Origin of the sequence: Streptococcus timonensis, from assembly GCF_047460355.1 — a bacterium.
GTDB classification, from domain to species: Bacteria; Bacillota; Bacilli; order Lactobacillales; family Streptococcaceae; genus Streptococcus; species Streptococcus timonensis_A.
In genome coordinates, this window is the sequence record NZ_JASHGL010000001.1 from 403,701 (window position 1) to 631,966 (window position 228,266).

Annotated in this window: 271 protein-coding genes, 1 tRNA gene, 8 pseudogenes, 1 riboswitch and 2 other annotated features (1 of these 283 only partly in view); of the genes and pseudogenes, 124 read left to right on the forward strand and 156 right to left on the reverse strand. The window is 36.5% G+C overall.

From position 1 onward, the window contains the following. The 18 genes from murB to QM941_RS02035 all read left to right on the forward strand — a co-directional run. Positions 1–232: the end of a UDP-N-acetylmuramate dehydrogenase gene (gene murB, locus QM941_RS01950; RefSeq protein WP_414338269.1), read on the forward strand. It extends 674 nt beyond the left edge of the window; only the last 232 of its 906 coding nucleotides appear in the window; its start codon lies off the left edge, out of view; its stop codon occupies positions 230–232. A 134-nt stretch (positions 233–366) separates the two neighbouring features. After that, entirely contained in the window at positions 367–1,524 is a 1,158-nt protein-coding gene (locus QM941_RS01955) for an ABC transporter ATP-binding protein (RefSeq protein ID WP_414338271.1), read from the forward strand. Beyond that, the gene (locus QM941_RS01960) at positions 1,505–2,311 is read left to right on the forward strand and encodes an ABC transporter permease (RefSeq protein ID WP_000754116.1); all 807 of its coding nucleotides are present in this window, start codon (positions 1,505–1,507) and stop codon (positions 2,309–2,311) included. The genes QM941_RS01955 and QM941_RS01960 overlap by 20 nt, the downstream gene beginning before the upstream one ends. Then, positions 2,308–3,081: an ABC transporter permease gene (locus QM941_RS01965; RefSeq protein ID WP_045763347.1), complete on the forward strand. Its 774-nt coding sequence runs from the start codon at positions 2,308–2,310 to the stop codon at positions 3,079–3,081. The genes QM941_RS01960 and QM941_RS01965 overlap by 4 nt, the downstream gene beginning before the upstream one ends. Beyond that, the gene (locus tag QM941_RS01970; protein ID WP_414338275.1) at positions 3,078–4,148 is read left to right on the forward strand and encodes an ABC transporter substrate-binding protein; all 1,071 of its coding nucleotides are present in this window, start codon (positions 3,078–3,080) and stop codon (positions 4,146–4,148) included. Before QM941_RS01965 ends, QM941_RS01970 begins: the two co-directional genes overlap by 4 nt. A gap of 138 nt (positions 4,149–4,286) precedes the next feature. Further along, complete coding sequence (locus QM941_RS01975) at positions 4,287–4,550, forward strand: hypothetical protein (protein WP_414338278.1); 264 nt, start codon at positions 4,287–4,289, stop codon at positions 4,548–4,550. Positions 4,551–4,882: 332 nt separating this feature from the next. Continuing rightward, positions 4,883–5,614 carry a CRISPR-associated endoribonuclease Cas6 gene (gene cas6 / locus QM941_RS01980; RefSeq protein WP_414338281.1) on the forward strand — a complete coding sequence of 244 codons (732 nt, stop codon included), beginning with the start codon at positions 4,883–4,885 and terminating at the stop codon, positions 5,612–5,614. Then, positions 5,595–7,838, forward strand: coding sequence for a type III-A CRISPR-associated protein Cas10/Csm1 (gene cas10, locus QM941_RS01985; protein ID WP_414338284.1), 2,244 nt, complete (start codon positions 5,595–5,597; stop codon positions 7,836–7,838). Before cas6 ends, cas10 begins: the two co-directional genes overlap by 20 nt. Further along, positions 7,838–8,218: a type III-A CRISPR-associated protein Csm2 gene (gene csm2 / locus QM941_RS01990; protein WP_414338287.1), complete on the forward strand. Its 381-nt coding sequence runs from the start codon at positions 7,838–7,840 to the stop codon at positions 8,216–8,218. The genes cas10 and csm2 overlap by 1 nt, the downstream gene beginning before the upstream one ends. Further along, a complete protein-coding gene (gene csm3, locus QM941_RS01995) occupies positions 8,215–8,877 on the forward strand; it encodes a type III-A CRISPR-associated RAMP protein Csm3 (RefSeq protein WP_414338289.1) in 663 nt (220 codons plus the stop codon). Before csm2 ends, csm3 begins: the two co-directional genes overlap by 4 nt. Before the next feature lies 1 nt (position 8,878). Further along, positions 8,879–9,784 (forward strand): type III-A CRISPR-associated RAMP protein Csm4, encoded by a 906-nt coding sequence (csm4, locus tag QM941_RS02000; RefSeq protein WP_414338291.1) that lies wholly within the window; start codon positions 8,879–8,881, stop codon positions 9,782–9,784. Further along, positions 9,781–10,863 (forward strand): type III-A CRISPR-associated RAMP protein Csm5, encoded by a 1,083-nt coding sequence (gene csm5 / locus QM941_RS02005; protein ID WP_414338294.1) that lies wholly within the window; start codon positions 9,781–9,783, stop codon positions 10,861–10,863. Before csm4 ends, csm5 begins: the two co-directional genes overlap by 4 nt. After that, positions 10,860–12,020 carry a type III-A CRISPR-associated CARF protein Csm6 gene (gene csm6, locus QM941_RS02010; RefSeq protein WP_414338297.1) on the forward strand — a complete coding sequence of 387 codons (1,161 nt, stop codon included), beginning with the start codon at positions 10,860–10,862 and terminating at the stop codon, positions 12,018–12,020. The genes csm5 and csm6 (QM941_RS02010) overlap by 4 nt, the downstream gene beginning before the upstream one ends. Before the next feature lie 15 nt (positions 12,021–12,035). Then, the gene (gene csm6 / locus QM941_RS02015) at positions 12,036–13,322 is read left to right on the forward strand and encodes a type III-A CRISPR-associated CARF protein Csm6 (RefSeq protein WP_414338300.1); all 1,287 of its coding nucleotides are present in this window, start codon (positions 12,036–12,038) and stop codon (positions 13,320–13,322) included. 304 nt (positions 13,323–13,626) lie between these two features. Then, entirely contained in the window at positions 13,627–14,112 is a 486-nt protein-coding gene (locus QM941_RS02020) for an LURP-one-related/scramblase family protein (RefSeq protein ID WP_414338302.1), read from the forward strand. A gap of 16 nt (positions 14,113–14,128) precedes the next feature. Next, a complete protein-coding gene (alaS, locus tag QM941_RS02025) occupies positions 14,129–16,747 on the forward strand; it encodes an alanine--tRNA ligase (RefSeq protein ID WP_414338303.1) in 2,619 nt (872 codons plus the stop codon). A gap of 137 nt (positions 16,748–16,884) precedes the next feature. Then, on the forward strand, positions 16,885–17,889 hold the full coding sequence (locus QM941_RS02030; RefSeq protein ID WP_414338306.1) for an NADP-dependent oxidoreductase: 1,005 nt from the start codon (positions 16,885–16,887) through the stop codon (positions 17,887–17,889). Positions 17,890–17,904: 15 nt separating this feature from the next. Beyond that, positions 17,905–18,549, forward strand: coding sequence for a TetR/AcrR family transcriptional regulator (locus QM941_RS02035; RefSeq protein WP_414338308.1), 645 nt, complete (start codon positions 17,905–17,907; stop codon positions 18,547–18,549). Positions 18,550–18,642: 93 nt separating this feature from the next. Here the strand turns inward: QM941_RS02035 and gdhA are convergent, their stop codons facing one another. After that, positions 18,643–19,989 carry an NADP-specific glutamate dehydrogenase gene (gene gdhA, locus QM941_RS02040; protein ID WP_414338311.1) on the reverse strand — a complete coding sequence of 449 codons (1,347 nt, stop codon included), beginning with the start codon at positions 19,987–19,989 and terminating at the stop codon, positions 18,643–18,645. A 230-nt stretch (positions 19,990–20,219) separates the two neighbouring features. Between gdhA and QM941_RS02045 the strand changes: the two genes are divergently transcribed. From QM941_RS02045 to QM941_RS02070, 6 genes are all read left to right on the forward strand, one after another. After that, on the forward strand, positions 20,220–21,155 hold the full coding sequence (locus tag QM941_RS02045) for a dihydroorotate oxidase (RefSeq protein WP_414338313.1): 936 nt from the start codon (positions 20,220–20,222) through the stop codon (positions 21,153–21,155). A gap of 32 nt (positions 21,156–21,187) precedes the next feature. Beyond that, complete coding sequence (gene holA / locus QM941_RS02050) at positions 21,188–22,225, forward strand: DNA polymerase III subunit delta (protein WP_414338316.1); 1,038 nt, start codon at positions 21,188–21,190, stop codon at positions 22,223–22,225. Positions 22,226–22,293: 68 nt separating this feature from the next. Continuing rightward, positions 22,294–22,899, forward strand: coding sequence for a superoxide dismutase SodA (gene sodA, locus QM941_RS02055; protein WP_414338319.1), 606 nt, complete (start codon positions 22,294–22,296; stop codon positions 22,897–22,899). Between the two features lie 157 nt (positions 22,900–23,056). Beyond that, positions 23,057–23,965 carry a LysR family transcriptional regulator gene (locus QM941_RS02060; RefSeq protein ID WP_414338321.1) on the forward strand — a complete coding sequence of 303 codons (909 nt, stop codon included), beginning with the start codon at positions 23,057–23,059 and terminating at the stop codon, positions 23,963–23,965. Then, complete coding sequence (gene lspA / locus QM941_RS02065; RefSeq protein WP_414338323.1) at positions 23,962–24,423, forward strand: signal peptidase II; 462 nt, start codon at positions 23,962–23,964, stop codon at positions 24,421–24,423. Before QM941_RS02060 ends, lspA begins: the two co-directional genes overlap by 4 nt. Then, complete coding sequence (locus QM941_RS02070) at positions 24,413–25,306, forward strand: RluA family pseudouridine synthase (RefSeq protein ID WP_414338326.1); 894 nt, start codon at positions 24,413–24,415, stop codon at positions 25,304–25,306. Before lspA ends, QM941_RS02070 begins: the two co-directional genes overlap by 11 nt. Positions 25,307–25,329: 23 nt before the next feature. On the opposite strand, the gene ffh is transcribed toward QM941_RS02070, so the two are convergent. The 3 genes from ffh to QM941_RS02085 are packed head-to-tail and all read right to left on the reverse strand — an operon-like array spanning position 25,330 to position 27,463. Continuing rightward, positions 25,330–26,895: a signal recognition particle protein gene (ffh, locus tag QM941_RS02075; RefSeq protein ID WP_414338329.1), complete on the reverse strand. Its 1,566-nt coding sequence runs from the start codon at positions 26,893–26,895 to the stop codon at positions 25,330–25,332. A gap of 17 nt (positions 26,896–26,912) precedes the next feature. After that, positions 26,913–27,128 (reverse strand): 2-oxoglutarate:acceptor oxidoreductase, encoded by a 216-nt coding sequence (locus QM941_RS02080; RefSeq protein ID WP_414338332.1) that lies wholly within the window; start codon positions 27,126–27,128, stop codon positions 26,913–26,915. 2 nt (positions 27,129–27,130) lie between these two features. Next, positions 27,131–27,463, reverse strand: a complete 333-nt coding sequence (locus QM941_RS02085) for a putative DNA-binding protein (RefSeq protein ID WP_045615678.1) — start codon at positions 27,461–27,463, stop codon at positions 27,131–27,133. A 153-nt stretch (positions 27,464–27,616) separates the two neighbouring features. Here QM941_RS02085 and rnc point away from each other — a divergent pair, with 153 nt between their 5' ends. The 4 genes from rnc (at position 27,617) to QM941_RS02105 (ending at position 33,344) form a co-directional block, all read left to right on the forward strand. Then, complete coding sequence (gene rnc / locus QM941_RS02090) at positions 27,617–28,315, forward strand: ribonuclease III (RefSeq protein ID WP_414338335.1); 699 nt, start codon at positions 27,617–27,619, stop codon at positions 28,313–28,315. Then, the gene (gene smc, locus QM941_RS02095; protein ID WP_414338338.1) at positions 28,306–31,845 is read left to right on the forward strand and encodes a chromosome segregation protein SMC; all 3,540 of its coding nucleotides are present in this window, start codon (positions 28,306–28,308) and stop codon (positions 31,843–31,845) included. Before rnc ends, smc begins: the two co-directional genes overlap by 10 nt. A gap of 88 nt (positions 31,846–31,933) precedes the next feature. Then, complete coding sequence (locus QM941_RS02100; RefSeq protein ID WP_049530871.1) at positions 31,934–32,593, forward strand: trimeric intracellular cation channel family protein; 660 nt, start codon at positions 31,934–31,936, stop codon at positions 32,591–32,593. A 172-nt stretch (positions 32,594–32,765) separates the two neighbouring features. Further along, positions 32,766–33,344 carry an HD domain-containing protein gene (locus tag QM941_RS02105; protein ID WP_414338342.1) on the forward strand — a complete coding sequence of 193 codons (579 nt, stop codon included), beginning with the start codon at positions 32,766–32,768 and terminating at the stop codon, positions 33,342–33,344. Between the two features lie 225 nt (positions 33,345–33,569). Here QM941_RS02105 and QM941_RS02110 read toward each other — a convergent pair whose 3' ends face one another. Continuing rightward, positions 33,570–34,037 carry an 8-oxo-dGTP diphosphatase gene (locus QM941_RS02110; protein ID WP_414338344.1) on the reverse strand — a complete coding sequence of 156 codons (468 nt, stop codon included), beginning with the start codon at positions 34,035–34,037 and terminating at the stop codon, positions 33,570–33,572. A gap of 333 nt (positions 34,038–34,370) precedes the next feature. Between QM941_RS02110 and QM941_RS02115 the strand changes: the two genes are divergently transcribed. The 3 genes from QM941_RS02115 to ftsY are packed head-to-tail and all read left to right on the forward strand — an operon-like array spanning position 34,371 to position 37,342. After that, on the forward strand, positions 34,371–35,162 hold the full coding sequence (locus tag QM941_RS02115) for a Cof-type HAD-IIB family hydrolase (RefSeq protein ID WP_414338346.1): 792 nt from the start codon (positions 34,371–34,373) through the stop codon (positions 35,160–35,162). Further along, on the forward strand, positions 35,162–35,980 hold the full coding sequence (locus tag QM941_RS02120) for a Cof-type HAD-IIB family hydrolase (protein WP_414338349.1): 819 nt from the start codon (positions 35,162–35,164) through the stop codon (positions 35,978–35,980). The genes QM941_RS02115 and QM941_RS02120 overlap by 1 nt, the downstream gene beginning before the upstream one ends. Positions 35,981–35,983: 3 nt before the next feature. Beyond that, complete coding sequence (gene ftsY / locus QM941_RS02125) at positions 35,984–37,342, forward strand: signal recognition particle-docking protein FtsY (RefSeq protein WP_414338351.1); 1,359 nt, start codon at positions 35,984–35,986, stop codon at positions 37,340–37,342. A 227-nt stretch (positions 37,343–37,569) separates the two neighbouring features. Here ftsY and QM941_RS02130 read toward each other — a convergent pair whose 3' ends face one another. The 39 genes and pseudogenes from QM941_RS02130 to QM941_RS02320 form a co-directional block, all read right to left on the reverse strand. Further along, positions 37,570–38,145, reverse strand: coding sequence for a hypothetical protein (locus tag QM941_RS02130; protein ID WP_414338353.1), 576 nt, complete (start codon positions 38,143–38,145; stop codon positions 37,570–37,572). 302 nt (positions 38,146–38,447) lie between these two features. Beyond that, on the reverse strand, positions 38,448–38,744 hold the full coding sequence (locus tag QM941_RS02135) for a hypothetical protein (RefSeq protein ID WP_414338355.1): 297 nt from the start codon (positions 38,742–38,744) through the stop codon (positions 38,448–38,450). Positions 38,745–38,877: 133 nt separating this feature from the next. After that, positions 38,878–39,204, reverse strand: coding sequence for a hypothetical protein (locus QM941_RS02140; protein WP_142557632.1), 327 nt, complete (start codon positions 39,202–39,204; stop codon positions 38,878–38,880). 90 nt (positions 39,205–39,294) lie between these two features. Further along, the gene (locus QM941_RS02145; protein ID WP_142557630.1) at positions 39,295–39,669 is read right to left on the reverse strand and encodes an RHS repeat-associated core domain-containing protein; all 375 of its coding nucleotides are present in this window, start codon (positions 39,667–39,669) and stop codon (positions 39,295–39,297) included. Between the two features lie 143 nt (positions 39,670–39,812). After that, positions 39,813–40,313, reverse strand: a complete 501-nt coding sequence (locus QM941_RS02150) for an SMI1/KNR4 family protein (protein WP_414338358.1) — start codon at positions 40,311–40,313, stop codon at positions 39,813–39,815. A 52-nt stretch (positions 40,314–40,365) separates the two neighbouring features. Beyond that, a complete protein-coding gene (locus QM941_RS02155; protein WP_414338360.1) occupies positions 40,366–40,740 on the reverse strand; it encodes a hypothetical protein in 375 nt (124 codons plus the stop codon). A 68-nt stretch (positions 40,741–40,808) separates the two neighbouring features. Next, positions 40,809–41,390, reverse strand: a complete 582-nt coding sequence (locus tag QM941_RS02160) for an Imm26 family immunity protein (protein WP_414338363.1) — start codon at positions 41,388–41,390, stop codon at positions 40,809–40,811. 35 nt (positions 41,391–41,425) lie between these two features. After that, the gene (locus tag QM941_RS02165) at positions 41,426–41,662 is read right to left on the reverse strand and encodes an RHS repeat domain-containing protein (RefSeq protein WP_285338235.1); all 237 of its coding nucleotides are present in this window, start codon (positions 41,660–41,662) and stop codon (positions 41,426–41,428) included. Positions 41,663–41,938: 276 nt separating this feature from the next. Further along, positions 41,939–42,454: an SMI1/KNR4 family protein gene (locus QM941_RS02170; RefSeq protein WP_414338366.1), complete on the reverse strand. Its 516-nt coding sequence runs from the start codon at positions 42,452–42,454 to the stop codon at positions 41,939–41,941. 110 nt (positions 42,455–42,564) lie between these two features. Beyond that, positions 42,565–42,915: a hypothetical protein gene (locus QM941_RS02175; protein WP_414338369.1), complete on the reverse strand. Its 351-nt coding sequence runs from the start codon at positions 42,913–42,915 to the stop codon at positions 42,565–42,567. A 21-nt stretch (positions 42,916–42,936) separates the two neighbouring features. Continuing rightward, positions 42,937–43,143: a hypothetical protein gene (locus tag QM941_RS02180; protein ID WP_414338371.1), complete on the reverse strand. Its 207-nt coding sequence runs from the start codon at positions 43,141–43,143 to the stop codon at positions 42,937–42,939. Further along, complete coding sequence (locus QM941_RS02185) at positions 43,143–43,466, reverse strand: hypothetical protein (RefSeq protein WP_414338372.1); 324 nt, start codon at positions 43,464–43,466, stop codon at positions 43,143–43,145. Before QM941_RS02185 ends, QM941_RS02180 begins: the two co-directional genes overlap by 1 nt. Positions 43,467–43,853: 387 nt before the next feature. Then, a pseudogene (locus QM941_RS02190) lies at positions 43,854–43,937 on the reverse strand (RHS repeat-associated core domain-containing protein); the annotation flags it as partial. A 123-nt stretch (positions 43,938–44,060) separates the two neighbouring features. Beyond that, the gene (locus QM941_RS02195) at positions 44,061–44,210 is read right to left on the reverse strand and encodes an RHS domain-containing protein (protein WP_414338374.1); all 150 of its coding nucleotides are present in this window, start codon (positions 44,208–44,210) and stop codon (positions 44,061–44,063) included. Positions 44,211–44,255: 45 nt separating this feature from the next. After that, a complete protein-coding gene (locus QM941_RS02200) occupies positions 44,256–44,756 on the reverse strand; it encodes an SMI1/KNR4 family protein (RefSeq protein WP_414338377.1) in 501 nt (166 codons plus the stop codon). Positions 44,757–44,817: 61 nt separating this feature from the next. After that, complete coding sequence (locus QM941_RS02205; RefSeq protein WP_414338380.1) at positions 44,818–45,222, reverse strand: NTF2 fold immunity protein; 405 nt, start codon at positions 45,220–45,222, stop codon at positions 44,818–44,820. Between the two features lie 23 nt (positions 45,223–45,245). After that, positions 45,246–45,830: a hypothetical protein gene (locus QM941_RS02210; RefSeq protein WP_414338383.1), complete on the reverse strand. Its 585-nt coding sequence runs from the start codon at positions 45,828–45,830 to the stop codon at positions 45,246–45,248. A gap of 68 nt (positions 45,831–45,898) precedes the next feature. After that, a complete protein-coding gene (locus QM941_RS02215) occupies positions 45,899–46,351 on the reverse strand; it encodes a hypothetical protein (RefSeq protein WP_075567210.1) in 453 nt (150 codons plus the stop codon). Between the two features lie 96 nt (positions 46,352–46,447). Continuing rightward, positions 46,448–46,861, reverse strand: a complete 414-nt coding sequence (locus tag QM941_RS02220) for a DUF4279 domain-containing protein (protein ID WP_340279520.1) — start codon at positions 46,859–46,861, stop codon at positions 46,448–46,450. After that, a complete protein-coding gene (locus QM941_RS02225; protein WP_414338387.1) occupies positions 46,848–47,168 on the reverse strand; it encodes a hypothetical protein in 321 nt (106 codons plus the stop codon). The genes QM941_RS02220 and QM941_RS02225 overlap by 14 nt, the downstream gene beginning before the upstream one ends. Before the next feature lie 104 nt (positions 47,169–47,272). Beyond that, complete coding sequence (locus QM941_RS02230; RefSeq protein ID WP_414338389.1) at positions 47,273–47,518, reverse strand: hypothetical protein; 246 nt, start codon at positions 47,516–47,518, stop codon at positions 47,273–47,275. Positions 47,519–47,803: 285 nt separating this feature from the next. Next, positions 47,804–48,184 carry a hypothetical protein gene (locus QM941_RS02235; RefSeq protein WP_414338392.1) on the reverse strand — a complete coding sequence of 127 codons (381 nt, stop codon included), beginning with the start codon at positions 48,182–48,184 and terminating at the stop codon, positions 47,804–47,806. A gap of 285 nt (positions 48,185–48,469) precedes the next feature. Continuing rightward, complete coding sequence (locus QM941_RS02240; RefSeq protein WP_414338394.1) at positions 48,470–48,793, reverse strand: sel1 repeat family protein; 324 nt, start codon at positions 48,791–48,793, stop codon at positions 48,470–48,472. A gap of 188 nt (positions 48,794–48,981) precedes the next feature. Further along, positions 48,982–49,233, reverse strand: a complete 252-nt coding sequence (locus tag QM941_RS02245) for a hypothetical protein (protein ID WP_414338396.1) — start codon at positions 49,231–49,233, stop codon at positions 48,982–48,984. Positions 49,234–49,597: 364 nt separating this feature from the next. Then, positions 49,598–50,029, reverse strand: a complete 432-nt coding sequence (locus QM941_RS02250; protein WP_414338398.1) for a DUF4265 domain-containing protein — start codon at positions 50,027–50,029, stop codon at positions 49,598–49,600. Between the two features lie 68 nt (positions 50,030–50,097). Continuing rightward, positions 50,098–50,439, reverse strand: coding sequence for a hypothetical protein (locus QM941_RS02255; protein WP_414338401.1), 342 nt, complete (start codon positions 50,437–50,439; stop codon positions 50,098–50,100). Positions 50,440–50,452: 13 nt separating this feature from the next. Continuing rightward, positions 50,453–50,935: a hypothetical protein gene (locus QM941_RS02260; RefSeq protein ID WP_414338404.1), complete on the reverse strand. Its 483-nt coding sequence runs from the start codon at positions 50,933–50,935 to the stop codon at positions 50,453–50,455. Positions 50,936–51,013: 78 nt separating this feature from the next. Continuing rightward, a complete protein-coding gene (locus QM941_RS02265; protein WP_414338406.1) occupies positions 51,014–51,742 on the reverse strand; it encodes a hypothetical protein in 729 nt (242 codons plus the stop codon). A gap of 96 nt (positions 51,743–51,838) precedes the next feature. Further along, complete coding sequence (locus QM941_RS02270) at positions 51,839–52,225, reverse strand: ankyrin repeat domain-containing protein (RefSeq protein WP_414338409.1); 387 nt, start codon at positions 52,223–52,225, stop codon at positions 51,839–51,841. 22 nt (positions 52,226–52,247) lie between these two features. Then, entirely contained in the window at positions 52,248–52,409 is a 162-nt protein-coding gene (locus QM941_RS02275) for an RHS repeat-associated core domain-containing protein (RefSeq protein ID WP_414338872.1), read from the reverse strand. After that, positions 52,409–52,795, reverse strand: a complete 387-nt coding sequence (locus tag QM941_RS02280) for an ankyrin repeat domain-containing protein (RefSeq protein WP_054747028.1) — start codon at positions 52,793–52,795, stop codon at positions 52,409–52,411. The genes QM941_RS02275 and QM941_RS02280 overlap by 1 nt, the downstream gene beginning before the upstream one ends. Positions 52,796–52,955: 160 nt before the next feature. Then, positions 52,956–53,096 carry an RHS repeat-associated core domain-containing protein gene (locus tag QM941_RS02285; RefSeq protein WP_414338413.1) on the reverse strand — a complete coding sequence of 47 codons (141 nt, stop codon included), beginning with the start codon at positions 53,094–53,096 and terminating at the stop codon, positions 52,956–52,958. A gap of 203 nt (positions 53,097–53,299) precedes the next feature. Further along, on the reverse strand, positions 53,300–53,590 hold the full coding sequence (locus QM941_RS02290) for a hypothetical protein (protein ID WP_414338416.1): 291 nt from the start codon (positions 53,588–53,590) through the stop codon (positions 53,300–53,302). Between the two features lie 20 nt (positions 53,591–53,610). After that, positions 53,611–54,153, reverse strand: a complete 543-nt coding sequence (locus QM941_RS02295; RefSeq protein ID WP_414338418.1) for an RHS repeat-associated core domain-containing protein — start codon at positions 54,151–54,153, stop codon at positions 53,611–53,613. A 168-nt stretch (positions 54,154–54,321) separates the two neighbouring features. Then, positions 54,322–54,993, reverse strand: coding sequence for a growth inhibitor PemK (locus tag QM941_RS02300; RefSeq protein ID WP_414338422.1), 672 nt, complete (start codon positions 54,991–54,993; stop codon positions 54,322–54,324). 17 nt (positions 54,994–55,010) lie between these two features. Next, the gene (locus QM941_RS02305) at positions 55,011–55,232 is read right to left on the reverse strand and encodes a hypothetical protein (protein ID WP_414338425.1); all 222 of its coding nucleotides are present in this window, start codon (positions 55,230–55,232) and stop codon (positions 55,011–55,013) included. 114 nt (positions 55,233–55,346) lie between these two features. Next, entirely contained in the window at positions 55,347–55,622 is a 276-nt protein-coding gene (locus QM941_RS02310) for a hypothetical protein (protein ID WP_414338428.1), read from the reverse strand. Between the two features lie 10 nt (positions 55,623–55,632). Then, positions 55,633–55,818: an RHS domain-containing protein gene (locus QM941_RS02315; protein ID WP_233419427.1), complete on the reverse strand. Its 186-nt coding sequence runs from the start codon at positions 55,816–55,818 to the stop codon at positions 55,633–55,635. Positions 55,819–55,870: 52 nt separating this feature from the next. Next, positions 55,871–56,560 carry a hypothetical protein gene (locus QM941_RS02320; RefSeq protein WP_414338431.1) on the reverse strand — a complete coding sequence of 230 codons (690 nt, stop codon included), beginning with the start codon at positions 56,558–56,560 and terminating at the stop codon, positions 55,871–55,873. Positions 56,561–56,599: 39 nt separating this feature from the next. On the opposite strand from QM941_RS02320, the gene QM941_RS02325 reads away from it, so the two are divergent. Then, on the forward strand, positions 56,600–56,743 hold the full coding sequence (locus tag QM941_RS02325) for a hypothetical protein (RefSeq protein ID WP_414338433.1): 144 nt from the start codon (positions 56,600–56,602) through the stop codon (positions 56,741–56,743). An 83-nt stretch (positions 56,744–56,826) separates the two neighbouring features. Here the strand turns inward: QM941_RS02325 and QM941_RS02330 are convergent, their stop codons facing one another. The 86 genes and pseudogenes from QM941_RS02330 to QM941_RS02755 all read right to left on the reverse strand — a co-directional run. Further along, positions 56,827–57,126: a hypothetical protein gene (locus tag QM941_RS02330; RefSeq protein ID WP_414338436.1), complete on the reverse strand. Its 300-nt coding sequence runs from the start codon at positions 57,124–57,126 to the stop codon at positions 56,827–56,829. 532 nt (positions 57,127–57,658) lie between these two features. Next, positions 57,659–58,087 (reverse strand): hypothetical protein, encoded by a 429-nt coding sequence (locus QM941_RS02335; protein WP_414338438.1) that lies wholly within the window; start codon positions 58,085–58,087, stop codon positions 57,659–57,661. Then, complete coding sequence (locus tag QM941_RS02340; RefSeq protein WP_414338440.1) at positions 58,066–58,302, reverse strand: hypothetical protein; 237 nt, start codon at positions 58,300–58,302, stop codon at positions 58,066–58,068. Before QM941_RS02340 ends, QM941_RS02335 begins: the two co-directional genes overlap by 22 nt. 423 nt (positions 58,303–58,725) lie before the next feature. Further along, positions 58,726–59,244 (reverse strand): Imm15 family immunity protein, encoded by a 519-nt coding sequence (locus tag QM941_RS02345; protein ID WP_414338443.1) that lies wholly within the window; start codon positions 59,242–59,244, stop codon positions 58,726–58,728. A gap of 146 nt (positions 59,245–59,390) precedes the next feature. Continuing rightward, the gene (locus QM941_RS02350; protein WP_414338446.1) at positions 59,391–60,203 is read right to left on the reverse strand and encodes a hypothetical protein; all 813 of its coding nucleotides are present in this window, start codon (positions 60,201–60,203) and stop codon (positions 59,391–59,393) included. After that, the gene (locus QM941_RS02355; RefSeq protein WP_414338873.1) at positions 60,197–60,310 is read right to left on the reverse strand and encodes a polymorphic toxin type 34 domain-containing protein; all 114 of its coding nucleotides are present in this window, start codon (positions 60,308–60,310) and stop codon (positions 60,197–60,199) included. Before QM941_RS02355 ends, QM941_RS02350 begins: the two co-directional genes overlap by 7 nt. Beyond that, entirely contained in the window at positions 60,310–60,510 is a 201-nt protein-coding gene (locus QM941_RS02360) for a polymorphic toxin type 34 domain-containing protein (RefSeq protein ID WP_414338449.1), read from the reverse strand. Before QM941_RS02360 ends, QM941_RS02355 begins: the two co-directional genes overlap by 1 nt. Before the next feature lie 36 nt (positions 60,511–60,546). Beyond that, positions 60,547–60,690, reverse strand: a pseudogene (locus QM941_RS02365) (RHS repeat-associated core domain-containing protein); the annotation flags it as partial. 419 nt (positions 60,691–61,109) lie between these two features. After that, the gene (locus QM941_RS02370) at positions 61,110–61,421 is read right to left on the reverse strand and encodes a hypothetical protein (protein WP_414338452.1); all 312 of its coding nucleotides are present in this window, start codon (positions 61,419–61,421) and stop codon (positions 61,110–61,112) included. 92 nt (positions 61,422–61,513) lie between these two features. Further along, positions 61,514–61,966 carry a tetratricopeptide repeat protein gene (locus QM941_RS02375; RefSeq protein WP_414338455.1) on the reverse strand — a complete coding sequence of 151 codons (453 nt, stop codon included), beginning with the start codon at positions 61,964–61,966 and terminating at the stop codon, positions 61,514–61,516. A gap of 192 nt (positions 61,967–62,158) precedes the next feature. Then, positions 62,159–62,509: a hypothetical protein gene (locus tag QM941_RS02380; protein WP_414338458.1), complete on the reverse strand. Its 351-nt coding sequence runs from the start codon at positions 62,507–62,509 to the stop codon at positions 62,159–62,161. Positions 62,510–62,791: 282 nt separating this feature from the next. Further along, the gene (locus QM941_RS02385; RefSeq protein WP_414338460.1) at positions 62,792–63,232 is read right to left on the reverse strand and encodes an SMI1/KNR4 family protein; all 441 of its coding nucleotides are present in this window, start codon (positions 63,230–63,232) and stop codon (positions 62,792–62,794) included. 350 nt (positions 63,233–63,582) lie between these two features. After that, a complete protein-coding gene (locus QM941_RS02390) occupies positions 63,583–64,008 on the reverse strand; it encodes a hypothetical protein (RefSeq protein WP_414338462.1) in 426 nt (141 codons plus the stop codon). Between the two features lie 141 nt (positions 64,009–64,149). Then, the gene (locus QM941_RS02395; protein ID WP_074324566.1) at positions 64,150–64,467 is read right to left on the reverse strand and encodes a hypothetical protein; all 318 of its coding nucleotides are present in this window, start codon (positions 64,465–64,467) and stop codon (positions 64,150–64,152) included. Positions 64,468–64,534: 67 nt separating this feature from the next. After that, complete coding sequence (locus QM941_RS02400; protein ID WP_414338465.1) at positions 64,535–65,011, reverse strand: hypothetical protein; 477 nt, start codon at positions 65,009–65,011, stop codon at positions 64,535–64,537. A gap of 281 nt (positions 65,012–65,292) precedes the next feature. After that, on the reverse strand, positions 65,293–66,129 hold the full coding sequence (locus tag QM941_RS02405) for an RHS repeat-associated core domain-containing protein (RefSeq protein WP_414338467.1): 837 nt from the start codon (positions 66,127–66,129) through the stop codon (positions 65,293–65,295). Positions 66,130–66,307: 178 nt separating this feature from the next. Further along, complete coding sequence (locus tag QM941_RS02410; protein WP_414338470.1) at positions 66,308–66,511, reverse strand: DUF4926 domain-containing protein; 204 nt, start codon at positions 66,509–66,511, stop codon at positions 66,308–66,310. Positions 66,512–66,747: 236 nt separating this feature from the next. After that, complete coding sequence (locus QM941_RS02415) at positions 66,748–67,383, reverse strand: Imm43 family immunity protein (RefSeq protein ID WP_414338472.1); 636 nt, start codon at positions 67,381–67,383, stop codon at positions 66,748–66,750. A 9-nt stretch (positions 67,384–67,392) separates the two neighbouring features. After that, the gene (locus QM941_RS02420) at positions 67,393–67,872 is read right to left on the reverse strand and encodes an RHS repeat-associated core domain-containing protein (protein ID WP_414338875.1); all 480 of its coding nucleotides are present in this window, start codon (positions 67,870–67,872) and stop codon (positions 67,393–67,395) included. Continuing rightward, the gene (locus tag QM941_RS02425; protein ID WP_414338474.1) at positions 67,796–68,098 is read right to left on the reverse strand and encodes an RHS domain-containing protein; all 303 of its coding nucleotides are present in this window, start codon (positions 68,096–68,098) and stop codon (positions 67,796–67,798) included. The genes QM941_RS02420 and QM941_RS02425 overlap by 77 nt, the downstream gene beginning before the upstream one ends. A 21-nt stretch (positions 68,099–68,119) precedes the next feature. Continuing rightward, positions 68,120–68,758 (reverse strand): Imm43 family immunity protein, encoded by a 639-nt coding sequence (locus tag QM941_RS02430; RefSeq protein ID WP_006148321.1) that lies wholly within the window; start codon positions 68,756–68,758, stop codon positions 68,120–68,122. Between the two features lie 263 nt (positions 68,759–69,021). Further along, on the reverse strand, positions 69,022–69,504 hold the full coding sequence (locus QM941_RS02435; RefSeq protein ID WP_414338478.1) for an SMI1/KNR4 family protein: 483 nt from the start codon (positions 69,502–69,504) through the stop codon (positions 69,022–69,024). Between the two features lie 19 nt (positions 69,505–69,523). Beyond that, a complete protein-coding gene (locus tag QM941_RS02440) occupies positions 69,524–69,931 on the reverse strand; it encodes a hypothetical protein (protein WP_414338480.1) in 408 nt (135 codons plus the stop codon). A 180-nt stretch (positions 69,932–70,111) separates the two neighbouring features. Then, a complete protein-coding gene (locus QM941_RS02445; RefSeq protein ID WP_414338483.1) occupies positions 70,112–70,465 on the reverse strand; it encodes a type II toxin-antitoxin system RelE/ParE family toxin in 354 nt (117 codons plus the stop codon). Next, positions 70,455–70,739 carry a type II toxin-antitoxin system RelB/DinJ family antitoxin gene (locus QM941_RS02450; protein WP_033629679.1) on the reverse strand — a complete coding sequence of 95 codons (285 nt, stop codon included), beginning with the start codon at positions 70,737–70,739 and terminating at the stop codon, positions 70,455–70,457. Before QM941_RS02450 ends, QM941_RS02445 begins: the two co-directional genes overlap by 11 nt. A 477-nt stretch (positions 70,740–71,216) precedes the next feature. Next, positions 71,217–71,399 (reverse strand): RHS domain-containing protein, encoded by a 183-nt coding sequence (locus QM941_RS02455; RefSeq protein WP_414338877.1) that lies wholly within the window; start codon positions 71,397–71,399, stop codon positions 71,217–71,219. A gap of 183 nt (positions 71,400–71,582) precedes the next feature. After that, positions 71,583–71,978, reverse strand: coding sequence for a hypothetical protein (locus QM941_RS02460; RefSeq protein ID WP_414338486.1), 396 nt, complete (start codon positions 71,976–71,978; stop codon positions 71,583–71,585). A 10-nt stretch (positions 71,979–71,988) separates the two neighbouring features. Then, a complete protein-coding gene (locus QM941_RS02465) occupies positions 71,989–72,606 on the reverse strand; it encodes an RHS repeat-associated core domain-containing protein (RefSeq protein WP_414338880.1) in 618 nt (205 codons plus the stop codon). Between the two features lie 350 nt (positions 72,607–72,956). Next, complete coding sequence (locus tag QM941_RS02470; protein WP_414338489.1) at positions 72,957–73,520, reverse strand: DUF4303 domain-containing protein; 564 nt, start codon at positions 73,518–73,520, stop codon at positions 72,957–72,959. A gap of 133 nt (positions 73,521–73,653) precedes the next feature. After that, on the reverse strand, positions 73,654–74,016 hold the full coding sequence (locus QM941_RS02475) for a cytochrome C biogenesis protein (protein ID WP_414338492.1): 363 nt from the start codon (positions 74,014–74,016) through the stop codon (positions 73,654–73,656). 49 nt (positions 74,017–74,065) lie between these two features. Then, a complete protein-coding gene (locus QM941_RS02480) occupies positions 74,066–74,752 on the reverse strand; it encodes a hypothetical protein (protein WP_414338493.1) in 687 nt (228 codons plus the stop codon). A 291-nt stretch (positions 74,753–75,043) separates the two neighbouring features. Beyond that, the gene (locus tag QM941_RS02485) at positions 75,044–75,949 is read right to left on the reverse strand and encodes a hypothetical protein (protein ID WP_414338495.1); all 906 of its coding nucleotides are present in this window, start codon (positions 75,947–75,949) and stop codon (positions 75,044–75,046) included. A gap of 366 nt (positions 75,950–76,315) precedes the next feature. Then, positions 76,316–76,525, reverse strand: a pseudogene (locus QM941_RS02490) (RHS repeat-associated core domain-containing protein); the annotation flags it as partial. A gap of 277 nt (positions 76,526–76,802) precedes the next feature. Then, positions 76,803–77,540, reverse strand: a complete 738-nt coding sequence (locus tag QM941_RS02495) for an ankyrin repeat domain-containing protein (RefSeq protein WP_414338496.1) — start codon at positions 77,538–77,540, stop codon at positions 76,803–76,805. A 189-nt stretch (positions 77,541–77,729) separates the two neighbouring features. Next, the gene (locus QM941_RS02500; protein ID WP_414338882.1) at positions 77,730–77,948 is read right to left on the reverse strand and encodes an RHS repeat-associated core domain-containing protein; all 219 of its coding nucleotides are present in this window, start codon (positions 77,946–77,948) and stop codon (positions 77,730–77,732) included. A gap of 39 nt (positions 77,949–77,987) precedes the next feature. Then, a complete protein-coding gene (locus tag QM941_RS02505) occupies positions 77,988–78,374 on the reverse strand; it encodes an ankyrin repeat domain-containing protein (protein WP_368387379.1) in 387 nt (128 codons plus the stop codon). A gap of 77 nt (positions 78,375–78,451) precedes the next feature. Next, positions 78,452–78,772 (reverse strand): RHS repeat domain-containing protein, encoded by a 321-nt coding sequence (locus QM941_RS02510; protein WP_045615747.1) that lies wholly within the window; start codon positions 78,770–78,772, stop codon positions 78,452–78,454. A gap of 62 nt (positions 78,773–78,834) precedes the next feature. Next, positions 78,835–79,299: a hypothetical protein gene (locus tag QM941_RS02515; RefSeq protein WP_414338500.1), complete on the reverse strand. Its 465-nt coding sequence runs from the start codon at positions 79,297–79,299 to the stop codon at positions 78,835–78,837. A 237-nt stretch (positions 79,300–79,536) separates the two neighbouring features. After that, on the reverse strand, positions 79,537–80,073 hold the full coding sequence (locus tag QM941_RS02520; RefSeq protein ID WP_414338502.1) for a hypothetical protein: 537 nt from the start codon (positions 80,071–80,073) through the stop codon (positions 79,537–79,539). 352 nt (positions 80,074–80,425) lie between these two features. After that, a complete protein-coding gene (locus tag QM941_RS02525; RefSeq protein WP_414338503.1) occupies positions 80,426–80,770 on the reverse strand; it encodes a hypothetical protein in 345 nt (114 codons plus the stop codon). A gap of 126 nt (positions 80,771–80,896) precedes the next feature. After that, on the reverse strand, positions 80,897–81,118 hold the full coding sequence (locus tag QM941_RS02530) for an RHS repeat-associated core domain-containing protein (RefSeq protein WP_414338884.1): 222 nt from the start codon (positions 81,116–81,118) through the stop codon (positions 80,897–80,899). 3 nt (positions 81,119–81,121) lie between these two features. Next, positions 81,122–81,232: pseudogene (locus tag QM941_RS02535) on the reverse strand (type IV secretion protein Rhs); the annotation flags it as partial. 42 nt (positions 81,233–81,274) lie between these two features. Beyond that, positions 81,275–81,667, reverse strand: a complete 393-nt coding sequence (locus tag QM941_RS02540; protein WP_414338505.1) for a hypothetical protein — start codon at positions 81,665–81,667, stop codon at positions 81,275–81,277. A 122-nt stretch (positions 81,668–81,789) separates the two neighbouring features. Beyond that, positions 81,790–82,023: a hypothetical protein gene (locus QM941_RS02545; protein ID WP_009352453.1), complete on the reverse strand. Its 234-nt coding sequence runs from the start codon at positions 82,021–82,023 to the stop codon at positions 81,790–81,792. A 73-nt stretch (positions 82,024–82,096) separates the two neighbouring features. Beyond that, the gene (locus tag QM941_RS02550) at positions 82,097–82,420 is read right to left on the reverse strand and encodes a DNA polymerase III (protein WP_414338508.1); all 324 of its coding nucleotides are present in this window, start codon (positions 82,418–82,420) and stop codon (positions 82,097–82,099) included. Positions 82,421–82,615: 195 nt separating this feature from the next. Continuing rightward, positions 82,616–83,515, reverse strand: coding sequence for a hypothetical protein (locus QM941_RS02555; protein WP_414338511.1), 900 nt, complete (start codon positions 83,513–83,515; stop codon positions 82,616–82,618). Between the two features lie 183 nt (positions 83,516–83,698). After that, positions 83,699–83,938, reverse strand: coding sequence for a hypothetical protein (locus QM941_RS02560; RefSeq protein ID WP_414338512.1), 240 nt, complete (start codon positions 83,936–83,938; stop codon positions 83,699–83,701). Further along, positions 83,932–84,498, reverse strand: coding sequence for a glycohydrolase toxin TNT-related protein (locus QM941_RS02565; protein WP_414338887.1), 567 nt, complete (start codon positions 84,496–84,498; stop codon positions 83,932–83,934). Before QM941_RS02565 ends, QM941_RS02560 begins: the two co-directional genes overlap by 7 nt. A gap of 157 nt (positions 84,499–84,655) precedes the next feature. Next, the gene (locus QM941_RS02570) at positions 84,656–84,988 is read right to left on the reverse strand and encodes a hypothetical protein (protein WP_414338515.1); all 333 of its coding nucleotides are present in this window, start codon (positions 84,986–84,988) and stop codon (positions 84,656–84,658) included. Positions 84,989–85,036: 48 nt separating this feature from the next. Beyond that, on the reverse strand, positions 85,037–85,582 hold the full coding sequence (locus QM941_RS02575; protein WP_340279555.1) for a cation:proton antiporter: 546 nt from the start codon (positions 85,580–85,582) through the stop codon (positions 85,037–85,039). A gap of 148 nt (positions 85,583–85,730) precedes the next feature. Continuing rightward, positions 85,731–85,853, reverse strand: coding sequence for an RHS domain-containing protein (locus QM941_RS02580; protein WP_414338518.1), 123 nt, complete (start codon positions 85,851–85,853; stop codon positions 85,731–85,733). A 215-nt stretch (positions 85,854–86,068) separates the two neighbouring features. Beyond that, a complete protein-coding gene (locus QM941_RS02585; RefSeq protein WP_414338521.1) occupies positions 86,069–86,644 on the reverse strand; it encodes a hypothetical protein in 576 nt (191 codons plus the stop codon). Between the two features lie 115 nt (positions 86,645–86,759). Further along, entirely contained in the window at positions 86,760–86,945 is a 186-nt protein-coding gene (locus tag QM941_RS02590) for a hypothetical protein (protein ID WP_414338523.1), read from the reverse strand. Positions 86,946–87,467: 522 nt separating this feature from the next. After that, positions 87,468–87,806: a toxin C-terminal domain-containing protein gene (locus QM941_RS02595; RefSeq protein WP_414338526.1), complete on the reverse strand. Its 339-nt coding sequence runs from the start codon at positions 87,804–87,806 to the stop codon at positions 87,468–87,470. Then, a complete protein-coding gene (locus QM941_RS02600) occupies positions 87,803–88,087 on the reverse strand; it encodes an RHS domain-containing protein (protein WP_414338528.1) in 285 nt (94 codons plus the stop codon). Before QM941_RS02600 ends, QM941_RS02595 begins: the two co-directional genes overlap by 4 nt. Before the next feature lie 37 nt (positions 88,088–88,124). Then, positions 88,125–88,808: a hypothetical protein gene (locus QM941_RS02605; RefSeq protein ID WP_414338531.1), complete on the reverse strand. Its 684-nt coding sequence runs from the start codon at positions 88,806–88,808 to the stop codon at positions 88,125–88,127. A gap of 30 nt (positions 88,809–88,838) precedes the next feature. Continuing rightward, positions 88,839–88,958 carry an RHS repeat-associated core domain-containing protein gene (locus QM941_RS02610; protein WP_414338890.1) on the reverse strand — a complete coding sequence of 40 codons (120 nt, stop codon included), beginning with the start codon at positions 88,956–88,958 and terminating at the stop codon, positions 88,839–88,841. A gap of 102 nt (positions 88,959–89,060) precedes the next feature. Then, the gene (locus tag QM941_RS02615) at positions 89,061–89,174 is read right to left on the reverse strand and encodes an RHS domain-containing protein (protein WP_414338534.1); all 114 of its coding nucleotides are present in this window, start codon (positions 89,172–89,174) and stop codon (positions 89,061–89,063) included. A gap of 113 nt (positions 89,175–89,287) precedes the next feature. Then, complete coding sequence (locus tag QM941_RS02620) at positions 89,288–89,692, reverse strand: immunity 22 family protein (protein WP_414338536.1); 405 nt, start codon at positions 89,690–89,692, stop codon at positions 89,288–89,290. Positions 89,693–89,726: 34 nt separating this feature from the next. Then, positions 89,727–89,876: a hypothetical protein gene (locus QM941_RS02625; protein ID WP_414338539.1), complete on the reverse strand. Its 150-nt coding sequence runs from the start codon at positions 89,874–89,876 to the stop codon at positions 89,727–89,729. Between the two features lie 21 nt (positions 89,877–89,897). Continuing rightward, positions 89,898–90,068, reverse strand: a complete 171-nt coding sequence (locus QM941_RS02630; protein ID WP_414338540.1) for a hypothetical protein — start codon at positions 90,066–90,068, stop codon at positions 89,898–89,900. A 38-nt stretch (positions 90,069–90,106) separates the two neighbouring features. Next, positions 90,107–90,607, reverse strand: coding sequence for an RHS repeat domain-containing protein (locus QM941_RS02635; RefSeq protein WP_414338543.1), 501 nt, complete (start codon positions 90,605–90,607; stop codon positions 90,107–90,109). 67 nt (positions 90,608–90,674) lie between these two features. Beyond that, on the reverse strand, positions 90,675–91,214 hold the full coding sequence (locus QM941_RS02640) for a hypothetical protein (protein ID WP_414338545.1): 540 nt from the start codon (positions 91,212–91,214) through the stop codon (positions 90,675–90,677). Positions 91,215–91,341: 127 nt separating this feature from the next. After that, positions 91,342–91,674: a hypothetical protein gene (locus tag QM941_RS02645; RefSeq protein WP_045615758.1), complete on the reverse strand. Its 333-nt coding sequence runs from the start codon at positions 91,672–91,674 to the stop codon at positions 91,342–91,344. 400 nt (positions 91,675–92,074) lie between these two features. Then, entirely contained in the window at positions 92,075–92,479 is a 405-nt protein-coding gene (locus tag QM941_RS02650; RefSeq protein WP_414338547.1) for a hypothetical protein, read from the reverse strand. Between the two features lie 101 nt (positions 92,480–92,580). Next, complete coding sequence (locus QM941_RS02655; protein ID WP_414338893.1) at positions 92,581–92,991, reverse strand: RHS repeat-associated core domain-containing protein; 411 nt, start codon at positions 92,989–92,991, stop codon at positions 92,581–92,583. A 109-nt stretch (positions 92,992–93,100) separates the two neighbouring features. After that, positions 93,101–93,550, reverse strand: coding sequence for a hypothetical protein (locus tag QM941_RS02660; protein WP_045615690.1), 450 nt, complete (start codon positions 93,548–93,550; stop codon positions 93,101–93,103). Between the two features lie 228 nt (positions 93,551–93,778). After that, positions 93,779–94,102: a hypothetical protein gene (locus QM941_RS02665; RefSeq protein WP_414338549.1), complete on the reverse strand. Its 324-nt coding sequence runs from the start codon at positions 94,100–94,102 to the stop codon at positions 93,779–93,781. Positions 94,103–94,277: 175 nt separating this feature from the next. Continuing rightward, positions 94,278–94,754, reverse strand: coding sequence for a hypothetical protein (locus QM941_RS02670; RefSeq protein ID WP_414338552.1), 477 nt, complete (start codon positions 94,752–94,754; stop codon positions 94,278–94,280). Between the two features lie 111 nt (positions 94,755–94,865). Beyond that, on the reverse strand, positions 94,866–95,165 hold the full coding sequence (locus QM941_RS02675; protein ID WP_414338553.1) for an RHS domain-containing protein: 300 nt from the start codon (positions 95,163–95,165) through the stop codon (positions 94,866–94,868). Positions 95,166–95,319: 154 nt separating this feature from the next. Then, the gene (locus QM941_RS02680; RefSeq protein ID WP_414338555.1) at positions 95,320–95,964 is read right to left on the reverse strand and encodes a hypothetical protein; all 645 of its coding nucleotides are present in this window, start codon (positions 95,962–95,964) and stop codon (positions 95,320–95,322) included. Between the two features lie 58 nt (positions 95,965–96,022). Next, positions 96,023–96,778, reverse strand: a complete 756-nt coding sequence (locus tag QM941_RS02685; RefSeq protein ID WP_414338558.1) for an RHS repeat domain-containing protein — start codon at positions 96,776–96,778, stop codon at positions 96,023–96,025. 51 nt (positions 96,779–96,829) lie between these two features. After that, complete coding sequence (locus QM941_RS02690; protein ID WP_414338561.1) at positions 96,830–97,414, reverse strand: SMI1/KNR4 family protein; 585 nt, start codon at positions 97,412–97,414, stop codon at positions 96,830–96,832. Between the two features lie 116 nt (positions 97,415–97,530). Further along, positions 97,531–97,758 (reverse strand): hypothetical protein, encoded by a 228-nt coding sequence (locus QM941_RS02695; protein ID WP_061863343.1) that lies wholly within the window; start codon positions 97,756–97,758, stop codon positions 97,531–97,533. Positions 97,759–97,762: 4 nt separating this feature from the next. After that, positions 97,763–98,113, reverse strand: a complete 351-nt coding sequence (locus QM941_RS02700) for an HNH endonuclease signature motif containing protein (protein WP_414338563.1) — start codon at positions 98,111–98,113, stop codon at positions 97,763–97,765. Further along, on the reverse strand, positions 98,076–98,309 hold the full coding sequence (locus tag QM941_RS02705; RefSeq protein ID WP_414338896.1) for an RHS repeat domain-containing protein: 234 nt from the start codon (positions 98,307–98,309) through the stop codon (positions 98,076–98,078). The genes QM941_RS02700 and QM941_RS02705 overlap by 38 nt, the downstream gene beginning before the upstream one ends. 30 nt (positions 98,310–98,339) lie before the next feature. After that, complete coding sequence (locus QM941_RS02710; protein ID WP_414338566.1) at positions 98,340–98,555, reverse strand: RHS domain-containing protein; 216 nt, start codon at positions 98,553–98,555, stop codon at positions 98,340–98,342. An 84-nt stretch (positions 98,556–98,639) separates the two neighbouring features. Beyond that, positions 98,640–99,173, reverse strand: a complete 534-nt coding sequence (locus QM941_RS02715) for a CTP synthase (RefSeq protein WP_414338568.1) — start codon at positions 99,171–99,173, stop codon at positions 98,640–98,642. Positions 99,174–99,487: 314 nt separating this feature from the next. Further along, complete coding sequence (locus tag QM941_RS02720) at positions 99,488–99,733, reverse strand: hypothetical protein (protein ID WP_004694811.1); 246 nt, start codon at positions 99,731–99,733, stop codon at positions 99,488–99,490. A 5-nt stretch (positions 99,734–99,738) separates the two neighbouring features. Continuing rightward, positions 99,739–100,794, reverse strand: coding sequence for an RHS repeat domain-containing protein (locus tag QM941_RS02725; RefSeq protein ID WP_414338571.1), 1,056 nt, complete (start codon positions 100,792–100,794; stop codon positions 99,739–99,741). Positions 100,795–101,078: 284 nt separating this feature from the next. Beyond that, the gene (locus QM941_RS02730; protein WP_414338574.1) at positions 101,079–101,381 is read right to left on the reverse strand and encodes a hypothetical protein; all 303 of its coding nucleotides are present in this window, start codon (positions 101,379–101,381) and stop codon (positions 101,079–101,081) included. Between the two features lie 12 nt (positions 101,382–101,393). Continuing rightward, positions 101,394–101,654, reverse strand: a complete 261-nt coding sequence (locus QM941_RS02735; RefSeq protein ID WP_414338576.1) for a papain fold toxin domain-containing protein — start codon at positions 101,652–101,654, stop codon at positions 101,394–101,396. Then, positions 101,596–102,024, reverse strand: coding sequence for an RHS repeat domain-containing protein (locus QM941_RS02740; RefSeq protein ID WP_414338578.1), 429 nt, complete (start codon positions 102,022–102,024; stop codon positions 101,596–101,598). The genes QM941_RS02735 and QM941_RS02740 overlap by 59 nt, the downstream gene beginning before the upstream one ends. A 112-nt stretch (positions 102,025–102,136) precedes the next feature. After that, on the reverse strand, positions 102,137–103,603 hold the full coding sequence (gene zwf, locus QM941_RS02745) for a glucose-6-phosphate dehydrogenase (RefSeq protein WP_414338581.1): 1,467 nt from the start codon (positions 103,601–103,603) through the stop codon (positions 102,137–102,139). A 150-nt stretch (positions 103,604–103,753) separates the two neighbouring features. After that, positions 103,754–104,494, reverse strand: a complete 741-nt coding sequence (locus QM941_RS02750) for an amino acid ABC transporter ATP-binding protein (protein WP_049494477.1) — start codon at positions 104,492–104,494, stop codon at positions 103,754–103,756. Continuing rightward, positions 104,494–105,876: pseudogene (locus QM941_RS02755) on the reverse strand (amino acid ABC transporter substrate-binding protein/permease); the annotation flags it as partial. The pseudogene QM941_RS02755 and the gene QM941_RS02750, both read right to left, overlap by 1 nt. 242 nt (positions 105,877–106,118) lie before the next feature. Here QM941_RS02755 and uvrB point away from each other — a divergent pair. The 7 genes from uvrB (at position 106,119) to QM941_RS02790 (ending at position 111,818) form a co-directional block, all read left to right on the forward strand. Continuing rightward, positions 106,119–108,107: an excinuclease ABC subunit UvrB gene (gene uvrB, locus QM941_RS02760; RefSeq protein WP_414338583.1), complete on the forward strand. Its 1,989-nt coding sequence runs from the start codon at positions 106,119–106,121 to the stop codon at positions 108,105–108,107. Between the two features lie 9 nt (positions 108,108–108,116). Continuing rightward, complete coding sequence (locus tag QM941_RS02765) at positions 108,117–108,680, forward strand: GNAT family N-acetyltransferase (protein WP_075567382.1); 564 nt, start codon at positions 108,117–108,119, stop codon at positions 108,678–108,680. Then, positions 108,646–109,143, forward strand: a complete 498-nt coding sequence (locus QM941_RS02770; RefSeq protein WP_414338588.1) for a GNAT family N-acetyltransferase — start codon at positions 108,646–108,648, stop codon at positions 109,141–109,143. The genes QM941_RS02765 and QM941_RS02770 overlap by 35 nt, the downstream gene beginning before the upstream one ends. A 93-nt stretch (positions 109,144–109,236) precedes the next feature. After that, positions 109,237–109,863: an NAD(P)H-dependent oxidoreductase gene (locus tag QM941_RS02775; RefSeq protein ID WP_414338590.1), complete on the forward strand. Its 627-nt coding sequence runs from the start codon at positions 109,237–109,239 to the stop codon at positions 109,861–109,863. 525 nt (positions 109,864–110,388) lie between these two features. Beyond that, positions 110,389–110,901 (forward strand): hypothetical protein, encoded by a 513-nt coding sequence (locus QM941_RS02780; RefSeq protein WP_414338593.1) that lies wholly within the window; start codon positions 110,389–110,391, stop codon positions 110,899–110,901. Then, positions 110,898–111,332 (forward strand): hypothetical protein, encoded by a 435-nt coding sequence (locus QM941_RS02785; protein ID WP_414338595.1) that lies wholly within the window; start codon positions 110,898–110,900, stop codon positions 111,330–111,332. Before QM941_RS02780 ends, QM941_RS02785 begins: the two co-directional genes overlap by 4 nt. Before the next feature lie 18 nt (positions 111,333–111,350). After that, positions 111,351–111,818 (forward strand): 8-oxo-dGTP diphosphatase, encoded by a 468-nt coding sequence (locus tag QM941_RS02790; protein WP_414338598.1) that lies wholly within the window; start codon positions 111,351–111,353, stop codon positions 111,816–111,818. On the opposite strand, the gene QM941_RS02795 is transcribed toward QM941_RS02790, so the two are convergent. Next, positions 111,815–112,330 carry a transcription repressor NadR gene (locus QM941_RS02795; protein WP_414338600.1) on the reverse strand — a complete coding sequence of 172 codons (516 nt, stop codon included), beginning with the start codon at positions 112,328–112,330 and terminating at the stop codon, positions 111,815–111,817. The genes QM941_RS02790 and QM941_RS02795 overlap by 4 nt on opposite strands. 17 nt (positions 112,331–112,347) lie before the next feature. Next, the gene (locus QM941_RS02800) at positions 112,348–112,875 is read right to left on the reverse strand and encodes a hypothetical protein (RefSeq protein WP_414338603.1); all 528 of its coding nucleotides are present in this window, start codon (positions 112,873–112,875) and stop codon (positions 112,348–112,350) included. Positions 112,876–113,046: 171 nt separating this feature from the next. After that, positions 113,047–113,182: a sequence feature (ribosomal protein L10 leader region), on the forward strand. A gap of 38 nt (positions 113,183–113,220) precedes the next feature. On the opposite strand from QM941_RS02800, the gene rplJ reads away from it, so the two are divergent. The 5 genes from rplJ (at position 113,221) to QM941_RS02825 (ending at position 118,203) form a co-directional block, all read left to right on the forward strand. Further along, entirely contained in the window at positions 113,221–113,721 is a 501-nt protein-coding gene (rplJ, locus tag QM941_RS02805; protein ID WP_075229427.1) for a 50S ribosomal protein L10, read from the forward strand. 74 nt (positions 113,722–113,795) lie between these two features. Beyond that, positions 113,796–114,161 (forward strand): 50S ribosomal protein L7/L12, encoded by a 366-nt coding sequence (rplL, locus tag QM941_RS02810; RefSeq protein WP_075229428.1) that lies wholly within the window; start codon positions 113,796–113,798, stop codon positions 114,159–114,161. A gap of 588 nt (positions 114,162–114,749) precedes the next feature. Beyond that, positions 114,750–115,667, forward strand: coding sequence for a glycine--tRNA ligase subunit alpha (glyQ, locus tag QM941_RS02815; protein ID WP_316108606.1), 918 nt, complete (start codon positions 114,750–114,752; stop codon positions 115,665–115,667). A 212-nt stretch (positions 115,668–115,879) separates the two neighbouring features. Continuing rightward, complete coding sequence (gene glyS / locus QM941_RS02820; protein WP_414338608.1) at positions 115,880–117,916, forward strand: glycine--tRNA ligase subunit beta; 2,037 nt, start codon at positions 115,880–115,882, stop codon at positions 117,914–117,916. Positions 117,917–117,945: 29 nt separating this feature from the next. Continuing rightward, positions 117,946–118,203, forward strand: coding sequence for a DUF896 family protein (locus tag QM941_RS02825; protein ID WP_070678121.1), 258 nt, complete (start codon positions 117,946–117,948; stop codon positions 118,201–118,203). An 83-nt stretch (positions 118,204–118,286) separates the two neighbouring features. On the opposite strand, the gene QM941_RS02830 is transcribed toward QM941_RS02825, so the two are convergent. Genes QM941_RS02830 through QM941_RS02840 form a run of 3 tightly spaced genes read right to left on the reverse strand, consistent with a single transcriptional unit; the run spans position 118,287 to position 121,094 of the window. Beyond that, positions 118,287–119,516: an NAD(P)H-dependent oxidoreductase gene (locus QM941_RS02830; RefSeq protein ID WP_414338611.1), complete on the reverse strand. Its 1,230-nt coding sequence runs from the start codon at positions 119,514–119,516 to the stop codon at positions 118,287–118,289. An 18-nt stretch (positions 119,517–119,534) separates the two neighbouring features. Then, the gene (locus tag QM941_RS02835; protein WP_414338614.1) at positions 119,535–120,140 is read right to left on the reverse strand and encodes an NADPH-dependent FMN reductase; all 606 of its coding nucleotides are present in this window, start codon (positions 120,138–120,140) and stop codon (positions 119,535–119,537) included. Between the two features lie 33 nt (positions 120,141–120,173). Continuing rightward, entirely contained in the window at positions 120,174–121,094 is a 921-nt protein-coding gene (locus QM941_RS02840; RefSeq protein ID WP_414338617.1) for an FAD:protein FMN transferase, read from the reverse strand. Between the two features lie 319 nt (positions 121,095–121,413). On the opposite strand from QM941_RS02840, the gene nox reads away from it, so the two are divergent. Next, entirely contained in the window at positions 121,414–122,793 is a 1,380-nt protein-coding gene (gene nox / locus QM941_RS02845; RefSeq protein ID WP_414338620.1) for a H2O-forming NADH oxidase, read from the forward strand. A 99-nt stretch (positions 122,794–122,892) separates the two neighbouring features. On the opposite strand, the gene QM941_RS02850 is transcribed toward nox, so the two are convergent. Beyond that, positions 122,893–123,741, reverse strand: coding sequence for a YitT family protein (locus QM941_RS02850; RefSeq protein WP_414338622.1), 849 nt, complete (start codon positions 123,739–123,741; stop codon positions 122,893–122,895). A gap of 49 nt (positions 123,742–123,790) precedes the next feature. Then, positions 123,791–125,446, reverse strand: a complete 1,656-nt coding sequence (locus QM941_RS02855; RefSeq protein WP_414338625.1) for an NFACT family protein — start codon at positions 125,444–125,446, stop codon at positions 123,791–123,793. 104 nt (positions 125,447–125,550) lie between these two features. Between QM941_RS02855 and ybeY the strand changes: the two genes are divergently transcribed. From ybeY to ppc, 20 genes are all read left to right on the forward strand, one after another. Further along, positions 125,551–126,048, forward strand: coding sequence for an rRNA maturation RNase YbeY (gene ybeY / locus QM941_RS02860; RefSeq protein WP_414338627.1), 498 nt, complete (start codon positions 125,551–125,553; stop codon positions 126,046–126,048). Further along, positions 126,029–126,424: a diacylglycerol kinase family protein gene (locus QM941_RS02865; RefSeq protein ID WP_414338630.1), complete on the forward strand. Its 396-nt coding sequence runs from the start codon at positions 126,029–126,031 to the stop codon at positions 126,422–126,424. Before ybeY ends, QM941_RS02865 begins: the two co-directional genes overlap by 20 nt. A gap of 15 nt (positions 126,425–126,439) precedes the next feature. After that, entirely contained in the window at positions 126,440–127,339 is a 900-nt protein-coding gene (gene era / locus QM941_RS02870; protein WP_414338632.1) for a GTPase Era, read from the forward strand. A 48-nt stretch (positions 127,340–127,387) separates the two neighbouring features. Beyond that, positions 127,388–128,212, forward strand: coding sequence for a DNA-formamidopyrimidine glycosylase (gene mutM, locus QM941_RS02875; RefSeq protein WP_414338635.1), 825 nt, complete (start codon positions 127,388–127,390; stop codon positions 128,210–128,212). After that, on the forward strand, positions 128,212–128,817 hold the full coding sequence (gene coaE / locus QM941_RS02880; RefSeq protein WP_414338637.1) for a dephospho-CoA kinase: 606 nt from the start codon (positions 128,212–128,214) through the stop codon (positions 128,815–128,817). The genes mutM and coaE overlap by 1 nt, the downstream gene beginning before the upstream one ends. Further along, positions 128,804–130,003: a multidrug efflux MFS transporter gene (locus tag QM941_RS02885; RefSeq protein WP_414338640.1), complete on the forward strand. Its 1,200-nt coding sequence runs from the start codon at positions 128,804–128,806 to the stop codon at positions 130,001–130,003. The genes coaE and QM941_RS02885 overlap by 14 nt, the downstream gene beginning before the upstream one ends. After that, positions 130,003–130,152, forward strand: a complete 150-nt coding sequence (rpmG, locus tag QM941_RS02890) for a 50S ribosomal protein L33 (RefSeq protein WP_414338642.1) — start codon at positions 130,003–130,005, stop codon at positions 130,150–130,152. The genes QM941_RS02885 and rpmG overlap by 1 nt, the downstream gene beginning before the upstream one ends. Positions 130,153–130,191: 39 nt before the next feature. After that, entirely contained in the window at positions 130,192–130,425 is a 234-nt protein-coding gene (gene secG, locus QM941_RS02895) for a preprotein translocase subunit SecG (RefSeq protein WP_414338645.1), read from the forward strand. A 96-nt stretch (positions 130,426–130,521) separates the two neighbouring features. Beyond that, positions 130,522–132,864: a ribonuclease R gene (gene rnr / locus QM941_RS02900; protein WP_414338648.1), complete on the forward strand. Its 2,343-nt coding sequence runs from the start codon at positions 130,522–130,524 to the stop codon at positions 132,862–132,864. Beyond that, entirely contained in the window at positions 132,827–133,294 is a 468-nt protein-coding gene (smpB, locus tag QM941_RS02905) for an SsrA-binding protein SmpB (protein WP_414338650.1), read from the forward strand. The genes rnr and smpB overlap by 38 nt, the downstream gene beginning before the upstream one ends. 14 nt (positions 133,295–133,308) lie before the next feature. Beyond that, positions 133,309–134,169, forward strand: a complete 861-nt coding sequence (tehB, locus tag QM941_RS02910) for an SAM-dependent methyltransferase TehB (protein ID WP_414338653.1) — start codon at positions 133,309–133,311, stop codon at positions 134,167–134,169. 174 nt (positions 134,170–134,343) lie between these two features. Next, positions 134,344–135,495 carry a hypothetical protein gene (locus QM941_RS02915; protein WP_414338655.1) on the forward strand — a complete coding sequence of 384 codons (1,152 nt, stop codon included), beginning with the start codon at positions 134,344–134,346 and terminating at the stop codon, positions 135,493–135,495. 74 nt (positions 135,496–135,569) lie between these two features. Next, positions 135,570–136,526, forward strand: a complete 957-nt coding sequence (locus tag QM941_RS02920) for a competence protein CoiA (protein WP_414338656.1) — start codon at positions 135,570–135,572, stop codon at positions 136,524–136,526. A gap of 18 nt (positions 136,527–136,544) precedes the next feature. Further along, complete coding sequence (pepF, locus tag QM941_RS02925; protein ID WP_414338658.1) at positions 136,545–138,347, forward strand: oligoendopeptidase F; 1,803 nt, start codon at positions 136,545–136,547, stop codon at positions 138,345–138,347. A 5-nt stretch (positions 138,348–138,352) separates the two neighbouring features. Next, complete coding sequence (locus tag QM941_RS02930) at positions 138,353–139,066, forward strand: O-methyltransferase (protein WP_414338661.1); 714 nt, start codon at positions 138,353–138,355, stop codon at positions 139,064–139,066. Between the two features lie 48 nt (positions 139,067–139,114). After that, the gene (locus QM941_RS02935) at positions 139,115–139,738 is read left to right on the forward strand and encodes a recombinase family protein (RefSeq protein ID WP_414338663.1); all 624 of its coding nucleotides are present in this window, start codon (positions 139,115–139,117) and stop codon (positions 139,736–139,738) included. A gap of 303 nt (positions 139,739–140,041) precedes the next feature. Continuing rightward, complete coding sequence (locus QM941_RS02940) at positions 140,042–142,990, forward strand: LPXTG cell wall anchor domain-containing protein (protein ID WP_414338666.1); 2,949 nt, start codon at positions 140,042–140,044, stop codon at positions 142,988–142,990. Between the two features lie 344 nt (positions 142,991–143,334). Beyond that, the gene (prsA, locus tag QM941_RS02945) at positions 143,335–144,303 is read left to right on the forward strand and encodes a peptidylprolyl isomerase PrsA (protein ID WP_414338668.1); all 969 of its coding nucleotides are present in this window, start codon (positions 143,335–143,337) and stop codon (positions 144,301–144,303) included. A gap of 231 nt (positions 144,304–144,534) precedes the next feature. Next, entirely contained in the window at positions 144,535–145,746 is a 1,212-nt protein-coding gene (gene ftsW / locus QM941_RS02950; RefSeq protein WP_414338671.1) for a cell division peptidoglycan polymerase FtsW, read from the forward strand. A 23-nt stretch (positions 145,747–145,769) separates the two neighbouring features. Further along, positions 145,770–148,595, forward strand: coding sequence for a phosphoenolpyruvate carboxylase (gene ppc / locus QM941_RS02955; RefSeq protein WP_414338673.1), 2,826 nt, complete (start codon positions 145,770–145,772; stop codon positions 148,593–148,595). Positions 148,596–148,669: 74 nt separating this feature from the next. On the opposite strand, the pseudogene QM941_RS02960 reads toward ppc, so the two are convergent. Further along, positions 148,670–148,834 (reverse strand): annotated as a pseudogene (locus tag QM941_RS02960) (IS30 family transposase); the annotation flags it as partial. Positions 148,835–149,173: 339 nt separating this feature from the next. Here QM941_RS02960 and QM941_RS02965 point away from each other — a divergent pair. The 24 genes and pseudogenes from QM941_RS02965 (at position 149,174) to QM941_RS03080 (ending at position 177,227) form a co-directional block, all read left to right on the forward strand. Further along, complete coding sequence (locus tag QM941_RS02965; protein WP_414338675.1) at positions 149,174–150,292, forward strand: hypothetical protein; 1,119 nt, start codon at positions 149,174–149,176, stop codon at positions 150,290–150,292. Positions 150,293–150,436: 144 nt separating this feature from the next. Then, positions 150,437–150,653 (forward strand) — a binding site (T-box leader). A 136-nt stretch (positions 150,654–150,789) separates the two neighbouring features. After that, the gene (gene trpX / locus QM941_RS02970; RefSeq protein WP_414338678.1) at positions 150,790–151,788 is read left to right on the forward strand and encodes a tryptophan ABC transporter substrate-binding protein; all 999 of its coding nucleotides are present in this window, start codon (positions 150,790–150,792) and stop codon (positions 151,786–151,788) included. Between the two features lie 60 nt (positions 151,789–151,848). After that, positions 151,849–152,715 carry an ABC transporter permease gene (locus QM941_RS02975; RefSeq protein WP_414338681.1) on the forward strand — a complete coding sequence of 289 codons (867 nt, stop codon included), beginning with the start codon at positions 151,849–151,851 and terminating at the stop codon, positions 152,713–152,715. Further along, positions 152,712–153,470, forward strand: a complete 759-nt coding sequence (locus tag QM941_RS02980; RefSeq protein ID WP_414338683.1) for an ABC transporter ATP-binding protein — start codon at positions 152,712–152,714, stop codon at positions 153,468–153,470. Before QM941_RS02975 ends, QM941_RS02980 begins: the two co-directional genes overlap by 4 nt. 244 nt (positions 153,471–153,714) lie before the next feature. Then, positions 153,715–155,475, forward strand: coding sequence for a DNA primase (gene dnaG / locus QM941_RS02985; RefSeq protein WP_414338685.1), 1,761 nt, complete (start codon positions 153,715–153,717; stop codon positions 155,473–155,475). A 2-nt stretch (positions 155,476–155,477) separates the two neighbouring features. Continuing rightward, positions 155,478–156,587: an RNA polymerase sigma factor RpoD gene (rpoD, locus tag QM941_RS02990; RefSeq protein WP_414338688.1), complete on the forward strand. Its 1,110-nt coding sequence runs from the start codon at positions 155,478–155,480 to the stop codon at positions 156,585–156,587. A gap of 15 nt (positions 156,588–156,602) precedes the next feature. Next, positions 156,603–156,932: a metal-sulfur cluster assembly factor gene (locus QM941_RS02995; RefSeq protein ID WP_414338690.1), complete on the forward strand. Its 330-nt coding sequence runs from the start codon at positions 156,603–156,605 to the stop codon at positions 156,930–156,932. Positions 156,933–157,040: 108 nt separating this feature from the next. Next, the gene (locus QM941_RS03000; protein WP_414338693.1) at positions 157,041–158,084 is read left to right on the forward strand and encodes a glycosyltransferase family 4 protein; all 1,044 of its coding nucleotides are present in this window, start codon (positions 157,041–157,043) and stop codon (positions 158,082–158,084) included. An 8-nt stretch (positions 158,085–158,092) separates the two neighbouring features. Further along, positions 158,093–159,409: a glycosyltransferase family 4 protein gene (locus tag QM941_RS03005; protein WP_414338695.1), complete on the forward strand. Its 1,317-nt coding sequence runs from the start codon at positions 158,093–158,095 to the stop codon at positions 159,407–159,409. A 20-nt stretch (positions 159,410–159,429) separates the two neighbouring features. Next, positions 159,430–159,621, forward strand: a complete 192-nt coding sequence (locus tag QM941_RS03010) for a PspC domain-containing protein (protein ID WP_414338696.1) — start codon at positions 159,430–159,432, stop codon at positions 159,619–159,621. A gap of 30 nt (positions 159,622–159,651) precedes the next feature. Continuing rightward, complete coding sequence (locus tag QM941_RS03015; RefSeq protein WP_414338699.1) at positions 159,652–159,786, forward strand: DUF4044 domain-containing protein; 135 nt, start codon at positions 159,652–159,654, stop codon at positions 159,784–159,786. A 75-nt stretch (positions 159,787–159,861) separates the two neighbouring features. Beyond that, the gene (gene obgE, locus QM941_RS03020; protein ID WP_414338702.1) at positions 159,862–161,172 is read left to right on the forward strand and encodes a GTPase ObgE; all 1,311 of its coding nucleotides are present in this window, start codon (positions 159,862–159,864) and stop codon (positions 161,170–161,172) included. Between the two features lie 9 nt (positions 161,173–161,181). Further along, positions 161,182–161,343, forward strand: a complete 162-nt coding sequence (locus tag QM941_RS03025) for a hypothetical protein (RefSeq protein WP_414338704.1) — start codon at positions 161,182–161,184, stop codon at positions 161,341–161,343. 426 nt (positions 161,344–161,769) lie between these two features. Further along, the gene (gene secY2 / locus QM941_RS03030) at positions 161,770–162,984 is read left to right on the forward strand and encodes an accessory Sec system protein translocase subunit SecY2 (protein ID WP_414338707.1); all 1,215 of its coding nucleotides are present in this window, start codon (positions 161,770–161,772) and stop codon (positions 162,982–162,984) included. A gap of 8 nt (positions 162,985–162,992) precedes the next feature. Next, the gene (asp1, locus tag QM941_RS03035; protein ID WP_414338709.1) at positions 162,993–164,570 is read left to right on the forward strand and encodes an accessory Sec system protein Asp1; all 1,578 of its coding nucleotides are present in this window, start codon (positions 162,993–162,995) and stop codon (positions 164,568–164,570) included. A gap of 1 nt (position 164,571) precedes the next feature. Beyond that, the gene (asp2, locus tag QM941_RS03040) at positions 164,572–166,116 is read left to right on the forward strand and encodes an accessory Sec system protein Asp2 (protein WP_414338711.1); all 1,545 of its coding nucleotides are present in this window, start codon (positions 164,572–164,574) and stop codon (positions 166,114–166,116) included. Then, entirely contained in the window at positions 166,113–166,583 is a 471-nt protein-coding gene (gene asp3 / locus QM941_RS03045) for an accessory Sec system protein Asp3 (RefSeq protein ID WP_414338713.1), read from the forward strand. The genes asp2 and asp3 overlap by 4 nt, the downstream gene beginning before the upstream one ends. A gap of 31 nt (positions 166,584–166,614) precedes the next feature. Next, positions 166,615–168,993 carry an accessory Sec system translocase SecA2 gene (gene secA2, locus QM941_RS03050; RefSeq protein ID WP_414338715.1) on the forward strand — a complete coding sequence of 793 codons (2,379 nt, stop codon included), beginning with the start codon at positions 166,615–166,617 and terminating at the stop codon, positions 168,991–168,993. Between the two features lie 13 nt (positions 168,994–169,006). Next, positions 169,007–170,521: an accessory Sec system glycosyltransferase GtfA gene (gene gtfA / locus QM941_RS03055; RefSeq protein WP_414338718.1), complete on the forward strand. Its 1,515-nt coding sequence runs from the start codon at positions 169,007–169,009 to the stop codon at positions 170,519–170,521. Continuing rightward, on the forward strand, positions 170,505–171,860 hold the full coding sequence (gene gtfB, locus QM941_RS03060) for an accessory Sec system glycosylation chaperone GtfB (protein ID WP_414338719.1): 1,356 nt from the start codon (positions 170,505–170,507) through the stop codon (positions 171,858–171,860). Before gtfA ends, gtfB begins: the two co-directional genes overlap by 17 nt. Continuing rightward, positions 171,853–172,044 (forward strand): accessory Sec system protein Asp4, encoded by a 192-nt coding sequence (asp4, locus tag QM941_RS03065; RefSeq protein ID WP_414338899.1) that lies wholly within the window; start codon positions 171,853–171,855, stop codon positions 172,042–172,044. The genes gtfB and asp4 overlap by 8 nt, the downstream gene beginning before the upstream one ends. 1 nt (position 172,045) lies before the next feature. Beyond that, the gene (gene asp5, locus QM941_RS03070; protein WP_414338722.1) at positions 172,046–172,273 is read left to right on the forward strand and encodes an accessory Sec system protein Asp5; all 228 of its coding nucleotides are present in this window, start codon (positions 172,046–172,048) and stop codon (positions 172,271–172,273) included. Positions 172,274–172,679: 406 nt separating this feature from the next. Next, positions 172,680–176,555: pseudogene (locus QM941_RS03075) on the forward strand (KxYKxGKxW signal peptide domain-containing protein); the annotation flags it as partial. 81 nt (positions 176,556–176,636) lie between these two features. Then, on the forward strand, positions 176,637–177,227 hold the full coding sequence (locus QM941_RS03080; RefSeq protein ID WP_414338900.1) for a MucBP domain-containing protein: 591 nt from the start codon (positions 176,637–176,639) through the stop codon (positions 177,225–177,227). Between the two features lie 193 nt (positions 177,228–177,420). On the opposite strand, the gene QM941_RS03085 is transcribed toward QM941_RS03080, so the two are convergent. Then, positions 177,421–179,697 (reverse strand): Xaa-Pro dipeptidyl-peptidase, encoded by a 2,277-nt coding sequence (locus QM941_RS03085; protein ID WP_414338725.1) that lies wholly within the window; start codon positions 179,695–179,697, stop codon positions 177,421–177,423. A gap of 112 nt (positions 179,698–179,809) precedes the next feature. On the opposite strand from QM941_RS03085, the gene mutY reads away from it, so the two are divergent. The 5 genes from mutY to QM941_RS03110 all read left to right on the forward strand — a co-directional run bounded on the left by mutY (position 179,810) and on the right by QM941_RS03110 (position 184,763). Then, positions 179,810–180,973, forward strand: coding sequence for an A/G-specific adenine glycosylase (gene mutY, locus QM941_RS03090; protein ID WP_414338728.1), 1,164 nt, complete (start codon positions 179,810–179,812; stop codon positions 180,971–180,973). A gap of 64 nt (positions 180,974–181,037) precedes the next feature. Further along, positions 181,038–181,742 (forward strand): response regulator YycF, encoded by a 705-nt coding sequence (gene yycF / locus QM941_RS03095; RefSeq protein ID WP_414338731.1) that lies wholly within the window; start codon positions 181,038–181,040, stop codon positions 181,740–181,742. Continuing rightward, a complete protein-coding gene (vicK, locus tag QM941_RS03100) occupies positions 181,735–183,084 on the forward strand; it encodes a cell wall metabolism sensor histidine kinase VicK (RefSeq protein WP_414338734.1) in 1,350 nt (449 codons plus the stop codon). The genes yycF and vicK overlap by 8 nt, the downstream gene beginning before the upstream one ends. A gap of 1 nt (position 183,085) precedes the next feature. After that, positions 183,086–183,895: an MBL fold metallo-hydrolase gene (locus tag QM941_RS03105; RefSeq protein WP_414338737.1), complete on the forward strand. Its 810-nt coding sequence runs from the start codon at positions 183,086–183,088 to the stop codon at positions 183,893–183,895. 94 nt (positions 183,896–183,989) lie between these two features. Beyond that, positions 183,990–184,763 (forward strand): potassium channel family protein, encoded by a 774-nt coding sequence (locus QM941_RS03110; RefSeq protein WP_414338902.1) that lies wholly within the window; start codon positions 183,990–183,992, stop codon positions 184,761–184,763. A gap of 36 nt (positions 184,764–184,799) precedes the next feature. On the opposite strand, the gene QM941_RS03115 is transcribed toward QM941_RS03110, so the two are convergent. Both QM941_RS03115 and QM941_RS03120 read right to left on the reverse strand, forming a co-directional pair. After that, entirely contained in the window at positions 184,800–185,147 is a 348-nt protein-coding gene (locus QM941_RS03115; RefSeq protein WP_414338740.1) for a thioredoxin, read from the reverse strand. 302 nt (positions 185,148–185,449) lie between these two features. Next, positions 185,450–187,168, reverse strand: a complete 1,719-nt coding sequence (locus QM941_RS03120) for a phospho-sugar mutase (protein WP_414338743.1) — start codon at positions 187,166–187,168, stop codon at positions 185,450–185,452. A 152-nt stretch (positions 187,169–187,320) separates the two neighbouring features. Here QM941_RS03120 and QM941_RS03125 point away from each other — a divergent pair, with 152 nt between their 5' ends. From QM941_RS03125 to QM941_RS03135, 3 genes are read left to right on the forward strand one after another with little or no spacing between them, the layout of a single operon-like run. Continuing rightward, positions 187,321–189,222, forward strand: a complete 1,902-nt coding sequence (locus QM941_RS03125; protein ID WP_414338745.1) for an ABC-F family ATP-binding cassette domain-containing protein — start codon at positions 187,321–187,323, stop codon at positions 189,220–189,222. 1 nt (position 189,223) lies between these two features. After that, a complete protein-coding gene (locus QM941_RS03130; RefSeq protein ID WP_414338748.1) occupies positions 189,224–190,111 on the forward strand; it encodes an XRE/MutR family transcriptional regulator in 888 nt (295 codons plus the stop codon). Between the two features lie 52 nt (positions 190,112–190,163). After that, the gene (locus QM941_RS03135) at positions 190,164–191,330 is read left to right on the forward strand and encodes an MFS transporter (RefSeq protein ID WP_414338750.1); all 1,167 of its coding nucleotides are present in this window, start codon (positions 190,164–190,166) and stop codon (positions 191,328–191,330) included. A gap of 44 nt (positions 191,331–191,374) precedes the next feature. On the opposite strand, the gene QM941_RS03140 is transcribed toward QM941_RS03135, so the two are convergent. The 3 genes from QM941_RS03140 to QM941_RS03150 all read right to left on the reverse strand — a co-directional run bounded on the left by QM941_RS03140 (position 191,375) and on the right by QM941_RS03150 (position 192,439). Further along, positions 191,375–191,446: transfer RNA gene (locus QM941_RS03140), tRNA-Arg, on the reverse strand. 109 nt (positions 191,447–191,555) lie between these two features. Continuing rightward, complete coding sequence (mscL, locus tag QM941_RS03145; protein ID WP_414338753.1) at positions 191,556–191,936, reverse strand: large conductance mechanosensitive channel protein MscL; 381 nt, start codon at positions 191,934–191,936, stop codon at positions 191,556–191,558. 68 nt (positions 191,937–192,004) lie between these two features. After that, entirely contained in the window at positions 192,005–192,439 is a 435-nt protein-coding gene (locus QM941_RS03150; RefSeq protein ID WP_414338755.1) for a GtrA family protein, read from the reverse strand. A gap of 28 nt (positions 192,440–192,467) precedes the next feature. Further along, a riboswitch (PreQ1 riboswitch) is annotated at positions 192,468–192,567 on the forward strand. Between QM941_RS03150 and QM941_RS03155 the strand changes: the two genes are divergently transcribed. From QM941_RS03155 to QM941_RS03215, 13 genes and pseudogenes are all read left to right on the forward strand, one after another. Next, positions 192,565–193,074, forward strand: coding sequence for a QueT transporter family protein (locus QM941_RS03155; protein WP_075567490.1), 510 nt, complete (start codon positions 192,565–192,567; stop codon positions 193,072–193,074). It overlaps the preceding riboswitch by 3 nt. 638 nt (positions 193,075–193,712) lie before the next feature. Beyond that, positions 193,713–194,290 (forward strand): annotated as a pseudogene (locus QM941_RS03160) (hypothetical protein). Positions 194,291–194,432: 142 nt separating this feature from the next. Continuing rightward, entirely contained in the window at positions 194,433–195,230 is a 798-nt protein-coding gene (locus QM941_RS03165) for a formate/nitrite transporter family protein (protein ID WP_414338757.1), read from the forward strand. A 257-nt stretch (positions 195,231–195,487) separates the two neighbouring features. After that, entirely contained in the window at positions 195,488–196,285 is a 798-nt protein-coding gene (locus tag QM941_RS03170; protein ID WP_414338760.1) for a formate/nitrite transporter family protein, read from the forward strand. A 79-nt stretch (positions 196,286–196,364) separates the two neighbouring features. Further along, positions 196,365–197,639, forward strand: a complete 1,275-nt coding sequence (locus QM941_RS03175; protein WP_414338763.1) for a DUF2130 domain-containing protein — start codon at positions 196,365–196,367, stop codon at positions 197,637–197,639. A gap of 25 nt (positions 197,640–197,664) precedes the next feature. Beyond that, on the forward strand, positions 197,665–198,483 hold the full coding sequence (locus tag QM941_RS03180) for a hypothetical protein (protein WP_414338766.1): 819 nt from the start codon (positions 197,665–197,667) through the stop codon (positions 198,481–198,483). Between the two features lie 11 nt (positions 198,484–198,494). After that, positions 198,495–199,301, forward strand: a complete 807-nt coding sequence (locus QM941_RS03185) for a hypothetical protein (protein ID WP_414338768.1) — start codon at positions 198,495–198,497, stop codon at positions 199,299–199,301. Between the two features lie 52 nt (positions 199,302–199,353). Beyond that, complete coding sequence (locus QM941_RS03190) at positions 199,354–199,413, forward strand: hypothetical protein (protein WP_414257115.1); 60 nt, start codon at positions 199,354–199,356, stop codon at positions 199,411–199,413. A gap of 44 nt (positions 199,414–199,457) precedes the next feature. After that, a complete protein-coding gene (locus tag QM941_RS03195) occupies positions 199,458–200,219 on the forward strand; it encodes a hypothetical protein (RefSeq protein WP_414338769.1) in 762 nt (253 codons plus the stop codon). 162 nt (positions 200,220–200,381) lie between these two features. Continuing rightward, complete coding sequence (truB, locus tag QM941_RS03200) at positions 200,382–201,260, forward strand: tRNA pseudouridine(55) synthase TruB (protein ID WP_414338772.1); 879 nt, start codon at positions 200,382–200,384, stop codon at positions 201,258–201,260. A 188-nt stretch (positions 201,261–201,448) separates the two neighbouring features. Continuing rightward, a complete protein-coding gene (locus tag QM941_RS03205; protein WP_075568071.1) occupies positions 201,449–201,940 on the forward strand; it encodes a MarR family transcriptional regulator in 492 nt (163 codons plus the stop codon). Positions 201,941–202,015: 75 nt separating this feature from the next. Then, positions 202,016–202,606, forward strand: coding sequence for a 3'-5' exonuclease (locus QM941_RS03210; RefSeq protein WP_075567499.1), 591 nt, complete (start codon positions 202,016–202,018; stop codon positions 202,604–202,606). An 8-nt stretch (positions 202,607–202,614) separates the two neighbouring features. Further along, the gene (locus QM941_RS03215) at positions 202,615–204,378 is read left to right on the forward strand and encodes a glycerophosphoryl diester phosphodiesterase membrane domain-containing protein (RefSeq protein ID WP_414338775.1); all 1,764 of its coding nucleotides are present in this window, start codon (positions 202,615–202,617) and stop codon (positions 204,376–204,378) included. Positions 204,379–204,409: 31 nt separating this feature from the next. On the opposite strand, the gene QM941_RS03220 is transcribed toward QM941_RS03215, so the two are convergent. The 12 genes from QM941_RS03220 to QM941_RS03275 all read right to left on the reverse strand — a co-directional run bounded on the left by QM941_RS03220 (position 204,410) and on the right by QM941_RS03275 (position 214,481). Then, complete coding sequence (locus QM941_RS03220) at positions 204,410–204,709, reverse strand: YbaB/EbfC family nucleoid-associated protein (protein WP_414338778.1); 300 nt, start codon at positions 204,707–204,709, stop codon at positions 204,410–204,412. A 71-nt stretch (positions 204,710–204,780) separates the two neighbouring features. Then, positions 204,781–205,932 carry a tyrosine-type recombinase/integrase gene (locus QM941_RS03225; protein WP_414338781.1) on the reverse strand — a complete coding sequence of 384 codons (1,152 nt, stop codon included), beginning with the start codon at positions 205,930–205,932 and terminating at the stop codon, positions 204,781–204,783. A 1-nt stretch (position 205,933) separates the two neighbouring features. Beyond that, a complete protein-coding gene (locus QM941_RS03230; protein ID WP_414338784.1) occupies positions 205,934–206,182 on the reverse strand; it encodes a DUF3173 family protein in 249 nt (82 codons plus the stop codon). Next, positions 206,183–207,355: a Rep family protein gene (locus QM941_RS03235; protein ID WP_414338787.1), complete on the reverse strand. Its 1,173-nt coding sequence runs from the start codon at positions 207,353–207,355 to the stop codon at positions 206,183–206,185. Between the two features lie 144 nt (positions 207,356–207,499). Next, the gene (locus tag QM941_RS03240; protein WP_414338789.1) at positions 207,500–208,102 is read right to left on the reverse strand and encodes a hypothetical protein; all 603 of its coding nucleotides are present in this window, start codon (positions 208,100–208,102) and stop codon (positions 207,500–207,502) included. Further along, positions 208,099–209,193: a cell division protein FtsK gene (locus tag QM941_RS03245; RefSeq protein WP_414338791.1), complete on the reverse strand. Its 1,095-nt coding sequence runs from the start codon at positions 209,191–209,193 to the stop codon at positions 208,099–208,101. Before QM941_RS03245 ends, QM941_RS03240 begins: the two co-directional genes overlap by 4 nt. A gap of 3 nt (positions 209,194–209,196) precedes the next feature. Next, positions 209,197–209,529, reverse strand: a complete 333-nt coding sequence (locus QM941_RS03250) for a hypothetical protein (protein WP_414338794.1) — start codon at positions 209,527–209,529, stop codon at positions 209,197–209,199. A gap of 234 nt (positions 209,530–209,763) precedes the next feature. After that, positions 209,764–210,930, reverse strand: a complete 1,167-nt coding sequence (locus tag QM941_RS03255; protein ID WP_414338796.1) for a hypothetical protein — start codon at positions 210,928–210,930, stop codon at positions 209,764–209,766. Between the two features lie 54 nt (positions 210,931–210,984). Beyond that, the gene (locus QM941_RS03260) at positions 210,985–212,028 is read right to left on the reverse strand and encodes a DUF6287 domain-containing protein (RefSeq protein ID WP_414338798.1); all 1,044 of its coding nucleotides are present in this window, start codon (positions 212,026–212,028) and stop codon (positions 210,985–210,987) included. Between the two features lie 2 nt (positions 212,029–212,030). Continuing rightward, positions 212,031–212,495: an NINE protein gene (locus QM941_RS03265; RefSeq protein ID WP_414338800.1), complete on the reverse strand. Its 465-nt coding sequence runs from the start codon at positions 212,493–212,495 to the stop codon at positions 212,031–212,033. 15 nt (positions 212,496–212,510) lie between these two features. Beyond that, positions 212,511–213,713, reverse strand: a complete 1,203-nt coding sequence (locus QM941_RS03270) for an LPXTG cell wall anchor domain-containing protein (protein WP_414338803.1) — start codon at positions 213,711–213,713, stop codon at positions 212,511–212,513. Between the two features lie 162 nt (positions 213,714–213,875). Beyond that, complete coding sequence (locus tag QM941_RS03275; protein ID WP_414338806.1) at positions 213,876–214,481, reverse strand: recombinase family protein; 606 nt, start codon at positions 214,479–214,481, stop codon at positions 213,876–213,878. A gap of 422 nt (positions 214,482–214,903) precedes the next feature. Between QM941_RS03275 and efeO the strand changes: the two genes are divergently transcribed. From efeO to QM941_RS03345, 14 genes are all read left to right on the forward strand, one after another. Then, positions 214,904–215,776, forward strand: coding sequence for an iron uptake system protein EfeO (efeO, locus tag QM941_RS03280; protein WP_414338808.1), 873 nt, complete (start codon positions 214,904–214,906; stop codon positions 215,774–215,776). Positions 215,777–215,781: 5 nt separating this feature from the next. Further along, a complete protein-coding gene (gene efeB, locus QM941_RS03285; RefSeq protein WP_414338810.1) occupies positions 215,782–216,996 on the forward strand; it encodes an iron uptake transporter deferrochelatase/peroxidase subunit in 1,215 nt (404 codons plus the stop codon). After that, entirely contained in the window at positions 216,971–218,662 is a 1,692-nt protein-coding gene (locus tag QM941_RS03290) for an FTR1 family iron permease (protein ID WP_414338812.1), read from the forward strand. The genes efeB and QM941_RS03290 overlap by 26 nt, the downstream gene beginning before the upstream one ends. Then, positions 218,659–219,390, forward strand: coding sequence for a twin-arginine translocase subunit TatC (gene tatC / locus QM941_RS03295; RefSeq protein WP_414338906.1), 732 nt, complete (start codon positions 218,659–218,661; stop codon positions 219,388–219,390). Before QM941_RS03290 ends, tatC begins: the two co-directional genes overlap by 4 nt. After that, positions 219,374–219,541, forward strand: a complete 168-nt coding sequence (locus QM941_RS03300) for a twin-arginine translocase TatA/TatE family subunit (RefSeq protein ID WP_414338815.1) — start codon at positions 219,374–219,376, stop codon at positions 219,539–219,541. Before tatC ends, QM941_RS03300 begins: the two co-directional genes overlap by 17 nt. 347 nt (positions 219,542–219,888) lie before the next feature. Beyond that, positions 219,889–220,596 carry a 2-C-methyl-D-erythritol 4-phosphate cytidylyltransferase gene (locus tag QM941_RS03305; protein ID WP_414338818.1) on the forward strand — a complete coding sequence of 236 codons (708 nt, stop codon included), beginning with the start codon at positions 219,889–219,891 and terminating at the stop codon, positions 220,594–220,596. 4 nt (positions 220,597–220,600) lie between these two features. Next, positions 220,601–221,623 carry a ribitol-5-phosphate dehydrogenase gene (locus tag QM941_RS03310; RefSeq protein ID WP_414338820.1) on the forward strand — a complete coding sequence of 341 codons (1,023 nt, stop codon included), beginning with the start codon at positions 220,601–220,603 and terminating at the stop codon, positions 221,621–221,623. 12 nt (positions 221,624–221,635) lie between these two features. After that, positions 221,636–222,505, forward strand: coding sequence for a choline/ethanolamine kinase family protein (locus tag QM941_RS03315; RefSeq protein WP_414338821.1), 870 nt, complete (start codon positions 221,636–221,638; stop codon positions 222,503–222,505). Beyond that, complete coding sequence (locus tag QM941_RS03320) at positions 222,495–223,373, forward strand: DMT family transporter (protein WP_414338824.1); 879 nt, start codon at positions 222,495–222,497, stop codon at positions 223,371–223,373. The genes QM941_RS03315 and QM941_RS03320 overlap by 11 nt, the downstream gene beginning before the upstream one ends. Positions 223,374–223,385: 12 nt before the next feature. Next, a complete protein-coding gene (locus tag QM941_RS03325) occupies positions 223,386–224,075 on the forward strand; it encodes a sugar phosphate nucleotidyltransferase (RefSeq protein ID WP_414338827.1) in 690 nt (229 codons plus the stop codon). A gap of 248 nt (positions 224,076–224,323) precedes the next feature. Further along, positions 224,324–225,124: a dihydroorotate dehydrogenase electron transfer subunit gene (locus tag QM941_RS03330; RefSeq protein ID WP_414338830.1), complete on the forward strand. Its 801-nt coding sequence runs from the start codon at positions 224,324–224,326 to the stop codon at positions 225,122–225,124. 10 nt (positions 225,125–225,134) lie between these two features. After that, entirely contained in the window at positions 225,135–226,076 is a 942-nt protein-coding gene (locus QM941_RS03335) for a dihydroorotate dehydrogenase (protein ID WP_414338833.1), read from the forward strand. 61 nt (positions 226,077–226,137) lie between these two features. Further along, positions 226,138–227,049 (forward strand): bifunctional riboflavin kinase/FAD synthetase, encoded by a 912-nt coding sequence (locus QM941_RS03340; RefSeq protein WP_414338835.1) that lies wholly within the window; start codon positions 226,138–226,140, stop codon positions 227,047–227,049. 153 nt (positions 227,050–227,202) lie between these two features. Continuing rightward, a complete protein-coding gene (locus QM941_RS03345) occupies positions 227,203–228,168 on the forward strand; it encodes a hypothetical protein (RefSeq protein WP_414338838.1) in 966 nt (321 codons plus the stop codon). Positions 228,169–228,266 lie beyond the last annotated feature (98 nt).

Consider the following 228,266-nt stretch of genomic DNA (forward strand, 5'->3'; position numbering starts at 1 on the left):
TAAACGTCCAGTCGGGCATTTTGCAGGACAATTGATTTCAGAAGCTGGTTTGAAGGGCTACCGTATCGGTGGTGTCGAAGTCTCGGAAAAACATGCGGGCTTTATGATTAATGTAGCCGATGGGACAGCTCGAGATTATGAAGACTTAATTGAGACTGTCATTGAAAAAGTTAAAGAACATTCAGGTGTTACCTTAGAGCGAGAAGTTCGTATCTTGGGTGAACACGAATAACATTATTTTTACATAGCATTAAAAGATTGGGATTTTATCGCTAGATATGGTTTGGGTCAATTCCTTACAGTCATTGCTAGCATTTTACAAGGTCCCAATCTGTTAATTTACGAAGAAAAAGGAATTTAGAGGAATTGAAAAAACCAATTATCGAATTCAGAAACGTTACTAAAGTTTTTGAAGATAGTGACACTAAGGTTCTCAAGGATATTAACTTTGAGTTGGAAGAAGGAAAATTTTATACACTGCTAGGAGCTTCTGGTTCAGGAAAATCAACCATCCTAAATATCATTGCAGGTTTGCTAGACGCAACGACGGGTGATATTTTGCTAGACGGTGTTCGTATCAATGACATCCCGACCAATAAGCGCGATGTTCACACGGTCTTCCAATCTTACGCCTTGTTCCCTCATATGAATGTCTTTGAAAATGTTGCCTTTCCATTGCGATTGCGAAAGGTCGATAAAAAAGAAATCGAACAACGTGTCTTAGAAGTTCTCAAGATGGTTCAGTTAGAAGGTTTTGAAAAACGTTCGATTCGTAAGCTATCTGGAGGACAACGTCAGCGTGTAGCTATTGCGCGTGCGATTATCAACCATCCTCGAGTGGTGCTCTTGGATGAGCCCTTGTCAGCGCTGGACTTGAAATTGCGAACAGACATGCAGTACGAACTGCGTGAACTGCAACAACGATTGGGAATTACCTTTGTCTTTGTCACTCACGATCAGGAAGAAGCTCTGGCCATGAGTGACTGGATTTTTGTCATGAATGACGGTGAGATTGTTCAGTCTGGGACACCAGTTGATATCTACGACGAGCCAATCAACCACTTTGTTGCTACCTTTATCGGGGAGTCAAATATCTTGCCAGGAACCATGATTGAGGACTACTTGGTCGAGTTCAATGGCAAACGCTTTGAGGCGGTCGACGGTGGGATGAAGCCAAATGAACCGGTCGAAGTCGTCATTCGTCCAGAGGACTTGCGCATTACCCTTCCAGAAGAAGGAAAACTTCAAGTTAAGGTCGATACGCAGCTCTTCCGTGGGGTTCACTATGAGATTATCGCCTATGACGAACTTGGCAACGAATGGATGATCCACTCAACTCGTAAGGCCATCGTTGGTGAGGAAATTGGTCTGGACTTTGAGCCAGAAGACATCCACATCATGCGTCTCAATGAAACAGAAGAAGAGTTCGATGCTCGTATCGAAGAATACGTAGAAATCGAAGAGCAAGAAGCAGGTTTGATTAACGCTATTGAGGAGGAAAGAGATGAAGAAAACAACCTCTAAACTCTTTGTAGTGCCCTACATGCTTTGGATTGCACTCTTTGTATTGGCACCCCTAGTCTTGATTTTTGGACAATCATTTTTCAACATCGAAGGTCAGTTTAGTTTAGAAAACTATAAATCCTATTTTGCGTCACAAAACTTAACCTATCTCAAAATGAGCTTCAACTCTGTTCTCTATGCAGGGATTGTGACTTTAGTGACACTCTTGATTAGCTATCCAACAGCCCTCTTTTTGACCCGTCTCAAACACCGTCAACTCTGGCTCATGCTAATCATTTTGCCAACCTGGATCAACCTACTCCTTAAGGCTTATGCCTTTATCGGAATTTTTGGTCAAAATGGCTCTATTAATCAATTCCTAGAATTTATCGGAATTGGTTCTCAGCAGTTGCTATTTACAGATTTCTCATTTATCTTTGTCGCAAGCTATATCGAGCTTCCATTTATGATTTTGCCCATCTTCAATGTCTTGGATGATATGGATAACAATCTCATCAATGCCAGCTATGACCTCGGTGCGACCAAGTGGGAAACCTTCCGCCATGTTATCTTCCCCCTATCTATGAACGGGGTGCGAAGCGGAGTTCAATCAGTCTTTATCCCAAGTTTGAGTCTCTTCATGTTGACCCGTTTGATTGGGGGGAACCGAGTGATTACCTTGGGGACTGCCATCGAGCAGAACTTCTTGACCAATGACAACTATGGTATGGGTTCAACTATCGGAGTTGTTCTTATCCTGACTATGTTTATCACCATGTGGGTGACTAAGGAAAGGAGAGAACGATGAAAAAATTATCGAATCTTTACCTAGCCTTTGTCTTTATCGTCCTTTATTTGCCAATCTTTTACCTGATCGGATATGCCTTCAATGCCGGGGATGATATGAATAGCTTTACAGGCTTTAGTTTGTCTCACTTTGAAACCATGTTTGGAGATGGAAGACTCATGCTCATCTTGGTTCAAACCTTTTTACTAGCCTTCCTATCAGCCTTGATTGCGACTGTTATTGGGACTTTCGGTGCCATTTACATCTACCAATCACGTAAAAAATACCAAGAAGCCTTTCTATCACTTAATAACATTTTGATGGTTGCGCCAGACGTTATGATTGGTGCCAGCTTCTTGATTCTCTTTACACAACTCAAGTTTTCACTTGGTTTTCTGACAGTTCTTTCCAGTCACGTAGCCTTCTCCATTCCAATCGTAGTGCTCATGGTCTTGCCTCGATTGAAAGAGATGAATGGGGATATGATTCATGCGGCCTATGACCTTGGAGCTAGCCAGTTCCAAATGTTCAAGGAAATTATGCTTCCTTACCTAACGCCGTCTATCATCGCAGGTTACTTTATGGCTTTCACCTATTCGCTAGATGACTTTGCCGTGACCTTCTTTGTAACGGGAAATGGTTTTTCAACCCTCTCAGTTGAGATCTACTCTCGAGCTCGTAAAGGGATTTCGCTTGAAATCAATGCTCTTTCAGCCTTGGTCTTTCTCTTCAGTATTATCCTGGTTGTAGGGTATTACTTCATTTCACGTGAGAAGGAGGAGCAAGCATGAAACGACTCTATTCATTTTTAGCAGGAATTTTAGCCATTATCCTTGTCTTGTGGGGAATTTCCTACCATTTGGACAGTAAAATCAATAGTCGTGATAGTCAAAAACTGGTTATCTACAACTGGGGAGACTATATCGATCCTGAACTTCTGGAGAAATTTACAGAAGAAACAGGAATCCAAGTCCAGTACGAAACCTTTGACTCTAACGAAGCCATGTACACGAAAATCAAGCAGGGTGGGACAACCTATGATATTGCTATCCCAAGTGAGTACATGATTAACAAGATGAAAGATGAAGACCTCTTGGTTCCATTAGATTATAGCAAGATTGAGGGAATTGAGAATATTGGTCCAGAATTTCTCAACCAGTCCTTTGACCCAAACAATCAGTACTCTATCCCATACTTTTGGGGGACTTTGGGAATTGTCTACAATGAAACCATGGTGGAAGAAGCACCTGAACATTGGGACGACCTCTGGAAACCAGAATACAAGGATTCGATCATGCTCTTTGATGGGGCGCGTGAAGTACTTGGGTTAGGCCTTAACTCACTAGGTTATAGCCTCAACTCAAAAGATCCAGAACAACTATCACAAACGGTTGATAAACTGTATGAGCTGACTCCTAATATCAAGGCCATCGTAGCCGATGAGATGAAGGGCTACATGATTCAGAACAATGCTGCCATCGGTGTGACTTTCTCAGGAGAAGCCAGCCAGATGTTGGAAAAGAATCCTAACCTCAAATATGTCGTGCCGACAGAAGCAAGTAACCTCTGGTTTGACAACATGGTTATTCCTAAAACTGTCAAGAACCAGGATGCGGCCTATGCCTTTATCAACTTTATGTTGAAGCCTGAAAATGCTCTAAAAAATGCTGAGTATGTCGGATACTCAACACCAAATACTGTTGCTAAGGAAATGCTCCCAGAGGAGACAAAAGAGGACAAGTCCTTCTATCCAGATGCAGATACAATGAAACACCTAGAAGTTTATGAAAAATTTGATCATAAATGGACAGGAATCTACAGTGACCTCTTCCTACAATTTAAGATGTATCGGAAGTAGTGATAGTAACGAAACGAATCAGTCAAGCTGGTTCGTTTTTTGAATAGTTGTATAGCTGTTTATTTTTACTATCCTATTTGCTTATTTTACTGCCTAGTAGTATACTAAGTTTATACGAATAGAAAGCGGTAACAAATCATGAAAATGTCTACTTTTTTCAAAAAAAGTTACTGGCCAACCTTTTTAATTGTTAACGAAACAATTATACTATTTCATTTAAAGGATGGCTTGGATCGACAATACCTAACAACTGATTCCATACATTTGGTGATAGGATTCTTTATATTTGCAAATATTTTCGTAGCAATCTTTAGCAATTCGAAACTTTGGAATAAAAGTTGGGATAAAAAGAGTGATAGCAGTAAGAAAAAATATATCCTGAAAAAGTCATCAGGGATGTAGGGAATGTTTTGTTCAAATGGAGACAATTGTTTGTTCATTTTAGATGAAAACTCTTACAAAATATGGTATACTGTTATTAGTTTCCAATAGGTATTATCATAATTTTATATTATTTACATATATAAGATGTGAGATATAGAATCCTATTCACTTCGAAAGGGGACGGAAACATTATACCTTCTTTCGCTATTTTATTTTTTTTTATTTAAATTATTATTTGCCTCGAGAGGGGACGATAGAGTTAAAACAAATATTTTCAAAATGAAAGATATAAAAAGCGCTTTTTGAACTAACATCAAAAAGCGTACTTTTGTACTAATGGTGAGAAACATATGAAAAGAATTGTTATTTCTTTTAAACGGATAGACCAGTCACCGATAGACTTATCCACCAAGTTTCATGGTTTTATGATGGAAAACCTAGCACCAGACTATGTGACCTGGTTACATGAGCAGGAGACTAACCCCTACTCACTAAAAATCATCCATCAAAAGGACAAGACCCTATGGTCCCTTCATCTCTTGACTGATGAGGCTGTTAAGCAGATTCTGCCTTTTCTATTGGAGCTCAAAAGAGCAGAACTTCATGATTTGCCAACTCTCATAGTTGAGTCTTTGTCCATGCAAGATCTTAGTTCGGAGCAACTACTTGAACTTTTTAATCAAGATCAAGACCGGTCATTTTATACAATTCATTTTCAAACTCCAACTGGATTCCGCTCACAGGGAGAGTACGTTCTCTTTCCTTCCATGCGTCTTATCTTTCAGAGTTTGATGATGAAGTATGCACGTTTGATTGAGAATCATCAGGACATCGAAGAGGAAACTCTGGACTACTTGGTCAAGCGTAGTCGAATTACCAGTTACCGATTGGAGACTTGTTATTTCAAGGTACATGGTAAAAAGATTCCAGCTTTTAAAGGACGATTAAGCTTTAAGATTACAGGACCAAATACCTTAAAAGCTTATGCAAATATGTTACTGAAGTTTGGTGAGTACTCAGGTCTCGGTATGAAAACTAGCTTAGGGATGGGATGTTTAGAACTTGAAGAAAGAAAAGATTGATTTAGTTTATGGGTCGCTTTTGCACGCTATCGGCAAAGCGATTCAAGGGTCCAGGTATAATGAGAAAGACCTAGGTACAATTGGTTCCGAATGGTTTAGACGCTTTTCGGATAATGAAAAAATAGCCCAGCAGATAGCCAAGGCGACTTCAAGTGATTTGCCATCGGATTTAGCTCCTGATAGTTTGGTCTATATCACGTCAGCTGCTGCAAAGATTGCTTCAGGCCTAAAAGGGGCAGCAGACACTCATGGAGGAAAAGAAGATTTCCTAAGCAAACAATCGGATATCTTCAATGTATTTTCAGATACCCCTAGTCAGCGTTATTTTGATGCACAGCCATTAGAGCTTGACGGTGAGCCTAACTTTGCTAAGGAATCTAGTGAGCCGTCTGACCAGTTAGATTATGACTTGATAGTAGAGACTTTAGAAAAAGAATTTGAAAGATTGGACTTTAGTCAATCTGAGATAGATGCCCTTTTGAATCTTCTTGACTCTACCCTTTCCTATGTACCTGTTTCGACAAGGATCAAGGAATTATCGGATATTTCCCTAGCAACCTACAGTCGTCTGACAGCAGGTTTTTCTCTAGCTATTCAGGAGTATTTAGATGATCGAAACTGCCGAGACTATAAGAAAGTTCTGGCCCAAGACTTAGAAGCCTTCTATGATCAAGAAGCCTTCTTATTAGTAAGTTTTGACCTGTCAGGGATCCAAGACTTTATTTACAATATTGCAACGGCTGATGCTGCTCAACAATTAAAAGCACGTTCCTTGTATCTAGATTTTATGGGGGAACATATCGTTGATAGCTTACTGGAGAAGTTAGAGCTTACAAGGACTAATCTTCTCTACGTTGGTGGTGGGCATGCCTACTTTATCCTTCCAAACACCGAAAAAACCAGAGAAACCTTGGCTAGTTTTGAAGCAGAATTCAATCAGTTTTTGGTCAAGCATTTCCAGACAGGCTTGTACGTAGCATTTGGTTGGAGTCCGTTTTCTGCCAATGATATAACAACGACACTGGCCGACTATCGAAAAGTCTATCAAACAACTAGTCGGATGATTTCCCAAAAGAAAATTTCTCGCTATGACGCCAAAACTCTCCTTGAACTCAACCAAGGAGGAAAAAGTTCCCTTAAAGAATGCGAGATTTGCCATTCAGTAGAAAAGCTTACCAAGTCTAATAAACAAGAGGTCTGCCATATCTGTGCAGGAATGTATCGCTTTGCCAAGGAGATACAAGAAAGCTACTATATTGTCACAAAAGAAAAAGGCCTCCCGATAGGTCCGGGAGCCTATATTAGAGGTATTTCCAAAGCCGACCTTGCTAAAGAAGAGTGGGACCGTGTTTATGCCAAGAATAGCTATAGCACAGATATCCTAAAAGCAACCCATGTCTTTGTCGGAGATTACAAGTACGCTGAGATTTACAAGTATGCTCAACTATCTCAGGATAGTGAAACTGGACAAGGGATTAAGCGATTAGCAGTTGTTCGTCTAGACGTAGATGATTTGGGAGCTGCCTTTATGGCTGGATTCTCCTATCAAGGTGGTGGCAAATTTAATACTTTGGCACGCTCAGCGACCTTTTCTAGAACTATGAGTCTCTTCTTTAAGGTCTATATCAACCAGTTTGCAAAAGACAAAAAACTATCGATCATCTATGCTGGTGGAGATGATGTCTTTACTATCGGTTCCTGGCAGGATATTATTGAGTTTACGGTTTGTCTGCGCCAAAACTTTATCAAGTGGACAAATGGCAAATTAACCCTATCAGCAGGGATTGGTCTTTTTCAAGATAAAACACCTGTTAGTCTAATGGCCGAAGAAACTGGCAAGCTAGAGGGTGTAGCTAAGGATAACGACAAGGATAGTATTTCCCTCTTTGACCAGACCTACACTCTAAAGTTTGATCAGTTTATTGACAATGTATATAAAGGTAAACTCCAAAATATTCGCTACTTTTTTAGTATTCAGGATGATCGTGGTAAGAGTTTTATTTATAAACTGATTGAGCTCCTTCGAAACTATAATCGGATGAACATTGCGCGTTTAGCTTATTGTTTAACTTGTTTAGAGAATGAGACAGATAGTGATAAAAAATATGAGTTTAAAGAATTTAAAAGCTTATTCTTTTCTTGGTATACAGGTAGTGAACAAGAACGTAAAGAAGCAGAACTTGCTTTAGTCCTATATATTTATGAAATTAGAGAGGATTTATAATGATGTTTTTAACAGATGATAATTATGTAGATAAGGCAGAAAATGTCATTAATTCATTGAAAAGGATTCGAAAAAAAAATAATTCTGACACTTTTTTTTTAACAACCAGCAAAATTAGAAAGTTATTAAGTCTAACTAGTACATTATATGACGAAAGTAGAGTGCGTGAGTACGATGACTTGAAAGATAAAATAGCCTATTTAAAGGTACAATATATATATCAAGCAGGTAAAGAACCTTCTGTAAAAGACTTGGTAATCAAGGGAGAAATTATAGAAGCACTTAATGAAATTAAAGATAGGGAAAGTCTTCAACGTTTTTGTCGTTATATGGAAGCTTTGGTTGCTTATTTTAAATTTTATGAAGGGGAAGAACAATGACATATTCAAAACTTCAAATAACAGGACAAATCCGTTTAGAGACAGGCCTCCATATCGGCACAAGTAATGCCTATGCTGCTATAGGGGCTTTAGATTTACCTATCATAAAAGATCCAATTACAAACTTACCCATCATTCCTGGTTCAAGTATTAAAGGAAAAATGCGTAGTCTTCTATCAAAAAATTATAATCAAAAAATAGCGCGGATAGCAACCCAAGATGGGGAGGTTCTCAGCCGGATTTTTGGGAATAGTTCTGATGACCAGTATAAAATGGGACGACTTATCTTTAGAGATTCTTTCCTAGCGAATAAAGAAGAATTGGATGAATTAGGAGTCAAAACATATACTGAAGTAAAATTTGAAAACACAATAGATCGTATTTCGGCTCATGCTAAACCAAGACAGATTGAGAGAGCAATTAGAGATAGTAGGTTTGATTTTGAATTAATCTACGAAATCACAAAAAAGAGTGAAGCACAGGTAGAGGAGGACTTTAAAGTGATTTTTGATGGATTAAAACTCCTAGAACTTGATTATTTGGGTGGTTCAGGCTCCCGTGGTTATGGTAAGGTTCGCTTTGAAAAACTTAAGATAGTGACAGTTTTTGGAACATATAGTACGGATAGATTAAATAAACTTTTATCTACGGAGGTCTAGTATGACCTATAAAATGTATGTTATGAAATTTCATACTACTCACTTTGGGGTAGGAAGTTTAGATAGTTCAAAGATGACCTTTTCAGCGGACCGATTGTTTTCTTCCTTAGTTATTGAAGCAAAGAAAATAGGGAAATTGGATGAATTTTTATCTTTGTCAAGTCAGGATGACTTTGTGTTAACCGATGCTTTTCCCTATCATTTATGCCCTTTCTTTCCAAAACCAATTGGTTATCCAAAATTTGATCAACCAGATTTAATAACAGATGTCAAAGAAGTACGTAGACAGGCTAAAAAAGCAAAGAAACTACAGTTTATTGCTTTCGAAGATTTCGATGATTATGTAAAGGGAACCTTGATTGATGCAAAAGAACATGCGGTTACTAATATCGTAACAAAGAATCAACCATATAAGAAATGTGGTTTTTTTCAAGTATCTACAGTACGATTTTTAGATGACTCCTCTTTATATATGATTGCTAATGAATCAGATCTTTTCAATAATCTAATGACCAGCTTGCAATATTCAGGAATAGGTGGTAAGCGTTCAATTGGTTATGGGCGTTTTGAATTGACAATTTTAGATATTCCTGAGGAGCTTAAAAATCGCTTAACCCAAGTCCATCAAGGACCAGTAATGACTTTGACTACTTCTTTACCAATTGAGGAAGACCTCGATAAAGCCATGGAAGATGGTTTCTACTTATTGACTAAATCTAGTGGGTTTGTTTTTAGCACAGAAGTAAAAGAAAATTACCGCAAGCAGGATTTATTCAAGTTTAGTTCTGGGTCCACTTTCTATGAGACTTATAAAGGACTAATAGTTGATGTGAGACCACTGAATTTTCCACATGCAGTCTTGAATTATGCAAAACCCTTATTTTTAAAAATCGAGGTAGAATCATGAAAACCAATTATAGAGAATTTCAATTTACGCTCCTAGCCTTGGCTCCTATTCATATTGGTAGTGGAGAAAAGTATACTTCTCGAGAATATATTTATGAGAATGGTCATTTTTATTTTCCTGATATGAGTAAATTTTACAATCGAATGGTGGAGAAAGGATATGCTCAAAATTTTGAACAGTTTCTGCAAAAAAAATCTGAAAATTCAAATAATCACTTAATCTCCTTCTTGAATGATCATAGAATTTGTAATCGTGATTTTGGAGGTTATTGTATTAGAGAGACGGGGCTAGAGACGGAAAAAAATGATTATGATATCGATATAAAAGCAGGAGAAATAAACGGAGTTGCAAAGTTTATTAGAGATCCATTTGGAAAACCTTATATTCCCGGAAGTTCATTGAAGGGAGCTATTCGAACCATTTTAATGAACACAAATCCTGCGTGGAACAATAATGATGCAATAGATGATACTGGAGGTTTTGAAAAAGAGAATACGAGATTAATCCCATGGGGACCAGATAGAGGAAAAAAATTTGATGACCTGTTTAATGAGATTCGTGTCAGTGATAGTAAGCCACTAAGGAATAGTAGTCTTATTCTAGTTCAAAAATGGGATTATTCTGCAAAATCATCAACTGTAAAACCTCTTCCGGTATACCGAGAATCACTAGCTCCTCTAACACATATTAGTTTTACCATTACGACAACGTCGGATAGAGCAGGAGGATTTATTGAGGAACTAGGAACGAGAGCTCAAGAATTCTATAATGCTTATAAAGAATTTTTCCTAGTGGATTTTCCTGAAGAAATGATTCAAAATAATATTTATTATCCTATTTATCTTGGCGCTGGTAGTGGCGCTTGGACCAAAACGCTATTTAAACAAGCGTGTGGTATCTTACAAAAACAATATTGTTTTAAGTCACTTAAAATGGAAGGTAAAGGTGTATTGAAGCTGACAAAAGCAACTATTATAGATAAAATTCAAGTTGAGTTTTCTAATGAGTTGATTAAGAATAAAGAATTTTTCTATGAAATGGGTAAAGCTAATTTTATAATTAAGGAGATTACAAATTGAAAATTTTAATTTCGGCAGTAGGTGATACCGATCCGATTCGCAATTTTCATGATGGTGCTTTGGTGCATATTGCAAGAAAGTATCGTCCAGATAAAATTATTATTGTTTTTTCGGAGAGAACATTAGAAAAGAAAGAAAAAATCAATAAGGTTATCCTCTCTATTGATACTGAATATATGCCTGAAATTGTCTATCATAGACAAATTATCTTGAATGAGAATGTATTTGTTTTTGATACGATGTATGAACAATTTGCTGCTCTTATTCAAGAATATTATACAAAAGAAGATGAGTTTATTCTCAATCTTTCAAGTGCAACACCTCAAATAAAATCTGCTTTATTTGTTATCAATAGATTAAGCGAACTTAATGTCAAGGCAGTACAAGTTTCAAGTCCTGAAAAAGATTCCAATGCGGGTATTAGACATGATAGTGAAGAAGATATTCAGGCTTTGATTGAAACAAATATTGATAATAAATCTGATTTTGTAGATCGCACCATTGAAGACACTTCAGAGAAGTTCAAACAGGGGTTGATGAAAAAAACAATCCGTGATTTCATTCAAAAATATGATTACAAGGCTAGTTTGGAGCTAGCAAATCAATTATCCGAATTTCCTGGTTTGAAAGAATGTCGCAAGAAGTTGCATGATATTGTAGATTCTTTGGATAGACAAGATATTCCTCAACTTTTGAAGACAAAAAGTTGGAATGAGCAGAAGAAAAAAGTCCTAAACGCATATCTGACCATTGATCTACAGATAGAAAGAGGGAATTTTAGTGAAGGTCTTATTCGGATTAAAAGTCTAACAGAATTTATTTTAGAAGATTTTATTAAAGATCGTTATCCAGGATTATTAGATACATACACTAATGCATCGGAAAAAAAATTTTTGGGTCTTTGGGATTATTATAATATCCTAGAAGATGAGAACGAGAAAGATCTATGTGAAAAAATCGAAAAAGTTAAAAGTATAAATTCTACTCGAAATACAGTAGCTCACAAATTAGATCCTATAAAAGCTAAAGAACTAAAACAGTTAGATACTGTCTTCAAAACATTAAAGGATTTAGTTAAAGAACACTATCAACTCAGAGAGAAGGATTTTGATTTCTATAAGGAACAGAATAAGGAATTATTAGAATTGTTAAAATAATAAAGGAGAGAAATATTGAGTATTTTAATTTCAGCTGTCGGTACTACAGATCCGATAAGCAATAATCGAGATGCAGCACTATTACATATCGCCCGTACCTATAGACCAGAACAGATAGTTTTGGTTTATAGTGAGGAAATGTTAATAAAAAGAGATCTTATTGAGAAAGCACTTTTTTCTATTAAGGATTATCACCCTGAAGTGATTATTGAATCAACTGTATTAAAAAATACGGAGGTCTATCTATTTGATAGAATGTATGAAGTGATGGGACAGATAATTGAAAAATATTCTGGAGCAGAACATCAATTAATCTTAAACCTATCTTCAGGGACACCTCAGATTATTTCTGCTTTATTTGCCTTAAATCGAATTAATGATTATAATACGCAAGCCATACAGGTTGCAACACCTAACAAATCAGCAAATAGAAAGTATGCGCCACTTTCAAGTGAAGACGAACAAAGGCTATTTGACGAAAATCAAGATAACCAAAAAGATTACGAAAACCGTACAATCAAAGATGAAGCAGAGAAATTTAATCAGTCTCTAATCAAACGATATTTAAGAAATTTAATCTCTTCTTATGATTATATTGCTGCACAAGAATTAGTCGCTAGGAAAGAATACAATAAATTGCTCTCTAAGAAAAAGTTATATCGTTTAAGAGTCATTCTAAAAGATTTAGTAAGTGTTTTTAAAAAACAGACAACCCTTTTTGAGATAAAGGAACTTCCTATTTTAGATGTTGAAAAAACTGCTCTCAATTATTATTTATTAATTGAAATTCTCAATAAACGAGGACAAGTAGCAGATGTCTTAATCAAGTCAAAATCATTAGTTGAATTTATAATAGAAGAAAGACTAAAAAAGAACTATCCGACTCTTATAAAATATAAAGAGAAGTTGCCCAAGCTAAATGAAGAACATCAAGATTTTAAAGAAATTCTCAGTTATTTGGATAGAGAATATAAAAAATCACAAAATGGTAGTGACGAAGAAAAAGATGATTACTCACCTACATCAACTTTAAATCTAATTTCATACACTAAAATATTAGAGTTTTACAACTCTTGCCCTGAATTAATTGAGTCACTAAGAGTTTTCATTTCTTTAAACAATGAAAGAAACAAAGTTGCCCACGGTCTATCGGAAATTAATGCTAATTTAGTTAATTCTAAAAAATTATCTCAAACAATTGAAAGTTTACGTTTCATCATGCAAGATACCTATGATATTGATGATAAATATTTTGCTTTTTATGAAGAACTTAATCGAGAAATGTTAGACTTGCTTCGTTAGTAAGTATGACAAAATCTTAATAAACAGATTTCTTGTTGAAGAACTACTTTGAGTTTTTTTATTGGGAAAAAGTTTCTTGACTCCCAACCCAAAAAACGATATAATACTAGAGTTGAGAATTGATTTTCTCCCTATCTTAGTTCAGAGAATTGGCGGTGCTGCGAGCCATCTAAGATAGAAAATCATGCTACTCAATCATATAATTGCATAAGAACAAGAGAATGACAAGTTCATTGAATGAAGGTGGTACCGCGGTTTTTCGCCCTTCGTGATATGGATTTGTCTTTTAATTTTGGAGGTGTTTATGAGAACATTTCATGTCAAACAAAAATTTCGCCTAGGTGGTGAACGTTTTGATATCAAGGATGAGTTAGACAATGTTGCCTATCAGGTTGAAGGTTCTTTTTTTAAGATTCCTAAAACCTTTACCATTTATGATCTTGCTGGTGAACAGGTCAGTGAGATTCGTAAAGAAGTCTTAACTTTCCTACCTCGTTTTGAAATTCAACTGAGTAACGGCGATAGTTTTTATATCCGCAAGAAGTTGACTTTCTGGAAGGATAAATATGAGTTTGACAATCTCGGTCTTCGTATCGAAGGAAATGTCTGGGATTTGAATTTTAAATTGCTGGATGATCGTGACCAAGTGATTGCTGAGATTGCCAAGGAACTTTTCCATTTAACCTCTACCTATACTGTAACCGTCTACGACGAATCTTATGCTGACCTAGTCATTTCTCTCTGTGTCGCTATCGACTATGTTGAAATGCTAGAAAGCCAATCAAATTAGTAAAAAGGAGATACATATGAAACAATTATCTAGTGCACAAGTCCGCCAAATGTGGCTTGATTTCTGGGCTACAAAAGGCCACTCTGTAGAACCATCTGTTAGCTTAGTTCCTGTCAATGACCCAACACTTTTATGGATCAACTCAGGGGTTGCCACTCTTAAAAAATACTTTGACGGGACTATCATCCCTGAAAACCCACGGATTACCAATGCGCAAAAGGCTATCCGTACCAACGATATTGAAAACGTAGGGAAGACTGCTCGTCACCATACCATGTTTGAAATGTTGGGAAACTTCTCTATCGGGGATTACTTCCGTGACGAAGCCATTACTTGGGCTTATGAGCTTTTGACAAGCCCTGAATGGTTTGACTTCCCAGCTGAAAAACTCTACATGACCTACTACCCAGCTGATACAGATTCTTACAACCGCTGGATTGAAGTGGGAGTGGATCCAAGTCACTTGATTCCAATCGAAGACAATTTCTGGGAAATTGGTGCTGGACCTTCTGGACCAGATACAGAAATCTTCTTTGACCGTGGGGAAGCTTTTGACCCAGAAAATATCGGTATTCGCCTTCTCGCAGAAGATATCGAAAACGATCGTTATATCGAAATCTGGAACATTGTCTTGTCACAATTTAATGCTGACCCAGCTGTACCTCGTAGCGAATACAAGGAATTGCCACACAAGAACATTGATACGGGCGCTGGTTTGGAGCGTTTGGTGGCAGTTATCCAAGGTGCTAAGACCAACTTTGAAACAGACCTCTTCATGCCAATCATCCGTGAAGTGGAGAAATTGTCTGGTAAGGTTTATGATCAAGATGGCGACAATATGAGTTTCAAGGTTATTGCAGACCACATCCGTTCGCTTTCATTTGCCATTGGGGATGGTGCCCTTCCAGGAAATGAAGGTCGTGGTTATGTCCTTCGTCGTCTTCTCCGTCGTGCTTCTATGCATGGTCAAAAATTGGGTATCAATGAGCCTTTCCTTTTCAAACTTGTTCCAACTGTTGGTAAAATTATGGAAAGCTACTACCCAGAAGTGCTTGAAAAACGTGACTTTATTGAAAAGATCGTTAAGAGCGAGGAAGAGTCATTTGCCCGCACTCTTCACTCAGGTCAACACTTTGCAGAAACTATCGTATCAGACTTGAAAGAAAAAGGCCAAACGGTTATCGCTGGGCAGGATGTCTTCAAACTCTATGATACATACGGATTCCCAGTAGAGTTGACAGAAGAAATCGCTGAAGAAGCAGGAATGACTGTAGACCGTGAAGGCTTTGAAGCAGCCATGAAGGAACAACAAGAACGTGCGCGTGCCTCTGCTGTCAAAGGCGGATCTATGGGGATGCAAAATGAAACCCTTCAAAACATTACTGTAGAAAGTGTCTTCAACTACAATGCTAGCCAATTGTCTTCTAAGTTAGTGGCTATTGTAGCGGATAATGCAGAAGTAGAAGCTGTAGCTGAAGGAACTGCCTCACTTATCTTTGAAGAAACTCCATTCTATGCTGAAATGGGTGGACAGGTAGCTGACCACGGTCAAATCTTGGATGCTGCAGGAAACCTTGTAGCGACTGTAACGGATGTTCAAAAAGCACCAAATGGACAAGCTCTTCATACTGTTGAAGTCCATGCACCGCTTGCTTTGAACCAAGAATATACTTTGGCCATCGATAGCAATCGTCGTCACCGTGTCATGAAGAACCACACAGCAACTCACTTGCTCCATGCGGCCCTTCACAATATCCTTGGCCACCATGCTACCCAAGCAGGTTCGCTTAATGAAGTAGAATTCCTCCGCTTTGACTTCACCCACTTCCAAGCCGTGACTCCAGAAGAATTGCGTGCTATTGAGCAACAAGTCAATGAAAAAATCTGGGAAGCTATCGCAGTAAAAACTGTTGAGACTGATATTGATACAGCCAAAGAAATGGGAGCTATGGCCCTCTTTGGTGAGAAATATGGTAAGGAAGTCCGTGTTGTCACTATTGGAGACTACTCAGTGGAACTGTGTGGTGGTACCCACGTTGGCAATACTTCTGAAATCGGTCTCTTCAAGATTGTCAAAGAAGAAGGAATTGGATCAGGAACTCGTCGTATTTTGGCAGTGACTGGTAAGGAAGCCTTTGAAGCTTATCGTGACCAAGAAGATGCACTGAAAGCAGTCGCAGCAACCTTGAAAGCTCCTCAACTCAAAGAAGTACCTCACAAAGTTGAAGGACTTCAAGAACAACTCCGTCAATTGCAAAAAGAAAATGCAGAATTGAAGGAAAAAGCAGCAGCAGCGGCGGCAGGTGATGTCTTCAAGAATGTTCAAGAAGCAAACGGTCACCGTTACATTGCCAGTCAAGTTTCTGTATCAGATGCAGGTGCTCTTCGTACCTTTGCAGATAACTGGAAGCAAAAAGACTATTCGGATGTGCTTGTTCTTGTCGCAGCCATCGGTGACAAGGTGAATGTCCTTGTAGCCAGCAAGACAAAAGATGTGCACGCAGGTAACTTGGTCAAAGAATTAGCTCCAATCGTTGATGGACGTGGTGGTGGAAAACCAGACATGGCCATGGCAGGAGGAAGCAACCAAGCGAAAATCCAAGAATTATTGGATGCAGTAGCAGGTAAATTGTAAGAAAAAATCTACCATTTTTGGTAGATTTTTTTATTTAAAGTCATAGAGTAGTTGATTTCTTTGAAGAATAAGCGTATAATATATAAAAATTAATTGAGTGCTCACTCAATTTTATTAGGGATTAGGAGAATTAGATAATGGTTATTAAAGCAATACAGTATAATCGTTTTGGTGATGAGAAAGTTCTAGAATTAGTAACTATTACATCTGAACCATTAGAAATGAATCAAGTTAGGGTAGCAGTATTTGCTGTTGGTTTAAATCCTATTGATTATAAAACTTTCGAGGGAGCAAAGCCACTTCGTTTTTTGACATTTTTAACAAAATTAAAACAACCAAGTCATTGGTTTGAATCAAAATCATCATTATTTCCAAGAGGCATTGCTAGGGATTTTGCTGGTGTTATCACAGAAATTGGTGATGGAGTGTGTCGATTTTCAGTAGGTGATAAGGTTTTTGGAACAATAATAAGTGATCCTGGACTTGGTACTAAGAGGGGTGCGTTAGCAACAGAAATTTGTGTTAGCGAATCAGAAATTGCATTGAAACCAGACAATATTAATATGTATCATGCTGCTACTATGGGGGTGGCTTCCTTAACAGTTGGTGGTGCTTTTAGAAGAATTAATTTAAATTCTAAAGATGTCGTAGTTATTTCAGCAGCTTCAGGTGGCATTGGTAGTATTGCAGTACAGTATGCGGTTGCTAAGGGCGCAACTGTTATTGGTATTGCGAGCAAGAAAAATGCAGAATATCTAGAATCATTAGGTGCTATACCAGTATCTTATGAAGAGGATGTCCAAAAGTCTCTTTTATCAGTAGCTTCAAAACCTATTACAAAATTTTTGGATTGCTATGGTGGTGATTATGTTAAATTAGCTTTTAGTTTGGGATTGAAGGGTACGTCTATTGGAACTCTAGTACCTTCACCATATGTTTTAATAAGAGGAGCTCAGTTCACAGGTCCGAGACATTCCACTTATGATGATTTTAAAATTCTAGAGGAGATGGTCTCAGATGGAAAAGTTCAGCTGAATATTGAGAAAGAGTATAGTTTTTCTCTGGAGTCAGTTAGAGAGGCATATCGTAGTCTGAAATTAGGACATACTCGTGGTAAAAGAATTATTAAAATAAGAGAGTAGATAGAGGGGGCAGGAATGGAAAGTATAGAATATAAGTTTACTGAGACATTAAAAAACAGTAACTTAAGTTTAAAACAACGTAAAGTCTTAATCTCAAGTCTAAAATTATTTTCAGAGATTGGGTTTGAAAATACAACTTCTCATCTTATTGCTGAACACGCTGGAGTCTCAGAAGGAACAGTTTTTAGTTATTTTAAAACCAAGGAAGGTATCCTAGATGCTATTTTATCTAGATTTCTAGAACAAGTCATTCCAGAGGTCATTGCTGATTTTTCAGATAAGAGAATTACAATAGGGCAAGAAACCTTTTCACTTTTTCTAAGAAGCATCGTTCAGGATAGGTTAGTCTTTATTCATAACAATAAAATGCAAGTTAAAATCCTTTTGAGTCGTTCACTTATTGATAAAACTATTTCTGAAGAGTTAGGAAATATCATAGTACGTTCAATCATTAAACCAATTAGTCCAATTTTGAATCAGTTTAAAGAAAAAGGTGTTATCCGAGATTGGTCAAATGAAAGAATCGTTCGCTATATTTTAGCTTTAAGTCTTTCTTATACGATTCCTATGATTATTAATGACAATGAAGATATAAACATTGATAAAGTAACAAGTGAAATTGTTGAATGTCTTTCATTTGCTTTAGTTACAGAAAAATAACTATGAAATTAAAGCTCACTAAAACGTTTAGTGAGTCTTTTCAAACCAAGAAAAATCCCCAATCAGAGCGATTGAGGATTTTATAATTGAATCTTACACGATACCTTGGGCAATCATAGCGTTTGCTACGTTTTCAAAGGCTGCAATATTTGCACCTGCAAGGTAGTCAGTACCAAGACCGTATGTTTCTGCAGTTGTTTTAGCTGTGTTGAAGATGTTAGTCATAATATCTTTCAAGCGTCCGTCAACTTCTTCACGTGTCCATGAAAGGCGAAGGCTGTTTTGGCTCATTTCAAGCGCTGACACAGCTACACCACCAGCATTAGCAGCTTTAGCAGGTCCGTAAAGAATTCCATTTTCTTTGTAGACTTTGATAGCTTCAAGGTCGCTAGGCATGTTGGCACCTTCAGAGACACAGATAACGCCTTGAGCAACCAAACGTTTTGCAGCTTCACCGTTGATCTCGTTTTGAGTCGCACATGGAAGAGCGATATCGTAGTTACCAGTGTAAGTCCATACAGAACCTTCATAATAAGTAGCAGTAGGTTTTTCTGCAGCGTACTCAGTTAAACGAGCACGACGGTTGTTTTTAACATCTGACAAAAGGTCGAAGTCGATACCATTTTCATCAATGACATAACCATTTGAGTCAGATACAGAAATAACTGTAGCACCAAGTTCAGTTGCTTTTTGAAGGGCAAACTGAGCAACGTTACCAGAACCAGAAATCACAACTTTTTTACCAGCAAAACTGTTTCCGTTAGCCTTGAGCATTTCTTCAGTGTAGTAAACAAGTCCGTAACCAGTCGCTTCTGGACGAATCAAACTTCCACCAAATGGGATAGGTTTACCAGTCAAGACACCAGCATCAAATTGGTTGAGGCGTTTGTATTGTCCGTAAAGGTAACCAATTTCACGTCCACCGACACCGATATCACCAGCAGGTACGTCAAGAGAAGGTCCGATGTATTTTTGCAATTCAGTCATGAAGCTTTGGCAGAAGCGCATTACTTCAGCATCAGTTTTGCCTTTAGGATCGAAGTCTGATCCACCTTTACCTCCACCGATTGGAAGTCCTGTCAAAACATTTTTAAAGATTTGTTCAAATCCGAGGAATTTCAAAATCCCTTGGTTTACAGTTGGGTGGAAACGAAGTCCGCCTTTATATGGTCCAACAGCTGAGTTAAATTGAACACGATAACCACGGTTAACTTGAACTTTTCCATCACGGTCAACCCATGGAACACGGAAGGAAATAATGCGCTCAGGTTCAGTGATACGTGCCAAGATATTCTCTTCGATATACTCAGGGTGTTTTTCGAATACTGGTTCCAAGGTACTGAAGAATTCTTCAACCGCCTGGAGAAATTCAGCCTCATGCCCATTACGAGCTTTTACTGTTTCAAACACGCTTTGGATATATTCTTTAGCAGATGTCATATCGTTCTCCTTTTTTGTCCTATTTTATTACGTGAGCCATTATAACAGAATTTTATTTTAGTGTAAAGAAAAAAAGGCAAATTTTCTAAAAATTCTTTCAATTAAGGAATTGGAGTAAAAAGTGTTAATGTAAAAGACGAACGATTCCACTAGAACAAGCTTTTTTAAATAGAAGAAATCAAGTTATGGTATAATATTAGAAATAAAAGGAATCTGGAGGAATAGGATAGATGGTATCAACTAAAACACAAATTGCTGGCTTTGAGTTTGATAATTGCTTAATGAATGCAGCGGGTGTGGCTTGTATGACTATAGAAGAGTTAGAAGGGGTAAAAAACTCTGAAGCAGGAACTTTTGTCACAAAGACAGCTACCCTGGAATTCCGTCAGGGAAATCCTGAGCCACGCTATCAAGATGTTCCGCTCGGTTCCATTAACTCCATGGGCTTACCTAATAATGGTCTAGAATACTATTTAGATTATCTCTTAGATTTGCAGGAAAAAGAACCAAATAGAACTTTCTTCCTTTCTTTAGTGGGTATGTCTCCTGAAGAAACACATACCATCTTGAAAAAAGTACAAGCAAGTGACTATAAAGGTTTGACAGAACTCAATCTATCTTGTCCAAATGTACCAGGTAAACCTCAAATTGCCTATGACTTTGAAACAACTGATCGTATCTTATCAGAAGTCTTTGCCTACTTTACAAAACCTCTAGGAATTAAGCTTCCACCTTACTTTGATATTGTTCACTTTGACCAAGCAGCAGAGATTTTTAACAAGTATCCACTTAAGTTTGTTAACTGTGTAAACTCTGTTGGAAATGGTCTTTATATTGAGGATGAAACAGTAGTTATTCGCCCTAAAAATGGCTTTGGCGGTATTGGTGGAGAATATATTAAACCAACTGCCCTTGCTAATGTCCATGCCTTTTATCAACGCTTGAAACCAGAAATTCAGATTATCGGGACTGGTGGTGTCTTGACAGGACAGGATGCCTTTGAACATATCCTTTGCGGAGCTAGCATGGTTCAGATTGGTACAACCTTGCATAAAGAAGGCGTTAGCGCTTTTGAACGTATCACAGCTGAACTAAAAGCAATCATGGAAGATAAAGGCTATGCATCCTTGGAAGACTTCCGTGGGAAATTGCACTATATTGACTAAATCTATTTAAAAATAAGAAGAAAGGAGAAGAGATGCTCGCCATTGAAGAAAGTCAGCAGTTGACCTTAGAAAACTTGCCTGCTCTAACTCTGTTTACTGGGAATGATCAGGGCCAGTTTGAAGTCATGAAGGCGCAAGTGCTAGAGCAAATTGGTTATGATCAAGCTGATTTAAATTTCTCACATTTTGATATAAAGGAAGTTTCCTACGAGGATGTAGAGTTAGAATTGGTTAGCCTCCCTTTCTTTGCGGATGTAAAGATTGTGATCCTAGATCACTTTTTGGATATTACAACTGCTAAAAAACGTTATCTCTCAGATGATGAACTCAAGTCTTTTGAAGAATATCTAGAAAACCCCTCTCCTACCAGTAAATTAGTTATTTTTGCAGAAGGTAAACTAGACAGCAAGCGACGTCTAGTTAAAATTCTCAAGAGAGATGCTAAGATATTTGAAGCTCTTGAGCTAAAAGAGCAGGAGATTCGTGCTTATTTTCAAAAACTGTCTCAAAAACAAGGCTTGGTATTTGATAACAAAGCTTTCGACCATCTACTCATCAAGTCTGGTTTTCAATTTAGTGAAATTCAAAAGAATCTTTTATTTTTAGAATCCTACAAGACTGATGGCCACATCTCTGAAGAGGACATCGTTCAAGCCGTTCCCAAAACCCTGCAGGATAATATCTTTGACTTAACCCAGCTCATCCTAGCGAAGAAGATAGATCAGGCACGGGATTTAGTTAAAGATTTGACCTTACAGGGTGAAGATGAGATTAAACTGATTGCCATTATGCTGGGGCAGTTTAGACTCTATGCACAGGTGAAAATTTTGCAAGAGTCTGGTCAGACAGAATCACAGATGGTCAGTAGTTTGGGTCACTATCTTGGTCGCAATCCGAATCCCTATCAAATCAAATTTGCTCTTCGTGACACGCGAGGATTGTCCCTGAATTTTCTACAAGATTCTATTCGTTATCTCATCCAGGCAGATTATCAAATTAAGACAGGTGTTTACGAAAAAGGGTACTTGTTTGAGAAGGCTTTATTACAGATTGCCTGCCAGTCAAATTGAGCAAATAACTTGAAAAAAAAGGTTGTTTGCGTTATCATTTTTATATAGAAAGAAAAGAGGTATTACAGATGGCTATTATCTTACCAGATCTTCCATACGCTTACGACGCCTTGGAACCATATATTGATGCTGAAACGATGCATTTGCACCATGACAAACATCACCAAGCATATGTAAATAACGCTAATGCAGCTCTTGAAAAACACCTTGAAATTGGTGAAGACCTTGAAGCTTTGCTTGCTGATGTAGAATCTATCCCAGCTGATATCCGTCAAGCGCTTATCAACAACGGTGGTGGACACTTGAATCATGCTCTTTTCTGGGAATTGATGACTCCTGAAAAAACAGCTCCTTCAGCAGAACTTGCAGCAGCAATCGATGCAACATTTGGTTCATTCGAAGAATTCCAAGCAGCATTTACTGCGGCAGCAACAACTCGTTTCGGTTCTGGATGGGCATGGTTGGTTGTTAACAAAGAAGGTAAGCTTGAAGTGACTTCAACAGCAAACCAAGACACACCAATCTCAGAAGGTAAAAAACCAATCTTGGGCTTGGACGTTTGGGAACACGCCTACTACGTGAAATACCGCAACGTTCGTCCTGACTACATCAAAGCTTTCTTCTCAGTTATTAACTGGAATAAAGTAGACGAGCTTTACGCAGCAGCTAAATAATCGCATTTGATAACACCCCTTTTTAGTTGGATTTTGGGTCTAGCTTTAAAGGTGTTTTTTTGTTTGCCTTTTTTAGAAGTAACTGTCTCATGATTTTCCTTTGTTGGATAGGCTTGATTTATGGTATAATGATAAGATAGAAATCGAAGGAGAAATCATGAATATTCAACAATTACGTTATGTTGTTGCTATTGCAAATAGTGGTACTTTTCGTGAAGCGGCTGAGAAAATGTACGTTAGCCAACCCAGTCTATCTATTTCTGTAAGAGATCTGGAGAAAGAGCTAGGATTCAAGATTTTCCGCAGAACCAGTTCGGGTACCTTTCTTACTCGTCGTGGAATGGAATTTTATGAAAAGGCCCAAGAGTTGGTTAAAGGATTTGATATTTTCCAGAACCAGTATGCCAATCCTGAAGAGGAGAAGGATGAGTTTTCAATAGCTAGCCAGCACTATGATTTCTTGCCACCAACCATTACAGCATTTTCACAACAATATCCTGAATATAAGAATTTCCGTATTTTTGAATCTACAACTGTTCAAATCTTGGATGAAGTAGCTCAAGGACATAGTGAGATTGGGATTATATACCTCAACAATCAAAACCAAAAGGGTATCATGCAACGGGTTGAAAAATTAGGTCTTGAAGTGATTGAGTTGATCCCTTTCCAGACGCATATCTATCTTCGTGAAGGACATCCTTTAGCCAAGAAAAAAGAGTTGGTCATGGAAGATTTAGTTGATTTGCCAACAGTTCGTTTCACACAGGAAAAGGATGAATATCTCTATTACTCAGAAAACTTTGTGGATACAAGTGCCAGCTCTCAGATGTTTAACGTAACAGACCGCGCTACTTTAAATGGAATTCTTGAAAGAACAAATGCTTATGCAACTGGTTCTGGATTCTTAGATAGCGATAGCGTTAACGGAATCACCGTTATTCCACTAAATGATAATCTCAATAATCGTATGGTTTATGTGAAACGTGAGGAAGTAGACTTGAGTCAAGCAGGGACTTTATTTGTAGAGGTCATGCAAGAGTATTTTGATCAGAAGAGGAAAGCATGAAAAAAAGAGGAATAGTAGCAGGGATTATAGCAGCCTTGATTGTATTAGACCAATTGGTAAAGTCTTATGTCGTTCAGAATATTGCTCTTGGTGAAATCAAATCATGGATCCCAAATCTAGTTAGTTTAACCTATCTGCAAAATAGAGGGGCTGCCTTTTCCATGCTACAAGATCAACAGTGGTTTTTTGCAGTTATAACACTAGTCGTTATGGCGGGAGCTATCTGGTATTTGCACAAGCATATAGAGGATTCCCTCTGGACAGTCTTTGGTTTGGTTCTGATTATTGCAGGTGGTCTGGGAAACTTCATTGATCGCATTAGCCAAGGATTTGTCGTTGATATGTTTCACTTAGACTTTATCAATTTTGCCATATTCAATGTGGCTGATAGTTATCTGACAGTAGGGGTCGTAGTGTTATTGCTTGCAATGCTAAAAGAGGAAATGAATGGAAATTAAAATTGAAAGAGGCGGGGTACGTTTAGATAAGGCTTTGTCAGATTTAACAGAATTGTCTCGTAGTCTCGCCAATGAACAAATCAAGTCTGGTCAAGTCTTGGTCAACGGCCAGGTTAAGAAAGCCAAGTATACGGTCCAAGAAGGAGATATGATCACTTATCAAGTTCCCGAACCAGAGGTTTTGGAGTATGTAGCTGAAGATATTCCTTTAGAAATCATTTATCAAGATGAGGATGTAGCAGTAGTTAACAAACCTCAAGGCATGGTTGTTCATCCAAGCGCTGGTCATACCAATGGTACCTTGGTAAATGCCCTCATGTATCATATCAAGGACTTATCTGGAATCAATGGTGTGCTTCGACCAGGGATTGTCCATCGTATCGATAAGGACACATCTGGGCTTCTCATGATTGCTAAAAATGATGAAGCTCACATGGCCTTGGCTCAAGAATTGAAAGACAAGAAATCTCTTCGAAAATATTGGGCCATCGTTCATGGGAATCTTCCCAATGACCGAGGTGTCATTGAGGCGCCGATTGGTCGTAGCGAAAAAGACCGCAAGAAACAAGCTGTTACTGCCAAAGGGAAAACAGCAGTGACACGTTTCCAAGTCTTAGAACGCTTTGGTGATTATACCTTACTGGAATTACAACTGGAAACAGGACGGACCCATCAAATCCGTGTACACATGGCTTATATCGGCCATCCTGTAGCTGGTGATGAGGTATACGGTCCTCGTAAAACCCTAAAGGGACATGGGCAATTTCTCCATGCCAAGACGCTAGGATTTACCCATCCAAGAACTGGGGAAACTATGGAATTTACTGCTGATATTCCAGAAATATTCAAGCAAACCTTGGAGAAACTTAGAAATGAACTATAAAAAAGGACTCAATTGAGTCCTTTTTATTTGCGTTTTTTCTTAGCTTTTTTCATTTTGTTAGCCATGCGTTTCATGGATTGTTTCATGGCAAATTCACCGATTTTACCCTTGAGACCTCCACCAAACATCTGGCTCATATCTGGCATTCCTGCTCCACCAAGAGCTGAAAGGTCAGGCATACCACCTTGTCCCATCATACCTTCAAGGGCTGACATATCCATGCCACCAGGCATATTTTTAGGAAGGTTGTTAGGGTTAATGCCCATTTGCTTCATCATCTTGTTCATGTCACCAGACATGACACCTTGCATGAGTTGTTTAGCTTGGTTAAAGTCTTTGATGAACTTGTTGACATCGATAAAAGTATTACCAGAACCAGCTGCAATACGACGACGACGGCTTGGAGTGAGCAAATCTGGATTTTCACGTTCTTCAGGAGTCATAGACGAGACAATGGCACGTTTGCGAGCAATCTGTTTTTCATCCACCTTCATATTTTGAAGGGCAGGATTGTTGGCCATACCAGGAATCATCTTGAGCAAATCTTCCATCGGCCCCATATTTTGCACCTGATCCAACTGATCGATAAAATCGTTGAAATCAAAGGTATTTTCTCGCATCTTTTCAGCCATTTCAAGGGCTTTTTGCTCATCGTATTCTTGAGAAGCTTTCTCAATCAGAGTCAGCATATCCCCCATACCGAGAATACGGCTGGCCATGCGGTCTGGGTGGAAGGTTTCAATGTCGGTAATCTTTTCACCAGTACCAGTGAATTTGATTGGTTTTCCTGTGATATGACGAACAGAAAGGGCCGCACCACCACGAGTATCCCCGTCAATCTTGGTAAGGATGACACCGGTAACTTCTAATTGAGCGTTAAATTCTCGCGCAACGTTTGCTGCTTCCTGACCGATCATGGCATCGATGACCAAGAGAATCTCATTTGGTTGAGCAAGTGCTTTTACATCACGGAGCTCATTCATGAGAAGTTCGTCAATTTGCAAACGACCAGCAGTATCAATCAAAACATAGTCGTTATGGTTAGCTTTCGCTTGCTCCAAACCTTGGCGAACAATCTCCACTGCAGGAACTTCAGTTCCAAGAGCAAAGACAGGAACATCAATTTGTTGTCCGAGAGTTTTTAGCTGGTCAATAGCTGCAGGACGATAGATGTCGGCTGCAATCATCAAAGGACGAGCATCCTCTTCCTTTTTAAGTTTGTTAGCAAGTTTTCCAGCGAAGGTTGTTTTACCAGCACCCTGCAAACCGACCATCATGATGATTGTAGGAATCTTTGGAGACTTGATAATCTCAGCTGTATCAGAACCAAGGACTTCTGTCAATTCTTCATTAACAATCTTGATGATTTGTTGAGCTGGATTGAGGGTGTCAATGACTTCATGACCAACCGCGCGTTCACGAATTTTTTTGATAAAATCCTTAACAACAGGCAAAGCAACGTCGGCTTCTAAAAGAGCCAGACGAATTTCCTTGGTTGCTTCTTGGATATCGCTCTCGGTGATTTTTCCTTTTTTACGTAGATTTTTAAAAACGTTCTGCAAACGTTCTGTTAAATTTTCAAATGCCATATTTTTCTCCTATTTATTCAATTCAGTGGAAATCGTCCGAAATGTTGCAAACACTCTAGTTCTTCGGGTGTGACTTCTTTCATGATTTCATTTGGATATCCCCAACAGCTAAAACCTATTTGCATAGCTTTGGAGATATCATTGGGCGAGATAATCTGTAGTCGACTAGGAAATGGTTCCTCTGCGGCTAATAGTTTGCAAGGTATTCCTTGATAAATAACTAGACTGCCCATGATTACTCCCGATTGTCAATACTTGTTAAAATCTCAATTTGCTCTTGGAGAAAAGCATCTTCTGGATAGCGCTCAATGATCTGATCAAAAATCTGACTGCGGACAATGTAGTCAGAGTACATATGAAGCTTCATCTCATAGTCTTCCAGTATCTTTTCTGTTCGTTTGATATTATCATAAACAGCCTGACGACTAACACCAAATTCTTCAGCAATTTCAGCTAAACTATAGTCATCTGCATAATAGAGTTCGATATAGTTCATTTGTTTATCAGTTAAGAGGGCTGCATAAAATTCAAACAGAGCATTCATTCGATTGGTTTTTTCAATTTCCATAAGATTTATTATACCAAAAAATAGCCTGATTCGCTAGCTAGGGATAGTTTTTAGATAGAAGTTGTAATTAAGTTTTTTTACTCTTATTTTCTGACGATAAGGTCTTTTTTTGATATAATGGATAGGATTATAATGTTTTAGAAAGAGGTTCTTATGAGAGAATTAGAAACCGTGTTAGAGCAACGTTTTGGGCTTGTTTTTTCAGATAAACAGTTACTTGAAACAGCTTTTACTCACACTAGTTACGCCAATGAGCACCGCCTCTTAAAAATTTCACACAATGAACGCTTGGAATTTTTAGGAGACGCTGTTCTGCAATTATTGATTTCAGAATATCTGTACAAAAAATATCCTAAAAAACCAGAAGGTGACCTGTCTAAACTCCGTGCCATGATTGTACGTGAAGAGAGTTTAGCTGGTTTTGCCCGTGACTGCCAGTTTGACCAGTTTATCAAGCTAGGTAAGGGAGAGGAAAAATCTGGAGGCCGTAATCGAGATACCATCTTGGGAGATGCTTTCGAAGCCTTTTTGGGTGCCTTGCTTTTAGATAAGGATCTACTTACGGTAAAAGAGTTTATCTACCAGGTCATGATTCCAAAGGTTGAGGCTGGTGACTTTGAGATGATTAAAGACTACAAGACCCACCTTCAAGAATTACTCCAAGTCAATGGTGATGTCGATATTCATTATCAGGTGATTTCGGAAAATGGTCCTGCCCATGATAAGATGTTTGAGGTTGAAGTCCTAGTCGAGGGTCAAAGTTTAGGTAGGGGTCAAGGACGATCAAAAAAATTGGCCGAACAAGAAGCCGCTAAAAAAGCAGTTGAGGAAGGACTGGATTCATGTATTTAAAGGAAATTGAGATTCAGGGATTTAAGTCCTTTGCTGATAAGACCAAGGTTGTTTTTGACCAAGGAGTTACAGCGGTTGTAGGACCAAATGGTTCTGGAAAATCTAACATCACAGAAAGTTTACGCTGGGCTCTTGGGGAATCCAGTGTCAAAAGTCTTCGTGGTGGGAAGATGCCAGATGTTATCTTTGCAGGGACAGAAAGTAGAAAACCATTAAACTATGCTTCTGTAGTTGTTACTCTAGATAACCAGGATGGTTTCATCAAGGATGCAGGACAGGAAATCAAGGTGGAGCGTCATATCTATCGTACCGGGGATAGTGAATACAAGATTGATGGGAAAAAAGTCCGTCTTCGTGATATTCATGATCTTTTCTTAGATACCGGACTTGGACGCGATTCCTTCTCCATTATTTCTCAAGGGAAGGTCGAAGAAATCTTTAACTCCAAACCTGAGGAACGCCGCGCTATCTTTGAAGAAGCAGCTGGAGTTTTAAAATATAAAACTCGTCGTAAAGAGACGGAAAGTAAACTGCAACAAACTCAAGACAATTTAGACCGCTTGGAAGACATCATCTATGAGTTAGACAATCAAATCAAGCCCTTAGAAAAGCAAGCAACAACAGCTCGTAAATTCATGGACTTGGATGGTCAGCGTAAAGCCATCTACTTAGATGTTTTAGTTGCACAAATTCAAGCCAATAAGGCTGAATTGGATCTAACAGAAGAAGAATTAAACCAAGTCCATGAACTGTTGACTAGTTATTATCAAAAACGCGAGTCACTAGAACTTGAAAATCAATCTCTCAAGAAGCAGAGACAAGATTTACAAGCAGAGATGGCTAAAGATCAAACTAGTTTGATGGATTTGACTGCTCTAATCAGTGATTTAGAACGTAAATTGGCCTTGTCTAAACTGGAGACAGAGCAGGTTGCTCTCAATCAACAAGAGGCTCAAGCTCGTTTGGCTAGTTTGGATGAAAAGAGAAATGCTCTTATTCAAGAGAAGGAAGAAAAAGAAGCAAATCTCAGTCAGTTAGAAGAAAATCTAGCAGTCAATACCAAGGAACTCAATCGTTTAGAAGCTGAGTTAGAAGCATTTTCTGATGATCCAGATCAGATGATTGAGCAACTGCGTGAGCGCTTTGTTGCTTTCTTGCAGGAAGAAGCGGATGTCTCTAACCAATTGACACGGATTGAAAATGATCTTGAAAATAGTCGCCAACAGACTCAAAAGCAAGAAGAACAATTGGAGTCCTTGAAGGAACAATTAGCTTCTGCCAAGTCTAAGGCAAGTGAACAAGAGGCTGATCTAAAATCAGCAAAAGAAAAAGTACAGAACTTACTTGCTGACTATCAGACGCATGCTAAACAGGAAGAAGAACAAAAGCAGGCTTATCAAAGTCAGCAAAGTCAACTTTTTGACCGTTTGGATAGTCTGAAAAACAAGCAGGCCAAGGCGCAAAGTCTGGAAAACATTCTTAAAAACCATAGTAATTTCTATGCGGGTGTTAAGAGTGTTCTACAAGAAAAAAATCGACTGGGCGGTATTGTCGGAGCGGTCAGTGAACATTTAACCTTTGATGTTCGTTATCAAATAGCTCTTGAAATTGCCCTCGGGGCAAGTAGCCAACACATTATCGTTGAAGACGAACAGGCTGCGACTAAGGCTATCGACTTCCTTAAACGAAACCGATCTGGTCGTGCGACTTTCCTACCTTTGACAACTATTAAGGCTCGTAGCATTTCTGGACAAAACCAAGATGTGATTGCCTCAAGTCCAGGTTTTCTTGGAATGGCAGATGAATTAGTTACTTTTGATGCCAAGCATGAAGCTATTTTTAAAAACTTGCTAGCTACAACAGCAATCTTTGATACCGTAGAGCATGCCCGTGATGCAGCTCGCAAGGTACGTTATCAGGTTCGAATGGTAACCCTCGATGGTACAGAATTGCGAACAGGTGGTTCTTATGCTGGTGGTGCCAATCGTCAAAATAACAGTATTTTCATCAAGCCTGAATTGGAGCAATTGCAAAAAGAGATTGCTCAAGAAGAAAAACTTCTTGGTCAGGAAGAAGAAAATCTGAAATCACTTCAAGAAGCCTTAACTACCCTCGCTCAAACTTTGGAGGTTATTAAGTCTCAAGGAGAGCAAGCTCGAATAGAGGAGCAGGGCTTATATCTGGCTTATCAACAAACTTGCCAACAAGTCGAAGAACTCGAAACACTTTTAGAACTTCAGGAAAAAGAATTAAACAATCTCAGAGGTGGAGATTGGCAAACTGAAAAAGAAAAATGCCAAGAACGTCTTTCAATCATCGCAACTGAAAAGCAAAAGCTGGAGTCTGAGATTGAAGAAATTAAGTCCAATAAAAATGCGATTCAAGAACGTTATCAAAGCTTGCAGGATAAACTTTCTCAAGAACGTCTGCTCAAAACAGAAATGATAGGGCGAAAACGTTACGAAGTTGCGGATATTGAACGAATTAACAAAGAGCTTGAATACCTTGATATGGAGCAAGATGAAATCGAACGCCTTCTCCAAGAAAAGGTAGACAATCTTGAAAAGGTTGATACGGAACTTTTGACCAAGCAGGAAAGAGAAGCCAAGAGTCAGAAGGAAGAAATTCAACAAGGACTCATTCGTAAGCAGTTTGAACTAGATGATATCGAAGGTCAGTTGGATGATATTGCCAGTCATTTAGAACAAGCTCGTCAGCAAAATGAGGAATGGATTCGTAAGCAAACACGTGCAGAAGCAACCAAAGAGAAGATTACGGACCGCCTTCGCTATCTTCAAGGCCAGCTGACTGAAGAATACCAGATTAGCTATACGGAAGCCTTAGAACAAGCTAATCAGTTGGAAGACTTGGCTGTCGCTGAACAAAAGGTCAAGGATTTGGAAAAATCTATCCGTTCACTTGGTCCAGTTAATTTGGATGCTATTGAACAGTTTGACGAAGTTCACGAACGTTTGGAATTCTTAAATAGTCAGCGTGATGACATTCTTTCTGCCAAAAATCTTCTTCTTGAAACCATTACAGAGATGAACGATGAAGTGAAGGAACGCTTTAAATCAACCTTTGAAGCTATTCGTGAGTCCTTTAAAGTGACCTTCAAGCAGATGTTTGGTGGTGGTCAAGCAGATCTAATTCTGACAGAAGGTGATTTATTGACAGCAGGTGTCGAAATCTCTGTGCAACCACCGGGCAAGAAAATCCAATCACTCAATCTCATGAGTGGTGGAGAGAAGGCCTTGTCAGCTCTGGCTTTGCTCTTCTCAATCATTCGTGTCAAGACCATTCCATTTGTTATCTTGGATGAAGTAGAAGCTGCACTCGATGAAGCAAACGTTAAACGCTTTGGGGATTATCTCAACCGATTTGACAAGGATAGCCAGTTTATCGTCGTTACCCACCGTAAGGGTACAATGGCGGCCGCAGACTCTATCTATGGGGTGACCATGCAAGAATCTGGTGTTTCTAAGATTGTTTCTGTTAAACTAAAAGATTTAGAAAATATGGATACTTAGTTTGTTTTTAATATAACATTTCAAGCTAGAGCATGTAGAATGACCTTCAAGAAGTCGGAGGGTTACAAAAATAATTTGAGGAGCTTATATGGATTTTGACCTATTCCTAATGATCTGTAATTATATTGGGACTATAGCCTTCGCGGCTTCAGGAGCCATCAAAGGATTTGGTAAACGATTAGATATTTTTGGAATTAGTTTATTGGCAATTGTAACGGCAGTAGGCGGAGGGATTTTGAGAGATTCTATTATCAGTCGTTTTCCTTCCTCTCTTGCTGATCCCAGCCCGATTTATGTCTCTATCCTTGTAGCGGTTATCATGTATGTCTTTGTAACCTCAAAACAGGCCAATGCTAGTCATGAAAAAAAGTTCTATAAGTGGCTGAGAGAAGCCTATCTCATCTTTGACTCCATTGGGCTGATTATCTTTTCCTTGATTGGAGCGACAGCCTTAGTGGATAGTAAGCTAAATTTGATGTCTGCAGGTCTTTTAGCCTGCTTAACGGGTGCAGGTGGAGGTATTATCCGAGATCTCCTGATCAATGAAGTTCCAAGTGTTCTAAAAGAAGACATCTATGCCCTTCTATCTTTCGTAATTGGCGTTATTTATTACTGGTTGGCCTTTGTCCTTCACTTTCCAAGAATCACTGTCTTTATCATTGTTTCTATTGTTGGTTTTGTGATTCGACTCTGCATCATTAAATTCCGACTCTCTTTGCCAAATATGGATAAGAGAACCTTGAATTGATGAATGGCTGAAAGTTTGATTCTAAACCTGTAAATAAGTTTAAAATAGTCATTTTATCAGCGTCTAATCTCATGTGGATTAGACGTTATTTTTTTGCAAATACGGGAAATTAATGATGTAAAGATTAATTTTTGCTAATATATTTGTAATTTAGAATAAGGTAGGAATAGCAATGAGTAATTTGAAACATTCTGTTGATTTTATTAAAGAAATAGAGAAGTTAAAGTCAGTGACAAGATTTAATAGAACTCTTGATGGCAGATTTGAAAATAGTGCCGAGCATTCCTGGCAGGGTGCCATAGCTGCAATGGTTCTTCAAGATTATTATCCTAAAAAATTGGATATGGAAAAAGTGATTCCTATGTTATTGATTCATGATTTAGGTGAGATTTATGCCGGAGATACTTGGGTTTTTGATGATGAAAAAAAGCTTCATTCTCATGATAGAGAACTAGCATCTATAGAAAAAACAATGAGCCTCCTTCCAGAAGAGAAATATTTGAATATGAAAAATTTGTGGTTGGAATTTGAAAAAGGGCAGAGTGCTGAAGCAAGATATGCAAGAGTGATCGATGCATTGGTACCACTGATAAATCACTTAGAAGTGTCAGAATTCAATTATAATCCTGATAATATCAGTGCAGACATGGTATTAGAAAAGAAAAAGTTCATAAAAAGTGAATCAGAAGAATTATGGAAACTGACGGAAGACTTGATTCAGGAAAGTGTGGAAAAAGGCTTATATTTTTAATAACAGTTAGCCCAATAGAAGATAGAATTTTAACCGGAGAATGGAAATATATATGATTAAACTTGTCACAACTGAAATCGGAATAAGGAAATTGATACAATAAAATACAAAGAAAGCCTTGGAATAAGCTGTTTCCAAGGCTTTATAGCTATCTATAGGTAGAAGGAAAAAATTGCTAGAGTAGATGATTTTTATTAGATACCCTTGATTATACCGTAGAGAATATTAGTCAAATAAAATTGTTTTGTTTTCACTAATGCATTTCTTATTATCATCCCAATAGTTAATACTTTCAAAGCTTCCATTTCTTAAATAAAGTGGTAGCCTTTTTCTTATTTCATCTTGCATTGGTATTTTATCAATATCTTTTAGATTCCACCATTTTGGCTCACCTTCAGCAGATGTGCTTAGTTCACCAGTAAACTGAGTACATAAAAAGTCATAGAAGACAAATCTCTCATTACCAATTGAATTAGTAAAGCCTGAAATTCCTTTTAATTCAAGATTTAATGCAGTGAGTCCAGTTTCTTCCTTAAGTTCCCGCAATGCAGCTTCAAAAAAACTTTCAGGGAATTCAACTTTTCCCCCCGGTGGAATCCAGCCAGGAAAATTATCGTGCTGTCTATTAAGTAATAAAATTTCTTGATTTTTTAAAACGCAAATATTAACCCAGTTTTTGATTTTTTCAGTCATATTATTAACCTCCAACAAGTATTTTTTCATATGCAAGATTATATGTCAAGAACTATATGCTATTTATGATTGTGACAAATGTATCTCAGCCAAAGATTGATAATTTTTACGCAATAGCTGATGAACTCTCAGAATAGACTTCAATCAAGGACTTTGGAAGAAAAGTGTTGAGAGGTTGGATATAAAAGAAGGTAAGCAAATCAGCCTGGCCTTTAAATTGGCCCTACGGGATTATTTATAGAAGACAAAGACGTGTCAATTCAGCACGTCTTTTTTTACTTTTTCTATGGTATAATAGAAGGTAGATTTATTAATTGGAGTATGAAGAATTTTATGATTAAATTAGTAGCAACGGATATGGACGGTACTTTTTTGGATGGTGCCGGTCAATTTGATATGGAGCGTCTGAAAAAGTTGCTCCATTCTTATAAAGAAAAAGGAATCTATTTTGCTGTTGCATCTGGTCGTGGGCTTTTGTCACTTGAAAAGCATTTTGCGGATGTCAAAGATGAGATAATCTTTATTGCTGAAAATGGTAGTTTGGTTCGTTTTCATGGAGAGGACCTTTATGAAGCAACCATGCCTCGTGATTTTTACCTATCAACATTTGAAAAGCTAAAGACTTCACCTTATTTTGATGAGAAAAAGATGCTCTTGACTGGTAAGAAAGCTTGTTATGTATTAGACACAGTAGATGAAACCTATCTTATGTTTAGTCATCATTATAATGAGAATATCCAAAAGGTTGCCAGACTAGAAGATATTACCGATGAGATTTTCAAATTCACAACTAACTTTACTGAAGAGACTGTAGAAGCCGGAGAAGCTTGGGTCAATGAACATGTGCCTGGTGTTAAGGCTATGACGACAGGCTTTGAATCCATTGACATCGTTTTAGACCATGTTGACAAGGGAGTTGCAATTGTAGAGCTAGCAAAAAAATTGAATTTGGATATGGACCAAGTGATGGCCTTTGGTGATAATCTTAATGACCTGCACATGATGCAAGTTGTAGGGCACCCAGTCGCGCCTGAAAATGCTCGTCCAGAGATTTTAGAACTAGCTGAAACAGTTATCGGACATCACAAAGACCAATCAGTTATTGCTTATATGGAGGGATTGTAATGGCAGATATTCAATTAATTGCCTTAGACTTGGATGGAACCTTGCTGACGACAGACAAGAAATTGACTGATCGTACTAAGGCAACTTTAAAGGCTGCGCGTGAACAGGGCGTCAAGGTAGTTCTAACAACTGGACGTCCTCTCAAGGCTATGGATTTCTTCCTTAAAGAGCTTGGAACAGACGGCCGTGATGACGAATATACTATCACATTCAACGGTGGATTGGTTCAGAAAAATACAGGTGAGATTCTTGATAAGACAGTCTTTTCAATTGATGATGTGAGCCGTATTTATGAAGAAACTGAAAAATTAGGAATCCCCTTAGATGCAATTTCAGAAGGAACAGTTTACCAGATTCAGTCTGACCAAGAAAGTTTATATGCTCAGTTTAACCCGGCTCTAACTTTTGTTCCAACTGCTTTTGAAGATTTGTCTAGTCAGGTAACATACAATAAATGTGTGACTGCCTTTCCTCAGGAGCCTTTGGATGCAGCTATTCAAAAGATTTCATCAGAATTATACGACCAATATGAAATTTTTAAATCACGTGAACTCTTGCTAGAATGGTCACCAAAGAATGTTCATAAGGCGACAGGATTATCTAAACTGATTGAACACCTGGGAATTGACCAAAGTCAAGTCATGGCTTGCGGAGATGAAGCTAATGACCTTTCGATGATTGAGTGGGCCGGTCTCGGTGTCGCTATGCAAAATGCTGTTCCAGCAGTTAAGGCTGTGGCAAATGTGGTAACACCAATGACTAATGATGAAGAAGCTGTCGCCTGGGCAATTGAAAAATATGTACTGAAGGAGAACTAAAGAATGGGATTATTTGACCGTTTATTTGGAAAAATAGAAGAACCTAAAATTGAAGATGTTGTCAAAGAAGCTCTAGAAAACATTGATTTATCGGATGATAGCCAGCAAACTGAGACGCTAGAATCTGAAAATATCGAAGTCAAAGAGCAAGATGTGACTGTTGTAGCCGAAGAAAATGTTGAAGGCTTATTTGAAGCAGAGGTTGACAAAGTAACTATTGTCGAATCAGTTGACGAAGTGAAGGTTTCTCAAGAAGAGTTAAATCAAGTCCAAGAGGTAGAAAGTCCTCGAGAGGAATCGATTCATGTTGAAGAGATTACTTCAAATGATAGTGACGAGAAAGAAATTGTTCAGCCTCAATCAAACGAAGCAGAAACAGAAGTTTTTGAAGAAGAGGAAGCAAACCAAGCAATCGAAGAAACTCCTCAGGTCGAAGAGACTGTACAGGAAAAGTATGATCGTAGTCTCAAGAAAACTCGTACAGGATTTGGTGCCCGTTTAAATGCCTTTTTTGCTAATTTCCGCTCAGTTGATGAAGAGTTTTTCGAAGAACTAGAAGAGCTACTGATCATGAGTGACGTTGGTGTTCAGGTAGCTTCAAATCTTACTGAAGAATTACGCTATGAGGCCAAGCTTGAGAATGCTAAGAAACCAGAAGCCCTTCGTCGTGTTATCATTGAGAAATTGGTGGAGCTCTATGAAAAAGATGGAAACTACAATGAAAGTATTAACTTCCAAGATGGTTTGACAGTCATGCTCTTTGTAGGTGTCAATGGTGTCGGGAAAACAACTTCTATCGGGAAATTGGCACACCGCTACAAACAAGCTGGCAAGAAAGTCATGCTGGTTGCAGCAGATACCTTCCGTGCTGGTGCGGTTGCTCAGTTAGCAGAATGGGGTCGTCGTGTAGATGTTCCTGTCGTAACTGGTCCTGAGAAAGCAGATCCAGCCAGCGTTGTCTTTGATGGGATGGAGCGAGCAGTAGCAGAAGGTATTGATATTTTGATGATTGATACAGCTGGTCGTTTGCAAAACAAAGAAAACTTGATGGCTGAGTTGGAAAAAATTGGCCGTATCATCAAACGTGTTGTGCCAGAAGCCCCTCATGAAACCTTCCTAGCTTTGGATGCTTCAACAGGACAAAATGCTCTAGTACAAGCTAAAGAGTTTTCAAAAATTACACCTGTCACTGGTATTGTACTTACTAAAATTGACGGAACTGCCCGTGGTGGTGTTGTTCTTGCTATCCGTGAAGAACTCAATATTCCTGTTAAGCTGATTGGTTTTGGTGAAAAAATCGATGATATCGGGGAATTCAATTCTGAAAACTTTATGAAGGGTCTTTTAGAAGGTCTACTATAAAAGAAAATCCTGCAAGAATTCTTGCAGGATTGTTTTTGATTATTCTAGTCGACCATTCTTACGATAGGCGATGTCAGGTTGCAGGTGCGATCGTTGCTGTAGCGGCGGTTGAACGCAATACAACAAAGATCGTCTGAAAGTTGGCTGAAATTTGTTGGGAATCAGACGGCCTGATAGGATATTGGAACAAAAAAACGCATGCATACCCTTCGCACCCAGTACGAAGGTTACGGCTTATTATTCACTCTAGTTAATTGATTATATTTACGTAATTTGGCTATATCTGTCCTTGTTTTTATCATTTCAATACAATTAAATTGTATTTTATAATCTTCTTCATAATACATATCAAGCTGTTCATAATCTGTTTCGTAATACATAATATCAATTGTTTCAATTACTTTATCACTACAATTTATAATAAAAATTAATTCATTATTATTTACGAAATCATATAGATATGATAATCCTATCATAGAATTTTGTGTAAATATAGCCACGTTATCTGAAAAATCCTCTGTGTCAGGAATAATTTCATTTAATATATTCAACGTTTTTTTAATCTTATCAGGAGTAAATTCTTTGTTTATACTAATATATAAAAATATTCTATCTAGCAACTTAGTACATAAGGAAAAATATGGTTCTTTAGTTACTCTTTTAATATGATTTTCTTCTAAAAATTTATCAAAATCTTCTATGAAATGTAAAATTCTATCGATGCAACATGCTCCAAAAAGTAATCTTTGTGTATTTGTTAAATTGTCTAATTCCTTTTTTACTTTTTCTTCATATTTTTCCATATTAGCACCTTTCTATGTTACGTCTTTTTTCGATACCAATCCGGCCACATTGCGGATGATGTGCGGACAGCCCGGCACGCTCCAGCATTCGCCGAGCCAGCCTATTCCGTATTAGTCGGAATAAAAGCTGCGGCTCCATACTAGCCGAGGAGGAATGCATCAGCGATCTGGCAGGTTTGGTGGCAGTGTGGGAAAGTATGCTTTTGTGGCTGGGCATGACTAGTTTGTCGCGGTTGGTACGGTTGGTTTTGTTTCAGACACTTTAAGCAGGAGCTCAATTCAATCTCTGCTTGCTAACAGTTTTATTTGAAAACAAATGATACATATAAATTTTGATTATTTTTAAAGTTATCTAGATATTCTCTAGTATTTATAATACTATCACTTTGAATATTTCCTTCGTAATACCAATTATCATAGGTATGTTCAAATTTATTATTATTTTTTTTATATAAATCTCCTCCTAAAATAAAAAAATTTAAATTTTCTAAAATATCTATAATATCATTAGATAATTCTATAGGTATAATTACAGTATTTTCTCCTTGTTCAAATAAACTGACTCCATTATTAATATAAATGCTAATTAATTTATTCATTCATAAATATACTCCAGTGGTTATTAATTAGGTTTAAATCAACGGTGATTAATGTTGCCATTTGACTCTTTTATATATTCAAAAACCCCTTCTTTTCCTTTATATCTTCCAGGTATTTCTAGTTTTTGTCGTGTTATTCCATCATCACCTTTAATTTTTGATACTTTACCATATCTTGAGAAACTATCAACAACCTTAGGGCAACTATGATAATCTCCTGATGAAGCCTGTTTTTAACTTTTTCTGTGTATCTTGTCCCTTTAAAGAAATTTTTTGCTTGACACTTGCCAACACATAATTTTGCAGCTTTGCCTAAAACAGGATCTGTTATCGCACCGATACCAGATCCAAGTGCCACACTTCCATAATCAATATCATTCCATTCTTTACCATTAATTACATTAGAAGCGACTTGCATACCTGCATCCGTTGCGGCACCTGGAAGTGCATCCACTCCCATCGCAATTAGAATCGGTATAAAAGCTATATTTACACTTGGATCTATCCAACTTTGAGTATTCGGCGCAAATCGGAAAAAGTTAAATCCACCTCACAACCCAATCGGATCCTGATTGGTGAATCTTCCGTAGTCAAGCTCATAGTACCTGAAGAAGTTGTAGTGGTGCTCTGTCTCACGGTCAGCATATTGGTTTTGCAATCGGAAGGACTGGTATGCGTTATCCGTTACTCTGGTTTCTTCTTTCAGACGCCCCCAGGTGGTGTATTCGCCGTAAAATAAGAGATTGCCGTGGATGTCCGTTATCTCCCTCAGGATGCTGATTTGGTCGCACTGGAAGTAGTGGGTTTGTTGGTGGCTTTCTCCGTCTTCGTTGGTTCGGTTGTGTAACTGTGCCAAAGGTTCGTAGCTGTCGGGATCGGTGTAGATATAGATATACCTGCTGTTCGGGTGTACTTCCTGTAGCAAATGGCTGCCGTCCCAAACGAAGTGGGTTGGGGTTTCGAGATCGTCTGAAAAGGTTTAGGATAGTGTTTTCAGACGGCATGGTATTATTTTTGTTAGATTTTCTAAATAATAAATATTTTTTTCAATTGGTTATTCAAAATTTTTTAAATTTCCTCTAGTTTTTCTTTCATCAAGTTTTCTAGCCAGTTTTCAAATTTCTCAAATTCAGTATCCTCTTCCCACTCTTCAGGAGGAATATCAGGAAAAAAAACACCAAAATTTTCATTTTCTTTTGTAAGAAGGAAACCAGCTTGATCGCCAGTTCTTGGAATGGAAATAGTAATTAAGATATTAGGGAATAAATTACAATCAGTTCCTTCAAAAACTTGTTGTGACCAATCATAAAGCTCGTTAGGAGCTAAAAAATCGAATCCAGGTAGTAACTCATCTTGAAACAAAGTACAAGATCCTACTGTTAGAAGAAATTCTCTATATATTCTAGGGAATGTGACTTTATATTTTTTTTCAAAATCATTTATCTCATCTAAAGAAACATCATATCTTTTTTTAAAAATAAAATTTGATTTTCCATAATTAATTAAGTTTCCATTACTAGATTTGATTAAATCTTGTATATCTACAAGAATTTTTTTGAAATTATCCATAAATTAATATCCTTCGTTCAATTTTTGTATCTATTATCTAGAAACAATCTAGTTAATTATTCTTGTTGAGGGTGCTATATGGCAAATGTGTTCGTAGGGCAGACCCAGTACCGTGTATAGTTCCAGTATGAGGGTGTTTCACAGGAGTGAGATTCCACCATGTATTTGTATTAGAAGTAAAACTATACAAATTGCTCCCACCTAATAGTAAGATAGGATCCTGCTTCACAAATCGACACACATCAGAACCGTCTTCCACGACCACCAAAGGCGCAAAGCGAAGCGCTATCGAACCGTCCAGCGAAGCAAAAACGTAATGCCCATCCGGATTTTTGCTGAACAAAATCTCTTCGCTCTCAAACAATACCGGTTCCTCATCGTCTTCATCCACTTCCAGCAAACGGAACAAACAGCCCTGATAAGTCATTGGAACAAAAGGTTGCGTGCGTGTCTTGAGGTATGCACTCTATATGTATGCAGGCTACATCTTGCTTTTTACGCTTTTAAATTCCTGTGGTGAATTTTTTGAAACTCATCCGAAATAAAATCTCCAAATTCTTCAAATGATTCAATAGGTAAATTAAAAATTTCTGGTTTATAACGAATAAGCAGACTTAGGATATGATAATGACTTCTTGGTGTTTCACGTAATTCAATTCTCTCGAGTATTCTTTGTTTACCTTCCTCTTCATCCATTTTTTGTGCAATGGAAAAATCTGCATTGTGAGCCACTCCTAAAGCAGGATTAATGGAAGTAATTTCACTTGGGGTTGGATCTTGGTAATCGGGATCTTGAGCAATTATCCGCCAGTCTGACTCTAGCTTTGATTCAAATAAGGTATGACAGTCTAAAACGGTTTTGAATAAAATTGGGTAATTTCCAGCATTTTTATAATCAAATGACTCAACTGGGCTTGAAGTAAACAAATCAAAAATTCCTACAGTGGCACCAAGTTTATTTTTAGCGATTATTCTACCGTAACCGAATAATTTATCAGCTATTTTAAAGCAAAATAAATCACCATTCTTAAGATATCTATATAAAGTCTTGTTTTTTTCCCAATTAAATATTTTCATAATACTTTTCCTTTTCTATAGCATATAATGTCAAATTATTGGAAGATTTTTACAACCATTTTTGAGAATATGGTCTCTTCATTAACAAACCGACCCGCCTCAGGCTCGTAATAACTGAAGAAGTTGTAATGCAGCCCCGTCTCGAGGTCGGCATATTGGTTTTGCAATCGGAAGGGTTGGTGCGCCGTGCCCGTTACGTTCGTTTCGCTCTTCAGTTTACCCCAACCATAATAATCCCCGAACCAAACCAGGTTGCCTTCACCATCGGTCATTTCTCTCGGGATGCCGATTTGGTAGCAGTGGAAGTAGTGGGTTTGTTGTCAGCTTTCGCCGTCTTCAGTTGTCCAGTCGTGGACTTGCGCCAAGGGGTCGTAGCTGTCGGGAACGGTGTAGATATAGGTATATCTGCCGTCCCAAACGAATCCGTTTTCCTCTTAGAGGTCGTCTGAAAAACGAAAGCACTTGCGTGCGAAACGTACATGCCCTACGTCAGGACTGAAAGTTTATGCGGACTACGGCTTACTTAATAAATTTATTGAATATTCCAATTAAAAATATTTAAATGGATAAACATTAAACAAATTATTGCTTATACTATTTACTGAATATATAAACTCAGTTTTTATATTTTCCGTAAGTGTCTCTCCTTCATCTAATAGGTATTCTAAATCTCTGTATAACAAAGCCAACTGGATAAATTGTGAGAAATCTATCCCTAAATTTGTAAATCCAGATTTGGTATATTCTCCACTATCATGATTATAATGAAAAATGGTATTATCTATTTTATTTAAAAACCATCCATCTCCCTGTCCTGCTTGTCCAATACTCCAAAAACACCTTGATATTTCGGGATAATTGCACTCTAAGTATCTATTTTCATTTAAAGCCTCTTCATAATTAAAAAGGGAAATATCAGGTATTATCTCTACCCCCTGATACTTAGTAATAAATAACAAATAGTTATTATCCAGCTTAGGAAGTTTATCTAACTTTTTAATTTCTACTTTACGCTTAATACATATATTAAAAAAATCCTCGGGAAATAATTTTGATTTGAACATAAAAGTATCCTCCATAATTTTTTTGATAGAAAGATATTTCCTTCAATATTTTCCTAATCCTTTTATTATTTTTTTAGATATTGTAGCTATGCCGTCATTATTTTTTAAATTTAGTAAACTACGACTTCGCAATCAGATTCCCCAAAAATATACTCAATAAATTCATTTAATCTTTTATCAGGTTTATAAGTAATAATTAGATTTTCAATACTATTTTGATAAATTTTTTGTTTCTCTTGAAAATAAATAACTAATTTATCAGAATAAATTTCTACCCTTTTAAAACCACCTATTCCTGAATATTGCTGACTGTTTATTTCATAATAATAGTATTCTAAGTCATCAACTTCTCTTTGCAAGATTAAGTAATTATCAGGGTTAGGTTTGTCACTATCTGCAAATGCAATAGTAAGAATATCATCTTCTATTTTGTAATACGTATTTATTGAAATAATTTCCATAAACAATTCCTTATCATATTGTTACTTAATATTTTCTAGGTGGAGGTGTTTGTAGTTTTTTTCCAGCTGGGCGAGGTGCTTTACGAGTTCTTTTTTGAAGATTTTCGCTTTAATCAGTTGGTCGTGCAAATCGTAGAAATAGTTCAGCACTTCGCAGTCGGCCAGTTCGCGGTGGATCAGGTTGGATAACTTTGTGGAATTGTTGAGACTTCCTACCTCACCTGCCATTATTGTTGTATATGCTCATGAGCATATATACATTTAATTCCTTGTTCTATAGTGGTAATTAAATCATTAATTGTGTTATCAGATTTTATAAATAATGGATTTTGCCAATCACAATTTTTAACTACGTAAACTTTGAATTTTCCATTTCTACCGATATGGGAATACCACCCAACATCTAAAATATATTTTTCATTAAAGAACTGTACTTGTAATAAATCTTCTTCAAATTCAAGTTTATTGATTAATCCATTAGTGTCATTGAATAACCAAAATAAATGGTCATAAGTAATAATGCCATCTTTAAAATCAATTTTAGGTACCATTTCAAATTGCTCCTAATCTTTTCAACTTTTCTTTTTTTGTAATTGGATGTCCATGTATTACTCCTTGAGAGCATTCAACTCGTATGTATGTTGTATCTATCCCTTCTGATGCACCAATAATTTTTCCGGAATCATATACTTTATAATGTACGTTTTTTCCAAATGGTGAAACTAGAGTTCCTTTTGTTCAAGCTATTCTTTCTAATGATTCACTATGAATTTTAGGTTTATATTTTGCAGGTTCACCATTTTTTGTAGCTTTTCGGATTTTAGACCAGAATTTTTAGGGGGAACATGTTTTCCTCCATGAGAAGTCCAATCTAAGGAATCATTATCACATGGATTATTACAGGCACCTGGAGCATTAGATAATCCGAGCGGATCAAACTACTTCTGCGTATTCGGCGCAAAAGCATATAAATTCTCCCCTCCCCACAATCCAATCGGCTCCTGATTCACAAACCGATCCTCATCAGGCTCGTAGTACCTGAAGAAGTTATAGTGGAACTCTGTCTCACGGTCAGCATATTGGTTTTACAGGCGGAAGGGCTGGTATGCGCTATCCGCAACCTTGGTTTCCTCTTTCAGACGACCCTAGCCGGTGTATTCTCCGTACCACAACAGATTGCCGTCCTTATCGGTCATCTTTCTCGGGATGCCGATTTGGTCGCAGTGGAAGTAGTGGGCTTGTTGGACGCTTTCACTTTCTTCGTTGGTCCAGTTGTGTACATGTGCGTATCTCACGTGCCCTATGTCAGGATTGAAAGTTTCATGCGGGCTACAACTTACTTATTCATCTTCATAAGCATCACCATAGCTTTGAAAAGAAGAATCTAACCAAAACCATTCTTTTTCATTTGAAACCAATTTTTCCAGTAGTTCTGTAAATGATTTAGCAATAATGGGAGACTCATCAGGTGTAGCATGAGTTTCTATAAAACTATCATAACAAAAACCAAATCTTTTTTCATTTAAATCTATACTGATATATTGACCGAGCTCTTGTGAAGATGCAATCATGACCCAATCATTACTGATATCATCTGCCAACTCCTCCCAAATAACATCATCAGCTGGATATAGAATTTGGTTTGTTTGTTGCAATTCTGAAAGTGAACTTATTCTTATCTCACAAGAAGTATCAATATTGAGAATAGCATATTCATAATTTTCATAAAAGAATTCTAAATCTTGTGGCAAAGGAAAAGGAAATTCTGGTTTTGATACTGCTTTCAAAAATTGATGGCTACTTTTTTGTTCTAATTTTTCAATTAATTCTTTGATTTTCATAAAATACTCCTTAGGACTGAGAGTTTTTGTTCAGGCTATGGCTTGCTATAATTACTTTAATTTAGATATGTATAGAATACCATTTCCCATCATAACTATCAAATTCTTTTACATTATCTAATTTCCAGAGACCTGCCTGTTTTTTAAATTTATAAAGTCTTTGTGTTTCCATTCCAGCGTAAAGCACATCACTTTTTACAGTTATAGAGCTACCTTTTTCTTCTATTTCAATGATTTTCTCGTTGTTCGGATTGAATGTTGGAGGGTAGTTAACAGTCATACATTCTAACTTACCCATTTTTCTTGGTTTATCTGTTAGGTATTTATCGTATATTTCCTTTAGTGTTTGTTTCAATATCTCATCAGGAATATCTGTGCCTGCATCAATATGCTTATTAGCATTATCTTCCCATTTATACATTTCCATCAGAAAACTATTTAATACAGTTTCAATACTTTCATTCATAATTCAATCCTTTTTAGTTTTGTTTAAGTTGTTTGTACGAAGAATAATCCACCAGATAGATCTCGATTAATAAAAATATATCCGATGTTCTCAGTTAGATAAAAAATTTCATTTACTTTTTCAGGTAGATCCATTCCTAAGATTTGACCTATGAAAATATATTTTTCTAGAAAATCATCACTCTCTTGCTGTAAATATTCAGGTCGTCCTCCTAAAAAACTCATTTCATCTAAATTCTCAATAGGATTAATTGGATAAAATTTATCTAGGTTAAACTTGAACTGATGTTTATCTCCGATGATAACTCTCGTGTATCCTTGAATAGCATCGTCAATTTCAGTAATGTAGTCAAGAAAATAATCTTCTTTATCATAATAAGAAAAAACGTAAATTGCTTTATCTTTATATTCCTTATCCTGAAAATCTGTTTTAAATTGAGGTGCAATAGTTAATAGATTTTCAATTGGTATAAAAGCAACCAATGCTAACTCATGACCATCTGGCGCTATCACTTTATTTGAATAGTCTAAATCTAGCCCAACTAATATATTATTTATATTTGGTTTACTATCTAAAAAGTTAAAATTAACGTATCCATTTTTTTTCATTTAAATTCTCCTAAAAATTTAAGGGCATTTCTTACCTGATTTTTTAATTTTTGAGGTGCAGTGCAATCTTACTTTTTGGTTTTTTTCTTAGGATTTAATTCGTCTTTACGTTGCTTATAAAACTGCCAATATTTTTTGTCCTCAATACTAAATGGATAATATCCAGCATCATTATAAGCAATATCAAAATATTTATAAGCTTCATCATATTTTCCAAGGTCATAATAAAAAATACCAGCTAACAGGTACGTCCCTGCATTAGTGGTTCCTAAGTCAGCGACACTTAAAGCAATACTCAGCCATTCCTTAGCCTGTTCATATTTTTGATTTTTATAATACAACTCAAACAAAGCAATCGTAACCATTGTCGTTGGATGCGCCCATTGAGTTACTGGCTTGGGTATTAGCTCAAATGCTTCTTTTAATAACTTTTCTTGTTCTAAAAAAGGTTTATTATAAGCCTCACAGACTAAATCATTAATCTTTGATTCTAATTCTGGATTAACGGCATCTAAATTCATAGCATACAACTCCTCAATAAAAATGAAACAAGGTTGTCTGAAAATTGATATCAGATACCCTTGATATTTGGTGGGACTCGACCTAACCCACGCTTACTAAATATTATAATGAATGATTTTTAACTCTATTCCTAACTCAGATAATAATTGAATTTGATTTAAGGAGATTTTATATTCACGAGTGGCCTCATCGGTACCCCAGCTGTATATTATAAGCTCTTTATTTAGTTTATATTTTTTAAATATGTAATTTAAATCCTTCTTTATGCTTTCTATTGTTTTTATAATTTTATTAATTTTTTCCTTTAAATTTTCCTCTTTATCTATGCCAAAAGAATAGTAAGAGTGTTCAATTACAAATTGAATCTTTTGGTTTGGTGATGTAAATAAATCTCCCTTGCTATAAAATTCAGCATTTTTAATATTAAGTATTTTGTCTATTTCTTTCATGTTGATGTAATCATTTGATTCCATATAAAATGTTACTTCAATTAAATTATTCAGCATCATCGCAACCAGTTCCTGTTCTAATAAATTCAGAAGAATTTTTTCTTCTTAATAAATGTTCTCCAGTTTTATTTTGTTTATAAACATCATAATGAGATACGGCTCGTTTACCAACATAATCACCTTTAAACGCATGTGGATCTGTGCCTATTTGATCTAAAATCCGGTTCAATTCTTTTTGGTTAATTAGTTTACTATCTTTTGTACCTCCGTCATTACAACTAGACGACAATCTATATAAATCTACCCAAGCTTTTACATTTTGAGGATAGTTATAAAAATTGCTTCCTCCCCACAAACCGACCCGCATCAGGCTCATAGTACCTGAAGAAATTGTAATGTGGCATCGGCATATTGGTTTTGCAAGTAGAAGGACGATATGCGCTATCTATAAATATGATTTTTGAATTTTGCTTAAATAATATCTTCTTCGTAAGACAAGAAGTAGTCATAATTATTTATGTCTAATTTTTCGCATAAATAAGGTTCGATTATTTTTGCAACTTCATTTGATATCCAATATTCTTCATACATCGGGCTAGTTTCACGAAAAATTTTTTGTAGAAAATTAAGAGATGGTTCATTCTTAAAATTTATAACCTCAATAAATTTTTCTCCATTTTTTTCGAATTTTGATATAAATCTGATGGTTTTTTTCACGGTTCTATCCTTCTGTTTTTAATAGAGTCTTTTAATTGTTTGCCAGTCTTAGAGGAAACTGCGCCAAGGTGTTTTCCTCGTTATCATATTTTTCAACTTCTCCATGTTGAAAGTCACATTCTAGAATGCAGGCTCCAGTGATGGGGCTTCGATAGGCGAAATTGCGTACGTGCGTACCGCAGCCCCACGTCAGGATTGGAGGTTTTGTGCGGGCTACGGCTTACTTAATTCACCCCATGTTTACTCAGGGATTTATACGCTAGCTTGGTTAGTTTTTTATTTTAACTATTTGTTTTCATGTTTATGTTTAGAATTCTGCTTTTCATTATGTATATCAGTGAGTAGGTTAGTAATAGACATCCCATTTTTTTGAGCAAGTAGAGCCAATTTTTCCGCTTCGTCTAATTTGTTTTTGTCTTTACTGTCTTGGTAATGATCAAAGAATATATATGCCAAATCATATTGTGCTTGAGTATTACCTAATTCGGCTGATCGAATTAACCAAAATATAAATTTATCATTGTTAAATTCATAAAAAGCAAAATAATTAGCTAATTTTGATGCTGCTTGACTATTGCCAGAGGAAGCATCAATTTTTAACTTTTCCAGATCAGTTTTAGAAATATACATACTGTCATTTATTGAAATGTTGGCATTAGATTTCATGTCTCTATCCTTACTGTATGAGTTATTATAAGACGTTAGAAAAGCACTTTTAAAAAATAAATTCAAGGATTTTATGGCTTAATTGTAACATATTTACCTCCATTTAAAACCTCTCCTGTAACTGCACTAACATTTTCTGTTGCACCACGTATAGGTGCTTTTAATTCATTAGCCAATTTTTGAGCAAATGAATTGTCCCCTTTTCCTGTTTGTCAAGCAACTAATGTTACTGATTTCCCTCTAGAAGTTTTAGGTTTGTAACGATAATCAGCTAAATCTTATTAATTAATTGATATTTATCAATATTTTTAATTCGTCTGGTAGTTTGGCACCATTTCTATATGTCTTTTTTGCCCAAAATATGGCTCTTTCTTTATCGCCTTGTGTGAAAAATAAATCGGCTAAATTGGATTGGGCAATTGGATGTCCATTTTTTGCCGCTATCTCTAGCCATTTAAATTCCAAATCTTGATCTAAAGATACAAACATATGGTATTGATATAATTTGAATGCTGAATTTTTATCTCCATTAGTGGCGTTCTCTTCGAGAATATGAATTTCTTCATCTGAAATCCAATAAGTACTACCTGTTGATATAAAGTTAGTCATTTTAAAGTTCTTTCTGGATGTTGTTTACATGATATTAAAGGTGTTAATTTCTCGTTACTTAAAACCAAAGATATTCATTTGGTGCTTTAACTGTAGTATTTAATTCATTAGCAAGTTGTTGTCCAAGAGTGTTTGCTTCTTTTCCTGTATTACAGGATAAAATCTCAACCGTCATACCTGATTTATAGTTAGGATTTTTTTAAAATTCTCGCTGCTAATTCTTTAGCATCTAATCTTTCACCTGTAGCCCCATCTACCATCAACGAAGGATTGCCATGCCCTCCTACTTGGAAAGTAATCGGTTTATTGGCAACTTTTTGAGCGTAAGAGTGTATGTTTTCATTACTTGGGAATAAATTCATATCAACTCCAGCTAAACCTAACCAATCGACCCATACTTGGGTATTAGGTGCAAACTGATAGAGATTCTCCCCACCCATCAACTCAATCGGAAGGGCTGATATGCGCTATCCGTTACCTTGGTTTTCTCTTTCAGACGACCACAGCCGGTGTAGTTGCCGAACCACAGCAAATTACCGTCCTTATCGGTTAAATCTTGGGATGCCGATTTGATCGCAGTGGAAGTAGTGGACTTGTTGGCCGCTTTCACCGTCTTAGTTGATCCAGTTGTGTACCTGTGTAGGGGTTCGTAGCTGTATCGGCGTAGATATAGGTATATCTGCCGTCTGGGTGGACTTCTTGTAACAGGTGACTGCCTTCACATGGTCTTAAAATTTCTATTACGTAAACAATGCTAGAATTTTCTACATATTACGCTATTACGCAAGTTATAGCTTGCACAAATTATTGTGCCAAATACCCTGTGTCATAATCTAAATCGTCAGTTTCCACAAACTCATCTAAGAAAAGATATATTTCTTCTATATCTACTGGAATTGGGATGTTTATCGCATAGAAATTTACATTAAATGCTTCAAACTCACATCCAAGATCTATTAGTTTCGTTAGTATTTTATCTTTAAATTTCTGATTTTCATTAAAGAAAACAATCCGCAATGTACTATTTTGACTATGAATTATCGTTTTATCATAGAATAAGTAATTTTCTTCCGTTTGTATTCCACTAACAATATCACCTAAAGAGATTTCTTTGCTATAAAAAGGAATATTATTTATTTTAAGATAGCCTTCTTCAGTCACTTCTGCCCAAATGCTTTCCATAGATACTGGAGGATAACCATCAATTACTTCTAGATTTAAAAAAAGCTTTTTCATTTTCATTACCTTATATAACCTTGCTACCTACTGTAGGAACTTAATTTAACAACTCGCACTTTCTTAAGTTAAACTTTAGTAATATTCTTTAAAGAATCATATATTAATTTTTCCAAATAACTAATATTTTCATGGCAAATAGTTATTTCTTTGTCTTTGAAAAAATAATATCCTCTTGAGTCAGATATATCAACCATTCCTTTTGAATTCTCTCGATTTATAAATAACTCTAAAACTATTTCATCATTATCGTCGTGTATAAGAATATTTTCCTTTAAAAGTAGACTGAATACAATTCTTAAACTAGATTGTTTTAAGTAAATATCTAAATCCGCTTTAAGAATTTTATCATTTGAAGCTTGAGTTTCTCTTAATTTTGTAAAATGTTCAATTATTTTATTAATTTCCATTTTAAACCTCCGTTTATTTAATTATTGCATTTTTGACTGCTTGCGTGAATGAATGTGTGACATCTGTTCCCCTAGTATAAGCCCATTCCTTCAATTTTATAAAACCAGGGTCATTAATTGGCCGAATGGATACATGATTTCCATGATCATTAATGGCCTCAAGTCCTGATTTTTCAAGTTTTGAAACATCAATTGCTTGGCATTTTCCAGTAGGTTTATCCATTGATGTAGATAAGCCACTTAAAGTATCCTTCCCAGGTCTTTGAGTTAAAGTATTATCAGTTGCAGAACCCATTCGATATACGATGCCTTTAGTTAATTTTTGGGATAGACCTAACCAATCAACCCATCCTTGCGTATTCGATGCAAGTTGATAAAGGCTAAAGCCCCCTAGCAACCTAATTGGGTCTTGGTCAGATTGGACGGGGGGTCTTTTATTGAACTTGCCGTTCATATGGAACATATCGCCGTTGCGCAAGATATAGCGTTTGCTCATTGTAACTGAGGAAGAATGGCGCATCAGCCAGGCTGGTTTGGTGGCGGTATGGGAAAGTATGCCCTTGCGTCCCGGAAGTTATAAATAAAGTTGAATAGTAGTTGTTATTCTTTTTTGTGTTTCGACACTAATTTCCTGGTTAAAATTCTGGATTAATTTTAAAAAATCAATGATTAAGTTGATTTGAGTAGTGTTAAATATCGTACTTTTGTTTCTTAGGGCAATATATAAAAAGTCAACAACGTAACCATATAAATGAAATTTAGATAAATTAGAAAAAATATATTTTAAACAGCAAGGAGTAAAATATAATATAGCCTTATTAGTATAAGCTTGCCACTCTAGTGATTCAAGTATTGAGAGAAAATCATCGTATGTTATCTCAATCCAAGTTTTAGTAGATAGTTGCATTATAGAAAATATATAAAAGTTATCACTATCATCAAAACTTATTATATTGTTTTTATCAACTTTGAAAATTGGAAAAGTAGTCCTAATTTTTTCCTCTAGATAATTTCGTTCTTGTATATATTTTACCTCCGTAAGAAATTTTTCAAATTCACAATATACTCCTAAGTCTTTGACAAACTTTGAAATATATTCTAAAAAATCATAAATGATATTGATTTCATCTTTGGTTAAAGATTGCAGTAAATTAAATAGTTCACTCACTTCTCCTTGGGATAGATTAGAGTAATAGCTAAATAATTCTATGAAACAATCATTAGCTATACTAGGGTTTTCAATTGAGCTTAGTAAAAGTCTATTTAAATGTAAGGCATCTTCATTTTTTTGTTTATCTGACATTTGATTTTTAATTAATAAAATTAGATTGTTTTTTATCATGTCTTACTTTCTACATTTTAAGGTATGGCACCATTTGATTGATTTATTATCTATTTTTTATTTACGTTTTTTAAAATTATTTAATAGTTTTACTATCTTCTCTTTATTTTCGCTGGATGAGTTAATTGCAATACTAACGGCATTTTCTCCAAATTCATTTTGTATGTTTTTATCAGATCCATTATCAAGGAGTAATTTCACCATTTCTATATTTCCAAACATGCATGCATAATGTAGGGGAGTATATCCTAAGTCCCCTTTAAGATCAATCAATGCCCCATTTTGAAGAAATACAAGAGCATCATTTAAAGAATTATTTCTAGCTGCAATATGTAAAACTGTATCATCCATACCTCCTACTTGATTTATATCTTTAATAGTGTCACCCAAAAAATCAGGATGTGTCTCATATTTTTTTAAAATACATAATAATTCTTTTTCCATTAATTATACCCATATTCCTGCATCAGATACGACTGCTAAAGTAAGTGCAACTCCCCAGCCCACCCTTTAATTTGATCGGATCCTGATTCACAAACCGACCTACATCAGGCTCATAATACCTGGAGAAGTTGTAATTCAGCGACCTTATTACGGTTTTGTTGGCTAGCCAATAATATGATTCAATTACTTATAATTTCTCAATAAATTCATTATCTCTTTAGACTTTTTTTTATCATGATATTCTTCCGTTGCATAATGCTTTGCATCATATCCGAACTCATTTTTTATATTTGTTTTAGCACCATTCTCTAAAAGAATTTTAATAATATCAATATTTCCGTGAAGGCAAGCATTTTGAATAGGAGTAAAATTTAATTCGCCTTGTTGATTGATATTAGCACCATTTTCTATTAGTAAGATAACATCTTTTTTAGCTTGAGAATTAACGGCTAAATTTAATAATGTTTCTCCCATAGAACCTAAGTCATGTACTGAAGTGATTGGATTACTACTAAAAAAACTAGGGTAGTCTTGGTATTTCAAAAAAAGTTTTGTTAAAAGATTATTCATATTTACTCTCCAAACAATTCTATCTAGAACATTCAGCTTTTGCTTTTTCTTTTAAAACATTTAATCTGTTTTTCCAATCATTTATTTACTTTTTTATTTGCTTTGTTAAATATTTGTCGTAAACGAGAATAAATTTTAAAGGGATTTGATCCTAAATAATCTACCAACTCGTCATATTAAATGCATAAGTATAAAAATTTGCACCCCCCAAATATCTAATCGGATCTTGGTTCACAAACCAACCGGCATCAGAATCGTAATAACGCATCAGGTTGTAATGCAACCCGTTTTGCGGTCGCAATACTGGTTCTGTAAGCGAAAGTGTTGGTATGCGCTATCCGTTACCTTGGTTTCCTCTTTCAGATGACCCCAAAGGAGGTTGTGAGGCCACCTGAAAAGCAGAAACCGCGTGCGTGCGTGCTGCACACACCCTACGTCGAGATTGGAGGTTTTGTGCAGGCTACGGCTTGCTAGTTAAGTAGAGCAAAAGCAAATAGTTTTTTATTAAGTATATTTTTCTAATATTTGTCGATACTCTTTCCATTTGTCTTCTATTTTTTTTGAATAATTTTTTATTTGATATAAATCATTGTCATCATGGTGGCTAGTGAAGCAAGTATCTACGCTGGAAATAATCCATTTTATGATCTGTGTAGAGCTTGCAGTTTTGTTAATGTTAGGTAATTCAACTAGTAGCTCTTGGCATAGCTCCTCATTAAAAAATGAATTTTCAAATAATTCATGACAAAAAGTGCCTTCAATTTCATCATTTTCTTGTTTTTCTAATATATTCATATTTATATTTCCTTTTTGATTTAAAGAGGTCCGGTTCTTTTTTTAGCTTTTTCCGTTTTAGATGGATTTAAGGAGCCATTCGTATTAAATACCCCCTTCGATGAGCCACATTTATTAAATGCCTCATAATGATCTTTATGTAGATTATCTAAGTAAAAGTAATCTCCTTTTTTAAAGGTAGTTCCTCCAATCGTAGTTTTTTCGGTAAATTTAAATATTTGTGCTCCTTGGAAAGTCTTTCCTGTTCGTTGTGCTGCTCCAGATTGTATTGCCTTAGCAAAAGGATCAAGTCCCAATGGGTCGACCCACTTCTTTACATTCGGTGCAAACCAATACAGATTATCCCCACCTTCCAACCCAATCGGGTCTTGGTTGATAAATCTTCCACATTCCGGCTCGTAGTACCTGAAAAAATTGTAATGCAACCCCGTTTCACGGTCGGCATACTGGTTCTGCAGGCGGAAGGGTTGGTATGCGGCATCCGTTACCTTGGTTTCCTCTTTCAGACGACCCCAACCAGTGTAGTTGCCGAACCACAAGAGGTTGCCGTCCTTATCGGTCATCTCTCTCGGGATGTCGATTTGGTCGCAGTGGAAGTAGTGGGTTTGTTGGCCGCTTTCTCCGTCTTCGTTGATGTGGTTTAGATAGGTGAAACCGTGTACGTGCGTACCGCAACACCTTACGTCAAGATTGAAGGTTTTGTGCGGGCTACAGCTTGTTACAAGGACTAATTATTGCATAATTTGTTGTTTTAATTTTTGGTCAAAAGAATTTTCCATGAAGATCAAATCATGCTTGCTAAACAATCCATTATTATTTTCTAATACTTTTTTATCAAACAATAAAATATTCTGTATTAAAGGATCATTTAGTGGTAATTCATTCTTATTTATAATAAAAATAGCGGTTAACGCTTTAAAACGAAAAGCCTCTGGATAAAGTGCTAAATATTTTAAAACTTCTTTGCTACCAGAATGGAAGGCCATAATGATTGGAATATGATCTTGCTGCAAATGCTTTAATACATCTGGATAGATGTTTTTTGCGTCATTCTCAGATTCAGGTAATTTAATGGTATCTCCATAAGGAAATGAGGTAATAGGAGGAGCTTTAAAAAAATGCGCCTGCGAGATAGATGGTTGGACAAATACTAAATCATATGGATTTGACGATTTATCATAAGGAGGAACATTTTGGGAGAAAAAATTTCCCATTTCAGAATTGTATGCATATAGGTGAAGTATGACCCCCTCGAAAGTACGAGAATTGCTAAAGGATATTTCACCATAAACATATTTTCCTTTTTTAAATTTAATCCTATCTTTTAGAAAATTAGCATCAGGAATATTTAAATTATTTTTTAAATATTCAATAAGACCTTGAATAAATTCTTTACTTTTCATAATTATCGTCCTTAAAATCAATTTTTGAATACTAAAGTCATAAAGCGAGCAACACCTTTGGATGAAGCCACATCCGTTTGATTATCCTTATTTTTTTTTGAAACCATATATGCAGCCTTTGGACATTTTCCTCCAGCATTGTGCAGTTTTTTCAAATTGAATAACCCTGATCTCTTTTGACCTTTCGTTAATCGTCCTGTATTATATTTTACCTCAATAAAATAGATTTTCCTAGGCATACCTTTGTCAGTATTTTTTGGATAAAAATCATAGGGAAGGTCGTCTGAGATTTGATTTTAGACGACCTTGATATTTTGTTGGGTCTTGATCCAACCTATGGTCTAAAAAAGGTCTTAAAGAGGCTTGTTACCTTTAAATTTATTAAATCTTGATAGATTAGCTCCTTTTGATTGAATATGTTTTATAGCTAATTCAAGTTCATTAAAGTCATTAAATTCTTCTATCTCATAATCTTCAGCCTGATCCAATTTATTTTCTGGTACTGTATAGTAATATGTGCTATAAGTTCCATTATTTTTCTTAATAGCAAATACTTGATAAACAACCTCTCCATCAATTTTAATAAGTTCATCATATCCTTTTGTTTGTAAATTAGTTAAATTTAACATATCTATTCTCCTATAATATCAATACGCACTTGTTTCCCATCCGTAATAATCCCCGAACCAGGTCGCCTTTATCATCAGTCATTTCACGTGGGATGCCGATTTGGTCGCAGTGGAAGTAGTGGGTTTGTTGGCGGCTTTCAACGTCTTCAGTTGTCCAGTTGCATACCTGCGCCAAGGGTTCGTGTGTACCGCACATGCCCTACGTCAGGATTGGAAGTTTCGTGCGGGCTACGACTTGCTAACTCAATCTAGTGGTCATTTTTACTATTGTTATCATTGTGTATCTCAATATTTTTTTTATGTGCGAATAATAAATCTAAAATTTGAGATATATTCTTTGAGTCAGGGAATTTTCTAGGATTTTTTATGTTTACGAAATTATCAATTTCCAAGTTGTGTAAATGACTTATTAGTAAAATTGTAGATAGTGGGTATTTATATGAGGAAGGATTTTTTAAAATATCCTCTATTGCTAAATTACTTCCAAAATAATAATTTTTCATTGGTAACACATAATTATCGAATATGGCAATAATTATCTCATTTATTTCATTTTCGGATGTTTCTGGATATAAAGAAATAATGCCAAAATCTTTAAAAATAGAATCAAATTTTCCAAGTTCTGAAGCATGTACTTTAAAATTACTTGGTGTGTCATTTTCATCAAAAATATCGTTTATTTCAGGATAAAATTTTGGGATAGTTGTACTTAATTCTATAAATTTTTGGTCTAGAATATTTTTCTCATTTATATAAGAAACGATAGAAAATGAGCATAATGCCCCAATTTTTACATGCTTACCTTTTTTAAATTGGAAATTAATTTTTCCAAAAAAAATGTCATTAAAAAAGAGTGAAATAATACAATCGTGTTTTTTAAATGAAATATGGTTAGCTTCTAAATATGAGCAGAAGCTATTTAATATTTTTTTCTTCATTTTTTATACCTCAATAAAAAAAATGTTATATCTCTTCCATTGACATTAACAACTTTGCCTTTAGAAGTTAAAAAAGTTCCTTTTCCTTTTCTTGATGTATTTGCATTTGTACAACGACCAGTTGGTCATACAGGTCGTAGAAATAGTTCTGCACTTCGTCGTCGGTTAGTTCGCGGTGGATGAGGTTGCCGAGGTCGTCGTAGTAGTAACTTGTGGCGTTGTAGGTTTTCAGGCGGTTGTCTTGAACGGTAGGGCTAACGAGTTATTTAATCAAAATTATTTTCAAATCTCATAAAAAAACATCCTTTATATGTATTCAATAAAAGAATATTATCATTATTTTCAATAATATATATTTTCTCATATAGAAAATTTGGAAAATCAGCCAATACATCTGTAACTGCACTATCTATTGCTTCATACTCATCATCTGTCAGTGGTGAATCAATATATACATAAAGAGTAAATAATTCTTCAGTCATATCAAATGCAATAAGTCTGACTTTGTTACAAATTGCCCCAAGAAAAGCCGTTTGCATACTTAAAATAATTTCTTGTTTTTTCATAATTAATTCCTCAAATAAAATATAGAATTTATGTTATATCAGGCAATGCAGGAACAATATGGGCTCCTTTTGGGATGAATGAATTATTCCCCATTCTGTCGGAGTCTTATCTCTCTTGGGATGCCGATTTGGTCGCAGTGGAAGTAGTGGATTTGTTGTCGGTTTTCTCCACCTTCGTTGGTCCAGTTTCTTACCTGCGCCAGCGGTTCGTAACTGTCGGGATCGGATAATTTCAAATAATTCATCAGAAGGTGACAGAAGTGAGGCTGTGCGTCGCCTTCGGGTTAGGCAATTTGACAGAGGCCGTCTGAAAAACAGAAACTGCGTGCGTACCGCACATACCCTACGTCGGGATTGGAGGTTTTGTGAGGGCGACGGCTTGCTAGACTCAACCTACGCCTGTTGTTAGTTTTGCATAAATTAATGAGCACTATAAAACGTCTAAATATTTGAAAGATTTAGATTTTAGAGTTTTTTTGTATTTAAAAAAAGGGGACCTTGTGGGGAAGGCTTGACCTAATTACGTTTATTTTTATGAGACCGAAAATTTAGAGATTCTTAAACCATCTAATTCAAATGTGAAAATAATAGAAACTCCTCCTTCTGTTTTTATCTCACACTCATGTTCCCAATCCTCCCTTGATACAAATTTCCATTTAATATCGGCAAAAAACAAATATTGTACAAATTTTTCAATAGTTAATTTCCTATTAATTTTATATTTTTTTGCAATAGTTACACCTTTGAAATAAGGATCTATTGATAGCAAATAAATAACTTCATCCCTAAAACCAATTTCTAATCCCTTCCAAAAAATAGAAAAACCACTTTCTATATTATCGTCATCGTATAACCATTTAGACGAATGTTTGAATTGTTTCCGCTTTTGAAAACTACTATATGACATACCCACAGACAAATCTTCAAATCTGCCTGTTTTTAAGAAAGATGTGATATCCATAATAACCTCATTAACATTTTCCTAAATTTTTCAATTCCTCTTTTAGCTATATCCTTTCTTCTAGTGCTACTTTTTGGGTCATTTAAATCACCTTCAAAATCAGTCAGAGCCTTTTTTAGCTGATCTTTTGCTGATGACATAATTTGTAAGTTGTCTTTCAGTTCAGAAATTATGTCATCAGCAACTTTTAATTTTTTGGAAGTAGCACTTTTCATATCACCGAAACATTTCCATATTATTTCTCCTTTATCATCTAAGGTTAAAAGGGCTTCTGTTACTTTTTATTTCCTACAAAAATATCAGCATGAGGTCCTTTTACACTAACATCCGAAAACCTATATGGTTGCATTTTTGAAGTTGCTTTTGAAGCAAGGAATAATGGGTTCACCCACGCCTTCCTATTCGGCGCAAAAGCATACAAATTCTCCCCACCCCACAACCCAATCGGATCCTAAGTTACAAACCGACCTGCATCAGGCTCATAGTACCTGAAGAAGTTGTAATGCAGCCCGTTTTGCGGTCGCAATACTGGTTCTGTAAGCGGAAGGGTTGGTATGCGCTATCCGTTACCTTGGTTTCCTCTTTCAGACGACCTTAATGTATGCGTTAGGAGGAGGCTAATTCTATTTACGCTTGTTTTAAATATCCTTCTTTTTTAATAAAAATATCCTGAAAATTTCATGGTCAAAACCGTCATCAAATTTAGAGTAAACAATGTTAAAAATGCCTTTATAATTAAAATCAGATGAATATTCATGTAACCATGAGAAATTTTCTAAATTTAAAACTGGGTAATTTTTAAATGTATTTTCATATTTTGCCTTATAAATACATATGTTAGGCACATAAAAACTATACAGATTATGTAATTCAGAACTTATATCCGGGTATGTTATACATATTGATAAATCGTTATCTATCAGAATATCTTTTGCCATTAAATTTATATTATTAATGTAAAATATTGCAGTATTTAAAAAGAACAAATTCAACTGTTTTGGGGATAATATTTTCAAAAATGGTTTTTCTCTTCCAGTTCTAGTAATCAAGGGAATTTCTTCAAATTCAACAGGATGCTTAAGTATTTTAATTATTTCATCATACTGATATGATTTTTCAGTTTTTGCTAACGTTGTTAATAGTTTTAAGTATTCCATTATGTATTCCTTCCATGGCAAAATAAGAAATCTCTATCATCTTTAGAAAATGTGGAGATTCATCGATGTTTATCGTGAGTAGTGCGGTTGGTTTTACTGGCTTTGAAGACGAAAGCAGGTTTGCGGTTGAGGCGTACGTCAAGAAACTATTTAAAATCTTCTAATAATTCTTTTCTTAATTCCGCAAATTCATCCGATAAATTATTTTTAAGTTCAGTATAAATTTCATCATCGATTTTACTTTGAGTGAATAGTGTCTTTTTAACATAAGGGATAACTTTTTTAGAACTAATTGAAATTAAAAATGCAATAATTTCATTGTAAATATAAGATTTTTCATTAAATTGGCTTAGTTTATCTATTAGTAAATTTTCAATTGATTCTGATCTATAATGTTTTCCTTTTAATCCATACAATACCCATGAGATAATTTTGTGATGCTTGCTGTTTAAATTTTTTATAAGATATTCTTTTATATAATTTCTTTTTGGGAAATATGCAGAACTAAATGCAATAGAAATAATTATAGAATATCTATTTATATTCCAAATAGAACTAATATTATTCTCTATAGTGCGAAACTCTTCTTCTCCTAGATTATATTTTTTGAATAGATGTCCTAAAGAAGATATTGCAGATGATTTCACTTTAATACTTTTGTCATTTTGAATAGAGTAAATTAATATAGAGAAAATTTCTTTCAATTCCGTAGTGCTAAGTTTTTCTTGCATTTGTCCCAAGATAAAATTTGCAATTTCTCTATGTTTACTAAATCGACTTGTTAAGAGGGTATTTCTGATTATATCAATAATCTCTTTATACTGAAAAAATTGTAATCTTTTTGCTGCTTCATATTGAATAATAGTATTAGAATGTAGTAGTTTTTCTAATAAGTCATTGATTGATAGATCTTTACATTCTAAAAAAGCGTCAAAACTTGAAATTCTATCATTTACCATATTATTTTTTTCCTGTTACACTTATCTTTCGAATGCTGAGAATGGCAACATCCCCAAGCTTTTTGAGTAGATTTAGCTTGTTTGGCAGATATTTGCCCACAATTAATTAATTCTTACAATACTTCACATTTATCTGGTTTTTTCCTGTGCTTTGAAAATACTCATTTATTTTTTTATAAACTTGATTAGCAACCCCAGTATCTACTTGATTTCCATTTGCTGCCATCATTACTGTATCAAGCGCTTTTTTTCCTTTTTCATAAATAATAACTATACCTAAAGTTACAAGCGCAGCTTTACTTAACACAATCAATTCAGGAGCAATAAGGGAACTGCCAAGCCTTTAAGGGTCGTTCCATCTTTGTACGTTCAGTGCAAACTGATATAAATTTTCCCCACCCATCAATCCAATCGGATCCTGATTCACAAACCGCCCCGCATAAGGCTCGTAATACCTGAAGAAGTTGTAATGCAGTCCAATTTCACGGTCGGTATACTGGTTTTACAATCTAAACGGCTGATGTGCATCCTTATAAACCCTCTCATCCTTTTTCAGACGACCCCAGGCGGTGTATTCGCCGTACCACAAGAGGTTGCCGTTGAAATCGTAGTGGTAGCGGATGGTTTCTGAACGGGCAGGTACAGCATATCGTACTGCACATCGCGCCAGTCGGTTTCAGGCAAATCGTTTCGGGCGTTCTCTTCTTTAGACGGCACTTTCCATTGGTGCTGGCCGTTTTCGTTGTAGACGAAGCAGGTAAGGGTAAGCGTATAGGGCAAGGTCGCCTGAAGGTTATTTCAGACAATCTTGATATTTTGTTGGGTCTTGACCCAACCTACGCTTGCTAGAAACATTTACAGTTATTTGGATTTTGATTAGCTTTATATAGTTTAAAGGATTTAAAATTAGCAAATTATAAAAGAATTCAGATTTAAAATGAATGTATTTAAATCTCTCTTCCATAACTTAATGCTCTTAGAAAAGTATAATGATATAGTTGGCTCTTCAGATAAAAAACATGCATAACTTTTTTCGATTGGTAAAACTTCCAAGTCATCCATTCCTTCAAAAACTAGAGTACAAGTTTTGTTTGGTTGGTATCTATGACGAATAGTCCAATATTCTGATATATCTAAATCATTTCCTTCTGATTCTTTTAAAACAATCCAGTTATGGTTATGTAATTGGTCTCTTAAATCTTCAATATGATATTTCATAGTATATTTCCCTCTAGTTATACTACATCCGGGTCGTAGGCGTAGCGGCGGTTAAGTACGGTACAAAAAAGGTCGTCTGAAAATATCGAATCTTACTTTTTGGTTTTTTTCTTAGGATTTAATTCTTCTTTACGTTGCTTATAAAACTGCCAATATTTTTTGTCTTCCATAGAGAAAGGTGTGTAACGTAGCTCATTATAAGTTAGGTCAAAATATTTATAGGCATTTTCCATATCACCTAATTCGTAATAAACGATTCCTGTCCATATAAACACACCTGCTGCAGGTTCATCTTTTCGTGCCTCAAGTGCAATTAACATCCACTCAAGAGCTTTTTGATAATCACCTAATTTTTTATAGCTTCCTGAAATACCACAAGCAATCGCAGAAGTAGGTTCAACAAATTGAGTGGCTGGTTTAGGTAAAAGTTCCCATGCTTGATTCAGAATATCAATGCGTTCCTCCGGTGTAGTAGCATCATTTGAGTTACATACAAAATCATTGATTTGTTTGTTTAATTCATAATTTACTTGATCTAAATACATAATTTCTCCTTCTTATGTGCATTCTTTAAAGAGTATTTATTACCATGTTGGTCCGATTGCGGACCTGTGCCAAGGGTTCGTGCGTTCCATACATGCCCTACGTCAGGATTGGAGGTTTCATGCTGTCTACGGATTGCTTCAGATTATTATAAATTCTATATTTGTACAGAATTTAATTGTCTTTTTGCCGTTTTATTTCTTAATATATTTTTCTATATATCTGTATTGCTCTTGTGTACATTTAACTGAAAAAAATATTTTTCCACTTATAATACTTTGAGCAGAAAAAATATCTTTCTCATATTTGAATTTTATTTTACTTAACGGAATCTTTCCTTTTCCATTTTCTTTTCCACAAAAAAGCTTATATTGTAATTCATTATTACTTATACCTATGTCTCCACAAGTTTTTTGACTTTTATATTCTGATACAATTATATTTAACCAGCCATGTTGAAAATCATACGAGTAATGTGAAACATAAGGTAATTTAGAAGAAGAGGATACTATTAGAGATAAAATTAAACTTAAAATTGATTTCATAATTTATTTACCATTTAATTTATTAATTTCCTTAGATAACGAAGTAGGAGTAACCCAACCAGACATTTTCATTTCTTTAATATCAGCAGCTTAACTTTGCTCCATATGCAAAACTTGCACACTGCTTATTTCGTAAATTATATCCAGAAGTTTCTGTATTTTTATTATTAATGAGATTGTCAAAAAACAAATCTTTCAAAGGATCTTGATGAAGGTTTGAAGTCGACTGAAAATTATTTTAGACGAGCTTATGGGTTTGTTAAACCTTGATAAAATTTACGTTTACTCAAAATCTATAATTTTTCCATATTCAAGAATTTCATCGAAATTGTCTGCTATTTTCCCGATGCTTCCATCATCTAGCCAATACTCCCATATTGAGAAATCATCTTCCAAATCAAAATACACGCACGCTCCATCAGCTAAAGAGCCAAACAGCAAACCTCTTTTTACTCGTTCTGAGTCAATATATCCATTTGAGTCATGCCTTTCTACAATATTAGGCATCTGTTGTTTCTCTTTATTTATCTCTACTAGGTATTTTAAATAGCACCATTGAGGAAAGCCATTTAAGTTATCAAACAACGATTCTTCATTAAACAGATTAATTTGATAGTTGTTGAATTCAATCTCCATAAACAAATTGAATTTATCAAGGGTATTTTTATATGACTGAGGAAACAAGATGTTTAAATTTCTTTCTATGCTTGATAATTCTTTCATGATTAGTCCTTTCAATATGAGTTTTTTTTACAACTTCCAATATAATCCCGTGCACGTTTTTCCAATAGGCCTCACGAAATTTATCGTGCGCCTCAGCTTATGCTTTATCTCTATGAAATCTTTCTGTAATAAAGAGTTGTGTACCTGTACCAGGGGTTCGTAGCTGTCGGGATCGGTGTAGAGATAAGTATATCTTCCGTCCGGGTGGGCTTCCTGCAAGAGGTGGCTGCCGTCCCAAACAAATTAGGAGGCCAGTAATATCATAGACGTAGACATCTTTAGACATTATTAGGCTTCTTACTAAACCATCTCTTCATTATTTTCATTGCCTTTTAGCAAAGATAGGCGTATTAAAAGTATCTTTTGAAATAATTTATTGCCTTATAAGAGCTGATACCACAATGGTTTATACACTCAATAAACCAATATAGATTATCACAGTTTCTATCTAATTCTTCTGATTTAAATGGAGTAAGAATTAAACGATAAATATGATTTAATTCTATATTTTTTTTATCTTTTTTATTTAAAGTTGACCATTTTTTTAATAGTGCAATTTCAATAACTTCATTTCGGTATTTTTCTAAGTTATCAATAGTTTCATCATAATATCTCCAATAATTTTCTGCGCTATCAACATAAGGTTTATAGATACTTATACATAAAATTGGATTCTCTATAATAATATCTAATATAGAAAGCATAATCTTTCTATAAATTTGTTCAGTATTATTTTCAATTAATAAATTGATAATTTCTAAGAAATATTTTTCCATCTGATTTCTCTTATTTATCCATTTGTTGCAGTAATTCTAAACATAGCTAGCAAAGGATTACATGTTGCACATGCATGTTTTGGTTTCTCAAAACAGTTATCTTTTGCTAAATTTAGAGTTTCTATGGTTGTTAACAGGAGTTTATTGTCCTTGACCAAGAATTTCTTCTCCAATTATGGAATCTAACTCTATCCATGCATCTTCAAGTTGATTAACAATAGAAGATTCATTTTTATTTGGATCGTCTTTTAAATTGAGATACCAAATATGTGTTAATTTCGGTATTTCATATAAAATAGACGCTAATCTTTTTTCAATTAGATTATGATTATGAGTATAATGCTTTATTTCATTTAAAATTTTTAATAATTCTTGATAGTCCTTTACATCGAATTCAAGATCCATTCTGACCTTATAAATAAAACGATTATTTTCAAGTTTTTCTAATAATTCTTTCATGGTAACCACCTTTAAGTTATACAAAGAAAAGGATTGCTTCTTCTGGATAGTTTATTTATTTTTAAAGTTAAGCGTTCACTCCGATAGAAATAGATAACACATCTTCCTCATTGTCGAGTAGAGAAATATCGATAACTTTATCTATTTTATGACTAAAGAATTTTAAACAATAAAAATTAGGTTTGTTTATTAATTCCAGCCAATTGCTAATATTTTTTATTTTGATAATAAACAAGGGGAATACTTCTATTGGTATTTCAGCCGAATCATTTATTCCTCCATAAAAGTATACATAAGCAATATCATTTTCCTCTGGTGCAAAAAAATTTAATATTTCATTTTTTATCGATAAACTAAAATTCTCTTTTGATAATTCTATATTTCTATAGGGGGTAAAAGTACGATTTATTATGTCACATGAGAGTGGATATGGAATAATTTTTTCAGAATCTGAAATTAAATGATTTAAAAAATGACTTTCTTTCATTTTTTTCATTAAATGATTCTGTTTTAAAGTAAAGATCTTATCTTCTAAAGTTGTCATGATACTATTTCCTATGTTGTACGGTTACATTATCTTTGTATTACTCCCAAGAAAATGTACGATTCCCATTATTTCTTTTTTGACTAAGATTTCTATCCATTTTGGCAGTAGCTACATGCCAGTGTGGACAAGGGTGTTTTGCAGGTAGAAGGGTTGGTATGCGCTATCCCGAATTGGTCGTAGTGGAAGTAGTGGGCTTGTTGGCGGCTTGCTTCTGTTGGGGATGGGGTCGTCTGAAAGCTGGGTGAGTGAGGGTTTAGGGTTTCAGACGATCCTGTAGGTTATGGCTTACCGAAAATATATTTTTCCTCTAGTTTAGTTTTATCATGCTCAAGAAAAAAAATGTTTCTATATTCAGATAAACTATTATGATTGACCGCTGAATATTGTTCTTCATTACTGCCATCATCTTCCCAATGACAAATGGGACAAATATCATAGTTGGATTTACTAGACAAGGTATAAAAATGACAACACGGACATTTTACTTTCTGATTTATCTCGTCTCCATAGACGTTTATTCCTTTGGAGAGAAGAAGACTAAGTTTTTTAGCTAGAAATTTATTACTTAAAATTGAATTTTTATATGTTAACCCTAAGGTAACTACAGGATTAAAAAAATCATCATAAAATTCTATGTCATCAAAATCATGTGTACTTAAGTAGCTTATAAGTTCTTTATTTAAATGTTCTGTTTCAGATTCATAGGAATACCAAAAGTCTAATAGGATATTCATCTTTTCAGAATTAGATATTGAATTAGTCTGATACTCAGAAAAAATTTTAATAGCTTCTGTTCTAGTCATGATAAAACCTTTCCATTTGATCTCAGATGCTTTAATTAGCCCTAAGGGATCAATCCAGCTAACAATATTGGGATTAAAGGTATATAGATTTTTCCCACCCCACAACCCAATCGGATCCGGATTCACAAACCGCCCAGCCTCAGGTTCGTAATAACGCATCAGGTTGTAATGCAGCCCCGTCTCACGGTCGGCATACTGATTTTGCCGTCTGAACGGCTGATTCGCAACCTTGTAAACCCGCTCGTCCTCTCTCAGCCGGCTCCAGCCGGTGTAGTTGCCGAACCAAACCAGATTGCCGTGGATGTCGGTCATCTCGCGCGGTATACCGAATTGATCGCAGTGGAAGTAGTGGGTTTGTTGGCGGCTTTCTCCGTCTTTGTTGGTCCAGTTATGTACCTATGCCAAGGGTTCGTGCGTACCGCACACCCTACGTCGGGATTGGAGGTTTCATGGGGGCTACGGCTTGCTTTTAAGTTTTATAAGAATAATATTATGTATCAAGAAATGGCATTAATTGTTCTGGCTTTAAAGTTAGTAGTGAGATTGTTTTTCCTTTAGTATCGCAGAATTCAACCTCATATGCTTCATAAGGATTTGAATAAACTTCTACAATTGCACCGATGTCTCCCTGTTGTAAATTAAAACCAGGAAGATCTTGTTGCAATTTGACTACTTCTAAAAGTGAATATTTCATTAGAAACTCCTTAATAATTAACTATAAAACATATGTAGTTGCCTTTGGAGGTGTACTCCTGAAGTAATCGCGTTCCGTCCACCGCGAGTTCGTAGGCGGTTTTGGCACCGAGTCCGTCGATGTAGGCGGTCAGTCGGTCGAGGCAGTCGTTTTGCCCTCTCCCCAGCCTTCTCCCACGAGAAAGGGAGTAGATGTTGGGATGGAAAAAAGTTCATCCAACACTTCTTTGATTTATATTAATCCAAATAAAAGTCTGAATTATTTAATTCCTTCCACTCTTCCAAAGAATAAAGAAAAGGCAAAGAAAAGTTTTCCAATATTTTTTCTTTTAAATTTTCTGACATCATAAATGCTCCTGAATAATTATAATTGGAAGACAATAAAATATCCTTATCTGAATTAGTATATGCCTCCAGTGAATAATCATCTTCATCTAATGCTAAATCTGGGTAAACAATTTCATCCTGAATTTCCCAATCAACTATTCTTACTAAATAATAGACTTCATTCGTCAATAACTCACCTTTTGTATTGACAATAATTGCTTTACTCATTCCAAAATCATGATCAAACCCGTATTTTTTAATAAATTCCAAAAAACGTGCTGACATGATAAAGAAATCATTATATGGAAGAAAATCAAAAGTAACACCTCTTGCTTTCTTTAAGCAGACATAAACCTTTTCAGGCATTGGAGGAATTTCTTGTCCCTTTACAAACCAACTCCACGGAAAGTCAAAATCAGGATGCGTTTTCTTAGGGTTAAACTTCTCTGATATACCCACAGCTCCACTACTTACTCGTGGCAACCCCATTTTTTCTGCTTTATCCATGCTTTGTAGGGCATATCCCCATACTAGTAATTTTTTCATAATATCCTCCTAATCTAATCGTTTGGGCGAGTTGGTAGATGAATATCCTCCAACAGATATGGACTTACTCAAACGATTTTTTAAACTTTTTTGTAAATCTCGTACACGCCGTCGCACTTGTGCCTGTAATCGACCATGATGTGGTTGCGGTAGGCGAAACCGCGTGCGTACAATTCTGCTGTAAATGCGACCATTAACATTTAAAAAAGGAACTGCCCCTGTATTTTGTTTTGCAGATACTTTTGTAAGGAAACCTAATATGGATTCCAAGCCTAAAGGATCAATCCAGCTTGTAATATTAGAAGCGAACCAGTATAGATTCTCTCCACCTTCTAACCCAATCGGATCCTGATTCACAAACCGACCCGTATCAATCTCGTAATACCTGAAGAAGTTGTAATGCAACCCCGTCTCACGGTTGCAATAGTAGTTTTGCAGGCGGAAGGGTTGGTGAGCAGTTCCTCCGGATGTGTTGGTTTCGCTCTTCAGTTTGCCCCAACCGTAATAATCCCCAAACCAGGTTACCGTCTTTATCGGTCATTTCACGCGGAATGCCGATTTGGTCGCAGTGGAAGTAGTGAGTTTGTTGGCGGCTTTCGCCGTCTTCATTGGTCCAGTTGTGTACCTTTGCCAAGGGTTCGTAGCTGTCGTTTTGCCCTCTCCCCAGCCCTCTCCCACGAAAGAAGGAGTAGATGTTGGGATGAAAAAAGTTCATCCAACACTTCTTTGATTTATATTAATCCCAATAACTGTCTAAATTGTTCAATTCCTTCCACTCTTCCAAAGAATAAAGAAAAGGCAAAGAAAAGTTTTCCAATATTTTGTCTTTTAAATTTTCTGACACCATAAATGCTTCCATATACTTATATTTGGAAGACAGCAAAATATCCTTATCCGAATTAGTATATGCTTCCAGCGAAAAACCTTTTTCATCTCTTCCTAAATCCGGGTAAACAATTTCATCCTCAATTTCCCAGCTAACTATTCTTACCAAATAATAGACTTCATTTGTCAATAGCTCACCTTTTGTATTGACAATAATGGCTTCGCTCATACCAAAATTATAATTAAAACCATATTTTTTAATAAATTCCAAAAAACGCGCTGACATGATAAAGAAGTTGTAGCCATAAGGTAGAAAATCAAAAGTAACACTCCTTGCTTTTTTTAAGCAGACATAAACCTTTTCAGGCATTGGAGGAATTTCTTGTCCCTTTACGAACCAACTCCATGAAAAGTCAAAATCAGGATGCGTTTTTTTAGGGTTGAATACCTCTGATATCCCTACTTCCCCTAAGGAAACCTTAGGCACTTTTCTTTTCGCTAACTCATCTAAACTTTGTGAGCTATATCCCCACACCATCAATTTCTTCATAATACACTCCTAATCTAATCGTTTGGGTGAGTTGGTAGATGAATATCCTCCAACAGATATGGACTTACTCAAACGATTTTTTAAACTTTTTTGTAAATCTCGTACACGCTGTCGCATTTGTGCCTGTAATCGACCATGATATGGTTACGGTAGGCGAAACCGCGTGCGTACAATTTTGCGCACACCTAACATCAGAATTGAAGGCTTCATGCGAGCTATGTCTTGTTACACTTACTATATATACACGACGCTACGCCAGTTTATTAATCATCAGGATTTTCTTCTAAACAATTTAAAAACTCATCAAATGATTTCGCAATAATAATTGAATTTTTTTTAAAATTAGCTTCTCTTGATATATTTTCACTCCATACATCCCTTACATAATAAATAATTTGCCAACTATTTTTTTCTAAACAGAGGTAATTCCCTCCCCAATCAAAAGCAAAAGGAATCAGATTTATAGGTAACTCATTAAGTTCCCATTCATTTATTGTTCTTCCTTCCAATGTAAAATCTGGATCATCCTCAAACTGCTTAGAATATTTCATTGGAATGAAGTCACGAATTTCAATATAGTCAAAATCGATATTATCATTGACAAAACAAGAAAGAGTGGGAGTACCTCCATTCCATTTGAAGTAATGTGACTTGAATGACGCTGGAAAAGATACTTCTAATTTTTTTTCAACCTCATTGAAATCATTTTCAGATAAATTTTTATCGCAATCATAAAAACTAAGCATAACAATCTCCTTTAACAATTTAACAAGCACCAGTTTTTTTCTTCTCCATTCTCTTTTGGAGCGGTTTTCCGACCTCAATATTATTTTTATAAATTTTTATTAGATTTCCCCTCTCATCATATTCATAAGCAAAATCCATTACTTTATTATCATTAATAAATTTCTCAAATTTAATTAATTTTCCATCTTTATAAAACCCAGTATAATAAGATATAGTCTCTTTGCTTTTTCGGATATTGTCTACCTTATCTAAATTGATTTCATCATACAATTTTGCAGGATGGTTATACTTAGGAAAAGTCATTCCTAAATAGTATCTAACAGTCAAATCATTATATTGAGTATTTTTTGTAAGTTGTTGTGATATTTTTAAAGCTCCTGTCAAAAGCAAAATAGTTCCAATCATTCCAATCAGTAACTTTTTCATTGTACTTGCTCCGATTTTAAACCGTATTTTACAAAAATATACTCTATAGTGTTTAAATCTTTATTAAATCACGTTTCTAAAGGGGATATAGCTGTAAAATATTAGATATATACCGTATTATTAAACCAAGACGGTACCAAAAATTAAGGTTTCGGAGCTTATAAACTTAAGAAAGTTGTCTCAAGTATTTGGCCTTTTTATATTGTCTTTTTGTAACAAAGTGACGTAGTCACTTTTAGTGTGGAATAGGTGAGATAAAAAAACAGTGTTTCGTTTTTGGTCAATGAAGTAAAGCAACACATATTGGTCTATAATTTTTCCTCGTGAGGGATACTTACTGTTAATCTTTACTCCGATTTTCTCATCAGCGTCAAAGCCTGCTTCAGGAAAAATCTCTAAACTTTTCAAGCTGTCTAAGATTTTAGCCACAGTATTTTTGGCGGATTGAGGGGATAGAAGTACCGTAGCTATATAGTCGTGTATATTGTCGATAGCTTCCTTGACCTCTTTTGAAGCAATCACTTTATAAGCCATAACGTACCCTCATATCGTCTAGGGAAGTTCCTTCGCCTGCCTCGTATTCTCTCAAGGCACGCTCAGATTGGGCTTGTAATTCTTCAATCAACTGTTCTCTATGTAGATCTTCGGCCGTCTTAATAGGCAAATCTTGCTCCAGGACTATTTGCTCCACAAATAAAGAAATAGCATCTGTCATTGTCATTCCTTTTTCCTTGATAATTTTTCGAGCTTGTTCCATAGTGGCTTCATTCAGTTTAAAATTGTATTGTTTCGATAAAGTTATAGCCATGATATATCTCCTATCTATACGTTATAGATTGATTATATACTAGATATAGATTCTAATCAAGAAAAAAAGTTCTGTTTGATGACAGAACTAAGTTGTTTCAATAGAAGAAGTAGTGCTTTAGTTGACTGAAGTACTGAGCGGTCAAGAAAACGTAATACAGAAAATGCAAGCATCCAACCAAAAAGTGTTTTTCTCATAGCGTTACCTCATCACTAAATATATACCACAGCTTATTTTTTAGCTGCGATTTCCTCGACGGTCTTCTTTGTGGAAAATTCGATTTTTTCAATCGGAGTCATATTGCGATATGTTTTGATAAAAACACGATAAATCAGATACTTTTTATCAGGATCAAGTAAGTCATGAAAGAGGTTAATAACTCCAGTTTTAAAGGTATCAATATCCTCAATAACAAGAAGAATATAAGGCGATTTTTTGTATTAGATGGATGTTATAGTTATCCCTGAGATGAATTTTTTATAAGGATCCCTTGGGATGTGCGTTCTTATAAACCCACTCATCTTTTTTCAGACGCCCCCAGGCGGTGTATTCGCCGTACCACAACGGATTGGCGTCCTTATCGGTCATCTCACGTAGGATGCTGATTTGGTCGCAGTGGAAGTAGTGGGTTTGTTGTCGATTTCTGCCTTCTTCGTTGATGTGGTTTTGATAAGCGAAACCGCATGCGTGCGTACCGCAACACCCTACGTCAGGACTTAAGGTTTTGTCCGGGCTATGGCTTGCTTATCCGTAAGGAATCAAACGAAGGTCATCTGAAAGTTATGTTCCAAACTACCCTATGGTTTAGTTTTGTCTTGACTCAACCAACTTACTAGGTTTACTTTAATATTTTTCCCAGGATAAATCTAAATCGTTTTGTGGAATACATCCCATAGTCAAACATTTTACAGCACATTTGAATGCTATTTCTTTAGATAAAATATATTTAGACTCAAATAAACCAATTTGCCCTCCCGTATTTAATTCTATTTTTAAGGTACTTCCTTCGTTAGGGTTTATTAAATTAAAAATGATGCCATTTTCTTCACCTGTTACAACATATTTCCCTCCCCCTCCACCAATCATTAAATAGTTTTCTTCTGATAAAACTAAATTTACAAGAGTATGTTGCTTAGCATCTAATTTTTCTAAAATTTCTAAAAGTCTTTCCGAGGAATTAATATGATAAACCTCTTCCTTACAATGAAATCCATTCCAGTTATCCAAAGTAATTTCCATAATAACCTCCTTATTTAGGTGGGAAATATCTTTTACTTCCACTAGGTGTATGTACATTAATTGACTTAATCTCTAACTCTCTAGCTAACGAACCAATACCATTGTTTCTACCACATGATGGGCATAATTCTCTATAAACATAAATATCAGCTGTTTTTGCTTTGCCTTTCATACCATCATTTAAAGCTCTTTGAGTAACGTGCCCTTCTGCATGTGTCTTAGTAATAGCATTGAATTTGTCAAAAGTAGTATCTATTCCGTGTCCATTATGTCCATAAAACACTCGACCACCGGTTTTTAAACGAGTAGCTGTATGCACATCTATTTCAGACCCTGCCTTAGACATTTTTTTACGTTTGCGGAATCTAGCCAATAATCGAAACTTGTGTTTAATATCATATGGAGGATCAATAGTTTCCGTTCTAGCCCAACCAGAAGAATCAATCCATCCCAGCACATTCATCGAAAACTGATAAAAGTTTGTCCCTCCCATCAATCCAATCTGATCCTGATTCACAAACCGACCGACGTTCGGCTCATAGTACCTAAAGAAGTTGTAATGCAGCCCGGCCTCACGGTCGGCATATTGGTACTGCAGGCGGAAGGGTTGGTGATCAGTTCCGGATATGTTGGTTTCATTCTTCGGTTTACCCCAACCGTAATAATCCCCGAATCAAACCCGATTGCCGTCCTTATCGGTCATTTCTCTTGGAATGCCGATTTAGTCGTAGTGGAAGTAGTGGGTTTGTTGGTGGCTTTCGCCGTCTTCGTTGGTCCGGTTGTGTACCTGTGTCAAAGGTTCGTAGCTGTCTTGGTTGGTGTAGATATAGGTGTAGTTGCCTTTGTAGGTGTACTCCTGAAGTAATCTAGTTCCGTCCCAGACGAAGTGGATTTCCTCATCGAGGCTGTCTGAAAAGCAGAACCCTTGTGCGCGTGTACCGCGCACACTTTACGTCGAGATTGGAGGTTTCATGCAGGCTACGGCTTGCTTTGAAATCTATTTTTGAACGTAAGAAATTTATCATATGAATTTAGTTGTTCAGCAGAATAATTTTCCATAATTTCAGCATTATCACTATCTGCAATAGAAACAAAAAATATGACATTTTTTGTTTTTTCCTTATCTACACTTGCTATCGCTTTTTTAAATCCTTCTATAATTGAATCATATACTTCCGCCTGATATTGCTCAAAATTATCTTCTGATATTAATGTATTTGCATCATTAAGAATATTTTGAATCTCATTATTGAATATACTATCTATTTTCTCAGGAACCTCTCCAAGTCCTATTGCAAATTGAGGGTAATACCATTTAATAAAAGGCTGATCTTCTTTTGGGTAGTTTACTTTTTCTATTTCGTAGTGAGAAATAGTGTTAGCAGCCCAACCCAGATATGAACAATAGTCATCAATATATAATGTATAGGCAAAAACTTCATTAGAATTATATCTCTCTAATACATAGTTAAATGTCTCTGTAACTCCTTTATATACATTCTGAATTAAATCTTGAATTATATAATTACTTAAAATACTCATTTTAATTTTCCTTTTATAAATTTTTGTTATCAATCAGTTTCTATGAACATTTACTACGTGATCCGTTTTTCCAAAAACCTTACCACCAATTCTAGTTAATTACTTACTCATGTATCTATCTGTTTGAGCTTTATTATACATAATTTCCTATCTTTTTTCTTAAAAATAAAAATATTTTAATCCAAAAGGGTGTTGTTAATCCCCAAATTCCTCCGAATATCAATCCTTCAAGGAGCATAAAACTCTCACTTTCGATTTGTATAGCTAATCCCAGTAACATCCCAATTAACATTTGAATTATGGATAGATATTTAATATTTTTTCTTTCTAATTCCAAATGAAATAAAATAACTAGAAAGAAAGAGATAATCGGAAACACGACCAACTTAACTATCGTGTTATCCCCATAATAAGCCATCCATAACCAAATGAAAAACCAAGAAATTAAAATACTTATCCAATACTTTTGAATAAATTCTTTGACTTTAATTAACATGGAAGTCCTCCTTTGGTTATGATGTTTACAGTATATTCTTGAGATATATTTATTCATATAAAGTTAAATTCTTTTCTGTGCTTTTATATATATCTGTATAGAAATAAATTCTATTATCATTTATCTCTTTCAAATAAACCAAGTCTTCGATACCTCCAATATACTCAATGGATAAATCATCTAAATTTAATATTGCAAGCCTAAATCCAACAACCCAAAATCGTCTAATGAAAACAGGAATATATATTTTTTTATTGAAATACAACAAAGGCCCTCCAAAACCCTGTTCTTTAATAATAACTTGACCGTTAATGGATAGACTTCCAACTAAGGGAGAACCTTGATTTACTTCCATCAAATCAAGGTAACTGACTTCCCATTCGTCAAAAAAATTTTTTTCTTGAAATTCTAAAGGAGTTTCATTCGATATTTTTAACTTAGACATTTTTATTCTTGTCAAAGAATTGAAATCTTCTTCTAATTCTACAAGGAGTTTACCAACTTCATTATTAAATGGCCAAGAATCAATTACTATCCGAGACAATAAAAATTCTTTTCCTTTTTTTTGTTGAAAAATACTTTCTGAATTTAGATAATTAATCATGTCATATAGTTCATTTTTTATAGAAATCAATTGCTGTTTATTTGTATAACTATATTCATCACAATTATTAATCATTTTATCAATTTCGACTAAAACAATATTAATCTTTTTTAAAAATTGCTCCTGATTCATTGTCTTATTAACCTTTCTAAGTCATTAGTATATTTTTGTGTTTGTCCACCAGGAAACCCCAAACCTTGAGGTGCAGCTTTGCCTTCAATAATAGTTGTTCCTAATAGCCGTCGCGGCAGAAGCCGTGTAAATCGGGTTATTAAAAAATATGATTACTTACGCCGTCTAACAAGTTTTTCAGAAGGCCTGGTCAGCCATTGAAAGAAGAAACTGGGGGCGTACCTTGGGGCACGCACCCTACATTCGGTCTACAGTTTGCTACACTTGCTCTTCTAAAAGTTGACACTACGATTATTTAGTAAAACCAATTTCTTTTATTAACCTATCGACTAAATTATTTAAATTAATTCCTTTTGGTACTTCAATTTTAACATTATCACAAAATTTTAATAATAATTCCAAGAGGTATTCCTTATTATTTATATTAGGGATACATGGCATTATTTGTATACTCTCCTTTACAAAGGTACCAAAAAGAAATTTTTTACTCTTCTTTAATATAATCGGATTTAATAAATCTCCATTTCTATTAAATATTTCATAAGCATTTTGTTTGACATCGTCTGGTTCTAAATATAATTCAGCATCTTTGATATCGGCAAATAGACTAACGTCTCCACTATCAATTACAATAATTGGTATAATATTTCTATTATCGTTAATAATATATTCATGAGAATCTATTAATCTATCCACCCAAAAACTTGTCATAGTAACTATCTCTTCAAGATTAATACCATCATCAATATCACTAATTCCAATAGTGTAGATTAAAGCGTAGGGGTCTTTGAGTACGCTTGCTTCAAAATCATCTGGAACAGGCGAAGCTTGAAATGATTTTATAAAGTCCTGAATTTTATCTTGATCTTTCATAATCACTATAGATACTGTTGAAGGGCCGCAGTCATATAAAGTATCTTCAAAAAAAACTTCATCAATTGGTTTTAAAAATTCAACTATTCCTATGCGATCAGGAATAAATCCCAATAAAAATCCTAATATTCCTTTTTTAAAATTACCATTCCATACTAAATTAACTTTAGTATTTTCTTTTAGCTTTCTAAAAAAATCTAAATCTTGACCACTTGTACCAAGAAAACAACGATAACAAGAAGAATTATTTACTATGTTCAGAAGAGTTTTCAAATTTTTTTGTGTCTCTTTTTCACTGCTCTCTCTTTTAATCTTTGTATACATAGTTCACCTTAATTTATATATTTACCTTTTAATATTGAAATGTCCAGGGTCTCGTGTCCTCCACCATAATCGACCTGGAGGAAGTCTTTTATTGCGTATATACTGATTAAATTGACGCAATTTGGGATTTCCTATTTGGTTAACATATCTACCATTTCTAGCCGGAGAAGCTTCCCACGAAATAGAGTTATTAGTTCGAAACCCTCCTGATCTACTATAAGATGGTTTTCTCCTATACCATTTTCTAAAAGGACCAAAAGCGTTTCGGCATTTACCTATGGCCAATTTACCTACCTTGCCTAATACAAGGCCTGCTATCGCACCAATACCGGCACAGAGTGCAACACTTTCATAATCAATGTCGTTCTAATCTTTACCATTAATCACATTAGAAGCGACCTGCATACCCGCAACAGTTGCCGCACCCGTGAGTGCGCCCACTCCCATTGCAATCAGAATTGGTACAAAAGCTATATTTCCACTTGGGTCTATCCAATCTTGAGCATTCGGTGCAAACTGATAAACGTTAAAGCCTCCTTCCAACCCAATCGGGTCCTGATTAACAAATCGCCCTGTATCAGGACAAAAAGGTTTTAGGGTGGAGTCTTTTGCTGAACTTGCCGTTCATATGGAACATATCGCCGGTACGCACGATATAGCGTTTTCGGATTTTAATCGAGGAAGAATGGCGCATCGGCTAGGGCGGTGCGGCTGGAGGAGCAGGAGAGGGCGGCCAGCAGAAATCGGGGACGGTAAAGACGAACCTGAAGTCGCTGCTTTTACAGGCGATTTTATTGAATGCCATGGCGGCTTGCTCCTGTTGGGGGACGGGGGCGTTAGAGCTTGGGAATGCCTATGTGTTGTACTTAGTATCTCTAATATTCATATTCCCTGGTGAAATACCTTCTTCTGATTCTACAAAAAGTTCTTCATTCCCTACTTTCTTTTTTGAAAAAGGTGTTTGGCATAAGGGAGGGTGTAATTTTAAGTAATAGTTGATGGGTGATAAACCTAATTTATTAGTTTGTAAAGGGTCAGCATTTTTCTGAATTAATAAATCAATTAAATCTAGTTGCAAGTTGATTGAATGGTTTTCCATAAAGCAAAAATGAAGACAGTTATTGCCACAATAATCAACAATACTCACATTAGCTCCGTTTTCTATTAGTGAGTTGGCTTTATCTTTATCTCCAGATTTTATAGCAAGCATTAATGGAGTTCTTCCATCGTTATCCTGATGATTAATTAAGTATTTCAGTTTTTTTATAATTTTTTTATAGGTTTTATTGCTATTTTCCTTTAAGGTGTTATCTAAAATATTATACGCTAATAAATGTAGTACGGTTTCATTATCTTCTGTAAGTATATCTAATTTAACGTTATGCTTAATGAGAATGTCGACATAGTTCGTTAATCCAAAACGGCAGCAATGTTCTAATAAAGTCTGATTGGAGTCAGACTCATCAAAAGAGAATGATACATTAGGATCTAATCCTTCATTAAGCAATGTATTAAGCTTATATGAATTTTCTTTATCGTCAATAGATAATATTAAATCTATTAGAATTTCTTTAATTTCTAAGTTTTTCATAATAATGTTCACAACAATTGAATACCCTTGATTTCTTTTGACCTTTCGTTAATCGTCCTGTATTATATTTTACCTCAATAAAATAAGATTTTCTATCTTTCATTGCGACTATATCAAGACGAATTCGGACCTTTTTCAATTTTTCCCTGTTCTATCGAGAACTTTAATTGTTACTTGATCTGATAAAATTTAAAAATCTCTACTTTTTAAATACTTAGTTGCTTTATCAATTCCACGTTGAGCACTCTCTGATTGTACGGATAATCCTAATGGATCAACCCAGACATTTGTATTAGGTGCAAACTGATAAAAATTCTCCCCACCCGACAACCCAATCGGATCCTGATTCACAAACCGACCCGCAACAGGCTCATAATACCTGAAGAAGTTGTAGTGCAGCGGCCTTATTACGGTTTTGTTGGCTCGCCATTAATATGATTTAATCAATTACTTATAATTTCTCAATAAATTCATTATCTCTTTAGATTTTTTTTTATCATGATATTCTTCCGTTGCATAATGCTTTGCGTCATATCCAAACTCATTTTTTATATTTGTTTTAGCACCATTCTTTAAAAGAATTTCAATAATATCAATATTTCCGTGAAGGCAAGCATTTTGAATAGGAGTAAAATTTAATTCGCCCTGTTGATTGACATTAGCTCCATTTTCTATTAGCAAGATAACATCTTTTTTAGTTTGAGAATTAACGGCTAAATTTAATAATGTTTCTCCCATAGAACCTAAGTCATGTACTGAGGTGATAGGATTACTACTAAAAAAACTAGGGTAGTCTTGGTATTTCAAAAAAAGTTTTGTTAAAAGATTATTCATATTTACTCTCCAAACAATTTTATCTAGAACATTCAGCTTTTGCTTTTTCTTTTAAAACATTTAATCTGTTTTTCCAATCATTTATTTACTTTTTTATTTGCTTTGTTAAATATTTGTCGTAAACAAGAATAAATTTTAAAAGGATTTAATCCTAAATAATCTAGCCAACTCGTGATATTAAATGCATAAGTATAAAAACTTGCATCCTCCAAATATTTAATCGGCTCCTGATTCACAAACCGTTCCTCATCAGGCTCATAATACCTGAAGAAGTTGTAATGTAGCCCCGTTTCACGGTCGGCATACTGGTTTTTCAGGCGGAAGGATTGGTGATTGCTATTCGTAACCTTGGTTTCCTCTTTTAGACGACCTTGCAAGATTGTTAGACCTTTAACCAATCTAAGACTATTTTTCTAGAAACCTTAGCTTATGTATTCGATTAACAAAATAATAAGTAGATTTAGGAATTATTTATTAACTTTTCGAGATATTCAATACTTCTGAATAAATAATGTTCACCTATTTGCTGTATCAAATTTGATGAGCCCCCAAATAATATTTTTTCTAAATACTTTTTAAGAATTATAAGCTCATCTTTTTTTAAGAGATTTAAAGCATGAATGATGTTTTCGGCGGTAGGTATATTTATAATAAATTCTTCTATATTTACTGGGATATCATCATTTCTAATGCCATTACTGATGCTATCAATAATTTTAGGCATTAAATAATTTATTCCTTCTGGTGAAAAAAAGATGAATGGTACTAAATTATGTTCATCAATAATAATTTTCTCTATTGGGGTATATTCATAATACTTAAATTCATCTTTGAATTCCTCTATTTTATAGATATTTTCACGATAAAGTTTTTTGAACAATCCTTCTTTTGGATAATCTCTATAGGGAATTTTTAGGAAGGGCATATTTATCTCCATTATGTTAGATAACTTTTATATTTATAGTGATTGTTCCATACGGTGTATTCGCCGTACCAAACCAGGTTTCTCTAGCCATCGGTCATCACTCTTTGGATGCCGATTTGCTCGCAGTGGAAGTAGTGGGTTTGTTGGCCGCTTTCGCCTTCTTCGTTGGTCCGGTTGTGGACCTGTGCCAAGGGTTCGTAAGAACTGGAGGTTTTGCTCGGGTTACGGCTTGCTATTTTATCTTGGGTAGCTCAAAAATTTTATGAAATCATTTATTTCATCTTCATTAAAGCCATTTTCAAGATATTCTTTCTCGTAAAAAATAAAATCTAATAAATATTTTCTTGAATAATCATCTAAATCATTTTTAAATTTCTCAACTTGCATAAAAAATTTATTGGGTTCTATTAATTTTGTTATTAGTATATTTAACTCAAAATCACAATTTTTGCTTAAAATATTTAGATTTTGAAAAATCAAATCAGAAATATCCTGTTTTTGTAGGTCATTAAAGTTGAGTATAGATATTGCTCTCAGAAAATCAGAGATGCTTTGAACTACTATAAATTTATTATTGGATAATATACATTTAATAAATTTAAATTCATTCTCAGTAATTTCTATTTTATTTGGGAATATTTTTGATAATAAATACAATGCTCTACGTATATTTTTAGATGGTAGCGAATCTAGTAGTATAATTATTTGACTGAAATCTTCTTGTTCTAAAGAAGTTTCAATCATATTTTGTATATAAAAATCGCTATTGCTCATAATTATCATGCTCCTATATCAATATTAAACTTCACATTGTTCCTACAAGACTTCCTCCTACCACAAAAGCACCACATACTCCCGCCGTTGAATATATACAAACACTAACTAGAACAACAGTTCCAACTAGGGCGACTGCTCATCAGCCACATTGCCGAAGTTCAGCGAGAATACCCATCCGTTGGCGTCTTCCACCTCGACCAGTGGAAAGGGGATGGGTGGAACGGAAGGCGGAGCGGGTGGAGTCGGCCATGGAGTGCTCCTGTTGGGGATGGGGTTATCTAAAAATGTATTTCAAATAACCCTTTTATATTTTACAGGTAGTATTGGAGTTTGATTCTGTCTAGGCTAGTTAGTTATTCCATATGATCTCCCTTGCAGAGCCAAAAGTAACTTTGCTAATATTTTTGCCAATAATAATTCTTTTGTCTAATTTCCCAGAATATTTTGATCCTGCAAGTTTCTGAAATAAAACAACATTTAATTCATTGTCATTGTAAATAGTAGTTTCCATACTTGATATTCCCATTGCACTATTGCCAAGTAAACCTGTCAAATGAGCCTGTCTATTTTCTTGAGCTCCAGTAATAGTAATTTTAAAATTCCAAATGTCATTAATATCAATTTCATTATTAGTTAACGAACAACCAGATGATAATATACTCATAAGAAATGGGATAATTACTTTAATTTTCATAATGAACCTCCTGATGAATTTAATGATGAAGAACCTGAAGATCTACCACTTGAGTGAATTGTTAGAGTACCAGATAAACCATAAATATCTATCCATAAGGTAGTATTAAATCCAAATTGATATAAATTAGTTCTCCCGTAATCTAATCGGGTCCTGATTCATAAACCGCCCCGCATCAGGCTCATAATAGCGCATCAGGTTGTAATGCAGCCCCGTCTCACGGTCGGCATACTGGTTTTGCAGGCGGAAGGGTTGGTGAGCGCTATCCGTTACTTTGGTTTCCTCTTTCAGACGACCTTTGCCCGTATAGTTACCGAATCTCAAGAGGTTGCCGTCTTTATCGGTCATCTCTCTCGGGATGCCGATTTGGTCGCAGTGGAAGTAGTGGGTTTGTTTGCCGCTTTCTTCCACTTCGTTGATGTGGGTTAGACAAGCGAAACTGTGTACGTGCGTACCGCACATACCCTACGTCAGGGTTGGAGGTTTCATGGGGGCTATAGTTTGCTAATTTTGGTTCGATTCCTGATATTTTGTTATATCAGAAATAGTGATATCTTCATTATTAAACATATCATCCCAAATTTGCTTATAAAGTTCTTTTGCGGTCATTTGTTGAGGTATTTCAAAGGCTGCGTCGGTACTAGGAAATTGATCATGTAGTCGTTCTTCTGTCCAGAAATTTAATCCAAATCTCAAACTTTCTTTAATTCTGAATTGGGTTGATATTGTAAAATTTTGATACTCGGGGTACAGATATTCTTTGACTAATCTCTTTACGCTATCTCGATTAACCAAATTCAGACCTGATAAGTCTTCAAGTTTGCTATCTATACCTTCGTGTAATAGTTCAAGAAAAAGTCTGATATATTCAGGACTCACTTTATACTTTTTATTCATTTAAATTTCCCCCGAATTGAAACTAATTGACCAACTTTATTGAATATGGCTTGTTCTTGAGATGTTTGGATTAATGGTCCTCTTTATTGGAATTCAATCTAAACTATAGTAGACTGAACTCGCTATTCATATATTCGTGAGGCATTCAAAATGTCTGCTAACATACTCCAATTTAAAGTTTTGTCGTTATATTCTCTCATACCTATATTTTTATAGTATCCATCCATATCTTCAATCCAATTTTTCATGGCTTCTAAAAAGCTATCTAGTGTATTATTTTCAAAATCTTCTGTATGAATTTCAGTAATGAATTCTTTTAAAAAAACTAGAAAGTCATCTCTATTTTTAATTTCCATAATATAGTCCTCCTCGAACAATGTCTTTCAGACGGCCTCAAAAGAGATATTGAGGCCGTCTGAAAATATAAAATTACTTTTTCGTGGCACGAATTTTTTTCAACCCATTCTCCAAAATAGTAACTTTCTCGGGAGGAGTTCCCCTATCCAAAGCATTCCACCAGTTATTTACTGGTTTAACAAATAATTGGAATCCTTCATCGGTTACATTGGATTTTCGGATGATCAAATCTTCTTTGATAGAGCCATCCTCATTAAATGGGTCAATATCAACAAGTAAGTCATTGTTTTTGAGAAACGTCATAAGTGCAATAGACATTCTGATAATATCTTCACGATAATCTTCATCAGCATTTGCTTCCCAAAATGTTCGAAAATTAAATAGTGTTATATCCATGATAATCTCCTAAGGTAATCGAATAATTTCAAATAATTCATCTGAAGGTGACGGAAGTGAGGCTGTGCGTCGTCTTCGGGTTAGGCGGTTTGGCAGTGGTCGTCTGAAAAACAGAAACCGCGTGCGTACTGCACACACCCTACGTCAGGACTAAAGGTTTTGTGTGGGCTACGGTTTGCTATGGCTTACTTGTGATTACCAGCTAGTAATAGGTCTATGCAAATTTACCCAAAATTTTAATAATGATTGTTCAAAAAAACGAAATTCGGACAGATCTTTTTCTACAACTAGACCTAATTCTTTGAAAAGATATTTAGATTTCGTTCTCTCAATAACATCATATTGACTTAATAGCTCAGCAAGCCCTTTTTTTGATGATATATTGATTTCATTATAGTATATTGCAAGCTCTACTTTCTTATCATTGAAAATTGTAACCTCAGTTAACTTTTCATTATCAAACCTTAGTACAAAATTGTTTATCTCTATAATATTTTTTACCTTCGGGATAACATTGTTTGATATGTCATATTTTCTTATAACATCTGATAGAGAACAATTTAATTCAAAATCGCCTATGCTCTTATAAGGAATAAATAATAATTTATCATGATTTAAAGTTGGGTTTTTAAGTTTACTTTTTTGAAAGTCTGAGTACTTTTTACCTTTATTATCATATAAATCTCTTATACTCTCATCGTAAATTAATACCTGCAGAAACAAATTATCCTTATAGTCAACATATAAAACTAAATTATATTTTGGAAAAATATAAAAATAATTTTCTTCATCTGAAACTTCTATTAGAGGATCCTCCTCTTCTAAAAATTTTTCAAGATTTGAAAAATTAATAACTTTTCCATTTAAGAAAAATTCATCACAATTCATCAAGGAGGATACAGTAATCAATTCTGAATCAGATTGTATCTTGTGTTTTTTATTAAACTCTAATGAATAATTAGGATTATTTAAAATAACATCATCAAAGTCAGCCTTTTTTTGACCCAATACAATTCCATCCAAAGAATTATTCAATATTTTCAACATAATATATCCTTTCCTGTATTTGTCTATGTCAATTAGCTTCTCAGCCATCAGAAAAAACGACCTCTAGATAGAATGCCATTGCTAATAGTAATGAGATTGTTAAAGAATCGATAGCTCAGACGCCTTCAGAGAAAATTTAGATGTCGCTTAAAAAGTAGAAGCCGCGTGTATGTTACGCACATATCCCATATCATAATTAAAAGTTTCATACAGGCTACAGTTTGCTTTTTTTCATTCGAAAGAAAAATTTAACATTTTTGATAACCGATTTATAAAATATAGAATTGCCAAATGTTCATCTTGGTAACAATATTCTTCGGTTCTCAATCCTCTTTCAGAATAGAATATATGCCATTTTTTATTTTCTTCAATAATACATAATGATTCATCATTTACTTCATTGATTGAGTAACTATCTTCTGGTACTCCTTTACTTTTAAGGTATGAATTCAATTCATTAATTTTTAACATTTTCCTATTTCCACCTCTTCTAGATGCCCAGATTCTATATATGATTTAACAGATTTTGGCAATTCATACTGTGTCTCTAATCCAATCTCTCCGAACCACGGCATAATTTTACTTGCAGCTATATTATCAATTGGTTTCAGTACCCTATATATGGTATAAGGCTTTTGATTAGAACCAGGAGGTAAGACTCTCATAGGGTATGGTGTTCCTACTGGAGACACAAATGTTCCTCCTGGATAACCATACCTATCAACAAGAGTGCCAACCGGAAGTGTAATACTCCTCACTTCACCTAAAGCGCCTCTATTAGGAGGCCAATATGGTGTGGGCAGATTTTTATTTAAACCTAGGACATCAAGCCACTTATTTGTATTAGGCGCAAACTGATATAGATGGTCTCCGCCTGAAAGCCCAATCGGGTCCTGATTGATAAACCGACCCGCATTAGGCTCATAATACCTGAAGAAGTTGTAATGCAGCCCCGTTTCACGGTCGGCATATTGGTTTTGCAGGCGGAACGGCTGGTATGCGCTATCCGTTACCTTGGTTTCCTCTTTCAGACGGCCTCAAAGGAGGTTGTGAGGTCGCCTGAAAAGCAGAAACCGCGTGCGTGCGTTCCGCACATATCCTACGTCGGGACTGGAGATCTCATACAGGCTTAGGCTTTCTAATACTTGCTTACATAAAAGTACGAGACCAATCATAGGTATATCTAGATTACAGTAAATCTATTATAGGTAATTCAAGAATATCTTTCGTTGTTAACTCTCCAATTTTCTTTTCAATAAAAGACAATTTCCTATTTTTCACTAATTTGTCATCATGGAACGCATATTCGTAGATTTTTCCATTTGTTTTATTATAGACATATCCATAATAATCATCCTGATTATCCTCATCTTCAACAAAATTCATAAAGAATACTTCATCGTCTTGCTTTAATCTCTCCATTACTGCACTGTATAAATTTGGCACCTCATTTACTACAAAATTTGTACATTCTAAAACACTTTCCAGCAAAATTTTAGAAGTTAATTCCTCAGACTCCATCAACTCAACTCCTATCTTTCTAAATAGTCTACTCAGGCTTGCATCCATTTATCTATATTTCTTAATATCCTGTAAGGTAATTATACTATTTCTTAAATCATCTAAAAATAACAATTGAATTTCATATTCACGTTTTAAATTTTCGTCCTCTATTTTGTCATCTTCGGAGTATGAGAAATTCGCTAAAGCATCTTTCCAGTTAATTACGTTTTCAGCACATGCAGCAAAGTAATAACTATCAGATGATTTTTGTTGTATACCTAGTAACATATTTCGAATCGAAGCTAATAATTCTATAGTTCCTTGTGTTTCTATCATATCATTTAATGGATCATCATCATCCCAATTTATATCTTCTATAGCTTTTTGAGAGATTCCAATATTTATTTGGGAGAAATCATACCAACCAGCTTTAATGATAGCATCACAGAGTTGGTAGTTCACATTTGAATTAGTTATTTTAGTCAAATTTTCATTAATTTTTTTCTCAATGATCAGTGCATTACAGCACCAAGCTGCAAATTTACATTTCTTTTGTAGATCCATTTGATCTAAAAGAGATTGTACTCTTTCAATATGCAATTCTATATTCATAACTCATCCTTTCATTAATCATATACGCCGCTAGCATCGTCAACACTTGATCATCGTAATACTGGTTTTGCAATCTGAACGGCCGATGCGCGTGCTGATAGACACACTCATCCTTTTTCAGATGACCCCAGCAGGTATAGTTGCCGAACTACAAGAGCTTGCCGTCCTTATCGGTCATCTCTCTTGGGATGCCGATTTGGTCGCAGTGGAAGTAGTGGGTTTGTTGGCGGCTTTCGCCGTCTTCGTTGGTCCAGTTACGTACCTGCGTCAAGGAGTCGTAGCTGTCGTATTGTAAGTATCGGTAACGGTTTCGGGCAGCCATTGGGCGTAGTAGCCGTAGCTTGTGGTGTAACCGGCGGGGTCGGTGATACTGATGGCGATTTGACAGAGGTCGTCTGAAAAACAGAAACCACGTGCGTGTCACATACACCCTTACGTTAGGATTGAAGATTTTGTGCAGGCTACAGCTTGCTACGACTTGCCCATTTATAGAGACTGTATGACTTCTGTATATCTATCTGATTTTTTATCCCAAAAAATGTACAAATAAGTAGTATCATGCTTCAACTTCGATATATCTAACTGTCCTAGAAACATTGCGGGAATATCATCGACGATAGGCCAATCAGGCTCCTGTAACCATTTGGGATATTTATTCATACAAATGAAATGTTCCTTAATAATCTTTTTAAAAGTGGTCGCAGTCTTAGGTTTGTACTTATCATACAAGAAATTTAAATAACCCATATCAGCAGGTATCCAGTTAGGAATAGCCTCCAAAATTAAATCGAATTTTTTTTCTGTCGTTGAATTTGAAGAGTACGGGATATGCTTGTAATCTAAAATTTCCCTGAAAATATCCATCAAATTCAACTTTGCATCAAGAGATGTCAAATCCTGACTAATTAAATATTCATAAGTGGAATTACTATTCATATAAGGTTTGGCTTTAGTACTTTCCAACAGGGAAATTAATTCTTGATTGGAAGACAACGCCATTTCCAATTCTTCAGTTGATAATTTTTCTTCCACAAAATTCTTTAAAATTTCTATTGCTTTCATAGCTAATCTCCTAGATTCCTATAAGGGTCAGGCGCTGCATGTTGTTCTCTAGTTACTTCTCTCAAATTAAAAGGACTATGCCTATTCTTCTACCCAAGGCGTCGTAGGTGTAGGATCAAGTTTCTTTTGTGCCGTCTTTTTTGAAGATTTTGGCTTTAACCAGTTGGTCATGCAGGTCGTAGAAAAAGTTCTGCACCTCGCCGTCGGCCAGTTCGCGGTGGATGAGGTTGTCGAAGTAGTCGTATTCATCATTTTTTTGTATTTCTAAAGTGTTTGGAGTTATATTTTCTTTGCGATCCATATCTTTTGTTAATTAATAATTTGGTTTTAAAATGGTTTAATTCTCTTAATTTGTTTGTATTTTATATATGGAGATATATATTTTTCAATATTTAATGTCGTTGATGAAGTATTAAAAAAACAGTATAAATCCTTATTGCATATGCAATATAAGTAATAATCATAGCCAAAATGGAACTCACAATTTCTGGAACATAATTTACACCAAATTTTTTCTCTCAAGATAAGTTTTAATAACTTAATCAAATCTTCTTCATTGGTTATTTTCTGATTGTTACTATATTGTTTTAAGTTATTGAAATTATCTAGTTCTTTTATTTTTAGAGATTTGATCTTATGTAATTTACAAATTTTTAATATAAGACAGATATATTCAGATTCAATTTTTGTGTATTCATTAAGAGAGACTATCCCTTTTCCTACATCAGAAAAACTCGTCCATTCTTCAGGCGAGGTACATAATATCTTTTTATCTTCGTTTGAGTATTTATGGTATTTTGTGATTCTATAAGAGAACTTCATTTTAATCTCCAATTCGTTTAAGTGCTGCATCATACGTACCTGAGCGTATTTGCTTACTATCCAATGCCTTAGCTGAATCAGCACCATTCCAAACACCTCCATTATGACTATCTACATCAGTAGTGATAAATATAGGACATCCCGATGGAGCAGTTTTTGTTTTCTTAAGAACGGGTCGTCCATGCGATATCACATTTGTTTTCGTGTATCCCAATGCTTTTGTAGCCTTATTTTCCTCTGAAGAGGTTATAAGTCCCAAAGGATCAATCCATTCTTGAGCATTCGGTGAAAACTGATACAGATTATCCCCACCTAACAACCTAATCGGGTCCTGATTCACAAACCGACCCGCATCAGGTTGTAGTGCAACCCAGCTTCATGGTCGCAAAACTGGTTCTGCAGACTGAACGGCTGGTGAGTAGTTCCGGATATGTTGGTTTCACTCTTCAGTTTACCCCAACCGTAATAATCTCCGAACCAAACCAGGTTACCTTCGCCATCGGTCATCTCTCTTGGGATACCGAGATCGCAGTGGAAGAAGTGGAAGAAGTGGGTTTGTTGTCTACTTTCGCCGTCTGAGTTGATGTGGTTTTGATAGGCGAAACCGCGTACGTACCACACATACCCTACATCGGGACTGAAGGTTTTATGTTAATAATTAAGTATTTTGAATAAAGAAAATACCTGCTTGACTTCCAGATAGAAGTTTTTTCTTAACATTTTGGTCATAATAAAAATAACCAATACCATTCTGAAAAATATGTAACTTTTTATCTATATCTTCTTCTAATAATTGCAAGCAAAAATTAAACTTAGGAGAAGGATATATTATATCTTGCTCAAAATAAGGATTGCCAAAAATTTTGGATACATCCAATCCCATCCCATTATCTTCAAAGAATAAATGTTCATCCTCATTGTATTTTGCATCAGCTTCTTTATCAATTTCATCAAGTCTTTCAAAAAATTTTCTTTCCAAAGAAATACTTCCTATATCTTGCTTATTGATATCTTGTTCCCTTTCATAAAGGACAGCACAACTAAAACCATTATTTAGTAAAATTAAATCATCCTGACAATTAACAGTATATTTAGATGAAATAGAGTCTTTTGCTCCTCCCAATGCATGCTCCTCTATGGAAATAAAAACAGAGATATAATAATTTCTACGAGGGAATACATTTTCAGGTAAAAAGTCAGAATAAAGAGTAAATAGATGTGTTTGATAGGTATCAGAATTTGGAACTTTAGGCCATAATTCTAACGGAATATGGTCGGCTCCTCCTCCAATATAACCAATACTATGTGGCGTTTTAGAAGAAGTAAAAAGTAATTTTGACATTTAAATTTCCTCAATAACATTTATTTTTTTTTAGCAAATTTTATTGCTTGTTTGCGCATTAGGAGCAAACCGATACAAATTCTCCCCACCCAACAACACAATCGGATCCTGATTCACAAACCGACCGATCTCAGGCTCGTAATAACGCATCAGGTTGTAATGCAGCCCCGTCTCACGGTCGGCATACTGGTTTTGCAATCGGAAGGGTTAGTAAGTACTATCCGTTACCTTGGTTTCTTCTTTCAGACGACCTCAGCCGGTGTAGTTACCAAACCAAACCAGATTACCTTCGCTATTGGTCATCTCTCTCGGGATGCCGATTTGGTCGTAGTGGAAGTAGTGGGTGCGTTTCGGTTCGGTACTCATCCAAGCTAGTTTGTCATGGCGTTCTTTGGAAAGGCACCGTCCGAACGGGTCGTAGGCGTAGTCGATGGTGCAACCATTAGATTGCCGTTATCCTGACTAATGTTTCACTATCACTAGCGATATTTTTTTCTTGGGTCTTTAAAAGTTCCTATAAACTTCAAATCATTGTAAAGTTTACCTGGATTTTCCTCATAAAATGTTGCATTAGAATAGTAATATAAAGAATTACCTTCATTTATTCCTTTCTCTTTTGCTACTTTCACAATATCTTTTATAACTTTATTGGAGTGTGCCCCAACTTCTTCTGCTAACACTTCAACTGGCACAATTTCTCCATTATCTGTCTGGAATGCCACAAAATAATCAGAATCAATAAATGCAACTCCAAAATCTGCAAAAGCTGGACAATGAGAATCTGAGTCCTCCATTCCATCTGTATATTCATTAAACTCATCAGGTGTTTTAAAAGATGTCCCCATCCACACAGAAATCATATCTTTAGTTGTTGAATCAATCATATAACATCCTCTCTTTATTCATAAATAATATTAATTATATTTTAACATAATAGGGCATTAATCTATATTCCTCAACATCCCCAACAGATTTTTTACCACCACGAGTAAACTTTTCAGCAAAATTCTCAATCTTCATGATGGCACCACGTTTAGTTTTTGCTCCTTCCAATTTATCCGTCAACATGATATGAGCGATAGAACTTGCTCAAATAGATTGTCCCTTGGGAAGTGTTTCTCCTGTGGAGTGAGTTCCTTCCAAAAACTTACCGGGATTTTTAGGGTCAGGAATATCTTTAAACCATACATCGGAAGTAGGAGTTGTAAGCCCCTTAAGTTCACTTGCTGTGAACCCAAGTTTTTTTGCTTTATCAGTCATTGAAACGGGGAACCATTCATGGAAGCCTCCACCATTTCTCAAAGCATTTGGTATTGCATTCTTAGTATTTGGATCTGCCATAACTTTGCGAATATCTGCAACATTTGCACTATCAAACCAAGAATCAAAGCTACCTTCCCCCATGGAGCTTTGGGAAGTCCCAGTGAATAGACCCATATCTGGCTATTGAAAGCAAATAAGTATAGGTTATCTCCACCATCCAACCTAATCGGATCCTGATTTACAAACCGACCCGCATCAGGCTCATAATACCTGAAGAAGTTGTAGTGCAGCCCCGTTTCAAGGTCGCAATACTGGTTTTGCAGGCGGAAGGGCTGATTCGCATCCTTGTAAACCCGCTCATCCTTTTTCAGATGACCCAAGCAGGTATAGTTGCCGAACCACAAGAGCTTGCCGTCCTTATCGGTCATCTCTCTTGGGATGCCGATTTGGTCACAGTGGAAGTAGTGAGATTGTTGTCGGTTTTCTCCGTCTTCGTTGATGTAGTTTTGATAGGCGAAACCGCGTGCGTACCGCACATATCCTATGTCAGAACTGAAGGTTTTGTGCGGGCTACGGATTACTATAACTTACTTACAGAATATTTCATGTTAGAGGTAGAAATTCCATCTTCAAATTATTACTCACAACTAATTCTTTGAATTTATCAGAAAAAGCCCAAATTAAATCATCATTTATATCTTTTGCACAAAACTCGAAGCCAGATATATTTTCAAAGAATACAGGTGGATAATCGATAAATTTCTCTCCATCTATTTCATAAAAATTTGATTTTTCCAAATTTACCAATTCAGCAGTTAATTTAATTTTTCCAAGGAAAAATTTAAATTCATCATTCTTAATTCTAAGTTTAGCTGGAAAAAAATCTAATTCATTTTTTAATGTATCAGCTAATTTATTAATAAAAGTTTCAGAGAACAATAACATCTTAGGAATTGTTTGAATATAATCTGTTTTAGAAATATTTTTGGAGGTATATCCACTCTGAGCTATAAAAACTGCTTCATCTGTATAATTGCCTTTATTGTAATTAATAAATTCCACAATTTTTCTATCATCCTGTTTTAAGTCCGCATAAGCATCTACATTATCAACAGCAGAGTATATTTGATAAAGAGGCATCATTTTTTTCCTTTCTTCCTATTACTTTTAGAAATTGGTGCAGCATAAGTATATTTGTAAAATGTTTATTTAAAGAACAAATATTTCAGACAACCTTAATAAAATATTGAGGCCGTCTGAAAATATAAAATTACTTTTTCGCAGCACGAATTTTTTTCAATCCATTCTCCAGAATAGTAACTTTCTCGGGAGGAGTTCCCCTATCCAAAGCATTCCACCAGTTATTTACTGGTTTAACGAATAATTGAAAACCTTCATCCGTTAAATTTGATTTCTTAATAATTAAATCTTTTTTTACTGATCCATCTTGATTAAAAGGATTTATATTTACCAACAAATCATTTTCTATTAAAAATTTCATCAAAGACAAAGACATTTTTTTTATTGCTTCTTGGTAATCAACATCTTTACTTCCTGAAATAAATGCATCAAAATCAAATAAAACTATATCATTTACTTCCATAAGATTCCTTTCTATTTCAATCGGATAATTTCAAACAATTCATCTGAAGGTGACGGAAGTGAGGCTGTGCGTCACCTTCGGGTTAGGCGATTCGACAGAGGTTGTCTGAAAAACAGAAACCGCGTGCGTACTGCACACACCCTACGTTGGAATTGGAGGTTTCATATGGGGTATGGCTTGCTGTTTGCTTTCGCATTCGGCATTGGTGTGGTTGCGGATTTTTGCCCGTGGTTCGTAACCGTCCCAGTTGGTGTGAGATAAGGTGTATCTGCCGTTTGCGTACACTATCCTGCAACAGCCAGCTGCCGTCCCAGACGAAGCGAGTTTTGTCTTCTTTGCTGATTTACAAACCGCCCGCAATTAGATTCTTGGTATTGGGTTTAGTTTTATGGTATCAGTATTAATTATAATGAATTATTGACAAATTAATATCAATATCAGAAATTAATTTAATTTGTTCAGTATTTAAATTTAAGTGGATATCTTCCTCATCATTTCCCCAAGTATATATAATAATCTCTTTAGTAAAGCTAAACTCATTAAATATTTTTTTTAATAATTTTCTTTTCGTTTTTATTATATAAAAAAAATTATCTATTTTATTTGATGTATTAACCTGTCTTTTTATCCCAAAACTATAATATGATACTTCGCTGATATACTTGATTTTTTTATTTTTTGATGTACATAATTCCCCCTTGGAACAAAAAGCAGCATTATTAATATCTAAGACATCTGCAATATAATTCATATTCACAACTTGGTTTGTTTCCATGTAAAAGCTAATTTCTATATTATTTTCCATAATTTATCTTTCCGCATAAGACGAGGTTAATCATAATATATAATTAACCACAACAACCCACGTTTGTACGTATGGGGCTACTTCCATCTTTTTCATCAAAATTAATTCCTTAGATTTTTTTGTTGGTATACATCATAATGACTTATAGGTGCACCTCTTCCTAAGAAGTCCTCTTTAAATGAATGAGGATCTCCTTGATCTAATTCTTCTAGAATTCTTTTTAATCTAGCAGTATTTAATTTCTTACTCTCAGCAATGTAATCTCTTTCATTATCATATCCATAATCTTTAGGATCTTTACAAGATAATCCCAAAGGATCCATCCATCTCTTAATATTGAAGGCTAACTGATAAAGGTTTGTTTCACCATTTAACCCAATCGGATCCTGATTCACAAACCGCCCCACATCAGGTTCATAATACCTGAAGAAGTTGTAATGCAGCCCCGTTTCACGGTCGGCATACTGGTTTTGCAGGCGGAAGGGTTGGTATGCGCTATCCGTTACCTTGATTTCCTCTTTTAGACGACCTTACTGGAACATTGGGGCTCAACTCATCCTAGGACGACTATTTTAATTCCTGTTTAATCAAAATAAATTGATATTAAATGTATAATTAAATTTATTGATCAAAAGCGGTTGGATCAAAAACAGAGATATATTTTATATTCATTTTGAGAGCTTCTTCGAACGGAGGGTCATCTTCAGAAACTTCCAGTGCAATTCCTTCAATAATTTTTGAAAAAAAAGCTTCTTCACATTCATCGTAATAAAAACCTAAATTAGAATTTAAGATATCATTAATAGGCATTCCTATTTTAATAGTTCTGAATTTGCCTTGATATCCTTCTAATGCAGAAATTTTATAAATTTCTCCTGAAGTAATATCTACGTTAATTTCAATTGGGATATCAGTAAATATATATCTGCATGAATAAACATTAGTTTGAAAAAATTTTAATTTTCCATTTAACATATTTTTATTAATGATACTAGAGTAATTTTTAATATTGTCTTTTAATCTGATTCCCCCTAAACTCTTCGCGGGGATAATTTCATCATAAATATTCATTATCAACCTTTCGTATTATTCTGAAGGAAATCTTTGTGTTTCACCTTTACCAGAAGATATTTTCCAATAAGGTGCTCCCTCATAATGCCTAGGGCTCCCTGGGTGGTATTGAATGTAACGAACAGTAAATTCATTACCTCGTGAATTTTATTCTCTTAATGTAAATCTTTTATTGCCTCCACGAATTTTACGCATTACGTCTTGCTGTATAGTTTTTTCATTTGAGGATCAAATTTGTTGTGAACCATCAAAGTTTGTATCTAACCCATCTATATATTTCTCAAAATCAAGGTGATATAGTTTTTTTAAATTTCTAATCCAGATAACAAATTCAAAGAAAATATTGATGTTTTCATCCGTTATTTCAAATATCCCATTGTCTTGATGGGAGTCTTGGATAGCTGAAATAATTCTTTTAAATATTTCTTCATTTTTTATAATTTCCTCAATAGGTAACTTTTGTAATCTATTAATAAAAAATAACTCATCTTCAATACTTAAAATAGAAGGTAAGTTTTCTAATTTTTCATTTAGTTTGAAAATAGTATTCATATAAAATTTTTATAATTCTTGGTAATCCTTTACATCGAATTCAAGATCCATTCTGACCTTATCAATAAAACTATTATTTTCAAGTTTTTCTAATAATTCTTTCATAGTAACCACCTTTAGGTTATACAAAGCCAAGGATTGCTTCTGCTGGAATAGTTTATTTATTTTAAAAAAGTTAAGCATTCACTCCAATAGAAATAGATAACACATCTTCCTCATTGTCGAGTAGAGATATATCGATAACTTTATCTATTTTATGACTAAAGAATTTTAAACAATAAAAATTAGGTTTGTTTATTAATTCCAGCCAATTGTTGATATTTTTTATTTTGATCATAAACAAGGGGAATAATTCTATTGGTGTTTCAGCCGAATCATTTATTCCTCCATAAAAGTATACATAAGCAATATCATTTTCCTCTGGTGAAAAAAATTTTAATATTTCATTTTTTATCGATAAACTAAAATTTTCTTTTGATAATTCTATATTTCTATAGGGGGTAAAAGTACGATTTATTATTTCACATGAGAGTGGATATGGAATAATTTTTTCAGAATCTGAAATTAAATTATTTAAAAAATGAATTTCTTTCATTTTTTTCATTATATTATTCTGTTTTAAACTAAAGATTTTATCTTCTAAAGTTGTCATGATACTATTTCCTATGTTGTACGGTTACATTATCTTTGCAGTACTTCCAAGAAAATGTACCATTCCCATTATTTCTTTTTTGACTAAGATTTCCATCCATTTTGGTAGTAGCTACATGCCAGTGCGGACAAGAATGTTTTGCAATCGGAAGGGTTGGTATGCGCTATCCGCAACCTTGGTTTCCTCTTTCAGACGACCCCCGCCGGTATAGTTGCCGAACCACAAGAGCTTGCTGTCCTTATCGGTCATTTCACGCGGGATGCCGATTTGGTCGCAGTGGAAGTAGTGGGTTTGCTGGCGGCTTTCGCCGTCTTCGGTTGTCCAATTGCGGACCGGTACGAAGGGTTTGTAGCTGTCGGGATCGATGTAGATATAGGTATGTTTGTCGTCCGGGTGGACTTCCTGCAGCAAATGGCTGTCGTCCCAAACGAAACGGGTTTGGTTTTCGAGGTCGTTCCTGCTTAAATCATGCGGGAATGACGTTTCTGAAACTTCTTCATTTTTCAGACAACCTTGATGTTTCGTTGGATATTTACCCTAACTGCGGCTTAACAAGATAATTTATTTAAGTTCGAAATTTATTAGGTAAAGTAATATATTTAATTTCATGTTTACTACGTAGTGATTCAAGGGCAGAAATATTTTCTAGGTTTCTCGCATAGCATATTTCGATTTTTTCTAGATTAGTCATATTTTCAATTCCGTCTAATGACTTGATACTTGGTCGTACTAACAGAAGATCTTTTAAGTTTGTAAGTTCATGAAATTCACTTAGATCTTTGCCTTTGTAAGACCAGATATGTAATCTTTCCAGTTTGTGAGATTTGCCTACATTCTTAATTTTTCTTGAGTAATCGAATCTGATATCCTTTAAATTTTTAATAAGAGATATATCAATGTCGAAGGCTTTTTGTAGCAATAAGGTTTCAAGTTGCTCTAGTGAGTATAATGTCTCAAGATTGTAAATATTTTTAATTTCAAAATCATTTTCCATAGCAATGTATGGTAATTCAGGATATTGTTTTAAATCTGAAAAATCAAGATCTACAGGATTTGCAACTTTATCAGAATCTAAAAATAATGCACTAAGTTTCCCCATGATTCGAAGCCCGCATTTATATAATTTTGCCTGCTTAATTCCAGAGTTCAAATAATTAGGTAGAACTTCTACTAAGTTAATATGTTTGTTATATCCACAAGTGTTTTTCATAATATACCTCGATTAATACATGAACGGTTAATAGATATTTGCACCTTCTATTTAAAAGTTAACAAGCAGATTTGCATTTTCCTGATTTAACATTTTCCATTCGTTGATTAATTACTTTTGCGTAACGATCGGCTATATTTCTTTCTCTAGCAGTAGTATTTTTATCAGCATATAGTTTTACACCATTTGAGAGTATTTTGTTCATAAATGATGGATTCAATTTTTCATTATGAATCGCCATTAATCTGGCTTCTACCATAAGTGCCATTTTATCGCTTTTTAATTTAACATGGACACAAGCAGTAGGTTTAGACATTGGATTTGATTGTTTAGGCCCAGTTCTATACCTAATTGATCGTCTCATTCGTGATAAAGGACCTTTACCAATATATAATTGGATCATGTCTGTAAAAAAAACACCGCTAAGACCTAAAAAATGCCCCCAAGATTGTGTATTAGGAGAAAAAGTATACAAATTCTCCCCACCCAACAACCGAAACGGATCCTGATTCACAAACCTCCCGGCATCAGGCTCATAATACCTGAAGAAGTTGTAATGCAGCCCCGTCTCACAGACGCAATACTGGTTTTGCAGGCGGAAGGGTTGGTATGCGCTATCAGTTACCTTGGTTTCCTCTTTCAGACGGCCCCAGCCGGTATAGTTGCCGAACCACAGCAAATTACCGTCCTTATCGGTCATCTCTCTAGGGATGCCGATTTGGTTGCAGTGGAAGTAGTGGGTTTGTTGGCGGTTTTCGCCGTCTTCGTTGATGTGGTTTTGATAGGCGAAACCGCGTGCGTACGTACCGCGCATATCCTACGTCAGGACTGAAGGTTTTCTCCGAGCTACGGCTTGCCTCAATTATTAAACTGGAATCATTCTGCTAAAGCAATCATATAGATTTTTACCAATTAAATAGATATTTTGGAATTTTACTTCTTCAGGCATTTGTACACCAAATTCATCCAAATAATCTTCTTCATCCCATTCATTTTCATGATCCCAATAGAAAATTTGCCCAATTCTTTCTCCTTGAGTACATAGACAAATCAAATCACCAAATTCATTACTTGATATTGGTAGAAAATTATCTGGTATTCTATTTTTGTATTTTTCAAGTCTTTCACTAATTTGGGAGTTTTTTTGGTAGTTTATATTTTCACCATAAAAAAAACCTAAATCACCACCACTCCATTCGATATTACCACCTACAGGAATATCGTCATCAGGATAGCAATATTCAGGCAAATCACTATATGGGATTAACTTAAATTCTTTTATAAATCCTGTCTCTCCACCAAATAATTCAAGATAATCCAAATAATCTGAAAACTCTTCTTTAGTAATATCTAAAAATTTAGACATCGATTTTCTAGATGTAGGAATCAGTGGTTCAAATGTAAACCTTTGAACTCCACCCATTTTCTCAACTAAACTCTTAATTTTCATTTTCATTACTCCTTTAAGTTATAATTTGTCAAATAATCAACATTTCTTATTAGGTCGTTTATTGCGCATAGTACATGTATGTATTCCACATATACGTTACATTAAAACTGAAAATTTCATGTAGACTTAGAATTGCTTAAATCAGGGAGGATAATAGGTTTGTAACTAAGTACTTTATCAGCTATTTCCTCGGAGCTCATGTTTGTCCAATATATATAATCTGATATATTTGGATCTGTGACCAAATTTTCTAATTTTTCAAGAAATAAATCTTCATCCTCTTCTGAGCCTTCAAAATTTCTTAACTGATCAATCAGTTTGATTAAATATAATCTATCCAACATAATGCTATCCTCCTTCAAAATGGTATTTCGGGTCTAGTATCTCTTTATGGAATTTTGGTGTAACAATCAGCATATTATCCATATCATAAATACCACCACGATTAATAGGAGTTTTATGATGTATTTGATACGAACTTACTTTACCATCATGTTGACATTTGGCTGCTTTAGGTGCTTTCCCCTGAGCCATCCTTTTCTTATTAGCCTTCGAAAAATCCTCAACTAATTTTGGATCTTTTGCTACTTCTTTCCAAAAGGCAGCTCGGAAATCATCAAAACTATCAAAAGATTTACCACGTAATTTATCTGCTACAGATTTAGGAAATACACCAGCATTTCCATGTATACCCTTCAACCATTTTTTCCAATTTAATTACCATTTCTGATGCAATTTCTGGTAAATTTCTAGGACTTAATCCTAAAGGATTAAACCAACTATTTATATTGGGTGAAAATTCATAAAGATTCTCCCCACCTTTCAACTCAATCGGATCCTGATTCACAAACCGACCAGCATCTGGCTCATAATACCTGAAGAAGTTGTAATGCAGCCCCGTCTCACGGTCAGCGTACTGGTTTTGCTAGTGGAAGGGTCGGTATGCGCTATCCGCATCCTTGGTTTCCTCTTTTAGACGACCCCAGCCGGTGTAGTTGCCGAACCACAGCAAATTACCGTCCTTATCGGTCATCTCTCTAAGGATGCCGATTTGGTCGCAGTGGAAGTAGTGGGTTTGTTGGCGGTTTTCGCCGTCTTCGTTGATGTGGTTTTGATAGGCGAAACCGCGTACGTACCGCACGTACCTTACGTCAGGACTGAAGGTTTTGTGCGGGCTACGACTTACTTTACATCGTAATTGGAAGTTTCATTGGCTACAGTTCTATTACACCTCGATAAAACATTCAAAAAAATCAAAGTGATTTTTATCGAATGCAATTAATAACTTGCCTTCAGGTATTTTTTTCCCTGTCATACCTCCTATGCAAATTCCGAGGTTCTTAAAAAGAATATATTTTTTTCCTTCAATAAATTCTGAATCGATGGCTTTAAGGTCTTCGATTGAATTTTTAAATATATCAATATCTCCTAATATGGGATTAGAATCTTTTAAGCAATATCCATAAACTAGTTTATCGTTTTCATAAACTAACTCACAAGCATTTCTGTATTCCACCTTATTATTCATAATATTATCTTCAACCATTCTTGCTGGTTTTCCATGTTTTTCTTGTACTTCCTCAAGAGAAGTACCAAATACAAAACCACCAATTGATTCATATGGCTTAATCAAGTAGTTCATATTAACCCTTTCCAATATATTTACATTAATAAAATTAGGGACATTTACCAATAATTCTACGAAATCTTGTTGCCTGTTTCCTAGAAATTCTTTCTGCCGTTTGGTTTCCGAAATCATCCTTCCTACATGATTTTATATACGCCTTTTATTCTATTTCAAAGGCAGCAGTATGATATGAAAATCCTTTTGTGCGTATATTTTTGACGAAATAAGATGAAAGTCGCCTGAAAGTTCGTTTTCAGACGACCTCTATGTCAACTGCTAATGAGATTATTAAAGAACAAATGTTTCAGACGACCTCAAAGAAGATAGTGAGGTCGTTTGAACAGAACCCGTGTGTGTGTGCGTGCGTACCGCACACCCTACGTCGGGATTGGAAGTTTCATGTGGTCTACGGCTTGCTTGGGCTACTTTACAGTTGATAATTAAATTTAGAAAATTATGTCTAATACTCTATTTTTTAAAATAAATTCTTTTTTTAAATGTTCTAGAATATTATCTAACTCTTCCTTGCTTAAAATTTGGTTGGTCTTAGTAAATTTTGCTGTTTTCGCATATAGGGAAAAGTGAAACTCATTATTTGGAAAGAACATTTCTCCTTCAAATGAAATTTCATGTCCATTTAAAGAAACAATTAACATACCTCTTGAAATTTTTTCAATTACGAAATCATCCATAGTAATTACCTTTGAAATATAACAGTTGAAATCTTTGTTTTAGGATCTATTATTACTATTTTTGTTATATTAGGATTGTTCTTCAAAGCGGGTAATTCTCTATTTTCCCATATATTTCCTGGTCGCAGATCTTTGCCAATAACGCCTGTTACAGTACCAGAAGCGCATGTTGCATACTCTGATGAAATATCTTCCCATGCTTTAATGCTTGCTTGGTTATTTTGATTCCACGTAGGCATGATAATTTTTCTAGCTTCAATTAACATTTCTAATATTGTTCCTCCATTAGATTTGGCAATATCGGCAGCAATATGTTGTCCACCAATACCATCTGTTCTACCTGACCAAAAAAATGCTTTGTTTGGTTCTGTTTTAACTTTGCTATTTTCACAGCATTTATTCAAACATAGAGGATCAACCCACTCCTGAGTATTCGGCGCAAAAGCATAAAAATTCTCCCCGCCCACTAATCCTATGGGATCTTGATTGTTAAACCGTCCGATTCTACTGTCGTAGTACCTGAAGAAGTTGTAATGCAGCCCCGTTTCACAGTCGCAATACTGGTTTTGCAGGCGGAAGGGCTGGTGAGCAGTTCCCGTTACGTTCGTCTCACTCTTCAGTTTGCCCCATCCGTAATAATCGCCAAACCAAACCAGATTGCCTTCGTCATCGGTCATCTCTCGCGGGATGCCGATTTGGTCGCAGTGGAAGTAGTGGGTTTGTTGTCGGTTTTCGCCGTCTTCGGTTGTCCAGTCACGGACTTGCGCGAGCGGTTCGTAGGAATCTTGGTCGGCGTAGATATAAGTATACATGCCGTCCGGGTGGATTTCTTGAAGCAGATGGCTGCCATCCCAAACGAAGCGGGTGTGGTTTTCTAGGTCGTTCCCGCTTAAATCATGTGGGAATGACGTTTCTGAAACTTCTTCGTTTTTCAAACGACCTTTGCCTATCCTTCTGCCCAAGGCGTCGTAGGTGTAGGACCAAGTTTCTTTCGTACCGTCTTTTTTGAAGATTTCGGCCTTAACCAGTTGGTCGTGCAGGTCGTAGAAATAGTTCTGCACTTCGCCATCTGCCAGTTCGCGGTGGATCAGGTTGCCGAGGTCGTCGTAGTAATAGCTGCTGCCGTTGTAGGTTTTCAGGCGGTTGTCGGGGATGGCGGAGCGGTCGTCTGAAGGTTATTTCAGACGACCTTGATATTTTGTTGGGTCTCGACCCAACCTACGCTTGCTGAAAATTGATTTCAGATGATCTTGCGATTTTGTTGGATCTCAATCCAATCTATGGCTAATATTCAATCGATGTTTACTACTTCGATATCTAGATGAATATGAAATTAGACATAGAATTATTGATTTTTTTCCCGAAGAAATTGATTAAAATTCAAAAAAAAGTTATTCAATGCTATTTCTTCATCTTGATAGAGGAGAAATAGCAATTTATCCCATGAAATACTATATCGATCAATGTGGTAATTTTCTTGAATCCAATCTGTAAATTCTATAAGTATTTCTGAATTTTCTGTATGTTTAGGATTCCTAAAATGCCAACCGTCTAGAAAAGCTTTTAAGCAAAAAATACTATTATGTCCAATATACATCATTGGCCTTTTTTCTATTTCTAAGAGAAGCTTTACAATGTTATTTTGCATTTTTAACCTTTCTTAATAAGAAACTGATGAAAAGCTATGCCCACCTGGTAAAACAAGGTCTGAAACCCATTTATTATATTCAATGCCTCCAGGATTCATATTATCGAATACAGTATCTCCACATTTAATCGCATGATGAATTCCATTTTCTGAAATATTTGCTTTTGCGTTATCACTCCAAATATTTCCATAAGCACCGTGATTTGAATGAGTTTTAACTTTTACTCTTTCTCCACTGGATACCTTCTTTTTCCATTTCTTTCTGCAAAGCATCTGCAAATTCTTCACATTTGAAACGTTGTTTAAATTTTGGGCTTAAATTTCTAGCTAATTCTTTTACCTTTTTTACATTATCTTCATCACAACTCCAACCAAAAGGATCAATCCATTTTGTTATATTAAAAGAAAAAGTATAAAAATTTATTGAACCATTTAACCCAATCGGGTCTTGATTCACAAACCGCCCGACCTCAGGCTCGCAATAGCGCATCAGGTTGTGATGCAGTCTGGTCTCTTCATCACAATACTGGTTTTGCAGGCGGAAGGGTTGGTATGCGCTATCCGCTACCTTGGTTTCCTCTTTCAGACGGACCCAGCCGGTGTAGTTGCCGAACCACAGTAAATTGCCGTCCTTATCGGTCATCTCCCTAGGGATGCCGATTTAGTCGCAGTGGAAATAGTAGGTTTGTTGTCGGCTTTCTCCGTCTTCGTTGGTCCGGTTATGTACCTGTGCCAAGGGTTCGTAGCTGTCTTGGTCAGAGATTTTGATCAGGTTGCCAAGTCCATTTGGCACCGTATTTTTCAAGGAGATCAAAGCTGGCTTGTGGTCCCATGCTACCTGATTTATAATCATGAAGAGGAGCACCATTATCAGCCCACAACTTTTCGATACGGTCAATCAATTCCCAAGAAGCGCTAACTTCTTCCCAATGGCTAAAGTTAGTCGAATCGTTATTTAATACATCGTAGATTAGCTTTTCATAAGGATCTGGTGAAGCACCTGTAGCTGTAGCATCAGTTCTGTAGTCAAGCGAATTATGTGCAAGTTTGAACTCTTCTCCAACTTCTTTACCGTTAAGGCTGAGAGAGAAACCTTCGGTTGGTTGGATATAGATGGTCAAAATGTTTGGTGCTAGAGGCTCTCCAAAAATTGAATCCATTTGCTTAAAGACGATATTGACATGCGTTCCCTTTTCAGTCATTCGTTTACCTGTACGGAAGAAGAATGGAACACCACGGAAACGGTCACTCTCAACAAAGAAGGCACCTGAAGCAAAGGTTTCTGTCATTGATTCTGGGTTAACATTTGGTTCGCTACGGTAAGAAATGTACTTCATACCATCAATTTTACCAGAACGGTATTGGCCTCTAATGAAGTGTTCTTTGAGTTCTTCATCTGTTGGATGATAGAGGTTTTTAAAGACCTTGATTTTCTCTGCGCGAATGTCATCTTTGGTAAAACTTGCTGGTTTGTCCATAGCAAGGAGAGAAAGAAGCTGAAGTGTGTGGTTTTGTACCATATCACGAAGGGCACCAGACTCATCGTAGTATCCTCCACGCTCTTCAACACCTAGACGTTCTGCAAATGTAATCTGAACATTGTCAATGTGCTCACGATTCCACACATTTTCAAAGATCATATTGGCAAAACGAACTGCAAAGATACTCTGAATCATCTCTTTACCAAGATAGTGGTCGATACGATAGATTTGCTCTTCGTTAAAAGTAGCTAGAAGCTCTTCATTTAGTTTGCTTGCGGTCTCATAGTCAGTACCAAAAGGTTTCTCAACAATCAAACGTTCAAAACCTTTACCATCAACGATTTGCTCTGACTTGAGATGTTTAGCAATAGTTCCAAAGAACTGAGGTGCCATAGATAAAAAGAAGAGTTTGTTGTGTTCAGTTTGATACTTTTCATTTAACTCTGCCTGAAGTTTGCGTAATTCGATATAGTGTTCTGTATCATTAACATCATGGCTTTGATAGTAGAAGTGACTAGCGAACTCTTGAGCTTGCTCAGGACTATCTGCTAAATCAAGAATAGAGTCTACGACAACAGATTCAAAATATTCTTTACTCCATGGTCGACGAGCAGTTCCAATTACAGCAAAATGCTCTGAAAGATTGCCTGATTTGTAAAGTCTAAAAAGTGAAGGGTAGAGCTTGCGATGAGCCAAGTCTCCACTAGCACCGAAAATTGTAACAATAACTTTTGATGACATCCAGCTACCTAATTTCTATTTACTTTCCTAGATATTCTAGGCATGAGGAAACCCTCATTTTGATACCTTCTATTTTATCATAATTTTCAAAAAAATCCAAAATCCCAATATAAGTAAGAAAAAAACTGCAAGGTTTACCTTGCAGTTTTTTTAAGCATTGAGGACCTTGTCCAAAAATTCTTTTAGACGAGGGTGTTGTGGATTGTCAAAGATTTGATCAGGTGTCCCATCTTCTAGGAATTCACCGTCTGCTGTAAAGATAACTCGATTGGCAACCTTACGAGCAAATCCCATTTCGTGGGTTACGATGATCATAGTCATGCCTTGTTCAGCCAATTCTTTCATAACGTTCAGAACATCGCCAACCATCTCAGGGTCAAGGGCAGAAGTTGGCTCGTCAAAGAGCATGATATCTGGATTCATAGCCAAACCGCGAGCGATAGCCACACGTTGTTTTTGACCACCGGATAGACTTTCAGGATTGGCATTGGCCTTGTCAGCAAGCCCAACTTTTTCAAGGAGTTCCATACCTAATTTTTCAGCTTCAGCCTTAGTCATTAACTTATGTTCTACAGGAGCGAAAGTGATATTTTCCAATACGGTCATATGTGGAAAGAGATTGAAGTGCTGGAAAACCATTCCGATATTTTCACGAACATGGTCTACGTTGGTAGATTTATCCGTCAAATCATAGCCATTAACTGTGATGCTTCCTTTTGTTCCTTCTTCGAGGAGATTTAAGCTACGCAAGAAAGTTGACTTACCTGAACCAGAAGGTCCAATGATACAAACAACATCTCCTTCATAGAATTTCGCTGAAATTCCTTTAAGGACTTTGTTTTTACCATATTGTTTATGTAAGTTATGAACGTCAATTTTTAATTTTGCCATTATTGAATCCTCTTTTCTAAGCGTTTGGCTAATCTAGTTAGAAGAGTGATAATCACAAGGTAGAAGACTGCGAGAATTGCATACATTTTGAAACTTTGGTAGTTACGAGCAATGATAATCTTACCAGTTTGGAAGAGTTCTACCAGACCTATTGCAGATACGATCGTTGTATCTTTAAGAGCGATAACAAATTGGTTGACGAAGTTTGGAAGCATGAGCTTGGTTGCTTGTGGCAAGACAATCTTACGCATGGTTTTTCCATATGAAATACCAAGACTTCGACTGGCTTCCATTTGCCCAACAGGAACGGCCTTGATACCACCACGAACAATTTCAGCAATATAGGCAGCTGAGTTTAGGGAAAGTGCGATAGTACCAGCGACAAAGTCGTTGATTGGACTTTGTTGACCTGTAAGAGATTCGATAAAGTTAGGAATGCCCCAGAAAATGAAAGCAGCAAGAATCATCAATGGAATACCACGGATAACGTCAACAAAGATTTCAGCAATAAGGCGAAGAGGTTTATAAGGACTCACGCTAAACATACCAAAGATAATACCGATAACAATAGCAATGGCAAAGGAAACAAGTGCTAATGCCAGAGTGATTCCGAGACCGCTAAGGAGTTGTTTGTAGTTGTTTTTCAACAAGCCCCAAATAGTCGTTTCATCTGCAGTTGAGGTTATGGTAGTAGAGTCGTTAGCTAGATACTTATCCAGAATTTTTTGGAATTCACCGTTTGCTTTAAGATTTGCTAGTCCCTTGTTAAACTTCTCTAGCAATTCTTGATTGCTTCCTTTTTTAACAGCAAAAGCTGTTTCACCAATTGGAGTACCTGCGATTGGTGTTTTTAACTTTTGTCCTTGACTAATAGAGTATTTAATAACGGGTTCGTCGTCCATAACGGCATCAATTGAACCAGTGTTTAAGCTATCATACATAGATGCAGCATCGGAAAAAGTTTTGATCTTGTAACCGTACTTGCTTTGATTCTCTGTTAGGAAGGTTTGTGAAGCAGTACCATTCTTGACACCCACAGTCTTACTGTTCAAATCTTCATAAGAAGAAATAGAGCTTGATTCTTTAACACCAAGAATAGTATTTGCTGTATAGTAAGAATCAGAGAAATCAAAAGTTTCTTTACGAGCATCAGTTACTGACATACCTGCAATGATACCGTCTGCTTGTCCAGATTGGACTGCGTTAATAGCAGCATCAAAACCTGGATTGGTAATCTCGATTTCAAAACCTTGGTCTTTAGCGATTGCCTTGATTAGATCCATATCGATACCAGTGTATTGATTGCTTGAGTCCTGGAAAACAAATGGCGCAAAAGATGAGTCACTGGCGATAACATACTTGTTTTTTTCTGTATCAGCTTTTGCTATTCCTAGTGAAAGAATAGGAAATAAAATTAGCAAACAAGCTAGAATTTTTTTCTTCATGTGATGTCTCCTTTCAAGATATTTACAAATTATATCAAAAAAGTTAAAGAACGGCAAATATTTTATATTTCGATGTAAGAAGATATAACATATAACAAAGTGAGATGGTCTGTTGAGAAACAGAAACTCTTTCCTTTTTATGGTAAAATAGAAGGATAGAAAATGTGTATGAGGCTATTATGATAAATCGAATTACAGACAACAAATTTAAACTTGTATCCAAATACCAACCTTCTGGGGATCAACCGCAGGCCATTGAACAGTTAGTTGATAATATTGAGGGTGGAGAAAAGGCTCAAATCTTGATGGGGGCGACTGGTACGGGGAAAACCTATACCATGAGCCAGGTCATTGCCAAGGTCAATAAGCCGACCCTAGTCATTGCCCACAATAAAACCCTAGCAGGCCAGCTCTATGGGGAGTTCAAAGAATTTTTCCCTGAAAATGCTGTTGAGTACTTCGTATCTTACTATGATTATTACCAGCCAGAAGCTTATGTTCCTTCTAGCGATACCTACATTGAGAAGGACAGCTCTGTTAATGATGAGATTGATAAACTTCGTCACTCAGCAACTTCAGCTCTCTTGGAGCGTAATGATGTTATCATTGTAGCATCTGTTTCTTGTATCTATGGTTTGGGTTCTCCTAAGGAATACGCTGATAGCGTGGTAAGTTTGCGTCCGGGTCTTGAGATTTCTCGAGATAAACTGCTCAATGATTTGGTGGATATTCAATTTGAACGCAATGACATTGACTTCCAACGTGGAAGATTTCGTGTACGTGGGGATGTGGTGGAGATTTTCCCAGCCTCTCGTGATGAGCATGCCTTTCGTGTTGAGTTCTTCGGAGATGAAATCGATCGTATTCGTGAAGTCGAAGCTCTAACTGGTCAAGTTCTGGGCGAAGTGGATCATTTGGCGATTTTCCCAGCAACTCACTTTGTGACCAATGACGACCACATGGAAGTAGCTATTGCTAAGATTGAGGCTGAGTTGGAGGAGCAGTTAGCTATCTTTGAGAAAGAAGGTAAGCTCCTCGAAGCGCAACGCTTGAAACAACGAACAGAATACGATATCGAGATGCTTCGTGAGATGGGTTATACAAACGGGGTTGAAAACTACTCACGCCACATGGATGGACGAAGCGAAGGAGAGCCACCGTACACCCTTCTTGATTTCTTCCCAGATGATTTTTTGATTATGATTGATGAGAGCCACATGACTATGGGACAGATCAAGGGCATGTATAATGGAGACCGTTCACGTAAGGAAATGTTGGTTAATTACGGTTTCCGTTTGCCATCTGCCTTGGATAATCGTCCTCTTCGTCGTGAAGAGTTTGAAAGTCATGTTCACCAAATTGTCTATGTGTCAGCGACACCTGGTGATTATGAACACGAGCAGACTGATACCGTGATTGAACAAATCATTCGTCCGACTGGTCTTTTGGATCCAGAAGTGGAAGTCCGTCCAACTATGGGACAGATTGATGACCTCCTAGGTGAGATCAATGCCCGTGTTGAAAAGAACGAACGTACCTTTATTACAACCTTGACCAAGAAAATGGCTGAAGATTTGACTGACTACTTCAAAGAAATGGGCATCAAGGTTAAATACATGCACTCGGATATCAAGACTTTAGAGCGAACACAGATTATCCGTGACCTGCGTTTGGGTGTTTTTGATGTCTTGGTAGGGATTAACCTCCTTCGTGAAGGGATTGACGTGCCAGAAGTTAGTCTAGTTGCTATACTCGATGCCGACAAGGAAGGTTTCCTTCGTAATGAGCGAGGACTCATTCAGACCATTGGTCGTGCTGCCCGTAATAGTGAGGGGCATGTCATCATGTATGCTGATACTATGACTCAGTCTATGCAAAAAGCCATCGATGAAACGGCTCGCCGTCGTAAAATCCAGATGGCTTATAATGAAGAACACGGTATTATTCCACAAACTATTAAGAAGGAAATCCGTGACCTGATCTCTGTAACCAAGGTAGTTGCCAAAGAAGAGGACAAGGAAGTCGATATCAATAGCCTTAACAAACAAGAACGCAAAGAACTTGTTAAGAAACTAGAAAAACAAATGCAAGAAGCCGTAGAAGTGCTTGACTTTGAACTAGCAGCCCAAATTCGAGATATGATGCTGGAAGTCAAGGCGTTGGATTGAGGAATAAATATGATCGATTTAAGAAAACTAATTGAAGAAGATTTGGTGTCTTTGTGGGAAATTGCTTATTCACAATCTAATCCAATTTGGAAGCAGTATGATGCTCCCTATTATGACGATTATCAGCATTTTCCTAATTTTCAAGAATTTAAACTACAAAAATCAGAATCTACTCTAAACAACTCAAATCGCCTTGGTATTTTTGTTGATGATAAATTAGTTGGGACTGTTTCGCGCTACTGGGTATGTAAACAAACAAGATGGATGGAATTGGGAATTTGTATTTATGATAACAAATTTTGGAACTCTGGAATTGGAAAAGCTGCTATGCTACAGTGGATAGATCGGACATTTCAGGATTACTTGGAGTTGGAGCATCTTGGTTTGACAACTTGGTCAGGAAATTTTGGTATGATGAAATTGGCTGAGAAATTAAGAATGAAAAAAGAAGCTCATATTCCAAAAGTTCGTTATTATCAAGGCAAATATTTTGATAGTATTAAATATGGCATTTTGAGAGAAGAATGGGAGGAAGCAAATGGTCATCACTGTCAAACAGATGGAAACTCCTGAAGAGATAGAAGGCAAGTCCCTCGTTCACTGGCAAACGTGGAGAGAGGCTTATGACGATCTTTTACCTGCAGAATTTCAGGAGACGATGACATTAGAAAGATGTCGATTCTTTAGTCAAAAATATCCAGAAAATACCTTGATTGCGATGGATGGAAAGCAGGTCGTTGGATTTATCAGCTATGGAAGTTTCCGTGATGAAACCATTCAAGCTGGTGAAATCATTGCCTTATATGTTTTAAAAGACTATTACGGAAAAGGCATTGCTCAGAAGTTAATGAAAGAAGCTCTTAGTACTCTTGAACATTTCTCTGAAATATTCTTATGGGTATTGAAAGAGAATAAGCGAGCCATTGCTTTCTATCAAAAAATGGGTTTTATTGTTGATGGCCAAGAAAAAATACTTGAACTTGGAAAACCTGTTAAGGAATTGCGGATGGTGTGTTCTTCAAATAAAGATTCCTAAAGACGTATCTATCAATATTTGAACTATTATCAATTAATCAAGTGTAAAGAGTGAAAGAGATAGAATGAAACAAAGAGATGAAGGTGAGAACGAATGAAAATTTTAGTCATTAATGGGCACCCTGATAAGGAAAGTTACTGTCAGGCTATTTTTCAAACCATTATAGAAAACATTGACTCAGGTCGCCATGAACTTGAAGTCATCAACCTTAATGAAGAGGACTTTGATCCTGTTTTACGTTATGGCTATCGAAAACGTATGGACGAAGATTCTTTTATCCTTCGTTCTCAGGAATTAATAAAGTGGGCAGATCATCTGATCTTTGTTTATCCCATCTGGTGGAGTAGTATGCCTAGCCTCATGAAAGGCTGGATTGATCGTGTCTTCACACCTGGAATTGCTTACTCTGCTAATGATCAGGGAAGTTTTATCTGGAATTACCTTAGAGGTAAGCAGTTTAAAAAGTTATTAAAAGGGAAAACAGCCAGTATTTACGCAACTTCCATGGCGCCCACTTGGTGGTACAAAATCTTTTCGGGCCCTCTCAACATTCCAGATAGCTATGGAATATCCGTCTTAAAGAATGCGGTCTTGAATCACTGTGGAATTAAAACTAAGCGCGTCTGCATCTTAGGAGAAGTCGGCCGGGATGTGAATACAGCAAGTATGCGTGAAGAGCATCTCCAAAAAGTAGCAGAAGAAGTTAAAAAACTACCATGAAACAAAAAAAGTAAGAGACAGAAAACATTAAAAAACACCAGAAATCAAAGCAAAAGATAGGAATGCTAAATTGCATGAATCTTTTACTGATGAAGCATACAAAAGTTGCTTTTCTACTTGATGCAAGCGTTCTGTTGTTTTCTGCTCTAGGAATATTATGTCTATTGTACGGGACAACCCTTATTCCAAGTACCTATCGGGAACTGCATTATAGTTTTCCACTTTATTTAAATATCGTTCTTTTGGTGAATGCATATTATCATACTTTCCTTCGTACCTTTAGGAAAGACTGGATTTCCTTGCGAAATTTTGCAGAAGTGTTTTTATATCCTAATGGAATTGCTTGTGTATTACAGTTAACGATTGGGATGACCTCTAAAACAGGAAGATGATTACTTCCGATATGGGCATTAGACTATCGCTATATCTGGTTTCCCCTCGCTACTTATTTCATTTTCTTTCTAGTGCCTATTGTGACAATTATAATTTCCAAACATATTGAAAAGAAAAAGGAGGAAGAAAATAATGGGGAAAATACATTCAAATAAAAGTAATTCAAATACAAAAAAGAATCCCTCAAGGAGAGAAAGTTTTCAGCTCTGGCTAGATTCTCATAAATTTTTAGGATTCTTCTTGATCCTCAGTCTTATCCTAGCAATAGGACTAAGTTTGAATCTAATTTTTGAAAGTCTCCCTATTCCGTCGCCCTATAGAGATATCAATTATAGTTTTCCATTATATATAAATCTTTTTTGTCTGGTGTATCGATTATTTGACTATTGGTTCCTAGACTTGTCTGGTGCAAGGATGACAATAAAAAGATTTGCAGATTTATTTATCTATCTTAATAGTATCGGGTTAATAGTCCATCTCTTTATTGGAATTAGCGGAAAAAACAGTAAAGGGATTTTGCCTTCTCTCTTATCCCTAGATCATCGCTATATTTGGTTTCCTATAGCAACCTATCTGGTCTTTTTTACCATACCTGCTTTAATGGTTTTGTTTATGAAATATATTGAAAAAAGGAGTCAATCATGATGAAACATCTAACTATATTTAGGGTAATTTACCTTCTGTTCCTCGTATTCGCCCTGATTCATTTTATTTTAGGTTTGTTCGGTTTTGCTTTTACACCTATTGTGTGGAACATCTGGTTATTTAGTCTTTGCCTTACTTTATTTATTCATCCATGGACTATCTTCTATAAAACTAGAATCTTTCAATGGCATCATCTAATTTTTCAGACTCTCAGTGGCTTTTTCGCTCTTTTAATCTGGTTAGTGATATTCTTTTTCCTATCTTTTATTCCAGACTCATCGATTCCTGTCAGTATAGACTATCATGTTAATAGTAAAGACAAGGAGATAAGGATTAATAGAGGATCTTTACTTGATGATATTCGTGAATATCACGACTGGATTAATCCCTTGATTATGAAGTCTAAAATTAAATATGTGATAGAAAATTAACCAGAGAAAGTGAGTTTTATGTCTCGAGCACAATTAACCATTTTAACCAATATTTGTCTAATCGAAGATCTTGAAAAGAAGCGCGTGGTTATGCAGTATCGTTCGCCCGAAACCAACCACTGGTCTGGTTATGCTTTTCCAGGAGGTCATGTTGAAGATGGAGAGGCCTTTGCAGAGTCTGTCATTCGTGAAATCTATGAAGAAACAGGTCTGACTATCAGAAATCCTCAACTGGTCGGCATTAAAAATTGGCCACTAGATTCAGGTGAGCGTTACATTGTCTTTTGTTATAAGGCTACTGAGTTCTCTGGTACCCTTCGTTCTTCAGACGAAGGAGAAGTTTCCTGGGTACAAAAAGACCAGATTCCAAATTTGAATCTGGCCTATGATATGTTACCTTTGATGGAGATGATGGAAGCTCCAGATAAGTCAGAATTTTTCTATCGTCATCGTACAGAAGATGGATGGGAAAAGAAAATATTCTAATCCTTTACTAAATAACCTAACTTGTCCAAGGCCTTCTCGATATAGAGGAGGTCTTGTTCGTTTTCAGCTTCGACTAGGTGATAATGGACGCCATCTGTTAATTCAGAAAGTGGTCTAAAGTCAGACCGTTCGACTTGCTCTAAAAAATGCTGAACGTCACGGCGACAAGAGAGTTTAAGCAAGGTTTCAATTTCTCCGTAGACAGGATGATCAATCAAGGTATTGTGAACACGTCCCCCATTATCGACGATAGCTAGAAGTTCTTGACCGATTTCTTCCATCTCGTGCTTTACTTTAAACAGTTTGTGAACATACGGATTGGTTTTGCTTTCTTTATAAATATAGCCACGATTGGTTGATAAGATAGGAGCACCGTCTGCACGAAGAACTGCAATGTCCTGAACGATAATCTGGCGAGTGACATGAAAATGTTCTGCTAATCTTTTTCCGTTTAGAGGTTTTTGAGCTTCTTTTAAGAGTTGTAGAAGTGCTTCTTTTCGATTTTTTGTCATATTCTTCTTTCTTAAGCTTAACGGCGTTTTTTCAATGCTTTATAAACAGCTAATGCTAAGTAATAATCTACCATACTATGAATAATTGTACCAATACCAACAAGTACAAATAAGACATAAAACATATTTTCTACATTAGTTCCAGTTCCTGCATAAAAGATAATACAAGCAAAAACTTCTGCGATGGCATGAACCAAACCTAGGATAAAGTTAAAAATCAAAGAAGATTTTGGATTATCTAAAGTTTGAGGATGTTTTTGCAGATAGAAGGCGCCCAAAGTACCAAAAAAGATATGGGAGAAAGCTCGAAGTACAATGACAATTGGATAACCAGCCATGAGGAATCCTAGGCTAGAAGCTATAATGACAAAGATTGCCATCCAAGGAGAAAGGAACATAGCAATAAAGATTGCAACGTGGCTTCCTAGAGTGTAAGAAGCGGGTGGAATAACAACCTTGAAGGGCATTATTAAGGGGATGAGGATTGCGATAGCAGTCAGCAGTGCTGTCAAAGTCATAAATTGTGTTTTCTTCTGTGTATTCATAATAACTCCTTTTTAAGTGTATATACACTTGTATGGTACAATAAATAAACATACTTGTCAAGTATAAAAACTCTTGTCACATGCACCTTTCAATCTAAAATAAAAAAGAAATTTTTTTAAAAAAATAGGAGAAAACTCTTGCTTTATATTCTCAAGTATGTTAAACTAATAAGCGGTTTGAAAAAACTGCCTAAGACAGTAGGGGAGCAAGACTCATAAATATCCTACCGAGGACAAAACGTATCATGTAAAAAGAAGCGTATTGTACTTTCGTGTCTAGGTTTGGGCGCGTTTTTCTTTTGGAAAAATTCCCCAAGCAAAATAATTACGGAGGTGAACACACTAATGAGTGAAGCAATTATTGCTAAAAAAGCGGAACTAGTTGACGTAGTAGCTGAGAAAATGAAAGCTGCTGCATCAATCGTCGTTGTAGACGCTCGTGGTTTGACAGTTGAACAAGATACAGTTCTTCGTCGTGAGCTTCGTGGAAGCGAAGTTGAGTATAAAGTTATTAAAAACTCAATCTTACGTCGTGCAGCTGAAAAAGCTGGTCTTGAAGATCTTGCATCTGTTTTTGTTGGACCATCTGCAGTAGCATTTTCTAACGAAGATGTTATCGCACCAGCGAAAATCTTGAACGACTTTGCTAAAACTGCTGACGCACTTGAAATCAAGGGTGGTGCAATCGAAGGCGCTGTCGCATCTAAAGAAGAGATCCTTGCTCTTGCAACTCTTCCAAACCGCGAAGGACTTCTTTCTATGCTCCTTTCTGTACTTCAAGCGCCAGTGCGTAACGTTGCTCTTGCAGTCAAAGCGGTTGCAGACAACAAAGAAGACGCAGCTTAATCTTAAGCTACGCAGTGTAGCCTAGCTACAAAAAAATAAAAACTAATTTTAAAACTTATTTGGAGGAAATAACAATGGCATTGAACATTGAAAACATTATTGCTGAAATTAAAGAAGCTTCAATCCTTGAATTGAACGACCTTGTAAAAGCTATCGAAGAAGAATTTGGTGTAACTGCAGCTGCTCCTGTAGCTGTAGCTGCTGCTGGTGGTGCTGAAGAAGCTGCTAAAGATTCATTTGACGTTGAATTGACAGCTGCAGGCGACAAAAAAGTCGGCGTTATCAAAGTTGTACGTGAAATCACTGGTCTTGGTCTTAAAGAAGCTAAAGAACTTGTTGATGGTGCACCAGCACTTGTTAAAGAAGGTGTTGCAGCAGCAGAAGCTGAAGAACTTAAAGCTAAATTGGAAGAAGCTGGAGCTTCAGTTACTCTTAAATAATAGAGCGACTACTTTAGTAGCTTAAAAACATGATTAAACCGCTATTCTTAGGAGTAGCGGTTTTTCATTTTGTTCGATAAGGGGTAAAAAGGGAAACGATGTCAAATTGGTATGTCTATTTTATATCATTTAGAAAAGATTCCTTATGAAAAAAATTTACTTTTTAATTTCATTTTGTTATAATAGATGACAAGAAAGAATATCTTATCAGTAAATCCTAAGCGAGCCTGTGGTAGTGAAAGTCAGGTGATTGAGAGATAAGTGTGGCGCTTTTGGTATTTTTTTAAAAATAATGAAGTAATAAATTAGGGTGGAACCGCGTTTTTGACGCCCCTAGGTCACTTGACTTAGGAGCAAAGGCACGGTTTTTTTGTGTTCTGAGTCGCAAACAAACATTTAAATTAAGGAGTATTCAATGTCTAAGAAATTAACATTTCACTGCGTCAGCGGCAGATACCTCCTTACAGTCGGACTGCCCCACGCTTAGCACTAAGTTGCCAGAGCTAGATGCAGTACTAACTCGTCTTGCCTCGTATGATCGACGAGGCAGACTCGTGTCGCAAGAAATTATAGAAAAAGGAGAAAACAATGTCTAAAAAATTGACTTTCCAGGAGATCATCCTTACTTTGCAACAATACTGGAATGACCAGGGTTGTATGCTGATGCAGGCTTATGATAATGAAAAGGGTGCGGGTACGATGAGTCCTTACACTTTCCTTCGTGCTATTGGTCCTGAGCCATGGAATGCAGCCTATGTAGAGCCTTCTCGTCGTCCAGCAGACGGTCGTTACGGAGAAAATCCGAATCGTCTCTACCAACACCACCAATTCCAAGTAGTCATGAAACCGTCACCTTCAAACATTCAAGAGCTCTACCTTGAGTCTTTAGAAAAATTGGGTATCAATCCTTTGGAACACGATATTCGTTTTGTTGAAGATAACTGGGAAAACCCATCAACTGGATCTGCTGGTCTAGGTTGGGAAGTTTGGCTTGACGGTATGGAAATCACTCAGTTTACTTATTTCCAACAAGTCGGTGGCTTGGCAACTGGTCCTGTTACTGCTGAGGTTACTTATGGTTTGGAACGTTTAGCTTCTTATATCCAAGAAGTAGACTCTGTTTATGATATTGAGTGGGCACCAGGTGTTAAATACGGAGAAATCTTCCTTCAACCAGAATATGAGCATTCGAAATACAGCTTTGAAGTTTCTGATCAAGATATGCTTCTTGAAAACTTTGAAAAGTTTGAAAAAGAAGCTGGACGTGCTTTGGAATTAGGCCTTGTACACCCAGCCTATGACTACGTTTTGAAATGCTCACATACCTTCAACTTGCTTGATGCTCGTGGAGCAGTATCCGTTACAGAACGTGCCGGTTATATTGCTCGTATCCGTAACTTAGCCCGTGTCGTAGCTAAAACATTTGTAGCAGAACGCAAAAAACTTGGTTACCCACTTCTTGACGAAGCCACACGCGCTCAACTCCTAGCAGAAGAGGAAGAATAGAAAGAATTACAGGAATAAATGACTGAAAGTCGACCGTAGGTCGCTAAATAAAACAAGACCGCTGTAGTGAAAGTCGGATAAGAAGTTTCTTATCCGACTGGGGAACTGACGAGACTTAAGGCTTGGCAGTTAGCAATGAAACCGAAGGTTTGCTTGCGTTCCCCACTACTAAAGGTCTTGTTGAAGAAAATTAATTGTGTAAAGGAAGAAACATGACAAAAAACTTATTAGTAGAACTAGGACTCGAAGAGTTACCAGCCTACGTTGTCACACTAAGTGAAAAACAACTGGGTGAAAAAATGGCAGCCTTCTTGGATGAGAACCGTCTTTCATACGAAGGGATTCAAACATTTTCAACTCCACGTCGTTTAGCTGTTCGTGTACTTGGTTTAGCAGACCAACAAACAGATTTGACTGAAGATTTTAAAGGACCTTCTAAGAAAATTGCTTTGGATGCAGAAGGAAACTTTTCTAAAGCAGCACAAGGTTTTGTCCGTGGAAAAGGCTTGACTGTAGATGACATTGAATTCCGTGAAATCAAAGGTGAAGAATACGTCTATGTAACTAAGCATGAAGCTGGAAAACCAGCGGAAGAAGTTCTGACTGGAATTCCAGAAGTCTTGGCTAGCTTAAGTTTCCCTGTTAGCATGCGTTGGGCAAACAATACTTTTGAATATATCCGTCCAGTCCACACTTTGACAGTGCTTTTGGATGATGAAGCTCTTGAACTAGATTTCTTAGATATTCATTCAGGCAGAGTGAGTCGTGGACATCGCTTCCTTGGACATGAAGTTGAAATCCGTCATGCTGATAGTTACGAAGAAGACTTACGCAAAGTATATGTCATTGCTGATAGTATTGAACGTGAAAATATGATTCGTGAACAAATCAAGGAAATTGAAGCAGAACAAGGCGTTCAAGTACAGATTGATGAAGGGCTTCTAAACGAAGTCTTAAATTTGGTCGAATATCCAACTGCATTTATGGGTAATTTTGATCCTAAATACCTAGAGGTTCCAGAAGAAGTTTTGGTTACTTCAATGGAAACTCATCAACGTTATTTTGTTGTCCGTGATCTTGAAGGAAATCTAAAACCAAACTTCATTTCAGTTCGTAACGGAAATGCAGAGTATTTGGATAATGTCATCCGAGGTAATGAGAAAGTCTTAGTTGCGCGTCTTGAAGATGGTGAATTTTTCTGGCGTGAAGACCAAAAGCTCAAGATTGAAGATTTAGTTGCTAAACTTTCACACGTTACCTTCCATGAAAAGATTGGTTCACTTCGTGAACACATGATTCGTACAGGGCAAATTGCTATCCTGCTAGCAGAAAAAGCTGGCCTATCAGTTGATGAATCTATTGATCTTGCTCGTGCTGCAGCCATTTATAAATTTGACCTCTTAACCGGTATGGTTGGTGAATTTGATGAGCTTCAAGGGATCATGGGTGAGAAGTATGCGCTTCTTGCAGGTGAAAATGCTGCAGTGGCACAAGCAATCCGTGAACACTACCTTCCAGACTCAGCAGACGGAGCTCTTCCTGAATCTAAAGTTGGAGCAATTCTAGCTCTTGCAGATAAATTAGATACTCTTTTATCTTTCTTCTCAGTTGGTCTCATTCCATCTGGTTCAAATGACCCTTATGCACTTCGTCGTGCGACACAAGGGATTGTCCGTATCTTAGATGCCTTTGGTTGGAATATTCCAATGGATGAGTTAATTTCTAGTCTCTATGCTCTTTCATTTGATAGTTTAACTTACGATAACCAAGAAGAAGTGCTTAACTTCATCAAAGCTCGTGTTGATAAGATGATGGGTTCTACTGCAAAAGATATTAAAGAAGCTGTTCTCGCAAGTTCAAACTTTGTTGTCTCTGATATGATTGAAGCAGCAGAAGCTCTTTCAGAAGCTACGAAAACTGAAGATTACAAATCATCAGTTGAGTCATTATCTCGTGCCTTTAACCTAGCAGAAAAGGTAGAAGGTTCCGTCAAAGTTGATGCAAGTCTCTTTGAAAATGAACAGGAAAAAGAACTAGCTCAAGCGGTAGAAAACCTAGAATTGAAAGGTTCAGCAAGCGATAAATTAACACAACTATTTGCTCTTAGTCCAGTTATTGATGCATTCTTTGACAATACCATGGTTATGGCAGAGGATATTGATGTTAAGAATAATCGTTTGGCTATTCTAGCTGAACTTGTCAATAAAGCAAAAACAGTAGCTGCTTTTAACCTTCTTAATACAAAATAGTAATTGAAAAGTAGATCGGAGATCCAAATATGACACCAGAAAAAATCGCTCGTATTAATGAACTTGCTAAAAAGAAAAAAACAGAAGGCTTGACTGCAGAAGAAAAAGTAGAACAAGCCAAACTTCGTGAGGAATATATTGAAGGCTATCGTCGTTCAGTACGTCACCACGTTGAAGGAATCAAAATTGTCGATGAAGATGGTAATGATGTGACTCCTGAAAAACTTCGTCAAGTGCAACGAGAAAAAGGTCTACACGGCCGTAGTCTTGATGATCCGAATTCATAAATAAAAAAATTCTCGGTTTGTGTGTGCGAACCGAGATTTCTATTATAAAAAAGGAACTCAAAATGGTTCCTTTTTGTTAGTTATTAGTTACTAGCACCAGAAGTTGCATCTGCGCCACCATCGGCTGAGTCAGAAGCGCCAGAAGTAGCATCGGCATCTCCGTGACCTCCAGCAGCAGGAGCAAAAGGTCCGCTACCGCCTACCAAACGTTGGCCAGTTTCTTTCAAGTACCAGTCAAGCCATGGTTGGAAGTTAAAGACAATTTCATTGATACCAGCATATGATCCATCAGGATAGTACATAGCTTGGTAGTTGTGAGTATTAATGACACCAGCTGGAGAACCTGGAACAATGGTACGTACGTATTGCTGGTTTCCATTACGAAGTGTACCGATGACCCACTCTACGTTCTTCATACGTGCAGGTGGAAGGGAACCGTGAATAGTTGACATACGGCCTCCTGATTGAGAAGGTACACGTTTAGCAAACATAGTATCTGGATCTTGGTGAGCATTGTTGTAGTAGAGGAATTGGTTGTTATCGTCAGCATATGTCAATTCAAAAGGCATAGCTTTCAAGAACATATCAATTTGGTTAACTGTAAGGATACCATGGTCAAGTTTAACGTATGTATCACCAGATACAGCGCCTGTAATTTCTGCAACTTTTTCTACCCATTCTGGATCATCAGGGTCAACTTCTGTAATAGTTGTAGCGATTGGTTTTCCACAATCTAAGTCTTCTGGATCAATTGGTTTTGGTTTTTTCAATTTCGAAACGACTCCTACGTATTTGACAAAGTTATCTAAGCAAGTCTCAAGGAATTTAACAGTTCCTTCGTTGATAATGTTTCCGTTATTATCAAAAGCTTCTTTAGCTTTTCCAAGAAGGAACTCATTACCTGGCAATGTGTAGGCATTTACTCCTGGTGCATCTAGAATCTTACGAAGGTGAACTTGAGCACGTGAAGTTCCTTGGTCATAGTATGAAGCACCAACGATCATCACTGGTTTGTTTTCAAATGGATGAACTTCGTATGAAAGCCATTCAAGAACTGATTTAAGTGAAGCAGAAATTGTGTGGTTGTGCTCAGGAGTGGCAATAATGACACCATCAGCACGTGTAATTCTGTTATAAAGAAGACGTAATTGGAAGCTTTCATCCCATTTTTCATCTTGATTAAACATTGGAACTTCATCGATTTCAAGAACTTCTAATTCAAATTTGAGTTTGAAGTTACGACGGATGAATTCCAAGAGTTTGCGGTTATATGATTGATCGTAGTTTGATCCAACAAGTCCAACAAATTTCATTCTATTTTGTCTCCTATCTTACAAGTTTTCCCAGTCAAATTCTTCTGCATCTTTGCGAAGCAATTCTTGTGCGCTACGCAATTTTTCAGTAATCTTGACAAAGATACGGAAGTCGTCAAAGATGGCATCCAATTTATTGATAACATCAAGATCTACCAAGTCACCATTCTTATCAAATGCTTGAAGAGAATGAGAGAGTAAGAATTCATCAGGAAGAACTGTTGCTTTAATCTCAGGAGCATTCAAAATTTGACGAAGTTGCAATTGAGCACGTGAAGAACCAAGAGTACCATATGAAGCACCAGTAATCATGACTGGTTTATTCAAAAGTGGGAATACTCCATAAGAAATCCAAGCTAGGGCGCTCATAAGAACAGCTGGAATTGAGTGATCATATTCAGGAGTGCCGATAATCACACCATCAGCTGCATCAATTTTTGCAACAATTTCTAAGGCTTCTGCAGGAATAAGTTTATCTGCAGGTTTGTTGAAGACTGGTAGGTCTTTAATTTCTACCAATTCGATTTCTGCTTTATCAGCAAAGTGTTTCTGCATATATTGAAGCAGTTGGCGGTTTGTGGAACGTTTTGAGTTAGTTCCTACAATAGCAATAAGTTTAAGCATGGGCTTTCCTTTCTCTTTTGCATTATTAATTAATTACCGTTGGATACCAGATGAACAAGCGATGCGTCCATCTTTGTCAATGAGGATGGCTTCGATGCCATCAATATTTTCGACTTGCCACATAATAGAAGCGCTACGTTCACCGAATAGGCGGGTTGTCCAAATCTCACCATCAACGGATTTATCAGAGATAATCGTTAGGCTAGCGAGTTCTGTTTCGACAGGGAATCCTGTCTCACTATCAAAAATATGGTGATAGTCTTTTCCGTCAATTGTCAGGTGCCGTTCATAAATACCCGAAGTAACAACTGATTTTCCAGTAACTGATAAGGTCATCAGGTGATTACCACGTGTATGAGTTGGATCTTGAATGCCGATTTGCCAAGGTTGACCGTTTTTTGCCTGGTTATTACCAATTGTGAGGATGTTTCCTCCAAGATTGATAAGAGCAGAAGTGACTCCATTCTCTTTCAAGAATATGGCAACCTTATCCGCGCTATAGCCCTTTGCTAAACACCCTAAGTCAATTTTCATTCCCTTTTTTTCTAGGAAAACTGTAGAATTGACTGAATCGAGTTTAATAAAATGAGGGTCTATTAGTGCTAAGGCTGAAGCAATTTCTTCAGAGCTTGCAACTTTTGCATCGGAAAAACCGATGCGCCAGGTTTGAACCAAAGGGCCAATGCTAATGTTGAGATGGCTTTTAGGTGCTAGGCTGTGGTCTAAACCTAATGAAATCAGTTCAAATAAATCAGGATGAACTTTAACAGGAGCAATGCCAGCAAGATAGTTGATTTCCATCAATTCAGATTCAGCACTATTGGCATTGAACCGAAATTCAAGCTCTTTAAGCAAATCAAAAGCTTGTCTGAGCAGACAATCAGCCCGATCATGTACTAAGGAAATGGTAATCGTAGTTCCCATTAGTCGTTCAGAAGATGAACAGAAAGGCAAAAAACTAACTCCTTTCAAGTCAATTGGAAATAGTTGTAAATCCTGTCATGAAAGTAACTTTGAGATTTATATTTTATTCCCGTATAAATAGCATATCATAAAGTCAGCGTTTTCACAATTTGTTTTTTTAAAAAAGTCAAGAAAAATGCTCAAAAGCATAATTATAAAAAATAATACTCTTGATAAGTTTTTTTTATAATAAATTAATTTTAATTTTAGTCAAAATTAAGTAATTTCAAACAAAAAAACTTGTAAACGCTAACAGAAAATGATATACTAGTACAGTAAAAAATTTTAAATAAAAGGTAGGAATTATCTTATGAGTAAAATCGTAGTTGTGGGTGCTAACCACGCTGGAACTGCATGTATCAACACAATGTTGGACAATTTTGGAAACGAAAACGAAATCGTTGTATTTGACCAAAACTCAAATATTTCATTCCTTGGATGCGGAATGGCTCTTTGGATCGGTGAGCAAATCGATGGTGCTGAAGGATTGTTCTACTCAGATAAAGAAAAATTGGAAGCAAAAGGTGCTAAAGTTTACATGAACTCACCAGTTCTTTCAATTGACTATGACAACAAAGTTGTTACTGCAGAAGTTGAAGGAAAAGAACACAAAGAATCATACGATAAGTTGATCTTCGCTACTGGTTCTACACCAATCTTGCCACCAATCGAAGGTGTTGAAATTGTTAAAGGAAACCGTGAATTCAAGACAACTCTTGAAAATGTTCAATTCGTTAAATTGTACCAAAATGCTGAAGAAGTTATCAACAAACTTGCTGATAAGAGCCAACACCTTGAGCGTATCGCTGTAGTTGGTGGTGGATACATCGGTGTTGAACTTGCTGAAGCTTTCGAACGTCTTGGAAAAGAAGTTGTGCTTGTTGATATCGTTGATACTGTATTGAACGGTTACTACGACAAAGACTTCACTCAAATGATGGCTAAAAACTTGGAAGACCACAACATCCGCTTGGCACTTGGTCAAACTGTAAAAGCTATCGAAGGTGATGGTAAAGTTGAACGCTTGGTAACTGACAAAGAAACATTTGACGTTGATATGGTTGTTCTTGCAGTTGGTTTCCGTCCAAACACTGCTCTTGCTGACGGTAAGATCGAACTCTTCCGTAACGGTGCTTTCCTTGTTGACAAGAAACAAGAAACATCTATCCCAGGTGTATACGCTGTTGGTGACTGTGCAACTGTTTATGACAACGCTCGTAAAGACACTAGCTACATCGCACTTGCTTCAAACGCTGTTCGTACTGGTATCGTTGGTGCTTACAACGCTTGTGGACATGAACTTGAAGGAATCGGTGTTCAAGGATCAAATGGTATCTCAATCTACGGCCTTCACATGGTTTCAACTGGTTTGACACTGGAAAAAGCAAAAGCTGCAGGTTACAACGCAACTGAAACTGGATTTAATGACCTTCAAAAACCAGAATTCATGAAGCATGATAACCATGAAGTTGCTATCAAGATTGTCTTTGATAAAGACAGCCGTGAAATCCTTGGTGCTCAAATGGTATCTCGCGATTCAGCAATCGGTATGGCTATCCACATGTTCTCACTTGCTATCCAAGAACATGTTACAATTGATAAATTGGCATTGACTGACCTTTTCTTCTTGCCACACTTCAACAAACCATACAACTACATCACAATGGCAGCATTGTCGGCTGAAAAATAATCTCTATTAAAACAGAAGAGCATGCTCTTCTGTTTTTTTGTATATTGAAATAAAAAAGCAATCCTGTAATGGGATTGCTTTTCAGTTCAAATTGCTAGTTTACCTAGGATCAAATGTAAAACCTTCCCCTAGGATTTCGTGGGCTTCAGTGATAGTAATAAAGGCCATAGGATCAATGCTGTGAATCATCTCTTTCATCTTAACCATCTCATTTCTAGCTACGATACAATAGACAATCTTTAAATCGTTTTTACTGTAGTAGCCTTGACCTGAAATAAAAGTAACACCACGTCCCAGCTCGTCATTAATTTTATCAGCTAGTTCCATTGGTTTTTGAGTGATGATCATGAAGCCTTTACCAGCATAACCACCTTCTCCAATCAAATCTATAACTCGAGATACGATAAAGTCGAATAAGAGGGTATAAGTTACTAGACGGAGATCTTGAAAAATAATTAAAATCAACATCAGGATTAGGAAGTCTAATCCAAAGAGTAATTTACCGACTGAAATATTGGTATATTTATTAAGGATTCGAGCAACGATGTCAGTTCCACCTGTAGTTCCACCAGCGTTGAAAATAATTCCTAATCCAACACCTAGGAGTACTCCTGAGACTAAGGCTACGATAACTAAATCACCTTCAAGATTAAACTGAAGAGGAATCTTCTCAAAGATAGCCAGCCAGACGGATACTGAGATGGTTCCCAGGAGACTCGAATATAGAGTCTTTGCTCCAAAAATTTTCCAAGCGAGAATAAAGAGCGGGATGTTAATGATGATGTTCATCAATGAGATAGGGATATTAAAGAGATAGTAGGTAATTAAGGTAATCCCTGTGGCTCCACCTTCAAATAAATGATGTGGGACTACAAAATATGTAAGTCCGAAGGCAAATATAGCAGCACCTAGTATGATAGTCATGATGGACTTAATATGGTTATACATTCAGAGAAAGACCTCCTTTCTGTAGTACTAAAAATTGTAGCATGGAAGCTTAGCTAAATTTCATGGATTGGATTTTATCTGGATCTGGCGTGACTCGGAGAGTTTTTTGTCCTGTATAAGTAACGAAACCAGGTTTTCCACCAGTTGGCTTATTTAGTTTTTTTACCTGAATCATATCAACTTGTACTAAATTAGATAAGCGACCTTTTGAGTAGTAGGCTGCAAGTTCTGCTGCATCCGTCTTGACCTCGTCAGATGGGTCGAGATTTCCTGAGATGACGACATGACTTCCAGGAATGTCTTTAGCGTGGAACCAAAGCTCATCTTTTCGGGCCATTTTAAAGGTTAATTCATCATTCTGGAGGTTATTTCGACCAACATAGATGATAGTCTTGCCATCACTAGCAAGATATTTTTCAGGTTTTTTCCGCTTATGAAGTTTCTCACGTTGGCGTCTTCTGATGAAGCCTGTTTCAATCAACTCCTCACGAATCTCAGCGATTTCATCCAATCCAGCTTGATTAAGAACTGTCTCAACACTTTCCAGATAGAGAATGGTTGACTTGGTTTCTTCTATCAGTTCTGTCAAATATTTAACAGCTTCTTTGAGTTTTTGGTAGCGTTTGAAGTAGCGTTGGGCATTCTGGTTGGGAGTCAAGGCCTTATCAAGCGCGATTGTAACTGGTTGATTAGTGTAATAATTATCCAAAACCACCTGATCTTGGTCATTTGGAACTTGATGAAGAAAAGTCGTTAGTAACTCGCCTTTTTGTCGGAATTCCTCAGCATTTTCGGTAGCAAGCAGTTCTTTTTCTTGTTTCTTAAGCTTTTGACGATTTTTTTGCAGTTCATTTTCAACTCGGCGAATGAGTTCACTCGCCTGTTGTTTGACACGGTCACGTTCAGCCTTGTCCTTATAATAGCTATCTAATAGCTCTGAAAGGCTATTGAAAGATTCACCCACACGATTTGAGAAAGGTACAGAGCTAAATGATGTTTCCGTAAGATAAGGGTTTGTTTCTTGAGAGAAAAAGTTACGGAAGGTATTTAGTTTATCATCAAGGAGTATTTTCTCCAATTCCATAGCTGTATCACTTCCCAATCCTTGGAAAAGATGTTGAAGATTCTTTGTAGTTAATTCTTGAGTTTGGAGAATTTCAAATAGTTTTTCATTCTTGATAGTAAAAGGATTAAAGGCATCTGAGCTTGGAGGAGCGATGTAAGTAGCTCCCGGTAATAAGGTCCGATAGCTATTTTGAGAAAAACCAATATGTTTGATAACTTCGAGGATTTTTTGCTCAGTTTTGTCTACCAAGAGAATATTACTATGTTTTCCCATAATCTCAATGATAAGAGTCGCCTGGATATGATCTCCAATTTCATTTTTGTTAGAAACTGTGATTTCCACGATACGATCATTATCAATTTGTTGGATAGATTCAATGACAGCACCTTGAAGATACTTCCTTAAAACCATAATAAAGGTTGATGGCTGTGCAGGGTTTTCAAAAGTTGATTCAGTTAATTGAATACGACCAAAAACTGGATGGGCAGAAAGGAGCAAACGATGACTTTTACGATTGCTTCGAATTTGCAAGACTAATTCTTGTTCAAAAGGTTGATTAATTTTCTGGATACGACCATTTACTAATTCTGCTCGTAATTCCTCAACCATGTGGTGTAAAAAAAATCCGTCAAATGACATGGTTCTCTCCTCGTGATTGTATTACATAGTATTATATCAAAAAGGTAGAATAAAATCATAGAAATATGGTATAATAAAGCCAAGTAAAGAGAATCGAGAAACACATGTTTATTGAAATAGTAGATGAAACTGGAAAAGTTTCAAACGAAATTCTACAACAAACTCAAGAAATTTTAGAGTTTGCTGCCAAAAAGTTAGGAAAAGAAGACAAGGAGATGGCGGTTACTTTTGTGACGAATGAGCGGAGTCATGAACTCAATTTGGAGTATAGAGATACAGATCGTCCTACAGATGTTATCAGTCTTGAATACAAACCAGAGCTAGAAATTACCTTTGATGAGGAAGATTTAGCAGAGAATCCTGACTTGGCAGAAATGCTGTCAGAATTTGATGCCTATATCGGTGAACTATTCATCTCTATTGATAAAGCGTATGAGCAAGCTGAAGAATACGGTCATAGTTTTGAACGTGAGATGGGCTTCTTAGCAGTTCACGGCTTTTTACATATTAACGGTTATGATCACTACACTCCCGAAGAAGAAGCGGAGATGTTCGGTTTACAGGAAGAAATTTTGACTGCCTATGGACTCACAAGACAATAAAAGAAAATGGAAAAACCGTGACCTGATCACAAGTTTGGAATTTGCTTTTACAGGGATTTTGACAGCGATTCAGGAAGAACGCAATATGAGAAAACATGCAGTGACGGCTTTGGCGGTTATCCTTGCAGGTTTTGTTTTTCAGGTGTCTCGAATCGAATGGCTTTTTCTACTTCTAAGCATTTTCTTAGTGGTAGCATTTGAGATTCTTAACTCAGCTATCGAAAATGTTGTGGATTTGGCTAGCCATTATCACTTCGATATGCTGGCAAAGAAGGCTAAGGACATGGCGGCTGGTGCCGTGCTTGTAGTCTCACTTTTTGCCGCTTTGACAGGTGCGCTTATCTTTCTCCCACGGATTTGGGATTTATTATTTTAACAGTAAGAGGAAATTATGACATTTAAATCAGGCTTTGTAGCCATTTTAGGACGTCCCAATGTTGGGAAGTCAACTTTTTTGAATCACGTCATGGGGCAAAAAATTGCCATTATGAGTGATAAGGCGCAAACAACGCGTAATAAAATTATGGGAATTTATACGACTGATAAGGAACAAATTGTCTTTATCGATACTCCGGGGATTCACAAGCCTAAAACTGCCCTCGGAGATTTTATGGTAGAGTCAGCATATAGCACCCTTCGTGAAGTGGATACCGTGCTTTTTATGGTTCCTGCAGATGAGCCACGTGGTAAGGGTGACGATATGATTATCGAACGTCTTAAAGCTGCAAAAGTTCCCGTAATTCTAGTAGTTAATAAAATTGATAAGGTTCATCCGGATCAACTTTTGGCTCAAATCGATGATTTCCGTAATCAAATGGACTTCAAAGAGATTGTACCAATCTCAGCTCTTCAGGGAAATAATGTATCACATTTAGTAGATATCTTAAGTGAGAATTTAGAAGAAGGTTTTCAATATTTCCCAACTGATCAAATTACAGACCACCCAGAGCGATTCTTGGTTTCAGAAATGATTCGTGAGAAAGTTCTTCACTTAACTCGTGAGGAAATCCCGCATTCTGTTGCAGTTGTGGTGGACTCTATGAAACGTGATGAGGAGACGGACAAGGTTCATATTCGAGCAACCATCATGGTTGAACGTGACAGCCAAAAGGGTATCGTCATCGGAAAAGGTGGCGCCATGCTCAAGAAGATCGGAACCCTTGCGCGGAAGGATATCGAGCTCATGCTAGGGGATAAAGTCTTCTTAGAAACTTGGGTCAAGGTCAAGAAAAACTGGCGTGATAAAAAGCTAGATTTGGCTGACTTTGGCTATAATGAGAAAGAATATTAAGTAGAGGTGGGCTCATGCCTGCTTCTTGTTTTTACAGAAGGAGGATGTATGCCTGAATTACCTGAGGTCGAAACGGTTCGCCGTGGTCTAGAAAAATTGATTCTTGGAAAAAAGATTTCTAGCATAGAGGTCCATTATCCAAAAATGATCAAGACAGATTTGGGCGAGTTTCGAAAGGAAGTGCCTGGCCAAGTAATTGAGTCAATAGGACGTCGTGGAAAATATTTGCTTTTTTACCTAACAGACAAGGTTTTGATTTCCCATCTGCGGATGGAGGGCAAGTATTTTTATTATCCAGACCAGATCCCTGAACGCAAGCATGCCCATGTTTTCATTCGGTTTGAAGATGGAGGAACGCTTGTTTATGAGGATGTACGCAAGTTTGGGACCATGGAACTGCTGACACCTGAGCTTTTGAAATCCTACTTTATCTCCAAAAAGTTAGGTCCAGAACCTACCAAGAAAGACTTTGATTTACTAACCTTTGAAAAAGCTCTTAAGAAATCTAAAAAGCCAATTAAAACTCACTTGTTAGATCAAACTCTAGTTGTAGGTTTGGGAAATATTTATGTGGACGAGGTTCTTTGGAGAGCTAAAGTTCACCCTGCTAAATCTTCACAACTAATAACAGGAAAAGAAGCAAGAGCTATTCACGAACAAACCATAAGCGTTTTGGAGCAAGCTGTTGATAAGGGTGGTTCAACCATTCGCACCTATACCAATGCTTTTGGTGAAGATGGAACCATGCAAGATTTTCATCAGGTCTATGATAAAGCCGGACAAGCTTGTTCACGATGTGGATCCATCATCGAAAAAATTCAACTTGGTGGACGAGGAACTCATTTTTGCCCTAGGTGTCAAAGGAGAAGTTGATGGGAAAAATTATTGGAATTACAGGGGGCATATCTTCTGGCAAATCAACTGTAACAAATTTTTTACGTCAAAGAGGCTTTCAAGTGGTTGATGCTGACGCTCTTGTACATCAGCTTCAAGCTCCAGGTGGTCGACTCTACAATATTTTAGTGGAGCATTTTGGCAACCAGGTTCTTTTGAAAAATGGACAACTTAACCGCCCTCTACTAGCTAGTCTGATTTTTTCTAATCCTGAAGAACAAGAATGGTCAAAAGAAACTCAAGGTCAAGTTATTCTTGAAGAGTTGGCCGCTTTAAAAAATCAGTTGGCTCAGACTGAAGATATGTTTTTTATGGATATTCCCCTCTTATTTGAACAAGGTTATGAATCTTGGTTTGATGAAGTATGGTTAATCTATCTAGATAGAGAAACTCAGATTGAAAGATTGATGAATAGAGACAAACTATCTCTAGAAGCTGCTGAAGTAAGACTTGCATCTCAGTGGCCCCTAGATAAAAAGAAAAAACTTGCGACTCACATTATTGACAATAGTGGGAATCAGGACCAACTGTTTGATCAGGTCATTTCTCTACTAGAGAGAGGTGAGTTCCATGAAAGAAATTAATTGGAAAAACAATCTTCGCATAGCTTGGATTGGATGTTTCTTGACAGGGGCTTGTGTATCCTTGGTTCTACCTTTTATGCCAATTTTTGTTGAAGAATTAGGAGTTGAACCAAGTCAGGTCACTTTCTATTCAGGGATAGCTATTTCAATCTCTGCTGTTTCGGCTGCTTTTATATCGCCTATTTGGGGAATTTTAGCAGACAAATATGGCCGTAAACCTATGATGATTAGAGCAGGGATAGCTATGACTATTACTATGGGAGGCCTGGCCTTTGTTCCAAATATCTTTTGGCTTTTAGTCTTACGTTTTTTGAATGGAGTATTTACTGGATACGTACCAAATGCAACTGCCTTAATAGCTAGTCAAGTTCCAAAGGATAAGTCGGGTTATGCTCTGGGAACAATAACATCTGGAGTTTTGGCAGGAACACTTTCAGGCCCTTTTGTTGGAGGTTTGATTGCAGAAGTATTTGGGATTCGAAATGCCTTTTTAATGGTTGGGGCTCTGGTATCTTTAGCTGCTATCTTGACTATATTCTTTATCAAGGAAGATTTTCAACCTGTAACCAAAGAAACTGCAATTCCCACAAAATATTTATATGCTAGCCTGAAGTATCCATACCTTTTATTTAACTTATTTGCAACAAGTTTTGTCATTCAATTTGCAGCTCAATCTATCGGACCTATTCTCGCTCTCTATGTGCGTGAACTAGGGCAGAAGGAGAATCTTCTCTTTGTCTCTGGTGTAATAGTTTCTAGCATGGGTTTATCGAGTATGATGAGTGCAGGTATTATGGGACGATTGGGAGATAAAGTTGGCAATCATCGACTTCTGATCTTAGCTCAAGTCTATTCAGCTGTAATATATGTACTTTGTGGCAATGCTACAAGTCCAGTTGAACTTGGAATTTACCGCTTTCTTTTCGGTCTAGGAACAGGGGCTTTAGTTCCCGGTATCAATGCTATTCTTAGTAAAATGGCTCCAAAATCAGCTATTTCGAGGGTGTTTGCTTTCAACCAAGTATTTTTTTACCTAGGAGGGGTGATTGGTCCTCTAGCAGGTTCATTAGTAGCAAATCAATTTGGTTATAAGTCTGTTTATTACGCAACAGCAGCCTGTGTTGCTTTGAGTTGTATTTTTAACCTTATCCAATTTAGAACATTATTAAAAGTGAAGGAAATCTAGTGCGCGTAAAAATTAATCTTAAGTGCTCTTCTTGTGGTAGCATCAATTATCTAACAAGTAAAAACTCAAAAACTCATCCATACAAGATAGAAGTCTTAAAATATTGTCCAAAGGAAAGAAAAGTTACTTTACATCTTGAATCTAAATAGCTTTTATGGTAAAATGATAAGGATTTTAAGGAGTTTGATATGTATAACCTATTATTAACCATTTTATTAGTATTATCTGTTGTGATTGTAATTGCGATTTTTATGCAACCAACTAAAAACCAATCTAGCAATGTATTTGATGCCAGTGCAGGTGATTTGTTTGAACGTAGCAAAGCGCGCGGTTTTGAAGCTGTGATGCAACGTTTGACAGGAATTTTAGTCTTTTTCTGGCTAGCCATTGCCTTAGCATTGACGATATTATCAAGTAGATAAGAAAATAATGGGCGAGACTAGGTCTTAGCCTATTTTTGTTTTTAAAGACATAAGGTTTTACACCAAAAGAAAAATTTATAAATCTAGAAAGAAAACATGAAAGATAAAATAAAAGAATATTTAAAAGAGAAGGGACGTGTCACAGTTAATGACCTAGCCCAAGCTCTAGGAAAGGATGGATCCAAGGATTTTCGTGAGTTAATCAAAACCCTTTCCTTGATGGAACGTAAGCATCAGATTCGCTTTGAAGAAGATGGTAGTCTAACCCTGGACCAGAAGAAGAAGCATGAGATTACCCTCAAGGGGATTTTTCATGCCCATAAAAATGGCTTCGGTTTTGTTAGTCTGGAAGGCGAGGAAGATGACCTTTTTGTAGGAAAAAATGATGTTAACTATGCCATTGATGGCGATACAGTTGAAATTGTAATCAAGAAGGTTGCAGATAGACAGAAAGGAACAGCTGCTGAAGCTAAGATTATTGATATTTTAGAACACAGTTTGACGACGGTTGTTGGTCAAATCGTTCTTGATGAGGAAAAACCAAAGTATGCGGGTTATATCCGTTCAAAAAATCAAAAAATTAGCCAACCAATCTACGTTAAAAAGCCAGCTATTCAATTGGAAGGGACTGAAGTTCTCAAGGTCTTTATTGATAAGTACCCAAGTAAGAAACACGATTTCTTTGTGGCTAGTGTATTAGATGTGGTTGGGCATTCAACAGATGCAGGGATTGATGTCCTTGAGGTCTTGGAGTCAATGGACATTGTCTCCGAGTTTCCAGAGGCTGTTCTTAAAGAAGCAGAAAGAGTTCCGGATGCACCATCAGAGAAGGATATGGAAGGTCGTCTGGACTTAAGAGATGAAATTACCTTTACCATTGATGGAGCTGATGCAAAAGACTTGGATGATGCTGTTCATATCAAACCATTGAAAAATGGAAATATCGAACTAGGTGTTCACATTGCCGATGTCTCCTACTATGTGACAGAGGGTTCTGCTCTTGACAAGGAAGCTCTCAATCGTGCGACCTCTGTCTATGTGACAGACCGTGTAGTTCCAATGCTACCAGAGCGCCTCTCAAACGGAATCTGTTCTCTTAACCCTCAAGTGGACCGCTTGACTCAATCTGCTATTATGGAGATTGATAAAAATGGTCGTGTTCGTAATTATACGATTACTCAGACTGTTATCAAGACAAGTTTCCGTATGACCTATAGTGATGTCAATGACATCCTAGCAGGTGATGAGGAGAAGAGACAAGAGTATAAGAAAATCATTCCTAGTATCGAGTTAATGGCTAAGCTCCATGAGACTTTGGAAAGTATGAGAATCAAGCGTGGTGCTTTAAATTTTGATACCAATGAAGCTAAGATTTTAGTCGATAAAAAAGGTAAGCCAGTTGATATTGTTCTTCGTCAACGTGGTGTCGCTGAACGTATGATTGAGTCTTTTATGTTGATTGCTAACGAAACAGTTGCAGAACACTTTAGCAAGCTGGACCTACCTTTTATCTATCGGATTCACGAGGAGCCTAAAGCTGAAAAAGTTCAGAAATTTATTGATTACGCTTCAAGTTTTGGATTACGAATCTATGGAACTGCCAGTGAGATTAGTCAGGAAGCCCTTCAAGACATTATGCGTGCTGTTGAAGGCGAGCCATATGCGGATGTATTATCAATGATGCTTCTGCGTTCGATGCAGCAGGCTCGTTATTCTGAGCATAATCACGGTCACTATGGATTAGCTGCAGACTACTACACTCACTTTACCAGCCCAATTCGTCGTTATCCTGACCTTCTTGTTCATCGTATGATTCGTGACTATGGACGTTCTAAGGATGTAGCAGATCATTTTGAACAGGTCATTCCTGAGATTGCCACCCAGTCTTCCAACCGTGAGCGCCGTGCTATCGAGGCAGAGCGTGAAGTCGAAGCTATGAAAAAAGCTGAGTACATGGAAGAGTATGTTGGCGAAGAGTATGATGCAGTTGTTTCAAGTATCGTTAAATTTGGTCTTTTTGTTGAATTGCCAAATACAGTCGAAGGCTTGATCCACATCACAAATCTACCTGAGTTTTATCATTTTAACGAACGTGATTTGACCCTCCGTGGGGAGAAATCAGGAATTACTTTCCGTGTGGGACAGCAGATCCGTATTCGTGTCGAAAGAGCGGATAAGATGACTGGTGAGATCGATTTCTCCTTTATTCCAAGTGAATTTGATGTCATTGAGAAAGGTCTGAAAGGCTCTGGTCGTAAGGATAGAGGGCGTCGTTCAGATAAGAAAGATGACAAGAGAAAAGCTGGTCGCTTAGGTGATAAGCGCAAGCATTCTCCAAAAGACAAGAAGAAAAAGAGCAAGAAACCTTTTTATAAGGAAGTAGCAAAGAAAGGAGCCAAGCATGGCAAAGGGCGAGGGAAAGGTCGTCGCGCAAAATAAAAAGGCGCACCACGACTATACAATCGTAGATACGCTAGAAGCGGGAATGGTCCTGACAGGAACTGAGATCAAGAGTGTTCGAGCAGCTCGCATCAATTTGAAAGATGGGTTTGCTCAGGTTAAGAATGGGGAAGTTTGGCTGAGTAATGTCCATATCGCTCCATATGAAGAGGGCAATATCTGGAACCAGGAGCCAGAACGTCGTCGTAAACTTCTCATTCATAAAAAACAAATCCAGAAATTAGAGCAAGAAACCAAAGGGACAGGGATGACCCTGGTTCCTCTTAAAGTTTATATTAAAGATGGTTATGCTAAGCTTCTTTTAGGATTAGCAAAAGGGAAACATGATTACGATAAACGTGAGTCTATCAAACGCCGTGAGCAAGATCGTGATATTGCGCGTGTCATGAAAGCAGTTAACCATCGATAGAAAGAGTGAAGAATATGGAAAAACTAGTTGCCTATAAACGCATGCCTGTCTGGAATAAAGACACCATGCCTGAAGCTGTTCAAAGAAAACACAATACTAAGGTCGGAACCTGGGGCAAGATTACCGTATTAAAAGGGATTCTTAAGTTTATTGAGTTGACTGAAGACGGGGAAATTATAGCTGAGCACCTCTTTGAAGCGGGTGCCAATAATCCCATGGCTCAGCCTCAAGCCTGGCACCGTGTAGAAGCTGCTACAGATGATGTAGAATGGTACTTGGAATTTTATTGTAAACCGGAGGATTATTTCCCTAAGAAATACAATACTAATCCAGTTCATTCGGAAGTTTTAGAAGCTATGGATACAGTAAAACCATGTAAGGCACTAGACCTAGGATGTGGTCAGGGTAGGAATGCACTCTTTCTAGCTCAACATGGCTTTGATGTCACAGCTGTAGATCAGAATGAGCTATCTCTTGAAATCTTGCAAAGCATTGTGGAGCAAGAAGATTTAGAAATGCCTGTCGGTATCTACGATATCAATTCAGCTAGCATTGGACAAACTTATGATTTTATCGTATCAACGGTTGTTCTGATGTTTTTACAAGCAGATCGCATTCCAACTATTATTCAAAACATGCAGGAACAAACCTCAATTGGAGGTTACAATTTGATTGTGTGTGCTATGGATACAGAAGATTATCCTTGTTCAGTCAACTTCCCATTCACTTTTAAAGAAGGAGAATTGGCAAATTACTACAAGGATTGGGAATTCATCAAATACAATGAAAATCCTGGCCATCTCCACCGTCGTGATGAAAACGGAAATCGTATCCAACTACGCTTTGCGACCATGTTGGCTAAAAAAGTAAAATAAATATTAAGCGAGTAGATAATAGATATTATCTACTCATTTTTCTTAATGTAAAGTTTGAGGTCTTATAATCCTATTTATGTTATACTAGAGGTGGATAAGATTAATTAAACTAGTAGGTAAAATTTGGGTGTATGCATAGATAAGCAAGGGATTTTCTATAGACGGAGGTATGCTATGACTAGTCTTTTGGTAGAACTTTACGATAGACATGTTTTAGAAAAGAATGTCTATCAAGCCTATATCAGTAATAGTGATGAGCTCCTTTTCCTATCTCTGGACAAGATAGATGATGATGAGAAATTCTCCCTTCGGCAATTTATTTTGGATCAAGTAGCTCATGTCAAGAGAGTAACTTTTCGTCAGGTTTCCTTAGAGCAACTGGAGGCTCAGTTAGATTTTAGTTTGCCTAACTATGACCAGGTTCTTCTTGATGTTTTTGGTGGAGACTCTCTATTAGCAATATCACTTTACCAATATGGCTTAAGTCGAAATCTACCAATAGTCGCTATGGATATTGAGAATGGTAAGCAGTACAAGTGGCAAGCCGGTAGATTATTAAAGGAAGATTTAGATATTCCTACTCTGACAATCCAAGAGCTAATAGCCCTTCGTGGTGGCAAGTTGCTCAAATCAAAAAGACCAATTTTTAGCCAGCAACAGGTTGTAGCTATAAAAAAATTAGCGAAACTTGCTATTGCTGACCCTAGTCACTGGTACCAAGTTACTCAATTTTTCTCCTTAGCAAAAACAAATGACCTACATGCAGAAACAGAAAAAACACTAGCAAATAATGGTAAATCTTACACCTACCCAACGACACTAATTCCATTGCTGCAAGAGGCAGGAATGCTTCAAGTGAAGTTGGAGAATAAAAAGAAAGTTGTTTATACCTTTCCTAATCAAGAGGCTCAGATTTTCTGCCGAAGCAAGGGTCATGTTTTAGAGTTGTATCTCTATCTCTTGGCACTTGAATCTCAATTGTTTGATGAATGTATGGTTGGTGGAGAAATAGATTGGAATGGGATTTTCCCAGAAGCTGACAATGTTCAAAATGAGATTGATGTTATCTTGCGTAAGGGCCGGTCCATCGTTTTTATTTCCTGTAAAATGACCGACTTAGCAGTAGAGGCAATTAATGAACTGGAGGTTTATGCTAATCACTTCGCAGGAGAAACTTGTCATAAACTCATTGTTTGTACAGGAAAGGTCAATCCTGTTTATGCAAATCGTTGTCAGGAGTATGGAATTTTGGTGATTCGAAGTGAACAGATACCTAATATCATCCCTATGTTGACAAAATATACAAAAAAACAAAAAGGTAAATAATTCTACCAAAGAAAGACCGGTATTGCCGGTCTTTTTTTCTTTCTATTTCGAATAAAGTAGAAAAGGAGGAGACTATGTTTGTAGCGAGAGATGCCAAAGGCCACTTAGTAAACGCCCTAGAGGATGAATTGAATAGGCAGACTTATACCTGTCTCGCATGTGGAGGTGGACTTCGTTTGCGTAAAGGAAAGGTTGTACGGAGTCATTTTGCTCACAAATCCTTAAAAGACTGTTCCTATTATTTCGAAAATGAAAGTCCAGAACACCTTGGCAATAAAGAAGCCCTCTATCATTGGGCTAAGAAGGATAGTACGGTTGCCCTAGAGTTTCCCATAGCAGAGATTCAACAGATAGCAGATATTTTGGTAAATGAAAAGCTAGCACTTGAAGTTCAATGTAGTCCCTTACCTCAGAAAATGTTAAGAGCTAGAAGTCAGGGTTACAGAAGTCTAGGATATCAAGTTCTCTGGCTACTAGGAACAAAACTTTGGTTAAAAGATAGGCTGACAAATCTACAAAGAGATTTTCTCTATTTTAGCCAAAATCTAGGATTTTATGTCTGGGAAATAGATCAGAAAAAACAAGTTTTAAGACTTAAGTATCTCCTTCATCAAGATTTACGAGCAAGATTACATTATCAAGTCAAGGAATTTCCTTTTGGAAAGGGCAAGCTTTTGGACATATTACGAAGTCCTTACCAAAAACAAGGAATAGCCACTTTAACGGTTAAGCAAGATCCAAGTATTTGTTACTACATTCGCCAACAACTTTACTATCAAAATCCCTATTGGATGAACAAACAGGCTCAGGCCTATCAGCAAGGCCAAAACATCCTCAACTATGAATTAAAGGATTGGTACCCGCAGATTAGACCTATCGAAAAAGCAGATTTTTGTCAGATTGACCAGAATTTGAGTGCCTATTATAAAGAGTTTTTAGCCTTTTATCACAAGCATCCTCAAAATAATAAACAAAACCTTTACCCGCCAGCATTTTATCATCAATATTTCTCAAAAAATATGGTAAAATAGAAAGGATGGAGGTATCTTATGGTATTACAAAGAAATGAAATTAATGAAAAAGATACATGGGATCTATCAACGATCTATGAAACTGACCAAGCTTGGGAAAAAGAACTTGAACTTTTAAGCCAGGCTACCAAAGAATCAGCTAGTTCTGAAGGCCATCTATTAGATAGTGCTACGAGCTTACTTGAAATTACTGAGCTTTATCTAGATTTGAATCGTCGTCTAGAAAAACTTTATGTTTATGCTCATATGAAAAATGACCAAGACACACGCGAAGCTAAGTATCAAGAATACTACGCAAAGGCTATGACTTTGTCTAGCCAACTCGACCAAGTATTCTCTTTTTATGAGCCAGAGTTTATGGAGATTACTGAGGAACAGTATCATGCATTTTTAGAAGCTGAGCCAAAACTTCAAGTCTACAAACACTTTTTTGACAAACTCTTGCAAAATAAGAATCATGTACTTTCACAACGTGAAGAAGAATTATTGGCCGGAGCTGGAGAAATCTTTGGTGCAGCCAGTGAAACCTTTGCTATCTTGGACAATGCGGACATCACATTCCCTCATGTTTTGGATGATGAAGGAAATGAAGTACAACTCTCTCACGGGACATACATTCGTTTGATGGAGTCAAAAAATCGTGAAGTTCGCCGTGGTGCTTATGAAGCTCTTTATGCAACTTACGAGCAATTCCAGCATACCTATGCTAAGACTTTGCAAACAAATGTCAAGGTGCAAAACTACCGTGCTAAAGTTCGCAATTATGAGAGTGCTCGTCAGGCAGCTCTTGCGGCTAACTTTGTACCAGAAAGTGTCTATGACAATCTAGTGTCAGTAGTTCGCAAACACTTGCCACTTTTGCATCGTTATCTTGCATTACGTTCAAAAATCTTGGGAATTTCAGACCTCAAGATGTATGATGTCTATACACCACTTTCTTCAGTAGACTATAGCTTTACTTACGAGGCAGCCTTGAAGAAGGCAGAAGAAGCTTTGGCAGTTCTTGGTGAGGACTACTTGAGTCGTGTGAAACGTGCCTTTACTGAACGCTGGATTGACGTCTATGAAAACCAAGGCAAGCGTTCAGGTGCATACTCTGGTGGTTCCTACGATACAAATGCCTTCATGCTTCTTAACTGGCAGGACAACCTAGATAATCTCTTTACACTTGTCCATGAAACTGGTCACAGTATGCATTCTAGCTATACTCGTGAAACCCAGCCTTATGTTTATGGAGATTACTCAATTTTCTTAGCAGAGATTGCTTCAACAACTAATGAAAATATCCTAACTGAAAAATTATTGGAAGAAGTTCAAGACGATGCGACACGCTTTGCAATCCTCAATAACTTCTTAGACGGTTTCCGTGGAACAGTCTTCCGTCAAACGCAGTTCGCTGAGTTTGAACACGCTATTCACCAAGCAGACCAAAATGGTGAAGTCTTGACAAGCGAGTTCTTAAACAATCTCTATGCTGACTTGAACCAAGAGTACTATGGACTTAACAAGGAAGACAATCCTCAAATTCAATATGAATGGGCACGCATTCCTCATTTTTACTACAACTACTATGTGTATCAGTATTCAACAGGATTTGCAGCAGCTTCAGCCTTGGCTGAAAAGATTGTTCATGGTAGTCAAGATGATCGTGATCGCTATATAGATTACCTCAAAGCAGGGAAGTCAGACTATCCACTTAATGTCATGAAAAAAGCAGGCGTTGATATGGAGAAGGAAGATTACCTCAACGATGCATTTGCTGTCTTTGAACGTCGTTTAGATGAGTTTGAAGCCCTCGTTGAAAAATTAGGATTGGCATAAGCTAGATGGTAGAGTCATATAGTAAAAATGCCAATCATAACATGCGTCGACCAGTTGTCAAAGAAGAAATCGTAGACTTTATGCGCCAGCGTCAAAAGCAGGTGACAGGTTCCTTAAAAGAGCTAGAAAATTTTGCTCGTAAGGAAAATATTCCCATCATTCCTCATGAAACGGTTGCTTATTTCCGTTTTCTCATGGAGACTATGCAACCAAAAAATATTTTAGAGATTGGGACGGCAATTGGTTTTTCTGCTCTCCTTATGGCGGAGCATTCACCGGAGTCAAAGATTACGACAATTGACCGTAATCCTGAGATGATTGGTTTTGCCAAGGAGAATTTTGCTCGCTTTGATAGTCGCAAGCAGATTTCCCTTTTAGAAGGCGATGCTGTGGATGTCCTTTCGACCTTAACAGAGACCTATGACTTTGTATTTATGGATTCTGCCAAGTCCAAATACATCGTCTTTCTACCAGAAATCCTCAAACACCTCGAAGTAGGTGGAGTCGTTGTCTTGGATGATATTTTCCAAGGAGGGGATATTGCCAAAGATATCATGGAAGTCCGTAGAGGCCAACGAACCATCTATCGTGGCTTGCAAAGACTCTTTGATGCGACTTTGGATAATCCAGGATTAACCGCTAGTTTGGCTCCTCTTGGAGACGGAATTCTCATGCTGAGAAAGAATGTGGAAAATGTAAGTCTACCAGAAATGGAATAATTTTAAAAAATCGTATAATCCTTCTGTATCAAAAACAGGAGGATTTTTATGTTTCAAACCACCATCAATATAGGCTATGCTCGCGTTTCTACCCACAAGCAAGACCTTGGCTTGGAGGTGCAAATGGAGGCTCTCAAGCACTGCGACCAGCTCTTTATCGAACGTGAATCTGGATCAAACAATGCACGTCCAGAACTCGAAAAAGCCTTAAAATTGGCTTGTGACCTTTCAAAGGAAGGCAAACAGGTCACTTTTACAATCTATAAGTTAGATCGCCTGACTCGCTCCATGTTCAGATTACTGGAGCTGATTGAACAATTCAATGCTTCGGCTATTCAGCTAGTCAGTTTGCATGAAAAACTGGAAACCGACTCGCTCATCGGTAGGTTACTTTGCGTCATTTTAGGATTTGTGGCAGAAAGTGAACTGGAAAATTTACGATTTCGTACCCGTGAAGGACTTCGGAAAGCCAAGGAAAATGGTGTCAAACTAGGTGCCAAGCGAATGTCAAGAGATAAGGAAGAGAGAATTATTGAGCTGTATTTAGCAGGGGAATCAAGCATCAGAACAATAGCAAAAACAGAACGAATTTCGACCTCAACCATCTATAAAGTCTTGGAACGAAACAAGGTTGCCAACAATCGCAAAAAAGTTTCGCAAATTTCTTGCTAAAAACAAGATAAAATGCTACAATGAAGGCGTAAATATGTTTCGATTAACGACCGTTTGGCGAAACATTCAAAATAACAATGTGAATATTTCAGAAAATACGAATCTAACAAGGTTTTGAGCCTGTGTTGGATTGGTATTTTTTTGTTTTTTAAGTGTATCGTTTAACGGTCGTTACACGATACACCAAGACCCTTGTCGCTCAAGAGCTTGAGGTGAATTGTTCGAAACACTAATATCAAAAAAATTAGGATTTTGTAGTATTAGCCCACCTAAAAGGTAATCTACATGCCTATGGAGGAAATTATGAAAACAAATAAACTTGTTAAACTCGGTATCGCAACCTTTGCGGTTGCGGTGTTGGGTGTAGTGCCAGCTTTTACAGCTCAGGCAGATACACATGTGGCAGAACAGCCAAATACAGCTCAGGCAGACACAAATGTGGCAGAGCAGCCAAATACAGCTTCAAAACCAGTAGAAAATGGCAAACCAAGTGATTCAGAAAAACCAGAGGTTAAACCGGTTGAAGAAGTGAAACCTGAAGCTAAGTCAACAGCAAACGTAGCCGAAACTCAGCCAGCTGCTACCCCAGGAGGAGATGCAACCTTAAAAGAAGAAAAACATCTTCCTATCCGATATGTAATCGAACTACATTTTAAACATATAGGTATTGCGGGGGAAGTAGAACCTACTAAAACGTTGACAGGAACTGTTAACTTTGGTGAAGATTTAACAATTGATGCTCCAACATTTGAAGGATATAGGCTTGAAAGAGCTTACCCCAAAATACTGAATATTAGTTATGATAATCTAAATAATTTTGGGAAGACAGCTGGATCTGAAGTTTATGAAATAGATGAGACATCTAAAGATAGGGAGTATACTCTCACAAAAGAAGGCGATACAATTATAGCACATCGTCGGCTTCAATATGAGACACTTCCGCTAGAGAAGCCTAATAGGAGCGAACGGACTCTTCATATTAACTTTAGCTATACTGAAACTCCTAAAATTTGGCCCGATGGTACACGCCCTCTTCGTCGCAAGTATCATTCCATTGATGATGGAAAACGAGGCATAACAGTCACTATTAAGCCAGGTGAGAGTTTTACTTTACCTAAGGGTGAGATAGATGGCTATATTTTGGAAGATATAACGGATTCTAGACACGAAGAGGGAAGATGGGGAGCAACTACTGGTAATCATTATAAACCTGGAGAAACTGTACCTTACGAGAAATTCAACTTTTATCCTGCTGTTGTTGACGGTGTAGAAAGCGATCATATTTCAGTTAGTTATAGTTATTATCGACCAGAAAAACCATCTCAACCTACGGAGAAACCAGCACCAAAAGCTGACGAAAATCAAGAGCCCATCAAATATCGTATCGATTATTTCGATGCAGATACGGGAGAGAGGCTATCTCGAGAAATTGGAGTTTTAAACCCTGGTGAAACTATCAATATCCATAAAAATATTGACGGCTATGAGGTAGTTACGAATCGTCGTTGGATGTCTGGTTATAATGTGGACTACCGGTTAATGGATAGATATTTTGGGTCTTCGTCTGGATATCGATACATGTTTCTAGAATATAAGAAGGTAAATGCGGATGCTAAGCCTTCAGAGACTCCGAAACCAGAAGTAAAACCTGAAACGAAGCCTTCTGAGACACCAAAACCAGAAGTTAAACCAGAACCAGCGCCAAAAGCTGACGAAAATCAAGAACCCATCAACTATCTTATCGAATATTTCGATGCAGAAACGGGAGAGAGGATATCTCGAAAATATGGAGTATTAAAACCTGGTGAAACTGTCAATATCCATAAAAATATCGATGGCTATGAGGTAGTTTCGAATGATAGCTGGATGCCTGGATATATTGTTGACTACAGGATAATGAGTAGATATTTTGGTGGTCAAACGTTTGAACGTTACATGTTTCTAGATTATAAGAAGGTAAAGGCGGATGCTAAGCCTTCAGAAACACCAAAACCAGCGCCAAAAGATGAAGAAAAGCAGGAGCCCCTCAAATACCGTATCGATTATTTCGATGCAGATACGGGAAAGGAGATATCTCGAGAATATGGAGTTTTAAACCCTGGAGAGACCATCAATATTTATAAAGATATTGAGGGCTATGAGGTGGTTTCGTATTATAGCTGGATGCCTGGTTATAAAGTGGACTACAGGATAATGAGTACATATTCTGGTGGTACTACGTTTGAACATTACATGTTTCTACGTTATAAGAAGGTAAATGCGGATGCCAAACCTTCAGAGACTCTGAAACCAGAAGTTAAGCCTGAAACTAAACCTTCTGATATTTCAAAACCAGAAGTAAAACCAGAAACTAAACCATCAGAGACACCAAAACCAGAAGTAAAACCAGAAACTAAACCATCAGAGACTCCAAAACCAGAAGTAAAACCAGAAACTAAACCTTCAGAGACTCCAAAACCAGGAGTTAAGCCAGAACCTAAACCATCAGAGACTCCGAAACCAGAAGTTAAGCCGGAAACTAAACCATCAGACACACCGAAACCAGTTACACCAGCTGTTCCAGATCAACCACAACCTGCTAAGCCAGAGAAACCAGTTACACCAGCTGTTCCAGATCAACCACAACCTGCTAAGCCAGAGAAACCAGTTACTCCAAGCACAAGCCGAGTCCTTTCGAACGAAGCTGGAAGCGTTCAAGTTCGTGGCTCAGAGTCAACGCTCAAAAATGTTAGCTACATCAAGGTAGAAGAAACCAAGGCTAAATCACTTGAGACGAAAAGCTACAAGGCTTATGACATTCATTTATATGACGCAAACGGCAAGGCTATCCAGCCAAATGGCATGGTTTTAGTGACCCTTTCTGCCGACAAACCAGTTGAAAATGTCTACTATGTTGCCCCAGATGGCGCTTTGCAAGCACTTGATTTCAAGCAAGATGCAGATAAGGTGACTTTTGAAACCAACCACTTTAGTATCTATGCAATGACATTCAAAAATATCGCTGCAAATCGCAATGACAGTAGCATACAAATGCCTATTGCTGTTGTAGGTGGTGAAAATACAACAACCACAGGTCAAAATAGCAATGGAGCAGATACCACAAAAGCGCAAGCTACACCGCTAAATACCAAGACTGAAGGTGGGTCGAAAGTCCTACCAAATACTGGAGAACAAAATTCAATTCTTGGATTTGCAGGCTTCCTCCTAGCAAGTCTTGGCTTAGCAGGTCTAACTTACAAAGGACGTCACTAAAAAATTAACACACGATAAACAAGAGAGAGTGGGACAGAAATCGGTAATTCGTTAGAATTCGATTTCGTCGTCCCACCTCCGCATAGTTGAGTAGGGCTGTAAAAGCTGATGAAATCAGCGTAGTAGAGCCCACTCAACCACTGCGTCTTGCTCGACAATCCAAAGACAAGAAGAGGCTAGGACTTTTGTCCCAGCCTCTCTTTTTGGAATAAGAAAAACTGGAATCGTAATAAATTTAAAAGCTAGTATTTTTAGTCTTATTTAAGTTATCTGCTTTAAAATATGGTATAATGATTGAGTCGGTCTAGAGAAATTTTCGACCGTTTTTAGAAAAAGGAGTAAACATGAAGAAAAAATTAATGGCAGGAGCCATCACATTATTGTCAGTAGCTACTTTAGCTGCATGTTCAAAGAGCTCTGAAGGAGCAGACTTAATCACTATGAAGGGTGATGTCATTACTGAGCATCAATTTTTCGAAGAAGTTAAAAATAATTCAGTTGCGCAACAAGTTTTGCTCAATATGACTATTCAAAAAGTATTTGAAAAACAATACGGTTCTGAAGTCAGTGACAAAGAAGTAGAAGAAGCTGTTGCAGAAGAACAAAAGAAATACGGTGATAGCTACCAAACTGTATTGGCTCGTGCAGGCATGACACCTGAAAGTCGTAAGGCACAAATTCGAACAAGTAAATTAGTAGAATACGCTGTTAAAAAAGCTGCAGAAGCTGAATTGACTGATGAAAACTACAAAAAAGCATATGATGAGTACACTCCCGAAGTAACTGCACAGGTTATTCGTCTTGATAGTGAAGAAAAAGCTAAAGAAGTTCTGGCTAAAGCTAAAGAATCAGGAGCTGATTTTGCACAGTTAGCTAAAGATAATTCAGTAGATGAAAAAGCTAAAGAAAATGGTGGCGAAATCACATTTGACTCTGCATCGACAGAATTGCCAGATGTTGTAAAGAAAGCTGCCTTCGCTTTAGATGTTGATGGTGTATCTGATGTTATTACTGCCCCAGGGAAACAAGCTTACACTAGTAATTTCTATATTGTTAAACTAACCAAGAAATCTGAAAAATCAGCTAACTGGGAAGATTATAAAGAAAAATTAAAAACTGTAATCTTAACTCAAAAACAAAATGATACTACTTTTGTTCAAGGTATCATTGGTAAAGAATTGCAAGAAGCAAATATTAAGGTTAAGGATCAAACCTTCCAAAGTATTTTCACTCAGTATATTAGTAAGCAAGAGACAACAACAACGACTGCAGATGAGACAACAACTGCAAGCGAAACAACTACTTCAAACTAAACTTTTAACTCTACCTTTAGGTAGAGTTTTTTTGATGAAGATTGAAGTACAGAAAACATGGAGTCTAAGTCAAATTAAATGTTAGGACTACTTTTGACTCAGTTTATTATATGTAGAAATTCCTTCCTTTCATGTATAAGAGTTTTTTTCTAGTCTAAAAAATGGTATAATAGCTAGTAAAACTAGAAATGATGAAAGAAAACAAGATTTTCTATAGATAGATGGTGAAGTATGAAAATTAGTAAAAGGCACCTGCTGAATTATTCCATTTTAGTGCCATATCTACTCTTGTCTATTTTAGGCTTGATAGTAGTTTATTCGACGACAAGTGCAACATTGATTGAAGAAGGTAAAAGTGCCTTTCAATTAGTTCGAAACCAAGGACTATTTTGGCTAGTCAGTTTGTTCCTTATCGCCTTGATTTATAAATTAAAATTAGGTTTTTTACGAAATGAACGCTTGATTTTTATAGTCATGTTTGCTGAGTTAATCTTACTAGCTTTGGCTCGTTTAGTTGGGATTCCCATCAATGGAGCTTATGGTTGGATTAAGGTTGGACCGGTTACGATTCAGCCTGCTGAGTACCTAAAGATTATTATTATTTGGTATCTTGCTCAACGTTTTTCTAAACAACAAGATGAAATTGGCGTATATGATTTCCAAGTTTTGACACAAAATCAGTGGTTTCCGAGAGCTTTTAACGATTGGCGTTTTGTTCTTTTGGTAATGATTGGTAGTTTGGCTATTTTCCCAGACCTGGGAAATGCAACCATTTTACTATTGGTGTCTATAATAATGTATACAATTAGTGGTATTGCCCATCGCTGGTTTGGAACTATCATAGGTTTGCTAATAGGAGTGTCTACCCTATCATTGACGGCTATTAAGTTTATTGGTGTTGAGAAATTTTCTAAAATCCCTGTATTTGGTTATGTAGCAAAACGTTTTAGCGCCTTTTTCAATCCCTTCGATGACCTATCTGGGGCTGGGCACCAATTGGCCAATTCCTATTATGCCATGGTTAATGGTGGCTGGTTTGGTCTAGGTTTGGGGAATTCGATTGAAAAACGAGGTTATCTACCAGAAGCCCACACGGATTTTGTCTTTTCTATTGTGATTGAAGAATTTGGTTTTGTTGGAGCAAGTCTTATTTTGGCTCTGGTTTTCTTCCTCATTCTACGTATCATTCTAGTTGGTATCAGAGCTAAGGACCCTTTCAACTCAATGATGGCTATTGGTATTGGTGGTATGATTTTAGTTCAGGTCTTTGTTAATATCGGTGGAATTTCAGGCTTGATCCCTTCGACGGGAGTAACCTTCCCCTTCCTGTCACAAGGGGGGAATAGTCTTTTAGTTTTATCAGTAGCTATTGCCTTTGTTCTCAATATTGATGCCAGTGAAAACCGTGCAAAACTATACAGTGAAATGGGTTACCGTATCTAAAGACAGCTTAAAAAGGAGAAAAAATGTCTCTTCAAAAATTAGAAAATTATAGTAATAAATCAGTTGTAAAAGAAGAAGTTCAAATTTTGACAGAGTTGTTGGAAGACATCACTAAAAATATGTTGACTCCTGAGACTTTTGACAAGATTATGCAATTGAAAGAATTGTCAACTAACGAAGACTATCAAGGTCTTAATGAAATTGTAACTAGTCTTACAAATGATGAGATGGTCTACATTTCTCGTTACTTTTCAATTTTGCCACTTTTGATCAATATTTCAGAAGATGTTGACTTGGCCTACGAAATCAACCACCTTAATAACGTGGACCAAGATTATCTTGGTAAACTTTCAACAACCATTAAAATAGTTGCAGAGAAAGAAAATGCTAGAGAAATTCTTGAGCAGTTAAATGTGGTACCTGTTTTAACGGCCCACCCAACCCAAGTGCAACGTAAAAGTATGCTGGACCTGACCAATCATATTCATAATCTTTTACGAAAATACCGCGATGTGAAGATGGGCTTGATTAACAAGGATAAATGGCATAATGATCTCCGCCGTTATATTCAAATCATCATGCAGACGGACATGATTCGTGAGAAGAAACTAAAAGTGACCAATGAAATCACTAACGTTATGGAATACTACAATAGTTCCTTCCTTCAAGCCATTCCGAACCTAATGCTGGAGTACAAACGTCTGGCTAAGGAGCAAGGGATTGATTTGAATCAGCCTAAACCAATTACCATGGGTATGTGGATTGGTGGGGACCGAGACGGAAATCCATTTGTGACAGCTGAGACACTTAAACGCTCAGCTACTATTCAAAGTGAAGTTATTTTAAATTACTATATCAGCAAGATTTCTAGTCTTTACCTTAACTTTTCTCTCTCAACCAATCTTTCAAAAACAAGTAAAGCAGTAGAAGAGATGGCTGAACGTTCAGGTGACAATTCAGTCTTTCGAGAAAAAGAACCTTATCGCCGTGCTTTCCACTTGATTCAATCAAAACTAATCCAGACCTTGCTCAACTTAAAACAATGGTCTCTAGTTGGTTCTACGGTAGAAGAGCGTCGTCCTGTTGCAGGTTTTATTGGGGGAAATAGTCATCAACAAGGAGTGATTTCAGATTACATCGGTAGTCGTATCTCAGGTGCTATACAGGAATTAGCAGACGATCGTGCTCCTTATTACCAAACTGTAGAAGAATTTAAAGATGATTTAAATACCATTCATGATTCCTTGATTGAGAATAAGGCAGAAGCTTTAATTACGGGTGAATTTGCTGAACTTTTAGAAGCAGTAGAAGTCTTTGGTTTCTACTTGGCTTCTATTGATATGCGTCAAGATTCTAGTGTTCATGAAGCCTGTGTAGCTGAATTGCTTGCATCCGCTGGTATCAATGACCACTATAGTGAACTATCAGAAGACGAAAAATGTGACTTGCTCTTACATGAGCTACTAGAGGATCCTCGCATTTTGTCTGCAACTCATGCGCAAAAATCAGAACTACTTGAAAAAGAATTGGCTATCTTCCAAACTGCTCGTGAATTAAAAGACCGCTTAGGGGAAGATGTCATTCGTCAAACCATTATCTCTCACGCAACTAGTGTGTCTGATATGTTAGAACTTGCCATTATGCTCAAAGAAGTTGGCCTTGTGGATGCTGAAAAAGCGCGTGTTCAAATTGTTCCTCTGTTTGAGACTATTGAAGACTTGGACCATTCTGAAGAAACCATGAGAAAATACTTCTCACTCCCATTAGCTAAAAAATGGATTGCTTCCAAGAATAATTACCAAGAAATCATGCTTGGCTACTCTGACAGTAACAAAGATGGTGGTTACCTATCTTCATGTTGGACCCTTTATAAGGCTCAACAACAACTAACAGCTATCGGTGATGAATTTGGTGTTAAAGTTACCTTCTTCCATGGACGTGGGGGGACTGTTGGCCGTGGAGGTGGACCAACATATGATGCCATTGCTTCTCAACCGCTCAAGTCTATCAAAGATCGTATCCGTTTGACCGAGCAAGGTGAAGTAATTGGCAATAAATATGGTAATAAAGATGCAGCCTACTATAACTTAGAAATGTTAGTATCTGCAGCCATCAACCGGATGATTACACAGAAGAAGAGTGACACCAATACTTCAAATCATTATGAAGCCATTATGGACCAGGTAGTTAATCGTTCTTATGATATTTACCGTGACTTGGTATTTGGAAATGAACATTTCTATGACTACTTCTTTGAGTCAAGTCCAATCAAGAATATTTCAAGCTTTAATATTGGCTCTCGTCCAGCTGCTCGTAAAACCATCACTGAAATTGGCGGTCTTCGTGCTATTCCATGGGTGTTCTCTTGGTCACAAAGTCGTGTTATGTTTCCAGGTTGGTATGGTGTAGGTTCTAGTTTTAAGGAATTTATTGACCAAGATCCACAAAATATCGAATACCTTCGAGATATGTATCAAAACTGGCCATTCTTCCAGTCACTACTTTCTAACGTAGACATGGTCTTATCAAAATCAAATATGAATATTGCCTTTGAGTACGCTAAGCTATGTGAAAGCGAAGAAGTACAAGCAATCTATTACACTATTTTAGATGAGTGGCAGTTGACTAAGAATGTCATTTTAGCAATCGAAGGACATGATGATCTTTTGGCAGAAAATCCTTATTTGAAGGCTAGTCTAAACTATCGTATGCCTTACTTTAACATTCTCAACTATATCCAGTTGGAATTGATTAAGCGTCAACGTCGTGGTGAGTTATCTTCAGATGAAGAAAGATTGATTCATACGACCATTAACGGAATCGCTACAGGATTGCGTAATTCGGGCTGATACAAGCTACATTTTTCAAAAACCGTAGGAATCTGCTAAGTTTCAAGTTCAAGTTGGATAGCAAATAGCAATTTTTAACGTGACTTGTAGCCCAAGAATTTTTTAGGATAGTTATTCATCCAATTATCAATGAAGGCGACTTCTTTAGGAGTCGTTTTCTTTTTTCTTTTAGGGAATCCTATACGAATCAGCTAGTTGTGATTATCATTAGTTCCCCTTTCCCAAGAGGTATAGGGATAATTTAATGTCTACTCTTTCGATCAGCCAAGAGAGGCAAACAGTTTTGTTTTATCTTATAACTAGAACTTTATCTATTTCCTAATGACCATTCTCCTAGCTTAAATTATTGATGTTCGAAAAATTTTTCTTGGCTTTTTTTAGTCAACTAAATATATATAAAACGAAATAGAGCATTAAATTCGTTTACAAGGCCTAAATATAATGCTATTCTATATATAGGAAAAGGCTTACAATTGCAAGTATAAAGATGAATCTGCCTATATTAGGAGAATAGTTATTGAGGATGGAGTAATAACTATTAGGCTGATGACTTGAGTTATGAATAGGAATAAATGAGTATGAATAATAAACAAAAACTTGGTCATGGTATTGTTGTAGCCATTATTATTTTAACGGGGGTGTTATTTTTTATCCAAAGACATTCTTCAGTATCATCAAAACAATTTTCTATACAGTCAGATGTAGATTTTTATTTATTGGGATACCACAGTGTGGAGGGGTATAATTTTAAAGATAGTTCATTCGAGAAAGTTTCTGATGAAAAAATAGAGATAGTTAGGGGACAGATTAATCAAGTTGTTAAGCGTGCAGAAATTTCCAATCGTTATTTGCTATTTTCTGAAGAAGGTCCACCCTTAGGTGTAGTGGGTAGAATAATATCAGTTGATTTTGAAACTGGGAAAATTCACTATAATAAGACCTCCGATTATGCTTTTTCATCAGCTGGCGTAAATCCAGACTATTATTTCACATCTGAAGCAAATACAGATGATAGTTTTATTGCAGTTTTTGATACAAATCTAAAGGAAGTAGATAAATATATTTTCAAAAATTCTGTTTTTGCTTCAGATTTTTCAAACGATGGTGATGATATCTACTTTTTGGGAGTAGAGGTTAACAGTAATGATAATTACCCAACCTACTTACATCATTTTTCACTAAAAAATCAAAAATTACAGTTTGAAAATAAAGAAATTCTCCATGAAGATCCAGAATTAACCTATTTTTTTGACAATAGCATTGTGAGAGGTAAGCAACTCTATTCAATTTCCGGTGGTTATCGAATTAACTCGACCAAGGAAAAAGTACTTTGGGGAAAAGTTTTTCACTATGATATGGAATCAGGACTTAAGGAATTTTTTGATTTAGATGAAATTGGGCCAGTTAATATTATTGAATTAGGAGAAAACTTGTTAGCAATTGAACATGAGAATAATGATTCAGGAAAAATTGCTTTCAGTCTATTTGATGTAACTAGTCATAAATCAACCTTTATCAATTTATCTCAATTTGGATTTTCAGCTGAAACAGACTACATAAAGGATATTAAGCTGATCGAAGATAATATCTTATTAGTTTTAGCTGGTAATAAATTAATTGCATATGACATAAATGAAAATACTATCATTCTTGAAAAGATAGTTGATGAAGATATGTTTCATATTTGGTTAAAATAATTTGTAAAATTACGTAGAATTTTGTAATGTTACATTGTAAAGCCGATTTCTACAGTCCTATGATAAACTTATTTTATTTAATTTAACATTTTTAAAAAAATAATTCATAAAATAACTTGACAAGCATTTTTAAAATGATATAATTTAACCATTCAGAAAGTAATCATTAAAATTTTTTAGAGAGTCTGTGGTTGGTGGAAACAGATAGATGGAGATGATGAAAATTGGGCTGAATGTTATTAAGAATTTGAAATCATAAGAATTCGGTGCGCACACCTTACAGTGCAACTCGTGAAGCGAGATTGAGAGATAGGGAGGATTCCCTATAATTGAGGTGGCACCGCGCATCGACGTCCTCACACAAGTTTTTTGTGTGAGGACTTTTTCTTTTGTTTAGGAGGTATATGATGGAATTCAAACGATGGCGACGCTTGGTAAAGTTATATTAAAAGTGAAATGAACATTACGAAGTTTAAGTGAAATAAGGAGAAATAAATATGAATAAACGTTTAATTGGTATTATCGCAGCACTAGCACTTGTAGTTGGAGGAAGCTTGGTCTACTCTAACTTAATGAAACAAGATACTAAAACCGAGACAGCTAACAAAACAGCTAAGGTTGGTGTTCTACAGTTCGTCAGTCACCCATCACTCGACTTAATTTACCAAGGTATCCAAGATGGACTTGCTGAAGAAGGCTATAAGAGCGATCAAGTTAAAATTGACTTTATGAACTCGGAAGGTGATCAAAGTAAGGTTGCCACAATGAGTAAACAATTGGTGTCAAATGGAAATGATGTTGTTGTTGGAATTGCGACACCTGCAGCTCAAGGTCTAGCAAGTGCAACAAAAGACCTTCCTGTTATCATGGCAGCTATTACAGACCCAGTTGGAGCTAACCTTGTACAAAACTTGGAAAAACCAGGTGGAAACATCACAGGGGTATCTGACCATAACCCTGCTGAACAACAGGTTGAATTGATTAAAACATTAACTCCTGATGTCAAGACAGTTGGAGCTCTTTACTCAAGTAGTGAAGATAACTCTAAATCACAAGTTGAAGAGTTCAAAGCTTACGCTGAAAAAGCTGGTTTGAAAGTCGAAACTTTTGCAGTTCCATCAACTAACGAAATTGCTTCAACAGTAAATGTCATGACTGGAAAAGTAGATGCAATCTGGGTTCCAATTGACAACACAATCGCATCTGCATTCTCAACTGTAGTATCAAGTAACCAAACAGCTAAAAAACCAATCTATCCAAGCGCAACTGCAATGGTAGAAGCGGGTGGTTTGGCATCAGTGGTTGTTGATCAACACGACCTTGGTGTTGCTACTGGTAAGATGATCGCTAAAGTCTTGAAGGGTGAAAAACCTGCAGATACTCCAGTCAATGTCTTTTCAACTGGTAAATCAGTTATCAACAAAAAATTGGCTCAAGAACTTGGAATTACAATTCCTGAATCAGTTTTAAAAGAAGCTGGTCAAGTGATTGAATAAGAAAACGGGAGGAGTTGGAGACATCTCCTCCAATTTTTAAAAGAAGGAAATGAATGTAACATGATAATATCGATTATTTCACAAGGATTCGTCTGGGCAATTCTGGGTTTGGGAATCTTTATGACCTTTAGAATCCTTAACTTCCCAGATATGACAACTGAGGGCTCCTTCCCACTAGGAGGAGCAGTTGCAGTAACATTGATTACTCAAGGGGTTAATCCTTTTCTTGCTACATTAGTAGCTGTTGGAGCAGGTTGTCTTGCAGGTTTAGCAACAGGACTTCTCTATACAAAAGGTAAAATTCCAACACTCTTGTCTGGAATTCTAGTCATGACTTCTTGCCATTCAATCATGCTCATGATAATGGGAAGGGCTAACCTTGGTCTTCTAGGGACTAAACAAATCCAGGATGTTCTTCCATTTTCATCTGAAGTTAATCAATTACTGACAGGTTTAATCTTTGTGACTTTGGTTATCCTTCTTATGCTTTTCTTCCTAGATACTAAATTGGGACAAGCTTATATCGCAACAGGAGATAATCCAGACATGGCTCGTAGTTTTGGTATCAATACGGGACGTATGGAACTTATGGGCTTGGTCTTGTCAAATGGTGTTATTGCCCTTGCTGGTGCCTTAATTGCCCAACAAGAAGGTTATGCAGATGTTTCTCGTGGTATCGGGGTTATCGTAGTTGGGCTTGCTAGCTTGATTATCGGAGAAGTACTCTTTAAGAGTTTGACCCTAGCAGAACGTTTGGTTACTATTGTCGTTGGTTCTATTAGCTACCAATTCCTAGTATGGGGAGTCATTGCTCTCGGCTTTAACACAAGCTACCTTCGACTATATAGTGCTCTTATCCTAGCAACTTGTCTAGTCATTCCAACACTTAAGGATAAATACTTGAAAGGAGTCAAGTTAAGCAAATGACAGCGATTGTAGAATTAAGAAATGCCACAAAAATTGTGAAGAATGGATTTGATGAAGAAAAGATTATCCTAAACGATGTTTCGCTTGACATTTATGAACACGACTTCATCACAATCTTGGGTGGAAATGGTGCAGGAAAATCAACACTCTTTAATAGCATTGCAGGAACTTTACCTTTAACTAGTGGGACTATTCGCATCATGGGGGAGGATGTCACAAATTTCAGCCCTGAAAAACGGGCCAAGTATCTCTCTCGTGTTTTTCAAGATCCAAAGATGGGAACTGCACCACGTATGACAGTTGCAGAAAATCTCTTGATTGCTAAGTTTCGTGGAGAAAAACGTGGACTCTTTCCACGAAGACTCTCAGCTTACAAGGAAGAATTTCAAGCAACTATTGAGAAAGTCGGAAATGGTCTAGAAAAACACTTGGACACCCCGATTGAATTCTTGTCAGGTGGACAAAGACAGGCCTTGAGCCTCTTGATGGCAACCTTGAAGCGTCCAGAACTCCTTTTGTTGGATGAACATACAGCTGCTCTTGACCCTAAAACAAGTGTAGCCTTGATGGAATTGACAGATGACTTTGTCAGCAAGGATCATCTGACTGCTCTGATGATTACCCACCATATGGAAGATGCTCTCAAGTATGGAAATCGTCTTATTGTTATGAAAGAAGGACGAATCATCCAAGATTTAAACAAGGATGAAAAAGCCAAGATGAAGATTTCAGATTACTATCAACTATTTGAGTAAAGGATTGATTGCTAAAAACTTAGAAGTAGGTTATCTGCTTCTAAGTTTTTAATAGTTGAAAGTGTCAAAGAATCCTCTATTTTTGATAAATTCTAGAGATTTTAGTATTTTCATGAATACTTACTTAAGAAAATACCATTTATCAATGAAATAGAAGTATGTAAGTGGTATGAAATGGTTTACTTTTTTTCAGAAATAAGCTATACTATATAAAGTAAACTGTGATAAAATGGAGGTATTGTCTATGGTTGACAAGAGACTCATCGAAGAGATCAAAAACAATACCAATATTGTTGAAATCATAGGAGAAGTGATTTCTTTACAAAAATCTGGACGGAACTTTTTGGGGCTCTGTCCTTTTCATGGTGAAAAGACACCTTCCTTTAACGTTGTTGAAGATAAGCAGTTTTACCATTGTTTTGGCTGTGGACGTTCTGGGGATGTTTTTAAGTTTATTGAAGAATATCAGCAAGTCTCCTTTACTGATGCTGTCAGGATTTTAGCGGAAAGACTTGGCGTACAAGTGGTAAGTCCTGTTCAGCATTCTGTCCACCACACTTCACCACACCAGAATCTCTATGACATGCATGAAAAAGCTGCGAGGTTTTACCATGCTATTCTCATGACGACTAAGATGGGTGAAGAAGCAAGAAACTATCTCTACCAGCGTGGTTTGACAGATGATGTTCTCAATCACTTTATGATTGGACTGGCTCCAGCAGAGCGCTCTTACCTTTATCAACGTTTGGAAAAGGATTATAGTGAAAAAGACCTGCTGGATTCAGGTTTATTCTACTTATCTGAGAATAACCAATTCTTTGATACTTTTCATAATCGGATCATATTTCCGCTTTCAAATGATCAAGGCAAGGTCATTGCCTTTTCTGGTCGAATCTGGCAGGAAACTGACTCCCAAACAGCAAAGTATAAAAATAGTCGATCGACGGCAATTTTTAACAAGAGTTACGAATTGTATCATTTGGAAAGTGTAAAAAAAGGTTCGGGCAAGGCCTCTGAAATCTACCTCATGGAAGGTTTTATGGATGTAATTGCTGCCTATCGAGCTGGTATTGAAAATGCGGTAGCTTCCATGGGGACTGCTCTAACTAGAGAGCATGTCAATCACCTGAAACGCTTTACCAAAAAGGTGATCATCACTTATGATGGTGATAAGGCAGGTCAGGCTGCAACGGCTAAAGCTTTGGATGAACTTGGGGATATGCCTGTTCAGATTGTTCAGATCCCTGATGCTATGGACCCTGATGAGTACTTGCAAAAGAATTCTCCTGAAGACTTGGCTTATCTCTTAGCCAATACTCGAATTAGTCCGATTGAGTTCTACATTCATCATTTCAAGCCAACTAATAGTGATAATTTGCAAGCTCAGATTGATTTTATTGAGAAAATTGCACCACTCATTGTCAAAGAACCTTCTATCACAGCTCAGAACACCTACATTCATCTGCTGACAGATCACTTGCCTTCATTTGATTACCAGCAGGTTGAGCATATTATCAATGAGAGTCGTGTTCGAAAAAGACAGGAGAAAGTCCAGCAAATCTCAAATCCAACGCCAATAACCATGTCGGTTTCCAAACAACTAACTGCAGTTATGCGGGCCGAAGCGCATATCCTTTATCGCATGATGGAGCATCCGCTTGTACTTAATGATTATCGCTTGAGAGATGATTTTGTCTTTGAGACACCTGAGTTTCAAACCTTGTATGGACTCTTGGTTGAAAACGGAAGTGTTTCTTCTGAAGATTTGTCTCAGCAACCTAGAGAGGTTGAGAGTGCTTGGTATCAAGTACTAGCCTTGGATTTGCCAACGGAAATGTCTCCTCAGGAGCTAGTAGAAGTTGAAGAGTCACGGAATCGTGCAATTCTAAATCAACAAAATTTGCAAATCAAAAAGAAAGTTCAGGAAGCTAGTCACGTAGGTGATACAGATACCGCCTTAGAAGAGCTAGAACGCTTAATTGCCCAAAAAAGAAGAATGGAGTAAGAATGGCAACAAAACAAAATGAAGTAACAACCTTTGATGTCCAAGTTGCGGAATTTATTCGTAATCATAAAAAAACTGGGACAGCTACTGATGATGAGATTAACAATGTCCTTGTCATTCCTTTTAGTCTGGATGTAGAAGGGATTGAAAATCTCTTGCAACGCATTCAAGATGCTGGAATTTCAATCACAGATAATGAAGGTAATCCAAGTGCTCGTGTCCTAAGTGCAGAAGAAGAGCCAGAGCTTAATGATGAGGATTTGATTGGTTCGACCTCTGCTAAGGTTAATGACCCTGTCCGTATGTATCTAAAAGAGATTGGGGTTGTGCCTCTGCTTACAAATGAAGAGGAAAAAGAGTTGGCCCTTGCTGTTGAAGCTGGAGATGTTGAAGCTAAACAACGTTTGGCTGAAGCCAACCTTCGTTTGGTAGTGTCGATTGCCAAACGTTATGTTGGACGTGGCATGCAGTTCCTTGATTTGATTCAAGAAGGTAACATGGGCTTGATGAAAGCCGTTGATAAATTTGACTACTCTAAAGGCTTTAAGTTCTCTACTTATGCAACTTGGTGGATTCGTCAGGCTATTACACGTGCTATTGCTGACCAAGCTCGTACCATCCGTATCCCTGTTCACATGGTTGAAACTATTAACAAGCTTGTGCGTGAGCAACGTAACCTCCTTCAAGAATTGGGACAAGACCCAACACCTGAACAAATTGCTGAACGTATGGATATGACACCTGATAAGGTTCGTGAAATCCTCAAGATTGCTCAAGAACCAGTTTCTCTTGAAACACCAATCGGTGAAGAGGACGATAGCCATCTTGGTGACTTTATCGAGGACGAAGTGATTGAAAATCCAGTGGACTACACAACTCGTATCGTCTTGCGTGAGCAGTTGGATGAAGTCTTGGATACTCTTACAGATCGTGAGGAAAACGTTCTACGCCTACGTTTTGGTCTTGATGATGGGAAAATGCGCACTCTTGAAGATGTTGGTAAGGTCTTTAATGTCACTCGTGAGCGTATCCGTCAGATTGAAGCAAAGGCTTTAAGAAAACTCCGTCAGCCAAGTCGTAGCAAACCACTTCGTGATTTTATTGAAGATTAGTACGGGGGATTGATTATGGCTTATACTGAAGAACAAATTGAAACAATTAAAACAAAAATTTTGTCTGCACTTGAAGAAGTAATTGACCCAGAGTTGGGTATCGACATTGTCAATCTTGGCTTGATTTACGAGATTCGTTTCGACGGTGATACTGGAGAGACAGAGATTGATATGACGCTTACAACCATGGGATGTCCTTTAGCAGATTTCTTAACTGACCAGATTTATGATGCAATGACCGAAGTTCCAGAAGTAACCAATACTGAAGTGAAGTTAGTCTGGTATCCAGCTTGGACTGTTGAAAAAATGAGTCGCTATGCTCGAATTGCTTTAGGAATTAAATAAGATAGTTACAAAAGGAGAAATAGTATACTTGCTTGGGTTTTCCTAGCTTTTATACTATCTCTTTTTTATTTGCTGATTTTCTTAGAAGAAAATGGTATAATAGGTAGTATGGAAAAAGAGAAATTACGCATCAATATGCTAAGTTCAAGTGAGAAAGTAGAAGGCCAAGGTGTATCTGGCGCCTATCGTGAACTTGTGCAATTGTTAAAACGAGATGCGAAAGACCAATTAATTATTACGGAAAATCTTCCTGTTGAATCTGATGTAAGCCACTTTCATACAATTGACCTTGCCTATTATTTATCAACTTTTCAGAAGAAGCGTTCTGGTCGCAGAATCGGTTATGTTCACTTTTTACCAGATACCTTGGAAGGTAGTTTGAAGATTCCATTTTTCTTAAAGGGAATTGTGAAACGTTATGTCTTTTCCTTTTATAATCGGATGGAGCACCTAGTAGTAGTAAATCCAACTTTCATAGAAGATTTGGTTGCGGCTGGCATTCCTCGTGAGAAAGTAACCTATATTCCTAATTTTGTTAATAAAGAAAAATGGCATCCACTTCCAGCTGAACAAGTGGTTCAACTGCGTAAGAACATGGGTCTTGATGAAAATCAATTTGTTGTGATAGGAGCTGGGCAGGTTCAAAAGCGTAAAGGTATCGATGATTTTATTACCTTGGCTGAGCAATTACCCCAAGTGACCTTTATTTGGGCAGGTGGTTTTTCATTTGGTGGAATTACCGATGGTTACGAACGATATAAGAAGATTATGGACAACCCTCCAGAAAATTTAATCTTCCCTGGAATTGTTTCGCCAGAGCGCATGAGAGAATTATACGCCTTGGCTGATCTTTTCCTACTACCAAGTTATAACGAGTTATTCCCGATGACAATTTTAGAGGCTGCTAGCTGTGAGGCTCCGATTATGCTTCGTGACCTTGATCTTTACAAGGTTATTTTGGAAGGAAATTATAGACCAACGAGTGATGTAGAAGAGATGAAAGATTCGATTTTAGAATATCAAGATAATCCGCAAGCCTTGAGCGAATTAAAAGATAAGGCTAAGAAAATCTCAAAAGAGTATTCAGAAGAGCATCTTCTAGAAATTTGGTTAAAGTTTTATCGAGAACAGGCTGCTTTAGGAAAAAAATGAGGTAGTATATGCGAATTGGTTTATTTACAGATACTTATTTCCCACAGGTGTCGGGTGTTGCAACCAGTATTCGAACTTTAAAAACGGAACTTGAGAAACAAGGGCATGCAGTTTTTATTTTCACAACGACAGATAAAGATGTGAATCGTTATGAAGACTGGCAAATTATACGTATTCCAAGTGTACCTTTCTTTGCTTTTAAAGATCGACGTTTGGCCTATCGTGGTTTTACAAAGGCTTTAGAAATTGCTAAACAATACCAGTTGGATATCATCCATACGCAAACAGAGTTTTCGCTCGGTTTATTGGGTGTATGGATAGCTCGTGAGTTAAAAATTCCTGTTATTCATACCTACCATACCCAGTACGAAGACTATGTGCACTATATTGCTAAAGGCTTGTTAATACGACCAAGCATGGTCAAATATTTAGTCAGAGGCTTCTTACATGATGTAGATGGTGTCATTTGTCCAAGTGAAATTGTTCATGATCTTCTGTCTGATTATAAGGTCAAGGTTGAAAAAAGAGTCATACCAACAGGGATTGATCTAGCTAAGTTCGAAAGACCTGAGATTGGACCTGAACAACTGAGAGACTTACGTGAAAAACTAGGTATCAAGGAAGACGAGAAAATGCTCTTGAGTCTTTCACGAGTTTCTTATGAAAAGAATATCCAAGCTGTTCTAGCAGCTTTTTCGGATGTGCTAAAGGAAGAACTAAAAGTTAAATTGGTTGTTGCTGGGGATGGTCCTTATCTAGATAATCTCAAGGAGCAAGCTTTACAACTTAACATTCAGGATTCAGTTATTTTTACGGGCATGATTGCCCCAAGTGAGACAGCTCTTTATTATAAGGCTGCTGATTTCTTTATATCTGCTTCGACAAGTGAGACCCAGGGCCTAACTTATTTGGAGAGTCTAGCAAGTAAGACACCAGTTATTGCTCATGGAAATCCTTATCTGGACAATCTTATTACGGATAAAATGTTTGGAACCTTGTATTACCAGGAAAGGGATCTTGCAGGAGCAATTTTAGAAGCCTTAATTGCTACTCCGGATATGGATCCAAAGTTATTGGCAGAAAAATTATATGAGATTTCTGCTGAAAATTTTGCCAAGCGTGTTCATGAGTTCTACTTAGACGCGATTATTTCAAATAATTTTGAAAAAGAATTAACTGGTGATCAACCGATAACCAAACGTTTCTTAAAGACCGTATTTTATTTACCTCAACAGGCTGTTACTATGCCTGTTAAAGGTTCGAAGCGAATTTTAAAAGCTTCTAGAAAGCAGTTAAATAGTTTTAGAGACTATTGGTTGGACTAAAAAAAATGGAGTGTTAAAAAATGAATAAAAAATTTATGAGAAGTAGCCGAGATCAAAAAATTGGTGGTGTATGTGCAGGTGCTGCCCATTATTTTAATATTGATCCAACACTTGTTCGTGTTATTTGGGGAGTATTAGCTTTCGGTTATGGAGCAGGTGTTTTAGCTTATTTAATTTTGTGGGCAATCGCTCCAGTTTCAGAAGAATTTTAAGATTTAAGAATTACATAGGAGGAGAAAATTATGGCATTTGGAGATAACGGTCAACGTAAAAAATCTTTTTTTGAAAAATTAACACTTTTCATCGTTATGATCATGTTGTTCGTAACCCTAGCGGGCATTTTTGCTACTGCTATTGGAGTATTAAGCAGATTCTAAGCAATTAGAACTCTTGCAATAGAATATTTTCGGTGTCTGGGATTTTCCCAGCCCTTTTTAAAGTGAGAAAAGAAAATGAGTATGTTTTTAGATACAGCCAAGATTAAGGTGAAGGCTGGAAATGGTGGTGATGGCATGGTTGCCTTTCGCCGCGAGAAGTATGTCCCTAATGGCGGACCATGGGGTGGTGACGGTGGTCGTGGTGGTAATGTCGTTTTCGTCGTAGACGAGGGCTTGCGCACTCTGATGGATTTCCGTTATAACCGTCATTTCAAGGCCCAGTCGGGTGAAAAAGGGATGACCAAAGGAATGCATGGTCGTGGGGCTGAGGATTTGATTGTCCGTGTTCCTCAAGGTACAACTGTACGAGATGCTGAAACTGGAAAAGTTTTGACGGACTTGATTGAAAATGGGCAAGAGTTTATCGTAGCTCATGGTGGTCGTGGTGGTCGAGGTAATATTCGCTTTGCGACACCGAAAAATCCTGCTCCTGAAATTTCAGAAAATGGAGAACCAGGTCAGGAACGTGAACTTCAGTTAGAGCTTAAAATCCTTGCTGATGTAGGTTTAGTTGGTTTCCCATCTGTAGGGAAATCTACACTCCTTAGTGTGATTACCTCTGCTAAGCCAAAAATCGGAGCCTACCACTTTACGACCATCGTGCCAAATCTTGGTATGGTTCGAACTCAGTCAGGTGAATCCTTTGCCGTAGCTGACCTTCCAGGATTGATTGAAGGTGCCAGTCAAGGTGTGGGATTGGGAACTCAGTTCCTTCGCCATATTGAGCGTACTCGCGTTATCCTTCACATCATTGATATGTCAGCGAGTGAAGGACGTGATCCTTACGAGGATTATTTAGCCATCAATAAAGAGTTAGAATCTTACAATCTTCGTCTGATGGAGCGTCCGCAGATTATTGTTGCCAATAAGATGGACATGCCAGATAGTCAGGAAAACCTTGCCGAGTTCAAGAAAAAATTGGCAGCCAACTATGATGAGTTTGAGGACTTGCCAGCTATCTTCCCAATTTCAGGTCTAACTAAGCAAGGTCTTGCACCTTTATTAGATGCAACGGCTGAGCTTCTTGATAAAACACCAGAATTTCTTCTTTATGATGAGTCAGAAATGGAAGAAGAAGTTTATTATGGCTTTGATGAGGAAGAAAAAGCCTTTGAAATCAGTCGTGATGATGATGCAACTTGGGTTCTTTCAGGTGATAAGCTTATGAAACTCTTTAACATGACCAATTTTGACCGTGATGAGTCTGTTATGAAATTTGCCCGTCAATTGCGAGGGATGGGGGTTGATGAAGCCCTCCGTGCTCGTGGGGCTAAAGATGGAGATTTGGTTCGTATCGGCAAGTTTGAGTTTGAATTTGTAGACTAGGAGATAGTTATGGGGGATAAACCAATATCTTTCCGAGATGCTGATGGAAATTTCGTATCTGCAGCAGATGTCTGGAATGAAAAGAAATTAGAAGAACTTTTTAACCGCCTTAATCCTAATCGAGCCCTTCGTTTAGCACGTCAGAAAAAAGATGATAGGCCTTCGGCTTAGTTTACATCTCTGACTAGAGTTGTTCTATTTATAGATGTATCCAGTAAAGACAGGATTATCTAATCATGCTGATAGTTAGATGACTTGATAGAGTTATAACAGAATTTGTTTTTGGTCTTAAACTCTTGGTTAAACAGTTACGGCTTCTAGTTGTTGTTCTAGATTATCTCTCGAAATAGTGTTAGTAAATGAAATCAAGTTCTTCAAGCTTATGCTGAAGAACTTTTTTTATCTTCTGATAGGATTAGTAATAGATAAAAATACAAAAAACTAACAAGCTAAATAATTAGGTAATTATTTAAGAAAATCTTTAAAATGTGTTAGAATAAAAGGAAAAGCAGTGTTCTTAGCACACTTTATGAAAACGCATAAATGAGCCTTGGATAGATTAAACTAAACGAGAGAAAGAAATAGATTTAAAGTAAAATGTTAAAACGATTAGAAGTTTGGAAACGGTTATGTTGGACGATTTGTTTCGTCTTAATCTATGTATTTGGTAGTAAAATTTCACTCCCTTTTGTTGATTTATCAAAAGCTCTCAATTTGAATGAAAGTACTGCTACAGGATTACAATTAACTAGCGCCGTCACAGGAGGAAATCTAAGAGGAATGTCTATTTTCTCAACTGGTTTGTCTCCTTGGATGTCTTCTATGATTTTATGGAGGATGTTTACAGTATCTAAACGATTTAATTTAGAAAAGACAAGCTCAGATATAGTAGAGCGTAGAAAAATGTATGTAACTCTTGCTTTAGCAATCGTACAAGCTTTAGCAGTTTCTATTTATTTACCTTTAGATACTAATTTGGATTCGTTTCTAGTTATCAGTCTCAATACCATGATTATGGTTGCAGGAACTTTTTTCTTGGTCTGGTTATCAGATTTGAATGCTGCACTGGGACTAGGGAGCTCTGTCGTAATTATTATGGCAGGTATGGTTTTGTACTTACCTGAAGATATCGCTCAGATTCTTTCTAAAATTGATATACCTAGTAGTTGGTATTTTATCGGACTTGCTCTGATTTTAGTCTTTGTCTATACAGCTGTTATCATCGAGTATTCTCGCTACCGTATTCCAGTTAATAAACTTGGAATTCATAATAATTTAAAGTCTTACACTTATTTAGATATTAAGCTAAATCCAGCTGGAGGGATGCCTTTTATGTATGCCATGACCTTGGTTTCCATCCCTCAATATATTTTATTGTTGATTCTATATATAGATTCTAATGCTAAATGGGCGGCCCAACTAGCCAAGGAACTGGTATTAGGTGAGCCAATTTGGATTCTTCTCTATATTTTTATGATTGCTCTTTTATCGTTTGCTTTCTCTTTCAATAACATGAATGGAGAAGAAATAGCGGATAAAATGATGAAAAATTCAGAGTATATTGATTCAGTTTATCCTGGGAAGGAAACTAGAAAATATATCAATGGGATTGTATTTCGTTTAACAGTTTTTGGAACTCTTTACATCATCTTTTTTACAGCTTTACCCTTTTTAGTTTTGCTTTGGGATAAAGGTTTATTACGTTTGACAATGATTCCAGGAACTTTTCTAATGTTTATCGGGATGATATCTAACATTCGTGAAGAAGTTCGTGCTCTTCAAGTGAACCAGAGATATACGAGATTATTCTAGGAGTTACCATGTATTACTTTATACCAGCTTGGTACGGAAAAGAACGTATCTGGCACAGCACTATTACACCTTGGTATTGGACCGAAGATTCTGTTGAATTTGATGATACCATTAACCAAGTTCGTATTTTTCAGGAAGTAGGAATTGGCAGAAAATTAGTAATCCCTCACTATGCTCCACAATTGCGTTATTTTCTACATCGTCAAGATTTACTGGAGACAGACTATCTATCAATTTTTGATGACATACAAGATGTTTCACCTGATAGACAAATGTTACCTCTTCAATTTGAAGATTTAGATTGGCCAAGTCAGACCACTTTTACTTATACTCCCTTTCAGGTTTTAGCTTTTTGGAGAGGTCAGCAGATTGCTAAAATTGACACGGGAGAGGATGGTAATATACTATCAATAACTCATCTAAGAAAAGGGAATATTAGCCATATAGATTATCTTGATGATCGAGGTTTTATCTCCAGTGCTATTTTTTACAAGGAAAATAAGCCGTATTTTCAAGAGTATCTAAATACTTCTGGAACATGGGTTTTAAGAGAACTATTTAGCGAGGAGAAGCCTTTAGTCATTGTTAATAAGGATTTCAAATCCGTATTCAAACACGAAGTTTATGACGGTATTGATGAAGTCATTACTGAAAAAATGTCCTCTCTGCTAGGAAATTTGCTCCCTAGTCAGGATCAAATTGTATTTGCTGCGCATCCTGCTAACTTACCTTTTTTTAAAAAATTAGGTGGAGGGATAAAAAAAGTGCTTTCTTTTTATGGGAAACGACAAGTTCTATCATCTGAAGATTACCTCCTTACATCCTGCCTAGAGGAAGCGAAATTAATTATTACAGATTCTGAAAAAACCAAGATTTCAATCCAGGGATTTTCTCCTGTTTTAGAGTCCAAAATTCATCGAGTTACTTCTTTTGATTCTCGCTTGCGACTAGGGACTAGTCAAGAGCGAAAAGAATCAAAAATTTATTGTTACGTTGGTCAAGAACAGTCATTGTCAAAAAATATTCTTAAGATTCTGTTGGATATTTTAGCTAAAAATCCTTTGTTTGAGTTAGTATTCGTATTTTATAATGGATCAGAAGACTTTGTACTAACCTTAAGGAATCAGCTTAATCAATTGCTAGAAGAATTAGCCCTTGAAACGGTTCGAGCTCAAACTATTTCTCAAAAGCTCGGAGAGAATCAAATTCATGATGATGAACTTGTTGTCGAAGAACCTGAGTATCGTTACAAAGTTAAGAATTTTTTTAACGAAAACGATATTATTAAAGAATTAGAACAAACACGTTTGATTATCGATTTAAATGAGGAACCAGACCTATATACGCAAATTGCTGGAATTTCAGCTGGTATTCCACAAATCAATCGTACTAAGACCGAATATGTTGATCACTTGAAGAATGGGTATATTTTATCTAATGGAGAAAAAGAATTAGCCAAGGGTGTGGACTATTTTTTATCTGCCTTAAAACCTTGGAATGAATCCTTGGTCTACTCGGTAGAAAAGATTCAAGTATATACTGGTCATCGTTTGGTAGATATGTGGGAAGGATGGATGAGGGATTAGTATGAATGACAATCTAAAAACTAGCCATATTCTTCAAATTGGTACTGAAAATTGGCAGGAACTAATCAATCTTCCCCAAGGACTTGGCTGGCATTATTTTTCAAACTTTGAGCTACCATCTCTGCAAGAATATATGGAAGAGCAAGAAATTTCTAAATTCAAGGCTTTAATCGTAGATAAACCGGAAGACTTGCTATCCCTGAAAGATGATATTCAGTTTTTTCAACCATACACCATCTTTTATAACCAGTACTCTCGGAGGGATATTTTACCCAAAGAAGTAGATTATTTGCTTCGCTTAAAACAAGTGCAAGCTTGGGATTTTTCGGATAAAGCAGAGTTTGTATATCTTGTAGATCGTTACCTCAACGATAAACAATACGGAGATGCCTTTGGAGCTAGTGACATCCGAATTCGACCTGATTTTTCGGGTGTTCAAACGGTATTAGGGAAACATTTCTTACAGCTGGATGGTTCCTATGGTGAAACTTTTTTACCTCTAGCTCAATGGATTTACAATTATGTCTATGAAGGATCTAGTCCTATCAATTTTTGGCTAGAATACGAAAAAGTACCAACCTGTCAGCTTCAGTTAAGACTACAATTTTTCCAAAATGGTAGTCTAGGTAACTTGATAAAAGAAGTTGTCTATTCAGAAGCGCAAATGGTAGATCCCATTTTGATAGATGAAGAAGAGCGCTACTATATCGCCTTTTCTATCGAAGCAAAGGGACAGGGGCGCATTAAGCTAGGAGCCCTACATAAACGATTTTCGCATGGACCTTTTGGAGAAATGAGTCCTGGGGCTATCACATTAAGAGACAGTAAGCGTCAGGAAATTTTTGCTTATTTTCATCCAGGTGATTTGAAGCCACCACTAAATATTTATTTCTCTGGTTATCGACCTGCTGAAGGATTTGAGGGATTTATGATGATGAAAGCTATGGGTAGTCCCTTCATTCTTTTCTCAGATCCGCGCCTAGAGGGCGGTTCTTTCTACCTGGGAACTCATGAGCTGGAAAATAAGATTAGTTCTTACATTGATCAACAACTTCACTGGTTAGGCTTTAGTTCAAAAGAAATGAATTTTTCTGGGCTTTCCATGGGGAGCTTTGGAGCACTCTATTATGGCGCTCCATACTCTCCTCATGCCATCTTAGTTGGTAAGCCTCTTATCAATATTGGTGATGTTGCGGCTAATCTTAAATTTAAACGTCCAGATGATTTTGCTACATCCTTGGATATGATGCAACTGATTATTGGACAAGTGTCTTGGGAAGGAATAAATCTATTAAACCAACGCTTTTGGGATCATTTCAACCAGGAAAATTTATCAAGAACTATTTTGGCCTTAGCTTATATGAGGGATGATGACTATGATCAGAAAGCTTATTCACACCTCTTAGAAGCACTTTATGACTATCCTGTTCGGATTATTAGTTCAAGTCGTCCTGGTCGACATAATGATGCAACTGCACCTATTATTGAGTGGTTTGTAACACAGTTTAAGGAAATCATGGAAAGAGATTTTGGAAGGATTGAATGATAGAAATTAGACAAAACAAAATCAATCGATTGTATTGGGGTCCAATTTCCTCAGTAGATTACTTATGGGGATCGGAGATTCAAGGACTTGCAAAAGATAAGGTACGATTCAAAAATCCCTTAATGCCTTCAGGTCAGCTTATAAAAAAATGGCAGTCAATCACCAATTATGGTAAAGATCGAATGGCGCCTAGTCTTCCTCTTTTAAAGAGAGGAGAATCTTACAGCTTGGATATATGCATGTCTTCTGATCCTTCTCATAATGTTATGGTGGAGATCGTGTTTCAGGACCGTTTTGGGGTTACAGTTAAACGTCAAGTGACAACAGACAGAACATTGTCCTTTGTTTACCCGGAACACGCGTATAGCTACCAAGTACGCTTACTAAGTGCAGGTATGCAAGAATTTACCTTCCACTATTTTACAATTACACCCAGCTCGTCTAAAAAGGATGATGTTCTTAATTAGATGATTATAATGCTAGTAAAAGAGGAAATCATTGGATTACTATAAATTGAGAAAAATTAATAAGATCTTAAAGAAAGTCAATAGTTGGAAAGATCGTATTTCCCAATTAACAGACCAAGAATTACAGGATAAAACAGGAGAGTTTCGTGAACGCTTAGCGCAGGGAGCGACTCTTGATGATATCTTACCGGAAGCTTTTGCTGTGGCTCGTGAAGCAGATAAACGGGTTTTGGGTATGTTTCCCTATGATGTTCAAGTTATGGGTGGGATTGTTCTTCATCAAGGAAATGTTGCAGAGATGAATACGGGTGAAGGAAAAACATTGACCGCCACAATGCCAGTCTATTTAAATGCATTAGAAGGTAAGGGAGTTATGGTCATTACAACCAATAACTACTTGGCTACTCGAGATGCCGAAGAGATGGGACAGGTCTATCGTTTCCTTGGACTGACAATTGGTGTTCCTTTGAAGGTTTCTGAAGATGAAGAAATACTTCCAGAAGTTAAACGAGAAATCTACAAGTCAGATGTTGTTTATACAACAAATACTAGTTTAGGCTTTGATTACTTGACAGAAAACTTAACCGCATCTGTGGATGGACAGTTTTTAGCAGACTTCAATTATGCGATTGTGGATGAAATTGACTCTGTTTTATTGGATAGTGCACAGACACCCTTGATTATTTCAGGCTCTCCTCGGGTTCAATCTAATCTCTATGGAATCATTGATACTTTGATCAAAACTTTTAAAGAAGGGGAAGATTTCAAAGTTGATGAGGATAAAAAACGTGTTTGGTTAACTAAAAAAGGAGCTCAGTCAGCTGAATCTTTTTTAGGAATCAAAAATCTTTATGATCCTGAACATCGTGACTTAGTTCGCCATATCAGCTTAGCTCTCCAAGCTAATAAGAACTTTATAAGGGATAAAGATTATGTTATTCATCCCAATAAACGAGGAGTAAAAGAAGTTGTACTATTGGACCAAGCGACTGGTCGTTTGATGGAGATGACTCGCCTTCAAGGAGGACTTCACCAGGCTATTGAGGCCAAGGAGGGGCTAGAGTTGACACAGGAAACACGGGCTATGGCTTCTATCACCTATCAAAATCTCTTCAAGATGTTTAGAAAACTTGGCGGGATGACAGGGACTGGTAAGGTTGCAGAAGCTGAATTTCTCGATACCTATGCTATGTCGGTCATTAAAATACCTACCAACCGAAAAAAAATTAGGCAGGATTTACCAGATCAAATTTATTTAACTTTACCAGAAAAAGTTTTTGCTTCTTTAGAGTATATAAAAGAAGTTCATGCTAAGGGAAACCCCATTCTAGTCTTCGTCGGTTCAGTTGAGATGTCAACTCTCTATTCCAATCTTCTCTTGCGGGAAGGGATTGCTCATAACCTTTTGAATGCCAACAATGCTCCTCGTGAGGCTCAAATTATTTCAGAATCTGGGCAAAAAGGTGCTGTGACAGTAGCAACTTCTATGGCTGGGCGAGGCACAGATATTAAATTAGGACCTGGAGTCTCCGAGTTAGGCGGTCTTGTTGTAGTTGGTACTGAAAGAATGATGAACCAACGAATTGACTTGCAAATCCGTGGACGGTCAGGAAGACAAGGAGATCCAGGTCGCACTAAATTCTTTGTTTCGCTTGAAGATGATCTGATAAAAAACTGGGGACCTGATTGGATCCAAGATACCTATCATGATTATGACGTAGACAGAAGAATTGATGCTACAAAAGCACTAACCAAACGTAAATATAGAAACCTGGTCGAAAGAGCCCAAAATGCTAGTGAAAGTTCGAGTCAAGCGAGTCGGAGAATGACCTTAGAGTTTGCGGAGAGCATGAATATTCAGCGTGATTTGGTTTATAAGGAACGCGATCGTTTAATCAAAAAAGAGGGACGCTTAGATGATATTGTGGAGCAAGTTGTGCGTGATGTCTTTGCCCAAGTGTCTAAAAATAAGGATTATGAAGAGCCGATTGCTTTTTATCGTTATATCCTTGATAATGTCAGTTACCAAGTTGACCTACTAAAAAACCATCAATCATTCCGATCTAATAAAATGAAGGAGAATTTTCTCTGGGAGATCGCACAGGATGAGTTAGAAAGCAAATATAAGATTTTAGGAACAGATGAAGTAGTTGCACAATTTCAACGGATGGCTATTTTAAAGGCCATTGATGAGAATTGGGTGGAGCAGGTCGATTATTTGCAACAATTGAGAACAGCTTTAACGGGTCAATATACCAATCAAAAGAATCCTTTGGTCGAATTTTTCCAAGAAGCTTATCAATCTTTTGAGAGAATGAAATTTTTATCAAAAGAACAGATGATTCGAAATCTCTTACTTAGTAGAGTAGAAATCAATAAAAAAGGGGAAATTGTTTTGCATTTCCCTTAAAGATGAGGACCTTATGACTATATACAATATCAATTTAGGGATAGGTTGGGCAAGCAGTGGTGTAGAGTATGCCCAAGCCTACCGAGCAAAATTATTAAGAAGTATCAAGGAACCTGCTAAATTTATTTTTATGGACATGATTTTGGCAGATAATATTCAACATCTAACCGACAATATCGGTTTCAAAGATGATGAGATTATATGGCTCTATACTCATTTCACAGATCTTAAGATTACACTAACCACTTATAGACTTTCTCAAGTACTAGCTGGTTTTGATGGCAATCCAAGTAGGGAAGAAACAGAAGGGAAAATTAGACGTTTTTTCTATGAGGAACAGGACAGTTTTTTGACTTGTTATTTGCGGAACGAGAATAGTCCTTTTGTTGAGCGTTGTGAATATGTTTCTAGAGGAATTTTGGTCCGTAAAGACTATTTCTCTTATACTAGATATTGTACAGAGTTCTTTATCCCTAAAAACAATCAAGCTACTTTAATTGAGCGTCGTTTTTATAATGAAAATGGAAGTGTAGCCTATAGTATGCAGATGGCAGATGGGCGAGAAGTTTTCCGTTTTCCAGATCGTTTTTTAGTAGGGCGTCAGGAATTAATCCGCTATTTTATGCAGACTCTTAATTTGACCAAACAAGACCTTGTTATTTTAGACCGCGAAACCAATATTGGCCAACCTATTTTTGAGGAAGCTCAAAAGGCTCGCCTGGGTGTCGTGGTTCATGCGGAGCATTATAGTGCTAATAGTACAGATGACCAGTATATCTTATGGAATAATTACTACGATTATCAATTTACCAATGCAGACAAGGTTGATTTCTTTATAGTAGCAACGGACCGTCAAAAGGAAGTTTTAGCAAACCAGTTTGCAAAGTATACGGATCATGTCCCATCTATCTATTCAATCCCTGTTGGTAGCTTAGCGAGCTTATCGCATTCTGATCAACGTAAGCCTTTCTCAATGATAACAGCTTCTCGCTTGGCTACTGAAAAACACATCGACTGGCTGGTTCGTTCTGTTGTGCGTGCAAAACGTGAAATTCCAGAACTTTCTTTTGATATCTATGGAAAGGGAGGAGAAGAAGGGAAACTTCTTTCTCTGATTGATGACTTGGGTGCTTCTGATTATATCCAACTTAAAGGACATGCAGATTTAGCTGAGGTCTACAAGAACTATGAGGTTTATCTATCTGCGTCAACCAGTGAAGGTTTTGGCTTAACCTTGATGGAGGCAATTGGTTCTGGATTACCAATTATTGGATTTGATGTACCTTATGGTAACCAAACTTTTGTTAGCCAAGGGGAAAATGGTTACTTGCTTGAAAATTCTGCAGATCAAGTTGTAGAACGTATAACTGCTTCTTTTGCTGAAAAGATTGTTAAGTTGTACCAAAATAAAGAACTTGATTCTATGCGTCAAGCGTCCTATGCGCGTGCTGAAGATTTTTTAACCAGCCGAGTTGAAGAGGCTTGGACTCAGTTGATAGAAGAGGTGACCCATGCTGAATTTGTTTGATACTTATTCCCGTGAAAGTCAGGATTTGCTCCATTCTCTCAAAGAGGCAGGTTATGAGCATCCGACAGTTGTGTTGGAGCCAAATGGCTTTCTACCAGATGGTGTGGAATCTCCTTTTATTTACTTTTTAGGTCAACCAAAAGTTGAGAAGAGGGGCCGTTTCTTTAACGAGGTCAGAGTCCCTGATTTCTGGGAGATTACAGGTGATAATACCATGGCTCAAGTGAACTATTACGGTCAGGTAAAAGCCAAGATTTATTACTACGCACCTTCTTATAAACGAATCGTTGAACGTGTAGAATGGATAGATAATAAGGGGCAAATTGTTCTAATTGAACGCTATGATCAATACGGCCGACACATTGCTACCACAACCTGTGATACAGATGGTAAACAATTAGTGACCACTTATTTTGAAGAAGGTTTAGAGCGTTTGACAGAGAATCACCAAACAGGAGACCTGATCTTAACCTTGAAAAAACAACCGATCAGGATTTTCAAGAATCGTTTAGATTTCTATGTATTTTATCTAGAATACAGAAGATTTAACTTAGACAGAGTAATCTATAATACCTTGGCCACATCCTTTAGTGTTAGTCTTCAGTTAGGAAGTAAGGGGATTCTAGGGCAGGATATCTTAGTTTGGCAAGAACGTCTTTATGATAGTATACCTGGGAATATGCAGCTCATTTTAAATAGTCAGCCTGTTCGTACTAAAAAGATTTTAATTCCTCAAACCGATACTTACCACCGTGCATTGCTTTTAACTCCAAAAGAGCAGCATAGTTTATTTGGTCCTCTAGGTTATATTTATGAATTTACTGAAAAAGAGGATATTCGGAAGGATGCCTTTGTTCTGACAAATTCAGACCAAATTGAATCCTTGTCCTATATAGTTGAGCAAGCTCCTAATGTGACTTTTCGAGTTGCAGCCTTGACAGAAATGTCGCCTATTCTATTAGGTATGGTTCGCTATCCCAATGTCGTTCTATACCAAAATATTAGCCAAAAAAGAATCGAAGAGTTACTGAGAGTTTCAAGTATCTATCTAGATATCAATCATTATGGAGAGGTACAAGGGATTGTTCGCAAGGCCTTTGAACATAAACAAGTGATTCTTGGCTTCGCTCATACTGTTCATGATAAACGATATATAGCCAAAGAGCATATATTCGAGCAAGGGCAGGAAGTGGCTCTTGTAAACCGGATTAACGAAATTTACAAGTCGGTAGATCGTTATAAAGGAGCTGTTGCACTTCAAATTGAACAATCAAGTGCGATTGAAATGAATGAGTTTCGCACAAGATTTCAAGAAGGACTAGGAGATGGAAATGTCTGATCATAGGAAAGATTTATTTTACAAAGAAGTCGAAGGCCGGATGGAAGAACTTAAGAGACGTCCTCCAGAAAAGGAAAAAACTACGCGTTCGGAAAGAATCAATGTTATTTTTAATGTGGTTATAGGTCTCGTAATTTTATTCGGAGTTTTATTCACCCTATTTAGAGTTTTAGGGGGATCATAAGATGGATTTGATATTTGTAGCTGGCATCATTACAATATCTCTTGGATTAGTAATTTTAATCATCCTCCAACCTCGCCAAAAGCAATCTTTATCGACTGATGCAACTAGTAATTTGGGGAAACCAAACTATTGGCGCTCTCATCGAGGGCTTAAACTTACGACCCTATTCTTGAGTATCCTATTTCTTTTAGTTTTGTTTTTACATATGATAATGACGCAAATCAAATAGGATATATTTTTTAAATCTTACTATTTAGTATATTTGAAAAAAAGTGAGAGTTGATGTCCTACAATCTCTCGGCTAGTAACCGTCAGTATCAACCTAAGAATCAGAAAATTCTTCACAAATTTTTCACCGATCTTACGTGGTAACTATCAGAAACTGGAATAATTATTTCATAGGGTTTGCTATAAGCTGGAGTTTATGGCCCTCTTGGAGGAATTACTATATTGGTAAGTCCTAAGAAAAATGATAAAAGCAAATCACTAGGAGGTTTGCTTTCTTTATATATAAAAATTACCTTTGAAACTTAAGTTAAATTTATTGAAAATAGATGATAATCGTGTATAATCAATAGAGAATATTATTTAGGGAGTACAGAGTGAGATTTAAACTATTGAGTAGAAGATCCTGGGTGAGAGAACAAATTACACGCTTTAAATTAGTCAAATCAGGGAAAAGTTGGATTCGAGTACCATCTTCTAGTATTTTATTATTTCAAGGAAAAATGGAAGAAGGGTTCATGATTCGTACCAAACCATCATTTTTCTTGAAAGGGGTAATTACAGCAGGTACAATTTTAGGAGCATCAAGTCTTTCCCATCCTACATATGCAGACGAAGAAAGCAGTAATGAAATAGCTTCTGAGTGGGATTCGGAAGTGGGAGTAATTGGAAAAGACAGCCTGGTGTTAGCAGTTATTGAAAAATCAATCGTTAGTTCCAATAGTTTAGATTCAACTGATATAGAGAGCAAATCTTTTTCACCTGAAGACTCTACTTCAGTAGTTTATTCGTTGGCTAGTTCAGGATCAGCAAGTGAATCGGCTACTATCTTGGCTTCAGAGATTCAGCGAGCTGAATCAATATCTCCTAGATTATATGAAATTCAAGAAGACCAAATAAAAATCATTGCACGAGATATATATACTTACATTGACCAAGTGAAAACTTTAGAAGGTGGGAATGAACTAGCTCTTTTAGGAGAGGAAACATTAGAGTCACTACGTAAGGAACTCTCAAATCCATCCTCTGATAGAATAGGAGTAGTTAGTCAAGCGAAAATCGTTCGCAATCGATTGGTTAATGCTACATTGCGTGTAAATTCTGGAAATCGTGACTCCCGTAATAATACGGTGATTGGAAGAGAAAAGAGTTTGCGAACACCGTTTGTCATGAGTGGACCTGCCAATAATCATCTAATTACAGCCTATAATTCAGACCCCGTTCGACTGCAATATATTGTTAGAGAACAATCTGGTGGGGTCATTTTGACATATATGGGGTATTCTCCTAACAGTGATCGTGTTGACGGTGTATTAGTTCCGAATGCCACATTAAAAACCCCATTTGCGCCTATGCTTATTGAAGGTAAGGTTGGAGATAATGAAGTTGTTGAACCAGGCAAAATCTATACGATTACGGTTCGTTTTACTAATGAACGAAATCAATTTCTTGATCGTTCCTTCCGCATTAAAGTCTTACCACAGAATGATGGGATTCGAAACCCGATTATGGAAGTCAAGTCTAATACACAAGTATCTGATCTTTTAAATTTGACGGACCCGGAAAAAGAACAAGTATGGCAGAAGTTCAAAGATGCAAATCCTCGTTTGATTTCGTCCAAGGATTTCAAGACTTACTCAATATCGTCTACAGGTGAAGTAACGGTTATCTTCAAAGACAATACTTCGAATACAGTGACCGTTCCTTTAACAGAGGATCCTAGAAGACAGTCGCTTTCAGTAAGCATTTCGCTTAGTTTGTCAGAGATTGAAAGTATTTCTGTACTTGAATCTGAGTTAGCCAGTTCATCAGTTTCAGAATCTACCTTGGTATCAGTAAGCACATCAGAGTTAGTTTCAACCTCAGAATCAGTATTTAAGTCCGAATCAGTATTAACGTCTGAGTCTGTGTCAACGTCCGAATCAGTAAGCTCATCAGAGTTAGTCTCAATCTCAGAATCTGAATCTACATCAGAATCAGTGTCATCTTCAGAATTTGTTTCAACGTCAGAGTCGATATCAACGTCCGAATCAGTCTCGGCATTTGAATCTGAGTCTGTATCTACATCAGAATCAGTGTCATCTTCAGAATTTGTCTCAACGTCAGAGTCGATATCAACGTCAGAATCAGTCTCAGCATTTGAATCTGAGTCTGTATCTAACTCAGAATCCGCATCAACATCTGAGTCTGTGTCAACTTCTGAATCAGAATCAGTTTCATTATCTGAGTCAGTATCAACTTCAGAGTCTGCATCTAAGTCCGAATCGGTATCAAGATCCGAGTCAGTATCTGTATCTGAATCAGTCTCGATATCAGAGTCAGTATCTGCATCAGAATCGGTATCAAGATCCGAGTCAGTATCTGCATCAGAATCGGTATCAAGATCCGGGTCAGTATCTGCATCAGTATCTGCATCAGAATCTGTATCAATATCTGAGTCAGTATCAACTTCAGAATCTGTTTCAACATCTGAATCAGAATCAGTAAGCACCTCAGAGTCTGTATCAACATCAGAATCAGTGTCATCTTCAGCATCTATTTCAACGTCAGAATCAGTTTCAGCATTTGAATCTGAGTCTGTATCTACATCAGTATCTTTCTCAACCTCAGATTCAGTTTCAACCTCAGAATCTGAATCTGTATCTATCTCAGAATCCGTATCAATATTTGAGTCAATCTCAACGTCAGAATCTGAATCTACATCTGAGTCTGTATCAACTTCAGAATCTGAATCTACATCAGAATCAGTCTCAGCATTAGAGTCAGTAAGCAGCTCAGCATCAGTCTCAACGTCAGAATCAGTTTCTAAGTCAGAATCTGTATCTAAGTCAGAATCAGTTTCTAAGTCAGAATCTGTATCTAAGTCAGAATCAGTTTCTAAATCAGAATCACTTTCAACCTCAGAATCAGTAAGCATATCAGAGTCTGTTTCAACCTCAGAATCAGTAAGCACATCAGAGTCTGTTTCAACCTCTGAGTCAGAATCAGTAAGCACCTCAGAATCTGTTTCAACCTCAGAGTCTGTATCAACTTCTGAGTCAGAATCAGTAAGCACCTCAGAATCTGTTTCAACATCAGAATCAGTAAGTACCTCAGAGTCAGTATCAACCTCTGAGTCAGAATCAGTAAGCATCTCAGAATCTGTTTCAACCTCTGAGTCAGAATCAGTAAGCACCTCAGAATCTGTTTCAACATCAGAATCAGTAAGTACCTCAGAGTCTGTTTCAACATCAGAATCAGTAAGCACCTCAGAGTCTGTTTCAACCTCTGAGTCAGAATCAGTAAGCACCTCAGAGTCAGTTTCAACATCAGAATCAGAATCAGTAAGCACCTCAGAGTCTGTTTCAACCTCTGAGTCAGAATCAGTAAGCACCTCAGAGTCAGTATCAACTTCTGAGTCAGAATCAGTAAGCACCTCAGAATCTGCATCTAAGTCAGAATCAGTAAGTACATCTGAGTCTGTTTCAACCTCAGAATCAGAATCAGTAAGCACTTCAGAATCAGTTTCAAGATCAGAATCAGTAAGCACCTCAGAATCTGTTTCAACCTCTGAGTCAGAATCAGTAAGCACCTCAGAATCTGTTTCAACCTCTGAGTCAGAATCAGTAAGCACCTCTGAGTCAGTATCAACCTCTGAGTCAGAATCAGTAAGCATCTCAGAATCTGTTTCAACCTCTGAATCAGAATCAGTAAGCACCTCAGAGTCTGTATCAACTTCTGAGTCAGAATCAGTAAGCACCTCAGAATCTGTTTCAACATCAGAATCAGTAAGCACCTCAGAGTCAGTATCAACTTCTGAATCAGAATCTGTATCTAAGTCAGAATCAGTTTCAACATCAGAATCACTTTCAACTTCGGTTTCTGAGTCATCATCTAACTCATCATCAAATTCTGAAAGTGAAAAACCTCAAGGTGAAGTTATCATTACTTACATCCGAGAAAATGATGGTAAGGAAATTAAGGTTCAACGCCAAGACACTCCTAAGTCTGACTACAACACACCTTATAACACTACTGAAAATGATGAACAACCTAAGTACATTGAGTTCGAAGATAAAAAATATGAGCGTGTTCCAGCTGGCAATTACCCAGTAGGTAAAGTTGATAACGAAGGACATCTTGAATCTTCAGATCCGATTAAAGGTAAAGTAGAAAAACCACTTTCTAAGATTACTTATGTCTATAAAGAAATCAAAGAAGATCCATCAACACCAACAGGTAACGTTTATGTTCACTATGTAGATACTGAAGGTAAAGTTATCAAGCAAACAGTAATTGACGAACTTGCACAACCAGTAGGTAAAGACTACGACACAGTAGTAGACAACCGCCCACAAACAATCGAGTTTGAAGGTAAGACTTATGAATTGGTACCAGCAGGTCACTACACAGTAGGTCAAGTTGACGAACAAGGTCACTGGACAGGTGATGACGCTACAACTGGTAAAGTTGCTTCAAGAGATAAGAATGTAACATACATCTACAAACTTAAAGAAGAGCCAACTCGACCTAAAGGTAATGTTTATGTTCACTATGTAGATGAATTTGGTAATACGATTAAGAAATCTGTAACAGATGAATTTGCACAACCAGTAGGTAAAGATTATGATACAGTAATCGACAACCGTCCTAAGACTATTACTACACCAGATGGTAAAGTCTACGAATTGGTACCACAAGGTAACTACCAAGTAGGTAAAGTTGATAGTGAAGGTCACTTGACAACAACAGATCCTACAACAGGTAAAGTGGTTGAAGGCGATAAGAATGTAACTTATGTATACAAACTTGTGAAAGATTCAACTCCAGTTGAACCAACTCCAGGTAAACCTTCTGAACCAACTCCAAGTCCTCAACAACTTCCAAATACTGGGGCAGCTGATTCAGTAGCAACTGGTCTAATGGGAGTAGTTACAGGTCTTGCAACACTTAGTCGTCGTAAAAAAGATGATAACTAATTGTTAATCTTAAACATAGAGTATCTTTTTCTATGATTACTTAGGGTTGTGAAACCTGAAAAGGGAACGAATTGTTCCCTTTTTATAATCCCTTTAATTTTACTTATACAATAAAATCCCTGTTACACAAAATTACAGGGATTCTTATTTGATAAAGATACAATCTAAAAATTGATTATTTTAGTTTAAAATTTTACTGCAACGGAATTTCTAGACTAGATTGCGCAAGGTCTACAGTTAATCGATAGTCTGTATTGTCACGTATAGTAATCTCAAAGTCAGTAGTATAGAGAACGAGACGGAGAGTATCGCCTTTTCTTAGTTTGTAAATTGTTGGTTGGAGTTCAAATTGAAATTCCATCCATTCATCTGGTTTAACTTCTTCAATTTTTAATAAATCATGACGATTTTGGAGGTTGAGGTAGCCTTTGGTAATAACACGTTGGGCACTTTGACTATATGGTAACTCAAAGAGATTATCTAACATGTGGTATCGACCATTATCAAGGGTACGAACTGATAAGATTCCAGGATAAGGTTGAAGGTATTTCTTTTGACCAAGTTCGAGAAGTTGAGCAGAAAGTAAGCCTTTGTTTGTACTTGACTTGAGACGAATGTTTAGTTTAACACGACCATTGATATGAAGATCCTCTGTTACTGGAAGGTCGATTGTAAGTTGATTAACCTTGCCTTGATATAGTTCAGTGTTAAAGGTTGGATAGTTTTTTCCAAATCGTTCAAAGTCTGATTCTTCATACTGGTTTTGGATAGCAGCTTGATTAGTTCCAAGTTTGAAAGTTTTACTAGTTTCTTGATTACCGAAATCAGCAAGTGTCATCCAAGTTTGTTCAACAGTATTATCTTGCCAAATCACCGTAGGGAGTTGATATTGAGTTTCCTGTCCTAATAATCTTTGTGTCAAAAGGGCATTCATGGATTCACGGAAGTCTATAGACTGCCAGTTGTTGATGTATACATGAGCACCATTATGATAGAAGAGGTGTTTCTTAATGCCACTTGGAAGAGCATTGAACATTTGATAGACATGGAGTGGTTTCACATTCCAGTCTTGCGAACCGTGAGTAAAGACAACTTCAGCCTTAACCTTTTTAGCATTAAGAAGGTAGTTTCTGTCATGCCAGAATTGATTGTAATCACCAGTTTTGCGGTCTAGATTTTTCTTAAGTTCTTCTAAGGCAGCTTTATGAGCATTATTCCCACGAATATAGTCACCAGCTAAGAGATTACGAGAATAAGTTAATTCATCTAATGAATCGAAGTCCTCTCCAGGATAGCCGCCTGGGCTTGTCACAAGACCATTTTCTCGGTAATAGTTGTACCAAGAAGAAATACCAGCTTCAGCAATGATGACCTCTAAACCTTCAACACCTGTAGTAGCAAGACCATTTGACATTGTTCCTAGGTAAGAAAGACCAGTAGTTGCCACTTTACCATTTGACCAATCAGCTTTTACTTGACGTTTACGACTATGATCCGTAAAGGCACGACAACGACCATTTAGCCAATCGATAACATTCTTATAAGCTTCAACTTGGCGGTAATCTCCGTTGGTCATCTGACCTTGAGAATCCCTGGTACCAAGACCTGATACGTAGATATTGGCAAATCCTCTTGGAAGGAAGTAGTCGTTAAGTGTGTAGCTACTATTGATATGAGTGAGTTTTTCTTCAGCTTCAGTGACAAGTTGAGCTTGGCCTACAGGATCAACCAAATCCAATGTAGGCTCCTCCAAGCTAATCTTGTGAGGTTCTTTAACTGTTAATTCCTCCTCCATTTTGTAGAGGGCCTTATCACTTGCTTTGTCATTGGTTCCTTGATGGTATGGACTTGCTGTCATGACTGCAGGAATTCTTCCTGAGAAAGATGGACGGATAATATTAACCTTGACTAGGTCAGGTAAGCCATCCTTATCAGAATCAACACGAGTCTCTACATAAACTACTTCACGAATGACATTGTTAGTTGAGAAAGTCGCTAAACTCTTGCCATTGAAGTAGTGATAGTTATTGTCCTCAGGAATAAGACCATCACTAACTAACTGATCGATAAGGGTGTTCCCTTTTTTAGTGCGTGTATTTAAAAGCTGATAGAAATTGTCGATTAAATCTCCGTAAACGATCGGAAACGCTGTTTCTTTGTGAAAAGCAAGACCATCTTCGAAGTCTGTTAGATAGCTAAATCCAAGCAATTGAAAGGCAACAGTGTAGAAAATTTCTGCTGTCAATTCGCGTTCAGATGTAAAGAAAGCTAGAAGGTCTGTTTCCTTATCAACTGCTAAAGTAGAAAGAGGATAATCTTTATTTTTGTAATAAAAAAAACAGTTTCTAACAAATGACTCAAACTGATCTTTTTCAGAAGCCGAAGGATCCAGTTTAAAACCAAGTTCAGCTAATTGAATCAAAGCTTCTTCCTTGGATACGGGATAATAACTAAATTGATTATAGCGCATAATAGTCTCCTTTGAGAATGAGGTTAAAATTATTATATCAAAAAACTAAACGAATAGATACCTCGGTTAACTAGCTTTTGAGTATCCTTTAAGGATATGCTATACTAGACATATGTTAGATTTAGAGAAATATGGTGTGACCCTGTGGGAAGAGGAAAAAATTCTCTCTTTCCGTCAAAAACTTTTAGCTTGGTATGATGAAAATAAGCGTGATTTACCCTGGAGAAGAAGCAAAAATCCATACCATATCTGGGTTTCTGAAATCATGTTGCAACAGACCAGAGTTGATACAGTTATTCCCTATTATGAACGTTTTCTGGATTGGTTCCCAAGTGTTGTAGCTTTAGCAAATGCATCCGAACAGCGACTTTTAAAAGCCTGGGAAGGTTTGGGTTATTACTCGCGTGTTCGCAATATGCAAACTGCTGCTCAGCAGATTATGAATGAATTTAATGGAGAATTTCCTTCAACTTACGAAGGTATTTCAAGCTTGAAAGGGATTGGTCCCTATACGGCTGGTGCTATTTCAAGTATTGCCTTTAATCTTCCACAACCTGCAGTTGATGGGAACGTTATGAGAGTCTTGGCTCGCTTGTTTGAGGTAAATCATGATATTGGCAATCCCAGCAATCGTAAAATTTTTCAAGCTATGATGGAAATCTTAATTGATCCAGATCGTCCAGGTGATTTTAACCAGGCTTTGATGGATTTAGGTTCTGATATTGAAGCGCCTGTCAATCCTAGACCTCAAGATAGTCCAGTTAAGGACTTTAGCGCAGCCTTTCTACACGGGACCATGGATCGCTATCCCATTAAAGCACCAAAGAAAAAACCAATTCCAATCTATCTAAAGGCATTAGTGGTATCAAATGAAAAAGGGCAATTCTTATTGGAAAAGAACGAGAGCGAAAAACTATTAGCTGGATTTTGGCATTTTCCCTTGATTGAAGTTAATGAATTCTCAGAGCAAACTCATGACTTGGACCTTTTTAGTCAAGTTGCTGAACCAATTCTAGAAATGGGTCCGTCTCCCCAAGCTAGCTTTGAACAAGACTATGACCTTGATGTAAATTGGCTTGATGTTAGCTTTGAGGAAGTCAAGCATGTTTTTAGCCATCGTAAGTGGCATATTCAACTTATTGCCGGTCAGGTATCTGAAAATAAGGATTATACTGATAGAGAAGTCCTTTGGCTGACTCCGGAAGAATTTAGTCTGTATCCACTAGCAAAACCCCAACAGAAAATCTGGCAAACCTATTTAAAAAGAGGTCTATAAAGTCAGTGTTTTATGTCTTCTTTATGTTTTTTTGGTATAATGAGTAAAGGAAAAAGGTGACTATATGAAAAAAATTCTTATTGTAGATGATGAAAAACCCATCTCAGATATTATTAAGTTTAATATGACTAAGGAAGGCTATGATGTTGTGACAGCCTTTAATGGTCGTGAAGCAATTGAGTTATTTGAGTCCGAACAACCTGATATTATTATTTTGGACTTAATGTTGCCAGAGATTGATGGGCTTGAAGTTGCTAAAACAATTCGTAAGACAAGTAGTGTTCCTATTATTATGCTTTCTGCCAAAGACAACGAATTTGACAAGGTTATCGGACTAGAACTTGGAGCTGATGATTATGTGACCAAGCCCTTCTCAAATCGAGAATTGCAGGCGCGTGTTAAAGCCTTGCTACGTCGTTCGGTTGTACTTGCTACTGATAATCAAGAATCAGACACTAAGTTACAAAGTCTGCAAATTGGTGATTTGGAAATTCTCCCAGATGCCTATGTAGCCAAAAAATATGGTGAGGAGCTAGAGTTGACTCACCGTGAGTTTGAGCTTTTGTATCACCTAGCGTCACATATCGGCCAAGTGATTACTCGTGAACACCTCTTAGAGACTGTTTGGGGATACGATTATTTCGGAGATGTTCGTACCGTTGATGTGACCATTAGACGTCTCCGCGAGAAAATCGAAGACACACCAAGTAGACCAGAATACATCCTAACTCGTCGTGGAGTAGGATATTATATGAGAAATAATGATTGAAGTAATTAGACAAACAATTTTCACAAGAGATTTCGTCTTTGGCCTCATTTTAATTGGTTTTATTCTACTGCTCAGTTTTCTATTGCTTGAAAATCGTCGAGATAGCATTAGACTTAGACAATTAAACAAAAAAGTAAAGGATTTGATTGCTGGTGATTATTCTCACGTTCTAGACCTTCAAGGTTCTACCGAGATTACTAATATCGCAAATAATCTCAATGACCTGTCAGAAGTTATCCGTCTGACCCATGAAAATCTTGAGCAAGAGAGTAAAAGATTAAATTCTATTCTTTCTTATATGACTGATGGAGTGCTTGCTACCAATCGCCGTGGGCAAATTATCATGATCAATGATATGGCCAAGAAACAATTAGGGATTGTAAAAGATGAAGCACTCAACCAAAATATTTTAGAATTACTCCATATTGAAGATGAGTATGAGCTGCGAGATTTGATTACTCAAAGTCCGGAATTGATGATAGATTCTCAGGATGTGAATGGAGAATACATAAGTATTCGTGTGCGTTTTGCTCTTGTTCGTAGAGAATCTGGCTTTATTTCAGGTCTTGTTGCTGTATTGCACGATACAACTGAACAAGAGAAGGAAGAACGGGAGAGAAGGCTCTTCGTATCGAATGTTAGCCATGAACTGCGAACTCCTTTGACTAGTGTGAAATCTTATCTAGAGGCCTTGGATGAAGGTGCTTTGTCAGAACCAGTTGCGCCTGATTTTATTAAAGTATCATTAGATGAGACCAATCGAATGATGCGAATGGTAACAGATCTCTTACATCTATCGCGTATTGATAATGCTACTAGCAACTTAGATGTTGAATTAACTAATTTTACTGCATTCATTACCTTTATCCTCAATCGTTTTGATAAAATCAAAAGTCAGGATGAGAATCTGAAGTATGAATTGATTAGAGATTATCCAATTACTTCCGTATGGATTGAGATCGATACAGATAAGATGACTCAGGTGATTGATAATATTTTAAACAATGCTATCAAATATTCACCAGATGGTGGGAAAATCACTGTTTCTATGAAAACAACTGACGATCAGATGATTCTATCTATTTCCGATCAAGGATTGGGAATTCCAAAACAAGATTTACCTAAAATCTTTGACCGTTTCTATCGTGTGGATCGTGCTAGAAGCCGTGCTCAAGGTGGAACAGGTCTAGGATTAGCCATTGCTAAGGAAATCATCAAGCAACATAATGGATTTATCTGGGCCAAAAGTGAATATGGTAAAGGCTCAACCTTTACTATTGTGCTTCCTTATGATAAGGATGCTGTAAAAGAAGAAGTATGGGAGGATGAAGTAGAAGACTAGAATGAGTGAAACAGGCTTTAAATATAGTATTTTAGCATCGGGTTCTAGTGGAAATTCCTTCTATCTAGAAACCCCAAAGAAAAAGATTTTAGTGGATGCCGGTTTATCTGGTAAAAAAATTACAAGCTTATTGGGTGAAATCAATCGTAAGCCAGAAGATTTGGATGCTATTTTGATTACGCATGAGCATGCGGATCACATCCATGGAGTAGGGGTTCTTGCGCGCAAGTATGGCATGGACCTTTATGCTAATGAAAAAACTTGGCAGGCTATGGAGAATAGCAAATATCTTGGAAAGGTTGACTCATCACAAAAACATATCTTTGAAATGGGCAAGACTAAAACTTTTGGTGATATTGACATTGAAAGTTTTGGTGTTAGCCATGATGCAGTTGCTCCTCAATTTTATCGCTTTATGAAGGATGATAAGAGTTTTGTCCTATTGACTGATACAGGCTATGTCAGTGATCGAATGGCTGGTATTGTCGAGAATGCAGATGGCTATCTAATCGAGTCAAATCATGATGTTGAAATCCTGCGAGCTGGATCTTATGCTTGGCGACTCAAACAACGCATCCTGTCTGACCTTGGCCACCTATCAAATGAAGATGGTGCAGATGCCATGATTCGTACACTTGGAAATCGTACTAAGAAGATTTACCTAGGACATCTATCTAAAGAGAATAATATCAAGGAGCTGGCTCATATGACGATGGTCAATCAGTTGGCTCAGGCAGATCTAGGAGTAGGAGTAGACTTTCAAGTTTATGACACTTCACCAGATACTGCAACACCTTTAACGGATATATAAAAAGGAACACCATTAGGTGTTCCTTTTTAATGAATCTTAGTTTTTAATTTATGATATAATGATTTCATAAGCGATTATAATGGAGAAATATAAATTGAAAAAGACTTGGACATTTGCAGATTATTATGATACAACCATATTATTATTAGCATTGATATCTGTGGTGTTAGTTGTTTTTGGTTTTATGGATGTTATAGATTTGGATAATCCGCCTTACAATATTATTGATTTAATGATTTGGATAGTGTTTATAGTGGATTATCTATGGCGTTTCTTTTCTAGTAAAGAAAAATTTCGTTTCATTATTGATAATGTTTTTGATTTATTAGCGATTCTTCCTTTAAATGCTATTTTTACAGTTTTTCGTTTGGGACGTATTTTTCGTTTAGCAAAATTAACAAAATTAGTTAAACTTACAAGGTTATTAAGAATAATTGGTTTAAGTGGAAAATTAGAAAGAAAAGCTAGTAGATTACTGCGAACGAATGGCTTGCTTTATATCTTATATGTCAATTTGTTTATTGTATTTGTTGGAAGCTCAATCTTATCAGTTGTTGAGGAGAAGGCTTTTTCGGATAGTCTTTGGTGGGCTATTGTTACAGTAACAACTGTTGGTTATGGTGATATAGTCCCAAATTCGATATTTGGGAAATGGTTAGCAATAATCTTAATGCTAGTGGGTATAGGAACGATTGGGATGCTGACAAGTGCCTTAACTAATTTTTTTGTTAAAGAAAATTCTAATGAAGAATCCAAATTAGAACAACTACAGAATGAATTGGTTATGCAAAGGCGTTTAGTTGAGAAGCAGGCTGAAAGAATTGAAGAACTTCATAAAATGGTACAAGAATTACTTAACAAGTATTAATATAGAAAACACAAAAACCACTCAATCGAGTGGTTTTTATAATCCTGCAAATTCTTTAATTTCTTCTTCTGTCATAGATGAATCACAACGAACCTTGATTTGTCCATTTTTAACATGAACGAATCCTGGTACAGTTGGAATTTCGTAGCGTGAGCGGAAGTCTTGTAAAGCTTCAAGTTGGCTTGGTTCTTCACTATTAATGAAGTAGATGTGTGCTTTGGTTTCAGCCACTACACCAGCCAATGTGCCAGCAAATTTACGGCAGTAGGGACATGTTTTACGCCCGATAAAGAAAGTAGCAGTTTCTTTTTTTTCAAGAGCTTCTTGAGCACGCGCAACTGTAGTCACTTCAAGATCTTTGATGTTTTCTAAAAATTGTTCCATGAGAATACCTCGTTTATTTTGATAAAACTAGTATGCCATAAAAATGCTAAAATTGCTCAGTTTTGATACGCGAATAGGTGGTGGGGAAGAAATCAGTAGACTAAGTCTGATTTTCTAGTCCAATGTCCGTGTTTCTTTAAAGATATAGAAACTGAAGTTCTGCTCAAAAGAACAAGAAGAAGATATAAATTACAGTCATCTTTTACTTCATCATCAAAAATAGATGATATAAATTATAGTCAGCTTTATACTTTGTCATCAAAAATAAAGGTCAGGATTTTTCCCGACCTTTATATACTTGCTTATTTTACAAAGGCATTGATTTCAGCTTCGATGTTAGCAATCTTAGCTTGTGAATCTTCGTTGCTTTCACCAACAACTGCAATGTAGAACTTGATTTTTGGTTCAGTACCAGAAGGGCGAACTGCAATCCATGAACCATCTGCAAGAGTGTATTTCAATACATCACTTGGAGGAGTTGTCAAGGTTGTTACAGTGCCATCAGCTGCAGTAGATGTTTGTGTTTTGAAGTCTTCAGTGATTGAAACTGCTGTTGCGTTCCATTCTTTAGGCCCGTTTTCACGGAATTTAGCCATAATTGCTTTGATTTGCTCAGCACCGTCAACACCAGAAAGAGTAACAGAGATTGTCTTTTCAGCATAGTAGCCGTACTCTTTGTAGATTTCTTCGATACCGTCAGCTAAAGTCAAACCACGAGAACGGTAGTAGGCAGCAAGTTCAGCAACGACAAGAACAGCTTGGATGGCATCTTTATCACGTACGAATGGCTTAATCAAGTAACCGAAGCTTTCTTCAAACCCCATCATGTAGGTATGATTGTGTTTTTCTTCGAATTCTTGAATTTTTTCAGCGATAAATTTGAAACCAGTCAAGACGTTGAACATAGTTGCGCCGTAGCTTTCAGCAATCTTCGTTACCAAGTCAGTAGATACGATTGATTTACATAGGGCTGCATTTTCAGGAAGAGTTCCAGCATTTTTATGAGCTTCCAAGATGTACTTAGCCATGATGGCACCGATTTGGTTACCTGAAAGGTTGAGGTAGCTACCATCTTTTTGAAGAACTTCAACACCAACACGGTCAGCGTCAGGGTCAGTTGCCACAAGAACATCTGCACCAACTTGACGACCAAGTTCTTCTGCAAGTGCAAAGGCTGCTTGGCTCTCTGGGTTTGGAGATTTAACAGTTGAGAAGTCTGGGTCTGGAGTTGCTTGGGCTTCAACTAATTGAACAGAGTCAAATCCTGCTTGAGCAAGAGCACGACGAGCCAACATTTCACCAGTACCATGAAGTGGTGTGTAGACAATCTTCATGTCTTTACCGAATTCTTCAATCAAGGCGGGGTTGATGTTTACGTCCTTCACCTCTTTGAGGTATTCAACATCGACAGCTTCGCCGATAACTTCAATCAAGCCAGAAGCTTTTTCAGCTTCTACATCAGCGACTTCTACAGCGAAAAGATTGTCGATAGCACGGATGTAGGTAGTCAAAGCGTCAGCATCGTGTGGAGGCATTTGGCCACCATCTTCACCATAAACCTTGTAACCATTAAATGGAGCTGGGTTGTGGCTGGCAGTAATCATGATACCTGCAAAGCAGTTGAGGTGACGAACTGCAAATGAAAGCTCTGGAGTTGGACGGAGACTTTCAAAAACATACGATTTAATACCGTGTTTAGCAAGAACTGCTGCAGATTCAAAGGCAAATTCTGGAGAAAAGTGACGGCTATCATAAGCGATGGCTACACCACGTTCTTTTTCATTTCCACCTTTTGACTCAATCAAACGAGCCAAACCTTCAGTTGCTTGACGAACAACGTAGATATTAATGCGATTAGTTCCAGCACCAATCAATCCACGCATACCTGCAGTACCAAACTCAAGATTTGTATAGAATGCGTCTTCCTTAGTTTTTTCGTCCATATTTTCCAAATCATGACGAAGATAGTCTGGAAGTTCTGCGAAATCAACCCAATTTTGGTAGTTTTCTTGGTAAGCCATAGGAAATCTCCTTTAATATATAATCTAATCGCTTAAATTATACCACGATTTGAAGTTTTAGTAAAACGTTAGCATGAGTTTCTGAAAAAGTTATGAAATGTACCTAAACCACAAGTCTTGAACGGCTTACCGAAACATGCTATACTAACTGTATGATTATTTTACAAGCTAATAAAATTGAACGTTCTTTTGCTGGAGAGGTTCTTTTTGATAATATAAACCTACAAGTAGATGAAAGAGACCGCATTGCCCTCGTTGGGAAAAATGGTGCAGGAAAGTCTACATTACTCAAGATATTGGTTGGAGAAGAGGAGCCAACCACTGGTGAAATCAATAAGAAAAAAGATATTTCCCTCTCTTATCTAGCACAGGATAGTCGCTTTGAGTCTGAAAATACTATTTACGATGAAATGCTACATGTATTTGATGATTTGCGTCGGACTGAAAGACAACTTCGACAGATGGAGTTGGAGATGGGGGAAAAGACTGGTGCAGAATTAGACAAACTTATGTCTGACTATGATCGCCTATCAGAAAATTTCCGTCAGGCTGGAGGATTTACCTATGAAGCCGATATTCGCTCTATCTTAAATGGATTCAAGTTTGACGAGTCCATGTGGCAGATGCGAATCGCTGAGCTTTCCGGTGGTCAAAATACCCGTTTAGCCCTTGCCAAAATGCTCCTTGAAAAGCCTAATCTCTTGGTCTTGGACGAGCCGACTAACCACCTAGATATTGAAACTATAGCCTGGCTAGAGAATTACTTGGTAAATTATAGCGGTGCTTTAATTATCGTCAGCCATGACCGTTATTTCCTCGATAAGGTTGCGATCATAACACTCGACTTAACCAAACATTCTTTAGATAGATATGTGGGAAATTACTCTTCTTTTGTTGAGCAAAAAGAACTAAAATTAGCAACTGAAGCTAAAAATTACGAAAAGCAACAGAAGGAAATTGCTGCTTTAGAAGACTTTGTTAACCGAAATCTCGTTCGAGCATCGACAACCAAGCGTGCTCAATCTAGACGTAAACAACTGGAAAAGATGGAGCGTTTAGATAAGCCTGAAGCTGGGAATAAATCAGCCAATATGACCTTTCACTCTGATAAAACATCTGGTAATATTGTGCTGACAGTTGAGAATGCTGCTATTGGATATGATGGAGAAATATTATCAGAGCCTATCAACCTCGACCTTCGTAAGATGAATGCTATTGCTATCGTAGGACCTAATGGTATTGGTAAATCAACCTTTATCAAGTCTATTGTGGACCAGATTCCCTTTATCAAGGGTGAGAAGCGCTTCGGTGCAAATGTAGAAGTTGGCTACTATGATCAAACTCAAAGTAAGTTGACACCAAGCAATACAGTTTTAGATGAACTTTGGAATGATTTTAGATTGACACCAGAAGTGGAAATCCGAAATCGTTTAGGCGCCTTCCTTTTTTCAGGTGATGATGTTAAGAAATCAGTTGGCATGCTTTCAGGTGGAGAGAAAGCTCGATTGCTTCTAGCTAAACTATCAATGGAAAATAATAACTTCCTGATTCTTGACGAGCCGACAAACCATTTGGATATTGATAGTAAGGAAGTTCTAGAAAATGCCCTGATTGACTTTGACGGAACTCTTCTCTTTGTCAGCCACGACCGTTATTTCATCAACCGTGTAGCTACTCATGTGTTGGAATTATCCGAGAATGGATCAACCCTTTATCTAGGTGATTATGACTATTATGTTGATAAAAAAGCAGAGCTAGTAGCTAGTCAAGCGGAAGAAGCGGCAGCTTATAGCCAAGAAAAAGAGTTTTCTCCAGTTAATGACTATCAAGCCCAAAAAGAGAGTCAAAAAGAACTTCGTAAGTTGATGAGACAAATCGAAAACTTAGAGGCAGAAATCGAAGAACTGGAAACTCAGTCCCAAGCCATTTCTGAACAAATGCATACAACCAATGATGCGGATGAACTCATACAATTACAAGCAGAACTGGATAAAATCAGTCATCGTCAAGAAGAAGCAATGCTAGAGTGGGAAGAATTATCGGAGCAGGTGTAGGATGGAAAATCTTGGAAAAGTTTTTCGTGAATTTCGAATCAGTAAAAATTACTCTCTAAAAGAAGCTGCAGGAGAAGCCTGCTCGACCTCTCAATTATCTCGTTTTGAACTTGGAGAGTCGGATCTGGCTACTTCACGTTTCTTTGAAATTTTAGATAATATTCACGTGACGCTTGAAAATTTTATGGATAAGGCCAGAAATTTTCAACATCATGAGCATGTCAGCTTGATGGCTCAGATTATTTCACTTTACTACTCAAATGATATTGCAGGTTTTCAAAAGCTTCAAAGAGAACAACTTGAAAAGGCTAAGAGTTCAACTAATCCCCTCTATTTTGAGCTGAACTGGATTTTATTACAAGGTCTAATTTGTCAAAGAGATGCTAGTTACAGTATGAAACAAAGTGATTTGGACAAGGTAGCAGATTATCTTTTTCAAACAGAAGAATGGACCATGTATGAGTTGATTTTATTTGGTAATCTCTATAGCTTTTATGATGTTGACTATGTTGCTCGACTTGGTAGAGAAGTGATGGAGCGCGAAGAATTTTATCAAGAGATTGGTCGTCATCGAAAACTGGTCTTGATTTTAGCTCTTAATTGTTACCAGCATTGCTTGGAAAATTTTGCTTTTGAAAATTCCAGCTATTTTGAAGCTTACGTAGAGAAGATTATCTGTAATGGTATCAAACTGTATGAGCGTAATATTTTCCATTATCTAAAAGGCTTTTCCTTGTACCAAAAAGGACAGTGTAAAGAAGGTTGTAAGCAGATGCAAGAATCTATGCATATTTTTGACGTGCTAGGTCTTCCAGAGCAAGTAGCCTACTATCAGGAACACTACGAAAAATTTGTCAAAGTTAAATTTCCCAAATACGGGAAAAAATAAGAAACTCCTCCAAGTTTTGATACAATAGTTTCAAAATTTGAGAGGAGTTTTTATGAATCGATTCGCAGTGCAGTTAATTAGTCGTGGTGCTATAAACAAGATAGGAAATATGCTCTATGATTATGGAAACAGTGTTTGGTTGGCATCAATGGGAACGATAGGACAGACCGTTTTAGGGATTTATCAGATCTCTGAACTCGTCACATCCATTCTAGTCAATCCTTTTGGTGGGGTTGTTTCAGATCGTTTTTCACGTCGCAAGATTTTGATGATGACAGACTTGATTTGTGGTATTCTCTGTTTGGCCATTTCTTTTATCAGAAATGATAGCTGGATGATTGTGGCTCTAATTTTTGCTAATATTGTTCAGGCGATTGCCTTTGCTTTTTCTCGCACTGCTAATAAAGCTATTATAACAGAGATTGTAGAGAAAGATGAGATAGTGACCTATAACTCTCATTTGGAGCTAGTTTTGCAGGTGGTGGGTGTCAGTTCTCCCGTGTTTTCTTTCCTTGTTTTACAATTTGCAAGTCTTCATATGGCGCTCTTACTAGATGCTTTGACTTTTTTCATTGCCTTTGTTTTAGTAGCCTTACTTCCAAAAGAAGAACCAAAGATTCAAGATAAGAAACCTTTTACTGGGAAAGATATTTTTGCGGATATCAAAGATGGCTTGAACTATATCTGGCGTCAACAAGAGATCTTCTTTCTCTTGTTAGTGGCTTCCAGCGTTAATTTCTTTTTTGCTGCCTTTGAATTTTTGCTTCCTTTTTCAAATAAACTTTATGGTGTAGACGGAGCCTATGCGACTATCTTAACCATGGGTGCGATTGGCTCAATCATAGGAGCACTGATAGCCAATAAATTTAAATCTAGTATGAAGATGCTTTTATTCTTATTGATTTTAACAGGAGTAGGAGTTTTCATGATGGGTTTACCACTGCCAAATCTTCTTACTTTTTCAGGAAACCTAATTTGTGAACTCTTTATGACAATTTTTAATATTCACTTTTTCACTCAGGTACAGACCAAGGTTGACGGAGACTATCTGGGGAGGGTATTGAGTACCATTTTTACACTGGCAATTCTCTTTATGCCGATTGCGAAAGGTTTGATGACATTTCTACCAAGTGTGCAATTAGTTTCCTTTTTAATCATCGGACTCGGAGTTATTTTTCTTTCGTTGGTATCAATGATTTATATTCAAAGACAAGATTAATAAACAAAAAAACAGCGGTTTGGCTGTTTTTTTGTTTAAATCCATCCACCCTGAGGGAATCGAACCCCCATCTCAAGAACCGGAATCTTACGTGATATCCATTACACTAAGAGTGGAAACTTTCACCATTATATCAAAAAATATGGTGTAACTCAAGACTAATGTATATGCACTATATGGAGGATACTAAAAAGGATTTAGCAAAAACTAAATCCTCTTAAATGTTTATTTTTTTTCAAGAAGTGCTTTAATTTCTTGAAGAACTTCCAATTCAGTCGGTCCTGCTGGAGTTTCTTCAACAGGTTCATCTTTCTTACGAAGGTTTTGTGCTTTTTCAATAGCTTTAATAACGAAGAAAAGAACAGTACCTACAACAACAAAGTTGATAATAGCGCTCAAGAATTTACCATATGTAACACCATTCCATGCAAGCTCAGCAATGTTTTGTACTTTCGCAGCTTCCAAGGCTGGGTTCAATAGGAGTGGAGTGATGATATCATTAACAAATGAAGTCACGATAGCACCAAAAGCAGAGGCAATGATCACACCGACAGCAAGGTCAACAACGTTGCCACGGAGTAAGAAATTTTTAAGATCCTTTAACATAATCTTTTTCCTTTCATATTTTCAGACTACATTATATCGCAGTTTTATAGGAAAATCAAGGGATTTAACTATTTATTTTTAAATACAAAAAGCTTACTAAAAAGGTAATTTAATATAACAATGGAAACCTGAGCTATAAAAATTTCAATAGTATTAATAGCATCTATATTGTGACCTACAAATTGGCCAATAATTTGTGGGAAGGTCGTTACAAAAACAAAAGTTAGAAGAAGATCTAGTACAAAAGTAAAGAATCTAGCTGCTGAGAATTTTATTAAACGATTAAACCAATTTTTTCGTTTTTGCTTAAAAACAATGGTATCATTTGTAACAAAGGCAAAGAGAATTCCAGTTATATTTCCAACAGCTGTGGCAAAAAGCTCTTCGCGTGTTAGATAAAAAATGATCATGCGAGTTCCTACAGAAACTATGGTAGTAGCAACACCGAAAAATAAATAGGAAAGTATTTCATTATCAAAAAATTTTTTTAAATATTTTTTCATAAAATTAGTATAGCACAAAGCAAATAATTGTGCTATACTTGTAAAGTTGACTTTTCATCAACCCTTGGTGCTTAGCTTCTTTCACCAAGCATATTAAACGCGGGTAAACCGCTAAAGGAGAAAATATGAAAAAACTTACTGTTCGTGATATGGCAGATATTGCCATTGTCGCCGCTATCTATGTGGTCTTGACCATTACTCCACCGCTAAATGCTATCAGTTATGGTGCCTATCAGTTCCGTATTTCTGAGATGATGAATTTCTTAGCTTTCTACAATCCTAAGTACATCATTGGTGTTACGATTGGATGTATGATTGCCAATTTCTTCAGCTTTGGTATTATCGACGTTGCCGTTGGAGGTGGATCGACTTTAGTATTCCTAAGTCTTGGAGTCATCTTGTTTAGCAAATACAGCAAAGACTATCTATTTAATGGATTGATTCGAAAAGATCATTTCTTCTTTTCAATTCTATTCTCAATATCTATGGTAACAATTGCGGCTGAATTGTATCTTGTTGCTGAAGCTCCATTTTTCTTGACATGGTTCACTACAGGTATCGGAGAATTTGCTTCCTTAATCATCGGAGCTATTATCATTGGAAAAATTGGTCAACGAATTGATTTGACTAGATAATTTTTAAACAATTAAGCAGTTGAACCTGGTTCAACTGCTTTTTCTTTATATTTGAGGTTCTTTAGTAGATAAAGTGGTATAATAAAGAAAAAAGGGATTATTTTAATATGTATAGTTATCATATTTCAGTTTTTGAAGTCCTTTGGAAACATCAGGTCATTAGATTTTTGTTAATTTTTTTAGCACTATTTTATTTCTATCTTTTTTTCCAAAGAGTTAAGACATCCTTAAAAAGTGGTGGGAGTATGTTGGATCCTTTTCATATTTCAAAGGGAAGATTATACATTCACACGATTATTCTTTTTAGAAAAAGGATTATTCCTCTAGCTGAAATTAGACAGATTGATATTGCTTACGTTCGAGGGAGAAGAATGAATGGGGACAGGTATCATCTGTACTTTACAAGGAAAGATGGAAAATCTTTTACTTTTTATTTTGGAAAAAGCAAAAGAAGCGAGGAGTTATTGAAAAATCTTGCCAATGTGGCCAAGAAGTGCCATATTAAAATCCATCATTATTAAGAGTCGATTGCTAAAATTGGATTGTTGTCACTTGTGACAGTTGTCAAATCTAGGAGAGTAGCTAATATGAATCAACTATAAGTAATAAGAGAAGATAATCAACTAAGAACTTTATTGATGCAGGAATGTGATATTTTATTTTATGACCAGTTGAAAGAGGTCGAATTTTCTCAGAACAATGAAGTTTATTCTCTTTCGCACAGGGCCTTTGCTAAAGATTGCAGCGGGGGAGAATATGTAATTCTTGAGGATGAGAGTATCGGCTTTATAGGAAGCGAAGGACAAGTTGGGAGGGTGGCAGAAAGCCTTAAGGGCCTGCTTGCCTTCTTTCTTCATGCTGGTTCTATCTCTGTTTTTCTTGTCGTTTGCTCTACCAAAAAAAGGATTTATTAGCAAAATTTTGTCAAGGATTTCTCAACAAAGCACGAGAAAATTATCAGTCAAAAGGGGTAGTGTGGGATAAAGTGAGAGCTGGACTTGCACAAGAGTTGGGACTTGAATTTGAGCCAGAAAAACTACAAGAGTTAGCCTTCAATTTTTATCAATCAGCTATAAGCCCCCCTCTTTTCACCTGTAAATATGGTCATGGTGAGAATGAATATGTCTGCGATTCTGTTTTGTCAGATATTGTGGGCTTGTGGGTTTCGAAGCTTATTGGAATGAGTAGGGAAGAAATTATGAACTTTGGCAACTAATAGCTAGATGGTAATGATTTTTCGCTGTAGCTTGGGTAAGGATTTCTAAAAAAGATGATGGAAAAATAAGGTCTGAAAAATTCTTTATTCTCTTAAAGTTTTTTATGTTATAATAGCAACAGAAAATTTTTTAGGAGTTTATATGAGTTCTTCAGAATTTATTTCAAAGATTGATTATTATTGTCATAAGAAAGAAAATCTATTTGACAAAAGTAAGTTCAAATATGCCATTCGTTCTATGTTCGCAGGCGCTTTCTTAACCTTTAGTACAGCCGCTGGGGCTATCGGTGCAGATCTACTAAATAGCATCATCCCTAGTGCTGGCTATTTTCTTTTTCCCTTTGTGTTTGCTTGGGGACTGGTTTACATTGTATTTTTAAATGCTGAATTGGTCACATCAAACATGATGTACCTGACAGCTGGAACATTCTTGAAGAAGATCGATTGGAAGAAGGCCTTTATTATCTTACTCTATTGTGCTTTTTTCAACTTAGTTGGAGCTATCTTAGCAGGTTGGTGCTTTGCTAATTCATCTGCTTTTTCACATCTAACACACGACAGTTACCTACCCAAAATTGTAGCTAAAAAGTTAGCAAGACCTAGTGATTTGGTCTTGTTGGAGGGGATTCTGGCAAATATGTTTGTAAATATTGCCATTCTATCATCTATTTTAGTTAAGGATAGCGGTGCTAAGCTGTGGATTATCTTGTCAGCTATTTCTATGTTTGTTTTCTTGTCAAACGAGCACATTGCAGCTAACTTTTCATCCTTTAGCATTATTAAATTTAGTATTGTAGCTGATCAGATTGCTAACTTTGATATTCCTAATATCCTACGTCATTGGAGTGTTACCTTCATTGCTAACTTGATTGGTGGAGGATTCTTGATAGGCTTACCATACGCTTATCTTAATAAAAATGAAGAGACTTATGTAGATTAAAATATATCAATTGAAGTGGGGAGAAATGCTAGGTTTCTCTCTTTTTATTTTAGTTAAAAATTATATTAAATATAATAAATATCTCTAGAAGTTCAGGAATAGTTTTCAGAGATATTTGAAGTGTAAAAACTGAATACTACAAGGGTGTAAACGATACCGATATTTTTAAAAAATATTAGTGATTGATTTAGGAAAGCCTTCCCATAATATTGATTTTATGTTATAATATTCACAAATAAAATGTTTTAGGAGTTTATATGGTTTCTTCAGAATTTATTTCAAAGATTGAATTTGCTTGTCACAAAAAGGAAAGCCTATACAATCAGCACAAGTTCAAGTACGCTATTCGTTCGATGTTTGCAGGTGCCTTTTTGACCTTCAGTACTGCTGCGGGTGCGATTGGTGCTGACTTGATCAATAAAATTGTCCCAGGAACAGGCCGTTTCCTTTTCCCATTTGTTTTTGCTTGGGGACTTGTCTATATCGTTTTCTTAAATGCAGAATTGGTAACATCAAATATGATGTTCTTGACTGCAGGTACATTCTTGAAGAAGATTAACTGGAAGAAAACAGCAGAGATCTTACTTTACTGTACTTTCTTCAACTTGATTGGTTCCCTCATAGCAGGATGGGGATTCGCTCATTCGGCAGCTTTCGCAAAATTGTCACATGAAAGCTTTATTTCAGGTGTTGTTGAGATGAAGCTAGGTCGTGGTAATGATTTAGTCTTACTTGAAGCTATTTTGGCAAATGTCTTCGTAAATATTGCCATTCTTTCCTTTGTCTTGATTAAAGACAGTGCTGCGAAACTCTGGATTGTCTTATCTGCTATTTATATGTTTGTATTCTTGACAAACGAACACATTGCAGCTAACTTTGCTTCCTTCGCTATCGTAAAATTCAGTGTCGCAGCAGACACAATTGCTAACTTTGGTATTGGTAATATCCTTCGTCACTGGGGTGTGACCTTTATCGGTAACCTTATCGGTGGTGGGCTTTTGATTGGTTTACCATACGCCTTCTTAAACAAAAACGAAGATACATACGTAGATTAAAAGTTGGATTTATTCCAACTTTTTCTTTTTATCTATCCATGCTATAATGAATGTAGCAATAAGGATATAGAGGAATATCATGAATGAAATTAAATGCCCCAATTGTGGGGAAGTTTTTACAGTTAATGAAAGCCAATATGCAGAGCTGATTTCTCAAGTTCGAACTGTAGAGTTTGATAAGGAATTGCATAATCGTATGAAGCAAGAGTTGGCTTTGGCTGAGCAAAAAGCCATGAATGAGCAACAGACCAAACTGGCTCAAAAAAACCAAGAAATAGCTCAACTCCAAAGCCAAATTCAGAACTTTGATACGGAAAAAGAGTTGGCCAAAAAGGAAGTCGAGCAAAGTGCTAGTCAAAGTCTGTTAGAGAAGGAAAAAGAAGTTCAAGCACTTGAAAATCAACTAGCTACCTTGCGCTTGGAACATGAGAACCAACTGCAAAAAACTTTATCTGATTTAGAAAAAGAACGTGATCAGGTTAAAAATCAGCTCCTTTTACAGGAAAAGGAAAACGAACTTTCTCTTACTTCTGTCAAGCAAAACTATGAAGCCCAACTGAAGGCAGCTAATGAGCAGGTCGAATTCTACAAGAATTTCAAGGCTCAACAATCAACCAAGGCTATTGGAGAAAGTCTTGAGCAGTATGCGGAAAGTGAGTTTAACAAGGTCCGTAGCTTTGCCTTTCCTAATGCCTATTTTGAAAAGGATAACAAAGTCTCAGCTCGTGGGTCTAAAGGGGACTTTATCTTCCGTGACTTTGATGAAAATGGGCTAGAATTCATTTCCATCATGTTTGAGATGAAAAATGAAGCTGACGGGACTGAAAAGAAGCATAAGAATGCCGATTTTTACAAGGAGTTGGACAAGGATCGTCGTGAGAAGAACTGTGAGTATGCCGTATTAGTGACTATGCTTGAGGCTGATAATGACTACTTCAATACTGGAATTGTTGACGTCAGCCACGAGTATGAGAAGATGTACGTCGTTCGTCCTCAGTTCTTTATCCAGTTGATTGGTCTCTTACGCAATGCGGCTCTTAATTCCCTTAAATACAAGCAGGAGCTAGCACTAATCCGTGAGCAAAACATTGATATCACCCATTTCGAGGAAGACCTAGATGCTTTCAAAGTGGCCTTTGCCAAGAACTACAATTCAGCATCTGTTAACTTCGGTAAGGCCATCGATGAAATCGACAAAGCCATCAAACGCATGGAAGAGGTCAAGAAATTCTTGACCACATCAGAAAACCAACTCCGACTTGCCAATAATAAGCTGGATGATGTTTCAGTTAAAAAATTGACTCGGAAGAATCCGACTATGAAAGCTAAGTTTGATGCCTTGAAGGGGGAGTAAATTTTCCATAGAACCAGGAATTTATATGAAAAGAGTTATAGAAATTATTAGAACATGGTCAGCTGATAAAATAGAATTAGTATTTCTTAAAATTATATTTAAATACTTGCTGTATTTTTTAGTGTTTTCAACAGTAATTGTGTATATATATATTTTTAACCATTCATCGACCACTTACACAAAGGTATTAACAATACTTCTTGTCCTTCTTATATTGTTTATTCTTCTATCTAAAATATTACTAGATAAGACTTTAATTGATATTTTATTTGAAGATATCAATTTAACAAAGTATCAGTATATAGTTGCTAGAGCTGATGCAAATTCTTTAAATAGAAATGTTCAAGTTCTTCCAAAATATTTGGCAAATGCAAAAGTATCCTTTTATAGAGGACACTTCCGAGATAGTTTAGAATTGCTGAATAACATAAAAAATAGTAATCTAAAGAAATCCAAAAATCTGTACTATGTATTTAATATCAAGTATTATAGCATCCTAAACTTGCTTCATTTGAATGATTGTTTAGAATTAAAAGAATTGATGGTAGAAATTGAAGGACTAAAAAGTAATGTTCAATCTCAAATTCTAAAATATCAGGAAGATATTTTGAGTTTAAAGGCTATTGTTGATATCTATTGTAATAAAATATCAAACGACTATTTCGACACCACTGAACCAGAAAACAAGCTAACTCAAATCATGTTCTCTTATTATGGAGCACTCAATGCTCAGCTAAAAGGAGACGAAGATCGTGCTCGTAGTTTGTTTGAAAGCATAGCCCATGAGAATCAAGAGCTTTTCTATGTACAGGAAGCGCAGAAATATTTAGAAGCAGAGGAATAAGAGAGTAACATATGAATTTAGTAAAAAAAATAGTAAGTAGGGCGACAGAAAACACTCTGTTACAACTTGATAGGGCTATTCTAATTTGCTCATTTTTAGGCTTGGTTGTTGATGTGATAGCAGTGTGTTTAGTATTGCAAAGTAATTTGATAATATTGGGACTAATATTATTAGTTATTGCCTTTTTAGCTCTCGTCTTTGTATTTTATTTAAGATTTGTAACTAGCAAAGTTGTTTATCTAATTTTAAACGATGCTATTAATCTTAAACTGTATGAAGACATGTCCAGGGTTCAATCTGAGAAATCGATTAAGATTTATAGGGCAACATATCAAGAGTATTATCAATTTATCCAAGGTCAAGTGGCTTATCTAAAAGGAGACTTTCAATCTGCCAAGGAAATTATGTCCAAATATAATTTGAAAAAAATTTGGGGTAGATTAAGAGACTATACATTTTTAATATCAAGCTTTGAACTATTAAAAGTATCTATTCATCTTCAAGATGCCCAAGATATTGCTTTCTTTGAGGAACAGTTGTCCAAGGCGCCAGATTCGAAAGATGGTAAGGCAAAACTAATCGCTCAAGCCCAAGCCATAAAAGATATTGTGTTCAATCAAGAAGTGAACGACTATTTCGACACTGCGGAACCAGAAAATAAGTTAGCTCGAATCATGTTTTCTTATTACGGCGCTCTCAATGCCCAATTAAAAGGAGATGAAGCTCGTGCTCGCAGTTTGTTTGAAAGTATCGCCCATGAAAATCCAGAACTCTTTTATGTTCAGGAAGCGAAGAAATATTTAGGAGTTGAAAACTGATGTCAGGGCTTACCGCTTACCGATTGGGAGTGTTGTTCGGGTGAGAGAAGGTGTGGAGCCTGTCATGATTGTTAATCATTGTCCAGATACTAAAAAGCAGAGGCAAAAATGAAACTAGGACCATTTGGATTGGGCTTATTAATAGGGGGGTAAAACATGGAAATACAATTAAAATTACGTGGAAACTCAGAAGGATTTATCCTTGAGTCAAAATTACCTGATGATGAACATTGGACTGAAAGAATTGAAATCGTTCAAGAAGAGGAAGGTTACCGTCTATATGCAAAAGATGTAGAAATTCTTGTCTTGAGAGTATCAGAATTCATTTCTAAAAAGAAAAGAATAGTCGCAAAAGGGGTAAATAAGGATTTGATTTATTTTGAAGAAGAAAGATTTGACCATTTATGGGAACAAGCATACTGGCATGGAGTTTTTCAATTTAATTTAAATAACTATGAAATGACGTGTGTAGGTTCAGGTAGTAAAGGAGATATTTCACCTGTCACAAAAGATGGCATTCCGATTGCCGTTTATGCTGCAAGTAATATTGCAATTGCTGGAAAGAGAAATTTTTCTCTCTATACTGAAAATATTGACGAAATTGACAATTTACTGATGTTTTACGTAATTGATTATATTAGGGGATATGACTTTTTAGATATTGATTCTTTATCTGCAAGATATCGTTTCTTTTATCGATTCGATAAACGCTCAGCTATAACGAAGGAACATTTAGATATGCTTCCAGAGGCTAGAAGACCTTCTAAGTTAGAGGCGTTTATCATTTATTTTTTATCAGCCTTCTTTGTTGTGGGTATCAGTTTGGTATCATTACGCCCTTTGTTCTCACTTATAGTAGTACTACTGATACATTCTATTTATAATATCATAAAGAATTGGAGAAATAGAGATGAATAGTAGGTTATTTACCTATAGATTTGTTATTGATGCTACATAAAAAAATCTAAAAAAGGTTCTAATTGCCTGATTAAAGGCATGAGAGGATGGTTTAAATGATACCGGAACGAATTAAAAAAACTTTATTAATCACATGATGAGAAAGGAAATCAGAAAGCAAACATGAACGGTATTATCAACTTAAGAAAAGAAGCGGGCATGACCTCCCATGATGCAGTCTTTAAACTGCGTAAGATTTTAGGAACTAAAAAAATCGGTCATGGTGGAACCTTAGATCCTGATGTTGTGGGTGTTTTGCCGATTGCGGTTGGCAAGGCGACTCGCATGGTTGAGTTTATGCAGGATGAGGGTAAAGTCTATGAGGGAGAAATCACTCTAGGTTATTCAACGACTACTGAAGATGCTAGTGGTGAAATAGTTGATGAAACTCCTGTTTTAGCTCCATTGGATGAAAAGCTTGTCGATGAAGCAATTGCTAGTCTGACTGGACCTATCACTCAAATTCCACCAATGTACTCAGCTGTCAAGGTCAATGGGCGCAAGCTCTATGAGTATGCGCGTGCTGGTCAGGAAGTCGAGCGCCCAGAACGTCAGGTGACCATTTATAGTTTTGAAAGAACCAGTCCTATTTCCTACGAGGATAAACTTGCACGTTTTACATTCCGAGTAAAATGTAGCAAGGGAACCTATATCCGTACCTTATCGGTTGACTTGGGAGAAAAACTAGGTTATGCAGCTCATATGTCACATTTGACACGGACAAGTGCTGCAGGTTTACAGTTAGAAGATTCCTTGACCTTGGAAGAAATTGCAGAAAAAGTAGAGGCTGGACAACTGGACTTTCTCCATCCGCTCGAGATTGGGACAGGGGATTTAGTTAAGGTTTATCTTACTCCGGAACAGGCAGAGGAAGTCCGTTTTGGCCGCTTTATTGAGTTAGAGCAAACTGTGAAAGAAGTAGCTGCTTTTGAAGGGGAGCGACTTCTTGCCATTCTCGAAAAACGAGACAATCTCTACAAACCTAGAAAGGTTTTGATTTAAGGATTAAATGTCATAGTAAATTGATGAGCTCGACTCATCTTTTCTTGTTTAAAAATAACTATTTATGATGTATTCTATATTTTGTAAATTAATGTCTGAAAGGCTTGAAAACAGGGTGATATTTGACAGTTTTGCTTGCTTATGATAATATTTAATTTAAAGAAATGCTAGAAAAATCAGAGGATATTATGAGTATTGAGATGACTGTCAGTGAGATTGCTGAGGTCTTGGGTTTATCTCGCCAAGCAATCAATAATCGTGTCAAAGAATTACCAGAAGAAGACACAACAAAAAATGACAAAGGGGTTACTGTTGTTACTCGCAGTGGCTTGATTAAGCTAGAAGAAATCTACAAGAAAACAATTTTTGAAGATGAGCCAGTTAGCGATGAAGTCAAACAACGAGAGTTGATGGAAATCCTGGTTGATGAGAAAAATTCTGAGATTATTCGCTTATATGAGCAGTTAAAAGCTAAAGATAAGCAACTCTCAGAAAAGGATGAGCAGATACGAGTGAAAGATCGTCAAATTGCTGAAAAAGATAAGCAGTTAGATCAACAACAACAGCTAACACTTCAAGCCATGAAAGATCAGGAGAATCTTCAGTTAGAGTTAGAACAAGCTAAGCAAGAAGTTCAAGCAACGAAGAAAGGCTTCTTTGCTCGCTTATTTGGAAAATAAGAAAAAACTGCTTGGTTTTATAGAGAAACCAGGTAGTTTCTTTTCTTTTAGTAGTATAGAGTAGGAATATGTTGTATGGAAAAATTAAGAGAGTATATCTCCTTTGATTTAGAGTTTAATCAGCATGAAGGTGTAACACATCTGATACAGGTATCGGCAGTACATTTTAAAGATGGTCAAGAAATAGCTGCATTTGATTCATACGTTTATACAGAGGCTCCTTTAAAAAGCTTCATAAATGGATTGACTGGGATTACTTCAGAGACATTGAAAGGCGCACCAAAGGTAGAAGAAGTACTCCAAAAATTTCAAATTTTTGTTGGTGATTTACCCCTTGTTGGTTATAATGCAGCAAAGAGTGACTTACCGATTTTACTAGAACATGGTTTGGACTATCGAGAACAATATTTAGTCGATCTCTATAATGAAGCACTGGAGCGACGTAGTTCTGATCTTCATGGAATTGCTAATCTAAAATTACAAACTGTGGCTAATTTTCTAGGTTTTAAAGGGCAATCTCATAATAGTCTAGAGGATGCTCGTATGACTGGTCGAGTGTATGAAGCTTTTCTGGAGTCAGATGAGAGTAGACTATTACTCAATTCTCAGACTAGTCTCAATTCGAATCCATTTGGTGCCTTAGATTTATCACAACTTTTTGATTAGGAGTTTTTATGAAACCTGAAAAACCGAAAAAATTGGGTTTTAAAAAGATTTACCTTAATCTAGATAAAATCCTCTTTCTCTTTTTTCTAATCTTCATGTTGGTTGAGTATTTGTGGTTACCTTTAAACTCATGGTTAGCGGGACTTTTACTAACACGAACTGGATACTTATTTATATCTTACAACAACATCTTCTCTATTGTTAAAAATGCCCCTCTAGTTAGTTTTGGCTTCTTAGTTTTAATCTTTATCAACCTTTTAGTAGCTTATTTTCAGCTCAGTCTCCTCTTTATCGGAGCAAGGCATCTACTTTATCATGAAAAACGTACGCTGATAGAGTACACTCGAAAAGTTTTTCGAGAAAGCATTAAGTTTATGAGAAACTTGAACTTATCTAAAGTTGTATTTATCTTCTTCTACGTAGTTATGCTTTTTCCTTTCATTAGAAGGATGTTTAAAATCTACTATCTTAATAAGATTGTCATTCCAGAGTTCATCCAGACATATGTAGAAGAACAATATTGGATGTGGTGGTTAGGATTCATTATCTTATCCTTGCTATTACTCTATATATCTGTAAGATTGATGTTTGCTCTTCCTAAAATCTTTTACGACAACCTATCTGTGAGAGAAGCAGCGTGCTATAGCTTAGAGAAAACAAAAAACCAATTTTGGTTTTATGCCTGGCATATATTTTGGATATTGGTGAAGATGAATTTCTTCTTCTATTTGATTTTAATTCCATTACTGCTCTGTCAATTCCTAGTGGATAGTCTAACTCAAAAAGAATCTCTTATCCTTGCCATTCTAAACTTTGTTATCATCAAAAATGCTCATTATATGGCCTTGACTTACTTCTTAGTCAAATTCACCTCTTTCTTAACGGGAGAAGAACTTGATTTAATACCTAGACGAGAGAAAGACCATATCATGAGATGGGGTGTCATGCTCTGTGCTAGCTTCATCTTTGCAATAGAAGGTTATAATTATCTTGAGGCACCTTTAGTCAATCCACCATTGGTTATTTCTCATCGTGGAGTTTCAAATGCTAATGGTATTCAAAATACTGTAGAGTCTTTAGAGAAAACAGTTACTCTAAAACCAGATCTGGTTGAGATAGATGTCCAAGAAACCAAGGATGGGCAATTTGTCATGATGCATGATGCCAATTTAAAAAACTTGGCAGGATTAAACATCCGTCCGCAGGATTTGACTTTAGAAGAGTTAAAGAAAATTGATATTTTTGAAAATGATCATCAAGCAAAGATTTCGACTTTCGATGATTATATCAAACGCGCTAATGAACTCAATCAAAAGTTATTGATTGAGATTAAAACTAGTAACAAAGATAGTGAACAAATGATGGATAACTTTTTGGATCACTACGGTGCTAAAATTAAAGTATATGGCCATCAGATGCAATCTTTGGACTATCATGTAGTTGAAAAAGTTAGAAACTACGACAAGGACATTCCGGTCTACTTTATTATGCCTTATAATTCGGTCTTCCCAAGAACTAATGCTAGTGGTTATACTATGGAGTATTCTACTTTAGATGAATACTTTGTAACTAAACTTTGGAATACGGAGAAAAAACTCTATGTCTGGACAATCAATAGTTCAGAAGCTTTTAATAAGAGTCTCCATCTGGGGGTTGATGGTATGATAACAGATGATCTTGAAAGTATGCAAGCTCAACTAGCTGCCGCTCAAGAAGACCCAGAATATAGCGATTTACTGCTAAAGAAGGCAATGGATTTCTTTAATTTTTAGCAATAGAAAAGAGGCTGTCAGCCTCTTTTTTTTAAAATGGTAATTTTCCAGCGAAAGCGCCAAGTTTCTTTTTAGTAGTTTCATCGATTTGTTCAAGTGCGGCATTAAGAGCTTGAACAGTCATATCTGATAGAGTTTCGATGTCTTCTGGATCAACAATAGCAGCATCAAAATCAATTTTGACAACTTTCTTGTCCCCTGTCAAAGTAGCAGTTACAAGATTTTGAGCAGAAGTGCCTACAAATTCAGTTGCAGCAAGTTCTGCTTGGCTTTGTTCCATTTGTTTTTGAAGTTTTTGAGCTTGACGCATCATGTTTTGCATATTCATCATAATATTTTTAAGATTCCTTTCGTATCAAGGCTTTGAGCCTTGTTTATTAAATTTTTTTGCCATTTTTTGCCCTAGAAGTTGTCAAAAGCATTGGCGACTTCTTTTTGTTGAGTTGGGAATAAATGCGAGTAGATGTTGATAGTTGTATTAATGCTACTATGTCCGAGTCGTTTCATAAGTGTAAAAAATATATAATCTTTTCCCTCACCGTTTCTGAGTCCTTTTGAAACTAGAAACGCTGCATGTGAATGTCGGAAATCGTGATTACGAATCATTTTTAATGACGCAGGCATTCTTTTTTTCAGTTTAATCTTTTGATTAGAAACCATTGGAGCGGTCAGTTGTAAAGGACTGTCTTGAAAGATTTGTAAGTCTTCTGTATTGTCCGTAAACTCTACTAATAGGTGAGCTTGTTTTTCTTTCCATTCCGTTAGTTCTTGAACGAATGCTTTATGAATATAAATTCGACGATTGGATTGAGTAGTTTTTACCGTTCCGATATGGACCTTGTTATTACGAAAGTAAGCAGAATACTTAATATCGATATATCCCTCTGATAAATTAATCTGTTTCCAAGTTAAGGCCAATGCTTCGCCAACACGAACGCCTGTAAACATCAGCACTCGATAAAATAGCTGAAACATGTATTCATCTTCTGTGAACAGAGAATCAAATAGCTTGAATTCTTCAGGAGTGAAATAAGACATCTCCTTGTGTTTATCAGGAAGTTTTCTTAGTCCATTGCATGGATTATCTTGTCTAAGACGATTAGCAACAGCAACATCAAACATTTTATGCAGAAAAATCATTAGCTGATTAACGGTCGTACTTGATAGTGTTCCTCCTTTGACACTTGGTTGTTTGACCAACCAATCTCTAAATTTTTTTACTTCATGGATAGTAATGGCAGACATATCTGCATGCTCAAAAAACTTAGAGACATATTGGTTATAATAGGATATCTGTGTATCAATGGTACCACGTTTATTCCCACGGAGTTCATCTTCTTGTTGAACTAAAGAGTAAAGGTGAGAAACAGATATTTTATCTTTAATCTGAACTTGGTGAAGTTTGTTTAATCGATAATCTGCTTCATATTGAACAGCTTCTTTACGAGTGGTAAATCCTGACTTTCTATGCCGTTTGATTTCACCAGTCAATGGGTCTATGCCATCGGTAATATCTACTTTCCATTTTCCCTTGTATCCTTTGATAACTGACATATTATTTTCCTCTTTCTATGTCAGTAGCGAAGAGTACAGTATCTATTATATCATTTTTTGAGATGATTTTGAATCCAAGAATTTCTTCGGCAATAGTCTTTGGTATTCTTCCAATCCTTTTGTTTTTATAAATTTTGAAACCTCTTTCGACAAGTAATTTTTTACCCTCTCGTATAACACGTCTAGCTGTGCCTTCTGGATATCCTTGATTTGCGATATCTATGTAGGTAACTGTTTGAATTTCTTGCATTTATTCATTCCTTTCCTTTTTCTTATTCAATTCTAAAAATAACTGGTACGATTTGTCTTGAATAGTTTCTTCTCTATCAGTCTGATTTTTAAAGGGGTTTGGTAATTTATTGCCATGGTCTATATAAAACATCTGGTCCATTGGTTCGTACTTGTAAAATTGCAGATGTTCTTTTTTGACTTCAACTACTAAGGATAATCTTCGCATTAGCTGGCCCCAAGAATCGATATGACTTGTTTTTCTTTTCTTAGTTAATTCTAAAAAGAAATCATAGGGAGAGTAGGGGCTAGTGATGATATAAATATTAGCTAGTAACGGCTTATCAAAATAACGACTACTTGCCATCGCTTTAACATTGTAAGGGTCAAACATTTTGAGTAAGTCTGAGTAGTCAAATTGATGGGGGCGTAATTCGTCTAAAATAATCACGTGTTCTAAATTGTATTGTTGAAAAGGGTCACGGATTGAGCCCGTAATAAAATAGTTAAGGTCATACTGTTCTGCGTATTGACGTGCTAGACGAGTCTTCCCTGTTCCCGCTTTTCCAAAAAGCCAAATAATCGTAACAATTTCATTCTTGTCAATCATTTCTTGTCGCCATAGTTCAGCTTGTGTTTCTAGTCGTTTTAAATAGACGGTTTCTATTTTTTGCCTTGCTTTGGCATATTGTGAACCAGTAAGTCGTTGTTCAATTTCTGATTTTGTAATATCACCAGTATAAAGTAGATCCAGTAGATTATCTATAATCATAGTGTCATTTATTTCATATCGTTTAGTTACATTTTTTTCTATGGTGTCTAATAGGAGTAAATAGTCAAAATTCGCAATAACTTCTTTGGGAGAATATTGGTATTTATCTTGATTAGACTCCGTGTGATGAACGAGATATGAATAAGCATTGTTTACTGAACCCCTCCATTGCTCAAAACACTGTATTGGTTGTTTAGTCAACTTAGCAAGATTGTTTAAACTTCTAGCACTTTCAAACTGTAAAACAAGGTGTATATGTGGTGCGACAAGGTGTCCCTCTTGCCCGATATCCTTATCATGCAATATTCCCGCAAAACGAATCGGTTTTAGAATGTTCGTCATATACTCGATGATATCTTGTAAATTTGAAGCTTGGAAATACTCAATCTGTTGAACAAACATAATATTTCTGGCTTTTGCCATTTTAAACTCCTTTCTTTTTTGGAACAATGGAACAAAACTATACTGCTTCAATAACAAGCCCTGAAGCAGTATAATAAAGCTCCTAAATGAATTGAAACAAAACCAGCTTGGAGCTCTTGCCTTACGGCAAGCTCCGCTGGTATTTTAATCATTAGAGATTCTCTCTCCCTCAATATCATATGAATAATCATTTTGATTAGAGAATTGATATAAATTCTGATATTTACAAATCAGATTTTTACGCAAAAATTCTGCTTTATCTTTTAAAATTTCGTCAACCATAAGACTTTGAGCGTGTGGTATAATAACATAAATATAGTCACCCGTTAAAATACATCTGATAGAGTAAATGACAGACTTATACTTTTTTAAAACATCACTATCAATCATTTTAGTTTCACTTAGCATTTGTTTTCGTACTATCCTTAATAGATCTACTGTTTGGAAAAAGTTCAAAAACTTATCTTCTTTTATCCATACGATGCAAAGAAGGAGATGAGCTAAAAGATAGATGATTAGGACAATAGTCATTGCTTTAAATAGTATAGATTGTGTTATTTGAAAATCATCTAAAATTTGCCTCCAATCGTCCCAAGAGATAATAGTGCTAACTTGGTTGATGAACCATATACCTGCTAGAGATAAACTCCACAGAAAGCTCAAGAGTAACTCTAAAGGCAGTAAATAGTAGAGTTTATCGGTAATGACAGTGCTATTTCTCATGATTTTATTGTTAATGTTTTTCATATATTTTCTCCTTTAAATGTTGGTATAAGCAATGGCATAACATTAGGTGGTGTTATACCGTCAATAACTTGAACAATACCAGTTCCTTTTCCGTTGGGAATGACAATTCCTGTCTCTGAATCTAAGTCTGGAAATAAAAACGTTGTCGTTTTTCTGTTGATTAAGCCGAGCTGAATCATGCAGCTACACTGCTCTCTAACGGCAATCGGTAAAGCGTTTGTATCCATCCGCTGACTCACTAGGATTAGATGGACAGATGTTGCTCGTCCAAGTAGTGCAATATTAGATAATAGTGCAAAAAAGGTATCTTTAACATTTTTGGAAGTCAAAGATGTTAAAGCGAGTAATTCATCAATTACCAGACAACGGTGTTGAAATTTTTTAGAAGGATTTTCAAGAAGCTCTGCTTGTCTTTGATAGATAGTATCTAGTTCTACTTTTAGCAGGGTGTTCACCTTAGATAAAAACTCATCCGCTGAGAAGTCTCTCTCTTGATAAAGTACAGGTATGCTCTGTTTTAAGCAGTAACGAGAGATAGAATCACATTTAGGGTCTACGACTGTTACATGAGCAAATTGATTAATAACAGAGATTAGATAGGTCAAAGCGTAGCTCTTTCCAGAACCAGAAGAACCAGCGATCAAACAATGAACTATGCGATTGAAATCAATACGATAGTTTTTCATGAGTTCAAAACTTTCATTTTGAACGGTAATATCAGATAGCTTTTGATACTTCAATCTTTCCGGTATTCCCTTAAAGAATGGAAATCGAAAGGCACGACTAGTGTTAATGCTTGCACTATCACGTTTGACAATGTAGGCCGACGGCTGCTTAAGGAACGTTAACACAGGGTAAGCACTTGTTGATAAAATTTGAAAAATCTGTTGGTAAAGACTATTATCCAAAATGTACGCACAAGGAAAGCGAGGAACAAAGTCTAGATAATTGTCACCATAGATAAATTGGAAGGAATTAGTAGTTGAAGAAATAGAGCTGTTTTGCAACCCTATTTCTACACACTGAACCAGGTATTCAGTATCAACTACCAGCTCCCGTTTATTTTCTGATTGAATAAACGGAAATGCCATTAGTTACTTACCTCCTTCTTTGATAATTTTTACAGATTCGGCTTTAAAATAAACATTACTTTTCACTTTACAAGCAACAGGATTAATTAACTCAACCTCTGCGAATTGTTCAATTTCTTGCGAAGTGGGGAATTTGACAAGAAAAGGATTCTGACCAGGGATAATGAAATATCGACTAAATCCATCTACTTCGTCAGTCCGCTTATTATCTTTATAGACCCACTTAATCTCTTCTTCGACAGATAATGAACTAAAGATAGGTTTTTCTCCAAATATTTCATGGAAAAGGGCGATATTGTATCCATAAATTGGATTTTTATATTTAAATGCACTCATGTGCTATTCCTCCATAATCAGCATGTCTAGAATTTGCTGATTTCTAATAAAAAATATTTGTGTAATGAACTAGGTACCTTTGTTGCTCTTTACATAAGCTATTATATTTGGTTTTAATAAGGAGATTGTATACACTAAAATGAAATTTAGAGATAAAATTGTATACCTTGGAAGAAAGAATATATGATATGCAATAAAAAAAGACTTCACGATTTTAGTCGTAAAGCCATAATTTTATTCGTAGTCTTGATTGTCTATGAAATCATTTACGTAGAGAGTTAGATGCTTATCTTTTGCTTTTTCATAAAATTTGATAAGTTGAGTTAAATCAGAATAGAGTTTGAATTTATCATAGTTATCACTAGTATACTCATAATTACTATGTATCTTTTCTAAAAATAAATTCTGGTACTGAATTAGTTGTAGAAATTGAATATGAAATAGACTATTAGTTTTATCTACCTGTTCTCTTTTTAGTTCGATTACTAAAAGATAGTATATATCATCTTCCAATAGAATATTTAGAAGAGAATCAGAACTTAAATAGTCTATTATTTTGCTAGGAGTATTATTTTTACCTCTGGTATTCAAGCTATTGTTAAATGTTTCTATAAACTTATCAAAAATTAAATCAATTATTTTATATATAGTATGTTCGAATGCTTCAAATATATAAATAATATTTTCAGGTTTACGTAGTAGAACAGAAGTAATATTTCCTAAATCAGTAGTGTACCAGGTTTGAAGTTGGGAATTGACTTTTTCAAAGTCTCTAGCATATTCAGTTTGTAATTTACGGTTAAAAGAAACACTGTGTTGTTCATCTTTTGATTTAAAAGGAGTATATTTATCAGGATAGTTATCTGAATAATAAAAAACGGAATTTATGAAGTGCTTTTGGAAAGTGGGATAGCTTAGTAAAAATTTTAATACTATATTACCTAAACGTTCAGTTTTTTTATTAGGTTTGATACCGAGAGATTGAGATTTATGGTATAAATCTCGCCAAGTCTCAGATGAAACAGAGTCAATTTGAACATCTATATTATTTAAAAGACATCCTAAAAGTAAAATTTTTACGATTTCTTGTTTCTGTTCATTATTTCCTAAAAGCAATTCATCTTGATTACAATCAAGGGTAGCGGTTAATGCATTGATTTGATTTTCTGTTAAAAAACTTCTAGTATAATCGTAAATCTTACCTTTTTCTATTTGACTAAGATTCCCTCTTGTTATTCCAGTTTTTGGATCAGTTTTTGTATTTCCCGTTTCTTTTACAATCTTATCATATGCGCATTGAGAGATATGAGTAGAATAATTTTTAAAATTAAAATTTTTCCTTTCTCTATCCAGTCTAATACGTTCTCCAATATTTTTATATAAATATTCTGTAAAATCCATGATTTCCTCCTTATCAAAAGGAACCGCGTATGAGCGGTTCAGTAGTTCATTTAATTATTGAACCTTATAGAAAAATCCTGAGCTATTTCCTTCTATAAGTTGTTGTCCGGTCCATAGTCGTTCTTGGCTAATATCGGATGGGTCCTTATATCCGTTTTCGGGTGAAGAAGTGATAGCCATTGTCAAAGGAATTCCTGCAGGTAAAAAGGCAATAGCAGAACCACCAGCACCTCCATTTTTAGGAAGTAAAGTAGCCTTAAGGTAGTGGTCAATTTCTTTAGAGTATTCAATTGAAACTTGCGAATTATCACTAACCAGTCCATGTTCATCAAATACAAGTTCTACACCAGCACTATTGCGCCATGTACCAGAAATGCTTGAAAAATCACCGTTTTGGATGGCAGATAGATTCATTCCTTTAATTTCTTGTGAAGGTGTTGTTTCTCCTGATATTGGATTTGTTACGGATTTCCAAGAAAATGTATCTTGGTTCAGTAGTGGTGGTCTAGTTCCTAATCCAGCTTCTGTATCTGATTCAATAAGTAATTCTAAATCAGATGTATTCGTATTTAGTTTATAGAGTTTATGAGATTGTTTACCACCAGATGCGCTTGAAAGTTGAAAATAACTATCTTCAAGAGGGACAAAAATCACTTTTTCTCCGATAAAATCTAAATGATTTTCTGCATTAGTGAGTTGAATGACTTTATCATTCTGGATCGTTCTGATGTCTAGAATGTCATGTTTGCCTGACTTAATTTTCAGAGCAATAATTAGTTCGTCCGTCCCATTTTTATCAAAATCATATAGGCAGTAATCTATATCTGAATATACTTGAGGATAGTTATCTTTTAAGTTAGCTTTGGGATTAATATCCTTGGAGGGGTTATTTTGTGGTTGAGAATATTTTTCTATTACCTCGTTATATAAACTATAATCCGTTTTCTTCACTTCTGAAGAGGAGCTGGAAGATTCCGTGCTAGTAGAACTCGTCTGTTCTGTACTTGCGGAAGTAGCAGACTCTTGCTTTTGTTGGCAGGCTACAAGAGTTAGGCTAGTTAAAGCAAGAATAGTAAATAAGGTTGTTTTTTTAATCATAATTAATCTTGTAGTTCAAGTCCTTGAGCATCTTTATGCCATTTATTTCCAGATTTTGATGTTAATACTTGGATTCCAATGACTAGATTCCAAATAAGGTTAATCAAAAAGACAAATGGAAGTAGGAATGGAATCATACCTAATAAAGTAATAACAAGACGTATAATAGCTTGTTTAGAATTTCCTATATAGAAATCATACCCTCCTAGAGCACCGAGAAATAAAGCTAGTAAACCTGCAGCAACTTTAGATTTATCACTTTTACCACTGATGGGAAGATTGTCAGTAAAGTTAGCTAGATTATCTACTTTTGATACGATGTATTCACTACCATTTTGGTAAAATTCTACGTAATCTCCTAGTTGTGGCTCGAAACCAAAGCTAGTCCGTGGAATAGCTGTAAACTGCCCATCAGAACCTTTCCCTACATAAATTGTTCCATCCTCAATTTTAATAATTTTATACATTCGTTTAATTTCTCCTTACCCACGTTTACGTTTTACGATAAATCCTAAGCCTGTGATTGAAAGGACAGTACCTAAAATACCAAGAATAGATGTTGATTCACCGGTGTTTGGTAAAATCTTCTTGTCATTATTTTTATTGTCTTCTTGTTTAGTAGTAGAAGTGCTAGTAGTTTGTTGTTTTTCTTGTGATAGTGTATTATCAGAAGTTTGTTTGCCTGTCTTCGTATCACTAGTTTTATTAGTACTTAATTCATTTTTATCTTGCTTGCCAGTGTTATTGTTAGTAATTTGTTTATTTTTGTCATTGTTTGGCTGTTGATTGTTATTAACGTTGTTTGTTGTCTGGTCTGACTTCGGTTTTGTAGTACTGTCTTTTGGTTTTTCAGGTTGAGTAGTAGTTGTTGCGTTACCCTCTCCTGTTAATGTAACCTTCGTGCTAAAGACAAAATGGCGTTTTCTTTTATCAGTATTTTGTCCGTAAGTTGGTCCTGTAGTCCCTTCAACTGTTAGAATGTAGTTTCCTGGAGTAAGAGATGGCTCAAAAATAGTCCCTTCAAGAAGATTAGAATAATACAGAGCATTCGGTTCTTTTAATTCTTCAGACAGACCTTCTAATACAACACCAGTTTTAGCAACTTCTTTCCCTGTTGCCTTCTCAGTTAAAGTTGCTTGAATGTTTGGAAGAATTGGGCCAGCATGGGGAGCCGCTTCAGGTAATTTTGCTTTAAATGTTAATCCTGTAGAGGTTGTTTTTATCTCAGTAAATTTAAATTTACCAGTAATTTCCTTGATGTCATTAGAAATTTTCCCTTCATCTGCTGGTTTAGCCGGAGTTTCAGGTTTGACATCTTCTACAGGTTTAGCCGATTCGACTGATTTAGAACTTGATAAAGCTTTAGCAACTTTTTGAACTGTAGGTTCAGGATTTTCACCTCGGGATACACTATGAAGAATAGCATACACTTCGTAATGCTTCAGATCTTCAGTCGGTACAACACCCGCTCTATAACTTCCGTACTCTGCTAGATATCTGTCTTTAACGTTATTGAGAGCTTTATCAGCTTCTTCATACGTTTTGTATGGATCTGAAATAATCTCTACTGAATCATTTGCAGTATCTCGATTGATTTGAGCGTCTGCGTAGACGGCGTTAGCACCGATTGTTGTGGTTGCAAGAATAGCAGTTGCAAAAAGTTTAATTTTTGATTTTGTCTTCATTAAAAGAGACCTCCTATTTTTATGAAGCAATCCCTTGTCCAATAATGTAGACTTTTATGGACAAAATTGGTAGAATAAATATCGAAGATATAATCCATCAAAGTACTAAATTTTCCATTATTTTGGATTGAAAATGGTGGAATATTAGTTGTCCAAAATTTTCTACCTTTTTTGACAAAAACTATAGTTTTTTAGCCAATTATGAAAAGTACTTTTTGAAACTCCTAAGATTTCTGCTCCCTCACGAATAGTTATTTCTTTTTGGCTGTGTTTTACGGCTAAATCATAAAATTTTTCTGGAATATTTATCTTAGGTCTTCCGAATTGTTTGCCTCTTTTATGAGCTTCTCGAATTCCTTCCAGTTGTCTTTGCTTGATTTGTTCTCTTTCCATTTGAGACACGTAGGACAGAACTTGTAAAACCAAATCAGAAATTAGTTTACCAGTGATTGTATCGCTGGTATTTTTAGTATTTAAGAGTGGAAAGTCTAAAACGCTGATATGTACTTTCTTTGTCTTAGTTAGTAACTGCCATTGTTCTAGAATATCATCGTAATTTCGTCCGAGTCTATCAATTGATTTGATGACTATTTCATCACCTGTTTGTAGAACCGATAGCAATTTTTGGTATTCCGTCCTGTCAAAATCTTTTCCAGAGGCCCTATCTATAAAAATTTGATTTTTGGGGATATTTTCTAATGACAAAGCAGACATTTGTCTATCGATATTTTGCTCCTTAGTGGATACTCGTACATAACCATAACGCATAAGGTTACCACCTATCTTTTTATCTCTATTTTAGACGAAAAGAAAACTACCGCCCAAAATGAGTGGTAGTTTGGTGTACTCTTTGCTACTGTATTTTTTTTGCCAAGATTTTGTCTTGTTTGCGTGAATAGTAGTGTTAGATAAAAAAACCTAAAGACTTAAAGTCCTTTTAAATCAACCTTTTTGATGTTTACAAAAATTAAAAACACTATGTTCAATTTTTGCATATTCATCATAATGTTTTAAAATTCCTTTTTTATATTATTTCTTTCCTATTTTATCAATTTTAACTTTAAAAGTCTAATAATAGTCTGTCAACTCAAACATTAAATTTTCTGACAATTATATTGAAAAATGAGAAAAAGGATGTTATAATAAAATGAAAATAAAATGGGTTTTCCATGATTTAATAGGAGTCTTAAATGAAAAAACTTGGTTTTGTCCTTTTGTCGTCAGCTTTATTATTGTCTGCATGTGCAGTTCGCTTTGAACAATCATCTAATACAAATGATTCAACTACAGTTGCTAAATTAACTGATGATAATCAAAAATTATTGGACAAGGCAACTAGTGATTATAAAGTATTTGTGGAAGACCAGATAGATAAGTTATTGACGGATACAGAAGGTTTTGTTCAACTCTTAAAGGATGGTAAGTTGGAAGAAGCTAAAAAGGTCTATCCATTAATTCGTATGTCTTATGAGCGTTCAGAACCAATTGCTGAAAGTTTTGGAGAGTCTGATGTTAAGATTGACTTTCGTTTGGCAGATTATTTAGATGAAAACAAGACAGAAGAAGGTTGGTCTGGTTTCCACCGTATCGAACGTATTCTTTGGGAAGAGAATACAACTAAAGGAACCGAAGCATATGGTGATCAATTAGTCAATGATATTAAAGAATTGAAAGCTAAAATTGCTACAGTGGAAGTAGATTACAAAGTCATGTTGACAGGTGCTGTTGACCTATTAAATGAGGTAGCAACAAGCAAGATTACTGGTGAAGAGGAAATCTATTCTCATACAGACCTATACGATTTCCGTGCTAATATCGAAGGGGCTGAAAAGATTTTCCAACTCTTTAAACCTTTGCTTGAAAAATCTGATGCAGCTCTGGTTAAAGAATTAGAAGAAGATTTTAAATCTGTCAATAGTCTTTTAGATAAACACATGACTGATAAAGAGCATTATAAACTCTATACAGACTTAACAAAAGAAGACACTAAAGAATTATCTGAGGCGGTAACCAAACTTGGAGAACCATTGTCACAAATGGGTAAATTTCTTGGTGGAGAATAAGTAATATGACAAACAAAGGCGAAAAATTTTTTGAACAAAAAATGGACCGTCGAGAATTTCTAAAAAAAGCAGGTATCGGAGGGGCTGGTCTCGCACTTGGGCTTTCAGGTGCTTCTGCTTTTTTCGCACCTAAGCTTGATGGTCAGGAGAAAATCTCGTACGGGGATGAAAAAATAGCCTTCTATGGCAAGCACCAAGCTGGTATTACAACAGTCATGCAAAAAAACATCTATTTTGTTGTCTTGGATTTGCATACAACTGACAAAGAGAAAATCATCCAGTTATTTAAAGATTGGACGGATTATAGTGCCAAACTTGTAGAGGGAGAATTGGTTAAAAAAGATGGTAACAATAGCCTCTTGCCTCCAAGTGATACTGGAGAAACAGTTGGGCTTAATCCTCATCGTTTGACCCTGACCTTTGGAGTTTCGGCTAGTTTCCTAGAAAAAATGAAACTAGAGAACAAACGTCCAAAACTTTTTAGAGATTTACCTCCATTTCCAAAGGAACAGTTACGAGAAAAGTACACGGGAGGAGATATTGTTATCCAAGCTTGTGCTGATGATGAGCAAGTTGCCTTTCATGCTATTCGTAACCTTATTCGCAAGGGAAGAAATGCTGTTACTCTTCGTTGGAGTCAATCAGGTTTTGCTGCTATTGGTAACCGTATGGAAACACCTCGTAATCTCTTTGGATTCAAGGATGGCACTGCTAACGCTACTACTGAAAAAGAATTTGATAATATTGTTTGGGCTGATAGTAAAGATTGGATGGAAAATGGTTCCTACATGGCAGTTCGGCGCATCCAGATGTTCCTAGATACTTGGGATCGAACCAATCTCGAGGAACAAGAAAATACCTTTGGTCGCTATAAAGAAAGCGGTGCTCCCTTTGGCAAGAAACATGAATTCGATGAGATTGATTTAAGTCTTCTTCCAGATGATTCCCACGTTCGCTTAGCAAAAGAAGCTAATAAACCTCTTTTACGTCGCTCTTATTCTTATTCTGATGGAATTGATGAAAAGACAGGTCAGTTCGATACAGGATTACTCTTTATTTCTTTCCAAAAAGACCCTGATAGTTTTGTTAAAGTTCAGACCAATCTGGGGGCTACGGATAAAATGAATGAGTACGTTACTCATATAGGTAGTGGCCTTTTTGCTTGCTTTGGTGGAGTGGAGAAGGGAGGTTACATTGGGCAGCAATTATTGGAATCCTAAAAGTATCATCCTCCTATGTGCTTGTTTCTTTCTATTGATTTTTCCGGTAGGAGCTAAGGAAAATTTGAGTCCCTACTTTGTGAAAATAACTGATGCAACTAAAGCTGTTAAAGAAGGAAAACAAGATCAGGCAAGAAAACTAATCGATGAAATTACTAAAGACTTCGAGAAAGTCGAGAATTCTGACTCTGAAGCAGGACGTAAAGTTCAAGAAAAATTAGCCTTAACTGGTGATATTACTGAAGACCAGCTAACTCAGATTTCTTTAGCTCTTTTAACATTTGAGAAAGAGCAAAATCCAGTCGACCTTAATGCAGAAAAAGAGAAACTTGTTTCACGTTTAGAACCTCGTTTTGTAGCCTTAGATAAAGCAATCGTTTCTCAGAATTTGGAAGCAGTAAGAGAGGCCTATAAAAAAATGAATTCAACCTGGACCATCAATGAATCAGTGGTTCGAGACCATAGTACAGCTCATTATGGGCAAGTGGAAACAGCTATTTCCTTTCTGCGTAGTAGCATTGAGAGTGAACCAACGAACTTTGATACTATTCAGGCATCGTTTGATGATTTGAAAAAAGCCATTTCTAACTTTGTTGAAGGTACAGAAGTTGCGACAACATCATCCAACCTGACACTGAAGGATGGGATAGACCTTTTAAAGAAGGCTTTGACCCAATTTCAAGCTGGTCAAGATAGTGAAGCAGCTACAACCATGAAGGAGTTTATTACTATTTGGCCCACCATCGAGGGTTCTGTAAGTACAACCAATCCTTCGCTTTATACAAAGGTTGAAAGTGAAAGTCCTGTCATCATGGTTAAGGGAAAGGATAGTGAATATCAAGAAAAGCTTTCTAGCTTGATTGCAGAGCTATCTCAAATTGATATTAGCGCTTCCTATAATGCATTTGACGCCATGCTCATCTTGCTCCGAGAAGGTGTAGAAGCACTCTTGATTGTCATGGCGCTTGTGACAACTTTGAAAGCTGCTAAGATGAGAAAGGGACTCAAGTGGGTCTATGGTGGTGCATTTGCGGGTATAGTTGCAAGTCTTTTAATTGCCTATATCCTACAGATTGCCTTTCCAGCAGTCACCTCAGGAACTAACCGTGAAATCATCGAAGGTGCAGTCGGGATTTTTGCGGTTATCATGATGATTTTAATCGGTATTTGGCTTCATAGCAAATCCTCCGTTAAAAAATGGAATGCTTTTATGGAATCACAAATGCAAACTGTCACGAAAACAGGTTCTTTCCTTTCTATGTTTGTTCTGAGTTTTCTAGCTGTATTCCGAGAAGGTGCTGAGACGATTTTATTCTATGTGGGTATTCTGCCAAGGATTTCTAGTTTTGATTTTGTCTTAGGAATTTCTCTAGCTCTCTTAGTCTTAGTCGTGATTGCCTTTGTGATGAACAAGGCCAGTCAATTTTTCCTACCTCACAAGGTTTTCTTTATCCTGACTTGGATGATTTATGCTTTAGCCTTTAAGATGACGGGAGTCAGCATTCATGCCCTACAGTTGACAAATATGATACCGAACCATCTGATCGCAGGAATACCAAGTATTGATATATTGGGAATTTACCCTAGTTGGGAAAGTTTGGCAGGACAGGCTCTCTTTATTCTTGTGGTGATTCTTGTTACCATTAGACAGGGTGAAAAATGGTGAATCAAAAGGAATTGACAATTATTGAACATTTGGTAGAATTTAGAAAGAGATTGCTAGCAGTAGTTGTTTGTTTTTTTCTAGTATTTTGCGTCTCATTATTATTTGCCGATCAGGTTTATCAATTTATCACACAAGGCTTTAATCAGAAGTTGATCGTCTTAGGACCGAATGATATTTTATGGATTTATCTCCGTTTAGCAAGTTTGATGGCCTTTAGCCTTACCTTGCCATTTACCGTTTATCAAGTCTGGAGTTTTGTCCGACCAGCCCTTAAATCTGAAGAAGCAGGGGCGGTTTTTGCTTATATCCCTGCAACTTTCCTTTGTTTTATCTTAGGATTAGCCTTTGGTTTTTATTTTATAACACCAGCTTTACTTCAGGTCTTGCTAGGACTGGGTGAAAACTTATTTGAGACGCAGTTAACAGCACAAAATTATCTAGCTTTTGTCTTTCAAACTACTGTACCACTAGCATTTATCTTTGAATTGCCAGTTATTATTGGATTTTTAACTTCCATTGGGTTTATTGAGCCAAGTTTATTGATAACTTATCGTCGTTATGCTTACTTTATTTTATTGGTTCTGGCCGTCATACTGACACCAGCAGATTTTGTTAGCGACTTGGCAATGACGGTACCCCTGATTCTTTTGTACGAGATTAGTATTGCCTTAAGTAAAAGAATTGAAAAAAGAAAAATGAAAGGAGAAGAGAATGGGAATCTTACGTGATATTGGTGCCCCTGGCTTGATCATCATCATCCTTGGTGCTTTGTTGATTTTTGGACCAAAACGCTTACCAGAGCTAGGCGAATCAGTAGGAAAAATGCTTGCTGAGTTTAAAAAAGCCGTTAAAGGCCTTGGGGATTCGGAAGAAAAATAAAGAAACTTACTAAAAGAGTTGAGAAATTGGTACAAGATCATTATCTTGTCTAAATTCTCAGCTCTTTTTCAATTAGCTATTTAAACAGTTTAAGGTTTCTTTAAGGTTTTTATAATATTCTAAAGAACTCTATATTATCCGAACAAATATCTTCAGTTTCATAAATAGAGAAAGTTTTCTTGGATAATTGTTTACTTTAAATAAATGATTAATCCTAAAAGTTCAGATTATTATTTGAATACAAATTCATTATAGCTTTGCTTGCTCTCTATTTATTTCAAGATACCAGTAGATTGTGATATAATAGTAAACAATGAGTTTTTAAAACAAACCAAAGGAGTATCAAAATGATTTACGCTGGAATTTTAGCAGGTGGAACCGGCACGCGCATGGGTATTAGTAACCTACCCAAACAATTTCTTGAGTTGGGAGCCCGCCCAATCCTAATCCATACAATTGAAAAATTTGTCTTAGAGCCAACTATTGAAAAGATTGTAGTTGGAGTTCACGGAGACTGGGTGACACACGCAGAAGATTTAGTTGAAAAATTCCTTCCGCTTCATAAAGATCGTATCATCATCACAAAAGGTGGTGCAGACCGTAATTCTAGCATTGAAAAGATCATAGAGGCTATTGATGCATACCGTCCAATTACGGAAGATGATATCGTAGTCACTCATGACTCAGTTCGTCCTTTTATCACACTTCGAATGATTCAAGATAACATTGCTCTTGCACAAAATCATGATGCTGTTGATACAGTAGTTGAAGCAGTAGATACCATTGTTGAAAGCACTAATGGGAAATTTATTACAGATATTCCAAACCGCGCTCATCTCTATCAAGGGCAAACTCCTCAAACCTTCCGTTGTAAAGACTTTATTGATTTGTATGGTTCTTTATCAGCAGAGGAAAAAGAAATTTTAACAGATGCATGTAAAATCTTTGTCATTAAGGGTAAAGATGTAGCCTTAGCAAAAGGTGAATATTCAAACCTTAAAATTACAACAGTTACAGACTTGAAGATTGCTAAAAGCATGATTGAGAAAGACTAAAGACATGATTAATCAAATTTATCAACTGACAAAACCAAAGTTTATTAATATTAAATATCAGGAAGAAGAAATTGATCAAGAGAATCATATCCTCATTCGACCAAATTACATGGCGGTTTGTCATGCGGATCAACGTTATTACCAAGGTAAACGCGATCCAAAAATTTTAGCGAAAAAACTACCAATGGCTATGATTCACGAGTCTTGTGGTACAGTCATTTCTGATCCAACCGGTACCTACAAAGTTGGTCAGAAGGTTGTTATGATTCCAAATCAACCACCTATGCAAAGTGATGAGGAATTCTACGAAAATTACATGACTGGAACATATTTCCTTTCAAGTGGTTATGATGGTTTTATGCGAGAATTCGTTTCTCTGCCTAAGGATCGTGTGGTAGCTTACGAAGATATCGAAGATACAGTTGCTGCCATTACAGAGTTTGTCAGTGTTGGCATGCATGCTATGAATCGTTTCATGACGGTATCTCACAGCAGACGTCAACGTATCGCTGTCATTGGTGATGGAAGTTTAGCTTTTGTCATGGCCAATATTATCAACTACACTTTGCCTGAAGCTGAGATTATTGTTATCGGACGTCACTGGGAGAAATTAGAATTATTCTCATTTGCAAAAGAGCTCTACATTACTGATAGCATTCCAGAGGATCTTAGTTTTGACCATGGTTTCGAATGCTGTGGTGGTGATGGAAGTGGACCTGCTATTAATGACTTGATTCGCTACATTAAACCACAAGGTACCATTTTGATGATGGGAGTAAGTGAGTATAAGGTTAATATCAATACTCGTGATTCTTTAGAAAAAGGCTTGTTATTAGTTGGATCTTCTCGTTCTGGAAGAGTTGACTTTGAAAATGCCATCCAAATGATGGAGATTAAGAAGTTTGCCAATCGTTTGAAGAATATCATTTATCTAGAAGAACCAGTAAGAGAGATTAAGGATATTCATCGAGTTTTTGCAACAGACCTTAACACTGCCTTCAAGACAGTATTTAAGTGGGAAGTCTAATGGGGAAAGATTATGAAGGAAATTGTTAAAGAGAAGATTGCTTCTTTATTATCAGGTGATGAAGAAATTCAGAGCGTTGAACAGTTGGGTGGAATGACCAATCAAAACTACTTGGTTCGAACGTCCTCAAATCGATATATCGTTAAGTTTTTCGGTAAAGGTACAGAAAAATTAATCGATCGCCAGAATGAAAAGTTCAATATTGAATTGTTGAAAGATTTAAAATTAGATGTAGAAAATTATCTTTTTGATATTGAATCTGGTATCAAAGTCAATCAATACATTGAAAATGCTGAGACACTTGATTCAGCTACCATAAAAACTAAATTTGAAAAAATTGCTCCAATTCTACAAACGATCCATGCTTCTGGTAAAGAATTAAAAGGAGAGTTTGCTCCTTTTGAGGAAATCAAAAAATATGAATCATTGATTCAAGGGGAGATTTCTTATCCAAACTATGAAACTGTCAGAGAATCAGTATTTTCTCTGAAAGAAGAGCTTGAACAAATCGGAATTGAGAAGAAATCATGTCATATTGATTTGGTTCCTGAAAATTTTATTGAAGCACCAGATGGACATCTCTATCTCATCGATTGGGAATATTCTTCCATGAACGATCCTATGTGGGACCTTGCAGCACTCTTTCTAGAATCTGAATTTACACCGGAAGAAGAGGCGGACTTTCTAGCTTATTACGAGGGTGACAAGACTCCTGTTTCTCGTGAGAAAATCCGTATTTATAAAATCTTGCAAGACATTATTTGGAGCCTATGGACCATTTACAAAGAGGAAAATGGTGCAGATTTTGGAGATTATGGAATCACTCGTTATAATAGAGCTGTAAAAGAATTGCAGTCTCAGGGAGGTATTGATGAAGACTAAAAATGGAGTTTCCTTTGGACTTATTTCAGGTATTTTTTGGGGATTAGGGCTAACCATTAGTGCCTATATCTTCTCTATTTTTACTGACCTATCACCTTTTGTAGTAGCAGCAGCACACGACTTTCTGAGTATTTTTATCCTGCTAGGATATCTTCTAGTTAAAGAAGGGAAAGTACGTTTTTCAATCTTCCTGAACATTCGAAATGTCAGTGTCATTATTGGAGCTCTATTAGCTGGGCCAATTGGCATGCAGGCCAATCTCTATGCAGTCAAGTATATTGGTAGTTCTTTGGCATCATCGGTTTCAGCTATTTATCCTGCAGTATCTGTCATTCTCGCTTTCTTTTTCTTAAAGCATAAGGTTTCTAAGAATACAGTATTTGGAATTTTATTAATCATTGCAGGAATTATTGCTCAGACCTACAAGGTCGAACAGGTCAATTCATTCTATATTGGTATCCTCTGCGCCTTGATCTGTGCCCTTGCTTGGGGAAGTGAAAGTGTTCTAAGCTCTTTTGCAATGGAAAGTGAACTCAGCGAACTCGAAGCCCTCTTGATCCGACAAGTAACTTCCTTCTTGTCCTATCTTGTTATTGTTCTCTTCTCGCATCATTCATTTGCAGAAGTGGTAAATGGACAATTGTTTGGTTTATTGATAGTATTTGCAGCATTTAATATGATTTCTTACCTTGCCTACTACATTGCTATCAATCGATTGCAACCAGCAAAAGCTACTGGATTAAATGTGAGTTATGTAGTATGGACTGTTTTATTTGCAGCAATTTTCTTGGGTTCGCCCCTTAATTTGCTGACCATCATTACTTCACTTGTCGTAATGGCTGGTGTTTACATTATTATTAAAGAATAAAGGAGAAAGCGCGTGAAAGCGATTATCTTAGCAGCTGGTTTGGGAACACGTTTGAGACCCATGACAGAAAATACTCCCAAAGCCTTGGTCAAGGTTAATGAAAAACCTTTAGTTGAATATCAAATCGAATTTTTAAAAGAACGTGGAATTGATGACATTATCATCGTTGTCGGTTATTTAAAAGAACAATTCGACTATCTTAAAGAAAAGTACGGAGTTCGTTTGGTATTCAACGAAAAGTATGCTGATTACAATAACTTTTACTCTCTTTACTTGGTAAAAGAAGAATTGGCTAACAGCTACGTTATCGATGCGGATAACTATCTTTTCAAGAATATGTTCCGTAATGATATCAAGCGTTCAACTTATTTCAGTGTTTATCGTGAAGATTGTGATAATGAGTGGTTCCTAGTTTACGGAGATGATTACAAAGTTCAAGATATCATTGTCGATAGCAAAAATGGACGCATCTTGAGTGGTGTGTCATTCTGGGATGCTCCAACAGCTGAGAAAATTGTTGGGTTTATCGATGAAGCCTATGCAAGTGGCGAGTTTGTTGACCTCTACTGGGACAACATGGTCAAAGATAATATCAAAGAACTAGATGTATATGTAGAAGAGTTGGAAGAAAACTCTATCTATGAAATCGATAGTGTTAAAGATTATCAAAAATTAGAAAAGATTCTTTCTTCACAAAAATAAGCGACTTTTATGAACTGATACCTTACCTATTTTTACTTGACTTTTTATGTTTGATACAGTATACTAGTGAAAATTTAACCTTTAAGGGCAGTCCAGAGAGACTCACAAGGTGTCAGAGAAAAGAAGCTACAATGGAAACAAGTAAGCAAGTGCTTATTTGCTACTTTTGTGTAAATATCTTAACTGAAACCTTGCAATTGCAAGGTTTTTCTTTATCTGATCCCCTTAAAATTTAAGGAGGAAAAGTTATGAATCCAAATTGTAGAAAACGCATGGGAGCTATTCGCTTGGAAGTGATGAGAGTAGTATCTCAGGAGGAAATCGCTCCAGCAATCTTTGAGCTTGTACTTGAAGGAGAAATGGTCGAAGCTATGAAAGCGGGCCAATTTCTTCATTTGCGTGTACCTGATGATGCCCATCTCTTGCGTCGTCCGATTTCAATCTCATCTATAGATAAGGCTAATAATCAATGCCATCTCATTTATCGAGTTGAGGGTTCTGGTACAGCAATCTTTTCAAGATTAAAAGCTGACGATTTTTTAGATGTCATGGGACCTCAAGGAAATGGCTTTGACTTATCTGATTTAGACAAGCAGAGTCATGTTCTCCTAGTCGGTGGAGGAATAGGAGTTCCTCCATTACTTGAAGTAGCTAAACAACTACATGAGAGAGGTGTAGAAATTACAACTGTTCTAGGATTTTCTACTAAAGATGCTGTCATTTTAGATGATGAATTAGCCAAATATAGTCAAGTTTTTGTGACAACAGATGATGGCTCCCATAGTATTAAAGGGAATGTTTCTGTAGTGATTAACGAATTTGACACTGAATTTGATGCCATCTACTCTTGCGGTGCGCCTGGTATGATGAAATATATCAATCAAACCTTCCATGACCATCCACGAGCTTATCTATCTCTAGAATCTCGCATGGCCTGTGGCATGGGGGCTTGCTACGCTTGTGTCCTGAAAGTGCCAGATAATGAAACTGTTAGTCAACGTGTCTGCGAAGATGGTCCTGTATTTAAAACAGGAACAGTAGTTTTATAAGGAGTGTGTCATGACAACAAATCGATTACAAGTTTCTCTACCAGGCTTAGTGTTAAAGAATCCTATCATTCCTGCTTCAGGCTGTTTTGGTTTCGGACAAGAGTATGCCAAATACTATGATTTGGACCTTTTAGGTTCTATCATGATTAAAGCTACAACCCTTGAACCACGTTTTGGTAATCCTACTCCACGAGTGGCAGAAACACCTGCTGGTATGCTGAATGCCATTGGTCTACAAAATCCAGGACTAGATGCCGTTCTCTCCGAAAAATTACCTTGGCTAGAAAAAGAGTATCCAAATCTTCCAATCATTGCAAACGTAGCTGGCTTTTCCAAATATGAGTATGCAACAGTTTCTCATGGTATTTCTAAAGCGAGCAATGTAAAGGCAATAGAACTCAATATTTCTTGTCCGAACGTCGACCACGGAAATCACGGATTACTAATTGGTCAAGATCCAGATTTGGCTTATGATGTGGTAAAAGCAGCCGTAGAGGCTTCATCAGTTCCTGTTTACGTTAAACTAACACCAAGTGTGACCGATATAACTTCCGTTGCAAAAGCTGCAGAAGACGCAGGAGCTAGTGGGCTAACCATGATTAATACTCTTGTTGGTATGCGCTTTGATCTCAAAACTAGAAAACCAATCATTGCAAATGGGACAGGAGGAATGTCTGGACCTGCAGTATTTCCTGTAGCTCTAAAACTCATTCGACAAGTAGCTCAAACAACTAATCTTCCGATTATTGGAATGGGAGGAGTTGACTCGGCTGAGGCAGCGCTAGAAATGTATTTGGCAGGTGCCTCAGCTATTGGTGTTGGGACAGCAAACTTTACCAATCCATATGCTTGCCCTGATATCATAGAAAATCTACCTAGTGTTATGGATAAATATGGGATTAGTAATTTAGAAGATCTTAGGAAAGAAGTTAGAGACCAGTTCAAATCATAAAAATTGATGATTAAAATCTTTATTATTTTGAAAGGCAGTTTCTTTTTGGTATAATGTGAATATGATTGTAACAATACCCATTAAAACAGAAAAAGATATTGCAACCCCAGGACCAACCGTCCTTGTATTAGGCTATTTCGATGGCATTCATTTGGGTCATCAAAAACTATTTGAGATTGCAGGAAAGATTGCGATTGAAAAGAATCTGAGCGTAGCTTTAGTAACTTTCAACGAATCTCCAAAGTTAACCTTGCACCAATATTCACCAGAGCAGTTATTGCATATTCTGAATCCTGATGAGCGCGAACGTAAGTTAAAGCGTGCGGGAGTTGAAGCCCTTTATCTGATGGACTTTACCAGCCGTGTGGCAAATATGACAGCTCAAGAATTTGTTGACACTTTTGTCAAAGAAGCTAAAGCAGAAACAATTGTTGTTGGTTTTGATTATAGTTTGGGTTCGGATAGGAAATCAGCTGAAGACCTCAAGGAGATTTTTGATGGTGAAGTAGTAATTGTACCTGCAGTTGAGGACGAAAAAGGTAAAATCAGTTCAACTCGTATTCGTCAATCGATCATTGAAGGTGATGTTAAAGAAGCTGGTCAACTACTTGGAGCACCTCTACCATCTAGAGGAGTTGTTGTCCATGGAAATGCCAGAGGTCGTACTATTGGCTACCCTACAGCAAATCTCGTACTCTTGGACAGAACCTATATGCCTGCTGACGGTGTCTACACGGTAGAAATTGAAATCCAAAGAAAAATTTATCGAGGTATGGCTAGTGTTGGGAAGAACGTTACTTTTGATGGAGAGGAAGAGCGTTTTGAAGTGAATATCTTTGATTTTGATGAAAACATTTATGGCGAAAGAGTTACTGTTTATTGGCTTGATCGTATTCGAGATATGGTTAAATTTGAGTCTGTTGACGAATTGGTTCATCAGCTTGAGCATGATGAAAAAATTGCTAGAGGATAACTCAGTTTAAATGATAAGTTTGAGATCTTTCTCAAACTTTTTTTGTTAAAATATCTTTAATAAAAGTTTCTACATGATTTTCTAATCAAGAATTTATTTGAAAATCTTTGTATTTTTTGATATAATTTAACTATCAAACTAAAGGAGACTTTTATGTTTAAAGAAAATAGAAATAAGGGATTTATTTCCGGACTCATACTTTCTCTTGTATTATTCCTTGTAGCTGGTGGTATGGGATTCATGTGGAATCTTCACCAACACCCGACGGATCCATTTGCAGATGATACTAGTTCAGGCAAAGAAGTAACACTGACTGTCTATGATATTTATCCTGAAGTTGTTGGAGAAGTAGACGGTGGAAGTGTTATATACCTTGTCCAATATAGTCAGGATGGCGATGGGAAATTTGCAGTTGTTGAGGCTAAAGAGACTGATGAATCTATTAAAAAACTCATTGACCAAGCTACAGCTGGTACCTTAGCAGAAAATCCTGCTACTCTTGTTGGGACTCAATTACAACCACTTAGTACAAATGTTAATAAATCGCGTAACAATCGAATCGTTGATTTATCAGGGTTCCTTAAGTCTATTTTGGACCCAACGTCTACTGTCTATCTCAACATGAACTCTAGTGTCTATTTGAGCTTGACAGAACATTCACGTGAAGGTTGGTACTATGTCATCGGGATTGCTATTTTTGGTGGTCTTGCTTTATTTACACTCGTTGGAGCCTTTCTACTACGTAAAAAATCAATCGCTTCTTATGAAGAACTTTATCAAACATACCCTGAGTTACAAGGAAATCTTGAAGGAATCGCTGACCAAGCAGATTTTTACGATCAGGATTTAAAGGTTATTCTTTATAAAAATCACCTTATTACCTATTTCAAAGGTACTCAGGCGATCAATCTAAATAATGTTCAACAGATTTATCTAATCGAAACAAGTTATCACCGTTATGGCTTCACAAACAAAGTTTATCAATTGTGCTACATTCTCAAGGATAGCACTAAGAAACATAACTTAACAATTAAAACTACTAAGACAGTTCAAGAACAATTGGAAGAACTTTGGAACCTCATCATCGAGAAATTCCCAGATATCCATATTGGAGTTTAAGATAAAAGCATCGTTTATCGATGCTTTTTGTTTTTAGAAAAATATAAAAAATTAAATCTATCACTTGACATCTTAAATTTTTAAGAGTAAAATGTTTA

Coding starts and splice junctions, on each gene's coding strand:
- QM941_RS01960 (WP_000754116.1), top strand. CDS start 1,505: ATGAAGAAAACAACCTCTAAACTCTTTGTAGTGCCCTACATGCTTTGG.
- QM941_RS01965 (WP_045763347.1), top strand. CDS start 2,308: ATGAAAAAATTATCGAATCTTTACCTAGCCTTTGTCTTTATCGTCCTT.
- QM941_RS01970 (WP_414338275.1), top strand. CDS start 3,078: ATGAAACGACTCTATTCATTTTTAGCAGGAATTTTAGCCATTATCCTT.
- QM941_RS01975 (WP_414338278.1), top strand. CDS start 4,287: ATGAAAATGTCTACTTTTTTCAAAAAAAGTTACTGGCCAACCTTTTTA.
- cas6 (WP_414338281.1), top strand. CDS start 4,883: ATGAAAAGAATTGTTATTTCTTTTAAACGGATAGACCAGTCACCGATA.
- csm2 (WP_414338287.1), top strand. CDS start 7,838: ATGATGTTTTTAACAGATGATAATTATGTAGATAAGGCAGAAAATGTC.
- csm3 (WP_414338289.1), top strand. CDS start 8,215: ATGACATATTCAAAACTTCAAATAACAGGACAAATCCGTTTAGAGACA.
- csm4 (WP_414338291.1), top strand. CDS start 8,879: ATGACCTATAAAATGTATGTTATGAAATTTCATACTACTCACTTTGGG.
- csm5 (WP_414338294.1), top strand. CDS start 9,781: ATGAAAACCAATTATAGAGAATTTCAATTTACGCTCCTAGCCTTGGCT.
- QM941_RS02020 (WP_414338302.1), top strand. CDS start 13,627: ATGAGAACATTTCATGTCAAACAAAAATTTCGCCTAGGTGGTGAACGT.
- alaS (WP_414338303.1), top strand. CDS start 14,129: ATGAAACAATTATCTAGTGCACAAGTCCGCCAAATGTGGCTTGATTTC.
- QM941_RS02030 (WP_414338306.1), top strand. CDS start 16,885: ATGGTTATTAAAGCAATACAGTATAATCGTTTTGGTGATGAGAAAGTT.
- QM941_RS02035 (WP_414338308.1), top strand. CDS start 17,905: ATGGAAAGTATAGAATATAAGTTTACTGAGACATTAAAAAACAGTAAC.
- gdhA (WP_414338311.1), bottom strand. CDS start 19,989: ATGACATCTGCTAAAGAATATATCCAAAGCGTGTTTGAAACAGTAAAA.
- QM941_RS02045 (WP_414338313.1), top strand. CDS start 20,220: ATGGTATCAACTAAAACACAAATTGCTGGCTTTGAGTTTGATAATTGC.
- holA (WP_414338316.1), top strand. CDS start 21,188: ATGCTCGCCATTGAAGAAAGTCAGCAGTTGACCTTAGAAAACTTGCCT.
- sodA (WP_414338319.1), top strand. CDS start 22,294: ATGGCTATTATCTTACCAGATCTTCCATACGCTTACGACGCCTTGGAA.
- QM941_RS02060 (WP_414338321.1), top strand. CDS start 23,057: ATGAATATTCAACAATTACGTTATGTTGTTGCTATTGCAAATAGTGGT.
- lspA (WP_414338323.1), top strand. CDS start 23,962: ATGAAAAAAAGAGGAATAGTAGCAGGGATTATAGCAGCCTTGATTGTA.
- QM941_RS02070 (WP_414338326.1), top strand. CDS start 24,413: ATGGAAATTAAAATTGAAAGAGGCGGGGTACGTTTAGATAAGGCTTTG.
- ffh (WP_414338329.1), bottom strand. CDS start 26,895: ATGGCATTTGAAAATTTAACAGAACGTTTGCAGAACGTTTTTAAAAAT.
- QM941_RS02080 (WP_414338332.1), bottom strand. CDS start 27,128: ATGGGCAGTCTAGTTATTTATCAAGGAATACCTTGCAAACTATTAGCC.
- QM941_RS02085 (WP_045615678.1), bottom strand. CDS start 27,463: ATGGAAATTGAAAAAACCAATCGAATGAATGCTCTGTTTGAATTTTAT.
- rnc (WP_414338335.1), top strand. CDS start 27,617: ATGAGAGAATTAGAAACCGTGTTAGAGCAACGTTTTGGGCTTGTTTTT.
- smc (WP_414338338.1), top strand. CDS start 28,306: ATGTATTTAAAGGAAATTGAGATTCAGGGATTTAAGTCCTTTGCTGAT.
- QM941_RS02100 (WP_049530871.1), top strand. CDS start 31,934: ATGGATTTTGACCTATTCCTAATGATCTGTAATTATATTGGGACTATA.
- QM941_RS02105 (WP_414338342.1), top strand. CDS start 32,766: ATGAGTAATTTGAAACATTCTGTTGATTTTATTAAAGAAATAGAGAAG.
- QM941_RS02110 (WP_414338344.1), bottom strand. CDS start 34,037: ATGACTGAAAAAATCAAAAACTGGGTTAATATTTGCGTTTTAAAAAAT.
- QM941_RS02115 (WP_414338346.1), top strand. CDS start 34,371: ATGATTAAATTAGTAGCAACGGATATGGACGGTACTTTTTTGGATGGT.
- QM941_RS02120 (WP_414338349.1), top strand. CDS start 35,162: ATGGCAGATATTCAATTAATTGCCTTAGACTTGGATGGAACCTTGCTG.
- ftsY (WP_414338351.1), top strand. CDS start 35,984: ATGGGATTATTTGACCGTTTATTTGGAAAAATAGAAGAACCTAAAATT.
- QM941_RS02130 (WP_414338353.1), bottom strand. CDS start 38,145: ATGGAAAAATATGAAGAAAAAGTAAAAAAGGAATTAGACAATTTAACA.
- QM941_RS02135 (WP_414338355.1), bottom strand. CDS start 38,744: ATGAATAAATTAATTAGCATTTATATTAATAATGGAGTCAGTTTATTT.
- QM941_RS02140 (WP_142557632.1), bottom strand. CDS start 39,204: ATGGGAGTGGATGCACTTCCAGGTGCCGCAACGGATGCAGGTATGCAA.
- QM941_RS02150 (WP_414338358.1), bottom strand. CDS start 40,313: ATGGATAATTTCAAAAAAATTCTTGTAGATATACAAGATTTAATCAAA.
- QM941_RS02155 (WP_414338360.1), bottom strand. CDS start 40,740: ATGACTTATCAGGGCTGTTTGTTCCGTTTGCTGGAAGTGGATGAAGAC.
- QM941_RS02160 (WP_414338363.1), bottom strand. CDS start 41,390: ATGAAAATATTTAATTGGGAAAAAAACAAGACTTTATATAGATATCTT.
- QM941_RS02165 (WP_285338235.1), bottom strand. CDS start 41,662: ATGACCGATGGTGAAGGCAACCTGGTTTGGTTCGGGGATTATTATGGT.
- QM941_RS02170 (WP_414338366.1), bottom strand. CDS start 42,454: ATGTTCAAATCAAAATTATTTCCCGAGGATTTTTTTAATATATGTATT.
- QM941_RS02175 (WP_414338369.1), bottom strand. CDS start 42,915: ATGGAAATTATTTCAATAAATACGTATTACAAAATAGAAGATGATATT.
- QM941_RS02180 (WP_414338371.1), bottom strand. CDS start 43,143: ATGGCAGGTGAGGTAGGAAGTCTCAACAATTCCACAAAGTTATCCAAC.
- QM941_RS02185 (WP_414338372.1), bottom strand. CDS start 43,466: ATGGTACCTAAAATTGATTTTAAAGATGGCATTATTACTTATGACCAT.
- QM941_RS02200 (WP_414338377.1), bottom strand. CDS start 44,756: ATGAAAATCAAAGAATTAATTGAAAAATTAGAACAAAAAAGTAGCCAT.
- QM941_RS02205 (WP_414338380.1), bottom strand. CDS start 45,222: ATGAATGAAAGTATTGAAACTGTATTAAATAGTTTTCTGATGGAAATG.
- QM941_RS02210 (WP_414338383.1), bottom strand. CDS start 45,830: ATGAAAAAAAATGGATACGTTAATTTTAACTTTTTAGATAGTAAACCA.
- QM941_RS02215 (WP_075567210.1), bottom strand. CDS start 46,351: ATGAATTTAGATGCCGTTAATCCAGAATTAGAATCAAAGATTAATGAT.
- QM941_RS02220 (WP_340279520.1), bottom strand. CDS start 46,861: ATGATGCTGAATAATTTAATTGAAGTAACATTTTATATGGAATCAAAT.
- QM941_RS02225 (WP_414338387.1), bottom strand. CDS start 47,168: ATGCGGGTCGGTTTGTGGGGAGGAAGCAATTTTTATAACTATCCTCAA.
- QM941_RS02235 (WP_414338392.1), bottom strand. CDS start 48,184: ATGAAATCTAATGCCAACATTTCAATAAATGACAGTATGTATATTTCT.
- QM941_RS02240 (WP_414338394.1), bottom strand. CDS start 48,793: ATGACTAACTTTATATCAACAGGTAGTACTTATTGGATTTCAGATGAA.
- QM941_RS02245 (WP_414338396.1), bottom strand. CDS start 49,233: ATGGGTGGGGAGAATCTCTATCAGTTTGCACCTAATACCCAAGTATGG.
- QM941_RS02250 (WP_414338398.1), bottom strand. CDS start 50,029: ATGAAAAAGCTTTTTTTAAATCTAGAAGTAATTGATGGTTATCCTCCA.
- QM941_RS02255 (WP_414338401.1), bottom strand. CDS start 50,439: ATGGAAATTAATAAAATAATTGAACATTTTACAAAATTAAGAGAAACT.
- QM941_RS02260 (WP_414338404.1), bottom strand. CDS start 50,935: ATGAGCAAACGCTATATCTTGCGCAACGGCGATATGTTCCATATGAAC.
- QM941_RS02265 (WP_414338406.1), bottom strand. CDS start 51,742: ATGTCAGATAAACAAAAAAATGAAGATGCCTTACATTTAAATAGACTT.
- QM941_RS02270 (WP_414338409.1), bottom strand. CDS start 52,225: ATGGAAAAAGAATTATTATGTATTTTAAAAAAATATGAGACACATCCT.
- QM941_RS02280 (WP_054747028.1), bottom strand. CDS start 52,795: ATGAATAATCTTTTAACAAAACTTTTTTTGAAATACCAAGACTACCCT.
- QM941_RS02290 (WP_414338416.1), bottom strand. CDS start 53,590: ATGAATATATTAGAAAAACAAGAAAATGATGAAATTGAAGGCACTTTT.
- QM941_RS02295 (WP_414338418.1), bottom strand. CDS start 54,153: ATGACCGATAAGGACGGCAACCTCTTGTGGTTCGGCAACTACACTGGT.
- QM941_RS02300 (WP_414338422.1), bottom strand. CDS start 54,993: ATGAAAAGTAAAGAATTTATTCAAGGTCTTATTGAATATTTAAAAAAT.
- QM941_RS02305 (WP_414338425.1), bottom strand. CDS start 55,232: ATGCCTAGGAAAATCTATTTTATTGAGGTAAAATATAATACAGGACGA.
- QM941_RS02310 (WP_414338428.1), bottom strand. CDS start 55,622: ATGTTAAATTTAACTAATTTACAAACAAAAGGATATGATGAACTTATT.
- QM941_RS02315 (WP_233419427.1), bottom strand. CDS start 55,818: ATGTGCGGTACACACGAACCCTTGGCGCAGGTATGCAACTGGACAACT.
- QM941_RS02320 (WP_414338431.1), bottom strand. CDS start 56,560: ATGAAGAAAAAAATATTAAATAGCTTCTGCTCATATTTAGAAGCTAAC.
- QM941_RS02330 (WP_414338436.1), bottom strand. CDS start 57,126: ATGAAAAAACAAGAAATTATTTTAAGTATGCAAACGGCTTTTCTTGGG.
- QM941_RS02335 (WP_414338438.1), bottom strand. CDS start 58,087: ATGGATATCACATCTTTCTTAAAAACAGGCAGATTTGAAGATTTGTCT.
- QM941_RS02340 (WP_414338440.1), bottom strand. CDS start 58,302: ATGAAAAGTGCTACTTCCAAAAAATTAAAAGTTGCTGATGACATAATT.
- QM941_RS02345 (WP_414338443.1), bottom strand. CDS start 59,244: ATGGAATACTTAAAACTATTAACAACGTTAGCAAAAACTGAAAAATCA.
- QM941_RS02350 (WP_414338446.1), bottom strand. CDS start 60,203: ATGGTAAATGATAGAATTTCAAGTTTTGACGCTTTTTTAGAATGTAAA.
- QM941_RS02370 (WP_414338452.1), bottom strand. CDS start 61,421: ATGAAATATCATATTGAAGATTTAAGAGACCAATTACATAACCATAAC.
- QM941_RS02375 (WP_414338455.1), bottom strand. CDS start 61,966: ATGTATTTAGATCAAGTAAATTATGAATTAAACAAACAAATCAATGAT.
- QM941_RS02380 (WP_414338458.1), bottom strand. CDS start 62,509: ATGAAATCAATTTTAAGTTTAATTTTATCTCTAATAGTATCCTCTTCT.
- QM941_RS02385 (WP_414338460.1), bottom strand. CDS start 63,232: ATGAAAGAATTATCAAGCATAGAAAGAAATTTAAACATCTTGTTTCCT.
- QM941_RS02390 (WP_414338462.1), bottom strand. CDS start 64,008: ATGGAAAAATATTTCTTAGAAATTATCAATTTATTAATTGAAAATAAT.
- QM941_RS02395 (WP_074324566.1), bottom strand. CDS start 64,467: ATGAAAGAATTATTAGAAAAACTTGAAAATAATCGTTTTATTTATAAG.
- QM941_RS02400 (WP_414338465.1), bottom strand. CDS start 65,011: ATGACAACTTTAGAAGATAAGATCTTTACTTTAAAACAGAATCATTTA.
- QM941_RS02405 (WP_414338467.1), bottom strand. CDS start 66,129: ATGACCGACATCCACGGCAATCTGGTTTGGTTCGGCAACTACACCGGC.
- QM941_RS02410 (WP_414338470.1), bottom strand. CDS start 66,511: ATGAAATATTCACTTTTAGAAGTAGTCAAATTGCAACAAGATCTTCCT.
- QM941_RS02415 (WP_414338472.1), bottom strand. CDS start 67,383: ATGAAAAAATTACTAGTATGGGGATATGCCCTACAAAGCATGGATAAA.
- QM941_RS02425 (WP_414338474.1), bottom strand. CDS start 68,098: ATGAACTTTTTTCATCCCAACATCTACTCCTTCTTTCGTGGGAGAGGG.
- QM941_RS02430 (WP_006148321.1), bottom strand. CDS start 68,758: ATGAAGAAATTGATGGTGTGGGGATATAGCTCACAAAGTTTAGATGAG.
- QM941_RS02435 (WP_414338478.1), bottom strand. CDS start 69,504: ATGCTTAGTTTTTATGATTGCGATAAAAATTTATCTGAAAATGATTTC.
- QM941_RS02440 (WP_414338480.1), bottom strand. CDS start 69,931: ATGAAAAAGTTACTGATTGGAATGATTGGAACTATTTTGCTTTTGACA.
- QM941_RS02445 (WP_414338483.1), bottom strand. CDS start 70,465: ATGGCTTATAAAGTGATTGCTTCAAAAGAGGTCAAGGAAGCTATCGAC.
- QM941_RS02450 (WP_033629679.1), bottom strand. CDS start 70,739: ATGGCTATAACTTTATCGAAACAATACAATTTTAAACTGAATGAAGCC.
- QM941_RS02460 (WP_414338486.1), bottom strand. CDS start 71,978: ATGGAAATTACTTTGGATAACTGGAATGGATTTCATTGTAAGGAAGAG.
- QM941_RS02470 (WP_414338489.1), bottom strand. CDS start 73,520: ATGAGTATTTTAAGTAATTATATAATTCAAGATTTAATTCAGAATGTA.
- QM941_RS02475 (WP_414338492.1), bottom strand. CDS start 74,016: ATGTTAATTAAAGTCAAAGAATTTATTCAAAAGTATTGGATAAGTATT.
- QM941_RS02480 (WP_414338493.1), bottom strand. CDS start 74,752: ATGAATCAGGAGCAATTTTTAAAAAAGATTAATATTGTTTTAGTCGAA.
- QM941_RS02485 (WP_414338495.1), bottom strand. CDS start 75,949: ATGTATACAAAGATTAAAAGAGAGAGCAGTGAAAAAGAGACACAAAAA.
- QM941_RS02495 (WP_414338496.1), bottom strand. CDS start 77,540: ATGAAAAACTTAGAAATTAAAGAAATTCTAATAGATTTAATATTATCT.
- QM941_RS02505 (WP_368387379.1), bottom strand. CDS start 78,374: ATGAATAATCTTTTAACAAAACTTTTTTTGAAATACCAAGACTACCCT.
- QM941_RS02515 (WP_414338500.1), bottom strand. CDS start 79,299: ATGCCCTTCCTAAAAATTCCCTATAGAGATTATCCAAAAGAAGGATTG.
- QM941_RS02520 (WP_414338502.1), bottom strand. CDS start 80,073: ATGAGCAATAGCGATTTTTATATACAAAATATGATTGAAACTTCTTTA.
- QM941_RS02525 (WP_414338503.1), bottom strand. CDS start 80,770: ATGAAAATTAAAGTAATTATCCCATTTCTTATGAGTATATTATCATCT.
- QM941_RS02530 (WP_414338884.1), bottom strand. CDS start 81,118: ATGACCGATAAAGACGGCAACCTCTTGAGATTCGGTAACTATACGGGC.
- QM941_RS02540 (WP_414338505.1), bottom strand. CDS start 81,667: ATGAATAAAAAGTATAAAGTGAGTCCTGAATATATCAGACTTTTTCTT.
- QM941_RS02545 (WP_009352453.1), bottom strand. CDS start 82,023: ATGGAAATTAAAAATAGAGATGACTTTCTAGTTTTTTTAAAAGAATTC.
- QM941_RS02550 (WP_414338508.1), bottom strand. CDS start 82,420: ATGGATATAACACTATTTAATTTTCGAACATTTTGGGAAGCAAATGCT.
- QM941_RS02555 (WP_414338511.1), bottom strand. CDS start 83,515: ATGGCTGAGAAGCTAATTGACATAGACAAATACAGGAAAGGATATATT.
- QM941_RS02560 (WP_414338512.1), bottom strand. CDS start 83,938: ATGTTAAAAATTAATGAATTGAATTCATACCTTAAAAGTAAAGGAGTA.
- QM941_RS02570 (WP_414338515.1), bottom strand. CDS start 84,988: ATGGAGTCTGAGGAATTAACTTCTAAAATTTTGCTGGAAAGTGTTTTA.
- QM941_RS02575 (WP_340279555.1), bottom strand. CDS start 85,582: ATGAATATAGAATTGCATATTGAAAGAGTACAATCTCTTTTAGATCAA.
- QM941_RS02585 (WP_414338521.1), bottom strand. CDS start 86,644: ATGAAAGCAATAGAAATTTTAAAGAATTTTGTGGAAGAAAAATTATCA.
- QM941_RS02590 (WP_414338523.1), bottom strand. CDS start 86,945: ATGGATCGCAAAGAAAATATAACTCCAAACACTTTAGAAATACAAAAA.
- QM941_RS02605 (WP_414338531.1), bottom strand. CDS start 88,808: ATGTCAAAATTACTTTTTACTTCTTCTAAAACGCCACATAGTATTGGT.
- QM941_RS02610 (WP_414338890.1), bottom strand. CDS start 88,958: ATGCGTTATTACGAGCCTGAGATCGGTCGGTTTGTGAATCAGGATCCG.
- QM941_RS02615 (WP_414338534.1), bottom strand. CDS start 89,174: ATGAGTACCGAACCGAAACGCACCCACTACTTCCACTACGACCAAATC.
- QM941_RS02620 (WP_414338536.1), bottom strand. CDS start 89,692: ATGATTGATTCAACAACTAAAGATATGATTTCTGTGTGGATGGGGACA.
- QM941_RS02625 (WP_414338539.1), bottom strand. CDS start 89,876: ATGTTGACGGATAAATTGGAAGGAGCAAAAACTAAACGTGGTGCCATC.
- QM941_RS02630 (WP_414338540.1), bottom strand. CDS start 90,068: ATGACTGATAAAGCAAAAAAACTTGGGTTCACAGCAAGTGAACTTAAG.
- QM941_RS02640 (WP_414338545.1), bottom strand. CDS start 91,214: ATGATGCCTCTTTATCAAATATACTCTGCTGTTGATAATGTAGATGCT.
- QM941_RS02645 (WP_045615758.1), bottom strand. CDS start 91,674: ATGGAAGTAAATGATATAGTTTTATTTGATTTTGATGCATTTATTTCA.
- QM941_RS02650 (WP_414338547.1), bottom strand. CDS start 92,479: ATGGAAAATAATATAGAAATTAGCTTTTACATGGAAACAAACCAAGTT.
- QM941_RS02660 (WP_045615690.1), bottom strand. CDS start 93,550: ATGAATATTTATGATGAAATTATCCCCGCGAAGAGTTTAGGGGGAATC.
- QM941_RS02665 (WP_414338549.1), bottom strand. CDS start 94,102: ATGAATACTATTTTCAAACTAAATGAAAAATTAGAAAACTTACCTTCT.
- QM941_RS02670 (WP_414338552.1), bottom strand. CDS start 94,754: ATGACAACTTTAGAAGATAAAATCTTTAGTTTAAAACAGAATAATATA.
- QM941_RS02680 (WP_414338555.1), bottom strand. CDS start 95,964: ATGAAAAACACTTGTGGATATAACAAACATATTAACTTAGTAGAAGTT.
- QM941_RS02685 (WP_414338558.1), bottom strand. CDS start 96,778: ATGCGCGGTACGTACGCACGCGGTTTCGCCTATCAAAACCACATCAAC.
- QM941_RS02690 (WP_414338561.1), bottom strand. CDS start 97,414: ATGAAAATTAAGAGTTTAGTTGAGAAAATGGGTGGAGTTCAAAGGTTT.
- QM941_RS02695 (WP_061863343.1), bottom strand. CDS start 97,758: ATGTTGGATAGATTATATTTAATCAAACTGATTGATCAGTTAAGAAAT.
- QM941_RS02715 (WP_414338568.1), bottom strand. CDS start 99,173: ATGATTTCGGAAACCAAACGGCAGAAAGAATTTCTAGGAAACAGGCAA.
- QM941_RS02720 (WP_004694811.1), bottom strand. CDS start 99,733: ATGGATGATTTCGTAATTGAAAAAATTTCAAGAGGTATGTTAATTGTT.
- QM941_RS02730 (WP_414338574.1), bottom strand. CDS start 101,381: ATGCAAAATAACATTGTAAAGCTTCTCTTAGAAATAGAAAAAAGGCCA.
- QM941_RS02735 (WP_414338576.1), bottom strand. CDS start 101,654: ATGCTTTGCAGAAAGAAATGGAAAAAGAAGGTATCCAGTGGAGAAAGA.
- QM941_RS02740 (WP_414338578.1), bottom strand. CDS start 102,024: ATGACCGATAAGGACGGCAATTTACTGTGGTTCGGCAACTACACCGGC.
- zwf (WP_414338581.1), bottom strand. CDS start 103,603: ATGTCATCAAAAGTTATTGTTACAATTTTCGGTGCTAGTGGAGACTTG.
- QM941_RS02750 (WP_049494477.1), bottom strand. CDS start 104,494: ATGGCAAAATTAAAAATTGACGTTCATAACTTACATAAACAATATGGT.
- uvrB (WP_414338583.1), top strand. CDS start 106,119: ATGATAAATCGAATTACAGACAACAAATTTAAACTTGTATCCAAATAC.
- QM941_RS02765 (WP_075567382.1), top strand. CDS start 108,117: ATGATCGATTTAAGAAAACTAATTGAAGAAGATTTGGTGTCTTTGTGG.
- QM941_RS02770 (WP_414338588.1), top strand. CDS start 108,646: ATGGTCATCACTGTCAAACAGATGGAAACTCCTGAAGAGATAGAAGGC.
- QM941_RS02775 (WP_414338590.1), top strand. CDS start 109,237: ATGAAAATTTTAGTCATTAATGGGCACCCTGATAAGGAAAGTTACTGT.
- QM941_RS02780 (WP_414338593.1), top strand. CDS start 110,389: ATGGGGAAAATACATTCAAATAAAAGTAATTCAAATACAAAAAAGAAT.
- QM941_RS02785 (WP_414338595.1), top strand. CDS start 110,898: ATGATGAAACATCTAACTATATTTAGGGTAATTTACCTTCTGTTCCTC.
- QM941_RS02790 (WP_414338598.1), top strand. CDS start 111,351: ATGTCTCGAGCACAATTAACCATTTTAACCAATATTTGTCTAATCGAA.
- QM941_RS02795 (WP_414338600.1), bottom strand. CDS start 112,330: ATGACAAAAAATCGAAAAGAAGCACTTCTACAACTCTTAAAAGAAGCT.
- QM941_RS02800 (WP_414338603.1), bottom strand. CDS start 112,875: ATGAATACACAGAAGAAAACACAATTTATGACTTTGACAGCACTGCTG.
- rplJ (WP_075229427.1), top strand. CDS start 113,221: ATGAGTGAAGCAATTATTGCTAAAAAAGCGGAACTAGTTGACGTAGTA.
- rplL (WP_075229428.1), top strand. CDS start 113,796: ATGGCATTGAACATTGAAAACATTATTGCTGAAATTAAAGAAGCTTCA.
- glyQ (WP_316108606.1), top strand. CDS start 114,750: ATGTCTAAAAAATTGACTTTCCAGGAGATCATCCTTACTTTGCAACAA.
- glyS (WP_414338608.1), top strand. CDS start 115,880: ATGACAAAAAACTTATTAGTAGAACTAGGACTCGAAGAGTTACCAGCC.
- QM941_RS02825 (WP_070678121.1), top strand. CDS start 117,946: ATGACACCAGAAAAAATCGCTCGTATTAATGAACTTGCTAAAAAGAAA.
- QM941_RS02830 (WP_414338611.1), bottom strand. CDS start 119,516: ATGAAATTTGTTGGACTTGTTGGATCAAACTACGATCAATCATATAAC.
- QM941_RS02835 (WP_414338614.1), bottom strand. CDS start 120,140: ATGCTTAAACTTATTGCTATTGTAGGAACTAACTCAAAACGTTCCACA.
- nox (WP_414338620.1), top strand. CDS start 121,414: ATGAGTAAAATCGTAGTTGTGGGTGCTAACCACGCTGGAACTGCATGT.
- QM941_RS02850 (WP_414338622.1), bottom strand. CDS start 123,741: ATGTATAACCATATTAAGTCCATCATGACTATCATACTAGGTGCTGCT.
- QM941_RS02855 (WP_414338625.1), bottom strand. CDS start 125,446: ATGTCATTTGACGGATTTTTTTTACACCACATGGTTGAGGAATTACGA.
- ybeY (WP_414338627.1), top strand. CDS start 125,551: ATGTTTATTGAAATAGTAGATGAAACTGGAAAAGTTTCAAACGAAATT.
- QM941_RS02865 (WP_414338630.1), top strand. CDS start 126,029: ATGGACTCACAAGACAATAAAAGAAAATGGAAAAACCGTGACCTGATC.
- era (WP_414338632.1), top strand. CDS start 126,440: ATGACATTTAAATCAGGCTTTGTAGCCATTTTAGGACGTCCCAATGTT.
- mutM (WP_414338635.1), top strand. CDS start 127,388: ATGCCTGAATTACCTGAGGTCGAAACGGTTCGCCGTGGTCTAGAAAAA.
- coaE (WP_414338637.1), top strand. CDS start 128,212: ATGGGAAAAATTATTGGAATTACAGGGGGCATATCTTCTGGCAAATCA.
- QM941_RS02885 (WP_414338640.1), top strand. CDS start 128,804: ATGAAAGAAATTAATTGGAAAAACAATCTTCGCATAGCTTGGATTGGA.
- secG (WP_414338645.1), top strand. CDS start 130,192: ATGTATAACCTATTATTAACCATTTTATTAGTATTATCTGTTGTGATT.
- rnr (WP_414338648.1), top strand. CDS start 130,522: ATGAAAGATAAAATAAAAGAATATTTAAAAGAGAAGGGACGTGTCACA.
- smpB (WP_414338650.1), top strand. CDS start 132,827: ATGGCAAAGGGCGAGGGAAAGGTCGTCGCGCAAAATAAAAAGGCGCAC.
- tehB (WP_414338653.1), top strand. CDS start 133,309: ATGGAAAAACTAGTTGCCTATAAACGCATGCCTGTCTGGAATAAAGAC.
- QM941_RS02915 (WP_414338655.1), top strand. CDS start 134,344: ATGACTAGTCTTTTGGTAGAACTTTACGATAGACATGTTTTAGAAAAG.
- QM941_RS02920 (WP_414338656.1), top strand. CDS start 135,570: ATGTTTGTAGCGAGAGATGCCAAAGGCCACTTAGTAAACGCCCTAGAG.
- pepF (WP_414338658.1), top strand. CDS start 136,545: ATGGTATTACAAAGAAATGAAATTAATGAAAAAGATACATGGGATCTA.
- QM941_RS02930 (WP_414338661.1), top strand. CDS start 138,353: ATGGTAGAGTCATATAGTAAAAATGCCAATCATAACATGCGTCGACCA.
- QM941_RS02935 (WP_414338663.1), top strand. CDS start 139,115: ATGTTTCAAACCACCATCAATATAGGCTATGCTCGCGTTTCTACCCAC.
- QM941_RS02940 (WP_414338666.1), top strand. CDS start 140,042: ATGAAAACAAATAAACTTGTTAAACTCGGTATCGCAACCTTTGCGGTT.
- prsA (WP_414338668.1), top strand. CDS start 143,335: ATGAAGAAAAAATTAATGGCAGGAGCCATCACATTATTGTCAGTAGCT.
- ftsW (WP_414338671.1), top strand. CDS start 144,535: ATGAAAATTAGTAAAAGGCACCTGCTGAATTATTCCATTTTAGTGCCA.
- ppc (WP_414338673.1), top strand. CDS start 145,770: ATGTCTCTTCAAAAATTAGAAAATTATAGTAATAAATCAGTTGTAAAA.
- QM941_RS02965 (WP_414338675.1), top strand. CDS start 149,174: ATGAATAATAAACAAAAACTTGGTCATGGTATTGTTGTAGCCATTATT.
- trpX (WP_414338678.1), top strand. CDS start 150,790: ATGAATAAACGTTTAATTGGTATTATCGCAGCACTAGCACTTGTAGTT.
- QM941_RS02975 (WP_414338681.1), top strand. CDS start 151,849: ATGATAATATCGATTATTTCACAAGGATTCGTCTGGGCAATTCTGGGT.
- QM941_RS02980 (WP_414338683.1), top strand. CDS start 152,712: ATGACAGCGATTGTAGAATTAAGAAATGCCACAAAAATTGTGAAGAAT.
- dnaG (WP_414338685.1), top strand. CDS start 153,715: ATGGTTGACAAGAGACTCATCGAAGAGATCAAAAACAATACCAATATT.
- rpoD (WP_414338688.1), top strand. CDS start 155,478: ATGGCAACAAAACAAAATGAAGTAACAACCTTTGATGTCCAAGTTGCG.
- QM941_RS02995 (WP_414338690.1), top strand. CDS start 156,603: ATGGCTTATACTGAAGAACAAATTGAAACAATTAAAACAAAAATTTTG.
- QM941_RS03000 (WP_414338693.1), top strand. CDS start 157,041: ATGGAAAAAGAGAAATTACGCATCAATATGCTAAGTTCAAGTGAGAAA.
- QM941_RS03005 (WP_414338695.1), top strand. CDS start 158,093: ATGCGAATTGGTTTATTTACAGATACTTATTTCCCACAGGTGTCGGGT.
- QM941_RS03010 (WP_414338696.1), top strand. CDS start 159,430: ATGAATAAAAAATTTATGAGAAGTAGCCGAGATCAAAAAATTGGTGGT.
- QM941_RS03015 (WP_414338699.1), top strand. CDS start 159,652: ATGGCATTTGGAGATAACGGTCAACGTAAAAAATCTTTTTTTGAAAAA.
- obgE (WP_414338702.1), top strand. CDS start 159,862: ATGAGTATGTTTTTAGATACAGCCAAGATTAAGGTGAAGGCTGGAAAT.
- QM941_RS03025 (WP_414338704.1), top strand. CDS start 161,182: ATGGGGGATAAACCAATATCTTTCCGAGATGCTGATGGAAATTTCGTA.
- secY2 (WP_414338707.1), top strand. CDS start 161,770: ATGTTAAAACGATTAGAAGTTTGGAAACGGTTATGTTGGACGATTTGT.
- asp1 (WP_414338709.1), top strand. CDS start 162,993: ATGTATTACTTTATACCAGCTTGGTACGGAAAAGAACGTATCTGGCAC.
- asp2 (WP_414338711.1), top strand. CDS start 164,572: ATGAATGACAATCTAAAAACTAGCCATATTCTTCAAATTGGTACTGAA.
- asp3 (WP_414338713.1), top strand. CDS start 166,113: ATGATAGAAATTAGACAAAACAAAATCAATCGATTGTATTGGGGTCCA.
- gtfA (WP_414338718.1), top strand. CDS start 169,007: ATGACTATATACAATATCAATTTAGGGATAGGTTGGGCAAGCAGTGGT.
- gtfB (WP_414338719.1), top strand. CDS start 170,505: ATGCTGAATTTGTTTGATACTTATTCCCGTGAAAGTCAGGATTTGCTC.
- asp4 (WP_414338899.1), top strand. CDS start 171,853: ATGTCTGATCATAGGAAAGATTTATTTTACAAAGAAGTCGAAGGCCGG.
- asp5 (WP_414338722.1), top strand. CDS start 172,046: ATGGATTTGATATTTGTAGCTGGCATCATTACAATATCTCTTGGATTA.
- QM941_RS03085 (WP_414338725.1), bottom strand. CDS start 179,697: ATGCGCTATAATCAATTTAGTTATTATCCCGTATCCAAGGAAGAAGCT.
- mutY (WP_414338728.1), top strand. CDS start 179,810: ATGTTAGATTTAGAGAAATATGGTGTGACCCTGTGGGAAGAGGAAAAA.
- yycF (WP_414338731.1), top strand. CDS start 181,038: ATGAAAAAAATTCTTATTGTAGATGATGAAAAACCCATCTCAGATATT.
- vicK (WP_414338734.1), top strand. CDS start 181,735: ATGATTGAAGTAATTAGACAAACAATTTTCACAAGAGATTTCGTCTTT.
- QM941_RS03105 (WP_414338737.1), top strand. CDS start 183,086: ATGAGTGAAACAGGCTTTAAATATAGTATTTTAGCATCGGGTTCTAGT.
- QM941_RS03115 (WP_414338740.1), bottom strand. CDS start 185,147: ATGGAACAATTTTTAGAAAACATCAAAGATCTTGAAGTGACTACAGTT.
- QM941_RS03120 (WP_414338743.1), bottom strand. CDS start 187,168: ATGGCTTACCAAGAAAACTACCAAAATTGGGTTGATTTCGCAGAACTT.
- QM941_RS03125 (WP_414338745.1), top strand. CDS start 187,321: ATGATTATTTTACAAGCTAATAAAATTGAACGTTCTTTTGCTGGAGAG.
- QM941_RS03130 (WP_414338748.1), top strand. CDS start 189,224: ATGGAAAATCTTGGAAAAGTTTTTCGTGAATTTCGAATCAGTAAAAAT.
- QM941_RS03135 (WP_414338750.1), top strand. CDS start 190,164: ATGAATCGATTCGCAGTGCAGTTAATTAGTCGTGGTGCTATAAACAAG.
- mscL (WP_414338753.1), bottom strand. CDS start 191,936: ATGTTAAAGGATCTTAAAAATTTCTTACTCCGTGGCAACGTTGTTGAC.
- QM941_RS03150 (WP_414338755.1), bottom strand. CDS start 192,439: ATGAAAAAATATTTAAAAAAATTTTTTGATAATGAAATACTTTCCTAT.
- QM941_RS03155 (WP_075567490.1), top strand. CDS start 192,565: ATGAAAAAACTTACTGTTCGTGATATGGCAGATATTGCCATTGTCGCC.
- QM941_RS03165 (WP_414338757.1), top strand. CDS start 194,433: ATGAGTTCTTCAGAATTTATTTCAAAGATTGATTATTATTGTCATAAG.
- QM941_RS03170 (WP_414338760.1), top strand. CDS start 195,488: ATGGTTTCTTCAGAATTTATTTCAAAGATTGAATTTGCTTGTCACAAA.
- QM941_RS03175 (WP_414338763.1), top strand. CDS start 196,365: ATGAATGAAATTAAATGCCCCAATTGTGGGGAAGTTTTTACAGTTAAT.
- QM941_RS03180 (WP_414338766.1), top strand. CDS start 197,665: ATGAAAAGAGTTATAGAAATTATTAGAACATGGTCAGCTGATAAAATA.
- QM941_RS03185 (WP_414338768.1), top strand. CDS start 198,495: ATGAATTTAGTAAAAAAAATAGTAAGTAGGGCGACAGAAAACACTCTG.
- QM941_RS03195 (WP_414338769.1), top strand. CDS start 199,458: ATGGAAATACAATTAAAATTACGTGGAAACTCAGAAGGATTTATCCTT.
- truB (WP_414338772.1), top strand. CDS start 200,382: ATGAACGGTATTATCAACTTAAGAAAAGAAGCGGGCATGACCTCCCAT.
- QM941_RS03205 (WP_075568071.1), top strand. CDS start 201,449: ATGAGTATTGAGATGACTGTCAGTGAGATTGCTGAGGTCTTGGGTTTA.
- QM941_RS03210 (WP_075567499.1), top strand. CDS start 202,016: ATGGAAAAATTAAGAGAGTATATCTCCTTTGATTTAGAGTTTAATCAG.
- QM941_RS03215 (WP_414338775.1), top strand. CDS start 202,615: ATGAAACCTGAAAAACCGAAAAAATTGGGTTTTAAAAAGATTTACCTT.
- QM941_RS03220 (WP_414338778.1), bottom strand. CDS start 204,709: ATGATGAATATGCAAAACATGATGCGTCAAGCTCAAAAACTTCAAAAA.
- QM941_RS03225 (WP_414338781.1), bottom strand. CDS start 205,932: ATGTCAGTTATCAAAGGATACAAGGGAAAATGGAAAGTAGATATTACC.
- QM941_RS03230 (WP_414338784.1), bottom strand. CDS start 206,182: ATGCAAGAAATTCAAACAGTTACCTACATAGATATCGCAAATCAAGGA.
- QM941_RS03235 (WP_414338787.1), bottom strand. CDS start 207,355: ATGGCAAAAGCCAGAAATATTATGTTTGTTCAACAGATTGAGTATTTC.
- QM941_RS03240 (WP_414338789.1), bottom strand. CDS start 208,102: ATGAAAAACATTAACAATAAAATCATGAGAAATAGCACTGTCATTACC.
- QM941_RS03245 (WP_414338791.1), bottom strand. CDS start 209,193: ATGGCATTTCCGTTTATTCAATCAGAAAATAAACGGGAGCTGGTAGTT.
- QM941_RS03250 (WP_414338794.1), bottom strand. CDS start 209,529: ATGAGTGCATTTAAATATAAAAATCCAATTTATGGATACAATATCGCC.
- QM941_RS03255 (WP_414338796.1), bottom strand. CDS start 210,930: ATGGATTTTACAGAATATTTATATAAAAATATTGGAGAACGTATTAGA.
- QM941_RS03260 (WP_414338798.1), bottom strand. CDS start 212,028: ATGATTAAAAAAACAACCTTATTTACTATTCTTGCTTTAACTAGCCTA.
- QM941_RS03265 (WP_414338800.1), bottom strand. CDS start 212,495: ATGTATAAAATTATTAAAATTGAGGATGGAACAATTTATGTAGGGAAA.
- QM941_RS03270 (WP_414338803.1), bottom strand. CDS start 213,713: ATGAAGACAAAATCAAAAATTAAACTTTTTGCAACTGCTATTCTTGCA.
- QM941_RS03275 (WP_414338806.1), bottom strand. CDS start 214,481: ATGCGTTATGGTTATGTACGAGTATCCACTAAGGAGCAAAATATCGAT.
- efeO (WP_414338808.1), top strand. CDS start 214,904: ATGAAAAAACTTGGTTTTGTCCTTTTGTCGTCAGCTTTATTATTGTCT.
- efeB (WP_414338810.1), top strand. CDS start 215,782: ATGACAAACAAAGGCGAAAAATTTTTTGAACAAAAAATGGACCGTCGA.
- QM941_RS03300 (WP_414338815.1), top strand. CDS start 219,374: ATGGGAATCTTACGTGATATTGGTGCCCCTGGCTTGATCATCATCATC.
- QM941_RS03305 (WP_414338818.1), top strand. CDS start 219,889: ATGATTTACGCTGGAATTTTAGCAGGTGGAACCGGCACGCGCATGGGT.
- QM941_RS03310 (WP_414338820.1), top strand. CDS start 220,601: ATGATTAATCAAATTTATCAACTGACAAAACCAAAGTTTATTAATATT.
- QM941_RS03315 (WP_414338821.1), top strand. CDS start 221,636: ATGAAGGAAATTGTTAAAGAGAAGATTGCTTCTTTATTATCAGGTGAT.
- QM941_RS03320 (WP_414338824.1), top strand. CDS start 222,495: ATGAAGACTAAAAATGGAGTTTCCTTTGGACTTATTTCAGGTATTTTT.
- QM941_RS03330 (WP_414338830.1), top strand. CDS start 224,324: ATGAATCCAAATTGTAGAAAACGCATGGGAGCTATTCGCTTGGAAGTG.
- QM941_RS03335 (WP_414338833.1), top strand. CDS start 225,135: ATGACAACAAATCGATTACAAGTTTCTCTACCAGGCTTAGTGTTAAAG.
- QM941_RS03340 (WP_414338835.1), top strand. CDS start 226,138: ATGATTGTAACAATACCCATTAAAACAGAAAAAGATATTGCAACCCCA.
- QM941_RS03345 (WP_414338838.1), top strand. CDS start 227,203: ATGTTTAAAGAAAATAGAAATAAGGGATTTATTTCCGGACTCATACTT.